The sequence below is a fragment of the Lelliottia nimipressuralis genome (assembly GCF_004402045.1).
GTDB classification, from domain to species: domain Bacteria; phylum Pseudomonadota; class Gammaproteobacteria; order Enterobacterales; family Enterobacteriaceae; genus Enterobacter; species Enterobacter chinensis.
Genome location: NZ_SOMG01000015.1, coordinates 1 through 227,999, shown reverse-complemented (window position 1 = coordinate 227,999; position 227,999 = coordinate 1). Strand labels below are relative to the sequence as shown.

220 protein-coding genes, 5 tRNA genes, 1 pseudogene and 1 other annotated feature (1 of these 227 running past the window's edge) are annotated in these 227,999 nt (G+C 56.3%); of the genes and pseudogenes, 108 read left to right on the top strand and 118 right to left on the bottom strand.

Annotated elements, in window-relative coordinates; all coding sequences use genetic code 11:
- A protein-coding gene (locus E3U32_RS09675) for a metal/formaldehyde-sensitive transcriptional repressor (RefSeq protein WP_024906840.1) crosses the window boundary here: on the top strand, window positions 1–48 show its end. Its footprint begins 225 nt before the window's first position; 48 of the gene's 273 nt are visible here — the last part of the coding sequence; its start codon lies beyond the left edge, outside the window; it ends in the stop codon at window positions 46–48.
- Here the strand turns inward: E3U32_RS09675 and E3U32_RS09670 are convergent.
- Complete coding sequence (locus tag E3U32_RS09670; protein WP_134348605.1) at window positions 41–1,606, bottom strand: EAL domain-containing protein; 1,566 nt, start codon at window positions 1,604–1,606, stop codon at window positions 41–43. The genes E3U32_RS09675 and E3U32_RS09670 overlap by 8 nt on opposite strands.
- Before the next feature lie 219 nt (window positions 1,607–1,825).
- Here E3U32_RS09670 and E3U32_RS09665 point away from each other — a divergent pair, with 219 nt between their 5' ends.
- Together E3U32_RS09665 and ykgO are read left to right on the top strand one after the other, a co-directional pair.
- A complete protein-coding gene (locus E3U32_RS09665; protein WP_134348604.1) occupies window positions 1,826–2,086 on the top strand; it encodes a type B 50S ribosomal protein L31 in 261 nt (86 codons plus the stop codon).
- A gap of 2 nt (window positions 2,087–2,088) precedes the next feature.
- Window positions 2,089–2,229, top strand: coding sequence for a type B 50S ribosomal protein L36 (gene ykgO / locus E3U32_RS09660; RefSeq protein ID WP_003859006.1), 141 nt, complete (start codon window positions 2,089–2,091; stop codon window positions 2,227–2,229).
- On the opposite strand, the gene E3U32_RS09655 is transcribed toward ykgO, so the two are convergent.
- Window positions 2,226–2,936, bottom strand: coding sequence for a GNAT family N-acetyltransferase (locus E3U32_RS09655; protein WP_134348603.1), 711 nt, complete (start codon window positions 2,934–2,936; stop codon window positions 2,226–2,228). The two genes, ykgO and E3U32_RS09655, sit on opposite strands and share 4 nt — an antisense overlap.
- A 101-nt stretch (window positions 2,937–3,037) precedes the next feature.
- On the opposite strand from E3U32_RS09655, the gene E3U32_RS09650 reads away from it, so the two are divergent.
- Complete coding sequence (locus tag E3U32_RS09650; protein WP_134348602.1) at window positions 3,038–4,498, top strand: PLP-dependent aminotransferase family protein; 1,461 nt, start codon at window positions 3,038–3,040, stop codon at window positions 4,496–4,498.
- Here the strand turns inward: E3U32_RS09650 and E3U32_RS09645 are convergent.
- From E3U32_RS09645 to acrA, 6 genes are all read right to left on the bottom strand, one after another.
- On the bottom strand, window positions 4,470–4,937 hold the full coding sequence (locus tag E3U32_RS09645) for a YlaC family protein (protein ID WP_134348601.1): 468 nt from the start codon (window positions 4,935–4,937) through the stop codon (window positions 4,470–4,472). The genes E3U32_RS09650 and E3U32_RS09645 overlap by 29 nt on opposite strands.
- Before the next feature lie 117 nt (window positions 4,938–5,054).
- Window positions 5,055–5,606 (bottom strand): maltose O-acetyltransferase, encoded by a 552-nt coding sequence (gene maa, locus E3U32_RS09640; protein ID WP_134348600.1) that lies wholly within the window; start codon window positions 5,604–5,606, stop codon window positions 5,055–5,057.
- Window positions 5,607–5,814: 208 nt separating this feature from the next.
- On the bottom strand, window positions 5,815–6,033 hold the full coding sequence (locus E3U32_RS09635; RefSeq protein ID WP_008499287.1) for an HHA domain-containing protein: 219 nt from the start codon (window positions 6,031–6,033) through the stop codon (window positions 5,815–5,817).
- 27 nt (window positions 6,034–6,060) lie between these two features.
- A complete protein-coding gene (gene tomB, locus E3U32_RS09630) occupies window positions 6,061–6,435 on the bottom strand; it encodes an Hha toxicity modulator TomB (RefSeq protein WP_008499288.1) in 375 nt (124 codons plus the stop codon).
- Window positions 6,436–6,946: 511 nt separating this feature from the next.
- Complete coding sequence (gene acrB, locus E3U32_RS09625; protein ID WP_134348599.1) at window positions 6,947–10,093, bottom strand: multidrug efflux RND transporter permease subunit AcrB; 3,147 nt, start codon at window positions 10,091–10,093, stop codon at window positions 6,947–6,949.
- A 22-nt stretch (window positions 10,094–10,115) separates the two neighbouring features.
- Complete coding sequence (acrA, locus tag E3U32_RS09620; RefSeq protein WP_023310601.1) at window positions 10,116–11,309, bottom strand: multidrug efflux RND transporter periplasmic adaptor subunit AcrA; 1,194 nt, start codon at window positions 11,307–11,309, stop codon at window positions 10,116–10,118.
- 141 nt (window positions 11,310–11,450) lie between these two features.
- Here acrA and acrR point away from each other — a divergent pair, with 141 nt between their 5' ends.
- Entirely contained in the window at window positions 11,451–12,104 is a 654-nt protein-coding gene (gene acrR / locus E3U32_RS09615) for a multidrug efflux transporter transcriptional repressor AcrR (RefSeq protein ID WP_134348598.1), read from the top strand.
- Window positions 12,105–12,217: 113 nt separating this feature from the next.
- Window positions 12,218–15,565 (top strand): mechanosensitive channel MscK, encoded by a 3,348-nt coding sequence (gene mscK / locus E3U32_RS09610; protein ID WP_134348597.1) that lies wholly within the window; start codon window positions 12,218–12,220, stop codon window positions 15,563–15,565.
- On the opposite strand, the gene rsmS is transcribed toward mscK, so the two are convergent.
- Both rsmS and priC read right to left on the bottom strand, forming a co-directional pair.
- Window positions 15,562–15,753: a pleiotropic regulatory protein RsmS gene (rsmS, locus tag E3U32_RS09605; protein WP_134348596.1), complete on the bottom strand. Its 192-nt coding sequence runs from the start codon at window positions 15,751–15,753 to the stop codon at window positions 15,562–15,564. The genes mscK and rsmS overlap by 4 nt on opposite strands.
- Before the next feature lie 13 nt (window positions 15,754–15,766).
- Window positions 15,767–16,294: a primosomal replication protein N'' gene (priC, locus tag E3U32_RS09600; protein WP_134348595.1), complete on the bottom strand. Its 528-nt coding sequence runs from the start codon at window positions 16,292–16,294 to the stop codon at window positions 15,767–15,769.
- A 50-nt stretch (window positions 16,295–16,344) separates the two neighbouring features.
- On the opposite strand from priC, the gene E3U32_RS09595 reads away from it, so the two are divergent.
- The 9 genes from E3U32_RS09595 to E3U32_RS09555 all read left to right on the top strand — a co-directional run bounded on the left by E3U32_RS09595 (window position 16,345) and on the right by E3U32_RS09555 (window position 25,714).
- On the top strand, window positions 16,345–16,722 hold the full coding sequence (locus E3U32_RS09595) for a DUF454 family protein (protein ID WP_134348594.1): 378 nt from the start codon (window positions 16,345–16,347) through the stop codon (window positions 16,720–16,722).
- A gap of 151 nt (window positions 16,723–16,873) precedes the next feature.
- The gene (apt, locus tag E3U32_RS09590) at window positions 16,874–17,425 is read left to right on the top strand and encodes an adenine phosphoribosyltransferase (RefSeq protein WP_000127359.1); all 552 of its coding nucleotides are present in this window, start codon (window positions 16,874–16,876) and stop codon (window positions 17,423–17,425) included.
- Window positions 17,426–17,513: 88 nt separating this feature from the next.
- Window positions 17,514–19,442 carry a DNA polymerase III subunit gamma/tau gene (gene dnaX / locus E3U32_RS09585; protein ID WP_134348593.1) on the top strand — a complete coding sequence of 643 codons (1,929 nt, stop codon included), beginning with the start codon at window positions 17,514–17,516 and terminating at the stop codon, window positions 19,440–19,442.
- Window positions 18,772–18,836: a sequence feature (DnaX frameshifting element), on the top strand. It overlaps the preceding gene by 65 nt.
- Before the next feature lie 54 nt (window positions 19,443–19,496).
- The gene (locus tag E3U32_RS09580) at window positions 19,497–19,829 is read left to right on the top strand and encodes a YbaB/EbfC family nucleoid-associated protein (protein WP_010428194.1); all 333 of its coding nucleotides are present in this window, start codon (window positions 19,497–19,499) and stop codon (window positions 19,827–19,829) included.
- The gene (gene recR / locus E3U32_RS09575) at window positions 19,829–20,434 is read left to right on the top strand and encodes a recombination mediator RecR (RefSeq protein WP_008499298.1); all 606 of its coding nucleotides are present in this window, start codon (window positions 19,829–19,831) and stop codon (window positions 20,432–20,434) included. The genes E3U32_RS09580 and recR overlap by 1 nt, the downstream gene beginning before the upstream one ends.
- A gap of 110 nt (window positions 20,435–20,544) precedes the next feature.
- On the top strand, window positions 20,545–22,419 hold the full coding sequence (gene htpG, locus E3U32_RS09570) for a molecular chaperone HtpG (RefSeq protein ID WP_134348592.1): 1,875 nt from the start codon (window positions 20,545–20,547) through the stop codon (window positions 22,417–22,419).
- Window positions 22,420–22,614: 195 nt separating this feature from the next.
- Window positions 22,615–23,259, top strand: a complete 645-nt coding sequence (gene adk, locus E3U32_RS09565; protein ID WP_006809841.1) for an adenylate kinase — start codon at window positions 22,615–22,617, stop codon at window positions 23,257–23,259.
- A 125-nt stretch (window positions 23,260–23,384) separates the two neighbouring features.
- Complete coding sequence (gene hemH / locus E3U32_RS09560) at window positions 23,385–24,347, top strand: ferrochelatase (protein ID WP_134348591.1); 963 nt, start codon at window positions 23,385–23,387, stop codon at window positions 24,345–24,347.
- A gap of 62 nt (window positions 24,348–24,409) precedes the next feature.
- Window positions 24,410–25,714 carry an inosine/guanosine kinase gene (locus E3U32_RS09555; RefSeq protein WP_024906855.1) on the top strand — a complete coding sequence of 435 codons (1,305 nt, stop codon included), beginning with the start codon at window positions 24,410–24,412 and terminating at the stop codon, window positions 25,712–25,714.
- Window positions 25,715–25,795: 81 nt separating this feature from the next.
- Here E3U32_RS09555 and ybaL read toward each other — a convergent pair whose 3' ends face one another.
- Together ybaL and E3U32_RS09545 are read right to left on the bottom strand one after the other, a co-directional pair.
- Window positions 25,796–27,472 carry a YbaL family putative K(+) efflux transporter gene (gene ybaL / locus E3U32_RS09550; protein ID WP_134348590.1) on the bottom strand — a complete coding sequence of 559 codons (1,677 nt, stop codon included), beginning with the start codon at window positions 27,470–27,472 and terminating at the stop codon, window positions 25,796–25,798.
- A gap of 229 nt (window positions 27,473–27,701) precedes the next feature.
- The gene (locus E3U32_RS09545; RefSeq protein WP_134348589.1) at window positions 27,702–28,922 is read right to left on the bottom strand and encodes an MFS transporter; all 1,221 of its coding nucleotides are present in this window, start codon (window positions 28,920–28,922) and stop codon (window positions 27,702–27,704) included.
- A gap of 169 nt (window positions 28,923–29,091) precedes the next feature.
- Between E3U32_RS09545 and ushA the strand changes: the two genes are divergently transcribed.
- Window positions 29,092–30,744 carry a bifunctional UDP-sugar hydrolase/5'-nucleotidase UshA gene (gene ushA, locus E3U32_RS09540; RefSeq protein ID WP_134348588.1) on the top strand — a complete coding sequence of 551 codons (1,653 nt, stop codon included), beginning with the start codon at window positions 29,092–29,094 and terminating at the stop codon, window positions 30,742–30,744.
- 94 nt (window positions 30,745–30,838) lie between these two features.
- Here ushA and ybaK read toward each other — a convergent pair whose 3' ends face one another.
- The 3 genes from ybaK to copA form a co-directional block, all read right to left on the bottom strand.
- Window positions 30,839–31,318, bottom strand: coding sequence for a Cys-tRNA(Pro)/Cys-tRNA(Cys) deacylase YbaK (ybaK, locus tag E3U32_RS09535; RefSeq protein ID WP_134348587.1), 480 nt, complete (start codon window positions 31,316–31,318; stop codon window positions 30,839–30,841).
- A 199-nt stretch (window positions 31,319–31,517) separates the two neighbouring features.
- Entirely contained in the window at window positions 31,518–32,312 is a 795-nt protein-coding gene (locus tag E3U32_RS09530) for a TraB/GumN family protein (protein WP_134348586.1), read from the bottom strand.
- Window positions 32,313–32,362: 50 nt separating this feature from the next.
- Window positions 32,363–34,861 carry a copper-exporting P-type ATPase CopA gene (gene copA, locus E3U32_RS09525; protein WP_134348585.1) on the bottom strand — a complete coding sequence of 833 codons (2,499 nt, stop codon included), beginning with the start codon at window positions 34,859–34,861 and terminating at the stop codon, window positions 32,363–32,365.
- A 108-nt stretch (window positions 34,862–34,969) separates the two neighbouring features.
- Here copA and cueR point away from each other — a divergent pair, with 108 nt between their 5' ends.
- Complete coding sequence (cueR, locus tag E3U32_RS09520) at window positions 34,970–35,380, top strand: Cu(I)-responsive transcriptional regulator (RefSeq protein WP_134348584.1); 411 nt, start codon at window positions 34,970–34,972, stop codon at window positions 35,378–35,380.
- Here cueR and E3U32_RS09515 read toward each other — a convergent pair.
- The 3 genes from E3U32_RS09515 to E3U32_RS09505 are packed head-to-tail and all read right to left on the bottom strand — an operon-like array spanning window position 35,377 to window position 37,636.
- Window positions 35,377–35,829, bottom strand: coding sequence for an NfeD family protein (locus E3U32_RS09515; RefSeq protein ID WP_134348583.1), 453 nt, complete (start codon window positions 35,827–35,829; stop codon window positions 35,377–35,379). The genes cueR and E3U32_RS09515 overlap by 4 nt on opposite strands.
- Window positions 35,826–36,740, bottom strand: coding sequence for an SPFH domain-containing protein (locus E3U32_RS09510; RefSeq protein ID WP_134348582.1), 915 nt, complete (start codon window positions 36,738–36,740; stop codon window positions 35,826–35,828). Before E3U32_RS09510 ends, E3U32_RS09515 begins: the two co-directional genes overlap by 4 nt.
- A gap of 44 nt (window positions 36,741–36,784) precedes the next feature.
- Window positions 36,785–37,636 carry a hypothetical protein gene (locus E3U32_RS09505; protein ID WP_134348581.1) on the bottom strand — a complete coding sequence of 284 codons (852 nt, stop codon included), beginning with the start codon at window positions 37,634–37,636 and terminating at the stop codon, window positions 36,785–36,787.
- Between the two features lie 143 nt (window positions 37,637–37,779).
- Between E3U32_RS09505 and fetA the strand changes: the two genes are divergently transcribed.
- Window positions 37,780–38,451: an iron efflux ABC transporter ATP-binding subunit FetA gene (gene fetA / locus E3U32_RS09500; protein WP_134348580.1), complete on the top strand. Its 672-nt coding sequence runs from the start codon at window positions 37,780–37,782 to the stop codon at window positions 38,449–38,451.
- A complete protein-coding gene (fetB, locus tag E3U32_RS09495) occupies window positions 38,444–39,226 on the top strand; it encodes an iron efflux ABC transporter permease subunit FetB (RefSeq protein WP_039265869.1) in 783 nt (260 codons plus the stop codon). The genes fetA and fetB overlap by 8 nt, the downstream gene beginning before the upstream one ends.
- A gap of 52 nt (window positions 39,227–39,278) precedes the next feature.
- Here the strand turns inward: fetB and E3U32_RS09490 are convergent, their stop codons facing one another.
- Genes E3U32_RS09490 through tesA form a run of 3 tightly spaced genes read right to left on the bottom strand, consistent with a single transcriptional unit; the run spans window position 39,279 to window position 41,614 of the window.
- A complete protein-coding gene (locus tag E3U32_RS09490) occupies window positions 39,279–40,133 on the bottom strand; it encodes a co-chaperone YbbN (protein WP_134348579.1) in 855 nt (284 codons plus the stop codon).
- A gap of 58 nt (window positions 40,134–40,191) precedes the next feature.
- Window positions 40,192–40,962, bottom strand: a complete 771-nt coding sequence (locus tag E3U32_RS09485; RefSeq protein ID WP_134348578.1) for an SDR family oxidoreductase — start codon at window positions 40,960–40,962, stop codon at window positions 40,192–40,194.
- A gap of 28 nt (window positions 40,963–40,990) precedes the next feature.
- Entirely contained in the window at window positions 40,991–41,614 is a 624-nt protein-coding gene (tesA, locus tag E3U32_RS09480; RefSeq protein ID WP_166790924.1) for a multifunctional acyl-CoA thioesterase I/protease I/lysophospholipase L1, read from the bottom strand.
- Between tesA and ybbA the strand changes: the two genes are divergently transcribed.
- The 3 genes from ybbA (at window position 41,585) to E3U32_RS09465 (ending at window position 46,011) form a co-directional block, all read left to right on the top strand.
- A complete protein-coding gene (gene ybbA / locus E3U32_RS09475; protein WP_134348576.1) occupies window positions 41,585–42,271 on the top strand; it encodes a putative ABC transporter ATP-binding protein YbbA in 687 nt (228 codons plus the stop codon). The two genes, tesA and ybbA, sit on opposite strands and share 30 nt — an antisense overlap.
- Window positions 42,268–44,682 (top strand): putative ABC transporter permease subunit YbbP, encoded by a 2,415-nt coding sequence (ybbP, locus tag E3U32_RS09470; RefSeq protein WP_134348575.1) that lies wholly within the window; start codon window positions 42,268–42,270, stop codon window positions 44,680–44,682. The genes ybbA and ybbP overlap by 4 nt, the downstream gene beginning before the upstream one ends.
- A gap of 183 nt (window positions 44,683–44,865) precedes the next feature.
- Window positions 44,866–46,011 (top strand): porin, encoded by a 1,146-nt coding sequence (locus tag E3U32_RS09465; RefSeq protein WP_134348574.1) that lies wholly within the window; start codon window positions 44,866–44,868, stop codon window positions 46,009–46,011.
- Window positions 46,012–46,101: 90 nt separating this feature from the next.
- On the opposite strand, the gene mnmH is transcribed toward E3U32_RS09465, so the two are convergent.
- From mnmH to ppiB, 6 genes are all read right to left on the bottom strand, one after another.
- Window positions 46,102–47,172, bottom strand: coding sequence for a tRNA 2-selenouridine(34) synthase MnmH (gene mnmH, locus E3U32_RS09460; RefSeq protein ID WP_134348573.1), 1,071 nt, complete (start codon window positions 47,170–47,172; stop codon window positions 46,102–46,104).
- 85 nt (window positions 47,173–47,257) lie between these two features.
- Complete coding sequence (gene purK, locus E3U32_RS09455) at window positions 47,258–48,325, bottom strand: 5-(carboxyamino)imidazole ribonucleotide synthase (RefSeq protein ID WP_134348572.1); 1,068 nt, start codon at window positions 48,323–48,325, stop codon at window positions 47,258–47,260.
- The gene (purE, locus tag E3U32_RS09450) at window positions 48,322–48,831 is read right to left on the bottom strand and encodes a 5-(carboxyamino)imidazole ribonucleotide mutase (RefSeq protein WP_006809824.1); all 510 of its coding nucleotides are present in this window, start codon (window positions 48,829–48,831) and stop codon (window positions 48,322–48,324) included. Before purE ends, purK begins: the two co-directional genes overlap by 4 nt.
- Before the next feature lie 171 nt (window positions 48,832–49,002).
- A complete protein-coding gene (locus E3U32_RS09445; RefSeq protein WP_125914596.1) occupies window positions 49,003–49,212 on the bottom strand; it encodes a YdgH/BhsA/McbA-like domain containing protein in 210 nt (69 codons plus the stop codon).
- 139 nt (window positions 49,213–49,351) lie between these two features.
- A complete protein-coding gene (gene lpxH, locus E3U32_RS09440; protein ID WP_134348571.1) occupies window positions 49,352–50,074 on the bottom strand; it encodes a UDP-2,3-diacylglucosamine diphosphatase in 723 nt (240 codons plus the stop codon).
- A 3-nt stretch (window positions 50,075–50,077) separates the two neighbouring features.
- Complete coding sequence (gene ppiB / locus E3U32_RS09435; protein ID WP_010428247.1) at window positions 50,078–50,572, bottom strand: peptidylprolyl isomerase B; 495 nt, start codon at window positions 50,570–50,572, stop codon at window positions 50,078–50,080.
- A 174-nt stretch (window positions 50,573–50,746) separates the two neighbouring features.
- Between ppiB and cysS the strand changes: the two genes are divergently transcribed.
- Window positions 50,747–52,132, top strand: a complete 1,386-nt coding sequence (gene cysS / locus E3U32_RS09430) for a cysteine--tRNA ligase (protein ID WP_134348570.1) — start codon at window positions 50,747–50,749, stop codon at window positions 52,130–52,132.
- A gap of 90 nt (window positions 52,133–52,222) precedes the next feature.
- Here cysS and E3U32_RS09425 read toward each other — a convergent pair whose 3' ends face one another.
- The 5 genes from E3U32_RS09425 to folD form a co-directional block, all read right to left on the bottom strand.
- A complete protein-coding gene (locus E3U32_RS09425; RefSeq protein WP_134348569.1) occupies window positions 52,223–52,744 on the bottom strand; it encodes a metal-dependent hydrolase in 522 nt (173 codons plus the stop codon).
- Between the two features lie 72 nt (window positions 52,745–52,816).
- Window positions 52,817–53,833 carry a Mal regulon transcriptional regulator MalI gene (gene malI / locus E3U32_RS09420; RefSeq protein WP_134348568.1) on the bottom strand — a complete coding sequence of 339 codons (1,017 nt, stop codon included), beginning with the start codon at window positions 53,831–53,833 and terminating at the stop codon, window positions 52,817–52,819.
- 86 nt (window positions 53,834–53,919) lie between these two features.
- Window positions 53,920–55,419, bottom strand: coding sequence for a PTS transporter subunit EIIC (locus tag E3U32_RS09415; protein WP_059312327.1), 1,500 nt, complete (start codon window positions 55,417–55,419; stop codon window positions 53,920–53,922).
- Between the two features lie 283 nt (window positions 55,420–55,702).
- Window positions 55,703–55,915, bottom strand: coding sequence for a ribosome-associated protein YbcJ (gene ybcJ, locus E3U32_RS09410; RefSeq protein WP_116341500.1), 213 nt, complete (start codon window positions 55,913–55,915; stop codon window positions 55,703–55,705).
- A 1-nt stretch (window position 55,916) separates the two neighbouring features.
- Entirely contained in the window at window positions 55,917–56,783 is an 867-nt protein-coding gene (gene folD / locus E3U32_RS09405) for a bifunctional methylenetetrahydrofolate dehydrogenase/methenyltetrahydrofolate cyclohydrolase FolD (protein ID WP_134348567.1), read from the bottom strand.
- Window positions 56,784–57,093: 310 nt separating this feature from the next.
- On the opposite strand from folD, the gene fimA reads away from it, so the two are divergent.
- The 6 genes from fimA (at window position 57,094) to sfmF (ending at window position 63,105) form a co-directional block, all read left to right on the top strand.
- Window positions 57,094–57,657 carry a type 1 fimbrial major subunit FimA gene (gene fimA / locus E3U32_RS09400; protein ID WP_134348566.1) on the top strand — a complete coding sequence of 188 codons (564 nt, stop codon included), beginning with the start codon at window positions 57,094–57,096 and terminating at the stop codon, window positions 57,655–57,657.
- Window positions 57,658–57,725: 68 nt separating this feature from the next.
- A complete protein-coding gene (gene fimI, locus E3U32_RS09395; RefSeq protein WP_047347218.1) occupies window positions 57,726–58,271 on the top strand; it encodes a type 1 fimbrial protein subunit FimI in 546 nt (181 codons plus the stop codon).
- A 34-nt stretch (window positions 58,272–58,305) separates the two neighbouring features.
- Window positions 58,306–58,998 carry a type 1 fimbria chaperone FimC gene (fimC, locus tag E3U32_RS09390; protein WP_134348565.1) on the top strand — a complete coding sequence of 231 codons (693 nt, stop codon included), beginning with the start codon at window positions 58,306–58,308 and terminating at the stop codon, window positions 58,996–58,998.
- Window positions 58,999–59,012: 14 nt separating this feature from the next.
- Window positions 59,013–61,574 (top strand): fimbrial biogenesis usher protein, encoded by a 2,562-nt coding sequence (locus E3U32_RS09385; protein ID WP_134348564.1) that lies wholly within the window; start codon window positions 59,013–59,015, stop codon window positions 61,572–61,574.
- Window positions 61,567–62,574 (top strand): type 1 fimbria D-mannose specific adhesin FimH, encoded by a 1,008-nt coding sequence (fimH, locus tag E3U32_RS09380; RefSeq protein WP_134348563.1) that lies wholly within the window; start codon window positions 61,567–61,569, stop codon window positions 62,572–62,574. Before E3U32_RS09385 ends, fimH begins: the two co-directional genes overlap by 8 nt.
- Window positions 62,575–62,583: 9 nt before the next feature.
- The gene (gene sfmF / locus E3U32_RS23755; RefSeq protein WP_134348562.1) at window positions 62,584–63,105 is read left to right on the top strand and encodes a fimbria assembly protein; all 522 of its coding nucleotides are present in this window, start codon (window positions 62,584–62,586) and stop codon (window positions 63,103–63,105) included.
- A gap of 51 nt (window positions 63,106–63,156) precedes the next feature.
- On the opposite strand, the gene fimZ is transcribed toward sfmF, so the two are convergent.
- The 3 genes from fimZ to E3U32_RS09355 form a co-directional block, all read right to left on the bottom strand.
- Window positions 63,157–63,789, bottom strand: a complete 633-nt coding sequence (gene fimZ / locus E3U32_RS09370) for a fimbria biosynthesis transcriptional regulator FimZ (RefSeq protein ID WP_134348561.1) — start codon at window positions 63,787–63,789, stop codon at window positions 63,157–63,159.
- An 800-nt stretch (window positions 63,790–64,589) separates the two neighbouring features.
- Window positions 64,590–65,318 carry a helix-turn-helix transcriptional regulator gene (locus E3U32_RS09360; RefSeq protein ID WP_134348560.1) on the bottom strand — a complete coding sequence of 243 codons (729 nt, stop codon included), beginning with the start codon at window positions 65,316–65,318 and terminating at the stop codon, window positions 64,590–64,592.
- 24 nt (window positions 65,319–65,342) lie between these two features.
- Window positions 65,343–66,041 carry an EAL domain-containing protein gene (locus tag E3U32_RS09355; protein WP_134348559.1) on the bottom strand — a complete coding sequence of 233 codons (699 nt, stop codon included), beginning with the start codon at window positions 66,039–66,041 and terminating at the stop codon, window positions 65,343–65,345.
- A 279-nt stretch (window positions 66,042–66,320) separates the two neighbouring features.
- Here E3U32_RS09355 and E3U32_RS09350 point away from each other — a divergent pair.
- The 9 genes from E3U32_RS09350 to pheP all read left to right on the top strand — a co-directional run bounded on the left by E3U32_RS09350 (window position 66,321) and on the right by pheP (window position 75,935).
- Window positions 66,321–66,397 (top strand) — tRNA-Arg (locus E3U32_RS09350).
- A 258-nt stretch (window positions 66,398–66,655) separates the two neighbouring features.
- Window positions 66,656–66,731: transfer RNA gene (locus tag E3U32_RS09345), tRNA-Thr, on the top strand.
- 79 nt (window positions 66,732–66,810) lie between these two features.
- Window positions 66,811–67,641, top strand: a complete 831-nt coding sequence (locus E3U32_RS09340; protein ID WP_134348558.1) for a CPBP family intramembrane glutamic endopeptidase — start codon at window positions 66,811–66,813, stop codon at window positions 67,639–67,641.
- A 356-nt stretch (window positions 67,642–67,997) separates the two neighbouring features.
- A complete protein-coding gene (locus tag E3U32_RS09335; RefSeq protein WP_134348557.1) occupies window positions 67,998–69,014 on the top strand; it encodes an iron ABC transporter substrate-binding protein in 1,017 nt (338 codons plus the stop codon).
- Window positions 69,015–69,038: 24 nt separating this feature from the next.
- On the top strand, window positions 69,039–70,613 hold the full coding sequence (locus tag E3U32_RS09330) for an ABC transporter permease (protein WP_166790922.1): 1,575 nt from the start codon (window positions 69,039–69,041) through the stop codon (window positions 70,611–70,613).
- A 1-nt stretch (window position 70,614) separates the two neighbouring features.
- Window positions 70,615–71,646 (top strand): ABC transporter ATP-binding protein, encoded by a 1,032-nt coding sequence (locus E3U32_RS09325; protein WP_134348556.1) that lies wholly within the window; start codon window positions 70,615–70,617, stop codon window positions 71,644–71,646.
- Window positions 71,647–71,795: 149 nt separating this feature from the next.
- Window positions 71,796–72,071, top strand: coding sequence for a DUF1471 family periplasmic protein YahO (gene yahO / locus E3U32_RS09320; RefSeq protein WP_023310654.1), 276 nt, complete (start codon window positions 71,796–71,798; stop codon window positions 72,069–72,071).
- 185 nt (window positions 72,072–72,256) lie between these two features.
- Entirely contained in the window at window positions 72,257–74,443 is a 2,187-nt protein-coding gene (locus E3U32_RS09315) for a TonB-dependent receptor (protein ID WP_134348555.1), read from the top strand.
- A 103-nt stretch (window positions 74,444–74,546) separates the two neighbouring features.
- Entirely contained in the window at window positions 74,547–75,935 is a 1,389-nt protein-coding gene (gene pheP, locus E3U32_RS09310) for a phenylalanine transporter (protein ID WP_134348554.1), read from the top strand.
- Between the two features lie 146 nt (window positions 75,936–76,081).
- Here pheP and E3U32_RS09305 read toward each other — a convergent pair whose 3' ends face one another.
- Together E3U32_RS09305 and E3U32_RS09300 are read right to left on the bottom strand one after the other, a co-directional pair.
- Window positions 76,082–76,381, bottom strand: coding sequence for a helix-turn-helix domain-containing protein (locus E3U32_RS09305; RefSeq protein WP_134348553.1), 300 nt, complete (start codon window positions 76,379–76,381; stop codon window positions 76,082–76,084).
- The gene (locus E3U32_RS09300) at window positions 76,369–76,731 is read right to left on the bottom strand and encodes a type II toxin-antitoxin system RelE/ParE family toxin (protein ID WP_134348552.1); all 363 of its coding nucleotides are present in this window, start codon (window positions 76,729–76,731) and stop codon (window positions 76,369–76,371) included. The genes E3U32_RS09305 and E3U32_RS09300 overlap by 13 nt, the downstream gene beginning before the upstream one ends.
- A 207-nt stretch (window positions 76,732–76,938) precedes the next feature.
- On the opposite strand from E3U32_RS09300, the gene E3U32_RS09295 reads away from it, so the two are divergent.
- The 4 genes from E3U32_RS09295 to E3U32_RS09280 all read left to right on the top strand — a co-directional run bounded on the left by E3U32_RS09295 (window position 76,939) and on the right by E3U32_RS09280 (window position 81,400).
- Window positions 76,939–78,177, top strand: a complete 1,239-nt coding sequence (locus E3U32_RS09295; RefSeq protein WP_134348551.1) for an MFS transporter — start codon at window positions 76,939–76,941, stop codon at window positions 78,175–78,177.
- Window positions 78,178–78,192: 15 nt separating this feature from the next.
- The gene (locus E3U32_RS09290; RefSeq protein ID WP_134348550.1) at window positions 78,193–79,218 is read left to right on the top strand and encodes a sugar phosphate isomerase/epimerase family protein; all 1,026 of its coding nucleotides are present in this window, start codon (window positions 78,193–78,195) and stop codon (window positions 79,216–79,218) included.
- Window positions 79,211–80,353 (top strand): Gfo/Idh/MocA family protein, encoded by a 1,143-nt coding sequence (locus E3U32_RS09285; protein WP_134348549.1) that lies wholly within the window; start codon window positions 79,211–79,213, stop codon window positions 80,351–80,353. Before E3U32_RS09290 ends, E3U32_RS09285 begins: the two co-directional genes overlap by 8 nt.
- Before the next feature lie 75 nt (window positions 80,354–80,428).
- Window positions 80,429–81,400 carry a LacI family DNA-binding transcriptional regulator gene (locus E3U32_RS09280; protein ID WP_134348548.1) on the top strand — a complete coding sequence of 324 codons (972 nt, stop codon included), beginning with the start codon at window positions 80,429–80,431 and terminating at the stop codon, window positions 81,398–81,400.
- On the opposite strand, the gene E3U32_RS09275 is transcribed toward E3U32_RS09280, so the two are convergent.
- Both E3U32_RS09275 and E3U32_RS09270 read right to left on the bottom strand, forming a co-directional pair.
- Window positions 81,401–82,645 (bottom strand): mechanosensitive ion channel family protein, encoded by a 1,245-nt coding sequence (locus tag E3U32_RS09275; RefSeq protein ID WP_134348547.1) that lies wholly within the window; start codon window positions 82,643–82,645, stop codon window positions 81,401–81,403. It lies immediately after the preceding gene.
- Window positions 82,646–82,710: 65 nt separating this feature from the next.
- Window positions 82,711–84,147: an MFS transporter gene (locus tag E3U32_RS09270; RefSeq protein ID WP_134348546.1), complete on the bottom strand. Its 1,437-nt coding sequence runs from the start codon at window positions 84,145–84,147 to the stop codon at window positions 82,711–82,713.
- A 107-nt stretch (window positions 84,148–84,254) separates the two neighbouring features.
- Here E3U32_RS09270 and E3U32_RS09265 point away from each other — a divergent pair, with 107 nt between their 5' ends.
- The 4 genes from E3U32_RS09265 (at window position 84,255) to E3U32_RS09250 (ending at window position 86,542) form a co-directional block, all read left to right on the top strand.
- Complete coding sequence (locus tag E3U32_RS09265; protein ID WP_134348545.1) at window positions 84,255–85,124, top strand: helix-turn-helix transcriptional regulator; 870 nt, start codon at window positions 84,255–84,257, stop codon at window positions 85,122–85,124.
- Window positions 85,125–85,263: 139 nt separating this feature from the next.
- Entirely contained in the window at window positions 85,264–85,593 is a 330-nt protein-coding gene (locus E3U32_RS09260; protein WP_134348544.1) for a type II toxin-antitoxin system RelE/ParE family toxin, read from the top strand.
- On the top strand, window positions 85,574–85,861 hold the full coding sequence (locus tag E3U32_RS09255) for a helix-turn-helix domain-containing protein (protein WP_134348543.1): 288 nt from the start codon (window positions 85,574–85,576) through the stop codon (window positions 85,859–85,861). The genes E3U32_RS09260 and E3U32_RS09255 overlap by 20 nt, the downstream gene beginning before the upstream one ends.
- Before the next feature lie 78 nt (window positions 85,862–85,939).
- A complete protein-coding gene (locus tag E3U32_RS09250) occupies window positions 85,940–86,542 on the top strand; it encodes a hypothetical protein (RefSeq protein WP_134348542.1) in 603 nt (200 codons plus the stop codon).
- A gap of 27 nt (window positions 86,543–86,569) precedes the next feature.
- On the opposite strand, the gene nfsB is transcribed toward E3U32_RS09250, so the two are convergent.
- From nfsB to E3U32_RS09235, 3 genes are all read right to left on the bottom strand, one after another.
- Window positions 86,570–87,223 carry an oxygen-insensitive NAD(P)H nitroreductase gene (nfsB, locus tag E3U32_RS09245; protein WP_134348541.1) on the bottom strand — a complete coding sequence of 218 codons (654 nt, stop codon included), beginning with the start codon at window positions 87,221–87,223 and terminating at the stop codon, window positions 86,570–86,572.
- Window positions 87,224–87,343: 120 nt separating this feature from the next.
- Window positions 87,344–87,712, bottom strand: a complete 369-nt coding sequence (locus E3U32_RS09240) for an MmcQ/YjbR family DNA-binding protein (protein WP_134348540.1) — start codon at window positions 87,710–87,712, stop codon at window positions 87,344–87,346.
- Complete coding sequence (locus tag E3U32_RS09235; protein WP_134348539.1) at window positions 87,702–88,292, bottom strand: TetR/AcrR family transcriptional regulator; 591 nt, start codon at window positions 88,290–88,292, stop codon at window positions 87,702–87,704. Before E3U32_RS09235 ends, E3U32_RS09240 begins: the two co-directional genes overlap by 11 nt.
- 190 nt (window positions 88,293–88,482) lie before the next feature.
- Here E3U32_RS09235 and E3U32_RS09230 point away from each other — a divergent pair, with 190 nt between their 5' ends.
- Window positions 88,483–89,586 (top strand): MBL fold metallo-hydrolase, encoded by a 1,104-nt coding sequence (locus E3U32_RS09230; RefSeq protein WP_134348538.1) that lies wholly within the window; start codon window positions 88,483–88,485, stop codon window positions 89,584–89,586.
- A gap of 32 nt (window positions 89,587–89,618) precedes the next feature.
- Window positions 89,619–89,960: a RamA family antibiotic efflux transcriptional regulator gene (locus tag E3U32_RS09225; RefSeq protein WP_047347388.1), complete on the top strand. Its 342-nt coding sequence runs from the start codon at window positions 89,619–89,621 to the stop codon at window positions 89,958–89,960.
- A 53-nt stretch (window positions 89,961–90,013) separates the two neighbouring features.
- Here E3U32_RS09225 and E3U32_RS09220 read toward each other — a convergent pair whose 3' ends face one another.
- Complete coding sequence (locus tag E3U32_RS09220; protein ID WP_013097677.1) at window positions 90,014–90,262, bottom strand: DUF1158 domain-containing protein; 249 nt, start codon at window positions 90,260–90,262, stop codon at window positions 90,014–90,016.
- Window positions 90,263–90,749: 487 nt separating this feature from the next.
- Here E3U32_RS09220 and E3U32_RS09215 point away from each other — a divergent pair, with 487 nt between their 5' ends.
- The 3 genes from E3U32_RS09215 (at window position 90,750) to E3U32_RS09205 (ending at window position 97,793) form a co-directional block, all read left to right on the top strand.
- Window positions 90,750–93,458 carry a cation-transporting P-type ATPase gene (locus tag E3U32_RS09215; protein WP_134348537.1) on the top strand — a complete coding sequence of 903 codons (2,709 nt, stop codon included), beginning with the start codon at window positions 90,750–90,752 and terminating at the stop codon, window positions 93,456–93,458.
- Window positions 93,459–93,563: 105 nt separating this feature from the next.
- Entirely contained in the window at window positions 93,564–94,628 is a 1,065-nt protein-coding gene (locus tag E3U32_RS09210) for an efflux RND transporter periplasmic adaptor subunit (protein ID WP_134348536.1), read from the top strand.
- A gap of 9 nt (window positions 94,629–94,637) precedes the next feature.
- Complete coding sequence (locus E3U32_RS09205) at window positions 94,638–97,793, top strand: efflux RND transporter permease subunit (protein ID WP_134348535.1); 3,156 nt, start codon at window positions 94,638–94,640, stop codon at window positions 97,791–97,793.
- On the opposite strand, the gene E3U32_RS09200 is transcribed toward E3U32_RS09205, so the two are convergent.
- Window positions 97,723–98,844, bottom strand: coding sequence for a YbdK family carboxylate-amine ligase (locus E3U32_RS09200; RefSeq protein ID WP_134348534.1), 1,122 nt, complete (start codon window positions 98,842–98,844; stop codon window positions 97,723–97,725). The genes E3U32_RS09205 and E3U32_RS09200 overlap by 71 nt on opposite strands.
- Window positions 98,845–98,949: 105 nt before the next feature.
- Here E3U32_RS09200 and E3U32_RS09195 point away from each other — a divergent pair, with 105 nt between their 5' ends.
- Window positions 98,950–99,840, top strand: a complete 891-nt coding sequence (locus tag E3U32_RS09195) for an oxidoreductase (protein ID WP_134348533.1) — start codon at window positions 98,950–98,952, stop codon at window positions 99,838–99,840.
- Here E3U32_RS09195 and E3U32_RS09190 read toward each other — a convergent pair.
- Window positions 99,837–100,631, bottom strand: coding sequence for an AraC family transcriptional regulator (locus E3U32_RS09190; protein WP_134348532.1), 795 nt, complete (start codon window positions 100,629–100,631; stop codon window positions 99,837–99,839). The two genes, E3U32_RS09195 and E3U32_RS09190, sit on opposite strands and share 4 nt — an antisense overlap.
- 76 nt (window positions 100,632–100,707) lie before the next feature.
- Between E3U32_RS09190 and E3U32_RS09185 the strand changes: the two genes are divergently transcribed.
- The 10 genes from E3U32_RS09185 to E3U32_RS09140 all read left to right on the top strand — a co-directional run bounded on the left by E3U32_RS09185 (window position 100,708) and on the right by E3U32_RS09140 (window position 111,957).
- Entirely contained in the window at window positions 100,708–102,678 is a 1,971-nt protein-coding gene (locus E3U32_RS09185; protein ID WP_134348531.1) for an FUSC family protein, read from the top strand.
- Window positions 102,668–102,883 (top strand): DUF1656 domain-containing protein, encoded by a 216-nt coding sequence (locus E3U32_RS09180; protein ID WP_134348530.1) that lies wholly within the window; start codon window positions 102,668–102,670, stop codon window positions 102,881–102,883. Before E3U32_RS09185 ends, E3U32_RS09180 begins: the two co-directional genes overlap by 11 nt.
- Entirely contained in the window at window positions 102,880–103,743 is an 864-nt protein-coding gene (locus E3U32_RS09175; protein ID WP_134348529.1) for an efflux RND transporter periplasmic adaptor subunit, read from the top strand. The genes E3U32_RS09180 and E3U32_RS09175 overlap by 4 nt, the downstream gene beginning before the upstream one ends.
- A gap of 72 nt (window positions 103,744–103,815) precedes the next feature.
- A complete protein-coding gene (locus tag E3U32_RS09170) occupies window positions 103,816–104,253 on the top strand; it encodes a DcrB-related protein (RefSeq protein ID WP_134348528.1) in 438 nt (145 codons plus the stop codon).
- A 17-nt stretch (window positions 104,254–104,270) separates the two neighbouring features.
- Window positions 104,271–108,509, top strand: coding sequence for an RHS repeat-associated core domain-containing protein (locus E3U32_RS09165; protein WP_286164266.1), 4,239 nt, complete (start codon window positions 104,271–104,273; stop codon window positions 108,507–108,509).
- Window positions 108,503–109,069: a hypothetical protein gene (locus tag E3U32_RS09160; protein WP_134348527.1), complete on the top strand. Its 567-nt coding sequence runs from the start codon at window positions 108,503–108,505 to the stop codon at window positions 109,067–109,069. The genes E3U32_RS09165 and E3U32_RS09160 overlap by 7 nt, the downstream gene beginning before the upstream one ends.
- A 157-nt stretch (window positions 109,070–109,226) precedes the next feature.
- Window positions 109,227–109,811, top strand: coding sequence for a hypothetical protein (locus E3U32_RS09155; protein ID WP_134348526.1), 585 nt, complete (start codon window positions 109,227–109,229; stop codon window positions 109,809–109,811).
- Window positions 109,812–109,953: 142 nt separating this feature from the next.
- Window positions 109,954–110,475, top strand: coding sequence for an SMI1/KNR4 family protein (locus E3U32_RS09150; protein WP_134348525.1), 522 nt, complete (start codon window positions 109,954–109,956; stop codon window positions 110,473–110,475).
- 300 nt (window positions 110,476–110,775) lie between these two features.
- Window positions 110,776–111,318: an SMI1/KNR4 family protein gene (locus E3U32_RS09145; RefSeq protein WP_166790921.1), complete on the top strand. Its 543-nt coding sequence runs from the start codon at window positions 110,776–110,778 to the stop codon at window positions 111,316–111,318.
- A gap of 261 nt (window positions 111,319–111,579) precedes the next feature.
- Window positions 111,580–111,957: a hypothetical protein gene (locus E3U32_RS09140; RefSeq protein ID WP_134348523.1), complete on the top strand. Its 378-nt coding sequence runs from the start codon at window positions 111,580–111,582 to the stop codon at window positions 111,955–111,957.
- 69 nt (window positions 111,958–112,026) lie between these two features.
- Here the strand turns inward: E3U32_RS09140 and E3U32_RS09135 are convergent, their stop codons facing one another.
- The 4 genes from E3U32_RS09135 to E3U32_RS09120 all read right to left on the bottom strand — a co-directional run bounded on the left by E3U32_RS09135 (window position 112,027) and on the right by E3U32_RS09120 (window position 115,797).
- Window positions 112,027–112,389 carry a helix-turn-helix domain-containing protein gene (locus tag E3U32_RS09135; RefSeq protein WP_286164274.1) on the bottom strand — a complete coding sequence of 121 codons (363 nt, stop codon included), beginning with the start codon at window positions 112,387–112,389 and terminating at the stop codon, window positions 112,027–112,029.
- Between the two features lie 509 nt (window positions 112,390–112,898).
- Window positions 112,899–113,594, bottom strand: coding sequence for a DJ-1/PfpI family protein (locus tag E3U32_RS09130; RefSeq protein WP_049085678.1), 696 nt, complete (start codon window positions 113,592–113,594; stop codon window positions 112,899–112,901).
- Window positions 113,595–113,870: 276 nt separating this feature from the next.
- Complete coding sequence (fabF, locus tag E3U32_RS09125; protein WP_134348522.1) at window positions 113,871–115,142, bottom strand: beta-ketoacyl-ACP synthase II; 1,272 nt, start codon at window positions 115,140–115,142, stop codon at window positions 113,871–113,873.
- 97 nt (window positions 115,143–115,239) lie between these two features.
- Window positions 115,240–115,797, bottom strand: a complete 558-nt coding sequence (locus E3U32_RS09120) for a winged helix-turn-helix transcriptional regulator (protein ID WP_134348521.1) — start codon at window positions 115,795–115,797, stop codon at window positions 115,240–115,242.
- A gap of 1,169 nt (window positions 115,798–116,966) precedes the next feature.
- On the opposite strand from E3U32_RS09120, the gene cspE (E3U32_RS09115) reads away from it, so the two are divergent.
- A complete protein-coding gene (gene cspE, locus E3U32_RS09115) occupies window positions 116,967–117,179 on the top strand; it encodes a transcription antiterminator/RNA stability regulator CspE (RefSeq protein ID WP_134348520.1) in 213 nt (70 codons plus the stop codon).
- A 230-nt stretch (window positions 117,180–117,409) separates the two neighbouring features.
- On the opposite strand, the gene E3U32_RS09110 is transcribed toward cspE (E3U32_RS09115), so the two are convergent.
- Window positions 117,410–117,865, bottom strand: coding sequence for a hypothetical protein (locus tag E3U32_RS09110; protein ID WP_134348519.1), 456 nt, complete (start codon window positions 117,863–117,865; stop codon window positions 117,410–117,412).
- A 265-nt stretch (window positions 117,866–118,130) separates the two neighbouring features.
- Complete coding sequence (locus E3U32_RS09105) at window positions 118,131–119,015, bottom strand: LysR family transcriptional regulator (protein ID WP_134348518.1); 885 nt, start codon at window positions 119,013–119,015, stop codon at window positions 118,131–118,133.
- A gap of 120 nt (window positions 119,016–119,135) precedes the next feature.
- Between E3U32_RS09105 and gstA the strand changes: the two genes are divergently transcribed.
- Window positions 119,136–119,741: a glutathione transferase GstA gene (gene gstA, locus E3U32_RS09100; protein WP_134348517.1), complete on the top strand. Its 606-nt coding sequence runs from the start codon at window positions 119,136–119,138 to the stop codon at window positions 119,739–119,741.
- A 56-nt stretch (window positions 119,742–119,797) separates the two neighbouring features.
- Here gstA and E3U32_RS09095 read toward each other — a convergent pair whose 3' ends face one another.
- The 3 genes from E3U32_RS09095 to E3U32_RS09085 form a co-directional block, all read right to left on the bottom strand.
- Window positions 119,798–120,052, bottom strand: a complete 255-nt coding sequence (locus E3U32_RS09095) for a hypothetical protein (RefSeq protein ID WP_134348516.1) — start codon at window positions 120,050–120,052, stop codon at window positions 119,798–119,800.
- 81 nt (window positions 120,053–120,133) lie between these two features.
- Window positions 120,134–120,724 (bottom strand): hypothetical protein, encoded by a 591-nt coding sequence (locus tag E3U32_RS09090; protein WP_134348515.1) that lies wholly within the window; start codon window positions 120,722–120,724, stop codon window positions 120,134–120,136.
- A 104-nt stretch (window positions 120,725–120,828) separates the two neighbouring features.
- A complete protein-coding gene (locus E3U32_RS09085; RefSeq protein WP_134348514.1) occupies window positions 120,829–121,722 on the bottom strand; it encodes a LysR substrate-binding domain-containing protein in 894 nt (297 codons plus the stop codon).
- Between the two features lie 106 nt (window positions 121,723–121,828).
- Here E3U32_RS09085 and E3U32_RS09080 point away from each other — a divergent pair, with 106 nt between their 5' ends.
- The 3 genes from E3U32_RS09080 (at window position 121,829) to E3U32_RS09070 (ending at window position 124,723) form a co-directional block, all read left to right on the top strand.
- Window positions 121,829–123,382, top strand: a complete 1,554-nt coding sequence (locus tag E3U32_RS09080) for an MFS transporter (protein ID WP_134348661.1) — start codon at window positions 121,829–121,831, stop codon at window positions 123,380–123,382.
- A gap of 84 nt (window positions 123,383–123,466) precedes the next feature.
- Complete coding sequence (locus E3U32_RS09075) at window positions 123,467–124,285, top strand: AraC family transcriptional regulator (RefSeq protein WP_166790920.1); 819 nt, start codon at window positions 123,467–123,469, stop codon at window positions 124,283–124,285.
- Between the two features lie 75 nt (window positions 124,286–124,360).
- On the top strand, window positions 124,361–124,723 hold the full coding sequence (locus E3U32_RS09070; protein ID WP_134348512.1) for a cupin domain-containing protein: 363 nt from the start codon (window positions 124,361–124,363) through the stop codon (window positions 124,721–124,723).
- A 71-nt stretch (window positions 124,724–124,794) separates the two neighbouring features.
- Here E3U32_RS09070 and E3U32_RS09065 read toward each other — a convergent pair whose 3' ends face one another.
- Window positions 124,795–125,676 (bottom strand): LysR family transcriptional regulator, encoded by an 882-nt coding sequence (locus tag E3U32_RS09065; protein ID WP_134348511.1) that lies wholly within the window; start codon window positions 125,674–125,676, stop codon window positions 124,795–124,797.
- Window positions 125,677–125,781: 105 nt separating this feature from the next.
- Between E3U32_RS09065 and budA the strand changes: the two genes are divergently transcribed.
- From budA to E3U32_RS09045, 4 genes are all read left to right on the top strand, one after another.
- Window positions 125,782–126,561, top strand: a complete 780-nt coding sequence (gene budA, locus E3U32_RS09060) for an acetolactate decarboxylase (RefSeq protein ID WP_134348510.1) — start codon at window positions 125,782–125,784, stop codon at window positions 126,559–126,561.
- 13 nt (window positions 126,562–126,574) lie between these two features.
- Window positions 126,575–128,254 carry an acetolactate synthase AlsS gene (gene alsS, locus E3U32_RS09055; RefSeq protein ID WP_134348509.1) on the top strand — a complete coding sequence of 560 codons (1,680 nt, stop codon included), beginning with the start codon at window positions 126,575–126,577 and terminating at the stop codon, window positions 128,252–128,254.
- Between the two features lie 20 nt (window positions 128,255–128,274).
- Window positions 128,275–129,045 (top strand): (S)-acetoin forming diacetyl reductase, encoded by a 771-nt coding sequence (locus E3U32_RS09050; RefSeq protein ID WP_134348508.1) that lies wholly within the window; start codon window positions 128,275–128,277, stop codon window positions 129,043–129,045.
- Window positions 129,046–129,176: 131 nt separating this feature from the next.
- Entirely contained in the window at window positions 129,177–129,650 is a 474-nt protein-coding gene (locus E3U32_RS09045) for a cold-shock protein (RefSeq protein WP_134348507.1), read from the top strand.
- A 69-nt stretch (window positions 129,651–129,719) separates the two neighbouring features.
- On the opposite strand, the gene E3U32_RS09040 is transcribed toward E3U32_RS09045, so the two are convergent.
- From E3U32_RS09040 to E3U32_RS09020, 5 genes are all read right to left on the bottom strand, one after another.
- On the bottom strand, window positions 129,720–130,424 hold the full coding sequence (locus E3U32_RS09040) for an ABC transporter ATP-binding protein (protein ID WP_134348506.1): 705 nt from the start codon (window positions 130,422–130,424) through the stop codon (window positions 129,720–129,722).
- Window positions 130,411–131,247, bottom strand: a complete 837-nt coding sequence (locus E3U32_RS09035; protein WP_134348505.1) for an ABC transporter ATP-binding protein — start codon at window positions 131,245–131,247, stop codon at window positions 130,411–130,413. Before E3U32_RS09035 ends, E3U32_RS09040 begins: the two co-directional genes overlap by 14 nt.
- Window positions 131,240–132,073 carry an ABC transporter permease gene (locus E3U32_RS09030; RefSeq protein WP_134348504.1) on the bottom strand — a complete coding sequence of 278 codons (834 nt, stop codon included), beginning with the start codon at window positions 132,071–132,073 and terminating at the stop codon, window positions 131,240–131,242. The genes E3U32_RS09035 and E3U32_RS09030 overlap by 8 nt, the downstream gene beginning before the upstream one ends.
- Window positions 132,073–133,086 (bottom strand): ABC transporter permease, encoded by a 1,014-nt coding sequence (locus E3U32_RS09025; protein WP_134348503.1) that lies wholly within the window; start codon window positions 133,084–133,086, stop codon window positions 132,073–132,075. The genes E3U32_RS09030 and E3U32_RS09025 overlap by 1 nt, the downstream gene beginning before the upstream one ends.
- 98 nt (window positions 133,087–133,184) lie before the next feature.
- The gene (locus E3U32_RS09020; protein ID WP_134348502.1) at window positions 133,185–134,753 is read right to left on the bottom strand and encodes an ABC transporter substrate-binding protein; all 1,569 of its coding nucleotides are present in this window, start codon (window positions 134,751–134,753) and stop codon (window positions 133,185–133,187) included.
- Between the two features lie 201 nt (window positions 134,754–134,954).
- Between E3U32_RS09020 and E3U32_RS09015 the strand changes: the two genes are divergently transcribed.
- The gene (locus tag E3U32_RS09015) at window positions 134,955–135,653 is read left to right on the top strand and encodes a GNAT family N-acetyltransferase (RefSeq protein WP_134348501.1); all 699 of its coding nucleotides are present in this window, start codon (window positions 134,955–134,957) and stop codon (window positions 135,651–135,653) included.
- Window positions 135,654–135,684: 31 nt separating this feature from the next.
- Here E3U32_RS09015 and E3U32_RS09010 read toward each other — a convergent pair whose 3' ends face one another.
- From E3U32_RS09010 to betI, 5 genes are all read right to left on the bottom strand, one after another.
- Entirely contained in the window at window positions 135,685–137,379 is a 1,695-nt protein-coding gene (locus tag E3U32_RS09010) for a thiamine pyrophosphate-binding protein (RefSeq protein ID WP_134348500.1), read from the bottom strand.
- Between the two features lie 33 nt (window positions 137,380–137,412).
- A complete protein-coding gene (locus E3U32_RS09005; RefSeq protein WP_134348499.1) occupies window positions 137,413–138,153 on the bottom strand; it encodes an SDR family oxidoreductase in 741 nt (246 codons plus the stop codon).
- Between the two features lie 273 nt (window positions 138,154–138,426).
- The gene (betA, locus tag E3U32_RS09000) at window positions 138,427–140,106 is read right to left on the bottom strand and encodes a choline dehydrogenase (RefSeq protein ID WP_134348498.1); all 1,680 of its coding nucleotides are present in this window, start codon (window positions 140,104–140,106) and stop codon (window positions 138,427–138,429) included.
- A 13-nt stretch (window positions 140,107–140,119) separates the two neighbouring features.
- Window positions 140,120–141,592, bottom strand: coding sequence for a betaine-aldehyde dehydrogenase (gene betB / locus E3U32_RS08995; RefSeq protein ID WP_134348497.1), 1,473 nt, complete (start codon window positions 141,590–141,592; stop codon window positions 140,120–140,122).
- 13 nt (window positions 141,593–141,605) lie between these two features.
- Window positions 141,606–142,193: a transcriptional regulator BetI gene (betI, locus tag E3U32_RS08990; protein WP_134348659.1), complete on the bottom strand. Its 588-nt coding sequence runs from the start codon at window positions 142,191–142,193 to the stop codon at window positions 141,606–141,608.
- A gap of 128 nt (window positions 142,194–142,321) precedes the next feature.
- Between betI and betT the strand changes: the two genes are divergently transcribed.
- From betT to E3U32_RS08965, 5 genes are all read left to right on the top strand, one after another.
- The gene (gene betT / locus E3U32_RS08985) at window positions 142,322–144,355 is read left to right on the top strand and encodes a choline BCCT transporter BetT (RefSeq protein ID WP_134348496.1); all 2,034 of its coding nucleotides are present in this window, start codon (window positions 142,322–142,324) and stop codon (window positions 144,353–144,355) included.
- A 138-nt stretch (window positions 144,356–144,493) separates the two neighbouring features.
- Window positions 144,494–144,865, top strand: coding sequence for a type II toxin-antitoxin system RelE/ParE family toxin (locus tag E3U32_RS08980; RefSeq protein WP_134348658.1), 372 nt, complete (start codon window positions 144,494–144,496; stop codon window positions 144,863–144,865).
- A gap of 17 nt (window positions 144,866–144,882) precedes the next feature.
- The gene (nadS, locus tag E3U32_RS08975) at window positions 144,883–145,167 is read left to right on the top strand and encodes a NadS family protein (RefSeq protein ID WP_134348495.1); all 285 of its coding nucleotides are present in this window, start codon (window positions 144,883–144,885) and stop codon (window positions 145,165–145,167) included.
- Between the two features lie 202 nt (window positions 145,168–145,369).
- Entirely contained in the window at window positions 145,370–145,597 is a 228-nt protein-coding gene (locus E3U32_RS08970; protein ID WP_075203914.1) for a hypothetical protein, read from the top strand.
- 320 nt (window positions 145,598–145,917) lie between these two features.
- Window positions 145,918–146,367 (top strand): SymE family type I addiction module toxin, encoded by a 450-nt coding sequence (locus E3U32_RS08965; RefSeq protein ID WP_134348494.1) that lies wholly within the window; start codon window positions 145,918–145,920, stop codon window positions 146,365–146,367.
- Window positions 146,368–146,454: 87 nt separating this feature from the next.
- On the opposite strand, the gene E3U32_RS08960 is transcribed toward E3U32_RS08965, so the two are convergent.
- Genes E3U32_RS08960 through E3U32_RS08950 form a run of 3 tightly spaced genes read right to left on the bottom strand, consistent with a single transcriptional unit; the run spans window position 146,455 to window position 147,868 of the window.
- Window positions 146,455–146,955: an Hcp family type VI secretion system effector gene (locus tag E3U32_RS08960; protein WP_134348493.1), complete on the bottom strand. Its 501-nt coding sequence runs from the start codon at window positions 146,953–146,955 to the stop codon at window positions 146,455–146,457.
- On the bottom strand, window positions 146,955–147,311 hold the full coding sequence (locus E3U32_RS23895; protein WP_134348492.1) for a putative T6SS immunity periplasmic lipoprotein: 357 nt from the start codon (window positions 147,309–147,311) through the stop codon (window positions 146,955–146,957). Before E3U32_RS23895 ends, E3U32_RS08960 begins: the two co-directional genes overlap by 1 nt.
- Window positions 147,308–147,868, bottom strand: a complete 561-nt coding sequence (locus tag E3U32_RS08950; RefSeq protein WP_134348491.1) for a type IV secretion protein Rhs — start codon at window positions 147,866–147,868, stop codon at window positions 147,308–147,310. Before E3U32_RS08950 ends, E3U32_RS23895 begins: the two co-directional genes overlap by 4 nt.
- A gap of 212 nt (window positions 147,869–148,080) precedes the next feature.
- Between E3U32_RS08950 and E3U32_RS08945 the strand changes: the two genes are divergently transcribed.
- Genes E3U32_RS08945 through E3U32_RS08930 form a run of 4 tightly spaced genes read left to right on the top strand, consistent with a single transcriptional unit; the run spans window position 148,081 to window position 151,491 of the window.
- On the top strand, window positions 148,081–148,992 hold the full coding sequence (locus E3U32_RS08945; protein WP_134348490.1) for a metal ABC transporter substrate-binding protein: 912 nt from the start codon (window positions 148,081–148,083) through the stop codon (window positions 148,990–148,992).
- A gap of 2 nt (window positions 148,993–148,994) precedes the next feature.
- Window positions 148,995–149,801 carry an iron/manganese ABC transporter ATP-binding protein SitB gene (sitB, locus tag E3U32_RS08940; protein WP_010428383.1) on the top strand — a complete coding sequence of 269 codons (807 nt, stop codon included), beginning with the start codon at window positions 148,995–148,997 and terminating at the stop codon, window positions 149,799–149,801.
- Window positions 149,798–150,655 carry an iron/manganese ABC transporter permease subunit SitC gene (gene sitC / locus E3U32_RS08935; RefSeq protein WP_042713805.1) on the top strand — a complete coding sequence of 286 codons (858 nt, stop codon included), beginning with the start codon at window positions 149,798–149,800 and terminating at the stop codon, window positions 150,653–150,655. The genes sitB and sitC overlap by 4 nt, the downstream gene beginning before the upstream one ends.
- Window positions 150,652–151,491 (top strand): metal ABC transporter permease, encoded by an 840-nt coding sequence (locus tag E3U32_RS08930; protein WP_134348489.1) that lies wholly within the window; start codon window positions 150,652–150,654, stop codon window positions 151,489–151,491. Before sitC ends, E3U32_RS08930 begins: the two co-directional genes overlap by 4 nt.
- Here the strand turns inward: E3U32_RS08930 and entD are convergent.
- Together entD and E3U32_RS08920 are read right to left on the bottom strand one after the other, a co-directional pair.
- Window positions 151,445–152,119 carry an enterobactin synthase subunit EntD gene (gene entD, locus E3U32_RS08925; protein ID WP_134348488.1) on the bottom strand — a complete coding sequence of 225 codons (675 nt, stop codon included), beginning with the start codon at window positions 152,117–152,119 and terminating at the stop codon, window positions 151,445–151,447. The two genes, E3U32_RS08930 and entD, sit on opposite strands and share 47 nt — an antisense overlap.
- A 113-nt stretch (window positions 152,120–152,232) precedes the next feature.
- A complete protein-coding gene (locus E3U32_RS08920; RefSeq protein WP_134348487.1) occupies window positions 152,233–154,482 on the bottom strand; it encodes a TonB-dependent siderophore receptor in 2,250 nt (749 codons plus the stop codon).
- A 215-nt stretch (window positions 154,483–154,697) separates the two neighbouring features.
- Between E3U32_RS08920 and fes the strand changes: the two genes are divergently transcribed.
- Genes fes through entF form a run of 3 tightly spaced genes read left to right on the top strand, consistent with a single transcriptional unit; the run spans window position 154,698 to window position 159,974 of the window.
- The gene (fes, locus tag E3U32_RS08915; RefSeq protein ID WP_134348486.1) at window positions 154,698–155,897 is read left to right on the top strand and encodes an enterochelin esterase; all 1,200 of its coding nucleotides are present in this window, start codon (window positions 154,698–154,700) and stop codon (window positions 155,895–155,897) included.
- A 10-nt stretch (window positions 155,898–155,907) separates the two neighbouring features.
- A complete protein-coding gene (locus tag E3U32_RS08910; RefSeq protein ID WP_134348485.1) occupies window positions 155,908–156,120 on the top strand; it encodes an MbtH family protein in 213 nt (70 codons plus the stop codon).
- Complete coding sequence (gene entF, locus E3U32_RS08905) at window positions 156,117–159,974, top strand: enterobactin non-ribosomal peptide synthetase EntF (protein WP_134348484.1); 3,858 nt, start codon at window positions 156,117–156,119, stop codon at window positions 159,972–159,974. Before E3U32_RS08910 ends, entF begins: the two co-directional genes overlap by 4 nt.
- A gap of 87 nt (window positions 159,975–160,061) precedes the next feature.
- Here entF and fepC read toward each other — a convergent pair whose 3' ends face one another.
- The 3 genes from fepC to fepD are packed head-to-tail and all read right to left on the bottom strand — an operon-like array spanning window position 160,062 to window position 162,846.
- Window positions 160,062–160,856: an iron-enterobactin ABC transporter ATP-binding protein gene (gene fepC / locus E3U32_RS08900; protein WP_134348483.1), complete on the bottom strand. Its 795-nt coding sequence runs from the start codon at window positions 160,854–160,856 to the stop codon at window positions 160,062–160,064.
- A complete protein-coding gene (fepG, locus tag E3U32_RS08895; RefSeq protein ID WP_134348656.1) occupies window positions 160,853–161,842 on the bottom strand; it encodes an iron-enterobactin ABC transporter permease in 990 nt (329 codons plus the stop codon). The genes fepC and fepG overlap by 4 nt, the downstream gene beginning before the upstream one ends.
- On the bottom strand, window positions 161,842–162,846 hold the full coding sequence (gene fepD, locus E3U32_RS08890; RefSeq protein ID WP_134348482.1) for a Fe(3+)-siderophore ABC transporter permease: 1,005 nt from the start codon (window positions 162,844–162,846) through the stop codon (window positions 161,842–161,844). The genes fepG and fepD overlap by 1 nt, the downstream gene beginning before the upstream one ends.
- A 108-nt stretch (window positions 162,847–162,954) precedes the next feature.
- On the opposite strand from fepD, the gene entS reads away from it, so the two are divergent.
- Complete coding sequence (entS, locus tag E3U32_RS08885; protein WP_134348481.1) at window positions 162,955–164,202, top strand: enterobactin transporter EntS; 1,248 nt, start codon at window positions 162,955–162,957, stop codon at window positions 164,200–164,202.
- A 46-nt stretch (window positions 164,203–164,248) separates the two neighbouring features.
- Here entS and fepB read toward each other — a convergent pair whose 3' ends face one another.
- Entirely contained in the window at window positions 164,249–165,208 is a 960-nt protein-coding gene (gene fepB, locus E3U32_RS08880) for a Fe2+-enterobactin ABC transporter substrate-binding protein (RefSeq protein ID WP_134348480.1), read from the bottom strand.
- A 187-nt stretch (window positions 165,209–165,395) separates the two neighbouring features.
- On the opposite strand from fepB, the gene entC reads away from it, so the two are divergent.
- The 7 genes from entC (at window position 165,396) to E3U32_RS08845 (ending at window position 172,786) form a co-directional block, all read left to right on the top strand.
- A complete protein-coding gene (gene entC, locus E3U32_RS08875) occupies window positions 165,396–166,571 on the top strand; it encodes an isochorismate synthase EntC (RefSeq protein ID WP_134348479.1) in 1,176 nt (391 codons plus the stop codon).
- Between the two features lie 9 nt (window positions 166,572–166,580).
- Window positions 166,581–168,191 carry a (2,3-dihydroxybenzoyl)adenylate synthase EntE gene (gene entE, locus E3U32_RS08870; RefSeq protein WP_134348478.1) on the top strand — a complete coding sequence of 537 codons (1,611 nt, stop codon included), beginning with the start codon at window positions 166,581–166,583 and terminating at the stop codon, window positions 168,189–168,191.
- 10 nt (window positions 168,192–168,201) lie between these two features.
- On the top strand, window positions 168,202–169,056 hold the full coding sequence (locus E3U32_RS08865; RefSeq protein ID WP_134348477.1) for an isochorismatase: 855 nt from the start codon (window positions 168,202–168,204) through the stop codon (window positions 169,054–169,056).
- Entirely contained in the window at window positions 169,056–169,808 is a 753-nt protein-coding gene (gene entA, locus E3U32_RS08860; protein WP_134348476.1) for a 2,3-dihydro-2,3-dihydroxybenzoate dehydrogenase EntA, read from the top strand. The genes E3U32_RS08865 and entA overlap by 1 nt, the downstream gene beginning before the upstream one ends.
- Entirely contained in the window at window positions 169,809–170,222 is a 414-nt protein-coding gene (gene entH / locus E3U32_RS08855; RefSeq protein ID WP_134348475.1) for a proofreading thioesterase EntH, read from the top strand.
- Between the two features lie 201 nt (window positions 170,223–170,423).
- Window positions 170,424–172,529, top strand: coding sequence for a pyruvate/proton symporter CstA (cstA, locus tag E3U32_RS08850; protein ID WP_134348474.1), 2,106 nt, complete (start codon window positions 170,424–170,426; stop codon window positions 172,527–172,529).
- Window positions 172,530–172,588: 59 nt separating this feature from the next.
- A complete protein-coding gene (locus E3U32_RS08845; protein ID WP_006809671.1) occupies window positions 172,589–172,786 on the top strand; it encodes a YbdD/YjiX family protein in 198 nt (65 codons plus the stop codon).
- Here the strand turns inward: E3U32_RS08845 and E3U32_RS08840 are convergent.
- The 4 genes and pseudogenes from E3U32_RS08840 to E3U32_RS08825 all read right to left on the bottom strand — a co-directional run bounded on the left by E3U32_RS08840 (window position 172,783) and on the right by E3U32_RS08825 (window position 175,538).
- Window positions 172,783–173,187 carry a helix-turn-helix domain-containing protein gene (locus E3U32_RS08840; RefSeq protein ID WP_134348473.1) on the bottom strand — a complete coding sequence of 135 codons (405 nt, stop codon included), beginning with the start codon at window positions 173,185–173,187 and terminating at the stop codon, window positions 172,783–172,785. The two genes, E3U32_RS08845 and E3U32_RS08840, sit on opposite strands and share 4 nt — an antisense overlap.
- A pseudogene (locus E3U32_RS23750) lies at window positions 173,168–173,465 on the bottom strand (type II toxin-antitoxin system RelE family toxin). The gene E3U32_RS08840 and the pseudogene E3U32_RS23750 overlap by 20 nt, the downstream one beginning before the upstream one ends.
- Window positions 173,466–173,648: 183 nt before the next feature.
- Window positions 173,649–174,392 (bottom strand): SDR family NAD(P)-dependent oxidoreductase, encoded by a 744-nt coding sequence (locus E3U32_RS08830; protein ID WP_134348472.1) that lies wholly within the window; start codon window positions 174,390–174,392, stop codon window positions 173,649–173,651.
- Window positions 174,393–174,449: 57 nt separating this feature from the next.
- The gene (locus tag E3U32_RS08825; protein WP_134348471.1) at window positions 174,450–175,538 is read right to left on the bottom strand and encodes an oxidoreductase; all 1,089 of its coding nucleotides are present in this window, start codon (window positions 175,536–175,538) and stop codon (window positions 174,450–174,452) included.
- Window positions 175,539–175,698: 160 nt separating this feature from the next.
- Between E3U32_RS08825 and E3U32_RS08820 the strand changes: the two genes are divergently transcribed.
- The 4 genes from E3U32_RS08820 (at window position 175,699) to E3U32_RS08805 (ending at window position 180,612) form a co-directional block, all read left to right on the top strand.
- Window positions 175,699–177,201 (top strand): sugar ABC transporter ATP-binding protein, encoded by a 1,503-nt coding sequence (locus tag E3U32_RS08820; protein ID WP_134348470.1) that lies wholly within the window; start codon window positions 175,699–175,701, stop codon window positions 177,199–177,201.
- Window positions 177,198–178,193: an ABC transporter permease gene (locus E3U32_RS08815; protein WP_134348469.1), complete on the top strand. Its 996-nt coding sequence runs from the start codon at window positions 177,198–177,200 to the stop codon at window positions 178,191–178,193. Before E3U32_RS08820 ends, E3U32_RS08815 begins: the two co-directional genes overlap by 4 nt.
- Before the next feature lie 19 nt (window positions 178,194–178,212).
- Window positions 178,213–179,277 (top strand): sugar ABC transporter substrate-binding protein, encoded by a 1,065-nt coding sequence (locus tag E3U32_RS08810; protein WP_134348468.1) that lies wholly within the window; start codon window positions 178,213–178,215, stop codon window positions 179,275–179,277.
- Between the two features lie 93 nt (window positions 179,278–179,370).
- Window positions 179,371–180,612 (top strand): LVIVD repeat-containing protein, encoded by a 1,242-nt coding sequence (locus E3U32_RS08805; RefSeq protein ID WP_208527908.1) that lies wholly within the window; start codon window positions 179,371–179,373, stop codon window positions 180,610–180,612.
- Between the two features lie 91 nt (window positions 180,613–180,703).
- On the opposite strand, the gene mtnK is transcribed toward E3U32_RS08805, so the two are convergent.
- Entirely contained in the window at window positions 180,704–181,903 is a 1,200-nt protein-coding gene (gene mtnK / locus E3U32_RS08800; protein WP_134348467.1) for an S-methyl-5-thioribose kinase, read from the bottom strand.
- Between the two features lie 104 nt (window positions 181,904–182,007).
- On the opposite strand from mtnK, the gene mtnA reads away from it, so the two are divergent.
- Both mtnA and E3U32_RS08790 read left to right on the top strand, forming a co-directional pair.
- Entirely contained in the window at window positions 182,008–183,024 is a 1,017-nt protein-coding gene (gene mtnA / locus E3U32_RS08795; protein ID WP_134348466.1) for an S-methyl-5-thioribose-1-phosphate isomerase, read from the top strand.
- 42 nt (window positions 183,025–183,066) lie between these two features.
- Window positions 183,067–183,537 carry an SRPBCC family protein gene (locus tag E3U32_RS08790; protein ID WP_134348465.1) on the top strand — a complete coding sequence of 157 codons (471 nt, stop codon included), beginning with the start codon at window positions 183,067–183,069 and terminating at the stop codon, window positions 183,535–183,537.
- 53 nt (window positions 183,538–183,590) lie between these two features.
- On the opposite strand, the gene E3U32_RS08785 is transcribed toward E3U32_RS08790, so the two are convergent.
- Genes E3U32_RS08785 through E3U32_RS08775 form a run of 3 tightly spaced genes read right to left on the bottom strand, consistent with a single transcriptional unit; the run spans window position 183,591 to window position 185,430 of the window.
- Window positions 183,591–184,133 carry a 1,2-dihydroxy-3-keto-5-methylthiopentene dioxygenase gene (locus E3U32_RS08785; protein ID WP_134348464.1) on the bottom strand — a complete coding sequence of 181 codons (543 nt, stop codon included), beginning with the start codon at window positions 184,131–184,133 and terminating at the stop codon, window positions 183,591–183,593.
- The gene (gene mtnC / locus E3U32_RS08780) at window positions 184,130–184,819 is read right to left on the bottom strand and encodes an acireductone synthase (protein ID WP_134348463.1); all 690 of its coding nucleotides are present in this window, start codon (window positions 184,817–184,819) and stop codon (window positions 184,130–184,132) included. Before mtnC ends, E3U32_RS08785 begins: the two co-directional genes overlap by 4 nt.
- Window positions 184,816–185,430 carry a methylthioribulose 1-phosphate dehydratase gene (locus E3U32_RS08775; protein WP_134348462.1) on the bottom strand — a complete coding sequence of 205 codons (615 nt, stop codon included), beginning with the start codon at window positions 185,428–185,430 and terminating at the stop codon, window positions 184,816–184,818. Before E3U32_RS08775 ends, mtnC begins: the two co-directional genes overlap by 4 nt.
- Before the next feature lie 123 nt (window positions 185,431–185,553).
- On the opposite strand from E3U32_RS08775, the gene E3U32_RS08770 reads away from it, so the two are divergent.
- Window positions 185,554–186,714: a pyridoxal phosphate-dependent aminotransferase gene (locus E3U32_RS08770; protein WP_134348461.1), complete on the top strand. Its 1,161-nt coding sequence runs from the start codon at window positions 185,554–185,556 to the stop codon at window positions 186,712–186,714.
- On the opposite strand, the gene E3U32_RS08765 is transcribed toward E3U32_RS08770, so the two are convergent.
- The 3 genes from E3U32_RS08765 to citR form a co-directional block, all read right to left on the bottom strand.
- Window positions 186,715–187,341 carry an IbrB-like domain-containing protein gene (locus E3U32_RS08765; RefSeq protein WP_134348460.1) on the bottom strand — a complete coding sequence of 209 codons (627 nt, stop codon included), beginning with the start codon at window positions 187,339–187,341 and terminating at the stop codon, window positions 186,715–186,717. It abuts the gene before it with no gap.
- Window positions 187,326–188,549 (bottom strand): phosphoadenosine phosphosulfate reductase, encoded by a 1,224-nt coding sequence (locus tag E3U32_RS08760; RefSeq protein WP_134348459.1) that lies wholly within the window; start codon window positions 188,547–188,549, stop codon window positions 187,326–187,328. Before E3U32_RS08760 ends, E3U32_RS08765 begins: the two co-directional genes overlap by 16 nt.
- A gap of 172 nt (window positions 188,550–188,721) precedes the next feature.
- On the bottom strand, window positions 188,722–189,621 hold the full coding sequence (citR, locus tag E3U32_RS08755) for a DNA-binding transcriptional repressor CitR (RefSeq protein ID WP_134348458.1): 900 nt from the start codon (window positions 189,619–189,621) through the stop codon (window positions 188,722–188,724).
- 642 nt (window positions 189,622–190,263) lie between these two features.
- Here citR and ahpC point away from each other — a divergent pair.
- Together ahpC and ahpF are read left to right on the top strand one after the other, a co-directional pair.
- Complete coding sequence (ahpC, locus tag E3U32_RS08750; protein ID WP_008501015.1) at window positions 190,264–190,827, top strand: alkyl hydroperoxide reductase subunit C; 564 nt, start codon at window positions 190,264–190,266, stop codon at window positions 190,825–190,827.
- Between the two features lie 188 nt (window positions 190,828–191,015).
- A complete protein-coding gene (gene ahpF, locus E3U32_RS08745) occupies window positions 191,016–192,581 on the top strand; it encodes an alkyl hydroperoxide reductase subunit F (RefSeq protein ID WP_134348457.1) in 1,566 nt (521 codons plus the stop codon).
- Between the two features lie 60 nt (window positions 192,582–192,641).
- On the opposite strand, the gene uspG is transcribed toward ahpF, so the two are convergent.
- From uspG to rnk, 3 genes are all read right to left on the bottom strand, one after another.
- Window positions 192,642–193,070: a universal stress protein UspG gene (gene uspG, locus E3U32_RS08740; RefSeq protein ID WP_023310731.1), complete on the bottom strand. Its 429-nt coding sequence runs from the start codon at window positions 193,068–193,070 to the stop codon at window positions 192,642–192,644.
- 156 nt (window positions 193,071–193,226) lie between these two features.
- The gene (gene yldA, locus E3U32_RS23745; RefSeq protein ID WP_286164258.1) at window positions 193,227–193,316 is read right to left on the bottom strand and encodes a small membrane protein YldA; all 90 of its coding nucleotides are present in this window, start codon (window positions 193,314–193,316) and stop codon (window positions 193,227–193,229) included.
- A 139-nt stretch (window positions 193,317–193,455) separates the two neighbouring features.
- Entirely contained in the window at window positions 193,456–193,866 is a 411-nt protein-coding gene (gene rnk / locus E3U32_RS08735) for a nucleoside diphosphate kinase regulator (protein ID WP_032641735.1), read from the bottom strand.
- 244 nt (window positions 193,867–194,110) lie between these two features.
- Here rnk and E3U32_RS08730 point away from each other — a divergent pair, with 244 nt between their 5' ends.
- Window positions 194,111–194,728, top strand: a complete 618-nt coding sequence (locus E3U32_RS08730) for a flavin reductase family protein (protein ID WP_134348456.1) — start codon at window positions 194,111–194,113, stop codon at window positions 194,726–194,728.
- On the opposite strand, the gene rna is transcribed toward E3U32_RS08730, so the two are convergent.
- Window positions 194,722–195,531, bottom strand: coding sequence for a ribonuclease I (gene rna, locus E3U32_RS08725; RefSeq protein ID WP_134348455.1), 810 nt, complete (start codon window positions 195,529–195,531; stop codon window positions 194,722–194,724). The two genes, E3U32_RS08730 and rna, sit on opposite strands and share 7 nt — an antisense overlap.
- 94 nt (window positions 195,532–195,625) lie before the next feature.
- Window positions 195,626–196,993: an anaerobic C4-dicarboxylate transporter DcuC gene (dcuC, locus tag E3U32_RS08720; protein WP_059310813.1), complete on the bottom strand. Its 1,368-nt coding sequence runs from the start codon at window positions 196,991–196,993 to the stop codon at window positions 195,626–195,628.
- Window positions 196,994–197,385: 392 nt separating this feature from the next.
- On the opposite strand from dcuC, the gene pagP reads away from it, so the two are divergent.
- Together pagP and cspE (E3U32_RS08710) are read left to right on the top strand one after the other, a co-directional pair.
- Entirely contained in the window at window positions 197,386–198,003 is a 618-nt protein-coding gene (pagP, locus tag E3U32_RS08715; protein ID WP_134348454.1) for a lipid IV(A) palmitoyltransferase PagP, read from the top strand.
- Window positions 198,004–198,193: 190 nt separating this feature from the next.
- Entirely contained in the window at window positions 198,194–198,403 is a 210-nt protein-coding gene (gene cspE / locus E3U32_RS08710) for a transcription antiterminator/RNA stability regulator CspE (RefSeq protein WP_002439184.1), read from the top strand.
- 219 nt (window positions 198,404–198,622) lie between these two features.
- Here cspE (E3U32_RS08710) and crcB read toward each other — a convergent pair whose 3' ends face one another.
- The gene (crcB, locus tag E3U32_RS08705) at window positions 198,623–199,006 is read right to left on the bottom strand and encodes a fluoride efflux transporter CrcB (RefSeq protein WP_134348453.1); all 384 of its coding nucleotides are present in this window, start codon (window positions 199,004–199,006) and stop codon (window positions 198,623–198,625) included.
- Between the two features lie 66 nt (window positions 199,007–199,072).
- Between crcB and E3U32_RS08700 the strand changes: the two genes are divergently transcribed.
- Together E3U32_RS08700 and tatE are read left to right on the top strand one after the other, a co-directional pair.
- Complete coding sequence (locus E3U32_RS08700; RefSeq protein ID WP_134348452.1) at window positions 199,073–199,861, top strand: deaminated glutathione amidase; 789 nt, start codon at window positions 199,073–199,075, stop codon at window positions 199,859–199,861.
- A gap of 125 nt (window positions 199,862–199,986) precedes the next feature.
- Window positions 199,987–200,190, top strand: a complete 204-nt coding sequence (gene tatE, locus E3U32_RS08695; protein ID WP_023310742.1) for a twin-arginine translocase subunit TatE — start codon at window positions 199,987–199,989, stop codon at window positions 200,188–200,190.
- A gap of 80 nt (window positions 200,191–200,270) precedes the next feature.
- On the opposite strand, the gene lipA is transcribed toward tatE, so the two are convergent.
- From lipA to leuS, 14 genes are all read right to left on the bottom strand, one after another.
- Entirely contained in the window at window positions 200,271–201,236 is a 966-nt protein-coding gene (lipA, locus tag E3U32_RS08690; RefSeq protein ID WP_134348451.1) for a lipoyl synthase, read from the bottom strand.
- Between the two features lie 207 nt (window positions 201,237–201,443).
- Window positions 201,444–202,397 (bottom strand): YbeF family transcriptional regulator, encoded by a 954-nt coding sequence (locus E3U32_RS08685; RefSeq protein ID WP_134348450.1) that lies wholly within the window; start codon window positions 202,395–202,397, stop codon window positions 201,444–201,446.
- A gap of 291 nt (window positions 202,398–202,688) precedes the next feature.
- Window positions 202,689–203,330, bottom strand: coding sequence for a lipoyl(octanoyl) transferase LipB (lipB, locus tag E3U32_RS08680; RefSeq protein ID WP_134348449.1), 642 nt, complete (start codon window positions 203,328–203,330; stop codon window positions 202,689–202,691).
- A gap of 94 nt (window positions 203,331–203,424) precedes the next feature.
- The gene (gene ybeD / locus E3U32_RS08675; protein ID WP_006177135.1) at window positions 203,425–203,688 is read right to left on the bottom strand and encodes a DUF493 family protein YbeD; all 264 of its coding nucleotides are present in this window, start codon (window positions 203,686–203,688) and stop codon (window positions 203,425–203,427) included.
- A gap of 105 nt (window positions 203,689–203,793) precedes the next feature.
- On the bottom strand, window positions 203,794–205,005 hold the full coding sequence (gene dacA, locus E3U32_RS08670) for a D-alanyl-D-alanine carboxypeptidase DacA (protein WP_014069323.1): 1,212 nt from the start codon (window positions 205,003–205,005) through the stop codon (window positions 203,794–203,796).
- Between the two features lie 139 nt (window positions 205,006–205,144).
- Window positions 205,145–206,257, bottom strand: coding sequence for an endolytic peptidoglycan transglycosylase RlpA (gene rlpA / locus E3U32_RS08665; protein ID WP_134348448.1), 1,113 nt, complete (start codon window positions 206,255–206,257; stop codon window positions 205,145–205,147).
- A 16-nt stretch (window positions 206,258–206,273) separates the two neighbouring features.
- A complete protein-coding gene (gene mrdB / locus E3U32_RS08660) occupies window positions 206,274–207,386 on the bottom strand; it encodes a peptidoglycan glycosyltransferase MrdB (protein ID WP_008501037.1) in 1,113 nt (370 codons plus the stop codon).
- Between the two features lie 2 nt (window positions 207,387–207,388).
- Entirely contained in the window at window positions 207,389–209,290 is a 1,902-nt protein-coding gene (mrdA, locus tag E3U32_RS08655; protein ID WP_134348447.1) for a peptidoglycan DD-transpeptidase MrdA, read from the bottom strand.
- A 28-nt stretch (window positions 209,291–209,318) separates the two neighbouring features.
- The gene (gene rlmH, locus E3U32_RS08650) at window positions 209,319–209,786 is read right to left on the bottom strand and encodes a 23S rRNA (pseudouridine(1915)-N(3))-methyltransferase RlmH (RefSeq protein ID WP_003858701.1); all 468 of its coding nucleotides are present in this window, start codon (window positions 209,784–209,786) and stop codon (window positions 209,319–209,321) included.
- Window positions 209,787–209,789: 3 nt separating this feature from the next.
- The gene (gene rsfS, locus E3U32_RS08645) at window positions 209,790–210,107 is read right to left on the bottom strand and encodes a ribosome silencing factor (RefSeq protein WP_023334893.1); all 318 of its coding nucleotides are present in this window, start codon (window positions 210,105–210,107) and stop codon (window positions 209,790–209,792) included.
- A 269-nt stretch (window positions 210,108–210,376) separates the two neighbouring features.
- Complete coding sequence (gene nadD, locus E3U32_RS08640) at window positions 210,377–211,042, bottom strand: nicotinate-nucleotide adenylyltransferase (protein ID WP_134348446.1); 666 nt, start codon at window positions 211,040–211,042, stop codon at window positions 210,377–210,379.
- A complete protein-coding gene (gene holA / locus E3U32_RS08635; RefSeq protein ID WP_134348653.1) occupies window positions 211,035–212,066 on the bottom strand; it encodes a DNA polymerase III subunit delta in 1,032 nt (343 codons plus the stop codon). Before holA ends, nadD begins: the two co-directional genes overlap by 8 nt.
- Window positions 212,066–212,635 (bottom strand): LPS assembly lipoprotein LptE, encoded by a 570-nt coding sequence (gene lptE / locus E3U32_RS08630; protein ID WP_134348445.1) that lies wholly within the window; start codon window positions 212,633–212,635, stop codon window positions 212,066–212,068. Before lptE ends, holA begins: the two co-directional genes overlap by 1 nt.
- A gap of 14 nt (window positions 212,636–212,649) precedes the next feature.
- Window positions 212,650–215,232, bottom strand: a complete 2,583-nt coding sequence (gene leuS, locus E3U32_RS08625; protein WP_134348444.1) for a leucine--tRNA ligase — start codon at window positions 215,230–215,232, stop codon at window positions 212,650–212,652.
- Between the two features lie 214 nt (window positions 215,233–215,446).
- On the opposite strand from leuS, the gene E3U32_RS08620 reads away from it, so the two are divergent.
- Window positions 215,447–215,929, top strand: a complete 483-nt coding sequence (locus E3U32_RS08620; RefSeq protein WP_025756340.1) for a zinc ribbon-containing protein — start codon at window positions 215,447–215,449, stop codon at window positions 215,927–215,929.
- A gap of 67 nt (window positions 215,930–215,996) precedes the next feature.
- Here the strand turns inward: E3U32_RS08620 and rihA are convergent, their stop codons facing one another.
- The 10 genes from rihA to miaB form a co-directional block, all read right to left on the bottom strand.
- Window positions 215,997–216,938, bottom strand: a complete 942-nt coding sequence (rihA, locus tag E3U32_RS08615) for a pyrimidine-specific ribonucleoside hydrolase RihA (RefSeq protein WP_134348443.1) — start codon at window positions 216,936–216,938, stop codon at window positions 215,997–215,999.
- Between the two features lie 120 nt (window positions 216,939–217,058).
- Entirely contained in the window at window positions 217,059–217,784 is a 726-nt protein-coding gene (locus tag E3U32_RS08610) for an amino acid ABC transporter ATP-binding protein (RefSeq protein WP_134348442.1), read from the bottom strand.
- Complete coding sequence (gene gltK, locus E3U32_RS08605) at window positions 217,784–218,458, bottom strand: glutamate/aspartate ABC transporter permease GltK (RefSeq protein WP_023334900.1); 675 nt, start codon at window positions 218,456–218,458, stop codon at window positions 217,784–217,786. Before gltK ends, E3U32_RS08610 begins: the two co-directional genes overlap by 1 nt.
- Complete coding sequence (locus E3U32_RS08600) at window positions 218,458–219,198, bottom strand: amino acid ABC transporter permease (RefSeq protein WP_134348441.1); 741 nt, start codon at window positions 219,196–219,198, stop codon at window positions 218,458–218,460. Before E3U32_RS08600 ends, gltK begins: the two co-directional genes overlap by 1 nt.
- A gap of 155 nt (window positions 219,199–219,353) precedes the next feature.
- Entirely contained in the window at window positions 219,354–220,259 is a 906-nt protein-coding gene (locus E3U32_RS08595) for an amino acid ABC transporter substrate-binding protein (protein ID WP_134348440.1), read from the bottom strand.
- 402 nt (window positions 220,260–220,661) lie between these two features.
- Entirely contained in the window at window positions 220,662–222,200 is a 1,539-nt protein-coding gene (lnt, locus tag E3U32_RS08585; protein WP_134348438.1) for an apolipoprotein N-acyltransferase, read from the bottom strand.
- Window positions 222,201–222,205: 5 nt separating this feature from the next.
- Window positions 222,206–223,084: a CNNM family magnesium/cobalt transport protein CorC gene (gene corC, locus E3U32_RS08580; protein WP_134348652.1), complete on the bottom strand. Its 879-nt coding sequence runs from the start codon at window positions 223,082–223,084 to the stop codon at window positions 222,206–222,208.
- 89 nt (window positions 223,085–223,173) lie between these two features.
- Window positions 223,174–223,641 carry an rRNA maturation RNase YbeY gene (gene ybeY / locus E3U32_RS08575; protein ID WP_003858677.1) on the bottom strand — a complete coding sequence of 156 codons (468 nt, stop codon included), beginning with the start codon at window positions 223,639–223,641 and terminating at the stop codon, window positions 223,174–223,176.
- Window positions 223,638–224,684 carry a PhoH family protein gene (locus E3U32_RS08570; RefSeq protein ID WP_029740142.1) on the bottom strand — a complete coding sequence of 349 codons (1,047 nt, stop codon included), beginning with the start codon at window positions 224,682–224,684 and terminating at the stop codon, window positions 223,638–223,640. Before E3U32_RS08570 ends, ybeY begins: the two co-directional genes overlap by 4 nt.
- Before the next feature lie 163 nt (window positions 224,685–224,847).
- Window positions 224,848–226,272 carry a tRNA (N6-isopentenyl adenosine(37)-C2)-methylthiotransferase MiaB gene (gene miaB / locus E3U32_RS08565; protein WP_134348437.1) on the bottom strand — a complete coding sequence of 475 codons (1,425 nt, stop codon included), beginning with the start codon at window positions 226,270–226,272 and terminating at the stop codon, window positions 224,848–224,850.
- 135 nt (window positions 226,273–226,407) lie between these two features.
- Here miaB and ubiF point away from each other — a divergent pair, with 135 nt between their 5' ends.
- A complete protein-coding gene (gene ubiF / locus E3U32_RS08560) occupies window positions 226,408–227,583 on the top strand; it encodes a 3-demethoxyubiquinol 3-hydroxylase (protein WP_134348436.1) in 1,176 nt (391 codons plus the stop codon).
- Between the two features lie 108 nt (window positions 227,584–227,691).
- Here the strand turns inward: ubiF and E3U32_RS08555 are convergent.
- From E3U32_RS08555 to E3U32_RS08545, 3 genes are all read right to left on the bottom strand, one after another.
- A tRNA-Gln gene (locus tag E3U32_RS08555) sits at window positions 227,692–227,766 on the bottom strand.
- 36 nt (window positions 227,767–227,802) lie between these two features.
- A tRNA-Gln gene (locus tag E3U32_RS08550) sits at window positions 227,803–227,877 on the bottom strand.
- Window positions 227,878–227,921: 44 nt separating this feature from the next.
- A tRNA-Met gene (locus E3U32_RS08545) sits at window positions 227,922–227,998 on the bottom strand.
- Window position 227,999 lies beyond the last annotated feature (1 nt).

The following is a 227,999-nucleotide window of genomic DNA, read 5'->3' as shown; positions in this document are numbered from 1 at the left end:
GCCGATCTTGGCGTGGTGTTGCAGGTGATCAAATCCTATCTTAAGTAGAGTGCGTTCCGAGGTTATTTTCTGCCCAAAGAATAAATTCCGTTTTTGGCAGCGCTTTGCTGTAGTACCACCCCTGCCCATATTGCACGCCGTGTCGGTGCAGCCAGGCGAGCTGCCCTGCGGTTTCGACACCCTCTGCCACCATCGCCAGCTTCAGCGACTTCGCTATTTCAATGATGTGTGGCGTCACGTTTTTATATTCCAGCGCATCCACGAACGACTTATCGATTTTTAGCGTGTCGACGTCCAGATCCTGCAGATAGCTCAGGCTGGAATAGCCCGTGCCAAAATCATCAATATAGACAGGGTGCCCCGCGCGACGGAATGCGGCGATAGCCGGTGCGCTTATTTTGGGATCGGCAAAACCTCGCTCGGTTAGCTCAAGGGCGATCTGTTTTGGATGGACTTTCCACTTATTCAGCAATTGACTCAGCAGAGGCGGCAGGATGCCGGAGGTTAAATCGGCAGGCGCGAGGTTGATGGAGATATGCTGATCCGGATGATGTTGTAGCCAGTGGCCCATATCTTCAAACACCTTTTCGATGACTAACTGCGTGAGCTGCGAGATGAGCCCCGTTTGCTCGGCAAGGGGAACAAAGATATCAGGCGACAGACTACTTCCGTCTGGCTGGGGCCAGCGCGTCAGCGCTTCTGCACCCACGATTTTTCCGCTGCACAGCGCCACGATGGGCTGATAGTGAACCACAAAATCGCGGCTGTTAATGGCGTCAAGCAGGCGATTGCGCGGCGACTGGATACGGCGCAGTATCCGCAGGACAAAGAGCGCGGCAAGCAGGCTCATCAACATGCCGAACGGTAACCAGAAAAGAAGCTGCCGGTGCCAGGTTTCAGCCAGCGGTTTAAGCGTTGCCCATGCGACGACGGTAAACCCCAGTTCAGGTACAGACTTCATGACGTACATCGAACCGTTGTACTGAACGCTGGTCACACCCTGCTCCTGAATCATGTCGCGGATATGCGGATCGAGCTTATTGCTGCTGGCGAATATGCGGTGTGTTGTGCTTCCTACCAGGGCGGCATCAATCGCTATCTCACCGAAAGGGATCACATCCACAAGTGAGGCTGGATCGATCATGACAAGGTAATGACCTTTTCCCAGCACGGCCATGTAGTGGTGAAAACCAAGATCGTTTTGCGTGGTCAGCCAGGCACTGTAACCATCTTCGGTAATGCGCATCGGAGGGGGAAAAGGGGAGGCATGGCTGGTTTGCTCCAGGGAGGAGCAGAGCGGTTGAAGGTTGTCGATATAAATCACTTCCTGGACGTATCGCCACGAGAAAGCGACCCTGCGCATCTCCCTTAACTGCAGAGGGCTACACGGAACCCCCTCAAATGCCTGCAGGTGATTGAGCGCTTCTTTTGCCTGCTCCACGACCCTGTCGGTTCGTACCAGAACGCGCGAGGCATAGTTCTCCAGCGCATCGACAAATTTATCTTCCGCCTGGCGATGGGCCAGCCAGATGCTCAGGCAAATGGGGACCAGTATAGAAAAGATAAGTACGCCAGTCACCAGACTGACCAGGTGTCGGGTTTTCATGCCGTCGTGTCCTTCCTCGTATACCCATTCCTGGGCGCTGAGTTCCCTGCCTGAAGAGAAAGATTTTACCGCGAAATGATATAGTTATAGCACGTGGATGGCGTGGCTATCATTTTATCTAAGGCAAACCCGAAAATATCGTCAGGAGAGAGGGGTTGTTTTTTCAGTCTGGCCTGGATATTATTTTGTTATGTTATAACAAAACATAAGAGGTTTACGATGAAGCCAGATATCCACCCTGCCTATCGCACCGTGGTCTTTCACGACACCAGCGCCAATGAGTATTTTAAAGTTGGCTCAACCATTAAAACCGAGCGCGAAATTGAACTCGACGGTGAAACGTATCCGTACATCACCATCGACGTCTCATCAAAATCGCATCCGTTTTATACCGGTAAGCAGAAAACATTCTCCACGGACGGCAGCACAGCGCGCTTCCGCAAGCGTTTTGGCGGCTTTCTCAATGCGAAGCGGGGCTAACCATGCAGGTACTTAACTCATTGCGCAGTGCAAAACAGCGTCACCCGGATTGCCAGATAGTCAAACGCAAGGGACGCTTATACGTGATTTGCAAATCCAACCCGCGCTTTAAGGCGGTTCAGGGACGTAAAAAAAGACGCTAGACGCGTGTTTCTCGCCAGCTTTCCAGGGATCTTTTTTGTTTGCCATCGGCAGTAAAATTGTCGGTGGCAAGCCAGTTTTCAAAGGCGCTTGCCAGCGCTGGCCACTCTTTGTCGAGAATTGAAAACCAGTCGGTATCCCGGTTATGACCTTTAATGACCAGCGCCTGGCGAAAACGCCCTTCAAACTGAAAACCCAAACGCAGTGCCGCTTTGCGGGAAGGCTCGTTCAGACTATTACACTTCCATTCATAACGCCGGTAGCCAAGGGTATCGAACGCATACCGCATCAGCAGATACTGTGCTTCTGTCGACATTGGCGTGCGGCTTAACAGCGGAGAAAAGTGAACGTGCCCCACTTCCATAACCCCGTTTTTGGGATCGATCCGCATCAGGGACAGCGTCCCGACCGGAGACTGGGTCTGGTTATCCATAACGGTAAAGTGGATAGGATCGGATAATTCGCTCACGCTTGCCACCCATTCGGTAAACTCCTCCGCGGTGGCATCGGGTTCACGCAGTAGCCATGTCCAGCTGCGAGTATCTTCGGCCAGGGAATACGCGGAGAACAGTGCGTCGGCATGCTCCACTCGCAGCGGCTCAAGCCGACAATAGCGACCCTGAAGTACCACTCGGGACGGGTGCTGGCGAGGTTGCCAGTCGTTAAGGGGTTCACCCACTGGCTGTCCGAACTGATTGAATGTCTTCATCTTAATTTCCATGACGTTGAAAAGAGCTTCAGACTAGTAAATTGATGGTTCCTTAAAAAGAACCACTGCGCTATGTTTTGATGGTGCCACGAGGAGTTAAGATGAATATACCGGGTGATGAATTTTATACCTTGCTCAATGCTGCCCTGAAAACACGTGGGGAAGAGACGCTCCAGCGCACGCTCTATCTCGCTTTGCGGGAAGCCATACTGTGCGGAAGGCTACGGTCCGGCAGCCAGCTTTCCGGTTCGCGAACGCTGGCTCTGCAGCTCTCCCTTTCCCGCAATACCGTTAATGCGGCGCTGGATCAGCTCACGCTCGAAGGGTATTTGCAGCGTAATCGCCAGGGAACGCGGGTGGCACAGTTAGCTCACCGTTCTGTCACCCAAACATTGCCGGACCCTGCCATCACGCTGGCAAAACGGGTCGGCCTGCTGCCTGCGCCAGTGCCCCGGGACACGCCGGTTCTGGCGTTTACCCCAGGGACGCCGGCCATCAACTATTTTCCTCTGCCGCTGTGGCGGCGAATTTACGACCGCGTGATGCGGGAGGAGGGATATGCCCTGTTAGGGTATGGCGACCCGGCCGGCGAGCCGTCGCTGCGGGCAGCGATTGCCCGACACCTTGCACTGTCTCGCGGCATTGACTGCGACGCCAGCCAGATTGTAATAACGGAAGGGGCGCTTGAGGGCGTTAACCTGTGCACGATGCTGTTGAGTGAGCCAGGCGATGTCGCCTGGGTAGAAAACCCCGGCTATAGCGGGGCAAAGAGCGCGTTTGTTAAAACCGGCCTGACGATGACGGGAATACCGGTAGATGATGAGGGAATGTGCTGGGAAGGGCTGGATACGCCTTCTCCCTCGCTGATTTTTACCTCGCCTTCACACCAGTTTCCTTACGGGAGCGTGCTCAGCGCACGGCGGCGTCTGGCGTTGCTGGAACTCGCCAGACAGCATAACGCGTGGATTATTGAGGACGATTACGACAGCGAGTTCCGCTATACCGGTGAACCGGTGCCGGCCATGCTGGGCATGGTCGCTAACGCGCCCGTTGTGTATCTGGGGACGTTCAGCAAAACGCTGTTTCCGTCGCTCAGAATGGGGTTCATGGTATTGCCGCCAGCGCTGGCGAAAGCGGCTCGCGCGGCCATCGGCTCGCTGTTGCGCGGTGGGCATCGTGCTGAGCAGCGCACCCTGGCGCTGTTCATTGAAGAAGGTCACTACGCCCGTCATCTTGCCGCCATGCGTCGGCTCTACCGTAAACGCTACCGCCAGCTGCGTGAGGTGTTGGGCACAGAGCTTCGCACGCCGCACCGTATTCTCGCTGGTGAGGGCGGGATGCATCTGACGCTGGCGATAGACGGTATTGATGACCAGAAGCTGGTGGAGCAGGCGAGGGCGTTTCAGCTGGCACCCGCTGCACTGAGCGGGTATTACCTGGAGACGAAGCAGGGGCAAACCGGTCTGGTTTTAGGCTACGGTAATACCTCTGCTTCTCAGTTTGTGCCGGGGATCCGACGTCTGCAGGCGTTAATTACGCAGCAGCAGGGCGGGAAAGGGTAAAGACATCATAGAAAGAGAGCTGACCTTTGGTGGAGACCATTTTCTGCAGCTTCTCTTTTTGCCCGGTTTCCACTGCCGGAGAGTGCAGGATGCTCTCGATCAGCTCCGTAGGCACGAAACGCGTGTTGTACCACTCGCCGTTGTAGCAGACCCGGAAATCGAGGACGTCGATATCTTCGTAACGGTAGCGCGGATTTACGTCGAAAAAGAAAAAGGCGTTAAAGACGACAAACAGTACAACCAGCAGCCAGACAGAGTCCACCAGCGTTTCGGACTGCAGCATCACAATAAGCGTCGCCAGCCAGGCGGCATACATTGCGACAAACAGCCCAGGATGTTTGCGAATAAAGCTAATGCTAAAGCGCGGGCGATTATCGCGCTTTTCGCGGAGGTTAAGATCGTTGATGGTGGCGGTAAGCAGGCGCTGTATCTCGGTCATTATTTGCCTTCATGAGAGTTGACAATACAGGGTGTCTGCCAATTTTAGGGGAGCCATCAGAGTGAAAAAAGTAACAGTCTGGCGCTAAAAGACCATAACAGTTGGCTCCCTGATACTTCACAGCGTTTTGATGATTCTTGCCGGATTGCCGCCAACGACGACGTTTGCCGGGACGTCTTTCGTCACGACGGCGCCGGAGGCCACCACCACATTATCACCGAGGGTGACGCCAGGATTAATGACCGCCCGGCCGCCAATCCAGACATTATTTCCAATGTTGACGGGTTTTCCAAACTCCACGCCGCTATTACGTGCCTCTGCATCCAGGGGATGGGTTGCCGTATAAATATGAACACCCGGCGCAAGCATGCAGTTATCGCCAATATGAACAGGACAGACATCCAGTATCACGCAATCAAAGTTAGCGTAAAAGTTTTTGCCAAGATAAATGTTATATCCATAGTCACAGCGGAAGCTCGGTTCTATATAAGCCCCTTCGCTTTGCCCCAAAAGTTCCGCCAGAATGTTCTGGCGTTCTGTTTTTTCATCAGGTGCGGTGTGGTTATAGCGGTAAACCAGATGGCGGGCCCGTAGTCGGTCGGCCCGTAACGTCTCATCGCCGGGACAGTAATGTTCACCTGCAATCATTTTCTGTTTTTCTACGCTCATGGGAAACCTCTCTGGATATGATTACTGCAGGGTAATCGTAACAGACCAGCAGGGGAACGTTCCCGAAAAGCTGATGTGACTGGTGTCACAACATTATTGCTGATGAACACGTTTTACACGGAGACCTGGCCTGGGCACAGGGAGCATAACGGGATAGGTAAATACAACTTAGAACGTGGCGTAGAACTCTACAGACACCCTTCAAAGATTAACGGACAAATTTCCACACAGAAGTAGGGATTTTGTCATACAGTTTATTCATTGTCAGCTCAGCAAGACGATGGTCAGCAGCTGAATAAAATACCGCCAGTTCATTATCCGAAAGCTCGTATTTATTCTTTTCAATGACGCGTTCGAGCGTGTCAATTGACTGACAACGTCGCAAGCGCATCAAATAATCGATCTTTGTGAGTGGTTTATCAGACATAAATTCACCTTAGTAATTGTAATAATTTTAACAGGAAAGACTAACCGGGTTAGCTCTACTCACGTTGACGAAACAGCGGAATAGCCGGTTTCCCGATTTACGCCATTTTTGCAAATCCTGGGCGTTAATGCCGTAACTGCTGAACAACATAAAGGTGTCGTCCAGGTATTCATCAATTTGCTCAATGAGCTTATTATCTTCATTGTACTTAATTTTATAATTAAGTGCGAAGGTTGCGATATGCTCAATCAGCTCATTCAACTGTAAATTGATGGCAGACGTTGGGTCGTTTACCCAGCCATGGTTACTTTCATCAAGATTGGCAAGGCAGTCATGGTACAAGGATTCGCAGAGAAATTTCAACTGCGCGATATCATGCCTTTTTGGCGAGTACTCGTCCATAGCGCATCCCCTTCTGAGTGATTTCTTACTCACCGAACATCAATGTCGGGATGGATACAACATACTTAGCCGCACGGGTGCTGTGTTCCTGATAACTCTAACTATAAGCCACTCGCTTCAAGATTTCATCGCGCTATTACGAAAAATTACAAATAAAACCGCAGACTGCGAGTGTTTACGCAATTGTTCGTCCAGGACTGAACTTTTTTATCCAAATGAAGAATGATTTTTTATCGCTTCCTTACGTTTCATCGGCTTAGCTTAAACGATCAGAAAAGTTCAGATCCGGAGTTCTCTTTGTCTGAACTTGTTGTTAGGAATATTCCTAATAACTTAAGCGGGGAAATGAAATTAAAAAAATCCTGAATTCACCGATTAAGTTATCAGTTAATTATGATATGTCTAATTAAGATGGCAGAAAATAAATAGAACCACAATAAGCGTAATTTATGATTTTTTCTGTAAATGAAAAAGGCCGCTAATGCGGCCTTTTTATCACATGAAACCGGTATCAGTGAGGTTCTACCGAGTGACTGTGTTCAACATCTTCATTCTTACGGCTGAAGCGGCGGCGAACCACCACGAAGAACACCGGTACGAAGAAGATAGCCAGTACGGTTGCGGTAACCATACCGCCCATTACGCCTGTACCTACTGCGTTCTGCGCGCCGGAGCCCGCACCAGAGCTGATAACCAGCGGCAGTACGCCGAGGATAAATGCCAGTGACGTCATCAGGATTGGGCGCAGACGCATACGAACTGCCTCAAGCGTCGCCTCAATTAAGCCTTTGCCTTCTTTCTCCATCAGATCTTTGGCGAATTCAACGATAAGTATCGCGTTCTTCGCCGACAAGCCAATGGTTGTCAGCAGGCCTACCTGGAAGTAAACGTCGTTGGTCAGTCCACGGAACGTTGCCGCAAGCAGCGCACCGATAACCCCGAGTGGAACCACCAGCATAACGGAGAACGGAATCGACCAGCTCTCGTACAGTGCCGCCAGACACAGGAAGACCACAATCAGCGAAATGGCGTACAGAGCAGGGGCCTGGTTACCGGACAGCCGTTCCTGATAGGACATACCGGTCCAGTCATAGCCGATACCCGAAGGCAGTTTGCTCGCCAGTTCTTCCATCAGATTCATGGCTTCACCGGTGCTTCGGCCCGGCGCTGCCTGACCCAGGATCTCCATAGACGGCAGACCGTTGTAGCGTTCCAGACGTGGTGAACCGTATTCCCAGCGTGACGTTGAGAACGCCGAGAACGGTACCATCTGACCATTGCTGCCGCGCACGAACCAGCTGTTGATATCGTTTGGCAACATACGGTACTGCGCCTCTGACATCACGTACACTTTCTTCACACGACCGCGGTCGATGAAGTCGTTAACGTAGCTACCGCCCCAGGCTGCGCCCAGCGTGGTATTGATGTCACTGATGGACACGCCCAGCGCCTGGGCTTTCTCCTGATCGATATCGATTTTGTACTGCGGCGTATCTTCCAGACCGTTTGGACGTACGCCGACCAGCAGGTCAGGGTGTTTCGCCACTTCACCAAACAACTGGTTACGTGCCTGCGTCAGTTTTTCGTGACCCAGACCGCCCTGGTCGATCAGCTGGAAGTCGAAGCCGGTCGCGGTACCCAGTTCAACAATCGCGGGCAGGTTAAAGGCGAAGACCATCGCATCTTTAATCTGCGAGAAGGTGCCCATTGCACGGCCGGTGATGGCTTCAACCTTGTTCTCTTTGCCCGGACGTTCAGACCAGTCTTTCAGAGAAACGAAGGCAATACCGGTGTTCTGGCCACGTCCCGCAAAGCCAAAGCCGTTAACCGCAAACACGGATTCAACGTTGTCTTTCTCTTTGGTGAGGTAGTAGTCCGTCACTTCATCCAGCACTTTCTGGGTACGCTCTTGCGACGCCCCCGCCGGAAGCTGTGCCATCGTCAGGAACACGCCCTGGTCTTCATCCGGCAGGAACGAGCTTGGCAGACGAACGAACAGGAAAGCCATGCCCACCACGATGATGATGTAGAGCAGCAGGTAACGACCGGTGCTACGCAGGATGTTGCCTACGCTGTCGGTGTAGTGGTGCGTGCTCTTATCAAACATGCGGTTAAACCAGCCGAAGAACCCTTTATGCTCGCCATGGCCGCCTTTCTGAATCGGCTTCAGCATGGTCGCACACAGGGCTGGCGTCAGAATCAACGCCACCAGTACCGACAGCGCCATCGCAGAAACGATGGTGATGGAGAACTGGCGGTAAATCGCACCGGTGGAGCCACCGAAGAAGGCCATCGGGATAAATACCGCCGACAGTACCATCGCGATACCGACCAGCGCACCCTGGATCTGGCCCATTGATTTACGGGTCGCTTCCTTCGGCGGCAGGCCTTCCTCCGCCATCACACGCTCAACGTTCTCTACCACGACGATGGCGTCATCCACCAGCAAGCCGATGGCGAGCACCATCCCGAACATCGTCAGGGTGTTTATCGAGTAGCCAAATATCGACAGGATCGCAAAGGTCCCGAGCAATACCACCGGCACGGCAATCGTTGGGATAAGCGTTGCGCGGAAGTTTTGCAGGAACAGGTACATCACCAGGAATACCAGGATGATCGCCTCAACCAGCGTCTTAACCACTTCATGAATCGAGATTTTGACGAACGGCGTGGTGTCATACGGGTAAACGATTTTCAGACCTGACGGGAAGAACGGTTCCATTCTCTTCAGTTCTGCACGGATAGCCGTGGCGGTGTCCAGGGCGTTAGCGCCTGTCGCCAGTTTAATACCCAGACCGGAAGCCGGTTTACCGTTAAACTTCGCAATGATGTCGTAGTTCTCACCACCCAGTTCCACTTTCGCCACGTCACGCAGGCGAACCTGCGAACCGTCCTGGTTCACCTTCAGCAGAATTTTGCTGAACTCATCGGCGGAGGTCAGACGGGTCTGCGCGATGATCGAGGCGTTAAGCTGCTGGCCTTTCACCGGTGGCGTACCACCTAACTGACCGGCTGCAACCTGGGCGTTCTGGGCTTTGATGGCGCTGATAACGTCAACCGGCGTCAGCTGGAAGTTGTTCAGTTTATTCGGGTCCATCCAGATACGCATCGCGTACTGGGAACCGAACAGCTGCACGTCACCCACACCGGAAGTACGGCTGATAGCGTCCTTCATGTTGGCGCCTACGTAGTCGGAAATATCCTCCTGCGTCATGGTGCCGTTGGTGTTGATAACGCCGACAACCATCAGGAAGCTACTGGACGATTTCTCGACGCTCACGCCCTGTTGTTGTACTTCCTGCGGCAGCAAAGGCATCGCCAGCTGCAGTTTGTTCTGCACCTGAACCTGCGCGATGTCGGCATCAGTACCTGACTGGAAGGTCAGGGTGATCTGAACCGTACCGGTGGAGTCACTGTTTGAGGACATGTACATCAGGTTATCGATACCGTTCATGTTCTGTTCGATAACCTGGGTAACGGTGTCCTGCACCGTTTTCGCATCAGCCCCCGGGTAGGTTGCGGAAATTGTCACCGCCGGTGGCGCAATCGTTGGATATTGCGCGACAGGCAGCTTCAGGATCGCAAGTCCCCCGGCCAGCATGATGATTATGGCGATCACCCACGCAAATATGGGGCGATCGATAAAGAAATTAGGCATGTCTTAACGGCTCCTGTTTAAGTTAAGACTTGGTTTGTTCTGACTGGCCAGCGGCCGAAGCTTGTTGTTTATCGTCAGATTTCACTTCCTGTGCTTTAACCTGCGCGCCAGGACGAACTTTTTGCAAACCAGTAACAATCACGCGATCGCCATCTTTCAGACCTTCCGTCACCAGCCATTTATCGCCAATCGCCTGGGTGGCGGTGATATTGCGCGTTTCGACTTTGTCATCTGCCCCGACAACCAGTGCGCTCGCATCGCCGCGTGGCGTACGGGTCACACCCTGCTGCGGAACCAGAAGTGCGGTTGGGTTCGTTCCTTCTTCCAGACGCGCGCGAACAAACATACCTGGCAGCAGGTTTTTGTCAGGGTTCGGGAAAATCGCACGTAAGGTGATGGAACCGGTGGTCTGGTCGACCGTCACATCAGAGAATTCCAGCGTACCTTCCTGCGGGAACTTGATACCGTCGTTGGTAATCAGCTCCACTTTGGCTTTGCCGTTTTCCTGTTTCAGGGTGCCGTTAGCCAGCTCCTGTTTCAGACGCAGGAAATCATTGCTGGACTGCGTCACGTCGACGTAGATCGGATCAAGCTGCTGCACGGTCGCCAGCGCAGTGGTCTGACCGTTCTGCACCAGTGCCCCTTCCGTGACGGAAGATTTACCAATACGACCGCTGATAGGGGAGGTCACTTTGGTATAGGCCAGGTTAATGCGGGCGGTTTCGACTGCCGCTTTGGCTGCCACGACGGCTGCGTTAGCCTGCTGTGCATCGGCCAGGGCTGTGTCGTAATCCTGTTGACTGATGTACTTGGTACCGAGCAGTTTCTGGTAGCGGTTCAGCGTCAGCTGGGCGATTTTGGCTGCAGCCTGTGCTTTCGCCAGGTCACCTTTGGCGCTTTCATAAGATGCCTGATAGGTTGCTGGATCAATCTGATACAGAGACTCACCGGCCTTCACATCACCGCCTTCGGTAAAGTTACGTTTCAGGATAATGCCGCTAACCTGAGGACGGACTTCCGCAATGCGGTAGGCATTTGTACGGCCTGGTAATTCGGTGGTGATTTGTAGAGGTTCAGATTTGAGCGTCACGACGCCTACTTCTGGCGCCTGCTGAGCTCCTTGTTGAGCCGGTTTGTCGTCACATCCTGTTAGCGCTAAGCTGCCTGAGAGCATCAGAACGACCGCCAGAGGCGTTAACCCTCTGTTTTTGTTCATATGTAAACCTCGAGTGTCCGATTTCAAATTGATCAAGGGTCCTGAGTCTAAAAACCCATTGCTGCGTTTATATTATCGTCATGCTATGGTACATACATTCACAAATGTATGTAAATCTGACTCCTGTAAATTCACTCACCTATGGCACGAAAAACCAAACAACAAGCGCTGGAAACCCGACAACACATTCTGGATGTGGCAATACGATTGTTTTCTCAGCAAGGTGTTTCGTCAACCTCGCTGGCGCAGATTGCTCAGGCTGCCGGCGTAACGCGAGGAGCGATTTACTGGCATTTTAAAGACAAGTCAGATCTGTTCAGTGAAATCTGGGAGCTTTCAGAGTCCAGCATTAGCGATCTCGAGAGTGAGTATCGGGCAAAATTCCCCGACGATCCACTCTCAGTATTGAGAGAAATATTAGTATATATCCTTGAAGCGACTGTAGTTGAAGAACGTCGTAGATTAATGATGGAAATTATCTTTCATAAATGCGAGTTCGTGGGCGAAATGGCGGTGGTGCAGCAGGCGCAACGCAGCCTCAGCCTGGAGAGCTATGACCGCATTGAACAGAACCTGAACCTGTGCATGCAGGCAAATCTGTTACCGGCCAATCTCTTGACCCGCCGGGCGGCTATCCTGATGCGCAGCTACATTTCAGGCCTGATGGAAAACTGGCTGTTTGCCCCACAATCCTTTGACCTGAAAGCGGAAGCCCGCAGCTACGTGGCGATTTTACTGGAAATGCTCCAGCTCTGTCCCACGCTGCGCAGTGATACATCTTCTCTGACTGCCTGAGTCATTTCCAGGATTTATCTCAGAGGCTCACGTTCGCGCTATTCTGCTTCAGGCGAGCGTGATATTCTTCACGCCGGACTATTTTCGGTCATCTTCTGACATCATTCACAACTATGCTGCCCATCAATCGCTCGCAACATCCTGTTTTTGCATTGCTCTTTGCGATGCTGTTTTTCTTCGCCACGGCGCCGCTGACCTGGGCCCGCGCCGACAACAGCAATGATATCCCCTCGCGCGGCGATGTTCAGTCGCAGCTCGACACGCTGAACAAACAAAAAGACCTTTCTCCTCAGGAGAAACTTACCCAGCAGGATTTGACGGAAACGCTGGAAACGCTTGATAAAATTGAGCGCGTCAAAGCTGAAACCGCACAGCTTCGTCAGAAGGTGGCGCAGGCCCCTGAAAACATGCGCAAAGCGACGGAATCGCTGAACGCCCTGAGTGACGTGGATAACGACGACGAAACGCGCAAGACGCTCTCGACGCTCTCCTTGCGCCAGCTGGAGTCGCGCGTTGCGCAATTACTCGACGACCTGCAAACCGCGCAATCCGATCTCGCAACGTATAACAGCCAGCTTGTCTCCCTGCAAACCCAGCCTGAGCGCGTGCAAAACGCGATGTACACCGCGTCACAGCAGCTGCAGCAAATCCGCAACCGCCTGAACGGCACAACGGTGGGGGAAGGCACGCTCCGTCCGACGCAGCAAACCCTGCTGCTGGTTCAGCAGACGTTGCTCAACGCGCAAATCGAACAGCAGCGTAAAAGCCTGGAAGGGAATACGGTGCTGCAGGATACGCTCCAGAAGCAGCGTGATTATGTCACCGCGAATATTAATCGCCTGGAACATCAGCTCCAGCTGTTGCAGGAGGCGGTAAACAGTAAACGCCTGACCCTGACGGAAAAAACTGCTCAGGAGGCTGTATCACCTGACGAAACCGCCCGCATTCAGGCGAATCCGCTGGTGAAGCAGGAGCTTGAGGCTAACCACCAGCTTAGCCAGCGCCTGATACTGGCGACGGAAAACGGCAACTCGCTGGTTCAGCAAAATATCAAAGTCAAAAACTGGCTGGATCGCGCGCTGCAGGCTGAGCGCAATATCAAAGAGCAGATAGCGGTCCTGAAGGGCAGCCTTCTGCTGTCGCGTATTCTCTACCAGCAGCAGCAGACGCTCCCGTCCGCCGATGAGCTGGAGGACATGACCAACCGCATTGCGGATTTACGTCTGGAACAATTTGACGTCAACCAGCAGCGCGATGCCCTTTTCCAGAGCGATAACTTTGTCGCCAAAATTGAAGAGGGGCACTCCAGCGACGTGAACCCGGAAGTGCACGACGCACTGCTCCAGGTCGTTGATATGCGCCGCGAACTGCTGGACCAGCTCAATAAACAGCTGGGCAACCAGCTGATGATGGCGATTAACCTGCAAATCAACCAGCAGCAGCTGGTGAGCGTCTCGAAAAGTCTGCAGGAGATTTTGACCCAGCAGATTTTCTGGGTAAACAGCAACAAACCGATGGACTGGGACTGGATTAAATCCTTCCCTGAGACGCTGAAAACGCAGATCAAAAGCATGAAAATCACCGTGAACTGGGAGAAAGCCTGGCCTGCGGTGACGATTGCCTTGCTGGCGGGTTTACCGCTGCTGCTGATTGCTGGCCTGATTCGCTGGCGTCTGGGCTGGCTGAAAAAATACCAGGCGAAGCTGGCGTCCGAAGTAGGGCAACTGCGAAACGATAGCCAGCTTCATACGCCGAAAGCGATTCTGATCGATCTCATACGCGCCCTGCCGGTGTGTCTGATTATTCTGGCTGTGGGCCTGATTCTGCTCACGATGCAGCTCAACGTCAGCGATCTGCTGTGGGCGTTCAGTAAAAAACTGGCGCTGTTCTGGCTGGTGTTCGGCGTGTGCTGGAAAGTACTGGAAAAAGATGGTGTGGCCGTGCGCCATTTCAACATGCCTGCACAGCTGACCAGCCACTGGCGTCGTCAGATTGTACGCATAAGCCTGGCGCTCCTGCCGCTGCACTTCTGGTCGGTGGTCTCTGAACTTTCCCCGCTGCATCTGATGGATGATGTGCTGGGGCAGCTGGCCATCCTGTTGAACCTGCTGCTGATTGCTATCCTGATGTGGCCAATGTGCCGCGACAGCTGGCGTGATAAAGAGTCCCACAATATTCGTCTGGCCACCGTGACGGTGCTGGCGATCATTCCGCTGGCGCTGATGGTGCTTACGGCGACGGGTTACTTCTATACCACGCTGCGCCTGTCCGGTCGCTGGATTGAAACAGTCTATCTGGTGATCGTCTGGAACCTGCTTTATCAGACCGTGCTGCGCGGCCTGAGCGTAGCGGCCCGCCGCATTGCCTATCGCCGCGCCATAGCGCGTCGTCAGCATCAGGTGAAAGAGGGGGCCGAAGGGGCAGAGCCACAGGAAGAGCCGACCATCGCGCTGGAGCAGGTTAACCAGCAGACGCTGCGTATCACCATGCTGGTGATGATCGCTCTGTTTGCCGTGATGTTCTGGGCTATCTGGTCCGATCTTATTACCGTTTTCGCCTATCTCGACAGTATTACCCTCTGGCAATACAACGGAACCGAAGCCGGCGCGGCGGTCATGAAAAGCGTGACCATGGGCAGCCTGCTGTTTGCCCTGGTATCGTCGGTCGTGGCCTGGGCGCTGATTCGCAACCTGCCAGGCCTGCTGGAAGTGCTGGTCCTGTCGCGTCTGAACCTGCGTCAGGGGGCGTCGTACGCCATTACCACGATCCTCAACTACGTCATCATTATCGTTGGGGCGATGACGGTCTTTGGCTCGCTTGGCGTCTCGTGGGATAAACTGCAGTGGCTGGCGGCCGCCCTCTCGGTTGGTCTTGGTTTTGGCCTGCAGGAGATCTTCGGTAACTTTGTGTCCGGCCTGATCATCCTGTTCGAACGTCCGGTACGTATTGGCGATACCGTCACCATCGGCACCTTCTCCGGTACGGTCAGTAAGATCCGTATTCGTGCTACCACCATCACCGACTTCGATCGCAAAGAGGTGATCATCCCGAACAAAGCGTTTGTGACCGAGCGTCTGATCAACTGGTCGCTCTCCGATACGGTGACGCGCGTGGTGATCCGTCTCGGCGTAGCCTATGGGTCGGATCTGGAGAAGGTGAAAGAGGTACTGCTGAAGGCGGCGTCAGAACATCCGAAAGTGATGCACGATCCTGCCCCGGCGGTGTTCTTCACCACCTTTGGGCCGAGTACGCTGGATCACGAGCTGCGTTTATACGTGCGTGAACTGCGTGACCGCAGCTACACGGTGGATGAGCTGAACCGTTCTCTCGATCGTCTGTGTCGTGAAAACGATATTAATATCGCCTTCAACCAGCTTGAGGTTCACCTGCGTAACGAGAAAGGTGATGAGCATACAGAAGTGAAGCGCGAGATTAAGGGTGACGATCCCACTCCGGCTTAATCTATTTTCCCTCTTCCGGTGGGTTGAGGGTTAGGGTGAGGGCTACAGGCCTTCACCTTACCCTCAAAATCTCTTCGCACAATCTCCAGCGCCTTAAGTACCGTTTCTGCGGGGATCTCATGATTTTCCAGCAGCATGATCAAATCGACGGCCAGTTTGACCTCATCGGGTGCATTTTCCAGTGACATACGGACTCCTTATTTAGCGGGTCAGGCGTTCAATTACGCGCTCAATCTCATCCAGCGCCTGACGGCAGCGAACGATACGTCCTTCCAGCGCGCTAATCTCGCGCATCAATAGCTGCTGCTCTTCCAGCGTTTCGCTGTTGTTCAGCCTCGCTTCGCGTTCGCGCTTCATCTCAAACAGCCGGCGTTCAAACTCCTGGTTCTCCAGCCGCTTGCGCTGCCATTTGCCGAGACCGGGCGAGGGACTGTCCCAGGCGCGCAGTGGCCAGGCGATGATTTCGCGATGCAGGGCGGTCATCTGCTCAGTGAGATGCTCAGCAAGCCACGCCACCTGTTCCTGCTGCTCGTTCTCTACCGCATGGCGTAACTCATCGAGATTTGCCTGCGCTTCGCCAAGGTAATCCTGTATGCGCGTGCTGCGGGTACGAAAAAGCTGCCGGTCAAAGCGCGGCTTCAGCGTGGCGTGCCCCAGCAGAGGGGTGGCCTCGGCTCGCAGGGTGGTCAGCTGTTTTTGCAGCATCTCCAGAAGCAAGTCTGTTTTCAAGGCGCTCTCCAGTGGTAAAGTAGCCGTTCAGTTTGATAACGATTCGCATTATGCAGCGTACTATTTTAATCATCATTGGCTGGATCGCGGTAGTGCTTGGCACGCTGGGTGTGGTTTTACCCTTACTGCCGACCACGCCGTTTATCCTGCTGGCGGCCTGGTGCTTCGCCCGCTCGTCACCGCGTTTTCACCACTGGCTGCTGTATCGCTCATGGTTTGGCGGCTATCTGCGGCACTGGCAAAAACACCGGGCCATGCCGCCCGGCGCGAAGCCGCGCGCGATCGCGGTGATCCTCATCACCTTTGCTATTTCATTATGGCTGGTGAAAATGATGTGGGTGCGGATCCTGTTGCTGGTCATCCTCACCTGTCTGCTTATCTTCATGTGGCGGATCCCCGTGGTTGATGAAAAGCAACAAAAGCACTGAAGCCTTATCAAGGCTGTTGCAATTATTGCGTACAGCCAGTAAATTCGACCGTTTTCGAGCACAGGTGCGCCTGGTTAAAGGTTAAACAATTGTTGCCTTGACCGACTCGTTGCGCGCTGTGAGTAACACTGTTTCATTTAGGCACAAACCGATGACCGCAACTGCACAGCAGCTTGAATATCTGAAAAACAGCATCAAAAGCATCCAGGACTATCCAAAGCCTGGCATTCTTTTCCGTGATGTCACCAGCTTGCTGGAAGACCCGAAAGCGTACGCGCTCAGCATTGAACTGCTGGTCGAACGTTATAAAAACGCCGGGATCACCAAAGTAGTAGGTACCGAAGCTCGTGGCTTCCTGTTTGGCGCACCGGTTGCGCTGGCAATGGGCGTGGGTTTTGTACCGGTGCGTAAGCCGCGCAAACTGCCGCGTGAAACCATCGCTGAGAGTTACGAACTGGAGTACGGCACCGATCAGCTGGAGATCCACGTTGATGCGATCAAGCCTGGCGACAAAGTGCTGGTGGTCGACGATCTGCTGGCAACCGGCGGTACCATTGAAGCGACCGTGAAGCTGATCCGTCGTCTGGGTGGTGAAGTGACCGACGCGGCCTTCATCATCAACCTGTTCGATCTCGGCGGTGAACAGCGCCTGGAAAAACAGGGTATTACCAGCTACAGCCTGGTGCCTTTCCCGGGTCATTAATCCCGGTTTTCACAACCTCGCTCAATGGGTGAGGTTGTGATAGCATTCCCCTCCATAAATTCACCTTCCAGCGTTGCAGAGCCTGCCCATGAGTTATCAGGTGTTAGCCCGTAAATGGCGACCACAAACCTTTGCTGACGTTGTCGGTCAGGAACATGTGCTGACGGCCCTGGCGAACGGCTTGTCGCTAGGTCGCATCCATCACGCTTATCTTTTCTCCGGCACCCGTGGCGTCGGTAAGACCTCTATTGCCCGTCTGCTGGCGAAAGGTCTCAACTGTGAAACCGGGATCACCGCCACGCCGTGCGGCGTGTGTGATAACTGCCGGGAGATCGAGCAGGGGCGATTTGTCGATCTGATCGAGATCGACGCCGCCTCGCGCACCAAAGTTGAAGATACCCGCGACCTGCTGGACAACGTGCAGTACGCCCCGGCGCGCGGTCGCTTCAAGGTCTACCTGATCGATGAAGTGCACATGCTGTCGCGCCACAGCTTCAACGCCCTGCTGAAAACGCTGGAAGAGCCGCCCGCGCACGTTAAGTTCCTGCTGGCGACTACCGATCCGCAAAAGCTGCCGGTCACCATTCTGTCGCGCTGTCTGCAGTTCCACCTGAAGGCGCTGGACGTTGAGCAGATCCGTGCGCAGCTTGAGCACATTCTTGATGAAGAGAAAATTGTCCATGAACCGCGCGCCCTGCAGCTGCTGGCCCGCGCGGCGGACGGTAGCCTGCGTGATGCACTCAGTCTGACCGATCAGGCAATTGCCAGCGGTGACGGCAAGCTCTCCACCGAGGCGGTCAGCACCATGCTCGGCACGCTGGATGACGATCAGGCGCTTTCGCTTATCGAAGCGATGATTGCCGCCAACGGCGAACGCGTGATGTCGCAGGTGAATGCTGCCGCTGCCCGGGGTATTGAATGGGAAGGACTGCTGGTTGAGATGCTCAGCCTGCTGCACCGCGTGGCGATGCTGCAGCTTTCTCCGTCCGCCATCGGTGCGGATATGGCCGCCATTGAACAGCGGATGCGTGAACTTGCCCGCACCGTGCCGCCTGCCGACGTGCAGCTTTATTACCAGACGCTGCTGATTGGCCGCAAAGAGCTACCGTTCGCACCGGATCCGCGGATGGGCGTTGAAATGACGCTGCTGCGCGCGCTGGCGTTCCACCCGCGCATGCCATTGCCGGAGCCTGAAGTGCCGCGGCAGTCTTTCGCGCCGGTCGCCCCTACGGCTGTGATGTCGCCGCAGCAGGTGCCACCGCAGCCGACACCGCCGCCACAACAAGACGTGCCGCTGTCGGATGCCACCAGTTCGGTGCTTGCCGCACGCAGCCAGCTGCAGCGTGCCCAGGGAGTAACCAAACCAAAAAAGAGTGAACCGGCAGCGCCAGGAAGAGCGCGGCCGGTGAACAACGCCGCGCTTGAACGACTGGCCTCGGTAACGGAGCGCGTACAGTCGCGTCCTGCACCGTCCGCGCTCGAGCAGAAAGCCCCGGTGAAAGAAGAGGCTTACCGCTGGAAGGCAACCACCATCATCGAAACGGTGAAGGAAGAGGTCGCCACGCCTAAGGCGCTGAAAAAGGCGCTGGAGCATGAGAAAACGCCGGAGCTTTCCGCGAAGCTTGCCGAAGAATCTATTGCACGCGACGCCTGGGCCGCCGAGGTCAGCCAACTCCAGCTGCCGAAGCTGGTCGAGCAGGTCGCGCTAAATGCCTGGAAAGAGCAGGACGGCAATCAGGTGCGTTTACACCTGCGTCCGGGTCAACGCCACCTGAATTCGCCCGGTGCGCAAAAGGCGCTGGCGGAGGCGCTTGGCGCTTTACAGGGTTCACCGGTTGAATTGACTATCATTGAAGATGATAATCCGGCAGTGAAAACGCCGCTGGAGTGGCGTCAGGCCATTTATGAAGAGAAGCTCGCGCAGGCGCGCGAGGCGATTATTGCGGATAACAACATTCAGACCCTGCGCCGTTTCTTCGACGCCGATCTGGATGAAGAGAGTATTCGCCCCATTTGATCGTGAGTCTGACTTACGGTTGTAATCCTTAAACGTGAAAGAAGAGAGAAGCCTATGTTTGGTGGAAAAGGCGGTCTGGGTGGCCTGATGAAGCAGGCTCAGCAGATGCAGGAAAAAATGCAGAAGATGCAGGAAGAGATCGCTCAGCTGGAAGTCACGGGTGAGTCCGGTGCCGGTCTGGTCAAAGTGACCATCAACGGTGCGCACAACTGCCGTCGCGTTGAAATCGACCCGAGCCTGCTCGAAGACGACAAAGATATGCTGGAAGATCTGGTTGCAGCCGCGTTTAACGATGCCGCTCGCCGTATCGACGAAACTCAGAAAGAGAAAATGGCCTCTGTTTCCAGCGGTATGCAACTGCCGCCTGGCTTCAAGATGCCATTCTGATGCAAACCAGTCCGCTGCTCACGCAGTTAATGGAAGCACTGCGCTGCCTGCCGGGCGTTGGCCCGAAGTCGGCGCAGCGCATGGCGTTTACGCTATTGCAGCGCGACCGCAGCGGCGGGATGCGCCTGGCGCAGGCTTTAACCCGCGCCATGTCAGAAATTGGTCACTGTGCGGATTGCCGTACCTTTACCGAGCAGGATGTGTGTAACATTTGTACGAACCCGCGTCGCCAGGAAAACGGTCAGATTTGCGTGGTGGAGAGTCCGGCGGACATCTACGCCATCGAACAAACCGGGCAGTTTTCCGGCCGCTACTTCGTGCTGATGGGGCATCTCTCCCCGCTGGACGGTATTGGCCCGGATGATATCGGTCTTGATCGCCTTGAACAGCGTCTTGAGTCCGAAACCATCAAAGAGGTGATCCTCGCCACCAACCCGACGGTGGAAGGGGAGGCAACCGCCAACTACATCGCCGAACTGTGCTCGCAGTACGGTGTTGACGCCAGCCGCATCGCCCACGGCGTGCCGGTGGGCGGCGAGCTGGAGATGGTGGACGGCACCACGCTGTCACACTCTCTGGCCGGGCGTCACAAGATTATTTTCTGACCAAACGGAGGCTGCGTAAGCCGCCTCCGCTTGAAAATTCCTCCTCTTATCCCCATCTCTCACTCAACGTTTTACAACCCCATTAAATGGCATTGTTGAGGTCGACATAGATGAAAGGACAAGAAACCCGTGGTTTCCAGTCAGAAGTAAAACAGCTTCTGCACCTGATGATCCATTCCCTGTATTCCAACAAAGAAATTTTCCTGCGTGAGCTGATTTCCAACGCCTCGGATGCGGCGGACAAGCTGCGCTTCCGCGCGCTGTCTAACCCGGATCTGTACGAAGGCGACGGCGAGCTGCGCGTGCGCGTCTCGTTTAATAAAGAGAACCGCACCCTGACCATCGCCGATAACGGCATTGGGATGAACCGCGACGAAGTGATCGACCACCTCGGGACCATCGCGAAATCCGGCACCAAAGCGTTCCTTGAGTCCATGGGCTCAGACCAGGCGAAAGACAGCCAGCTGATCGGCCAGTTCGGCGTTGGGTTCTACTCGGCATTCATCGTGGCGGACAAAGTCACCGTGCGCACCCGCGCCGCGGGCGACAGCGCCGAGAACGGCGTGCTGTGGGAATCTAAAGGTGAAGGCGAATACACCGTTGGTGACATCACCAAAGCGGATCGCGGTACCGAAATCACCCTGCACCTGCGTGAAGGGGAAGATGATTTCCTGAACGACTGGCGCGTTCGCTCCATCATCAGCAAGTATTCCGATCATATCGCGCTGCCGGTTGAGATTGAAAAGCAGGAAGAGAAAGACGGTGAAACCGTGGTCTCCTGGGAGAAAATCAACAAGGCGCAGGCGCTGTGGACGCGCAACAAGTCTGAAATCAAAGACGACGAGTACAACGAATTCTACAAGCACATCGCCCACGACTTTACCGACCCGCTGACCTGGAGCCACAACCGTGTGGAAGGTAAGCAGGAGTACACCAGCCTGCTGTACATCCCGGCACAGGCACCGTGGGACATGTGGAACCGCGATCACAAGCACGGCCTGAAGCTTTACGTGCAGCGCGTCTTCATCATGGACGACGCCGAGCAGTTCATGCCGAACTACCTGCGCTTTGTGCGCGGTCTGATAGATTCCAACGATCTGCCGCTGAACGTCTCGCGTGAAATTCTGCAGGACAGCACCGTCACCCGTAACTTGCGCAACGCTCTGACCAAACGTGCGCTGCAGATGCTGGAAAAACTGGCGAAAGACGATGCGGAAAAATATCAGACCTTCTGGAAACAGTTCGGCCTGGTGCTGAAAGAAGGCCCGGCTGAAGACACTGCGAACGTTGAAACGATCGCCAAACTGCTGCGTTTCGCCTCTACGCATACCGACTCTTCCGCACAGACCGTGTCGCTGGAAGAGTACGTCTCGCGCATGAAGGAAGGGCAGGAGAAGATCTACTACATCACCGCCGACAGCTACGCGGCGGCGAAGAGCAGCCCGCATCTGGAGCTGTTGCGCAAGAAAGGCATCGAAGTGCTGCTGCTGTCTGACCGCATCGACGAGTGGATGATGAACTACCTGACCGAGTTCGACGGTAAGGCATTCCAGTCTGTCGCTAAGGCGGACGAGTCTATCGACAAGCTGGCGGATGAAGTGGACGAAAGCGCGAAAGAAGCCGAGAAGGCGCTGGAGCCGTTTGTTGAGCGCGTGAAAACGCTGCTGGGCGAGCGCGTGAAAGAAGTGCGTTTCACCCACCGTCTGACCGACACCCCGGCCATTGTCACCACCGATGCCGATGAAATGAGCACCCAGATGGCGAAACTGTTCGCTGCTGCGGGCCAGGCGGTTCCGGAAGTGAAATATATCTTTGAGCTTAATCCGGATCATCCTCTGGTGAAACGCGCGGCGGATACCCAGGATGACGCCCGCTTTGCCGAGTGGGTTGAACTGCTGCTGGATCAGTCTCTGCTGGCCGAACGCGGTACGCTGGAAGATCCTAACCTCTTCATTAAACGTGTGAATGCGCTGCTGCTGGCGTAACTGACCACGCCTCCCCTGGTCTTCTCCCTCAATCCGTGGGAGAGGGCCGGGGTGAGGGCACCAGACCGCACTAACCCAAATAATCTCCTCCCATTAACCGTTTCAGCCCTCCCGCCTTCCTTGAGCGATACCCGTTCTGGTGGTATTGTTTAGCGCTTTTGAAAAATTGAATCGACTTTTGAGGGGATTTTCGCAATGCGTATTATTCTGCTTGGCGCTCCGGGCGCGGGTAAAGGAACTCAGGCTCAGTTCATCATGGAGAAATACGGTATTCCGCAAATCTCCACCGGTGATATGCTGCGCGCCGCTGTTAAATCTGGCTCAGAGCTGGGTAAACAAGCGAAAGACATCATGGACGCAGGCAAGCTGGTGACCGACGAGCTGGTTATTGCTCTGGTCAAAGAGCGCATTGCTCAGGAAGACTGCCGTAACGGTTTCCTGCTGGACGGTTTCCCACGCACCATTCCTCAGGCTGATGCCATGAAAGAAGCGGGCATCAACGTGGACTACGTTCTGGAATTCGACGTACCGGACGAGCTGATCGTTGACCGTATCGTTGGCCGTCGCGTACACGCTGCTTCTGGCCGCGTTTACCACATCAAATTCAACCCACCTAAGGTTGAAGGTAAAGACGACGTGACCGGCGAAGAGCTGACCACCCGTAAAGATGACCAGGAAGAGACCGTGCGTAAGCGCCTGGTGGAATACCATCAGATGACCGCGCCGCTGATCGGTTACTACACCAAAGAAGCGCAAGCGGGTAACACCAAATACGCAAAAGTTGACGGCACCAAAGCCGTGGCTGACGTGCGTGCAGAGCTGGAAAAAATCCTCGGCTAATCGCGCACCTCTCACCCGGGTTCTCCGGGTGAGAAATATTCTCATTTTATCTATCGCAGCAATGGGTTTCGTTTAAACGCATTTCCGCTACAATTGACAACCATTCAAATGGTTAAGAGGCGTGAATGAGTCAGGCGAAAACCGGCATCCTGCTTGCCAATCTGGGCACTCCAGAAGCACCTACATCAGACGCGGTAAAACGCTACCTGCGACAATTTTTAAGCGACACGCGCGTTGTGGATTTTCCACGACTGCTGTGGTGGCCGCTGCTGCGTGGCGTCATTCTGCCGATCCGTTCTCCGCGCGTCGCTAAGCTCTATCAGTCCGTCTGGATGGAAGAGGGCTCGCCGCTGATGGTCTACAGCCGTCGTCAGGAAAAAGCGCTGGCTGCCCGCCTGCCGGATGTGCCCGTCGCGCTTGGCATGAGCTACGGAAAACCGTCCCTGGAAAGCGCGGTGGAATCACTGCTGGCGCAGGGCGTGGACCATATCGTCGTACTGGCGCTCTACCCGCAGTACTCCTGCTCGACGGTGGCTGCCGTTTGGGACGAACTGGCGCGCATTCTCGCGACCCGCCGTCGTATACCGGGCGTGACCTTTATTCGCGATTACGCTGATAACGATCTCTACATCAAGGCGCTTGCCAACAGCGCGCGCGCGTCGTTTGAAAAACACGGCGAGCCGGATCTGCTGCTGCTCTCCTATCACGGGATCCCGCAGCGTTTTGCCAATGAAGGCGATGATTACCCGCAGCGCTGCCGCGATACCACCCGCGAGCTGGTTTCCGCCCTCGGCCTGCCGCCGGAGAAGGTGATGATGACCTTCCAGTCGCGCTTTGGCCGCGAGCCGTGGCTGACGCCGTACACCGATGAAACCCTCAAAATGCTCGGTGAGAAAGGCGTGAAGCATGTTCAGGTGATGTCGCCGGGCTTCTCGGCAGACTGTCTGGAAACGCTGGAGGAGATCGCGGTGCAAAACCGGGAGTTTTTCCTTGAGGCTGGTGGTGAGAAGTACGAGTACATTCCGGCACTTAACGACTCGCCTGAACACATCGACATGATGGTGTCGCTGGTGACAAACAGCCGCTGATCGCACTCAGAGCCGGGTTTGTGCTACCATTCCCGGCTTCTATTCCTTGCACAGTTCAGACCATGAAATTTCCCGGTAAACGTAAATCTAAGCACTACTTCCCCGTTGATGCCCGCGATCCGCTCCTGCAGCAAATCCAGCCAGAAAATGAAACCAGCGCGGCATGGGTCGTCGGTATCGATCAGACGCTGGTGGACATTGAAGCGAAAGTGGATGATGCGTTTGTCGCCCGTTACGGTCTGAGCGCCGGGCACTCGCTGGTGATCGAAGATGACGTTGCCGAAGCGCTGTACCAGGAACTGGTGCGTGAAAATCTGATCACCCATCAGTTCGCTGGTGGCACTATCGGCAATACCATGCACAACTACTCCGTGCTGGCAGACGACCGCTCGGTCCTGCTCGGCGTGATGTGCAGCAATATTGAAATTGGTGGCTACGCCTACCGCTATTTGTGCAACACCTCCAGCCGCACCGATCTGAACTACCTTCAGGGCGTCGACGGGCCTATTGGCCGCTGCTTTACGCTTATCGGTGAATCCGGCGAGCGCACCTTTGCCATCAGCCCGGGGCATATGAACAAGCTGCGTGCCGAGAGTATTCCGGAAGAGGTAATTGCGGGCGCCTCGGCGCTGGTGCTGACGTCATACCTGGTGCGCTGTAAACCGGGTGAGCCCATGCCGGAAGCGACCATGAAGGCGATTGAGTACGCGAAGAAATACAACGTGCCCGTCGTTCTGACGCTGGGTACTAAATTCGTGATTGCCGATAACCCCGAGTGGTGGCAGGCCTTCCTGAAAGAGCACGTCTCCATTCTGGCAATGAACGAAGAAGAGGCAGAAGCGCTGACCGGCGAGAGCGATCCGCTGCTGGCTTCTGATAAAGCGCTGGACTGGGTGGATCTGGTGCTCTGCACCGCCGGCCCTGTCGGGCTGTATATGGCGGGCTTCACGGAAGAAGAAAGCAAACGCAAAACTCAGCACCCGCTGCTGCCTGGGGCGATTGCCGAGTTCAACCAGTACGAGTTCAGCCGCGGTATGCGCCATCAAGATTGCATCAACCCGCTGCGGATCTACTCTCACATCGCGCCATACATGGGCGGACCGGAGAAGATCATGAACACCAACGGCGCGGGCGACGGTGCGCTGGCCGCGCTGCTGCACGACATTACCGCCAATGCCTACCACAAAACCAACGTACCGAACTCCAGCAAGCACAAGTTCAGCTGGCTGACCTATTCGTCGCTGGCGCAGGTATGCAAATACGCGAACCGCGTGAGTTATCAGGTGCTGAACCAGCACTCACCGCGTTTAACGCGTGGCCTGCCGGAACGGGAAGACAGCCTGGAAGAGGCTTATTGGGATCGTTGATTGCTAAAAGAAAACCCCGGTGGCGCTACGCTTACCGGGGCTACTTGTAGGCCTGCTAAGCCTGGCGCCAGCAGGCTTTTTTTAACCCGTCACCGCCTCTTCAACCGGCGGTTTCTCCAGTAGCGTCAGCATCGTGTTCGCAATCTCGCGCTCGCCCATCACCACCTTATTCGCACCGCGCTCGGTGATATACTCCACTTCGTCGTCATAATGCGCCCGGGCAATAATCTCAATATTTGGGCACTTCTCGCGCGCGGAGGCCACAATCTCACCCGCTTCATAGCCGTTTGGTATGGTCAGCAGCAGCCAGCGCGCGCACTCCAGATGCGCCAGGCTCATGATCTCTTCGTTCGCCGCATTGCCCAGCACCGCACGAATACCGCGCTCGCGCAGCTCGTCGACGCGGGTGCGTGACGTTTCAATCACCACCAGCGGAATGTCCTGTGCCATCAGCTTCTCGCCGAGCAGGCTGCCCACGCGGCCAAAGCCGACCAGCAGGGCGTGATTGCAAATATCCACCGGGATCTGCTTCTCTTCTTCGATGGCTTCTTCCAGGGTCTGTTCTTCCAGCGTTTCGGTTTTATCGAGATATTTTTCCAGCAGGGCAAACAGCACCGGGTTCAGCATAATCGACAGGATCGCGCCTGCCAGCACCAGGTTTTGCCCGGCCTGCGGCAGCAGGTTCAGGGCCATGCCCAGACCGGCCAGAATAAAGGCGAACTCACCAATCTGCGCCAGGCTGGCGGCGATGGTCAGCGCCGTACGCGGGGAGTGACCGAACATCCGCACCAGGAGGAAAGCGGCGAGCGACTTACCAAAAATAATGATCGCCAGCGTGCCCAGTACGGCCAGCGGCTGGTGAATCAGGACCATCGGATCAAACAGCATTCCGACGGAGACGAAGAACAGCACGGCGAAGGCGTCGCGCAGCGGCAGGGTGTCGTGTGCTGCGCGGTGGCTTAGCTCGGATTCGTTCAGCACCATCCCGGCGAAGAACGCGCCCAGGGCAAAGGAGACATCAAACAGCTCAACGGCACCAAACGCGATACCCAGCGCCAGCGCCAGCACGGAGAGGGTAAACAGCTCGCGTGAGCCGGTCGCCGCACTGCGGGACATGATCCACGGCACCAGACGGCGGCCTACCAGCATCATGATGGCGATAAACGCCACCACTTTCCCGATGGTGATGCTCATATCCAGCGCCAGCGAGGCGAAGCCGACATTGTCTTTTTCCATCATGCCGGCGACGGCAGGCAGCAGCACCAGCGTCAGCACCATGACCAGGTCTTCAACAATCAGCCAGCCTATCGCGATTTGCCCACGCTGGCTGTCTATCAGCTGTCTCTCTTCAAGCGCACGCAGCAGCACCACGGTACTGGCGGTTGAGAGACACAGCCCAAATACGATGCCGGTCATTAACGACCAGCCCAGCACTGCCGAAAGTGCCATCCCCAGCAGCGTCGCCACCCCTATCTGGGCGATCGCTCCCGGTATGGCAATCGACTTTACCGCCATCAAATCCTTCAGGGAGAAATGCAGGCCGACGCCAAACATCAGCAGAATCACGCCTAATTCCGCCAGTTCAGGGGCCAGTTTGGTATCCGCAACGAAGCCTGGCGTAAACGGTCCCGCCAGTACGCCCGCTAACAGATAGCCGACAAGAGGAGAAATACGCAGTTTATTAGCAATCATGCCGAGGATAAAAGCGAGCACAAGTCCACCAACAATGGTGGTGATAAGCGGTGTGGCGTGGTGCATTCCGTCTCCTTTCGTTGTGGGTGTTCCTTTTTGGTGAAAAACCAAAAACTGAGTAATAGTTTATGACAATTTTTGCCCTTATGTTTATGAATAATTGTTGAAGTTTGAATAAAACAGCAATATGCGCCAAAAAAAGCGCATTTTGATAAATTCAGCGAGGGGAGGAAGAAGAAACCCTTATGGCATCAGGGTGTCAGGTAGCCAAAGTTAAACTTTGGCTACCTGTTATTTACGCTTTGTGGCGGTTATCAGGCAGGAATATGGTCAACATCCCAAGAAGTGGCAGGAAAGCGCAGATTTTATAAACCAGGAAGATGCTGGTGTGATCCGCAACCATCCCTAACACCGCGGCACCAAGCCCTCCCATACCGAAGGCGAAACCGAAAAAGAGCCCGGAAACCATACCGATACGTCCAGGCAGCAGCTCCTGGGCATAGACCAGAATCGCGGAAAAAGCGGATGCGAGGATAAAACCAATAATCACGGTTAAAATCCCCGTCCATTCGAGGCTGGCGTACGGCAAAATAAGGGTAAACGGCGCGACGCCTAGGATAGAGCCCCAAATGACATATTTACGCCCAATCTTATCCCCTACAGGCCCGCCAATGACCGTACCGGCCGCAACCGCGAACAGGAAGGCAAACAGGTGAATCTGGGCATTCTGTACCGATAATCCGAATTTTTGCATCAGATAAAAGGTGTAATAGCTGCTGATGCTTGCCATATAGAAGTATTTCGAGAAAATCAGTACCAGCAGCACGGAAACCGCCAGGATAACCTTATTGCGCGGAAGGGGATTGATAACCTTCGCTTTAGGTTTACCTTTATTCACGCGATGCTGAGCGGCATACCAGCGGCTGATCTGTGCCAGCACGATAATGGCCAGCAGTGCGGCCAGAACAAACCATGCCACGTTGCCTTTACCGTAAGGGGCAATAATCACCGCGGCCAGCAGCGGGCCCAGAGAGCTACCAAAGTTACCGCCGACCTGGAAGAGCGACTGCGCCAGACCGTGACGACCGCCAGAGGCCATACGCGCCACGCGGGAAGACTCTGGATGGAAAACAGACGAGCCGGTGCCCACCAGCGCGGCGGCAATCAACACGGCTTCAAAGCTCCCCGCCATGGCCAGCAGCACCAGCCCGCTTAAGGTAAAGCACATGCCTATTGGTAGCGACCACGGCATCGGGTATTTGTCCGTCCAGTAGCCCACCACCGGCTGCAGCAGTGAGGAGGCCAGCTGGAAGGTCAGGGTGATCATCCCGATCTGCACGAAGGTTAATGAGAACTCGGACTGCAGCAGCGGATAAATGGCCAGAATCAACGACTGGATCATGTCGTTGAGCAGGTGCGAGAGACTGATTGCGCCTAATACTTTAAAGGATGTGCGCGATGCTGGCGGAGACGCCGGCGCGCCCGGAACAGGCTGGGTTGATTCACTGATTGCCATAGAGAGAATTACCACGTCTTTAGTTATTAGAGATGCAGGGTGTAATTATTATCCGACTAACATACCCGCCCGGGACATTTGAAGAAAGTCGCAATTATGAAAACTTATTTGTCTATTCTTGTTAGTCACTGTAATTTTTGCCTTTGTCTATTGGTCAGGGAGAGAGAAGATGAAGTTAATGAAGCGGGGCGTCGCGCTGGCGCTCATCGCCGCATGGGGCCTGGTAAGCCTGCCCGCGCAGGCGTATGAAAAAGACAAAACGTATAAAATCACCATTCTGCATACTAACGATCACCACGGTCACTTCTGGCGCAGTGAATACGGCGAATATGGCCTGTCGGCACAAAAAACGCTGGTGGATGGCATCCGCAAAGAGGTTGCCGCCGAAGGTGGCAGCGTGCTGCTGCTGTCGGGTGGCGATATCAATACCGGCGTGCCGGAATCCGACCTACAGGACGCTGAACCCGATTTTCGCGGTATGAACCTGATTGGCTACGATGCCATGGCCGTGGGGAACCATGAGTTCGATAATCCGCTGAGCGTGCTGCGTCAGCAGGAGAAGTGGTCAAAATTCCCGTTCCTCTCTGCCAATATCTATCAGAAAAGTACCGGCGAGCGCCTGTTTAAACCGTGGGCGCTGTTCAAGCGTCAGGACCTGAAAATCGCGGTGATTGGCTTAACCACGGATGACACAGCAAAAATCGGCAACCCCGAGTTCTTTACCGATATCGAATTCCGCAAACCGGCAGACGAAGCGAAGCTGGTGATTCAGGAGCTGCAGCAAAACGAGAAGCCGGACGTGATTATCGCCACCACCCATATGGGGCACTACGACAACGGTGAGCACGGTTCTAACGCGCCCGGTGACGTGGAGATGGCGCGCAGCCTGCCTGCGGGCTCGCTGGCGATGATTGTGGGTGGTCACTCACAAGATCCGGTTTGTATGGCCTCGGAGAACAAAAAGCAGGTGGATTACGTGCCGGGTACGCCGTGCGCGCCAGACCGTCAGAACGGTATCTGGATTGTTCAGGCGCACGAGTGGGGCAAATACGTGGGCCGCGCGGACTTTGAATTCCGTAACGGCGAGATGAAGCTGGTCCATTACCAGCTCATTCCGGTCAACCTGAAGAAGAAGGTTACGTACCCTGACGGGAAAAGTGAGCGCGTACTTTACACACCAGAGATCGCAGAAAACCAGCAGATGCTCTCCCTGCTGACGCCGTTCCAGAACAAAGGCAAGGCGCAGCTGGACGTGAAAATCGGCACGCTGAACGGGCGTCTGGAAGGGGACCGCAGTAAGGTTCGCTTCGTGCAGACCAACATGGGCCACCTGGTGCTGGCGGCGCAAATAGCGCGCACCGGCGCTGACTTCGGCGTGATGAGCGGCGGCGGCATTCGTGACTCTATCGAAGGCGGAAACATTACCTATAAAGACGTCCTGAAGGTGCAGCCGTTCGGTAACCTGGTGGTCTATGCAGACATGAGCGGGAAAGAGGTCATTGACTATCTGACCGCCGTGGCGCAGATGAAGCCGGATTCCGGGGCTTACCCGCAGTTTGCCAACGTCAGCTTTGTGGCGAAAGACGGCAAGCTAAACGATCTTAAAATCAAAGGCGAACCGGTCGACCCTGCCAAAACCTACCGTCTGGCGACCTTAAGTTTTAACGCCACCGGCGGTGACGGTTATCCGCATATTGATAATAAACCGGGCTATGTGAATACCGGCTTTATTGATGCGGAAGTCCTGAAGCAGTTCATCGAGCAGAATTCGCCGATTGACGTGAATGCGTATGAGCCGAAAGGTGAGGTGAGCTGGCAGTAGTGCGGGGCGTTTTTGCCCGGTGGCGCTGCGCTTACCGGGCCTACGGGCGCAAAATGTAGGCCGGGTAAGGCGTAGCCGCCACCCGGCTTTTCTTTTAATCCCGGCGCGCTATATCCGCAAATTTCGCGTCCAGCATTTTCGCCAGATCGCCCGCGGACAGCTCAATATCCAGCCCGCGTTTGCCACCGGATATAAAGATGGTTTCAAATTCCTGAGAAGGGGCATCAATCAGCGTCGGCAGGCGTTTTTTCTGCCCGAGAGGGCTGATCCCGCCCACCAGGTAGCCCGTGGTGCGTTGCGCAACCATCGGATCGGCCATATCCACCTTCTTCGCCCCCAGTGCTTTGGCGACTTTCTTCAGATCCAACTGTCCCGCTACCGGGGTGACCGCGACGGCAAGGTGTTTCATATCGCCATTCATCGCAACCAGCAGCGTTTTATACACCTGGTCCGCGTTCAGCCCTAGCTTGCGCACCACTTCATCACCAAAGTTGGTTTCATTCGGATCGTGATCGTAAGTGTGGATCCGGAAAGAAATATTGTTTTTTTCGAGTAATTTAACGGCGGGAGTCATAGCTATCCTTCTTACGACAGACAAATCATGCCAACAGCATACGCCTGACGTTTGTCTAAAAAATAGCACCATCTTGCGCAATAGTATTGGCAGTGATGGTCACTTTGAGCGACAATCGGCTCAACCGAAGGTCTCCTTCGGCATAATAAAAACGATGAAATTCCTCTTTGACGGGCCAATAGAAATATTGGCCACTTTTTTATTTCAGCAGCGACGGCAAATTCCCTTCTCCGTACAAATGTAACGCCCCGACCGCCACCACGTAATGCCCCGCAGGCAGAGCATGCAGCGTTTCCCGCCAGGCTTTGTTGCGCGCGTTCATCAACACATCATATAACGATTCGCTGAACGTCGACGGTAAGGCCAGTTTACCGTCCGCAGGCGGCGCATCCAGCCACCAGCCAATCATGGTCTGGAGCAGGCGCGCGTTGGTGTGCCAGTGGGTCAGCGTATCATCCAGCAACGTAAGGCCGTCGTCGGGAAGCTGTCGCAGGAGCGCAATCTGACTGTCCGTCCCTTCCAGCTCGATGATGGGCAGACTACGCGCCCTTGCCACGTTCAGCAGCTGGTAATCAATGCCGTAATCACCGCGCAGGCCCAGACGTTGCGCCTGCGTGGCCTGTAGCACCATCGCAATTTGCCAGAGCGGCAGGGTATCAATCATGGAGAGCGAGACGCCTGTTTCATCGGCGACGCGCGTCAGCTCCGCAAGCTGGGTTTCATCCAGACGTTCGGCCAGCGAGCGATCGCTCTCCAGTCCGGCAAACGGCGACTCGTGGCCCGAAATGTCTGCCTCAACGACCAGCGCATCGGCGTGTTTCAGCAGTTTAACCAGCGCGGGGGGCAGGGGAGACATATCCTGCGTACCCATATGAATACTGCCGACCAGGTGCAGGTGTTGCCCGCCGGGGAGGGAGATATCCAGACCCGGCCAGGCGTAACGGCGAGGAAAGAGGGCGCGAAACGATGTTTTTATACGATTAAACAGACCCATACGCGCTCCATGAATGGAAAGGTTCATGCTAGCGCGTACGAGTATAAGGTTCAATCCTTCGGTTTAAAGCGCAGCAGCCGGTTGGCGTTGCTCACCACGGTAATGGAGGAGAGCGCCATCGCCGCACCTGCGACCACCGGGTTCAGCAGCGTGCCGGTCAGGGGCCACAAAATGCCGGCAGCAATCGGGATCCCGAGCGAGTTATAGATAAACGCTCCCAGCAGGTTCTGCTTCATGTTGCGCAACGTGGCTTTCGAAATGGCCAGCGCATCGGCAACGCCCATCAGGCTATGGCGCATCAGCGTAATAGCGGCAGTTTCAATGGCCACGTCGCTCCCACCACCCATGGCAATCCCCACATCCGCCTGGGCCAGCGCCGGGGCATCGTTGATGCCGTCGCCGACCATCGCCACCTGACGACCCTGACTTTGCAGTTTCTTGATGGAGTCTGCTTTACCGTCCGGTAGTACGCCCGCAATCACCTCATCAATTCCGGCTTCTTTCGCGATGGCGTTGGCGGTGGTCGGGTTATCCCCGGTCAGCATGACCAGGCGATAGCCCGCGCGGTGCAGGCGCGCCAGGGCATCCACGCTGTCCTGGCGCAGCGGATCGCGAACGGCCAGCAGCGCGGCGGCTTTGCCATCTACTGCCAGCAGAACCGGCGTGGCACCTTGCGACGCCTGCGCTTTCAGCTCGCTTTCCAGCGCGGAGGTATCAATACCATTTTCATTAAGCAATGCCTGGTTGCCCAGCAGGAGCGCGTGGCCCTCTGCTTCACCGCTTACGCCGAGCCCGCGCAGAGTACGGAAGTTACTGACCTGCGGCAGGGCAGAAGCATTTGCTTTATCGAGGATGGCGCGCGCCAGCGGATGGCTGGAGCCTTGCTCCAGCGCGGCGGCGAGACGCAGCGCGTCCTCTTCCGCGATGCCTGCGGTAGTGACGGCCACCACCTGCGGTTTGCCTTCGGTCAGCGTGCCGGTTTTATCAAACACCAGCGTGTCGAGCGTGCTGGCCCGCTGCAGCGCGTCCGCATCCCGCACCAGCACGCCAAACTCGGCTGCGCGGCCTACGCCGGAGATAATCGACATCGGCGTCGCCAGGCCAAGGGCGCAAGGACAGGCGATGATCAGTACCGTGGTGGCGATCACCAGGGTGTAAACAATCTGCGGTGCGGGGCCGAAAAAGTACCAGATAGCCGCGCTCAGCAGGGCAATGCCGACCACCACCGGCACAAAAATGGCAGAGATTCTGTCGGCGAGCTGGCCAATTTCCGGCTTGCTGCTCTGCGCCTGGCGCACCATGCGAATAATACGCGACAGCGTAGTGTGGCTGCCGACGGCGCTGGCGGTGAACAGCACGCTGCCGTCCTGTACCACCGTCCCGGCATGAACGGCGTCGCCGTCTGATTTCTGCTGGGGGATAGGCTCGCCGGTCAGCATTGCTTCATCCAGCCAGGCCTCGCCCTGCGTTATCTTACCGTCAACGGGAACGCGATCGCCCGTGGTCAGACGCAGCGTCATACCGGGTTGAACCTCGGCCAGCGGGACGCTCTTTTCCCCCTCGTTCGTGACCACGCGCGCGGTTGGCGGGGTTAAATCGAGCAATCTTTCCAGCGCTTTCGAGGAGCGCTGGCGGGCGCGGGCTTCCAGCATATGGCCTAAGTTAATCAGGCCGATAATCATCGCGCTCGCTTCATAATAGAGATGCCGCGCTTCCATCGGGAACCACTGGGGCCAGACGTTCACGCTCATGGAGTACAGCCATGCCGCACCCGTGCCGAGGGCGACCAGCGTATCCATCGTCGCGGTGCGATTTTTCAGGCTCTTCCAGGCGCTGGTATAGAAATGACCGCCCGCGAAGATCATCACGCCCAGGGTAATGACGCCAATCACCAGCCACAGCGTGCGGTTGTCGTCGGTGACCATCATGTTGTCGCCGATCATCCCCCACACCATCACCGGAATACCCACCAGCAGGGCGACAATCGCCTGCCAGCGGAAGCGCTTCATGGTGGCGATAGCCGTTTCCTGCTGGCGCTCGCGGCGTTCGGCATCATCTTCGATGGCCTCCGCCCCGTAGCCCGCTTTTTCAACGGCCTGCACTAAATCTGCTGCGGAGGCGCTGCCCATCACAAGCGCAGTGCGCTCCGCGAGGTTGACCCGTGCCTGCGCGACGCCCGGCACCGCCTGCAAGGCGTTTTGTACCCGGGAGACGCAGCTGGCGCAGCTCATGCCGTTGATCAGCAGCTGTTGGCTGTCATCAATATCATCAGCTGCCGGAAGCTCAGGAGTGGCCGCTGTCAGCGCTTCCGACGGGGATGATGACTCTGCCAGCGGTTTAGCCTTTGGGTGGCTTAGCTCCGCCCCGTAGCCGGCCTGCTTGATGGTATCAATCAGCGCATCCGCGCTGGCGCTGCCGGTGACGGCGGCATGATCGATACTCACTTCAGCGCTTTCGACATCAGGACGCTGTTCCAGACTTTCTTTAACGCGTTTGACGCAGTGGCCGCAGGAAAGGCCGTCCAGCGTCAGGTCAATAGTGTGAGACATAACAAAACTCCCGTATAATATTTTGGTCAGTTGTTGACCGGAGTAACGCTTTTCACTAACTGTTATAAAGGTTAAACCTTCCATCAAGGGGAAGGTCAAGGGGGAAATGTGAATATCAGCGATGTGGCAAAAAAAACCGGTTTAACCAGCAAAGCGATTCGCTTTTATGAAGAGAAGGGGCTGGTGACGCCGCCGCTGCGCAGTGAAAACGGCTACCGCAGCTACACGCAGCTGCATCTGGATGAACTGACGCTGCTGCGCCAGGCAAGACAGGTGGGTTTTAATCTGGAAGAGTGCGGCGAGCTGGTTAATCTGTTCAACGATCCGAAGCGTCACAGCGCAGACGTGAAAAAACGCACCCTGGAAAAAGTGGCCGAGATTGAACGCCATATCACCGAGCTGCAGGCGATGCGCAAACAGCTGCTACAGCTCGCGGAATCCTGTCCGGGGGATGACAGCGCCGACTGCCCGATTATCGAGAATCTTGCCGGCTGCTGTCATCGTAAAGCCTTTGCTTAGCAGGCTTTAACCCGCAGGGTAATGCCTTCCACCGCAATGACCTCAACCCGCGTGCCGGCGCTGAGGTCCTCGTCGGCGACCACCGGCCACGAGCTGTCGCCCACGCGCATATGCCCCCGCCCGTTTACCAGCGCGGCGTCGAGCGTAAAACGCTGGCCGACAATCTGTTGTCCGCGCTGGTTGAGATGCGCGTCCACCGGTTTCTGCTCGCTAACCCGTCGGTTAAGCCAGCGCCACCACAGCCACGCGGCCACCAGCGTCAGCACGGCAAACAACGCGCCCTGCCACGCCCAGTCAAGCGGCAAAATCCACACGAGCAGCCCGGTGATGACCGCGGCGACACCGCTCCAGAGCAGGTAACCATTGCCGCCCAGCATCTCAGCGGCCAGCAATAAACCCCCAAGGCTTAGCCAGAAAGCGTGAGGATGTGCGACGATGAGCTCAATCATTTTTTACGCTCGTTTCCGCTGTCTTTGATAAGCTCTGCAATACCGGCGATAGAGCCCATCAGGCTGCTGGCCTCCAGCGGCATCATCACCACTTTGCTATTGTTCGCGGAGCCGATCTCTTTCAGCGCATCGGTATATTTTTGCGCGACAAAGTAGTTCACTGCCTGGATATCACCAGCGGCAATCGCCTCTGACACCATCTGGGTGGCACGGGCTTCTGCCTCGGCTGAACGTTCACGCGCTTCCGCCTGTAAGAATGCAGACTGACGCTCGCCTTCCGCTTTCAGGATCTGCGACTGTTTTTCCCCCTCCGCTTTGAGGATCTCAGCCTGACGTACCCCTTCGGCTTCCAGAATGTAGGCACGCTTGGTTCGCTCGGCCTTCATCTGCGCGTTCATGGAGGCAATCAGCTCCGCCGGCGGGCGCACGTCGCGGATCTCAATACGGGTGACTTTGATCCCCCACGGGTTCGTCGCCTCATCGACAATGTGCAGCAGGCGCGTATTGATGCTGTCGCGCTGGGAAAGCATCTCGTCCAGCTCCATAGAGCCCAGCACGGTACGGATGTTGGTCATCGTCAGGTTAACGATCGCCAGCTCCAGGTTGCTCACCTCATAGGCCGCTTTAGGCGCATCAATCACCTGAATAAAGCAGACGGCATCAATGGTGACGTTGGCGTTATCTTTGGAGATGATCTCCTGAGACGGGATATCCAGTACCTGTTCCATCATGTTGATCTTGCGACCAATCCGGTCCATGAACGGGACAATCAGGCTTAAGCCAGGCTGGAGCGTGTTGGTGTAACGACCGAAACGCTCGACGGTCCACTGATAACCCTGTGGGACAATTTTGACGCCTGCGCCCACAATAACCAGCGCAACGAAAATAAGGACAGGAATAACGATAAGCATAAAAACCTCCTGTTTTGCATGCTGTGATGAGTGAAAGTGTGTGTTTATTGCTCGTAAGTATAGGTAAAGTCAGAGATGAATCCATCACCCGCCTTCGCGATGGCTTTGGATAATCCCTGGTAGTACTTCTCCAGCCCCAGCGCTTCGATATGCTGGATTTGTTCGCGGATTGGGGCGCAGAACAGAACGGCATTCCCCGCCTCAACGCGCTTGTTATTGGGGGGAAGGTCGCCCGCGATGGCTTTGAACCACGTTCGGATACCCTGCTTTAAGCTGTGCGGTGCTTTTGCCAGGTTATCCATTCCCGTCAGGACCTGCAGGGTGGGAAACTCATCGGCCAGCACGGCGGTTTTCATGCGTGCAAAAAACTGGCTGAACAGCTCGAACGATCCCAGATCGGTGACGCGGGGCTTGGTGGTTTTACCGTTTTTATTGCCAATTTTGCCCGCTTTTGACGCTGCGGCCGGAACCGCATTCACCTTTTCCAGCTCCAGCCCGAATAGCAAATTGCAGTGTGCGCGGCGGGCTTTCAGCGGGTAGGACATCAAAACGTCAATGAACTGGGTCGCTTTCACTTCCGCAAGGTCGTGGTTGATGAGCCACTGGGTGCGAGAAAATTCAGCCGGGGAGACGAACCAGTCGGGCACCTCATTGAAACGTTTTGATTTTCCTTTGCCGTCAAATTCCAGGAAGTGCGTCCCGTTGTCGAAGGCGAAATAGCAATTTTTGAAACTGCCGATCGTGGTGTTCACGATGAGCGCCTTCTTAACAAAATCGACCACCTCTGCACCAATGACAAAACGTGTGAGTTCCGAAGATTTGATGACTTCCATTAATGTTTCGACATCAGGAACACCAGGCTTCAGGGAAGGGAACTCATAAAAGATATGTGCCATGTTGCATACTTCCTGTAGTGATGGTGATGACAAATGACAAACAAAAAGTTTAACACTTGCTTTAGCGTGAGGCTATTCGCTCTGTACGGACGAAAGGATTATGCTACAGACGGTTATGACAAAAAGCGGTTAACGAAAGCGCAATGAACGATAAAAAAAACGTATTACATCTCAGGGATGTCGGGTTTCGTGTCGGGGACAACGCCATCCTTCAGCACGTCGGGTTTTGCCTGTCGCCGGGCGAGTTTAAATTAATAACGGGCCCCTCAGGCTGCGGTAAAAGCACGTTGCTGAAGATTGTGGCCTCCTTGCTCAGCCCCACAGAGGGCACCATTCTGTTTGAAGGTCACGATATTGCGTCACTTTCACCGGAAAGCTATCGCCAGCAGGTTTCGTATTGTGTGCAAACACCCGTGCTTTTTGGCGATACGGTCTATGACAACCTGATTTTCCCGTGGCAAATCCGTCAAAAAACGCCGGAACCGGAAAAATTTATCAACGATCTGGCCCGCTTTGGCCTGGCGCAGGAGACGCTGACCAAATCCATCAATGCGCTGTCGGGTGGAGAAAAGCAGCGCGTCTCGCTGATCCGCAACCTGCAGTTTTTACCGAAGGTATTGTTGCTGGACGAAATCACCAGCGCGCTCGATGACGCCAACAAACGCAACGTTAACGAGATTATTCATCGTTACGTCCGCGAGCAGAATATTGCCGTGCTGTGGGTGACGCACGACGCCAACGAAATTACCCATGCGGATGACGTAATTACGCTCCAGCCGCACGGCGGAAAAATGCAGGAGGCAAACCGTGGGTGAGCATAATATTACGAACGAATCTCTGGCGTTTTCGATGGTGCTGGTGCTGATTGCGATTGTGGTCAGCTACCGCGAAAAGCTGGGGCTGGAAAAAGATATTGTGTGGAGTATCTGCCGCGCGGTGATTCAGCTCATCATCGTCGGCTATGTGCTGAAGTATATTTTCAACGTCAACCACGCGGTCCTGACGCTGCTGATGGTGCTCTTTATCTGCTTTAATGCGGCGTGGAATGCGCAAAAACGCAGTAAATACATTGATAAGGCGTTTATCTCATCGTTTATCGCGATTACCACCGGGACGGCGCTCACGCTGGCGGTGCTGGTGCTCTCCGGCTCGATTGAGTTTACGCCGATGCAGGTTATTCCTATCTCCGGGATGATTGCGGGGAACGCCATGGTGGCCGTTGGGCTGTGTTATAACAACCTTGGCCAGCGTTTCAGCAGTGAACAGCAGCAGCTGCAGGAGAAATTAAGCCTGGGGGCGACGCCTAAAGTGGCCTCGGCGCGGCTGATTCGTGAGAGCATTCGTTCATCGCTGATCCCGACGGTGGATTCAGCCAAAACGGTTGGGCTGGTGAGCCTGCCGGGCATGATGTCGGGACTGATTTTTGCCGGTATCGATCCGGTAAAAGCGATTAAGTATCAGATCATGGTGACGTTTATGCTGCTTTCCACGGCAAGCCTGTCAACCATCATTGCCTGTTACCTGACCTATCGGAAGTTCTACAACGCGCGCCACCAGCTGGTGGTGACGCAGTTGAAAAAGACGGGGTAATATCGGCTTTTGTAGGCCCGGTAAGGCGAAGCCGCCACCGGGCTTTTTTTTATCAATACAGCAGTGCGTACAGCTGACGACGGTACTTCGACGCCAGCGCGTCTCCGGTGCCCAGCGCGGCCAGGATCTCCTGGAACATCTTGCGCGCCTGGCCGTCTGCGGCAGCGAGGTCTTTTTGCAGATGGCTGAACAGCAGCTCAAGCGCCTCTTCGTTACGCCCCACCTGATGCAACTGCAGCGCCAGCTGGCTTGCCAGGCCCGCATCGGCCGGGTTGTCAGCAACCTGCTGCTGCAACTGCTGAATCTCCGGGGTGTCCGCGGCCTGTTTCAGCAGTTCAATCTGCGCCACCAGGCCCTGATAACGGGTGTCCTGGTCCTGCAGCGGTACGGTTTTGAGTACGGCTTCCGCGTCTTCTGAACGGTGCAGGGCGATCTGCGTTTCCGCCAGCAGCAGGCCAATCTGGCTGTTCTGATTTGACAGCTGCCACGCGTCTTTGAGCAGCGGCAGCGCCTCGTCATATTTGCCTTCCTGCATCAGCGCCATGCCTTCCTGCGCTTTCAGCTCTTCTTCGCGCGGCAGCACTTTATCCAGCAGGGCACGGATAGCCTCTTCCGGCTGCGGCCCCTGGAAGCCATCAACAGGCTGACCGTTCTGGAACAGATAAACGGTAGGAATGGCGCGCAGACCAAACTGAGACGCGACCATCGGCTCTGCGTCACAGTCCAGTTTGGCGAGAATGAACTGACCATTGTACTGGGCGGCAAGGCTTTCCAGCATCGGCGTCAGCTGCAGACAGTGTTGGCTGCGCTCAGACCAGAAGTAGAACAGCACCGGTTTGGTCATCGACTGTTCAAGGGTCTGTTGCAGGTTTGCTTCAGTAATATTGACGATATTCTGTACGGACATGCGGCTTTCTCTTTTGTCGGTTTGTTCTTTACATGGGGATGCGCGACGTCGCTTCAACTCAACCGTGTAAAATTTTGTCCATTATCCGGCCCGGCAGCAGGCGTTTTAACCAGCCTACGGCGTGGGTGACCAGCGTCACCGGATAGCGCATTTTGGGATGTTCACTCTCAAAAGCATGGCGCACTTTGGCGACAACCGCTTCGGGCCCGAGGGTAAAACGTGCGGCAATGCCGGGGTTCTCGACCGGTTTATCCGCCTGCGTCTGGTTCACGTTATCGGTAAAGCGGGTGCGGATCGGGCCGGGTTCAATCAGGCTGACCTTAATGCCGCTGTGGCGCAGCTCCATGCGCAGGGCGTCGGACCAGGCCTCCAGTGCATATTTGCTGGCGGCGTAGGCGCCGCGGCCTGGGGTTGATATCAGCCCCATCACCGACGATGTCATCACGATGCGCCCTTCACCGTGCGGCAGCATCGCGGGGAGCAGACGCATGGTGAGCTGATGTACGCCGAAGAAGTTGGTCGAAAACTGCTTCTCCAGCGTTTCGCGGGAGAGCGTATCCAGCGGACCATACACGCCGTAACCGGCATTGTTAAAGAGTCCGTACAGACGATTGTCGGTCAGCGCGATGACCTCATCGGCGGCGCGCTCAACGCTCTCCGGCGAGTCCATATCGAGCAGCACGCCGGTCAAGCCCAGCCCGTTCATGCGTTCGACATCGTCGGGTTTGCGGCAGGCCGCCAGCACCCGAAATCCCTGGCGCTTTAATTCAAGCGCGCTTTCAAGGCCGATTCCACTGGAACATCCTGTAATTAAGACCGATTTTTGCATAACTTTACCTGTCAGGATCTCCGCTTAATCAGGAGTCATGGTTAACTAAAGGAGCCAGCCGCGTTGCCATCCAGTCGGCAATAAACGGCTGAGCATCGCGATTGGGGTGGATCCCGTCGTCTTGCATCCATTGGGGTTTGAGATAAACCTCTTCCATGAAAAATGGCAGCAGCGGAATATCAAACTCTTTGGCAAGCTTAGGGTAGATCGCGCTAAAGGTCTCATTATACCGACGACCGTAGTTGGCGGGCAGGCGAATTTGCATCAGCAGCGGCTGGGCGTTGGCCGCCCTGATGTCCTGCAAAATGGTGCGCAGCGTTTGCTCCGTTTGCTGAGGCTGAAAACCGCGCAGACCGTCATTACCGCCAAGCTCAACCAGCACCCAGCGCGGCTGATGCTGTTTGAGTAGCGCAGGCAGGCGCGATAAACCTTGCTGAGAGGTATCGCCGCTGATGCTGGCGTTGATTACAGACGTCTTGCTCTGCCATTTGTCATTGAGCAGGGCGGGCCAGGCCGCGCTGGCCGCCATGCGATAGCCCGCGCTCAGGCTGTCGCCAAGAACCAGTAACGTGTCCGCTGCCGCCGCGCGGAAGGTCATCAGAATCAAAAACAGGAAGGGCAAATGCCAGCGGAAAACAGTGTTGAAGTTCATCATCTTAAGAAGTCCGTCGGTCAGGGGGAACACGAGCTTTCCATCCTTACTGGAGTTGAACTCGTTGTCAAACGCGCCGAAACCATCGCGCTGATCGGCGAATCCGGTTCCGGTAAGTCCACGCTGCTGGCGATTTTGGCCGGTCTGGACGACGGCAGCAGCGGTGAAGTCCACCTTGTCGGGCAACCGCTGCATCAGCTTGATGAAGAGGCGCGGGCCGCGCTGCGCGCGCGTCACGTTGGTTTTGTCTTTCAGTCCTTTATGCTGATCCCGACCCTGAACGCGCTGGAAAACGTCGAACTTCCGGCGCTTCTGCGCGGTGAAAATAGCTGTGAAAGCCGCGCTCACGCGAAGGCGCTGCTGGAACAGCTCGGCCTGGGGAAACGTCTCGACCATCTTCCCGCGCAGCTATCAGGCGGTGAGCAGCAGCGCGTGGCCCTGGCGCGGGCGTTTAACGGCCGCCCGGAAGTGCTGTTTGCCGATGAGCCCACCGGTAACCTTGACCGTAAAACCGGAGACCGAATTGCGGACCTGCTGTTTTCGCTCAACCGCGAGCACGGCACCACGCTGATCCTCGTGACCCACGATCCGCAGCTTGCCGCCCGCTGTGACCGTCGCCTGCGGCTGGTGAACGGTATGCTTCAGGAGGAGGTATGATTACCCGCTGGTTCTGGCGCGAGTGGCGTTCGCCCTCGCTGCTGATTGTCTGGCTGGCGTTAAGCCTGGCGGTGGCCTGCGTGCTGGCGCTCGGCAGCGTCAGCGACCGTATGGAAAAAGGGCTTAGCCAGCAGAGCCGGGAGTTTATGGCGGGAGACCGGGCGCTGCAAAGCTCGCGCGCCGTTGCTCCGGGCTGGATTGACGAGGCGCGCACGCTGGGGCTGAAGGTGGGAGAGCAGATTACCTTCCAGACGATGACCTTCGCGGGCGACACGCCGCAGCTGGCGAGCGTCAAAGCCGTCGATGACATCTACCCGATGTACGGTGAACTGCAGACCAGCCCGCCCGGGCTGAAGCCAGAGCCCGGCACGGTGCTACTGGCCCCGCGGCTGATGGCGCTCCTGAATCTGAAAACCGGCGACAGTATCGACGTGGGCGATGCCACGCTGAAAATCGCCGGGGAAGTGGTGCAGGAGCCCGATTCCGGCTTTAATCCCTTCCAGCTTGCGCCACGCCTGCTGATGAACACCGCGGATGTCGCGGCAACCCATGCGGTACAGCCGGGCAGCCGCGTCACCTGGCGCTATAAGTTTGGCGGCACGCCTGCCCAGCTTGATGCCTATGAAAAATGGCTTCTGCCGCAGTTAAAACCTGAGCACCGCTGGTACGGGCTGGAGCAGGATGAGGGGGCGCTCGGTAAATCTCTGGAGCGTTCTCAGCAGTTCCTGCTGCTGTCGGCACTGTTAACCCTGCTGCTGGCAGTGGCGGCGGTGGCCGTGGCGATGGGGCACTACTGCCGCAGCCGCTACGACCTGGTGGCAATCCTCAAAACCCTGGGGGCGGGCAGAGCTCAGCTGCGTAAGCTGATTGTCGGCCAGTGGCTAATGCTGCTGATCCTGTCCGCGCTGACCGGCGGGATAATGGGGCTGCTGTTTGAAAAACTGCTGATGGTGATGCTGAAACCGGTGCTCCCGGCCGCATTGCCGCCGGCCAGCTTCTGGCCGTGGCTGTGGGCGATGGGCGCGATGACGGTGATCTCGGTGCTGGTGGGGCTACGACCCTACCGTCTGCTGCTCGCCACGCAGCCGCTGCGCGTGCTCCGCAACGATGTGGTGGCCAACGTCTGGCCGCTGAAGTTCTACCTTCCGGTGATTATGGCGGTGGCGGTGGGGCTGCTGGCCTGGCTGATGGGGGGCAGTACGCTGCTGTGGGCGGTGCTGGCCGGAGCGGTTGTGCTGGCGCTGCTGTGCGGCGTGCTGGGCTGGATACTGCTCAACGTCCTGAAACGACTGACGGTAAAATCGCTTCCGGTGCGCCTGGCCGTCAACCGTCTGCTGCATCAGCCCTGGTCTACGCTGAGCCAGCTTTCGGCCTTTTCGCTGTCGTTTATGTTGCTGGCCCTGCTGCTGGTGCTGCGCGGCGATCTGCTCGACCGCTGGCAGCAGCAGTTGCCGCCGGAAAGCCCGAACTATTTCCTGATCAATATCGCCCCTGAGCAGGTCACGCCGCTGAAGGGCTTCCTGTCTGAGCACCATATTATCCCGGAGTCGTTCTATCCCATCGTTCGCGCGCGTCTGACGCAGATCAACGGCCAGCCAACGGAGGGAAGCAAGGACGAGTCGCTTAACCGCGAGCTCAACCTGACCTGGCAGGAGAAACGCCCGGATCACAACCCGATTACCGCCGGCACCTGGCCGCCGAAAGCGGGAGAGGTGTCGATGGAAGAGGGGCTGGCGACGCGCCTGAACGTGAAGCCGGGAGACAGCGTCACTTTTACCGGCGATACCCAGGATTTTACCGCGAAAGTTACCAGCTTGCGTAAAGTGGACTGGGAAAGCCTGCGGCCGAACTTCTTCTTTATCTTCCCGCCCGGCGCGCTGGACGGGCAGCCGCAGAGCTGGCTGACCAGCTTCCGCTGGGAAAACGGCAACGGTATGTTGACCCAGCTTAACCGGGAATTCCCGACGGTCAGCCTGCTGGACATCGGCGCGATCCTGAAGCAGGTCGGTCAGGTGCTGGAGCAGGTGAGCCGCGCGCTGGAGGTGATGGTGGTGCTGGTGACGATTTGCGGCGTATTGTTGCTGCTGGCCCAGGTGCAGGTGGGTATGCGCCAGCGGCATCAGGAACTGGTGGTCTACCGCACGCTGGGGGCCGGTAAGCGGCTGCTGCGGATGACGCTCTGGAGCGAGTTCGCGCTGCTGGGGCTGGTGGCCGGTCTGGTGGCGGCCGTTGGCGCAGAGACGGCGCTGGCGGTGTTGCAGACAAAAGTGTTCGACTTCCCGTGGGAGCCTGACTGGCGCCTTTGGTTGATACTGCCTCTGTGCGGCGCGGTGCTGCTTTCTCTTTGCGGAGGCTGGCTCGGCACGCGGCTGTTAAAGGGCAAAGCCCTGTTCCGTCAGTTTGCGAATTGATTTACCAGAGTGATAATTACGCGCCGGGTTTTAATGCCGGCGCGCAATGTTTAAATAGCACAAAGTGATAATACCCACTCATTTAGTAGCACAAAACATTAAAAACCCGTCCACACAGCCCGATTATTTCCAGTTAATATTCACTCGCTAAATATTTAGCAGCGTGTCTATTAAGGAAAAATAATGACTATAAAAAAATCAGCGCTGGCGGTAACGATCGGCGCGGCAGTGGCATTAACGACCTTCGCATCTCAGGCGGAAATCACCGTTCTTAAACAGGATCCTCAGGCGGGCGATCCGCTGAGCCGCCTGAATTTCACCGTGGGCGGCAGTATCCGTCCGCAGTTCAACATGATGACCGGTGACGGCGACAAAGGTTCCTACAAGCGTAACGGCTTTGACGGCGGCACCCGTTTCCGTTTCGCAGCAGATTACTACCTGTTTGATGACATCAGCTGGATCAGCTACTACGAGCTGGGTGTGAACATCCCTGCGCTGTTCAACTGGGATAACCACTATGCCGAAGGTGCACACGACACCACGCGTCGTATGCTTTACACCGGTCTGAAGAGTGGTACCTGGGGTACGCTGACCTTCGGTCAACAGAACAGCGTTTACTATGATGTGGTTGGCGCGAAAACCGATATCTGGGACTACGACATGATTGGTCAGGCACCAGGTAACGGGATCAACGGCGACTACGACGGTTCTTATCGTTCACGCCAGATGCTGAAATATAAGAAAACCGTGGGCGATGCCGATATCTATGCATCCTACCTGTTTGAAGACAGCGAATACCTGCCGGGCAATGGCCTGCGCTACAAGCGTAAAGGCGGCGGTTCACTGGGTGTGGATTACCACCTGACCACCGATCTGACCTGGGGCGCCGCGTGGAACTATACCCGTGCGGATATGCGTAACCCGGACAACGGCGACAGCAAAACCTACGACCAGAACATCCTCGGTACCGCGCTGAGCTGGACGCCGGATAACTGGACCTTCTCCGCAGGCGGCGGCTGGTATCAGAACTTCCTGACCACCAAAAAAGTGTCTGTTAACGACTACTTTGCGGGTGATGCGTGGGGTATTGAATACTTCGCAGGGTACAAATTCCCAATCGGTCAGTACGCGGTTAAATCCATCCAGCCTTACTTCATGGGCGACCGTATTGAGTACGTGAACGGCCGTAACTACCAGCGCATCGACAACGGCGTGGGTATCAGCTTCCAGCTGGATTACGGTTTCCGCGTGGATTACGAACACGTGTTCACCTCCAGCACCGACGACCTGGGCGACATGAACCTGGTGCGTCTGCGTTACGACTTCTAAGTCGTCTGTTCCCCGGTGGCGCTGCGCTTACCGGGGCGACAAAAGCACAGGTAAGCCGGGAAAGGCGTAGCCGCCACCCGGCTTTATTTTTCAGCGATCAAGCCACTCAGCAATTTCTTCGAACGTCCCGCGATACACAATCTTCTCCGCTTTCTTCTCCAGCTGATAGCCATACATCGGGTCGTAATAATCCTTCAGCAGCGGCGCAAGCCAGCTGAAGTGCGCGTCCGTGCTGCCAGAGCGTTGCTGTTCTGACAGCGCGGAATCTAACAGTGCGGTGAATTCTGCATACCGCTGCAGCCCCAGACGGCGGCGAATGGCGAACAGGCCGTGGTGCAGGTACTCGCTGTATTCTTTCCAGCCCGCTTCCTCGCCGTATGCGGCAGAAAAGTCGGCCCACATATGGTCGAAATACTCTTCGCGCACGCGTTCAAGCCGAATTTCAAACGGATCCTCTACCACAACGATAGGGGCTTCAACCATGCGATCGCGCAGGCATTCCGGCAGATGGTTGGAGCCAATCATCCGACCTTCATCTTCGAGCACCCAGCGCGCGGCATCTTTTTTCAGCAGCTCGACCGCAAGGTGGTTTTCAAAGCTTGCCTGGGAAAGCTGCGGTGTCAGCGTGCGCCCAAACGACGAACCGCGATGGTGCGCCAGTCCTTCCAGATCGATTCCCTGCGCGTGCTGCTTCACCAGCAGCGTTTTACCGTTTCCGGTACAACCGCCGATAAGCACCATCGGTTTTTGCGACTGCTCAATGGTCACCTGGATCGCCGTCTGGCGCAGGGCCTTATAGCCGCCGCGGATCAGCGGGTAATTGACACCCGCCTCTTTTAGCCAGGCCTGGGAGATATGTGAGCGCTGGCCGCCGCGCGCGCAGCAGAGAAAGCCCTCAGGATGGGCAAGGCTGGCTTCGCGCCAGGCGTTGATGCGTGCCTCACGCGTATTGCCGTTCACCAGACTATGGCCGAGCGCCAGCGCGGCGTCCGGACCCTGGCGTTTATAGCAGGTGCCCACGGCGGCGCGTTCGTCGTCATTCATCAACGGCAGGTTCAGGGCGGCGGGCATCGCGCCCTGGGCAAATTCGATCGGCGCGCGAACGTCGATTAAAGGGGTATCAGACGCGAGGATCGCGCGATAATCCGTTCCATCGTTCATGGGTATTCCAGAAGAAAGCTAAGCAGCAATGGGCGGGAATTGTACGCCGGGGAAAGAGTAGGTCAACTCCCCGGCGGAGGGAGAACTAGTTAAGCTTTGATTGTGCCCAGACAATACCGCTCGCATATTCTGGCGGCAGGAGCGGAATCATGGCTTCCAGGGTGGCGCTCAGGCGATCCGTGTCGGTGTCGCTCAGGTTGAGGTGACCCACTTTACGACCCGCGCGAACCTCTTTGTCATACCAGTGCAGGTGCACCAGCGGCAGTTTCAGCCAGTCGTAGTTCAGTTCGGTGCCGATCAGGTTGATCATCACCGACGGGCTATTCACCACCGGCTGCGGCAGCGGCAGGTCGGTGATGGCGCGCAGATGCAGTTCGAACTGGCTGATGGACGCACCGTTTTGCGTCCAGTGGCCGCTGTTGTGCACGCGCGGCGCAAGTTCGTTGATCAGCAGACCGGACGGGGTGATAAAACACTCCATCGCCATCACACCAACATAGCCCAGCTCGTGCATGATGGCAGAGAGCATATCTTCCGCCTGCGCCTGCTGGTCGGCATTGGCGTGCGGGAAGGCCACGCTGGTGCGCAGGATACCGTCCTGATGCAGGTTATGCGTCAGAGGGTAAAACACCGTGCGGCCATCGTGCCCGCGCGCGCCAACCAGCGACACTTCGCCGCTGAAGTTGATGCCCTGCTCAACGATGCACTCGCCGTAGCAATCATCCGGCAGCTCGGCGGTGTCGTTCGCGCGCAGACGCCACTGGCCGCGGCCGTCGTAGCCACCCACGCGGCGCTTCACGATTGCCAGGTCGCCCAGCATCGCGAAGACGTCATTCCACTCGCTTTTATCGGACAGGAGCTGCCACGGTGCGGTCGCGAGGCCGAGCTTGTCGAACAGCTGCTTTTGCGTCAGGCGGTCGGCAATGATCGGGAACACATCGCGGTTAACAAAGGCGTTGTGACGCGCCAGCTCGCGCGTCAGGGCCGTCTCCGGCCAGCGTTCGATCTCGGCGGTAATCACGCTCTGGTGGAACGGTACGGCTTCAGGTTCAGCATCCAGCCCGACGGGCCAGACGGAAATACCCAGCGGTTCACCTGCCTGGCGCAGCATGCGGCCTAACTGGCCGTTACCGAGGACGCAAACCTGCTTCATGCCGCACCCCGCGGGTCCGGATTGTCCAGCACCTCGTCGGTCTGGGCTTTACGCCATTCGGCCAGACGCTGGTGCAGGTCTTTATCGTGAGTCGCCAGGATTTGGGCTGCAAGCAGGGCTGCGTTTGCGGCACCCGCTTTGCCAATCGCCAGCGTGCCGACCGGAATACCGCGCGGCATCTGAACGATGGAATAGAGGCTATCAACACCGCTCAGCGCGGCGCTTTGTACCGGAACGCCGAGAACAGGCACCAGCGTTTTGGCGGCAATCATGCCTGGCAGATGTGCTGCGCCGCCCGCACCGGCAATGATCACCTCATAACCGTTCTCTTCGGCACTTTCGGCGAAGCTGAACAGTTTGTCTGGTGTACGGTGCGCGGAGACCACTTCAACGTGGTGCGGAACATTCAGGATTTCAAAGATTTCGGCGGCGAACTGCATGGTAGCCCAGTCGCTTTTGGACCCCATCACGATGGCGACACGCGCCGGATTATTGCGGGAAGACATGCGTCTTAAAACTCCTGTGGTGCGAAACACACTGCTTTCGAGGGCACAGAGAATAGCATGTTATAAGGGCAAGGAAAACGGTTGCGCGGTTAAAAGGTGAGCCGTTGTTGCCATCCATTCATAACAAAACAGACCGCATTCTGGCGGTCTGTTTTCGTCGTTCGGCAATCATTATTTAGTCAGTTCAGCGGTCATGTGCACGCGGTTGTTGAACTGTGCGCTGGTGATTTTGTAAGACGCGCCTTGTTCCGCGGCCTGTGCAGCAATTTTCGCTTCTGCGCGGTCAAGGGTTGAACCGGTTGCGCTCACGCTCTGAGCAAAAGAACCGAAAGAAACCAGAGAAAGAGCGGCAACTGCAACGAAAGTTTTGATGGATTTCATGGTCGTATTCCTTAAGTAATTTATCTGGGATAGGGCGTGTTGCCCTGATGTGATAAATAATAGGCCGACCACGGACTGATTAAAATCAAAACAATTTGCCGATATTATTCAGTAAATTTGAATGAGTTTACGAGGGGGATTAAAACGGAAAAGCGATCAGCTCTACGCCCTCAGGCGTGACTTTGACCATGGATCCTTCGCTGTGCCAGGCACCCAATACCACGCGGTGTGCGGGCTGGCCGTTGGCGATAAGGGAATGCACGTCAGGACGATGGGTATGGCCGTGGATCAACCACTGGACGCGATGCTTTTCCATCACATTCACCACTGCCTGCGGGTTAACGTCCATGATGGTCATGGATTTGCTGCTGTTGGCGGCTTTACTGCCCGCGCGCATTCTGGCGGCGATGCGGTTGCGAATAAACAGCGGCAGAGCAAGGAACAGCGTTTGTATCCACGGGGTGTGGACTTTGGCACGAAACGCCAGGTAGCCGGTATCGTCGGTGCAGAGCGTATCGCCGTGCATGATCAGCACCTTTCGGTCGTAGAGGTCGAGCACCTGTTCTTCCGGCAGCAGCGTCATACCGCTTTCGCGGGCGTAGCGCTTGCCGAGCAGGAAATCTCTGTTGCCGTGAATGAAGTAGCAGGGGACGCCAGACTCAACCAGCGCTTTTATGGCCGCAGCCATTTCACGGTGCAGCGGGTTAGGGTCGTCGTCGCCAATCCAGGCTTCAAAAAGATCGCCCAGGATGTACAGCGCATCGGCGCTTTTCGCTTCACCGCGTAAAAAACGCAGAAAACCGGCGACGATCGCCGGTTCTTCCGTTTGCAGATGCAGATCTGCAATAAAGAGTGTCGCCACGAATTACTCGCTGACGGTCACGCTTGTAATCACAACGTCTTCTTTCGGAACGTCCTGGTGCATACCGCTGCGGCCAGTAGAAACGGCTTTGATCTTGTCAACCACGTCCATACCTTCAACCACTTCTGCGAATACGCAGTAGCCCCAGCCCTGCAGGCTTTCGCCAGAGAAGTTCAGGAAGTCGTTGTCAGCCACGTTGATGAAGAACTGTGCGGTCGCGGAGTGAGGGGCCTGAGTACGGGCCATCGCCAGCGTACCACGGGTGTTTTTCAGGCCGTTGTTCGCTTCGTTCTTGATCGCTTCTTTGGTTTCTTTCTGGTTCATGCCAGGTTCAAAACCGCCGCCCTGGATCATAAAGCCGTTGATCACACGGTGGAAGATGGTGTTGTTGTAGAAACCTTCGCGGCAGTAGTCCAGGAAGTTTTTAACTGTTTCAGGCGCTTTGTCATCAAAGGTTTTGATTACGATATCGCCATGATTAGTGTGGAAAGTAACCATTTTTGCATCCTGTTCCGTTATTGTGGTACATCGACCCGCGTTCGGGTCATATATAGGGGCTTGTTATAGCATAACCACAGGATGCGATCACCTTGCATTGTGTGCTGCTTCGGGTTTGAATTACGGGTAGAATACCCGGTTTTCAACCACACACGTGTTTACATGGAATCTTCGATGTTAAAAATCTTTAATACAATGACGCGCCAAAAAGAGGAATTTAAACCTATTCATGCCGGGGAAGTCGGCATGTACGTGTGTGGTATTACGGTTTACGATCTCTGTCACATTGGCCATGGCCGTACCTTTGTCGCTTTTGACGTGGTGTCACGCTACCTGCGTTTTCTGGGCTATACCCTGAAATACGTGCGTAATATCACCGACATCGACGATAAAATTATTAAGCGCGCTAATGAGAACGGCGAAAGCTTTGTTGCGCTGGTCGATCGTATGATCGTGGAGATGCACAAAGATTTCGACGCCTTAAATATTCAGCGCCCGGACAGCGAGCCGCGTGCGACCCACCATATTCACGAAATTATCGAGATCACGGAAAAGCTGATCGCGCGCGGTCACGCCTATGTGGCGGACAACGGTGACGTGATGTTCTCGGTGCCGACCGATCCCACCTACGGTTCTCTTTCCCGTCAGGACCTGGACCAGCTCCAGGCCGGCGCGCGCGTTGACGTGGTCGACGTAAAGCGCAACCCGATGGACTTCGTGCTGTGGAAAATGTCCAAAGAGGGCGAACCAAGCTGGCCATCCCCGTGGGGCGAAGGCCGCCCGGGCTGGCACATTGAATGTTCGGCGATGAACTGCAAACAGCTGGGCAAGCACTTCGACATCCACGGCGGCGGTTCAGATCTGATGTTCCCGCACCACGAGAACGAAATCGCGCAGTCCACCTGTGCCCATGGCGGCGAGTACGTTAACTACTGGATGCACTCCGGGATGGTGATGGTTGACCGCGAGAAGATGTCTAAATCGCTGGGTAACTTCTTCACCGTGCGCGACGTGCTGAAGTATTACGACGCGGAAACCGTGCGCTACTTCCTGATGTCCGGCCACTATCGCAGCCAGCTGAACTACAGCGAAGAGAACCTGAAACAGGCGCGCTCGGCGCTGGAGCGTCTGTACACCGCGCTGCGCGGTACCGACAGGTCTGTTTCTGCTGCAGGCGGCGAAGCGTTCGAAGCACGCTTTGTTGAGGTGATGAACGACGACTTCAACACCCCGGAAGCCTACTCCGTGCTGTTCGATATGGCGCGCGAAGTGAACCGCCTGAAGTCAGAAGATATGGCCGCGGCGAATGCGCTGGCGTCCCATCTGCGTAAGCTCTCCTCCGTGCTCGGCCTGCTGGAGCAGGATCCGGACGTGTTCCTGCAGAGCGGTGCGCAGGCGGACGACGGTGAAGTGGCGGAAATTGAAGCGTTGATCAAAGCGCGTCTGGAAGCGCGTCAGGCGAAAGACTGGGCGGCGGCAGATGCGGCGCGTAACCGTCTGACCGAGATGGGCATCATTCTGGAAGATGGCCCGCAGGGCACGACCTGGCGCCGTAAGTAAGTCTGTAATGCCCGGTGGCGCTTCGCTTACCGGGCCTACAAAAGCACGACCGTAGGCCGGGTAAGGCGAAGCCGCCACCCGGCTTTTCTTTTATCTCCGTTTCCACCACAGCAACCCCATCAGCACCACACCCGGTAGCCACACCCACATCAGTTCAGAGAGAATGACCTGGTGCCCGTACGGCGTGGTATAGCGTGACAGCGCAAACGGCGCGACCTTAATCACCTGCCATGGTGCAAAGAAGCGTTCATCTGACCACGGCCACAGCCAGCCGACACCTTTCCCGCCTGTTGTAATTGAGTCCAGCAGGCTGTGCGAGAGCAATGACACGGTTAAAAACAGCCAGCACCGGGTCAGGCTGGCCCTGAACCATCGTCGGCCGATCAACACGCAGAGTATCGGCACCACAAAGGCAAACAGCAGGGAGTGGGTAAAGCCGCGATGGCCGAAAACGTTGCCGTAAGCGACGCCGAACTTAAACGCCAGCACGTCGGCGTCCGGCAGCATGGCGAGGACAATTCCGGCGAACAGCAGGCGGGGAGGAATAACTTTTGTTCCCAGACCTAAGCCCAGGCAAAGCGGAACAGCAGTGTGAGTAATAACGGTAGGCATCGTATTTATCCGTGGCAAATCATGGAACTATAGCAGTGAATGCTTCACATCCGACCCGTGCTAAATTCTGATTTACGCCGACTCGCGCGCGATAAGCTGTCCGGAGAGCGTAATACGCTGCGTTTGCAGCGTCGGCTCCTTCAGCGTGCGAATAATCAGCCCGGCCGCCTGACGCCCCGTCTCTTCGCTGGCGGACGAGACATAGGTAAATGACGGCGAGGTGAGGTTAACGTGCAGCATATCTTCGAAACCGACCAGCGCAACCTGCTGCGTCAGAAACACATCTTTACCGACCGTACGTCCTACCTGATGAATACCGGAGATGGAGCCTATCATCGCATCCGGCGAGTGGCAGAGCAGGGCGGTGATGGTGTTGTTTTTTTCCAGCAGCTGGCGGGTGGCGAAACCCGCTGCCAGCGTATCATCGCTGCAGGCCGGCGAGTATTCATCGCGCCAGACCAGACCGTTTTGCGTCATCGCGCTGCGAAAGCCGAGCAGACGCTGCTCGCGGATAAGACAGCCTTCACGCCCGCCAATGTAGGCGATATTGCGGTGGCCGCGCTCGATAAGATAACGCACCGCCAGATTTGCCGCCTGACGGTTATCGCGCATCACCAGGTTGCATTTTTCATCCAGTAGCGACTGAGAGACCACCACCAGCGGCAGCGGGCAGTGGCGAATCTGTTCCGGCAGGGTGGACGTGCGGGTGTCCGAAGCCAGATAGATAACCCCGGCGACGCCCTGCTGCTTAAACGACAGCATACAGCGCTCAAGATGGTCAGCGTCGTTCTGCGGCTGGCCGAGAAAAACCATATATCCCTGTTTTTCCAGCTCCTGGACGATGCTCGCCATCACCTTGATGGAGAAGCTGTCGCTAAAGTCGCGGAGGATCAGACCAATCAGGTTGGAGGTGTTGGCGCGGAGGTTGGCAGCGGCGACGTTATGAACATAGCCCAGCGTATTGATGGCAGCGTTGACCTTCCCGATCGTTGCCTCTGAGATTTTCCCTTTCTGGCGCAGCACCAGCGAGACGGTTGAGACCGAAACGCCCGCGTGCTTTGCGACATCAATAATGCTGACTTTCTTCAAAACCGCTCCCTGAAATTAACCGATTATCAGCCAGATACGACAATGCGTCTCCCAGCGTACAGGAGACGCGTCGTTCAGGCATCTAATTATTTGCCGATCATGGTGGACATGGTCTGGGCGATAAACTGTGCTCTGGCACCGAAAATCACCTGAATACCGTTGTCGCCGACGAAGACCACGCCGCGCGCGCCGAGTCCGTTCAGTCCGTCTCTGTCTACCGCCTCGCTTTTTGCCACTTCCAGGCGCAGGCGGGTGATACAGGAACCGACGGAGTCGATGTTATGCGCTCCGCCCAGCAGGGTGATGATCTCGGTTGCGAGTTCTGAGTCAGACTTCTCATCCGCGTTGGCGGTCACTTCAGTACGGCCCGGCGTTTTCACGTCGAAACGGCGGATCACAAAGCGGAACGTGAAGTAATAAATCAGGCCCATTGGAATGCCGATGATAATGGCATTCAGGAAGTTGGTCTTGTAACCGTTAAAGGACGGCAGGATCCCGAATGACAGGTAGTCGATAAAGCCTGCGGAGAACGACTTGGCGATATGCGCATGCAATAAATACATGGTCATGTAGGCCAGACCCGCCATGATGGCGTTAAAGACGTACAGAATCGGCGCCACGAAGATAAAGGTAAACTCAACCGGTTCGGTGATCCCCGTCAGGAAGCAGGTGAGCGCCGCGGAGAACAGAATACCGGCCGCGATTTTCTTATTCTTCGTATGGGCTTCGTGATACATCGCCAGGCACGCGGCGGGCAGCGCGAACAGCATCAGCGGGAATTCACCCTGCATGAACTTACCGGCGTTCTGGTAGGTGTCGCTGCTGAAGGATTTCACCCCTTCTTCCAGCATTTTGAACCAGATGGTCTGGTCGCCGTGGATCACCTGGCCTGCCTGGGTGGTGTAGTCCCCAAACGAATACCAGAACGACGGATACCAGATGTGGTGCAGGCCGAGCGGGATCAGCGCGCGTTCAACCAGCCCGAAGATAAAGGTCGACGCCGCCTGATTATCGCCGTTAACGACCACCGAGAGCGCGTCAATACCGGCCTGAATATGCTGCCAGACATACGGCAGCAGCAGCCCCATCAGGAATGAGAGGAACGCCGTTGCAATCGCCACGAAGCGCTTACCGGAGAAGAAGCCGAGGAATTCCGGCAGCTGCATGGTGTGGAAGCGGTTATAGCACCAGGCTGCGAGAATACCGCAGATCAGGCCGCCGAAGACGCCCATCTGCAGCGTCGGGATGCCGACGACCATGGCGTATTTTCCGCCCTGCGAGGCCATTTCCGGCGTGATGCTCAGCACGGTGCTGATGGTGATATTCGTGACAAACACCGAAACCGCCGCAGACAGCGCCGCAATGCCGGATTCCGATGCCAGACCGACGGCAGAGCCAATGGCAAACAGCATCGGCAGATTATCAAAGATAACCCCACCCGCGTTCATCATCAGCGGCAAATGAAACTTATCGCCGAAGGCCAGCAGCAGCCCCGCAGCGGGAAGCAGTGAAATTGGCAGCATTAAGGCGCGACCAATCATCGATAACTTAGACAGCGATTTAACAAACCCTGATATCAGACTCATGCTGATTTCCCCCGAGAAGCGCTTTTTTTGGCGCTGTTATTGTAAGTAGAACGTTTTAGTAGAACGTTCTACTTATCGTGGGCAAAGAGTGAAAAACGCGCAACTGAATTTTCATTTTTCAACAGAGGAAATAGTGATTATTTGAAGTTGATCGATAAATAACCGTGATGGGTATGAGGGGATTGTGAGAGAAATTGCCGGGTGGCGGCTTCGCCTTACCCGGCCTACAAGCGGAGATGGTACGTAGGCCCGGTAAGCGCAGCGCCACCGGGCGTCAAACGGCTCAGGCCGTAACGGTCACGCTCTGTCCTTCAAAGCTCACGGTCTGGCCCGCGACAATCTTGCAGCGCTTGCGGGTTTCCACCGCGCCGTCCACTAACACCCGCCCGTCGGCGATAACGATTTTCGCCTGCGCGCCGCTTTCGCTCCAGCCTTCCAGCTTCAGCAGATCGCACAGCTCAACGTGCGGATGTTTACCTAATGAAAAAGTCGCCATCTTACGCGTCCTCTACGTCGTGATATTCTTCGCATGCCTGCAACGTATTCTGAATCAGTGTTGCAACGGTCATCGGGCCTACGCCGCCCGGTACCGGGGTAATGTAAGAGGCGCGAGCCGCGGCATCTTCATACACCACGTCACCGACCACTTTGCCGCTTTCCAGACGGTTAATCCCGACGTCCACGACAATCGCACCCTCTTTAATCCATTCGCCCGGAATAAAGCCCGGCTTACCGACCGCGACGATCAGCAGATCGGCGTTTTCTACGTGGTGACGCAGGTTTTTGGTGAAGCGGTGGGTGACGGTGGTGGTGCAACCGGCCAGCAGCAGCTCCATGCTCATCGGACGGCCTACGATGTTGGAGGCACCAATAACCACGGCGTTCAGGCCGTAGGTGTCGATGTCATAGCGCTCAAGCAGCGTCACGATACCGCGCGGCGTGCACGGACGCAGACGCGGCGCGCGCTGGCACAGGCGGCCAACGTTGTACGGATGGAAACCGTCAACGTCTTTATCCGGTGCGATACGCTCCAGCACCTTCACGTTGTCGATACCTGCTGGCAGCGGCAACTGAACCAGAATACCGTCGATCTCTTTATCGGCATTCAGGGTGTCAATAAGTTCCAGCAGTTCTGCTTCGCTGGTGGTTTCCGGCAAATCGTAAGAGCGGGAGACGAAGCCCACCTCTTCACACGCTTTGCGCTTGCTGCCGACATAAATCTGCGATGCCGGGTTGCTACCAACCAGCACAACGGCCAGCCCGGGGGCGCGTTTTCCGGCAGCTTTACGCGCCTTCACTTTTTCCGCGACCTCAGAGCGCACCTGCTGCGCAATCGTTTTACCGTCAATAATCTTTGCTGCCATCAGAGAGAAGATTCCGTCTGTAACGTTTGAAAGGGGGGATTGCCTGTATTTTGTCAGAAGCGAGCGCCGCTGTCAGTCACCCTTTACGCGTTTTTATCAGTGAGGCACAAAAACCCTTCTTAGCGGATGGTCAATTTCTTAGGCGGGATTAGGATGTGACCTGGCGAAATGGCAGCGTTTTGACATATTTAAAAAACGCATCCTGAGCTACTTTGTCTCCTCCGAAATAAGCTTTCAATTAATCAATTGAACGTATTTCTTATTCCCGATTATTCGCGGGAAGGGTTATTTACATTTTAAAGGAATAGACATGAAACTCAGCAACATTGCTTCTACTGTTATTGCTACGTTGGCCCTGGTTGCGGGTGCCGCAAATGCAGCAGATCCTGCCACCCCGGTTTCCGTAAATGGCGGTACCGTACATTTTAAAGGTGAGCTGGTTAATGCTGCTTGTTCAGTAAATACTGATTCTTCCGAGCAGACCGTTAATCTGGGTCAGTATCGTACCGCGAAATTCACTAAAGTGGGCGACACCACCTCCAATATTCCATTCAACATTGAACTGAACGATTGCGATCCGCTGGTAGCGAAAACCGCCGCCGTTGCGTTCACCGGTCAGATCGACCCAACCGACAAAACTCTGCTGGCAGTGACCTCCGGTAGCAACGACAACACCGCGAAAGGCGTAGGTATCGAGATCCTCGACAGCAAATCCAGCGTTCTGACGCCGGACGGTGCAACCTTCTCTGCTGCGCAGAACCTGATCGAAGGGACTAACACCCTGAAATTCACCGCGCGTTATAAATCAACGGCTGCAACCACCGAGCCGGGCCAGGCGAACGCTGACGCCACCTTCGTAATGAAATACGAGTAATTCCTCCGCACAGGGATGTTCAGGCCTCACGGATGAGGCCCGTCATACGCAAATGCCAGGAACGAAGGATGACAAGGACTGGAACACTACTGCTGTTAACCCTTGCGATGGCTGGCCCGGTATCGGCGCATACCGTGGTGATTGAAGGCGGCAAAGTGCATCTCAGAGGTGAACTGGTGAACGGCGGCTGCGCCGTGGCGCCGGACAGCCAGAATATGCGCATCGACATGGGGCAGTACCGAACCAATTCATTTTCCGGTGTGGGCAGTTTTTCCACGGTAAATGTGCCTTTCACCGTGCGGCTGCTGGACTGCAGCGTTGATGTCTCGCGCACCGTGGGGATCCAGTTTCAGGGTGTCACTCCCGCAGAAGATCCGCAGGTCTTTCTGGCGACATCGCGGCCGGGTGAAACACCTGTCAGCAGCGGCGTTGGGCTGGCGCTCTTTGACGAACAGCAGCGTCAGATTATCCCGAATGCCACGGCCGTCAGCTGGCTGCCGGTCGATACCCGCGAGCTGGCGTTCCATTTTAGCGCCCGCTATCGGGCTATTTCCGAACACCTCGAACCAGGCAAAATTCAGTCGGATGTCTGGTTTACGCTGATTTATCCATAACACCTGCGAACACATTATTAAAGGTACGGTTGTGATGAATACCCTAATTAAACCAGGACTTTTTTTATCGTTTATTTTAATGATGGTTTCTGCATGCGCGAATGCGTCCGGCGGAATTGCGCTGGGGGCCACGCGCGTTATTTACCCGGCCGATGCGAAGCAAACGTCGCTGGCGATCACCAACAGCAACAAACAAGAACGCTATTTAATTAACGCGTGGATCGAAAATGCGAACGGGCAAAAAGAAAAAACCTTTGCCGTTACCCCCCCATTGTTTGTGAGCGAACCGGACAGCGAAAACACGCTGCGAATTATTTACGCCGGGCCCGCACTGCCTGCCGATCGCGAATCGCTCTTTTACATGAACGTGAAAGCGATCCCGTCAGTGAACAAAGCGAAAACCGAAAACAATAACGTGCTGCAGCTGGCGATCCTCTCGCGCATCAAGCTGTTTGTGCGCCCGAACAACCTGGCGATGCAGCCGGAAGAGGCACTTTCCCAGCTGCGGTTTGAGCGTGCCGGCAACCATCTCAAAGTCAGCAACGCGTCCCCGTACTACATCACCCTGGTCAATCTGAAACTGGGCGGGCAGACGCTGGATAACCTGATGGTTGCGCCGAAAAGCTCGGCGCAGCAGGTGCTGCCAGCCGGTGCCGGCGGCACGCTTTCCTGGCAGAGCGTGAATGACTACGGTGCCATCACGCCGGCGCGTAGCGTTAACCTGTGAGCAGAGTCAGGGCGATGAAAAACCACCAGGGACGTTACTGCCCGGTTGCACTGGCGCTGATGGCGGCGCTCTGGCCGCAGGCTGGCTGGAGCGAAAGTTATTTCAACCCGGCCTTCTTGTCCGACGACGCCGCCAGCGTGGCGGATTTGTCGCGTTTTGAACAAGGGCACCAGCAGGCACCCGGCGTTTATCGCGTGGATATCTGGCGTAACGATGAGTTTATCGGCACTCAGGACGTGCGTTTTGAGCAGGCCGAGAACACGCCGCCGGTGGCGGGCGGGTTATCGCCGTGTATTACCCGCGCGATGCTCGATCGCTTTGGCGTCAACGCTGCGGCGTTTCCCGAGCTGGCTAACGTGCAGGGCGAGACCTGCGTTCCGCTGACCACGGCCATTCCCGGCAGCGAAACGGTATTCAACTTTGCCTCGCAGCGTTTGAACGTCAGCCTGCCGCAGGTGGCGTTGCAAAACAGCGCCCGGGGCTACATTCCGCCTGAACAGTGGGATGAAGGCATCCCCGCCGCACTGGTGAACTACAGCTTCTCGGGCAACCGGGGAAGCGAAGACGACAGCTATTACCTGAACCTGCAGAGCGGGTTGAACTACGGCGCCTGGCGTTTACGTAACAACGGCGCGTGGCGGTACACGCAGAATAACGGGCAGCGGCACAGCGAGTGGCAGAATATCGGCACCTGGGCGCAGCGCACCGTCATTCCGCTGAAAAGTGAACTGGTGCTGGGCGACAGCAATACCGGGAATGACGTCTTCGACAGCGTGGGCTTTCGCGGCGGTCGGCTTTTCTCGTCTGACAGCATGTACCCGGACAGCCTGCAGGGCTACGCACCGACCGTGCGCGGGATTGCCCGGACGCCCGCCAAAGTGGTGGTGCGTCAGAACGGCTACGTTATCTATCAAAGCTATGTGCAGCCCGGCGCATTTGCCATTACCGATCTCAACCCGACCTCCTCAAGCGGTGACCTGGAAGTGACGGTCGAAGAGAAAGACGGCACCCAGCAGCGCTATACCGTGCCGTATTCCACCGTGCCGCTCCTGCAGCGTGAAGGGCGCTGGAAGTACGACCTCGTCGCGGGGGATTACCGCAGCGGTAACAGCGATCAGGATACGCCGTTCTTCACCCAGGGAACGCTGATTACCGGCCTTGCCAACGGTTACACGCTCTACGGCGGTACGCAGCTGGCGTCACGCTATACCGCGGTGGCCATCGGGGCCGGAAAAAACCTCGGCGACTGGGGCGCGGTTTCGCTTGATATCACCCACGCCCGCAGCCAGCTCGCGGACGACAGCAAACATGAAGGCCAGTCTCTGCGCTTCCTCTATGCGAAATCCCTTAACGGCTTCGGCACCAACTTCCAGCTGCTGGGCTACCGCTACTCCACAAAAGGGTTTTACACCCTGGACGATGTCGCCTGGCGTTCAATGGAAGGCTATCAGTATGCCGACAGCCAGGACGATAACGATGTGCCGGACGTGCAGAGTTATCACAACCTGACGTGGAATAAAAAAGGCCGCTTTCAGCTCAACGTTTCTCAGTCGCTGGGGGATTACGGCTCGGTGTACATCTCCGGTAGCGAGCAGACCTACTGGGGAACGGACGAGACGAACCTCTGGTATCAGCTGGGGTATGCGGGGGGCGTGAAGGGGGTTAACTACTCCGTGTCGTGGTCGTGGAACAAATCCGTCGGGATCGACGGTACCGACCGGATCGCGTCGTTTAACGTCTCCGTGCCGTTCAGCCTCTTTACCCGTCAGGGCTATCGCCGGGACAGCGTCATCGACAGGGCCTACGCCACGGCGTCCGCCAGCCGAAACAGCGATGGCGACACAAGCTGGCAAACCGGGGTCAGCGGAACGTTGCTGGAGGATCGCAACCTGAACTACAGCGTGACCCAGGGACACACCAGCACCAACGGCTCAAGCGGAAGCGCCAGCGCCAACTGGCAGGCCACCTACGGCACGCTGGGCGTGGGCTACAACTACAGCCGCGATCAGCACGATCTCAACTGGCAGCTCTCCGGCGGGGTGGTCGGCCATGCTGACGGCGTGACCTTTAGCCAGCCGCTGGGCGACACCAACGTGCTGATCAAAGCGCCGGGGGCATCAGGCGTCAGCGTCGAAAACCAGACCGGCGTGAGAACCGACTGGCGCGGCTATGCGGTGATGCCGTATGCCACCGTCTACCGCTACAACCGCGTGGCGCTGGATACCAACACCATGAGCAACAATACCGATATCGAAAACAACGTGAGCAGCGTGGTGCCGACCAAAGGCGCGCTGGTGCGTGCCAGCTTTGATACCCGCATTGGCGTGCGCGCCCTGCTGACGGTGACGCGCGGCAACCAGCCCGTGCCGTTCGGCGCGGTGGTCCGTGAAACCCAGAGTGGCGTGACCAGCATGGTGGGGGATGACGGACAAATTTACCTGAGTGGGCTGCCGCTGGAGGGCGAGCTGCTGATCCAGTGGGGCGACGGGGCGCAATCCCAGTGTCGCGCGCCTTACAGCTTGCCTGAACAGAGCCTGCAACAGGCAATCACGCTTAAGGGGATTCGCTGTGATTAAAACTCAATACCTTGCCTTGTCGCTGCTGGCATTACTGCCTGCGACAAACGCATTCGCGACCGTGTGCGTCAATGAAAAAGGCGTGCCGACAGAGGTGCATTACAACCTGACGGATAAATTCAATAGTTCGAATAATCAGATTGGGCAGGTCGTGACGCTCAGCGAGAAGTCGCAGTGGGTAGGGGTGAATGCCGTCTGCCCGAAGGGCACGACCGGAAATACCACCAAGCGTAGCTATGTGACGGATTACCCGATCACCGGGACCAGCGATGGCTACCAGTATCTGAAACTTAACGACTATCTGGACGGGGCCATGAAAATCACGGATAGCTTTGCTGGCGTGTTTTATCCGCCCAAAAGCTATATTCAGATGGGCAGCCATCCTAACGTCTCCAAAAACAAACCGTTTGGCGTTCAGGACTCCAGCCTTGTCTTCCGTCTGAAAGTGACCCGGCGTTTTATTAATATGGTGGTGATCCCGCGAGCCACCATGTTCCGCGTTTATGTGACCACCACGTCTTCCGATCCGTTAACCACGCCGGTCTATACCATCAGCTACAGCGGAACCATACAGGTGCCGCAAAGCTGTGCCATTAATGCCGGTAACGTAGTGGAGTTTGACTTCGGTGACATTGGCGCCTCCTTGTTCAGCAAAGCGGGCGTGGGTAATAAACCGGAGGGGGTCACATCGCAAAGCAAAACCATCGCGATCAAATGCACCAACGTGGAGGCGAACGCCATGCTGACGATGCGCGTCGAGGCGGAAAAAGTCTCTGATAACGTGCTTGTGTCGGATAACCCGGACGTGGGGTTCATCATTGCCAACGAGAGCGGTGCGCCGCTCACGCCCAATAACCTGACAAGCAAAATTCCGTTCCGCCTGGACGACAGCGCGCAGGCACAGGTAGGGATCCGGGTCTGGCCGGTGAGCGTGACGGGCAATAAGCCTGCGGAAGGGCGTTTCACCTCGCGCGGGTATTTGCGCGTGGATTACGACTAAGGAGCCGATATGCGAAACGGGATCCGTTTTATCACCGTGGCGCTCTTTGCGCTTTGCACCCAGGCTCAGGCGGACACCGCATTGGGTGAAATTAACATTCGTCTCTACGGCAATATTGTCGATTTCACCTGCGTTGCCGAAGGCAGCGACAGCGACAAGGCCGTCCCGCTGGGAACCTGGCCGACGAAACAGCTCGGCACCACCGGGAGCCGCACGCAGCCCATGCCGTTTACGCTGAAGCTGACCGGCTGCCCGCCAGGGGCGGCATCCATTACGTTTTCGGGTAAAGCTGATGGGAGCAATAACGGTTTGCTGGCGCTGAATGACGCCAGTACAGCAAGCCGTGTCGCGGTGGAGATCAGGGATGCGGATAAAACGCGTCTGGCTCTCCAGCAGGCCAGCCAGCCGGTTTCGGTTGATGCGCAGGGGAATGCGACATTGTCGTTTTATGCCAATTATATCGCCACTGCCGATAACCCTCAGCCCGGACGAGCTGATGCAGATGCTACCTTCATGATTAATTATAATTAGCACTGACCGCACTCCCTGAAGCTCAGATAAGCTGCAGGGAGTGAATTCAGGTTATAGCAGTTCGTGCGCTTTGGCGTAATCAATTAATTCCACGATGCTTTGCACACCCAGCTTGGAATAAATATTGGATTTGTGCGCGCTAATGGTCTTGTTGCTTAATAGTAGCTGCTCAGCAATTTCCTTATTGGATAATCCATTCGCCAGATACCGTAATACCGTAACCTCGCGGTTCGATAATGGCATATCTACTGCCATCCCTTTCCCTGAACCCAAATGGTTTATAAAATTCAGCGTTTCCGACGGGAAAAAAGAATAGCCCATCAGAATCATTTCTACGGCGTTGTAGATCTCACCCAAATCTTTTCGTTTGCTGACAAAACCGTTTGCCCCGGCGCGAATGGCGCGACCCGAGTAAAATAACTCTGATTTAGACGAGAGGAACAGAACCTTGATGTTCTTGTTTAAATTTTTGATTCTCTTAAGTAAAGAGAAAGCATCCGTGCCCGTGAGTTCAATGTCAAGGATCACCAGATCGATAGGGTGATTGCGGATACAGTCAAGGACTTCATGGCTATCGCCAGACTTGAGCTTGACTGTGATATTCTTATTTTTCTGTAGCAGGACTTCTATCGACATTCTGACGATAGGATGTTCGTCCATAATGATAACGGATGCCGGTTTCATTTTTAATGCCTCAGATTGTTAAAAGCGTTATGCAGAGTTTGGTAAAACTCTCGAAATGCCGGAAGGATATAATGTGCAGATCCCTATACCGTAGTATTTCCCTGGAAAGAGCGAAAGCATCCCTGTTAACGTAATGAAAAGAACTATGCCTCAGCGCGGTCATCTCATTTGGCTGGTGTTGGCAAAAAGATTTTTCTTATTCAGATTTGGTACGCATCTTATTATACAGAGTAAGTTTTTTCCGAAAACCCTGTAAATTAATATCCGCTTAAGGGTTTGTATTATCTTCTGGATCTGAATCGCTATTTTTTTAAAATTAGCGGAAATATCCTGTTATCCCATTTACCGCATATTTTCATCTTTATGTAATAACAAAAAATAACAGATATCTCTGTATGTTGATCAATTGTTAACAAAAATACACCTCATTTCGGGGAGCGACCCTACGGAGGTGAGGTGATAAATTGCCCTCGCAGGCCGTCAGGCCTTCATCTGAAAGTACCCCGGTTGACCAGGGTAACGGCGTCTGCTGCACAGGAGAACATGCTGCCCGCTTTGCTTTTTACTCCTGGGAGGTGTCGCTAAGCTGCTTGTTTTTACATCATTATCATCTTATTAACGCTTTCTGCATTCACTTAACGGATGGAGGAAAGTGCTGCCGTTCCGTCAATCTGTGGCATTTCACAAGGTTCGTGCCCATAAATTAGGAATAGTTGTAATTTCGTTTTTAATGTTAAAAAATAACATTTCTGTAACGCTACTGGTAAGTAAATTCCTAAACCGCTTTAGGAAATAAGGGGTTAGGACGTGAGTGAAAACGTGCAGTCCGAAAGGTTATTAAGAAGATGCAGCAATTCCTGGCGATGGCTTAGCCCGAGTTTTAGCAGGATGCAGCTGAGACGATAAATAATGCGGCTATAGGGACGATTCTGCATAAGGGCAATCTGACGCAATGTCCTGCCCCGTGAGAGCTCCTGCAGGATGGGCCATTCGTTGCGAGAGAACCAGTCTTTGTCGGAACCCTGTGGGGGGCTGGTATCCAGCAGGCTGTGCTGGAGAGCCACGGCGTTCAGCTGACGTTCGAGCACATGAAAGGGACCGGCCGCTTTGCAGAAGAGGCGGGTGTCGTAATTGTCGGCCCGAATTAACAGCCAGGGCGTAAGGAAAGGAGGAAACAGGCTATGCCTTCTCAACTGATCCAGTTTTTCCAGAAGCCCCGTGGACCGGCTCTCAATATCCACGATCAGACGGGCTGATGGCCACTGCGTCTGGGCGATAAGGGCATCGTCCAGCGTGGAGTAGTCGCAGCAGCTGCTCAGGGGAAACTGCCCGTTGAGAAAACCGGTGCGCAGGAAGTGATCCTCCGTCACCAGAATGATAAACGGAGCGTCTGTTTTGCGGGGCTGGCTGATGGACTGGCTCAAAAATTCGAGCCGGTCGAAAAAGGGGGGAGCAAAAGGTGAGCGCGTAAATCCCAGTGCATCACTTCCGGTACGCCGCCGCCGGTAACGGCGCACTGTCATTCGCATGGTCTCCCTCCTGGAAATGGCGTTTTAATCCTCCGGCCATGTCCAGGACGGCCAGTAATATCCCTGGCCGAGATCTGCGCCTGCCTGCAGTGCCCAGGTACGATCGCGTTCAGTCTCAATACCTTCGATAAGCACTTTCCCGGCAAGCTGAAAGCAAAGGGAAACCAGTTGCCTCAGCGCAGGGGTATCGCGTAAACGCCAGAATGCTTCCTTATCTATTTTGATGCCGCTTAACGGGAGTCGGCAGGCTAAAAACGACTGCGCTAAGACTTCATCCACGTCATCCAGCCAGATCGCGTGTCCCTGTTTTCTGAGCTGCTGCAGATTCTGAATGACGCGCTGCTTCTGCGCGACGGGCAGCGCCAAAAAGGACGCGAGATCGACAATCTCAATACTGAGCGGCGCGGCTGACAACCTGATAAACCGCTGAAAAGACGCAGGCTCTGTCAGGACGGTTATCGGCAGATTAATAAAAAGGTTATGACCGTGCGGCGTATTTTTTAACGCGGCAAGCTGCGCTTCAAGCAGCGTTATCGACCAGCCAGCAGACCGATCGCAAAAAAAATCCTCGCTGTGCCGCGTGTCTGACAGAACGCTAAGTACCTCCACACCCACCAGGCGCAAGGAGGCGAGGGCGACGATAGGCTCAAGCTTAATGCCGACGATGTCCTGAGAAATGTACTGCAACCGGGGGGGCGTATCGATCGGGTTTTGCGCTGTCACTCCATTGTCCTGTTGTCTGTCAGCCTCCAGGGGGCCGGGATACCAGGCTCTAGTGTGACGAGCTGACGTACAGGAAAACAGCAGGCGTTACTTAAATGCAACTAAGCCTTTTCGCAGCACGAAATTGTACGGGAGAAAAGCGGGGGGATGGAGAAAAAACAGCCATATTTACAATCAACTAGCCCTAATCAGGCCAGAAAACGGAAAAGGCATTGACTCACCTGCCATTGACCGTATAATTCTTCGCGTTTCACCGCCGCGAAGTTCACTCTTCTCAGTGCGCCCTTAGCTCAGTTGGATAGAGCAACGGCCTTCTAAGCCGTAGGTCGTAGGTTCGAATCCTACAGGGCGTGCCATTTAGTCTCAGCGCAATTCTTCCCCAGACCTACCAGCCACTACCGTTCCTTCACCCTGTGCCTGATTTTAACCGTCGGATTTGCATGGTTAATTCTGGATGTGTATCATCTTGCTCCCGGCTCTATAGCCTGTCGGTGAGAACCTTTGTTCCATCATCGACCGGTCAGCAAGGGCCACCATACCGCCACTAGCTCATCGGGAAGAGCGACAACCAGGATGTTGTAGTACGGGGTTCGAGGCTCCGGTGGCGGACCAACGCCGACTTAGCTCAGTAGGTAGAGCAACTGACTTGTAATCAGTAGGTCACCAGTTCGATTCCGGTAGTCGGCACCATATTTATGGCTTCCCCACGGGATGCCTCCGGCACGACATTCCTTTTCACTGTTGTTCATACCGGTCATGAAGGACATTTATGTGGTATCTACTCGCAGCATCGCTTGCCGCACTCTCCCTTAATAAAAGCCTGGCTTACCTGATGCTGGGGTTAACGGCATTTCTCGGCTGGAAACAGAGCATTCTTGACGCCCCGGCGCTGCTGGTTATTGCATCAATCGTTGTTGGCTGGTCTGTTGTTGAATGGCTCCGCAATAAAAATAATAAATATACTTATCTGGTCGAAGGCCTGTGCGTGGTCATCGCTGTTGCCCTGGTTTTGCATGCGATCCCGGGCTTCCACAGCCCCAAAGTGCTGGATGCTGTCGTTGCTGGTCCGCAAAGCATACCGTTCAGTATGTACTTTAATATGGACAAGGCAGTGGTGCCGTTCTTTTTAATTACGTGCATGCCAACGTTATTCGTAGCAAAACCCCTCTATAAAGCGGGCAAGGTCGGCTGGGGAATATTGGTTCTTGCGATACCCGCTCTGTTACTTCTTGCTGTTGCGTTGGGTGGGCTGAGAATTGAGCCGCATGCGCCAGAATGGTTCGCTCAATTTGCCCTTGCGAATATTTTCTTCGTCTCTTTGGCCGAGGAAGCCTTGTTCAGAGGCTACCTGCAGCAACGCTTGTCCCGGATTATTCATCCTGTTGTCGCGCTGTTGATTGCCTCAGTCATCTTTGGGCTGATGCATTATAGCGGCGGTTTACTACTGATTATTTTTGCCAGCCTCGCCGGTATTATTTACGGCCTGGCGTGGATGTGGAGCGGCAGGCTCTGGGTTGCAACGTTATTCCATTTTGGGCTGAACTGCGTGCATTTATTGTTCTTCACCTATCCGATGTATGCCCCCCACGCGGCTACGTGATGCGTTTTTTAATAGTAGCCTTATAATTTGGCTACTTCTGGATAAGCATAAAAAGCCCCGAAACATCGGGGCTTTTTTATATATGCCGGGCGCGTAAATAACAAATTTCACTTCGCGTCAGAATGAATAGAAGGCTAATGGATTTCATTGCGGGCAGGCTTAAGGCTTTCTTAATCTAAAAATTATCTCGGATTAAAATTTGGGTTTTTATCATTCTAAAACCAGCAATAAAGAAATTTTACACTTTTACGTCTAAACTCGATTGATACTAATTATCATTAGCGTTGTTGTATGATTTAATCCTCTCCCACAAAGCTATGAGTGGTTACTCCCGTTGGTCTATTAAGGATATGTTCATGAATTCTCGCCTGCTGTCCTGCTTCTCGCTTGCCTTGTTGTCTTCATCACTTTTCCTTTCTACACAATCGGTTGCTGCCGAAAACAACGAAGGTATCGTTGTCTATAACGCGCAGCATGAAAACCTGGTGAAGTCGTGGGTTGACGGTTTTACCAAAGAAACCGGCATCAAAGTGACTTTGCGTAACGGCGATGACAGCGAGCTGGGTAACCAGCTGGTTCAGGAAGGCAGCGCATCCCCGGCTGACGTATTCCTGACCGAGAACTCGCCGTCAATGGTGCTGGTGGATAATGCCAACCTGTTTGCGCCGCTGGAGGCAGACACCCTGAAGCAGGTACCGGCGGAATATCGTCCGGCGCACGGTCGCTGGATCGGCATCGCCGCCCGCAGCACGGTGTTTGTCTATAACCCGGAAAAACTGAGCGAACAGCAGCTGCCTAAATCGCTGATGGATCTGGCAAAACCCGAGTGGAAAGGCCGCTGGGCGGCATCACCGTCAGGCGCGGATTTCCAGGCCATCGTGAGCGCAATGCTGGCCCTGAAAGGCGAGCAGGCTACCCTGGAATGGCTCAAGGCGATGAAAGCCAATTTCGTTGCCTATAAAGGCAACAGCACCGTGATGAAAGCGGTCAATGCCGGCCAGATTGATGGCGGCGTGATCTATCACTATTACCGCTTTGTCGATCAGTCCAAAACGGGCGAAAACAGCAAAAACACCAAACTCTATTACTTCAAACACCAGGATCCGGGCGCGTTTGTTAGCCTCTCTGGTGGTGGTGTGCTGGCGTCCAGCAAACACAAAGCGCAGGCGCAGGCCTTCATCAAATACATTACCGGTAAAGAAGGTCAGGAAAGTCTGCGTACCAACAATGCCTTTGAATACGCCGTGGGCGTGAACGCGGCCTCAAACCCGAAACTGGTTCCGCTGAAAGATCTTGATGCACCGAAAGTTGAACCTTCAGCGCTCAACAGTAAAAAAGTTATCGAGCTGATGACGCAAGCCGGCCTGCTGTGATCCTGAGAGTGAAGTGAAGGTCTTATGTCTGGTCTGAGTCTCGACATCGGAAAAAACAGAGTGCAGGAGCCTGCCCGCAGGCGTCCTGCACTGCCGATGGTTGCGTTAGCTGTATTGTTTTCATTAATGGCGCTTCTGCCTTTGGGTTTTATCATTGCCATTGGCATTGAGACGGGCTGGGAAACCATTAAGGCGCTGGTGTTCCGCCCGCGTGTTGCTGAACTCCTCAGCAACACGCTGTGGCTGACGGCTTTAGCGGTACCGCTCTGTATCGTGACGGGTGTGGCGATCGCCTGGCTCACCGAGCGCACGCAGCTTGCCGGGCGGGGGATTTGGTCTGCGCTGGCGGTGGCCCCGCTGGCGATCCCGGCGTTTGTGCAAAGCTATGCCTGGGTGAGCGTTGTCCCGTCGATGCACGGGCTCTCCGCAGGCGTGTTCCTTTCCGTTCTTGCCTACTATCCGTTTATCTACATGCCGGTTGCGGCTGTGCTGCGCCGTCTTGACCCGACGCTCGAAGATGTTGCCGCGTCGCTCGGCACGCCGCCGTGGCGGGTCTTTTTCCGCGTGGTGCTGCCCCAGCTCAAGCTGGCTATCTGCGGCGGCGCGCTGCTGGTGGCGCTGCACCTGCTGGCGGAATATGGCCTGTACGTGATGATCCGCTTTGATACCTTCACCACGGCGATTTATGACCAGTTCCAGTCTACCTTCAGCGGCCCGGCAGCGAACATGCTGGCGGGCGTGCTGGCCTTGTGCTGCCTGGCTATTTTAGTGTTGGAAGGCGTGACGCGTGGAAAAGCACGCTACGCGCGCATTGGCGCCGGGGCCGCGCGCGAGCAGAAACGCAGGCCGTTGAAGCCTGCGGCCGCCGCGCTGGGTCAGCTGTTTTTCATCGTGCTGATCGTGCTGGCGCTGGGCGTGCCGTTAATTGTTCTGTGCCGCTGGATTTGGCTCGGCGGCGTACAAAACTGGATGAGCGCCGATCTCTGGCACTCGCTGCGCCAGACGCTGATGCTTGGCGTGGGCGGAGCCCTGCTGACTACGGCGTGCGTGATCCCCATCGCGTGGCTCGGTATTCGCTATCCGCACCGCATCTTCCGGATGCTGGAAGGGTGCATCTATATCACCAGCTCACTGCCGGGGATTGTCACGGCGCTCGCCCTGGTCACCGTCACCATTCATTACGCCCGTCCCATTTACCAGACGGAAATTACCTTGTTCCTTGCCTACCTGCTGATGTTTATGCCCCGTGCGCTCATCAACCTGCGGGCGGGGATTGCGCAGGCGCCGGTCGAGCTGGAAAACGTGGCGCGCAGCCTGGGCAGCACGCCAGCGAAGGCGCTCTGGAGCGTCACGATGCGGCTGGCCGCGCCGGGTGCGGCGGCGGGGGCAGCGCTGGTTTTCCTCGGCGTCAGCAACGAATTGACCGCCACGCTGTTGCTCTCTCCACTGGGCACGCGCACGCTCTCCACCGGATTCTGGGCGCTGACCAGTGAAATCGATTATGTGGCTGCCGCGCCTTACGCGATGCTGATGATCCTGATTTCCCTCCCGCTGACCGCCATTCTCTATATGCAGTCGAAGAAAATTGCAGGGCTATGACATGCTTGAATTAACCGCCATTTCTAAATCGTTTTCTGACGTGCAGGTGCTCGACAGCTTAAACCTGAGCGTTGCGCCGGGGAGCAGGACGGCCATTGTCGGGCCATCCGGGTCGGGTAAAACCACGCTGCTGCGTATTCTTGCCGGGTTTGAAACGCCAGACACCGGGCGCATTGTCATGCAGGGGAGAACGCTGTTCGATGAAAACAGTTTTGTTCCCGCCCACCTGCGCCGGATCGGTTTTGTGCCTCAGGAGGGCGCGCTGTTCCCGCACCTCAATGTGGCAGATAACATTGCCTGGGGGCTGGACGGTACCCGCCACGAGAAGCGCCAGCGCGTTGAGGCGCTGATGGAGATGGTCTCTCTGGACAAGCAGCTCGCGACGCACTGGCCCCATGAGATTTCCGGCGGACAGCAGCAGCGCGTGGCCCTTGCCCGCGCGCTGGCCCAGCGTCCTTCAGTGATGCTGCTGGATGAACCGTTCTCGGCGCTGGATACCGGCCTGCGGGCCATGACGCGTAAAGCCACGGCCGATCTGCTGGCTGAAGCGGGCGTGGCCTCGATTCTGGTCACCCACGATCAGAACGAAGCGTTGTCCTTTGCCACTCAGGTTGCCGTCATGCGTTCCGGACGCTTCACGCAGGTCGGGACGCCTTATGAGGTCTACACCCGTCCCGTTGACGAAGAGACGGCGCTGTTTCTTGGCGATGCGTTGATCCTGCCGGCAGAGCTCACCGCGGGCTACGCCGTGTGCGCGCTGGGCGAGGTGCCCACGGATAATGCCCATGCGACAGGACAGGGCAGAGTGATGCTGCGCCCGGAACAACTGAGCGTGACGGCATGTGCCTCGCATGAAAGCCCGATCTCCATTCTTGACGTGGACTTTACCGGCCAGCTGTCGACGCTCACCCTTGCGTTAGCCGGGGAGCAACAACCTGTTATTCTGAAAACCGTAAGCCAGCCAGGATGGAACCCCGGCACGGCGGTACGCATTGATATTGCTGGCTCCGCGCGCGTATTCCAATATTCTTAATATTCGTTAGTAATTTCATGCAACGGGTTGTTATAAAAGAATTTTCCCGAACGTATGGCATTTCCTCAGATTCTCTACCATGCTCATAAAACCTCACCATCCAGTGTGAGGTTTTTTGTAGTTGCTGATTAATCTCAAGGAAAAAGGTTATGAAAAAGACGACTGCTATTTTGTTGGGAACGGCGTTACTGTTTACGACCAATGCTTTTGCTGCACAGCTACTGACTAAAAGCGAGTTCAAGAAAGTTGCGTCTCAGTATAAAAAAATCGGTACGGTAAACACCTCGAATGAGGTATCGGTTGATGATGCAAAAAAAGAACTGATTGAGAAAGCCGATAAAAAAGGCGCGGATGTCCTGGTGCTCACTTCCGGGAACACCAACAATAAAATTCACGGTACGGCCAATATTTACAAGAAAAAATAACGTCATTGCGGCCACCCCATTATGGGGTGGTTGTTCTTCATCTTCTCTCGCCACGCTTCCCTCCCGTACGCGGTTATACTTGCTAACGCATAGATAATGCGTATAGTTCTCATTTGCATTGCAACCAATATATTCTAAGGCCCGATAACGGGCCATTTTTGCGCGCACTTTCGAATGAGTTAACGATGAACAACACCAAAATACACAAAACGCTGCTGGCGCTCGCCGTTGGCGCGGTGACACATTCCGCTTACGCGGCGGACGATAAAAAAGAAGACACCATTGTTGTGCAGTCTGCACCTGCCAGCGATTTTAAACCCGGCGGTAACCAGCCAGTGCCAGCCTTCCTTGACGGACAGGTCGCGAACGGCGGGCGTATGGGGATGCTCGGCCAGCAGAACGCCATGGATGTGCCGTTCAACATCATCAGCTACACCTCGAAGCTGGTGGAAGACCAGCAGGCGAAAACCATCGCTGACGTTGTCGCCAACGACGCGGGGGTACAGTTCGTTCAGGGCTACGGCAACAGCGCGGAAACTTACCGCATCCGCGGCCTGAAGTTCGACGGCGACGACATGACCTTTGGCGGGCTGTCCGGCGTTCTGCCGCGGCAGGTGGTGGATGCCCAGATGGTCGATCGCATTGAGATCTTCAAAGGGGCAAACGCCCTGATGAACGGCGCGGCGAGCTCCGGCGTGGGCGGGATGATCAACCTTGAGCCAAAACACGCGGGCGAGATCCCGCAGGCGAAAGTCGGGGTCGACTACACCTCGGATTCACAGATTGGTACCACTCTGGATGCGGGTCGTCGCTATGGCGACAGCGACCAGCTTGGCGCGCGGGTGAACCTGGTCCATCGCGAAGGGGAAACCGGTGTACCCAACGATCGCCGCCGCACCACGCTGCTTTCAACCGGCATCGATTACAAAGGCGACCGCTTGCGCACCTCGCTGGATCTGGGCTATCAGAAAAAGACCTTCCACGGCAGCCCGACCAGCGTCAATATTTCGGCGGTGGATTTCGTGCCCGAGCCGCCGAAAAACGATCGCAACATCTCGCAGAAGTGGGCCTACAGCAATATTGAGAACGAGTTTGGGATGTGGCGCAGCGAGTACGACATCAGCGACAGCTGGACGGTCTATACCGGCCTGGGTGCCCAGCACGCGCACGAGGAAGGCACCTACAGCGCACCGAAGCTGGTTGATAAAAGCGGTAAGGCGACGGTCAGCCGCCTCGACACCAACCGCATCAGCGACGCCGTCAGCGGTATGGCGGGTATTCGCGGTAACTTTACTACCGGCTTTGTGTCGCATAAGGTGAACGTCGGCTATTCAGCGATGACGAAAAACGAAAAAATCGCGTGGAAAATGTCGGCAGCGAAGGATAACCCGACGACCAACATCTACCACAACACCGGCGTCGATATGCCGGACAGTACCAACTTCAACGGCTCTGGTGGAAAGTACAGCGATCCGCTGACCAGCGGACGCACCCGAACCCAGGGCTGGCTGCTGAGCGATACGCTGGGCGTACTGGACGATAAGCTGTTGTTCACCGCCGGGGCGCGCCACCAGAAAGTGGTCATCCGCGGGTATAACAAAATCACCGGTGCGGAAAACGACGCGGACGGCTTCGACGGCAGCCGCTGGATGCCAACCTACGGCGTGGTCTACAAGCCGTGGGAGCAAATCTCCCTCTATGCTAACCATACCGAAGCGCTGCAGCCGGGTAAAAACGCACCTGACAGCGCCACTAACTACGGCCAGAGCACCGGTATCGTTCACTCTAAGCAGAATGAAGTGGGCGTGAAGGCCGACTTCGGTCGCGTAGGCGGCTCTCTGGCGCTGTTCGAAATCAAAATGCCTTCCGCTATTCTCGACAGCCAGACGAAGCATTACGGCCTGGACGCCGAGCAGCGCAACCGCGGCGTTGAGCTGAATGTGTTTGGCGAGCCGGTGCTGGGGATGCGTCTCAACGCCAGCGCCACCTGGCTACAGGCGGAGCTGACCAAAACCAATAACGGTCTCAACCAGGGTAATGACGCGATCGGTGTCCCGAACTTCTACGCCGTGCTGGGTGCGGAATATGACATTAAACCGATTGATGGCCTGACCGCGACCGCGCGCGTAAACCACTCCGGCACGCAGTATGCCGACCTCGCGAACAGCAAAAAGCTCGACAGCTACACCACGCTGGATCTGGGGATGCGCTATCGCTTCGCGGTGAACCACAATGCAAACCAGATGACGGTTCGCGCGGGCATCGACAACGTGACCAACGAAAACTACTGGGCCAGCGTGGACGATTCCGGCACCTACATCACTCAGGGTGAACCGCGGACCTTTAAGGTCTCGGTTGGCTACGAGTTCTAAGCGTTCCACCTCGTTATCCGGGGCAGGGATGCCCCAATCCCTTGCTACCTCCAGCATGAAGTGTTAAAACGTGCCCCTTCTAAAAAAGAGACAGGGGTAGGACGTGAAAGACGCGTCATCCGCTTCAGGCCATGGTAGCGCTGAAGCCTCGTCGGATCAGAATCCGACGCTGCAACGTGGTTTGCAAAATCGACATATTCAGTTAATTGCCCTTGGCGGCGCGATCGGTACCGGGCTGTTTCTCGGCATCGGCCCCGCTATTCAGATGGCTGGCCCGGCGGTTCTGCTGGGTTACGGTATCGCCGGGGTTATCGCCTTCCTGATCATGCGCCAGCTCGGCGAGATGGTTGTTGAAGAGCCGGTTTCAGGCTCCTTCGCGCACTTTGCTTATAAATACTGGGGTCCGTTTGCAGGCTTCCTCTCCGGCTGGAACTACTGGGTGATGTTCGTGCTGGTGGGGATGGCGGAGCTGACCGCCGCCGGCATCTATATGCAGTACTGGCTACCGGATGTCCCGACGTGGATCTGGGCGGCGGCCTTCTTCATCATTATTAACGCCATTAACCTCGTCAACGTGCGCCTGTACGGTGAAACCGAGTTCTGGTTTGCGCTGATTAAAGTGCTGGCGATTATCGGCATGATCGGCTTTGGTCTCTGGCTGCTGTTTTCCGGCCACGGCGGCGAGCGCGCCACGATCGACAACCTGTGGCAGCACGGCGGCTTCCTCGCCACCGGCTGGAAAGGGCTCATTCTCTCCCTGGCGGTGATCATGTTCTCCTTCGGTGGGCTGGAGCTGATTGGCATTACCGCCGCCGAAGCGCGCGACCCGCACAAGAGCATTCCAAAAGCGGTTAACCAGGTGGTGTACCGTATTCTGCTGTTCTACATCGGCTCGCTGGTGGTGCTGCTGGCGCTCTATCCGTGGGTGGAAGTGAAATCCGACAGCAGCCCGTTCGTGATGATTTTCCACGATCTGAACAGCAACGTGGTCGCTTCTGCACTGAACTTCGTTATCCTGGTCGCGTCACTGTCGGTCTACAATAGCGGCGTCTACTCCAACAGCCGTATGCTGTTTGGCCTCTCGGTGCAGGGCAACGCGCCGAAATTCCTCACCCGCGTCAGCCGTCGCGGCGTGCCGGTGAATTCCCTGCTGCTTTCTGGTGCCATTACGTCGCTGGTAGTGCTGATCAACTACCTGCTGCCGAAAGAGGCCTTTGGCCTGCTGATGGCGCTGGTTGTCGCTACGCTGCTGCTGAACTGGATCATGATCTGCCTGGCGCACCTGCGCTTTCGCGCCGCGATGCGCCGCAAGGGACGCGAAACGCAGTTCAAGGCGCTGCTCTATCCGGCGGGCAACTATATCTGTATCGCTTTCCTGGGGCTGATTCTGGTGCTGATGTGCACCATGGATGACATGCGTCTGTCGGCGATGCTGCTGCCGGTGTGGGTGGTGTTTCTGTTTATCGCGTTTAAGCTCTCACGCAAAAAGTAGCCCGTTTTTTTTCCCTTTCCCTGTGGGAGAGGGCATCCGCCTTCACGCCCGGTGGCGCTGCGCTTACCGGGCCTACATGTTCGGGGCCGTTATTATTTTGTAGGCCGGGTCAGGCGAAGCCGCCACCCGGCCTGGAACGTGCAATATCAAATCTGAAACGCTATCCGTTTCCCATTCGGTAACGTCACATCAATACTCAGTTCACCGCCGAGGGCACTGACATAGCGTTTGAGTGTTGAAAGCCGGGGATCGTTACCCGGCTGTTCGATTTTCGCTACAGTGGGTTGTTTTACCCCCATCGCGGCGGCCAGTTCCGTTTGCGAGACATTCAGTTCATCCCGCAGTTGATTCAGGGCAACAATTCGGCGCATCTCTTCGACTTTCGTCGCAATGCGTTCCTGACTCTCCGTACTCTGTTGTGCCATAAGTTCTTTTAGCGTTGCCATATGGCCTCCATAGTCGCCAGATGTTTGCTGAACTCAGCGTCAGCTAGCTTAATCATCTCTTTATAGAATCGCTTCTCAATGCACCCAGTCTTGTCTCCGGCACAGAGCACAATAGCTTTGCGACTCGGGTCGAAAGCAAAGAAGGCCCTGAATGGATCTCCGGTATGCTGAATTCGTAACTCTTTCATGTTCGGATAGGCCGAAGCCTTTACGGTATCCACATAGGGACGTCCAAGCTGGGGGCCAAACTCAGCGAGAATATGCATTGCTGCAAGCACGTCTTCCTTTAATGCGAGTGATTGATCATAAAACCATTCATCAAATCTGTCCGTTGTTTCGATGTCCCACATCGTTTCTCCTTATCACTTCCTCGCCATATTATTTTATAGCCAATAGGCTATAAAACCAATCAAATCATTTTCAGATGCTGATTAAAAAATCTATATCGTGACTCCCCTCCCAAATCTGTTTTGATCCACAGGATCTTTAATTTGTAATCGATTACTTTTTATTTGAACTATTTTGTAATCGATTACTTTTTCTGGGTGAGGCTCATCATGGTGTCAACAACTGAAAGTAGTGGAAAGGCGATAGCACAGCACCGGCTGCTGGTTCCGCGGCTGTCGTTAATGATGTTTTTGCAGTTTTTTATCTGGGGTAGCTGGTCGGTTACGCTTGGCCTGGTGATGACCCAGCACAACATGTCTTTGCTGATTGGCGATGCGTTCTCCGCCGGGCCAATCGCCTCTATTCTCTCGCCGTTTGTGCTCGGCATGCTGGTGGATCGCTTCTTTGCCTCACAGAAGGTGATGGCGGTGATGCATCTCGCGGGTGCGGCGATTTTGTGGTTCGTTCCGGGCGCGCTCGTTGCTGAAAACGGCGCGCTGCTGATCGGCCTGCTGTTTGGCTACACGCTCTGCTACATGCCGACGCTGGCGTTGACCAACAACATCGCGTTTCACAGCCTGGCGAACGTGGATAAAACCTTCCCGGTGGTGCGCGTGTTCGGCACCATCGGCTGGATCGTCGCGGGCATTTTCATCGGCGTGACCGGCGTGGCGTCCAGCGTGACCATCTTTCAGGTGGCGGCGGCCAGTTCCGTACTGCTGGCGCTTTACAGCCTGACGCTGCCGCACACGCCAGCCCCCGCTAAAGGGCTGCCGGTTAAGGTGCGCGACCTCTTCTGCGCGGATGCCTTTGCGCTGCTCAAAACCCGTCACTTCTTCGTCTTCTCCGTCTGCGCGATGCTGATTTCCGTGCCGCTCGGCACCTACTACGCCTATACCGCGTCTTATCTGGCAGACGCAGGGGTTGCAGACGTCAGCACCGCGATGTCGTTCGGGCAGATGTCGGAGATCGTCTTCATGCTGGTGATCCCGCTGCTGTTCCGCCGTCTGGGCGTGAAATATATGCTGCTGATCGGCATGCTGGCGTGGTTTGTGCGTTACGCCATGTTCGCGCTGGGCGTGAGCGAAGAGGGGCGCTTCCTGCTCTATATCGGCATCCTGCTCCACGGCGTGTGCTATGACTTCTTCTTTGTAGTGGGTTTTATCTATACCGACCGCGTGGCTGGCGAGAAGGTGAAAGGCCAGGCGCAGAGCATGATTGTGATGTTCACCTACGGCATCGGGATGCTGCTCGGCTCGCAGATTTCCGGCGCGCTCTACAACCGCCTGGTGGCGGGTCAGACCGTGCCGCAGGCGTGGGTGACATTCTGGTGGATCCCGGCGGTGGCCGCCGCGGCGATCGCGCTGATTTTCCTTCTCACGTTCAGGTATGACGATGACAAGGCGTAACGTTCAGGAGGTGGTATGAGGACGATGAAAGGACCTGGTATTTTTCTGTCGCAGTTTATTGGCGAAAAGGCACCGTTTAACTCGCTCGACGGGCTGGCTGGGTGGGCGGCAGGTAAAGGCTATAAAGCGGTGCAGATCCCCTGCAACCATCCGCACATTTTTGATGTAAAGAAAGCCGCAGAGAGCCAGACCTACTGCGATGACATTACCGGCAAGCTGGCAGCTCACGGGCTTGTCATCAGCGAGCTGTCGACCCATCTGGAAGGGCAGCTTGTGGCGGTAAACCCGGCTTACAGCGACGCGTTTGACCATTTCGCGCCCGCGTCAGTGCGCGGTAACGATGCGGCCCGCCGGGCGTGGGCCACGGAGAAACTGAAGCAGGCGGCGGTTGCCTCCGCCAGATTGGGTCTGAAAGCGCACGCAACGTTCTCCGGCTCGCTGGCCTGGCCGTTTTTCTACCCGTGGCCACCGCATAACGAGCAGCGTTTCCAGGACGCGTTCGGGGAGCTGGCAGCCCGCTGGCGGCCGATTCTGGATACCTTCGATGAACAGGGCGTAGACGTCTGTTTTGAGCTGCATCCGGGAGAAGATCTGCACGATGGGGTGACGTTTGAGCGTTTTCTGGCGCTGGTGGATAACCACCCGCGCTGCAACATTCTCTACGACCCGAGCCATATGCTGCTGCAGCAGATGGACTACCTGGCCTTTATCGACATCTATCACGCGCGCATCAAAGCATTCCACGTGAAGGATGCCGAATACCGCGCCAGCGGACGCAGCGGCGTGTATGGCGGCTATCAGCCGTGGATCAACCGTGCCGGTCGCTTCCGCTCGCTGGGCGACGGGCAAATCGACTTCAAAGGTATCTTCAGCAAGCTGACCCAGTACGACTATGACGGCTGGGCGGTACTGGAGTGGGAGTGCTGCCTGAAGGACGGTGATACCGGCGCGAGTGAGGGCAGCGCGTTTATCCGTCGCCACATTATCCCGGTCTCCGGACGCGCGTTTGACGATTTCGCGGCAGGAGGCAGCCATGATTAACGTCGGCATTATCGGCAGCGGGTTTATCGGCCCGGCGCATATCGAGGCGCTCAGGCGCCTGGGTTTTGTCCAGGTCGTCGCGCTGTGCGACAGCACGCTGGCGCAGGCGCAGGAAAAAGCGCGTCGGCTGAACATACCGCACGCCTACGGCAGCGTGGAGGCTTTACTCGCCCATCCCGATCTGCACGTGGTGCACAACTGCACGCCGAACAACCTGCACGCGGAGATTAACCGCCAGATCCTGCGCGCGGGAAAGCACGTCTTTTCCGAGAAGCCGCTGTGCATGACCCCGGACGAGGCACGAGAGCTGGTGGCGCTGGCCGAGCAGGCGGGCGTGGTGCACGGCGTCAGCTTTGTTTATCGCCAGTTCGCGATGGTGCGCCAGGCGGCAAGCATGATGCGCGCGGGCAGCATCGGGCGGCTGTTTGCCGCGCACGGCAGCTACCTGCAGGACTGGATGCTGTTGGAAACCGACTACAACTGGCGGGTGGATGCGGCGCTCGGCGGCGCATCGCGCGCGGTGGCGGATATCGGTTCCCACTGGTGCGACACGGTGCAGTTTGTCACCGGGCGGCGCATCACCGAGGTGATGGCCGATCTCGCTATCGTCTGGCCGACGCGCAAGGCTAACGTGGCCGGAAATCAGACCTTCGTGCACGACGAGCACGCACGCTATGAGGACAAACCGGTCACCACCGAAGACTTCGGCTCGGTGCTGTTCCGCTTTGACGACGGCAGCAAAGGCAGCTTTAGCGTCTCGCAGGTGAGCGCCGGGCGCAAAAACCGCCTGATGTTTGAGATCAACGGCAGCGAGCGGTCGGTGGCGTGGGATCAGGAGAACCCGCAGCAGCTGTGGATTGGCCATCGCGCGCAGGCAAACCAGACGCTCACCGACGACCCGAGCCTGATGAACCCTGACGCGGCCGACAGCGCCCATTTCCCCGGCGGGCATATTGAAGGCTGGCCGGATGCCTTTAAAAATATGATGGCGCAGTTCTACCGCGCCGTGCAGGCGGGCGCAATGCCGGATCGGCCTGCGTTTGCCACCTTCCATGATGGCGCAAACGTGATGTATATCATTGATGCAATAGTAGAAAGCCATCAGCAACAGCGCTGGGTTCGCGTGGCGCAATGACGCGTTGCCCGGTTCGCCGGGCAGCGAATTTATGGTAGCCTGCACAAAACGCTAACCGCAGGATGTGTCGTCGCTATGTCAATTCAGAAAATCGCCCAGCTGGCCGGGGTCTCCGTGGCGACGGTTTCCCGCGTGCTCAACAACAGCGATACCGTGAAAGCAAAAAACCGCGATCGCGTCCTGCAGGCGATTAAAGAGAGTAACTACCAGCCTAATCTGCTGGCGCGCCAGCTGCGCACGGCCCGGAGCTATATGATCCTGGTGATGGTCTCGAACATTGCTAACCCGTTCTGTGCCGAGGTGGTGAAAGGCATCGAAGAAGAGGCCGAGAAGAACGGCTACCGCATTCTGCTGTGCAACTCTGGCTCTGACATCGAACGCTCCCGCTCGGGCTTAAGCCTGCTGTCGGGCAAAATCGTCGACGGCATTATTACCATGGACGCCTTCTCGAAGCTGCCGGAACTGGCCGCGCTGATAGGTTCTGCCCCCTGGGTGCAGTGCGCCGAATACGCCGATGCCGGGACGGTTTCCTGCGTGGGGATTAACGACGTCGATGCGTCGCAGCATGCCGTCAGCCAGCTTGCTGAAGGTGGCCGCCAGCGCATCGCCATGATCAACCACGATCTCAGCTATAAATACGCCCGGCTGCGCGAGCGCGGCTACAAGAGCGTGATCCACCTTAAAGACCTGGAGTATCAGGCGGTGGAGTACGCGAGCGATCTCAGCTCCCGCGCCGGAATGGCCGCCATGCAAAATCTGCTGAAGGAAAACCCGCCGGACGCGGTATTTGCCGTTTCCGACACGCTGGCGGCAGGGGCCTTGCGCGCTATTCAGCAGGCGGGGCTGCGCGTGCCGGAGGATATCGCGGTTGTCGGTTTTGACGGCACCGAGCTGGCGGACATGATTTCGCTGACCACCATTGAGCAGCCGTCGCGGGATATCGGGCGCAAGGCGGTCGATCTGCTGATGAACAAAATCGACAACCCGGATGCGCCCACGGAAAGGGTGATGCTGGACTGGCGCTTTATTTCCCGCGCCAGTGCCTGATTATTTCGCCATCACGCCCGTCAGGGAGCGAATATCGTTCCCGGTCGGCGACTGGTGAATACGCAGACCAAATTCATCCACTACCGCAAAAATATGGTCGAAGATGTCGGCCTGAATTTCCTCATATTCCGCCCAGACCACCGTATTGGTGAAAGCATATATTTCAATCGGTAAACCTTTTGCGTCAGGCGCTAGCTGGCGCACCATCAGCGTCATATCTTTACGAATACGCGGATGGTTACGCAGATATTCATTCAGGTAGGCGCGGAAGGTGCCAATATTGGTCATCTTGCGCAGGTTTAATACCGATTCGCCTTCGCCGTTCTGCTGATTCCACAGGTTAATTTCTTCATGTCTCGCGGCAAGATAGGGTTTCAGCAGCTTCGCCTGAATCAGCTTCTGCTGCTCCTGCTCGTCGAGAAAATGAATGCTGGTGGTATCAATATTCAGGCTGCGCTTAATGCGTCGCCCGCCGGAGGCAGACATGCCGCTCCAGTTGATAAAGGCGTCAGAGACCAGCGCCCACGTCGGAATGGTGGTGATGGTATTATCGAAGTTGCGCACCTTAACGGTGGTCAGGCCGATGTCCGTCACCGTGCCGTTAGCGCCGTATTTTGGCATCTCCAGCCAGTCGCCGAGCTTGAGCATATCGTTAGCGGAGAGCTGAATACCGGCGACTAGCCCCAGTATCGGGTCTTTAAAGACCAGCATTAACACCGCCGCCATGGCGCCCAGGCCGCTTATCAGAATCGCCGGAGACTGGCCGATCAGCAGGGAGATAATCAAAATCCCCACCAGAATGGCGCTCACCAGCTTGATACCCTGGAAGATCCCTTTCAGCGGCAGCTGAGACGCGGTAGCCATTTTCTGCGACAGATTGAAAATCACGTCCAGCAGCGAGAAGAAGGAGAGCAGGGCATACACCATCACCCACAGCTTCGCGCAGGTGGTGAGAATTTCCGCCGCATCGCTGCCTTTTTGCAGCCACAGCACCGCCTGAACGTTAACGATTATCCCCTGCAGGGTAAAGGCAACGCGATGAAATAACTTGTTCTGCGTGATGATCTGCAGCCATAAATGGCTGCTGGCCTGCGCGCGCTTCTCGAAGGCCCGCAGCACCAGCTTGTGCAGAATAAAATGAACGATGATGGCGGTAAGAAAAATAATACCAAAGATAATCACTAAAGAGGTGGTGTGATTAATTTCAATCCCTAACTCTTCAACCTGAGCAATTAATTCCTGCATAACGTCTCCTGTATTGATGCAGCCCCATAATGGCGGCTGCGGATCTATTATGCAAATTCACGGGCTTATTTGGCGGCCTGACAGACCTTCACTACCGGCAGGCTCAGGCGATGGCGCATGCGCAGCGTCGCCAGGGCCAGCACCACCATCATGGCCGTTTCCACCATCAGGAAGGTGTTAACCGCCTGGGTGTAATCCCCGTGATGGTGCTGCAGCGCGTGCAGCAAGATTGCGCCAAAGATGGCCGGGCCAAGCCCCAGAGCGGCCTGTTGTAGCGTGCTCAAAATAGCGCTCGCTGCGCCCGCGTCGTCAGGCTGAATATCGCGCATCCCGATGCGGTAGAAGCTGTTCACGATCAGCGCCTGCCCGTAGCCCACCAGCCCGGTCGCGGGTGCCAGCGTCAGCGAGGTGTTGTTCATGCCCCACAGCCGGAACGTCGCCATCAGCGCCAGCAGGCCGGCAATCTGGATCGCCAGACCCGTCAGCAGAATGGTGCTGGTGCTGTAGCGGGCAATCAGCCGAGGGGCAAACCACGCCGAGATAAAGTAGGTCACCCCAAGGGCAATAAAGCTGTTACCGGACTGCCACGGCGCCATGCCAAGGCCGGTCTGCATGGTGAGCGCCATACAGAACATAAACCCGGACCAGACGCTGAAAAAGAGCATCGCAATCAGTACGCCAAAGCGCACGCTGCGAAGCGAAAGCAGGCGCGGTGGGATCAGCGGGTGGGCATTCGCACGCTCTTTTTTACGCGCATTCAGCGCCATCATCCAGGCCAGCGGGATAAGGGCGAGAAGCATCGCCTTCAGCGGCCAGGACCAGTGCCACTGTGGGCCAAGCGCCATCGGGAACAGCAGGCAGCAAAGCATGATGGCCAGCATCACGGTGCCAGCCCAGTCGATGCGGGACGGCGTCTCACGACGGGTTTCCGGTACGAAACGGCGGCTCAGCGCCAGTACCACCAGGCAAATCGGAACGTTGATAAAAAAGGCGTTACGCCAGCCCAGCCCGGCGATATCCGCCGACACCAGCCAGCCGCCGCCCATCTGGCCGACGATAAACGCAATCCCGCCGATGCCGCCAAACAGGCTGATGGCTTTGGCGTGAGCGGTACCTTTCAGCGTCACGTGCAGCGTGGCAAGAATTTGCGGCATGATTAGCGCCGCGCCAGCGCCCTGAACGATACGCGCGGCCAGCAGTTGTTCAATGTTCCCCGCCATGCCGCAAAGCAGCGAGGTCAGGCCAAAGATCCCCACGCCCCACATAAACAGACGACGACGGCCAAAATTATCCCCAAGCTTGCTGCCGAGGGCGAGGCAGACGGCGAAGGCCACGCCGTAGAGGGCGACGATCAGCTCCAGCTCGGTGGCGGTGGCGTGCAGTGAATGGGTGATAGCGTCCAGCGCCACGTTGGTGATTGAGGTATCAATCATCGGCAGCATCTGTCCGGTTAACAGCAATATCAGGCCAGCACGACCCGGTGAAACAACTGACGTATTCATGGTAACTCCATTGCGTCATTCAACAGATGGTCGTAGCATCAACCATCTGATAAACGGGTACCAGTTCTTGCCTATACTGGTACTGGCACTACCATGCAGGGGGATTTATGGCGCTGATGTCAGAACCTGTCGTCTCACTTAAGGACGACACCCGAAAACAGCTGGGTGCATTTTTACGCGCACGGCGTGAAAGCCTCGACCCCCAGCGCCTCGGTTTACCGCGCAGCGGCCGCCGCCGCACGCCGGGCCTGCGCCGGGAAGAGGTGGCGATGCTCGCGGATGTGGGCGTGACCTGGTACACCTGGCTTGAGCAGGGCAGGGACGTCAATCCGTCCAGCGTGGTGATGGCCGCTGTCGCAAAAGCGCTGCAGTGTACCCCAACCGAAGCCCGACACCTGTTTGTGCTGGCGGGGTTACCGCCGGGTGAAGCGCCGCAGGCGGTGTGCTGCGAGGGCATTAGCGAAGGCACGCGCCGCCTGCTGGATACGCTGATACCGAAACCTGCCAGCATTCAGAAACCAAACTTCGATATCGTGGCGTGGAACGACAGCTTTGGGCACCTGATGGGCGTGGATTTCAATGAAATTCCACCAGAAGACCGCAACTGTATTTACCTGTTCCTCACGCATCCGGCGTGGCGCGCGCGTCTCGGCAGACGTGACGATGTGCTGCCGATATTTGTCTCCTATTTCCGGGCGGCGATGGCCGAGCACCGGGGCGACCCGCTGTGGGAGGCCAAGCTGGCGCGCTTCTTTGCAGTGTCGGAAGAGTTTAAGACCCTGTGGCACCAGCGCAACGACGTGCGCGGCGTGGAGAACCAGCTCAAGCTGTTTACCCATCCTGAGCTGGGGGAATTTACGCTGCAGCAGATGTACTGGTACTCCGCGCCGCGAAACGGGTCGCGGCTGCTGGTGTATTTACCGGTGGATGAAGCGGGGGAGCGGGCGATGGAATGGCTGGCGGAGCAGGGTAAATAAGTTTTTTGCGAGACGCTTTCAGGGAATCAACGCGGATCCGGTTCTGCCTGTTTAAAGCGCGTAAGGTGAGACACGAGAGGCTAAATTAGCCTTTAATACAAATTGCCTTATATGCTAATATCATCAGGGATGAAAAACCGTGTTCAGACTTATTGTTCATGAGGCGGTCAGGGAAGAGATTCTCTCACTGCCTGCTGGGGTACAGGCGAAGCTGATTCGCCAGATTGATAAATTACGCTCTAACCCGACAGTACTGAGAGAACCTGACAGCAAACCCTTACCCTATGGTTTGTTTGAAATCAGAACCGTCGGGCTGATCCACACCCGTGGGATCTACGTATATCAGCGGGAAAAGACAATTTTTCTGCTGCGGGTATTTATCAAGAAAACGCAAAAAACGCCCTCTGCTGAACTCCGTCTGGCATTGAAACGACAACAGGAGATGTTGGATGAGCAAAAAGATTATTGACTGGGATGAACTCAGAGCGGAGCTGTTAAGCGATTTAGACGTTCAGGCTTCTTTTGATGCCGAAGAACGCAAAGAGCGCTTGCGCGAAATGTTGGCGCAATGGCGAAACCAGGCTGGCCTGACGCGTGCTCAGGTTGCAGAAAGAATGGGCGTCAGCGCACCAACGGTTTCCAGAATGGAAGCGAATATTACCCGGGCGAGCCTTGATACGTTAACGCGCTATGCGCTGGTGTGTGGGGTGAAGCATCCGCAGATTACACTCTATTGATAATAATTCAACTTACTGAATTCACGCGATTTCTATTGAGAGTTAAGTTGACTATACTTATGCGATGAGAAACAACTAATGTCGCCACTGATGATTGATTCCGCAGATTTCAGCCAAAAATTAGGCCTTATCTCCCGAAACGTCGAACATACCGAAGCGTTTCTTGCGCGAGGCACGGTAGATTTTCATCTGCCCGGATTTATGCTGCCTGTGGGATATCGCCTGTTAAAATCGCGCTACGGCGATGAATATCGTCTCGTAACCACCGACGACGGAAAACCTTATACGGCGTATGCGGTTAAGTTGACTTTTCATAAAGAAATTACGTTCCCCCACGGGGCTGCGACACAGGTGATGGTATGGCGTACGCCACGCGCGGTTCATCAGCGTGTCATCGGTGGTTTACCACAATCCTTCTTTCAATGGGTGCTAAGCGAATACGACATTGTTGTGTCTGACAGCGAACAAACCGGCGATGGGCAGCGGTTTTGGTTGCGCATGATCGACTGGGCGTTCAGCATGAATTATCGGATAAGCGTGGCTGACGGTACGGTAGGTGAAGAGTGGCACTTAACACCGGTGAGTTCATACGCCGAACTGGAAGAGCGCTGGATTGCGTTTGCCTGGGGATACGATCGTGATGTGCATCCACATCGCAGGTTAGTCATCAGTAAAGCGTAACGGGCCGCACAGAGCGGCCCGTTTTGTTTAGCACTCGGTCACAATCGTGCTCAGCGGCAGGCGAGACTTCGGCAGCGTGGCGTTGAAATCTTCCACGCTGTGATGCCCAACTGGCACCACCACCAGGCTGGTAAAGCCTTTCTCTTTCAGGCCAAACTCTTCGTCGAGGATCGCGGCGTTGAAACCTTCAATCGGTACCGCGTCCAGACCCATTGCGCCAACGCCCAGCAGGAAGTTGCCGACGTTCAGGTAAACCTGCTTCGCCATCCACTGGTCGTCATCTTTCAGATCCACACGGTGCAAGTCGGCAAAGTAGGTACGGCCCTTGTGGTTTGCGGCTTTGGCTTCCGGCGTGTTGAAACGACCATCTGCTTCTTCCTGGTCCACGACGCGTTCCAGCCAGGCGTCATCCAACGCGGTTTTCGCGCAGAACACCACCACGTGAGAAGCATCCAGCATTTTGCGTTCGTTGAACACGAAGGTGCCCGCGGCGGATTTCGCCACACGCGCTTTACCTTCCTCGGTGCTGGCGACAATAAAGTGCCACGGCTGTGAGTTGGTGCTGGACGGGCTGTACTGCAGAAGGGTTTTGATTTTTTCCGCTTCTTCAGCGGTCAGTTTTTTGGCTGGGTCGAACGCCTTGGTGGAGTGGCGTTTCAGGGCGACAGAAATGATATCCATAACAACTCCTGGTGATGAAATTCGCCCGCGTGCGGGCGCGAAAGGGGAGCAGATTACAGCGGGACGCGGAAAAAGATAAGTGCAATTCGAGCGTTTACTCTGTTCGTCTCAGACGAACAATCAGACCGGCCTGATCCACTTCTGGTCTTTTTTGGGCAGTTTATCCACCACCAGATTCCAGGAATCATTGATGAGGTCAGTCACCAGTTCCGGCGTTACATCGTCAGTGCCGTAAAGGGAAATCCAGTGCTTTTTACTCAGATGGTAACCCGGCTCTATCCCGCGATAGATCTGCTGATTGAGCAGGGATTTCTCCGGGTCTGACTTCAGGCTGACGTGCGGCCGTCCGTGCGCGAGCGCCATAATCATGAAAATTTTTCCGCCCACTTTGAAGACATCAAACTCCGGCCCAAACGGCCAGCAGTGTTCGGTGAACGGCAGCTCCAGCGCCACGCGTTTTGCGTGCTCCTGCAATGTCTTATTGTCCATCGCTCTCTTCCTGGGCAAGCCCGCGCCACATCACCTCAAAACCGAGCGCTTTAAAATCAACGGCGCGGGAAGGGTCGCGAGTGGCAAATTCCATCGTAGATTCGGCCAGCGATAAGAAAAGCGCATCGCCGAACGTTTTAAATTCATCTGACATAAACACCTGACGCACCGAGCGGCGGCAGAGTTCATGCAGCTCGGGGAACATCTCTTTCACGGCGTGTTCGGTCTCGGCGTTGATCTTCTCGCTGACGCCAAGCTGGCGAATAGCGGCGTGCGAGAGAGGGTTTTTGATCCCCCAGTCAACATAGCTGTTCCAGATGTTTCTCGTATGCTCTTTCGGCGTGGTGAGGCTGCGATCCAGGTTGGACAGCATTGCCTGGCAGAGATCCTGCTTCAGGTGCAGGTAGAGGGCATTCAGCAGATCGTCTTTCGTAGCAAAGTAGCGAAACAGAGTCCCTTCGGCGACGCCCGCGTTACGGGCGATTAACGCCGTTGAGGCGGCAATACCTGACTGTGCAAATGCCACCGTTGCGGCTTCCAGTAAGGCCTGTTTTTTATCTTCACTCTTCGGACGTGCCACTAAATTTTTCCTCCTGTCAATTATAAAAACCCCGATTGAAACACGTGCTTTGACACGCTGCAACGCGGAATGTCAAAGATCGAAAACGTCTTGACGACTTTATCATCATATCTATAATGAGTGCTTACTCACTCATAATCAAGTTTACCCCGCGCAAACTATCGGATGGAGCGCGTTTTCGGGTCAGGATATGAAAAAACCTCTCTTCATCTGCGTGGTGTTAATCATGATTATTGCTTCAGCTGCGAGTTTGCCGTTTGTTCTGAATGCCGGATTTGGCCAGCCGCCGCAGGGTGAGCAGCTCACTGAAGTGGAGGCCTCACCGCAGTATCGCGAGGGAAAATTCCACAATACGCTACCGACGCCGGGCTATAACGGTGACAAAAATATGCTGGTTGCGACGTGGGATTTTCTCACCAAAAAAACCGAAAACGCCCGCCCGGCCCAGCCGCTGCCGCTGGTGAAAACCGATCTTGCAAGCCTGCAGCTGGAGCAGGACACCCTGGTGTGGCTCGGCCACTCCTCGTGGTACCTGCAGCTCGCGGGCAAACGCATCCTGATTGACCCGGTTCTTGGCAACTATGCCGCGCCGTTCTCGTTCCTTAATAAAGCCTTTGCCGGCGAGTACCCGTGGCGCGCTGAAAGCATGCCGGAAATCGACCTGCTGATTATCTCTCACGATCACTACGATCATCTGGATTACGCCACCATCAGGGCGCTACTGCCGAAGGTGAAGCGCGTGGTGACGCCGCTGGGCGTCGGATCCCACCTGCGCTACTGGGGAATGAAGCCTGAGATTATCGACGAGCGCGACTGGAACCAGTCGGTGCGCATCAGCGATGAACTGACGGTGCATGTTCTGCCGGCGCGTCACTTCTCGGGGCGCGGTATCAAACGCGATCGAACCTTGTGGGGCAGCTTTATGTTCATCACGCCAGAGCAGAAGGTTTACTACAGCGGTGATTCCGGGTACGGCCCGCACTTTAAGGCCATCGGCGAGCAGTTTGGCGAGGTTGACCTGGCCATCATGGAAAATGGGCAGTACGACCAGGACTGGAAGTACATCCACATGCTGCCGGAGGAAACGGCGCTGGCCTCGGCGGATCTGAACGCGAAAGCCGTGGTGCCCGGGCATAACGGACGCTTCGTGCTGGCGAAACACGCCTGGAACGACCCGCTGATCCAGCTGGCCAACGCCAGCAAGGGTAAAAATTATCGGCTGCTGACGCCGGAGCTGGGCGAGCCCGTCCGGGTGAGTGACGCCACTCAAACATTTCGTGCGTGGTGGGAATAATGTTTAAGCGAGAAGCAGAGGGGGAGAGCTGTATGACCATTTCCGCTCAAGTCATCGACACTATCGTCGAATGGATCGACGACAACCTGCACCAGCCATTACGGATTGAAGAGATTGCCCGCCACGCGGGTTACTCAAAATGGCACCTGCAGCGGTTGTTTATGCAATACAAAGGGGAAAGTCTGGGGCGTTATATCCGTGAACGCAAGCTGCTGCTGGCGGCGCGAGACCTGCGTGAGTCGGACGAGCGCGTGTATGAGATCTGCCTGCGCTACGGGTTTGACTCACAGCAGACGTTTACCCGCATCTTCACCCGCACGTTCAACCAGCCGCCTGGGGCGTACCGCAAAGAGAACCACAGTCGGACGCATTGAACGCAAACGCAAGCCGGGTCAGGCGTAGCCGCCACCCGGCTTTTTTTATTGGCTTACGACGCCAGTGAAAACCAGCGACGCCAGACGAAACGCAGCACAAAGAATTCGATGGCACCCAGCAGTAAAAACCACACGCAAAACAGAATAGTATAGAGCTGGTTAAGGTCGACCATATGAAAGGTCTGAACCAGCTTCTGGGCCAGCACCAGCCCAAGCGAGGGTGCAGGAAGCAGCAGGCACGAAAGCAGCGCCAGCAATAAAATGCCGCCTGCTGTGAGCAGCGATTCTAACGGGTGTTTCATCGTAATGTTAATCGTCAGTTAAAAATGTCATTGTCCGGCATCCCGGAACGTAAAGCAATATCAACCCGGCGTACGTTTTTTGAATAAACGAACGCGCTATTCTGCGAATAAACAACAGAAAAATAATAATTCGACAAAAGCGATAAGATTATTATCGCGTAATGTAAATAAACGTCTGCATCAGGAAAATAATTTTACAAACGTATAGGTGCTATATCCAATTAACGTGGCAATAACAATGGCCGCGATAACGTATAACACCAGTCGACGTCCGCGATAAATACCCATCATGGTTTCCCCTCGTTTAGTGTTGGTTTAGACATATTTTGTAAAAATCAGCTCATCGAAATAGTTTTAAACAGTTTTGAATAACCGAGAAGTCATTATATTGCGGTAGATCAATTTTACCCGCAAGACTTTAAAATGAATTTATTTAAGTCCGAAAGGAATTCAGACTTCTGTTCACCGGATATTGAAGGAAAATAAGATGACCGAAAAAAAGATTTCTCCAAACATGCCGCCTTCCGGCGGGTTGGCATACCAGCAGACCGTAGAGCAGGTGCTTGCTCACACGCAGAGCCAGGCCAGCGGCCTGGACCGTGCAGAAGCACAGGCGCGTCTGCAAAAAGTGGGGCCGAACGCGCTGCCGGAGAAAAAAGGTAAACCCGCCTGGCTGCGTTTTTTAGCCCATTTTAATGATGTTCTGATTTATGTCCTGCTGGCCGCCGCCGTATTAACGGCAATAATGGGCCACTGGGTTGATACGCTGGTTATTTTGGGCGTGGCGGTGATTAATGCCTTAATTGGCCACATTCAGGAAAGTAACGCGGAAAAATCCCTGAAGAGCATTCGCAATATGCTCTCCAGCGATGCGCGCGTTATTCGCAACGGCAGTCACGAAACTATCCCCACAACTGAAATAGTCCCGGGCGATATTATTGTATTACGCGCAGGGGATCGTATTCCGGCAGATATGCGTTTAATCGAGGCGCATAATTTACGCGTGGAAGAGGCTATTCTGACCGGTGAATCCACCGTCGTGGATAAACACACCGGCCCGCTGAGCGGAGAGTTGCCGCTGGGTGACCGCACGAACCTGGTCTTCTCCGGAACCACCGTGAGCGCGGGCGGAGGCGTCGGCGTGGTGATTGCCACCGGGCAGGAGACCGAGCTTGGCCACATTAACCAGATGATGGCGGGAATTGAAAAGCACCGCACGCCGCTGCTGGTGCAGATGGACAAGCTGGGCAAAGCGATCTTCGCCATTATCCTCGTCATGATGGCTGCGCTGTTTATCTTCAGCCTGGTGTTCCGCGAGATCCCGATGGGCGAGCTGCTGCTCTCCCTGATTAGCCTGGCAGTGGCGTCCGTACCGGAAGGGCTGCCGGCCATTATCTCCATCATCCTCTCCCTGGGCGTGCAGGCGATGGCTCGCAAGCGGGCTATCATCCGCAAGCTGCCGACGGTTGAAACCCTTGGCGCGATGACCGTGGTCTGCTCGGATAAAACCGGCACCTTGACCATGAACGAAATGACGGTCAAAGCCATCATCACCGCCGACACCTGCTACCGCGTGGACGGCAACAGCTACGAGCCGGCGGGTAACATTTACCTGGAGGGCAGCGACGAGCCGGTGCAGATCCAGCCGGGCACCGTGCTGGAGCAGTACCTGCGCACCATCGACCTGTGTAACGACAGCCAGCTGATTCAGGACGAGCGCGGTCTGTGGGGTATCACCGGTGGGCCAACCGAGGGGGCACTGAAGGTGCTGGCAGCGAAGGCCAACCTTGAGCCGGTCATGACCACGCTGGTTAACAAGATCCCGTTCGACTCGCAGTACAAGTACATGAGCACCCACTATCAGATTGACGGTGAGGAGCAGATACTCATCACCGGCGCGCCGGACGTCCTTTTCGCCCTGTGCGCGCAGCAGCAGACCCGCCACGGCGCGGAAGCTTTCAACCGTGCGTACTGGGAAACCGAGATGGAGCGCTATGCGCGTCAGGGGCTGCGCATGGTCGCGGCGGCGTTCAAGCCGGCCAACGGCGAGCAGACATTAACGCACGATGACCTGAGCCACGGCCTGATCTTCCTCGGTATCGCCGGGATGATGGATCCGCCGCGTCCGGAGGCGATTGACGCGATTAACGCCTGCCAGCAGGCGGGGATCCGCGTGAAGATGATCACCGGCGATCACCCACAGACGGCAATGAGCATCGGCCAGATGCTGGGGATCGTCAACAGCGAGCAGGCGGTGACCGGCTACCAGCTGGAGAAGATGGACGACGCCGAGCTGGCGGAGGCGGCGGTGAAATATGACATCTTCGCCCGTACCAGCCCGGAGCATAAGCTGCGCCTGGTGAAAGCGCTGCAGGACAAAGGCGAAATCGTCGGCATGACCGGCGACGGCGTGAACGATGCGCCAGCGCTGCGTCAGGCGGACGTGGGCATCGCGATGGGTATCAAAGGTACGGAAGTGACCAAAGAGGCGGCGGACATGGTCCTGACGGACGATAACTTCGCCACCATCGCCAGCGCGGTAAAAGAGGGGCGTCGCGTTTACGACAACCTGAAGAAGACCATCCTGTTCATCATGCCGACCAACCTCGCGCAGGGCCTGCTGATTGTGATTGCGCTGCTGGCGGGGAACATCATTCCGCTGACGCCGGTGCTGATTTTGTGGATGAACATGGCGACCTCCGCCACGCTCTCCTTCGGCCTGGCCTTTGAAGCCGCCGAGCGCAACATCATGCGCCGTCCGCCGCGCCAGACCGGGCAGCACGTGATGGACGCCTACGCCGTCTGGCGCGTGGCCTTCGTCGGCACCATGATTGCCATCGCCGCCTTTGCGCTGGAAGCCTGGCTGGCCCCGCGCGGCCACAGCGCGGAGTTCATCCGCACCGTGCTGCTGCAGATGCTGGTCTGCGCCCAGTGGGTGTACATGATTAACTGCCGCAACACCGAAGGGTTCTCCCTGAACCGCGGCCTGCTGGCGAACAAAGGGATCTGGCTGGTCACGGGCGTGCTGTTCCTGCTGCAGGCGGCCATTATCTACCTGCCGTTTATGCAGATGCTGTTCGGTACCGAAGCGCTGCCGCTGCGCTACTGGTTTGTGACCCTGGCGGTGGCAGGCGTGATGTTCTTCGTCGTCGAAATCGAGAAGCGACTGACCCGCAGGTTCCGCAAGGCTGCATAACTTTTTGCCTTCACCCTAACCCTCTCCCGCAGGGAGAGGGAACTCAGACCTCCCTCTCCCTGCGGGAGAGGGGCGGGATGAGGGGAACACATCTGAGGTACTCCCATGAAACTCCCACTCCTTTTCGCACTCCTCGCCAGCACCCTGCAACCCGCCTTTGCCGCCGCGATCCCCGTTCGCGTTGCCGCCGTGGAGCAGACCGCCCACGCCGCCGAGCGCCAGATCCCGGGCCGCATCGAAGCCATTCACACCGTTGAGCTGCGCGCGCGTACGGAAGGTGTGATAACCAAAATCCACTTCCGCGACGGGCAGTACGTGAAAAAAGGCGACCTGCTGTTTGAGCTCGACGACGCCGAGCCGCGCGCGGCCCTGCGTCTGGCGCAGGCCGAAGTCAACAGCGCCGAAGCCACGCTGCGTCAGGCGCAGCAGCAGCTTTCGCGCTTTGAAAGCCTGGGCAACAGCAACGCCATCAGCCGTCACGACGTGGACAACGCGCGCATGCAGCGGGACGTCGCCCGCGCCGCGCTGGAGCAGGCGGAAGCCCGGCTTGAGGCCCGACAGGTCACCCTGACGTACACGCGCATTACCTCCCCGATTGACGGACGCGTGGGGCACAGCCAGTTCCACGCGGGCAGCCTGGTTAATCCTGCAAGCGGCGTGCTGGTGGAGGTGGTGCAGCTCGATCCGATACGCATCGCCTTTGCGCTGGAAGAGGGCGCGTTTGCCGCTAAAGCCGGCCAGCATGCGGATATCAGCGCCATGAAGCGTGCCTGGCAGGCGCTGATCGACAGCAACGGCCAGCGCATCCCCGGTGAACTGATCTCGGTGGACAACCGCATCGACCCGCGCACTGCCAGCGTGATGCTGCGCGCCGAGTTTGCCAACCCGCGCCATCAGCTCCTGCCCGGCGGCAACGTAAATGTGTATTTGCGACCGATGAGCGAGAAGGCGGTACTAACCCTTCCTGCCGCGGCGGTCCAGCAGAACGGCGACGGGTTCTTTGCATGGATGATTAACGCCGACGGCAAAGCCGAAATGCGCCCGCTGACGGTCACCGGACAGATTGGCCAGCAGTTCCAGATTGCATCCGGCGTTAAGCCCGGTGAGCGAGCGATTACTGACGGCGCGCAGCGCGTGCAGCCAGGCGCTGCCGTCCAGATACTGAATTAAGGAGCCATCATGCTGACGTTTTTCATCAAACGCCCGCGCTTCGCGATGGTCATTGCGCTGGTCATCACCCTGCTGGGGGCCATCGCGCTGAAGATTATTCCGGTGGAGCAGTACCCGCAGATTACGCCGCCGGTCGTGAATGTGTCAGCGTCATGGCCGGGCGCGAGCTCGGCTGACGTGGCGGAAGCCATCGCCACGCCGCTGGAGACCCAGCTGAATGGCGTGGACCACATGCTCTACATGGAGTCCACCAGCTCGGACGAAGGCAGCTACAGCCTCAACATCACCTTTGCGGCAGGCACCGATCCGGACCTTGCCGCCATCGACGTGCAAAACCGCGTGTCGCAGGCCGTGGCGCAGCTTCCCGCCGAGGCGCAGCAAAACGGCGTGCAGGTACGCAAGCGCGCCACCAACCTGATGATGGGGGTAAGTCTTTACTCACCGAACAATACCCACACGCCGCTGTTTGTCAGCAACTACGCCAGCACCCAGGTGCGCGAGGCGCTGTCTCGCCTGCCGGGCGTCGGGCAGGTGCAGATGTTCGGCGCGCGCGACTACAGCATGCGCATCTGGCTGCGTCCGGACCGTATGAACGCTCTGAACGTGACGACCGACGACGTGGCGCAGGCGCTGCGCGAGCAGAACGTGCAGGGTGCGGCGGGCCAGGTCGGCACGCCGCCAGTGTTTAACGGCCAGCAGCAAACCCTGACCATCAACGGGCTGGGGCGCTTAAGCCAGGCTGAAGACTTTGCCGACATCATCATCCGCGCGGGTGAGATGGGCCAGCTGGTGCGCCTGAAGGACGTCGCCACCATCGAGCTTGGCTCGCGCAGCTACAGCTCTGGCGCGCAGCTGAACGGGCATGATTCCGCCTACCTCGGCATCTATCCGACCCCGTCCGCCAACGCTCTGCGCGTGGCCGACGCGGTGCGCGCGGAGCTGGAACGACTCTCGACGCGCTTCCCGGACGACCTGGTCTATGAGGTAAAATTCGACACCACCTCCTTTGTTGCCGCCACGATTAAAGAGATTGGCGTCTCCCTGGCGCTGACCATGCTGGCGGTAGTGGTGGTCGTTTCCCTGTTCCTGCAAAGCTGGCGCGCAACGCTAATTGTCGTGCTCGCCATTCCGGTGTCGCTGGTGGGCACCTTTGCGGTGCTCTACACGCTCGGTTACTCCGCCAACACCCTCAGCCTGTTCGCCATTATTCTGGCGCTGACCATGGTGGTGGATGACGCCATCGTGGTGGTGGAGAGCGTCGAAACGCTGATGGCGGAAGGGCAGAGCCGCACGGCGGCGACCGCGCTGGCGCTGCGCCAGATTGCCGGGCCGGTGATTGCGACGACGCTGGTGCTGCTGGCGGTGTTTGTGCCGGTGGCGCTGCTGCCGGGGATTGTCGGCGAGCTTTATCGCCAGTTTGCGGTGACGCTCTCCACCGCCGTAACGCTTTCAAGCCTGGTGGCACTGACCCTGACGCCCGCGCTGTGCGCGATGCTGCTGCGTCCGCGCCCGGAGAAACCTGCGGCACTCTATCGCGCCTTTAATCGCGGGCTGGACGCTACGCGCGGCTTCTACACCCGCATCGTGAACGTTTTAAACCTGCGCCCGTGGCTGGCGCTGCTGGCTACCACAGGCGCGGCGGCCGTGGTGGCGTTCAGCTTTATGTCGATGCCAAAAGGTTTCCTGCCGCAGGAGGATCAGGGCTACTTCTTCGCCAGCGTGCAGCTGCCGGAAGCGGCCTCGCTGGAGCGGACCGAAGCGGTGATGACCACCGCGCGCGAGCTGATCGCCAAAAACCCGGCGGTGGAGGACGTGATTCAGGTCTCCGGGTTTAACATTCTCAACGGCACCAGCGCCTCCAACGGCGGGTTTATCTCCATCATGCTGAAGGACTGGAGCGAACGGCCGCCGCTGGATGAGGTGATGGGCACCCTGCAGCGCCAGCTGCTGGCCCTGCCGGAAGCGACCATCATGACCTTCGCGCCGCCGACGCTGCCGGGTCTGGGCAACGCCTCCGGCTTCGATCTGCGCATTCAGGCGCAGGCGGGGCAGAGCCCGGCGGAGCTGGAGCGCGTCACGCGCGAGGTGCTGGCGAAGGCCAACCAGCACCCGCAGCTGAGCCGCGTGTTCACCACCTGGAGCAGCAACGTGCCGCAGCTGACGCTGACCGTTGACCGCGAGCGCGCCGCGCATCTCGACGTGCCGGTATCGCGTATATTCAGCAGCCTGCAAACCGCCTTTGGCGGCACGCGCGCCGGGGATTTCAGCGTCAACAACCGCGTCTATCACGTGGTGATGCAAAACGAGATGCAGTGGCGCGAGCGCGCCGGGCAAATCAGCGAGCTGTTTGTCCGCAGCAATAACGGCGAGCTCGTGCGCCTGAGCAACCTCGTCACCATCACCCCGACCGTCGGCGCGCCGTTCCTGCAGCAGTACAACCAGTTCCCGTCAGTATCGGTGAGCGGTTCGGCGGCGGAAGGGGTGAGCAGCAGTACCGCGATGGCGGCGATGGGGCAACTTCTTGAGGATAACCTGCCCGCCGGATACGACTACGCCTGGAGCGGCATGTCTTATCAGGAGCAGCAGACCGGCAACCAGGCGATGTGGATCGTGCTGGCGGCGGTGGTGATGGCGTGGCTGTTCCTCGTTGCCCAGTACGAGAGCTGGACGCTCCCGGCGAGCGTGATGCTCTCGGTGCTGTTCGCCATCGGCGGGGCGCTGGTCTGGCTGTGGATGGCGGGTTACGCCAACGACGTGTACGTGCAGATAGGTCTGGTGCTATTGATAGCCCTCGCCGCCAAAAACGCGATCCTTATCGTGGAGTTTGCCCGCGCGCGGCGCATGGAGGGGATGGCGATTGTCGATGCGGCGCGGGAAGGGGCATCGCGCCGCTTCCGCGCGGTAATGATGACCGCCGTGTCGTTCATTATCGGCGTTCTGCCAATGATGCTGGCGACCGGAGCCGGTGCCCAGAGCCGCCGTATCATCGGGACCACGGTGTTCAGCGGCATGCTGGTGGCCACCGTGGTGGGGATTATCTTCATCCCCGCGCTGTTTGTGTTGTTCCAGCGCCTGCGCGAGTGGGGCCACGGCCTTACGGACTCGTCGCCCACAGCTCGCAGTGCTTCTGAACCAGAGAAATCAGCGAGCCGCCGTCGGCGATAAACTCCCGCATGCGCTGCGCCTCGCTCTTGCCCTGCTTTAACAGCAGGGCAATTTCATTGATTGCGCTTGTCGCGCCGAGCTTCCCGGCCGACGGTGCAACCTGCTCCAGCAGCCAGGCGATATCCTCCGCCACGGTCTTGTGCTCGCCGGTATGCACGTCCGTCAGGATCCCCTCCAGCCCGTAGCGGCAGGCCTGGAAACGGTTAAAGCGGTAGAGCAGAAAATCCTTTTCCTGATGCTTATACGGCCGCGTGGTCAGCAGCCAGTGGGATGTCGCCTGGATCAGCCCGGCGATGTTTATAGCGTGGCCGAGCGTCAGCGGCGTATCCATCACCCGCACCTCCACGGTGCCAAAGTGCGGGCTGGGGCGGATGTCCCAGTGCAGATCTTTAATGCTGTCGATCATGCTGGTCGCGCTCAGGCGGCGGAACAGCCCTTCGAACTCCTGCCAGCTGTTGACCCACGGCATCTGGCCGTTATCCGGGAACCCTGAAAAAATATTAAGCCGCGACGAGGAGAACTTCGTGTCCGTGCCCTGCATATACGGCGACGCTGCCGCCAGGGCGATAAAGTGCGGCACAAAGCGCGACAGGCCGTGCAGCAGGTAGATGGCGTCGTCGCCGGTTCGACAGCCGACGTGCACGTGCTGGCCGAACACCGTCGCCTGCAAAATCAGATAGCCAAAGCGCTCCAGCGTAATGTTATAGCGCTCGTCGTCGCACACCTCCTGCCGCTGCCACTTCTGGAACGGATGCGTCCCGCCGCCGCAAATCTGGATATGCTGCTCCGCCGACGCGCGCAGGATGCTCTGCTGCATCATGGAGAACTGCGCTGCCGCCTGGTCGATGTTCTGGCACACGCCGGTGGCGATTTCGAGCATGCTTTCGGTAATGTCGTGCTTCACTTCGCCGCCTTTGATGTCGTCTTTGACGGCGGCGATAAGCGCGGAGGAGTCCTGGCTGAGATCGTACCCCGGCGGGTTAACCACCTGCAGTTCGAGTTCGATGCCGAGGGTAAAAGGTTCAGAGGATTTGAAATCAGGTAAAGGCATGGCGCACTCCGTTGTCTGTTGTGTGTTGAGTATAGACAACGACGTGGCGCTCACTTTTCAGGGTGGTATAACTGTTAGCAGGCTTAGCGAAAAGGGGAGTTAACCATGTCTGACAATCCAGTGATTGCGCTGATTGGGCCTGGCGCAATTGGAACCACTATTGCCGCGGTGCTGCACGACGCGGGCCGCACGCCGCAGTTGTGCGGACGTACTGCGCATCCTGAACTGCGTTTGCGCCACGATGAGGGCGAAATAGTCGTGCCGGGTCCGGTATTAACCGATCCGAGCGTCATCACTCGCCCCGCCGATCTGGTTTTTGTGGCGGTAAAAACGACGCAAAATGCCGACAGCGCCGGGTGGCTGCGCGCGCTGTGTGATGAAAACACGGTGGTCTGCGCCCTGCAAAACGGCGTGGAGCAGAAAGCCCAGCTTGAGCCGTGGGTCAACGGCGCGACGGTGCTGCCGTCGGTGGTCTGGTTCCCGGCGCAGCGCGAGCCGGATTCCTCCGTGTGGCTGCGCGCCAAACCGCGTCTGACGCTGCCGGACGTGCCGCAGGCAGAAAGGGTGGTTGAGGCGCTTCGCGGTACGCGCTGCGCGGTTGAGCTCTCGGCAGACTTCTCAACGGTGGCCTGGCGCAAGCTGCTGCAAAACGCGGTGGCCGGGCTGATGGTACTGGCCAACCGACGCGCAGGGATGTTCAGGCGCGAGGATATCAGCGAGCTTGCGCTGGCCTATCTGCGCGAGGGGCTTGCCGTCGCCCGCGCCGAAGGGGCGACGCTGGACGATGCTGTGGCCCAGGAGATTCTGGCGAACTTCCAGCGTGCGCCAGCAGATTTAGGCACCTCGATCCTTGCCGACCGTCAGGCCGATCGCCCGATGGAGTGGGATATCCGCAATGGCGTGATCCAGCGCTACGGCCGCAAACACGGTATTGCGGTACCCATCAGCGACGTGGTGGTCCCGCTGCTGGCGGCGGGGAGTGAGGGGCCGGGCTAACGGCCGCTGTTTTTCCGTTCGGCAAAGTAATGCGCGGGCGTGCTGCCCATCGCTTTTCTGAACATGGTGATAAACGCATTCACGGATTCGTACCCGAGCGTTGTCGCCACGTTCTGGACCGGCACGCCGCTTGCCAGCTCCCGCAGGGCAATAATCAAATGCAGCTGCTGGCGCCATCGCCCGAAGCTCAGCCCGGTTTCGCGCTGCATCAGGCGGGCAAACGAGCGCTCGCTGAGGGCCAGCCGTTTCGCCCACGCCTTCAGGGTGCTTCTGTCCTCAGGATGGCTGACCAGCGCGTCGGCCATGGCGCGAATTTTCGGATCGGCCGAGACCGGCAGGCTCAGCTTCTGCTGGGGCATGCTGGCGAGCTCGTCCAGCGTCACCCGGGTCAGCCTGGCGACATGTCCGTCGGGCGGATAATTAACGTCCTCGTGCGTAAGACGATCCACTAATTCCTTAATCAACGGCGAGATTGCCAGCGTGCAACACTTCTCCGGCAGCGCCGCCGCGCCGGGCTCAATAAACAGATAGTTCAGGTGCGCGTTCCATGTCGCTTTCGCGCTGTGCGGGATCCCGCCCGGGATCCAGACGGCGCAGTCCGGCGGCACGATCCAGATGTCATTCTCCGCATAACAGCTGACCGCGCCGTAGCGAGCAATAATCAGCTGCCCCTTGCGGTGGGTGTGTACCGGCACTTCCGCGGCGTAATCCACGAAGTCCAGATGACGCGCCACGGCAGGAGAGGCTGTGGCGTCAGGGTCATACAGCGTATTAGCGAGTTGAGGCTTCACGATTCTGGCAACATTTAGGTATTTTTTGACAGAATAGAGTATTTAAGCGGGTCCGCAAGCCGGTAATAATTCCGGCATGAATAAAATCTTCTCTCATCCCGCGCTGCGAAACGACGCGGGGGCGCTGATCTACGCCGCAAAGAGTTTTGCCGCGGCGATGCTCGCGTATTACATCGCGCTGTCGATCGGCCTCGAACGTCCCTCGTGGGCCATTATTACGGTTTACATCGTGTCGCAGACGTCGGTGGGGGCATCGCTCAGCCGAAGCCTCTATCGTCTGGCCGGTACGGTTGTCGGGGCCAGCGCGACCGTTCTGATTGTGCCCACCTTCGCGAATACGCCGATCCTGTGCAGCTTGGTGCTGACGGGCTGGATCGCGTTCTGCCTGTGGCTCTCCCTGCTGGAGCGCACGCCGCGAGCGTACGCTTTTGTGCTGGCGGGCTATACCGCGAGCCTGATTGGTTTTCCGGCGGTGTCCGATCCCGGCGGCATCTTCAACGTCGCCATTGTTCGCGTGCAGGAGATCGCGATTGGGATTTTCTGCGCGGCGCTGATTCACCGCTACGTGCTGCCCGCGCGGGTATCAGGTCAGTTCAACGCAAAGCTGTCCCAGACGCTACGGGCCGCCCGCGGGCGGGTGGCGGATACCTTAGCGGGCAAACCCGATGCGGCTTCCGGCCCGCTGCATCTGGCCCTGGCGCTGCAGTTCCTGCAGGGCATCAGCCACCATATTCCCTATGATTTTGCCCTGTCCGCCCCGGTACGGCAGGCCAGAAACGCCATCCACGACCGGCTGGCGCGGCTCGTTATCATCAACTGTGAATTACACGATCGCCTGCCGGCGAGCGGAACCCTGCCCGCCGACGTGCAGACGCTGCTGGGCGACGTTCAGGCATGGCTTGCCGGTGAAGACGCCAGCCGCAGCGGCACGGCGGAGGCGTTGCGGCACCGCAGCGCGCATCTTATCGCGCGGTATGCTGCGCAGGCGCAGACGTTTGAAGACGCGCTGCAGGTCAGTTTTATCCGCTATCTCTCGGAGGCCGTCACTCTTCTGCAACAGTGCGAGCGCCTTTCCGGGGCCATCCACCATGCGAAGCCTGTCTTCGGGGAGATACAAACCCGTGCGGCAAAAGGCTACGTGTTCCACCGGGATCCCCTTACCGCAGCCCGCACGGCGCTGGGGGCTTTCGCCATTATCCTGAGCGGCTGCCTGGTCTGGATCTTCTCAGCATGGCCGGACGGCGGAACGGCGGTTTCAATACTCGGCGTCTGCTGCACGCTGTTTGGCAGCTTCGACACCCCGGCGCCGCACATCGTGAAGTACATCATTGGCTCGTTCTGGGGCGTGGTGATTAGCCTGTTCTACAGCTTTGCGCTGCTGCCGCAGGTGAGCGATTTCCCGGTGCTGGTGGCGGTGCTTGCCCCGGCGTATCTGCTGGCCGGGTCGCTTCAGGCGCGCCCGCCCACCACGTTTATGGCGATGGGGATCACCCTGACGCTGCCCATTCTGTGCGAGCTGGGCGCGCGCTACAGCGGAGACTTCGCCATCGCCGCCAACACCGCCATTGCGCTCTTTGCCGCCACCGGCTTTGCCGTCGTCACTATGAGCCTGCTGCAAACCGTGCAGGCGGATGCCGCCATCGCGCGTCTGCTGAGCCTGTGCCAGCGCGACATTCGCCGCAGCGTGAAAGGTACGCTGCGGGTTGATGAAACGCACTGGATCAACCTGATGATGGACCGCACCGCCCTGTTGCTGCCGCGCCTGCAGCGCAGTGAACATGCGCCAGAGCTGGCGCTCGATCGGCTGCTGCACTCGCTGCGTCTGGGGCTTTCGGTTATGCATTTACGCCGCGGTGATATACCGCCTGGCGGCGAAATGGACGGGCTTTTTCATCAGATCAATACCGCAGACCGCAGCCCCTTACGCGAACGCATCGCCGACATCATCGAACACCACCTGCCTGCGGCAGATGAACGCTCGCGCGAGTTTGTCGGCAGGCTGGTGGATCTGCACTGTGCATTAGAGGGGCCAGAACGTGGTGAATGATTTCAATATTGGGGGGGTATTTATCCCCGGACTGCTGACGGTCGCCCTCGCGGCGCTGGTCTGCACGCTGGGCCTCGTGGCGCTTTTCTCTCTCAGCAGGGTTTACCGGCGCTTGCCGTATCGCCCGCTGCTGGATGTTTCAACCTGGATTGTCACCTTTTTCCTGCTGATGCAGGGCCTGACCGCGTTGGGGTTATTGTCATGAAATCACTACTCTCTTTACTGGCTCGCTATGCGCTGACGCTCGGTTCAGCCGCCGCCGCAGCGCTACTGGCGTTTATAATGTGGAAACACTATGCCCAAACGCCGTGGACCCGCGACGGCCGCGTGCGGGCGGACGTGGTGCAGATTGCGCCGGACGTCTCCGGGCCGGTCATCAGCGTGGCCGTGCGGGATAATCAGTGGGTGAACCGGGGCGATGTGCTCTACACCATCGATCCGCGCTGGCTCAGGCTGGCGGTGGCCAGCGCGCAGGCTGACGTGGAGTCAAAACGCCATGAGATGCTGATGCGCCAGGATGCGGCCCACCGACGCACGCTGATTAAAAACGCCATCTCCAGCGAAGATCTGCAGCAAACCGGCAGCGCGGCGAACGTCGCGGCGGCCAACTATCACGGTGCGCTGGCCGCGCTGGATCTGGCAGAGCTTAATCTGGCGCACGCCACCGTTCGCTCGCCGGTCTCGGGGTACGTCACGCATCTGCGGCTTCGCCCCGGAGACTATGCGACAGCGGGGGAGACAAAGGTCGCCATCGTTGATGCCCAAAGCTTCTGGGTGGTGGGGTACTTTGAGGAGACCAAGTTGCACCATATTCGCGTTGGGGATCGCGCGCGGGTCTCGCTGATGGGCTTCGAGCCTGAGATTGCCGGGCATGTGGAGAGCATCGGGCACGGGATCGGGGACAGCAACGATGAGACGGGCGGGCTGGGTCTGCCCGACGTCGAGCCCACCTTCAGCTGGGTGCGGCTGGCGCAGCGCGTGCCGGTGCGCATTCATATCGACACGTTACCTAAGGGGGTTGAACTGGTGGCGGGCCTGTCGGCGAGCGTGGCGGTGGGGCATTAATCTGGGGATAGTCAGCCTTAAACACATATGCGAAACTTACCGCTTCTGAAAATATGTGGTGGGACCCGCTCAATGTCAGAATCATCTTCGCAGTGCCTGTTCAATGAAGGACTGATCAACTTTCCTGAGGGATATCAGGATCGTACCGTCAACGTTTTCGCGCCGCCCGCTGCGGATGCGCCAGCGTTCAACATCTCCCGCGATGCCCTCAACCCCGGCGAAGCGCTTGCCGCGTATATCGATCGCCAGCTCGCCCTGATGGAAAAACACATCAAGGGCTGGAAGCAGGGTGAGCGCAGCGCCGCTACGCTGGGCGACAGCCTTTTACAGGGTGAAACCGTCCATGCCAGCTACCTGCGCGACGGGAAACGCATCTGGCAGCAGCAGGCCGTGTTTAACGTCGACGGCAATAAAATTCTGGTATTCACCATGACCTGCACCCGCGCGCTGGGCGATGCCGACGGCGCGCTGTTTGGCGAACTTCTCAGGAGCTTCCGCTTCCACCATTAACTTCAGGGACCGTTGTTATGTTTGAAGCAGCACGCGTTGGTGATGATATCGGCCACTCCGGTGCGCTGGCCGGGATGATTGCCGGAACGATTGTCGGTGGCCTGATTGCCGCCGCCGGGGGCATTCTGGCAGGGGCCATGTTTATTGCGGGCCTTGGCGCATCCTGCCTTGGCGTGGGCGTCCTGCTCGTCGGCGCCAGCCTGGCCGTGGGGTATTACACCGGGGAGCTGGCGACCGCCGCCCGGGACAGTATCGCGGACGCCGGGGCATCCAGCATGACGAAGAAAGGCGTCATCACCTCCGGCTCGCCCAATGTGTTTATCAACGGCAAACCTGCCGCCATAGCCACGGACAGCGCGGTGAAGTGCTCTGACGACGGCTCGCAGCAGATGGCCGAAGGCTCTAAGCGTGTTTCTATTAACAGCCAGCCTGCGGCCCGCATTGGGGACCGCACCACCTGCGACGCGAAGGTAATGACCGGTTCGAACAACGTCATTATCGGCGGTGACCCGCAGCAAACCCTGCCCATTCAGTCTGAAGTCCCCGAGTGGCTCTACAAAGTCTCCGATCTGACCCTGCTGTTCGCCGGGCTTATCGGCGGTTGGGGCGGTGCCGCTGGCAAAGTCGGGGCGCTCTCTAAGCTGCTTGGCAAAATTCCTGGGATCAACAAGCTGGCCCGTATCGCGTGCCGCGCCGGCACGCTGATGACCGGCGTGGCGGCCGCGGGGATCATCGCCCGCCCGGTGGATATCGTCAGCGGACAGAAGTTTCTCAGCGGGGATGATGAACTCGATTTCGTCCTGCCTTCCCGTCTGCCTGTACGCTGGCAGCGCTACTGGCGCAGCGGCAACCCCGGCGACAGCGTGCTGGGCCGCGGCTGGAGCCTGTTCTGGGAAAGCCGCCTGGAATCTTATCAGGACGGCCTGGTGTGGCGCGCGCCGTCCGGCGATTACGTCGCTTTCCCGAGTGTGCCTAAAGGGATGCGCTCCTACTGCGAAAGTGAAAAAAACTGGCTTGAACATCACCAGGACGACAGCTGGTCGGTGTATGACGTCAGCGGCGAGCGCTGGCACTATGCGCCGCTGCGGGATGATGCCCCGTCGCTGCTCCAGCGCATCTCTGAACCCTGCGGCAACGATATTTTCTTCGAGTGGAATGCGGATAATACCCTGCATGCCCTGACCGACAGTGCGGGCCAGCGGGTAGTCTGCCGCTACGACCGCGACAGGCTCGTCGGCGCCTGGCTGGATGACGAGATCTGCCTGGTCAGTTACGCTTATGATGAACAGCGCCAGCTGGTCTCCGTGACCGGCCGGGGCGGTAGCGTGCGCCGACGCTTCTGCTGGCAGGACGGGCTGATGAGCGCCCATGAGGACGCCAACGGCCTGCTGAGCGAATACCGCTGGCGGGAGATTGACGGCCTGCCTCGCGTGGTCGGTTTCCGCCACAGCGGCGGCGAACAGCTGACGTTCGAATACGATTTTGATAACGGCCTTCGCCGCGCGACCCGCGAAGACGGCGCGCAGGCGCACTGGCTGGTGGATGACGACGACAACGTCGCGCGCTTCACGGATTACGACGGTCGCCAGACGACGTTTGTTTACCGCGACGGCGAGCTCTGCGACGTCATTCTGCCCGGCGGGGCGATGCGCCGCAGCACGTGGGACAAATACGGCCGCATGACCAGCGAGACGGACCCGGCGGGCCGACGCACGGAGTATCACTGGCATCGCCTGACCGACCGTATCACCCGCACGGTGTACCCGGACGGCACCTCATCGCAGGCCATGTACGACCTTCGCAGTCGCCTGCTGTCGGAAACGGATCCGGCCGGTAGCACCACCGCGTATCACTATCCCGATGATGAAGAAAACCTGCCGGAGAGCATTACCGACGCCATTGGCGGCGTGGTGCGCCTGGTCTGGAACCACCAGGGGCTGCTGACGCAGCGCACCGACTGCTCCGGCAGCGTCACCCGCTTCACCTACGATCGCTTCGGGCAACTGGTTGCCAGCGAGGATGCAGAAGGGAATATCACGCGGCGGGAGTGGAGCCGTGCCGGGCTGCTGAGCGCTGTGATCCATCCGGACGGCAGCCGCGAGTCGCTGGTGTGGAACGAACGCGGCCAGCTCACGGGCTGGCGCGACCCGCTGGAAAGCGAAGTGAGCTGGGCCTATAACGCGCTCGGCCTCCCGGTCAGCCTTACCGACCGTATTGGTCGCGTGCGCCAGTGGCGCTACGACCCGCGCGGTAACCTGCTGCGGCTCGATAACGGCAACGGGGCGGAATACCGCTTCACCTACGACGCCGTGGGGCGCCCGCTCAGCGAAACGCGCCCGGACGAGACCGTGCGCCATATGGAATGGGACGCGCGAGGGTTCCTCTGCGCGCTCGAAGAAAACGGCCGGCCTGCCGCCGACGGCGGCATTGCCCGTCGCGTCCAGCAATTCAGCTATGACGACAGCGGGCTGCTGATCGGGCGCACTCAGCGCCACGCGGAGTACCGCTACTTCCGCGACCTGAGCGGCCAGATTACCCGCATCCGCCGCACGCCAACCGCCGAAGGCGTTGCCCTGGGTATCGAAAGCGATGAGATCGCTTACCGCCACGACGCCGCCGGGCGCGTGCTGAGCGAGTCCGGCATTAACGGCGCGGTGGGCTACGAATGGGATGCCCTGAGCAACCTGACCGGCCTGACGCTGCCCGGCGAGCAAAAGCTGACCTGGCTGCACTACGGCTCCGGCCACGTCAGCGCCATCCGCTTCGGGCAGCAGCTAGTGACCGAGTTCACCCGCGACCGCCTGCACCGCGAGGTGCGCCGCACCCAGGGCGCGCGCGAGCAGCTCCGTCAGTATGACAGCCTCGGCAGACGCACCCTGCAGCGCAGCGAGCTAAGCACGGACGTGACCCTGCCGGAGCAGGCGCTACTGGAACGCCTGTATCGCTACACCGCACGCGGCGAGCTTTCCGGCGTCAGCGACACCCTGCGCGGTGAGGTGGACTACGGCTACGACGCCGAAGGGCGTCTGCTGAAGCACTACGAGGCCCGACAGGGGCACAGCCGCGCGCAGTTCAGCTACGACGCTGCGGATAACCTCGCCGCCAATGACGATGCGGTACCGGTCACGGATAACCGCCTGCAGCACTGGCAGGCGCTGTTTATGAAATACGACCACTGGGGCAACCTGATCAGCCGCCGCAACGGGCTGTATGAACAGCATTATGCGTATGACGCCGAGAACCGTCTGGTGTCAGCCCGGGGAACCGGGCCGGAAGGACGGTTTGAGGCGCGCTATCACTACGACGCGCTGGGCCGCCGCACGCGCAAAATCGTCACCACGACGCACGGCACTACCAACACCCGCTTCCTGTGGCAGGGCTACCGCCTGCTGCAGGAGCAGCAGGCGAGCGGGCTGTGCAGCACCTATGTATACGACCCGAATGAAGCCTGGAGCCCGCTGGCGCGGGTGGATCACCTTCGTGACCAGAGCAGCGGTGAGATTTACTGGTTCAACACCGACCTGAACGGCGCGCCGCTGGAAGTGACCGACGAGCGCGGCGCGGTGCGCTGGAGCGGCCAGTACGGCAGCTTTGGCGAGGTACGCCACCAGAGCGAAGGGTTCTCACGGCTTGTGAATCGCTCGGCGATGGCTCACCAGCCGCTTCGCTATGCCGGGCAGTACGCTGACGGTGAAACGGGGCTGCACTATAACCTGTTCCGCTACTACGACCCACAGGTCGGGCGGTTTATTGTGCAGGATCCGATTGGGCTGAATGGTGGGTGGAACCTTTATCAGTATGCGCCGAATCCGTTGGGGTGGATTGATCCGCTGGGTTTAATAAACGAATTTGGAATCGCAGGCTATGGAAGCCCCGTCCATGCAAAAGACGGTTTAACTGCACATGAGTTATTACAAAATGCTTGGCTAAGAAATAATGGCATAATAAAAGGTAGAATGTCTGGTATTGCAACTACCAACCCAGCGATAGCTTTGCAAGAAAATGCTATGCATAAAACCATATCCAAATTACAGGCCAAATATGGATTGCATAATCCTAATGTACTAAAAAACCAGTCCGCATTGCAGAATATCAACAGGAATACTGCAATTACTCGAAGAGGTATTTACGAAGACTTGGTGAATAACAGAGGTTGGGAACGTCAAAACGCTAAGAAATTTGCCACTGAAACGGCAATGAAACTTAGAGAAGAGTCTATTGGGTTTGCCAGAAAAAATGGGTTGACAAAATGTTAAAATCTAATCTTATCGCTAAAATAAGTACCCTGCCTGATGGTAATGTCATTGGGCGGATTGGTGGAAATATCCCTGAATTCTTTTTAGATAAACTAGATGATATTCAGGGGTATAAGTTTTATTTGACAGTTCAGAATCCTGATGATGGACATGAGTATATTACGATACTTATTCCTGAAGGATATGATGATATGATTGATAACAATATCTACCCCAATTGTTCAGTAAAAGTTTTTACGCATACGTTTTCTGATGAAAGCAATAATGATGCATTTACGATAAAACACATTAATAAGGCAGTTATTGTTGGGTATGATAAGGTTGAAAGTGAAGAGTTTGACTTTATCACTAAAACCGAAGATGCAAGGTTAATACAATCGGAAGATTATTATTTTGATGCTTTGCAAAAAGATGGTTATGAATTTTTCATGCAGATCGATGAAGATTATTATCCAGATGCATTGCTTGATGGTGATTACATCTTTGGTTACGGCGCTTTGTATTTGTATAAAAACATATCTGGCGGGAATATCGTAGCTGGTTTTTGGCAGTACTCGTAAATATAAGTGATTAATAAAAGCCGGATTAATATTAATTATTTCCGGCTTATATAATACAGATGATGTTTTTATTCAGAATGCATTTACTTTCTTGTTTTTTTAATTGCTTTTATAAAATTTTTTCTAATTTAATTAGTTATTACTGAGGGCTATATTTATGGATGCGTCTGATACTATTGTGAATGAGATTGAAAAAGCATTAAAACAACTTATTGTCATTTGCAATAAATACTCGCTGTCAGGGAGTTTCAGCACCGTCAATGATCTGGACAATGCCTTCCCGTCCAACTTACCTCGTTCGACAGCAGTGGAATTTTTATATAAAAATTATAATCCTGAAAAGTTAAAAATTGAAACAGGCTTTACGCCAATTAAAATTCACTCTATCAGTGAACTCTCGAAGGCTCAAAATGGTTATGAGTACTTACCAAACAATTACCTTGTTATTGGTGATGATTTAGGTGGAGGTAAACCTATAATTGCGGTTGTCGATGAAGGGAATACCCCTGTTTATGCAAGTTATGATGTAATTGAACCATTTAAAATAGCTGGCAGTCTCTCTGGGTTTATATTTTCATTAGCTGAGCTTATTGATTTGGTATATGGCCAATATGATATCTTTGATATAGCAGATGATAATGACGAAGTAAAAGTTGATTTTATTGATGAGTTGCGGAAAAGAATTGTACCTCTTATCGGTAATGAAAATTTCAATGCATTCTATGATTATTTTTATGGCTAGGATACATGTTTTTTGATTTAGATAAATCAATGGAATATGCCGGAAACCATTAAGTTCCGGCTTTAATTACTATAATCAATTTTTCCATAACAGATGTGGAGTATCTAAGATCACTAAGTCATGACCTTAGCAAGGAGAGCTTATGCCTATTTCATATGGTAAACCTGCAAATAAAGATGAAATTAAGGTTTTGGAGAGAAAATTCAAAATCAGTTTACCTGAAGATTATAAAGAATTTCTCAGGTTGAAAAATGGCTTTGTTGTAAAATCTCCGGATTTTTGTGAGTTGGAGTATGAAGGTGTCGATGACGGGGTTATCGCTTTTTATGCCCTTTTTGGAATAAATATGAAAAATCCAAACCACGACATTTTTCGTCAAAATGAAAATTTTTTAAATGAACTTGATTTCATTGATGCTAAGTTAATTATTGGTGATGATCCTGGAGGTAACTTTTACCTTATATTAAATGGCAGTGAAAGCCAAGGTGTGTATTATTGGGACAGAACACATCTACATGCAGAGGATGATATCCAATTGTTTGAGCTCGCTGAGCAAAATGAGTGCGGCAATATCTATAAAGTTACTAATAGCTTTACTGAATTTTACAAGAGTATTTGTGATACATCCCTTGATGCAGGAATGAATGTAACTGTTGATTTATGATATTTCAAAAATAAGCCATAATCAAAATATGATTATGGCTTATTTTTTTACATTTAGATGTTAGTAAATAAATAAACAGTGATAAAAACAATGTCAGATATGCTTGTATTTTACCATTGATAGCAGTGCCATTGCAGAGAAAAAAGACATTACACAGAAAGCGGCTCAGAATTTGTTAAGGGAAAAGATGCATACTCCACATCATCTGAGTGCGAATGCTATAATTCTTCTCCAGAGAGATCTTCATGCCAATGTGCCCCATATTGGCTACGCATCAGATATATGGAGGAAAGAACATTGTTGAAAAAAATAGAACGTTTTGGAGCGAAATCGACATCATTACCATCAGATGAACTGATAAGGAGTTTAAATACATTAGAAGCATCAATAGGTCCAATTCCTGAAAGTTACCGTGCCTATTTACTTCATTTTGGCGTTTCTGTTCTTTTTGATGTAAATGTTGTTTTCAAGGCATTACAACCATCTCCGTGGTCTGATGAGCAAGGAAACGATACGCTTGAGTCTTTGTACGGCCTTGCAGAATCGGGTAAAGAATATACTGTATTTGAAATGGCTGCTACATACCGGAATGATTTTCGCGATCAATGGTTACCGATAGGATCCTCGTCTGGTGATAATCAAATCTGTCTTTGCCTCAAAGGAAATATGTCGGGAGAGATTTGGTTTTGGGATCACGAGTCTGATCAAATATTCAATGATTCAAAAGTGATCTCCGGGCTGACGAAAATAGCAAACTCCTTCGATGAATTTGTTGGAATGCTTAATGTTCAGGATGATAAAATAGATGTATCAGGTGTAATTAAAGTCGATCTTGATTTTTAATAAAAGAGTACTTGCGGTGATTCTAGCGAACCCCCATCCATTGCTGTAAGGTGGGCGTAACTGTTCCAGCAAATATCATATCAATAACAGCCGCTTCGCTATGCTGAAAATATATACTTTGCTCTTTTGAAAAGAGCAATATTAAAAATACTTGTGCGGATGCCATCTTCGACTGTTCTTACGATACTAGCTATATTAATGAATTTCAGGCTTTCGGTAGAAATCTGTCAGGAGTGAAACGATTCATGATAAGGACAACTGATGAGTAAAGTTAAAAATATTGTTGCAACGTGTATTAACTGCGCTGAAGAAAAGGATGTTCTCACCATCGGAATAGGGGATGACAGTCATGATCCAAAGAATTTTATCATTATCGGACGATTCGACGAAGATGAATTACCCATTAACGAATGCATTGGATTCCAGAGTGAGTCAACGGAATATGAGTTAACAGACTCTATTCGTTCTCTTCATCTCACTGAAGATAAACTTGTGATCGTGCTTAATGAAGGTGCCGTAAAAATGATTGGTATCAGGGAATATCATGTGGTCATTCCTGCAGCAAAAGACTCTAAATCGCTTGGAAAGTATTTGAGGGAAGTGTTTGATGGCAGTGATGTGCCTCTACAATTACCGTAAGGTTTTAGCCGCGATATCGCTAGCTTGGCTGCGTCACTTTTTTATTAATATAAGAAAATATCATCCTTATCAATTCCCTACAAATGCCCCCACCGGCACGCCAAAACGCTTCGCCAGCGCGCGCATATGATCCAGCGTTAACGTGCGCTGTCCGTTGAGGATCCGACTTACCAGAGACTTCTTGCCCATTTCGTTCTCGAAATCGCTCTGTGTGAGTTGGTACTGAGCCATTAACGTTCTCAATAACGCAACGCCTGATGGAATGCTGGCAACACGCACGTTAAATTCTGCAAACTCCGAAGACTCGTTTTCATATTTATCGATTTTGGCGGTGAGCATTTCTACCAGCGGGCTATCGGGGTCATGCTCAATCAGATACTCCACCAATCCCTGAGCATCATCGTAATCTTGACGCGATGGGCTTGAGCCCAGGAAAGGGAGCTAGCTTGTCAGATCGTTTGCCGTTTTGATGGCTGCTGCATAATTCATTCTTTCGTTCTCCGGTAGAGGTCCGTGAGCTTGTCATAATCTGCGTGAGTGCTTGATTAGGAAATTGTCTGGTGGCCGCGTCGAAAGGCGCTCTTGAACTACGTATATCCTTGCCCCTTGTTTCCAGACTGGAAACATTATTGGTGGTAGGTGAGTTGGCAATGTGGAAACTACGATGAAATTACAATTTCTACATGACCGTGAAAATGGAACTCGTGTATTCAGTGCGAGCACCTTAAGTAGTGGTGGCTTGAGATTAAAGTGGCAGGTATAGCTCGGCTTGGGGTATTTGTTTGATTTGCGTAGCGTATTCAGGAATTTTTTGCTGAGAAGGAGTGCGGTAGATGATGATTTTGCTCACAACCCTATATGGAAGTGTGTGAAAGATGCGTCCGTTTTGTGCCAGACGCAGACGTTGAGAATGAAAAGGGAAAACGCCTTTCGCTACTCCCTTATTTATGAAGTTTGGCTGCTGCTTTCAACGTAGCCTGTAGCCTCTTTTCAATAAATGGAGCAACTTGTTGCTGGGCTTTTTTTAGCTGTTCTTCAGATGCGGAGCGGGGCGAGCCACAGTTAAAGGGAGGGGCTGGGTCATATTCCATATGCAACTGAATATTTTGTGCAATATCAGATCCGAATATTTCTGATACGACATTGAGGGCAAAATCGATACCTGAAGTCACTCCTGCGCCCGTTATACGGTTGCGGTCACGTACTACGCGCTCATTTACCGGCTCTGCGCCCAACAACTCCAGCTGCCCCAGTGAAGCCCAGTGCGTCGTCGCTTTATATCCATCCAGAAGCCCTGCGGCGCCCAGCACAAGCGCTCCGGTGCAAACAGAGGTTATCAGCTTTGCTTGTTTACTTTGAGCCCGGATAAACGAAAGGACTTCTTCATCCTCCATCAGGTTTATCTGGCCAGGCCCTCCGGGGACACAAATTACATCCAGTGCGGGACACGCATTGAATGTGGTGGTTGGTTGAATCGCCATACCACGATCTGAAACCACAAGGTCCAGGTTTTTCCAGATGAGATGAACCTTTGTATCTGGAGCCCGTGTAAAGACTTCATATGGACCAGTCAAATCAAGCTGAGTAAGAGCAGGGAACAGGAGCAGACCGATTGATATATCTGTGGAATGACTCATAAAAGTCCTTTCTCTAAAAATGAAAAATGATTGTTTCAATAGGTTTGTCAATGCACTGAAGCATGTCTCGACAGGACGAATGCCTGTCTGTTTTGACGAGGGGATCGTAATGTACTCATCAAATGATCTTAGCTTCCTGTCGCCAGTTGGTCAGGCGAACTTCTTTATGTTTTCTCAAGAATACATTTCTGAGTATTAGTTGGAAATCAGTGACTGAATATTTTGCTCTGGTGGAAGTCCCCCACCGACCTTTCCAGAGGGGGAGCTGAACTATTATTACCAGCGTTTCAGCAGCAGGCTGGCGTTGACACCGCCAAAACCAAAACCGTTCGAAAGCGCATAACGCATCTTCTGTGGGCGGGCCACCAGCGCTACCAGGTTCAGACCTTCCGCGTTTTCATCGGGGTGATGCAGGTTCAGCGTTGGCGGCACTACTTGGTCGCGCAACGCCTGAATGGTGAAAATAGCCTCAATCCCGCCAGCTGCGCCTAATAGATGGCCGGTTGCTGATTTCGTCGAGGTAATGGCGACGGGATGCGCGCCAAATAGTTTTTTAATCGCCGCAAGTTCACCTTTGTCTCCAACCTGAGTCGAGGTGGCGTGAGCGTTGATATGATCAATCTCTTCTGCTGAGATCCCCGCCTGACGAATGGCCATTTCCATGGCCCGACGTGCGCCATCACCATCTTCCGGGCCAGCGGTCAAGTGATAAGCATCAGCGCTGGTGCCGTAGCCGACAAGCTCGGCCAGCGGCGTGGCGCCTCGCGCTAGCGCGTGCTCCAGCGACTCAATCACGATAAGCCCGGCACCTTCTCCCATTACAAAACCATCGCGGTCGCGGTCAAAGGGGCGGGAAGCGGCTTCCGGCTGGTCGTTGGAGGAGCTGGAAAGCGCCTTTGCTGCAGCAAACCCGGCAAGACTAACACGATGAATTGCCGCTTCTGCACCACCGCAGAGGGCGATATCTGCCTCGCCGCTGTGGATCATCCGTGCAGCATCGCCAATGGCCTGCGCGCCTGCCGCGCAGGCGGTTACCGGCGCGCCTATGGGGCCACGGAAACCGTGGGCGATAGACACATGCCCGGCGGCCAGGTTGGCAAGAAAAGAGGGGATGGTGAACGGAGACAGGCGACGCGGCCCGCGCTCATCCGTCGTATGTACCGCATTGGCGATCTCGCCGAACCCGCCGATCCCGGTGGCAATGACCGTTGCGGTGCGTTCTTGTTCTGTCGCTGATTCAGGCGACCACCTGGCCTGCGTCAGAGCCTCATGCGCGGCAACCAGTGCAAACTCGATAAAGCGATCCATCTTTTTGCGCTCTTTGGCCGGGATGATCGCTAGTGGATCGAAGCCGTGCAACGCATCGTGTTCGATGGACGGAACCAGTCCAGCCACTTTGCAGGGAATATCCGCGACCAACTGCTCGCTAAGCTTTGTAATACCTGACTTCCCTGCCAGCAGAGATTGCCAGACATGCTGTACGCCGCACCCCAGAGGGCTGACAATCCCCATCCCGGTTATGACAATGCGTTTAACTGAAACGCCCATAATCAACTCTCCTGTAATATTAGTGTTCCGGCGGTATTTCCATCAATAGAACCAGCAGCACGGCAATCAAAAAACGATCATGATGAAGGCTCTTTTGTTACTGGCCGGATTCATCGCTGGCATCTCTATAAGACTCGGGTTGGAATTTTTGCCCACTATAACCTTCGCGTTTGCGCTGCAAATATTCGTGACGGTATTTCATCATCGGCGAGGCTGCGGGTCCCGGCACCATGGTGTATTTATCCGGGATAATCTCTTCACCGGTCGCTTTATCAACCAGGATCGGCTCCACGTGCCGCAGGGTTTCACTTTCCACCAATTGCATCTGACGGCCTTCGGGTGCGAAGTTGCGGTTACCCCATTCCGCCAACGCCAGCAGCACTATGCGAAAATCGCGGCCGCTTTGCGTAAGGTGGTATTCGTAACGAGGCGGTGTGCTGCTGTAGCAAATCTTCTCCAGTAGTCCATCGTCTACCAGTGACTTCAGGCGGCGCGAAAGAATATTGGGCGCGACGTTACTGCTTTTCTGGAACTCGTCAAAGCGGGTAAAGCCCGCAAAGGCGTCGCGCAGGATCATTATGCTCCAACTGTCACCGATGCGGCCAAGACTACGGGCGATGGGGCAGGGAGCGTGAAAAAGTGGTTCATTTTTCATGGGCAGGCCTGAATGAATTGGTGGCTTTCAGAAGCAAATTGACATAGTAACTATCAAAATGCAAGTCACTTAAAGAATGTTCTCTTAGAGGTTCATGGCGCAGTAGTTAAGGTAGACCGCGATATACCAATACAGGGTGGCAATACGGCTTAGCGGAAAGCGGCGGTGTACCGGGCAAATGCATTGAAAAGTACCGGATGAATACTGATTAAGTCGAGTTACTGCATTCCAAATACACATGCTGCATCGCGGCAGATAGGTGCAAGACTGAGTAAACCGGTGGTGAGGGCCCTATGCCAGAAGCATCGATACAATGAATAGCGGGATGCAGCACAGCCACTATCGCTGTTAATAAAAACATGTTTTAAAAAACAGTATTGACCGCAAATCTCAAATAAGTAAATTAGTACTCAGCAGCACAATGAAAGTGGTTAGTCAGTTAGTGAATAGAAAGAAGTTCTGGGTTAAGCCATTTTGCTATACAGGCCAGGAAGTTTGTTGTTTGGGATGTAGTTAGCTTTCAGGCCTCGTAGTGATTGTGCTGATTCGCAAAATGGTAGTGTTAGCGCGACGATGTAAGGCCTTGTTTTTTTTAGTTTATGCTGACGGTTTCGTTTTTTTGGTTGCAACCGTATCAGTAAAGGGCAACGCATCAAAGAGTATATGTCGCGATGGGGGATGTGCTTGTTTAAGTTGCCACGCTTAGGTTTTGAAAGCGTAGGCGGTGTATAACGAGATAAATAGAGGGAGGCTTTTTAGTATTAATGCCCAATATTATCTGTAGTGAACGGGTACATTTAAAAGCAGTATAAATAGCAGTATCACTTTATTAAGTCCATTAATGTTAAATCTGAAGTCTGTAGTACCTTAAAAGCCCTGGCTGCAATGGTCAGGGCTTTTAATATTACTGCCCCTTTTGAATTGTAAGTTTTCCCACCAGATTGCTGACAAAAATAATCTTGCTTATCAACTCATATGAGTCCACCATGCGTCATCGGTTTGGCATACAGACCTTATGAAAGCAGTTTTAGTAAAGCAGTCCTCATTTCAAGCGTTATCCTTAGATACTCTTCTGCATGAGCCTCCTCCTAAGTGCCCAATAAGTCCTCATCTGCAAGCAGGCCATGTTCGCCACAACGTGTGGCTCAAGAAAATTAAAGGAAGTATCTATGTCAAATAAAATGACTGGTTTAGTAAAATGGTTTAATTCTGAAAAAGGTTTCGGCTTCATTACGCCAACTGACGGCAGCAAAGATGTTTTTGTTCATTTCTCTGCCATTCAGAGCAACGATTACAAAACGCTCGACGAAGGTCAGAAGGTTGAGTTCTCGATTGAGAATGGTGCCAAAGGCCCGGCTGCAGGAAATGTTGTCGCGCTTTAATTGCCGATAACGACACAGACGCTTACGACAGCGATGACGGCACTGGCCTGAGCAGATAAGTGAATGTGATAAAAAACCCGCCCTGAGCGGGTTTTTTTGTTTCATGGATGACATGCAACAAGGATGTCTGCTCTTTGCTCTTAACGGACATTCAACAAACAACGTTGTACTTTGCGTAAGGCCGAAATCCTGATTTTTATCCAGCAGAACCCCGGCCCCCATTACCCGCCTCAGTGCGCCGTAATATACGGCTCCTTCACAAACTCCGCCAACAGCCAGACCATATCATGCAGTAGCCCGGTGAGTTCTTTCGCCACGCCCGCAGGCAGTGTCCCGCCCATCACCGCCAGCGTTAACGCTACGGCATAGTCCACTTGCAGCGTCGTCTCTTGCCAGCAGTCCGGCACGCAGGAGGTAATCTTTTCCCCTGCGATCAACTGTTCAACCAGATACGAAGGCAGTTCGGCATCGCAGCATTCCCGCAGCCGCTTAAGCGCAGCCAACAATCGCTTGCAGAGAGTTGTAAACGTCACTGCATCGTCAGTTTCCACCAGCACGCTTACATACGCAGCGCAGGTGTCAGCCAGTTCGAAGAGATCTGCTGAATCGCAAAGCTGAAGATTAATGAGGTGATGAACAGCGCTTTCTTCAGAGAGCACATAAGAAAATTTAGGGGTAGTAGCCATTTAGCATCCTCGTTGTGCAAAAAAATGTCTTGTTATGCTAACGGGTTCCTACGCCCGGTTACGGATGTGCCGCAACGCAGGCACTTTACGGCGGCGAAAAAAGGAAGGAAATGGATGCTCATGAATTACATAAGGTTGTTTGCAGGTTTGCGAGGCGGCTTCCAGAAGGGCATTGCCGGGTGGCGGCTACGCCTTACCCAGCCTACGAAAACACCAAACCTCTTCACGCCACGGGGTATTAATGTGGAATCATCAATATCTCCCTTCACGCAGACCTTTTCATTTTGCTCAACCCTTCTAATAACGTCTGCGTCGCGCGGGAAGATTTTCCTCCTGGCGAACAAACCAGCCCAAATTCCCGGCACAGCGAAGGCGTCACGGGCACGACGCACAAACCGCGTAATTCACCCGGCAGGGCGGATTCCGGTATCAGCGCGACGCCCATGCCTTCGCGTACCAGCAGGCAGGCGCTGATCCAGTCGCGGACGGTCACGCGTACGTCAGACAACCGCAAGCCTGCCTGTTCCATCAGGCTTTTTCCATTAACGGCACAGCCGCCTGTAGCGAGTACAAAAGGCTGGTCTGCCAGTTCCTCAAGGGTGATGCCGCGCGCGCGTGCATTACGAGCCTGACGGTGGCTGGCCGGCAGCACCGCGACCCATGCATCTTGCCCCAGGATCGCATCAGCGCGTCCGGGAACAGGGTTCATGACCACGCCCAGATCAACCGTATCTGCTGCAATCCATTCCTCGACTTCCTGGTCCGTCCCTTCCAGTACAACCACCTCGATTTCAGGATGCAGGCGCTTAAATTCCCGCAGCAGTCCTGGCAAAAATGTGGATGTCACCGAAGGAAAGCTGGCAAGACGAATGCGCCCGCCATTCAGCCCCCGGCTCTCATCCGCCAGTGCACGGATGGCGTCCAGCCGCGCCAGCATACTTCTTGCTTCTTTAACAACCCGCTCACCCAGGGCAGTCACGCCGATGTGCCGTCGCTCACGCGTGAATACCGCAAATCCTAATGAGGCCTCTAACTGGGCGATCGCCTGGCTGGCACCAGACTGCGTCATGCCGACCTCTTCAGCGGCACGCGAAATATTACTGGCATCGGCCACTGCAACCAGTAAGCGCCAGTGCAAAAGATTCATCATAGGTTTCAGTAGCTCAGCTAATAGCTAATTTATGAATCATTAATTTTACAGCGATAGCGGCTTTAAGCACAGTGTGTTCAAACCGAATCTTCACCACTCAGCCGCTTTAAAGGAGAGATTATGAAACTCTATTACGCCCCGGACACCTGTTCACTCTCACCCCATATCGTGCTTCGCGAACAGGGGATTGAGTTTGAGCTGGTTAAAGTGGACAACAGGCGCAAGCTTACCGCTGACGGGCGCGACTTCCTGACCATTAACCCTAAAGGTTATGTCGCTGCGCTTGAACTGGATGACGGGAAAATCCTCACCGAGGGGCCAGCCATTTTGCAGTACCTGGCAGACCTCAGGCCAGAAAGTGGACTGGCACCGCGAGCAGACAGTTGGGAGCGAGTGCGGCTTCAGGAATGGCTAAACTTTATTACCAGCGAAATACACGCTGGATTGGCACCTCTCTTCAACAATATGTTGCCGGAAGAGGCCAAATCGATTTTTCGTGAGAAGCTGTTCAGGCGGTTCAGTTTTCTTCAGGAAACGCTCTCAACAAACGCTTATCTGATGGGAGCGTCATTCAGCGTGGCGGATGCCTATCTTTTCACCGTTCTGGGCTGGTGCAAATTCTTCGCCATTGAACTGAATAACTGGCCCGCGCTACTGGCGTACTGGGAAAAAATCAGTGCCCGTCCTGCTGTGCGGGCCGCATTACGTGCGGAGGAGAACGTTTAGTTCTGCCTGAATGAGGAGAAGAGTGAGGATGCGTTAGCGTACCGTCACGCCTTATCTCATTGCCTGGCGCTTTTCACTGCATCCTGCTTCCCCGGATTGCATTGCTGTTTTGTTCCGGGAAGATAAAATTTTCCCGACGGGTCCGGGTCTGTTCCGCCCGGACAACCCGCACGGCCCGGCGCTGAGGCGGTACCATCGGAACCGTTACCGCCATCAGAGCCATTTCCTCCATCACCACCGTTACCGCCATCGGCAGCGTTTACAGCAAATGCGCTGAGTAAGAGCAAACAGGCAATAGCATGCTTATTCATCAAAACCTCTAGTGTTTAACCCTCATACGTTCAGGAAAATATCCCCGCGTGGATCCTTTCAGGACATGTCACAGGTGTAACTCACACCTGGCTTTCAATATTCGCTTTAACAGCCTCAAGGGTCCTTTTACGGATCCAGCCGCTGCCTGCCCGTATTGCCAGCCAGTAAGCTGTCATTTTTAGCCGAGTGCTTTTGTCCGGACAATGGATAAAGGTTTCCGTACAGAGTTCATGTTGACCTGGCGCCAGTTCTGTTACCCGATAGCGAAGCAACAGTTTCGCGCTGCCCGGCGCGGCTGGCGCCTGAAAAGCACTGGCATCCGGCACGTTTTCCAGACCGAAGCCTGCACGCCAGAATTGTCCTCTTAAGCCATAGCAGAGCTCAGATGCTGAGCTTTTCAAAAGCGTAAAGCTGTGCAACCCAAAGTTGTCTATCGCGTTAGCCTGCTGATTGCGCAGAAATTTCTGCGGAAATTTCCGCAAAGACATTAACCGCCGAATCACGGGGTCTTGCTGGACGTCAAATTTTGCAATCAACGGCAGAATATTTTCAGCGCGGGTAGTGCGAATGACCGCTCGGTGTTTTTCATGGAACTGGAACTGGGGTAAAAAAGCGGGAATATCCTGCCAGCTAGCAAGCGCTTTGCGGGTCACAAATCCGGGGTTCAGCATCTCTCTCTTCCTTGTCATCCTTTGAGCCCAGCCAGAGTAACAGATGGCTTGCCGCAGACAATTACCAGGAAAAAGTAGTGCCGAAGCGCGCATCAATAAAACCTTTACGGCTTTAAGAGCCCGTTCTCAGACACGAAATCAATAAAACAGCGAATTCTTGGCGAAAGGTGGCGTCTGGTTGCCCACAGTGCAGAAAACTGCCCTTGCCGGATACACGAACCCGGTAAAACTTCTCTTAACTCTCCCTTCTCCAGCGCTTCACGGACGACAAAATCCGGGACGTAACTGATACCCATGCCCGCAGTGCTCATGCGGATCACGGCTTCAATATTGTTGGCGGTTAAAACAGAAACCGGCGTGAAGCCACTTATCCCATCCACACCCTGCAGCTCCCAGGGCTGGAGTAATCCTGTTGAGGGAAAGCGGTAGAGAATGCACTTATGGTTGTTTAAATCCTGCGGGGACAGCGGCGAACCATACTCCAGCAGATAAGCGGGGCTGGCGCAGAGAACAAACCGGAAGCAGCCGAGCTTCTTCAATGTGAGCCTGGAGTCCGCAATTTCACCGCTGCGTATCGCCACGTCGAACCCTTCATCAATGATGTTGACCAGCCGGTCACTGAAGTCCAGTTCCAGCTCTATATCCGGGTAGCGGCGGGTGAACGATGGAAGAAGAGGAAGCAGTAATCGATAGCCTGTTACCGGAAGAGAAATCCTGAGTTTACCAGAGGGCTGGGCAATATGGCTGGTCAGCTCTGCCTCTGCGTCCTGCAGCTGTTCAAGGATCTGCTGGCAGCGAACCAGTAATACCGCCCCCTCTGCCGTCAGGCTGACGCTCCGGGTGCTGCGATTGAAAAGCCTTACGCCCAGTTTTTGTTCAAGCCTGGCGACATTTTTGCCAACGGCTGACGCTGAAATACCAAGTATCCTCGCTGCCTGAACAAAGCTCAGCGTCTCCGCAGTCCTTACAAACGAGGTGAGGGAAGTCAAACTATCCATTGATTATGAACTTTATCTCTATTCAGTCGGTATTTTCAGTCTATTTATCTTAGTAATTGTCCGCAATAACATGGCTCACGAATTTCACGCGAACCAGGGTAACCAGATGCGCTCTTTCATAACTTCATTTCTCCGGCTTGCCGGAAGCCCGGCCGCCGCCTCCATTTTTCTGGCGGCCATACTGCTGCCGGTCAGTTTTACCGGTGGCGTGGTGACCACCCCGGCAATCAGCCATGCACTGGGCGGTTCCGCTGCCGCACTCTCATGGCTGACGAATGGATTCATGCTGACGTTCGGTAGCTTTCTGCTGTCAGCAGGCGTAATGGCAGATGCAGCAGGCAGAAAACGTGTATTCATCCTCGGGTTATTTATCTTTGCTCTTAGCAGTTCGCTCATTTCCGTAGCCGATAATATCTTCTTAATCGGCGTGCTCCGGTCACTACAGGGTATCGCTGCAGCGATGACTTTAGCGGGCGGCAGTGCTGCACTGGCTCAGCTCTATGAGGGCGCTGCCCGAACCCGGGCATTCAGCATTCTGGGAACGATGTTTGGTGCAGGATTAGCCTTCGGCCCTCTGGTGATTGGGTTTATTACAGATGCTCTGGGCTGGCGGTGGGTGTATGCCTTGATGGCGCTGATCTCAGGAACGGTCATGCTGACGGGCACATTGTTCATTCCCGTGTCGGAAAAAAGCGCACATCGAGTGGTGGATTACGCAGGCTTAACGCTGTTTACAGCCGCACTGGTTCTGTTTACTGCGGGGATAATGCTGGTGCCTGTCTGGGGATGCTTATCCCTTCCCGGCCTGGCTCTGTTTGCTACCGCTTTACTGCTTTTCATCGCGTTTATGGTGCGCTGCCTGAACGTCGAAAATCCCGTATTCGACTTATCTCTTGTACGTGCCCCGCGTTTTGCTGGCGTCCTGTTACTGCCGATAGCAACCTGCTATTGCTATGTTGTGCTGCTGATTATCCTCCCGCTGCGCTTTATGGGCGGTGACGGCCTGAGCGAGACCCAGAGCGCGTTTTATCTCATGGCGCTGACGACACCGATGCTGATCGTTCCCTCGCTCTCTGCCTTACTGACCCGGTGGTTTAATCCGGGCTCTGTTTCAGCCGCAGGACTGATGTTATCCGCAGCCGGGTTGCTCATTCTCGGGCAGGCTTTACAGAGCACCAGCAGCATTCTGCTTCTGTTTTCTCTGGTGCTGACTGGTGCAGGCGCCGCACTTCCCTGGGGGCTAATGGATGGCCTGGCCATTTCCTCCGTACCCGTCGAAAAAGCCGGTATGGCGGCAGGTCTATTTAATACTGTTCGTGTTGCGGGGGAGGGCATTGCGCTTGCAATGGTGTCAGCATTTTTAGTGGAAATGAACGCGCTCAATCTCAGAGAAAACCTCTCCGGTTATGCGCCAGAGAGTATTGATGGTGCCGCTTCATGGCTGGGAAGTGGAAATACTGAACGGGCCGCCGCCCTCTTGCCGGGTCTTTCACATCAGTTGCTCAGAGAAAGTTTTGACTCGGCCTATGTATGGTTATTTCGTCTCCTCGCCGCAATCACTGTGCTTTGTGCGTTCATGGTCTGGCGGGTGTTAGGACGGAGTCGTCCCGTTTATAACGCCTTACCTTCAGCGGTATCCCGGGCCCGCCCCCCGCGTTAGCCGCGTTGCCAACAACGACTTTCCAAACTGCACCCGATGCGTTTAAGGTGTTGTTTCACCCTCAAAGGGCATCAGGTGTCATATATGTCGAATGCAAAAGCCAACAAAGACTGGGTCAGACTGGCGCAACAACCCGGAAAAATAGAGCGCATTGAGGCGTATTTCAGCGGACATGGCTATGAGCCGCATCGTCATGACACCTACGCCATAGGCAGAACCTTGTCCGGGGTGCAGAGCTTTCACTATCGGGGCAGTCAACAACACAGCCTGCCGGGCGGGACGATGGTTCTGCACCCGGACGAAGTGCATGACGGGGAAGCGGGGACGACGGAAGGGTTTCAGTATCGGATGCTGTATGTCGATCCTGCAGACATTCAGAAAATCCTGGGCGGAAAACCGCTGCCGTTTATTCCCGGCGGGATCTCATCCGATCCCCGGCTTTTCGCGGCGACGGAATCACTACTGAGAGCACCGGAAGAGTCTGTTGATACGCTGGAAGAAGAGGATGCGCTCTACGATCTGGCTAACACTCTGGCCATTGTGGGAGGGCAACGTTTTCGCCGATGCGTATTCGATTATCCCTCCGCAGAGAGAGCGCGCGAGTATATACAAACAGAATTCTGCCAGAACATTACGCTGGATACGTTATCGGCCGTCAGCGGCAGGGACCGCTGGAGCCTGAGCCGGGATTTTCGCGCACTTTACGGCACAAGCCCCTATCGCTATGTGACAATGCGCCGTCTGGAATATTGCCGACGTTTAATTGAGAAAGGCCTCTCTCTTGCAGAAGTGGCCGTGGAGGCAGGGTTTTCCGACCAAAGTCATATGACGCGCCAGTTTATAAAAACGCTGGGGATCTCTCCGGGGCGCTGGCAGAAATTTATCCAAAACAGCCGTGCCTGAGCTGCACGATCGTTCAAGATTGGCGCAGCGGCCTCACTCTATTCTGAACACTTCTCAACCGTAGGGAGTGTCACCATGTATCAAGCTGTTAATTTAGAAAATAAATTTTCCCTCTTCGACGCGCACTGGCAGCCGAAAGTCATCGCCCAGATGAATGACTACCAGTTTAAGATTGTGAAAATCGAGGGGGATTTTATATGGCACGCGCACCCTGAAACTGACGAAGCATTCATCGTTGTCGAGGGCGTGTTGCGTATCGATTTTCGTGACGGGCATGTGCTCGTCAATCCGGGGGAAATGTACGTAGTGCCAAAAGGCATTGAGCACAAAACCTCTGCTAAGAAGACCGTAAAAATGATGATGATAGAACCTTGCGGGGTCTTGAATACCGGGCATGAAGGCGGGGAGCGCACCGCAGAGAACGATGTCTGGATTTGACGCCTGCGGCTATGTTGCCGGGTGGCGGCTGCGCCTTACCCGGCCTACAAAAACCACCAACCAAACCGGCGCTACCCCTCGCTCATCATCGCCAGAAACCGCTTCACCGTCCGCGAGCGTTCAAAACGCCGCCAGCAGAGCGCGATATCGGTATAAAGCTCCGGTGAGCTCAGCGCGTGATAGGTGACATTCGGCGGAGAAATGGCCGCCATCGATTTCGGTACCAGCGCAAACCCGCCGCCCGCGGAAACCATGCTCAGGGAAGACGAAAGCTGTGATGACTGCAGCGCGTGCTGCACGTCAATCCCGGCCCGTTCGCAGCAGCCGTGAACCCGGTCATACAGCCCCGGCGCGACCTCCTGCGGGAACAGCACCACCGGCGTATTCCGGAGCTGTTCCAGCGCCAGATCGCCGGATGCCGCCAGCGGATGGTCGCGATGCAGTGCCACCACCATAGGCTCCCGATCAAGGATTTTTAACTCGAACGCCTTGCTGCTTTCGCACGGCAGGCGCACGAAGGCGATATCCAGTTCACCCTCCGCCAGCTTTGTCGTCAGCGAAGACATATTGGCTTCCACCTGGTGAACCTGCACCGCCATGTTCTGCATCTGAAACTGACGGATCAGCGCGAAAATTTTGGGATGAAAAGCGTCGGAGCTGGTAATCCCAATCGACAGATTACCGTTCAGCCCGCGCGCAATGCCCCGGGCTTTCTCCAGCGCGGCGTCGCTCAGCGCCAGGATCTTACAGGCGTCCTCGTAGAAGGCTTCTCCCGCTTCGGTCAACTCCACGCCCCGCGTCAGGCGTCTGAACAGCGGCGTGCCCACTTCCTCTTCGAGCCGTTTGATCTGCTGACTCAGAGGAGGCTGTGAAATACCCAGCGCTTCGGCCGCCCTGGTGAAGTGTCGCTCGCGTGCAACCGCGACAAAATACCGCAGATAACGAAGTTCCATATCTAAAACGTCTCAAACCACCATGGATTCTATATTGGAACTCTCTGCTGAATCGGGTCAACATTTATTTAACCTTTCTAAATAAAGTTGAAGAGGACGAGCGTGATGATGCATTCATCTGCCTGCGACTGTGAGGCCAGTTTGTGCGAGACCCTGCGCGGGTTCTCCGCCCAGCATCCTGACAGCGTGATCTATCAGACATCGCTAATGAGCGCCCTGCTAAGCGGCGTGTACGAGGGGGAGACCACCATCGCCGATCTGCTGGCACACGGTGATTTTGGTCTGGGCACCTTCAACGAGCTGGACGGTGAAATGATTGCCTTCAGCAGCAAAGTGTACCAGCTGCGCGCCGACGGCAGCGCCCGGGCCGCGAAGCCAGAGCAGAAAACGCCGTTCGCGGTAATGACCTGGTTTCAGCCGCAGTATCGTATCACCTTCAATGCGCCGGTCAGCCGTCAGCAGATCCACGACGCGATCGACCAGCAAATCCCCTCTGATAACCTGTTCTGCGCGCTGCGCATCGACGGCAACTTCCGCCACGCCCATACCCGCACCGTACCGCGCCAGACGCCGCCGTACCGCGCGATGACCGACGTGCTGGACGACCAGCCGGTGTTCCGCTTCAACCAGCGCGAGGGTGTGCTGGTCGGGTTCCGCACGCCGCAGCATATGCAGGGCATTAACGTGGCGGGCTATCACGAGCACTTCATCACCGACGATCGTCAGGGCGGGGGCCATCTGCTCGACTACCAGCTGGAGAGCGGCGTGCTCACCTTCGGTGAAATTCACAAGCTAATGATTGACCTGCCCGCCGACAGCGCGTTTTTACAGGCCGACCTTCACCCCAGCAATCTTGATGCAGCGATCCGTTCCGTCGAAAACTAACAGGAGAACTACCGTGAACAGTGAGAAACAGTCACGTCAGTGGGCGCACGGCGCCGATATGGTTGTCGGCCAGCTGGAAGCGCAGGGCGTGAAGCAGGTGTTCGGGATCCCGGGGGCGAAAATCGACAAGGTCTTTGACTCCCTGCTGGACTCATCCATCGAGATCATCCCGGTGCGCCACGAGGCCAACGCGGCGTTTATGGCGGCAGCGGTAGGGCGGCTGACCGGCAAGGCCGGGGTAGCGTTGGTCACCTCCGGGCCGGGCTGTTCGAACCTGATCACCGGCATCGCCACCGCCAACAGCGAAGGCGACCCGGTTGTGGCGCTGGGCGGGGCGGTGAAGCGCGCGGATAAAGCCAAGCTGGTGCATCAGAGCATGGACACCGTCGCCATGTTCAGCCCGGTCACCAAATACTCTGTAGAAGTCAGTTCACCTGATGCGATTGCCGAAGTGGTATCGAACGCTTTTCGCGCCGCCGAGCACGGCAGGCCGGGGGGCGCGTTCGTCAGCCTGCCGCAGGATATTGTCGACCAGCCCGCCACGGGAGCGATTTTACCCGCCAGCGGTCCGGCTCTGATGGGCCCGGCGCCGGAATCCGCCATTAACGACGTAGCGAAGCTTATCGAAAAGGCCAAAAACCCGGTCATCCTGCTGGGGCTGATGGCGAGCCAGCCGGCCAACAGCGCCGCGCTGCGCAAGCTGCTGGAGAAAAGCCGTATTCCGGTCACCAGCACCTATCAGGCCGCCGGGGCGGTGAACCAGGAGCACTTCACCCGTTTTGCCGGACGCGTCGGCCTCTTTAATAACCAGGCAGGCGATCGTCTGCTCCATCTGGCAGACCTGATTATCTGCATCGGCTACAGCCCGGTGGAGTACGAGCCGTCCATGTGGAACAGCGGCGACGCCACGCTGGTGCACATTGATGTGCTGCCGGCCTATGAAGAACGTAACTATGTACCGGATCTGGAGCTGGTGGGGGACATTGCTGAAACGCTGAACCTGCTCGCTAACCGCATCGATCGTAAGCTGGAGCTGAGCCAGCGGGCGTCAGAGATTCTGGTCGACCGCCAGCATCAGCGCGATCTGCTCGATCGCCGCGGCGCGTCGCTCAACCAGTTTGCGCTGCATCCGCTGCGCATCGTCCGGGCCATGCAGGACATCGTGAATAACGACGTGACGCTCACCGTGGATATGGGCAGCTTCCACATCTGGATCGCCCGCTACCTCTACAGCTTCCGGGCGCGTCAGGTGATGATCTCCAACGGTCAGCAGACCATGGGCGTCGCGCTGCCGTGGGCGATTGGCGCGTGGCTGGTCAACCCGGGGCGCAAGGTGGTGTCGGTCTCCGGCGACGGCGGCTTTTTGCAGTCAAGCATGGAGCTGGAAACCGCGGTGCGCCTCAACGCCAACGTGCTGCACATCATCTGGGTGGATAACGGCTACAACATGGTGGCAATCCAGGAAGAGAAAAAATACCAGCGTCTTTCCGGCGTCGAGTTCGGCCCGGTCGATTTCAAAGCGTATGCCGACGCCTTCGGCGCGAAAGGCTTTGCCGTGGAGAGCGCCGAGGCGCTTGAACCGACGCTGCGCGCGGCGATGGATGTGGATGGGCCGGCCGTGGTGGCCATTCCCGTCGACTACAGCGATAACCCGCTGCTGATGGGCCAGCTCCATCTCAGCCAGATTTTGTGACTCACGATAAGGACAGAGAAATGCAAAAAGTTGCTCTCGTAACAGGCTCAGGCCAGGGGATTGGTAAAGCGATTGCGCTGCGCCTGGTGAAAGATGGCTTTGCCGTCGCCATCGCCGACTATAACGTTGAGACGGCGAGAGCCGTAGCCGACGAAATCATCCGCAACGGCGGCAACGCCGTCGCCGTGAAGGTGGATGTCTCTGACCGCGAGCAGGTATTTGCGGCGGTGGAAAAGGCGCGCACCGCGCTGGGCGGTTTCAACGTGATCGTGAATAACGCCGGGATTGCACCGTCTACCCCCATCGAATCCATCACGCCGGACATTGTCGACAAGGTCTACAACATCAACGTGAAAGGGGTGATCTGGGGCATTCAGGCCGCGATTGACGCGTTTCGCAAAGAGGGGCACGGCGGCAAGATCATCAACGCCTGCTCCCAGGCGGGCCACACCGGTAACCCGGAGCTGGCCGTCTACAGTTCCAGTAAATTCGCGGTGCGCGGCTTAACCCAGACCGCCGCACGGGATCTCGCCCCGCTGGGGATCACCGTTAACGCCTACTGCCCGGGCATTGTGAAAACGCCGATGTGGGCGGAGATCGACCGTCAGGTGTCCGAGGCGGCGGGTCAACCGCTCGGCTACGGGACCGAAACCTTTGCCAAACGCATTACGCTTGGCCGCCTGTCAGAACCGGAAGATGTCGCCGCCTGCGTTTCATACCTTGCCGGGCCAGACTCTGACTACATGACCGGCCAGTCGCTGTTGATTGATGGTGGGATGGTGTTCAACTAAATTCTAATAAGCTCTGACATGAGTTTTCCCCTGCCCCCGTGCAGGGGCTTTTTTTTGTCTCCTCCGCCATTGTGCATTACACTGCGCGCTGCAAAACTTTAGTCATTACGATCTGACAGGCGGTAACAGCGATGAACGGTACAATCACAACGTGGTTTAAAGATAAAGGCTTTGGATTTATCAAAGATGAAAACGGCGATAACCGCTATTTTCATGTGATTAAGGTCGCGAACCCCGATCTGATTAAGAAAGATGCCGAGGTGACCTTTGAGCCGACCACCAACAACAAAGGCCTTTCCGCCTATGCGGTGAAGGTGATCCCGGAAAGCAAGCACCTCTATATTGCGGGCGAGCGCGTGAAGCTCAGCTCGATCAAATCCTTCGTGGTGTTCAACGAAGAAGAACCGGCGGATACCAAAATCGACAAAGAGAACGCGGTGCTGTCGGTTGGGCTGCTGATGAACAGCATCAAGCCGAAATCCGACAAAAAGCCGGGTGAAATGCGCACGGTGAAGAAGCTGGCGATCACCACCTTCCAGAACACGACGCTGATCTTCACCGAAGATGAGATCGACATCGATGCCACGGTTAAGCTGCTGAAGTGATTGTTTGCCGGGTGGCGGCTACGCCTTACCCGGCCTACGAAACCCGTGCGGCGCTCGCCGCCACACGGTTTACCCCATCCTGTGCTCACCCCTTAACATCGCCTCCCGGTCAAACACCTGCTGGATCTCCCCGTGCGCCATAAACGCCGCCCGGTCAGACATGTGCGCAACCACGTCCGCGTCGTGGCTCACCAGCAGATAGGTCATGCCGTGCTCGGCTTTCAGACGGTTGAGCAAGTTCAGGATTTCCGCCTGCACCGACATATCCAGCGCCGAGGTCGGCTCGTCCAGCAGGAGTAGCTGCGGGCGCAGCAGCAGCGCGCGGGCAATCGCCACGCGCTGGCGCTGCCCGCCGGAAAGCTGGTGCGGGTAGCGTTTCCCTGCGTCGGCGGAAAGCCCCACCTGCCGCAGCGAATCCGCGACCTTCTCCGCGACCTGCGTCTCGCCGTGGATGTTCAACGGTTCAGACAGCGTGCGAGAAATCGTGTGGTTCGGGTGCAGCGAGGCCCACGGATCCTGAAAAACCATCTGCACGTTGCGGCGCAGCGGGCCGGTAAAACGCTGTCCCGGACGTACCGCATCGCCCAGCAGCGAGAGGCTACCGCGCCACTCGCGCTGCAGCCCCGCCAGCACGCGCAAAAGGGTCGATTTCCCGCAGCCGGATTCGCCAATCAGGCTGAAGGTTTCCCCTTTTTCAATGGCAAAGCTGGCGGCTGAAACCGCCGTTTTCTCCCCGAAGCTCACGTGGAGCTGATTCACCTCAACGAGCGCCATTGTCGGCCTCCTTCCACGGCTGCGAACGGTCAAGCGTCGGCAGCATCTGCCCATAGGTACTGGCGTTCGGACGGCAGGTCCACAGGGTGCGCGTGTACGGATGCGTCGCCTGCGGGAGCTGGCTTGCCGCCATCTCATCGACCTTTTCGCCCTGATACATCACCAGCACGCGGTCGCAGTGTTCCGCCACCAGCGGCAGGTCATGGCTGATGAGCAGCATCGCCATCTGACGTTCTTCGCACTGCTGCACCAGCAGCTCGAGGATCTGGTTGCGCAGGCGGGCGTCCAGTGCGGAAGTGGGTTCGTCGGCAATCAGCACCTGCGGGTTGTTGATCAGCGCCATCGCAATCATTACCCGCTGGCCCATGCCGCCCGAGAGCTCGCCGGGGTAACGCTGAAGCACCTGTTCGCTCAGCCCGACGGCGCGGATAATCTGGTGAATGCGTTCAAGGCGTTCAGAACGGGGCAGGCGCTGATGCAGCGTGAGCGCCTCGTCGAGCTGGGCGGTAACGCTTTTCACGGGATTGAGCGCGTAGCGCGGGTCCTGCAGGACCATCGCAATCCCGTTGCCGCGCAGCGCCTGCCAGCGGCGGGTGCTCAGGGTCAGCAGGTCGTTGCCGAGCACGTTAAGCCGGTTCGCGCTCACGATGCCGGGCTTACGCACCAGCCCCATCAGGGCGCGGGCAGACATCGACTTGCCCGAGCCGGATTCCCCCACCAGCGCCAGCCGCTCGTTGCTTAACGTGAAGCTCAGGTTGTTGACCACGCGCGCGGCGGGGTAGTCGATATTCAGCGCATCGACGATGACGCGTTGTTCAGTCATGCTGTGGCTCCAGTACGTCGCGCAGGCCATCGCCTAAAAGGTTAAAGGCCAGGCTGGCAAACAGAATGGCTCCGCCCGGAATGGCGGCAATCCACCACTGGTCGAAAATCACCTGCATACCGTCGGCAATCATCGCCCCCCATTCGGCCATCGGCGGACGTGCGCCAAGGCCGAGGAAGCCGAGACCGGCGGCGGCCAGAATAATGCCTGCCAGATCCAGCGCCAGCCGCACAATCGCGGACGGTAGACACAGGGGCAGAATATGGCCGACCAGCAGGCGCAGGCCGTGAATGCCCATCATCTCGGCGGCGGCCAGGTAATCGCTGTGGCGCAGGCGCTGAATCTCACTCCGCGCCTGACGCGCGTAGGCGGGCCAGGTGGTTAAGGCCAGCGCCAGCGCGCCGTTGACCAGCCCCGGGCCAAGCATCGCCACAAACGCGAACGCGAGGATCAGGCGCGGCATCGACATCACCACGTCGGTAAAGCGCATCAGGACGCGCTCCAGCCAGCCGCCGTAGTAGCCGGACAGGATCCCCACCAGCAGCCCGGCGGGCAGGGTAATGACGGTAACCAAAGCGACCAGCCCGAGCGCCGGGCGGGTGCCGTAAATTAAGCGTGAGAGCAGGTCGCGCCCGTAGCTGTCGGTGCCCAGCCAGTGCTGGCCGTTCGGGGCCTGCAGGCGCGCGGCGGCGTCCTGCCAGTTTGGGTCAAGCGGGGCAAGCCAGGTTGCGAACACGGCGATAAACACCAGCAGCGCGATGGCGATCAATCCGCAAAAGGCGGCAGGGGAGCGGCGCAGGCGGCGTAAGAAAATATAAAACGGCATCAGCGCACCCTGGGATCGGTTGCCCGCACAAGCAGGTCGGTAAGGTTATTGATCAGTACAAAGCTCACGCCAATCAGCAGCGTGCCGCCCATGATGGCGGTGGTGTCTCCGGCGAACAGGGCGGTAGTGAGGTAACGCCCGATGCCCGGCCACGAGAAGACAGTTTCTGTTAATACCGCCCCCTCCAGCATGCTGGTATAGGCCAGCGCAATCACCGTCAGCAAAGTGCTGCGAATGTTCGGCAGCACGTGGCGCAGCAGAATGGTCATCTCCCCGGCACCCTTGGCGCGGGCGAGCAGGATGTACTCTTTGTTCATTTCGCTCAGGCAGGCAGAGCGCGTCAGGCGGGTAATGCTTGCCAGCGAATAATAGGCCAGCAGCAGCACCGGCAGCACCAGGTGGCTGATGGCGTTGCGAAATGCCTCCCGGTCGCCGGAAAGCCAGGTATCAATCAGCGCAAAACCGGTGCGTGGCTCCACGGTAAACTGCCAGATGTCGTCCAGCCTGCCGGGGCCCGCGCTCCACTGCAGCTTCGCGTAGAACAGGGCCAGCATCAGCAGGCCAAGCCAGAAAATCGGCACCGAGTTGCCGAGCAGGGTGAGCGTTCGGAGGGCTAAATCGAGCGGTGAACCGGCGTAGCGGGCGCACAGCACCCCGGCAATCACGCCGAGTACGGCGCCGATGATTAAGGCCAGGGTTGCCAGCTCCAGCGTGGCGGGAAAGGCGTGCAGCAGATCCTGCAGCACCGGCTGTCCGGTGGCGCTGGCGGTGCCTAAATCACCGTGAGCAAGGTTTTGCAGATAGTGCCAGAACTGCACGGGCAGGGGCCGATCCAGCCCGAGCTGGTGACGAACCTGATCGTAGGTGGACTGACTGGCATGATCGCCGACGATCTGCAGCACGCGATCGACCGGAGAAAACGCCGAAAGCGCAAACGTGACGAGCAGCAGCCCGAAGAGCGTGAGCAGCAGGGTCAACAGACCCTGGAGCACGCGCGTGGAAAGATGTGGCATGGGAAATCTCTTCATGCCGGGTGGCGGCTTCGCCTTACCCGGCCTACAAAAACCAGGAACGTAGGCCGGGTAAGCGCAGCGCCACCCGGCAACAAGGGCTACTTCGTGACGCGATCGTACCAGACCATATCCGCGTTCAGCCCCTGCTGATACCCCTTCACGTTATCGCGCACCACGATCTGGGTTTTGCCCTGATCGACGAACACGTACGGCGAGCTATGCTGCAGCTGTTCCTGCATTTTCTTGTACAGATCCAGACGCTTCGCCGGATCCGGCTCGGCCACCGCCGCCAGAGTGGCTTTGTTTAATTCCGGAATTTTCCAGCCGTTCAGCCCGGCCACGGTACTGGATTTACCGTCGTTCCACGCGAAGGCGCTGGCGTTGGAGTGCGCATCGAAGTAGTCCGGGATCCACAGACGAATCGCCGCCTGATGCTGCTTCGCGCGCACGCGGGCGTATACCTGGCTCCCGGCGGCAGGCAGCAGATCGACCTTCACGCCACCCTGAGCAAAGCTCGCCTGCATCGACTGGGCGATGGTGATAAACGGTGCTTTGTTCTCCACGTCCAGCGTGAAGTGCGCGTCTTTAATGCCCGCTTTCTCGAGGATCGCTTTCGCTTTCGCCGGGTCAAATTTAAACGGATTGTCTTCCAGCGCGCCCGGCAGGCCGACCGGCAGGAAGCTCTGATGGACAAAATACTGGCCTTTCAGCAGGTTTTTGGTGATGCCGTCATAATCCACCAGCCAGCGCGAGGCTTCCCAGAAAGCGGGGTTATTCAGTAGCGGGTTGGCGCTGTTGCCGGTGTTGAACACCAGGTAATTCTGCTCCGCAGACGGGATGCTCAGCACCTTGACGCCGGGCTTGCCGTCCAGGGCGCTAATCTGGTCTGCACCCAGATCGCGCGCCACGTCGGCATCCCCCTGCTGGATCAACAGGCGGCGCGAGGCCGGATCGGGAACGTTTTTAATAATGATGCTTTTCAGCTTCGGCGCGCCACCGGGCGCGGAGTCGTTGGCTTCCAGCACGATAGCCTGATGCGGCTGATAGACGCGCATTTTGAACGCGCCGCTGCCCGCAGAGTGCATTTTCAGCCACGCGTTGCCGAAGTCGTTATCCTTCACGTTCGCCGCGACCTGCTTTTCATCCACGATGGAGGCAATCGGCGTGGAGAGAATATTCAGCGCCACCGACGGGCTAACGTTCGCCGTCCAGTGAAGCGTGAGGGTATGGTCATCCACCTTTTTCAGCTGGCTGGCGATGTTGCTGGCGTCCCAGCCCAGCACGTTGAGGATGAAGGCCGGGGATTTGTTCAGCGTCACGGCGCGGGTATAGGAGAAGATCACGTCTTCCGGGCGCAGCGGGTTGCCGGAGGCAAATTTCGCATCGGGCTTGAGTTTGATGGTCAGGGTTTTTGCTGCCGCGTCGGCTTCCCAGCTTTCCGCCAGAATCGGGGTGATTTTTTCCGGGTTATCGCGGTCCGGCTGCACCAGGCGTTGATACAGGCTCGGCACGGTCTGGATACTGGAGAGCTCGTTGGCTTCAGCCGGGTCGAGGCTCACGATGTCATCAAGCCCCTGGGCCACAACCAGCGTGTTGGGCGGAGTAGCAGCGTGGGCGGCGCCTGAGAGCGCAGCAAGCACCAGTAACGGCAGCAATTTTTTAGTCATAGCGATCCCTGAGAAGAATATATTGTGATTGTTTTATGCTCCGCTACGTTAGGTCGTCTCTGAAATTACGCAAAGTCGAAATTCAGCTTTGCTTATGCCTTCCGGGAATAATGCATGCGCTCGGGCTATTAAAATACGCTGCTTTTCGCCCGCTTTTTAACCTGCTATAACAAACTCCTTACCTTTCAGGGAGTCAACGCCGTGCCAGAAATCAATCAACATGGTCAAACCGTTAACGATATCGTGCCTGGCTGGACGGGCGCGCGCGTCTTAACCTGCACGCCGCTGTTCGGCCAGTACTGCCGTCTGGAGGTACTGGATGCCGATCGCCACGCGGCCGATCTCTATGAGGCGTATGCCCTGGGCGACGACAGCGACTGGACGTGGCTTGCCAGCACGCAGCCAGCGAGCGTGGAGGCCACCGCGCACTGGGTCATGGCGAAGGTGATGGACGATGAGCTGGTGCCGTTTGCCGTCATTGATTTACGCACCGAACGTGCAGTGGGGCTGGTGAGCTATATGGCCATCGAACGGCTGCTGGGGTCGGTCGAGATTGGTCACGTAACCTGGTCGCGCAAAATGAAAGGGTCCCGCATCGGCACTGAAACGGTGTGGCTGCTGCTGAAAAATGCCTTCGAACACGGCTACCGGCGGCTGGAGTGGAAGTGTGATTCGATGAACATTGCGTCGCGTAAGGCGGCGGAGCGGCTCGGGTTTGTCTGGGAAGGGCGCCTGCGCCAGAAGCTGGTGCGCAAAGGGCGCAACCGCGACAGCGATATGCTTTCGATTATTGACTGCGAATGGCCGCAAAGAGATGCGGAGCTGCGCGCCTGGCTGGCGGCGGAGAATTTTGACGACGAAGGGCGGCAGATTAAGCGGCTTGAGGCGTTTCGTTTATAAGTGTTGTGTAGGGTACATCTGAAACGGTCGATCAATCTGCGGAAATGGCAATTTCAATCAAATTGGTTTTTCCAGACTGCAGCCCCTGCGTCACCGCCGTGGCGATATCCGCGGCCTGGGTAACCCGGCAGCAGCGGATGCCCAACGCGGTGCCCAGCGACTGGAAATCAATTTGGGGGTTAATCAGATCCATCCCGATAAAACGTCCCAGCTTTGTCGAACTGTAGCCCGGCTGTCCTTTCATAAAGTTCTTCAGGATGTTGTACTCCAGGTTATTCATTACGATAAAGGTGACGGGCAACGCTTCGTGTGCTGCCGTCCAGAGTGCCTGCGGTGAATAGAGTGAAGCGCCGTCGCCAACCAGACACACTACCGGCTCGCGCCCCAGCCCCAGCGAGTGACCTACTGCTGCGGGCATCCCCCAGCCCAGACCGCCGCCGCGCATAAAGTAATACCGCTGATGCTGACGATCGGAAATAAACTTGCGGACGTGTCTGGCCGTGGCAATGGCCTCATCGACAATTGTCGTGCCTGCCGGAATGGCGCGGATGACTTCCCAGGCCGCCACCATAGGGGAGATAGCCGGTCGTAGCCGTTCGGCGGCCAGGCGTTCTTCCTGCTGCCGCCACTCGTTTTCCCGCTCCTCGCGCGCCTGAGCCAGCAATTGCTGGTGGCGCAGCTTGCTGGCAGCCCGGTGCTGGTCAAGTCTCGGCAGCAGGTCGTGCAGAGAGAGCTTGATGTCCCCCATCACCGAGAGGCGAGTGGCATACGTGCGGCCAAGCTCGTTCATATCCGCCGAGAGCTGATACACCGCACAGGTTGCCGGAATGGCCTCGCCCTCGCTATACAAAATGGTGATCAGGCTTCTGCCGCCGATGATAAACACGGCATCGTAGGCGTTGATGATGCTGGCGATTTCACTTGCGGTGGTGGGCATGTTGCCCCGCCAGAGCGCGTGCTGCGTGGGAAAAGGCAAATTCAGCGGCCAGGAGGAGCCGTAAACGTGGGCGCTGAGCGCTTCGGCAAGCTGAACAATCTCCTGCGTCGAGCCGCTGGAGTGAACTTCATCTCCCGCCACAATCATGATCCTGCCGGGGGTGACCTCGCTCAGCGCCTGCGCCAGCTCGTCGAGCGAGCCCGCGACGGTGTGATAGTCCACTCTGGACGCCGTTTGTATCCCGGCGTCGCTCAGTTCTTCCATGACGTTCATCGGCAGAGAGAGCAGGACCGGGCCTGCCGGAGGATAGCTGGCCGCGTGAAATGCGCGTCGCACCAGCACCGGGAGCTGGTCGGCGCTGGTGACCTCCTGCGCCCATTTCATGACCGGGGAACCAATGGAAACAATGTCATCATACAGAAGCGGGTCGCGGACGTAGTGCCGCGTGTCCTGCTGCCCGACGGTGACCACCAGCGGGGTTTTCATGATCCGCGAGTTTATGAGATTCCCCATGCCGTGTCCCAGACCGCTGGCGGTATGCAAATTGATAAAACCGGTTTTGCCGGAGGCTTTCGCATAGCCGTCAGCAATGGCGACCACGCTGCTCTCCTGGAGGGCCAGAATATAGTGAATATTTTCATGACGAAGCAGAGCATCGATGAGCGGAAGTTCGGTGGTGCCGGGGTTGCCAAAAATATATTCCACGCCTTCACTCTCCAGCACTTCAAGGAGAATATCGGCGCCCGAACGCATATTTAAATCTGATAAGGACGTTAGTGATTTAATCATAATGACACCTCACTCAGTATTATTTAACGCATGCTAAAATTCTTCCTGCGTCGGACGAACAACAATTTCATTAATATCAACGTCGCCAGGCTGTTCGATGGCAAATAAAACGGAGCGGGCAATCGCGTCAGCCGAAATAGCCTGCTTATAAAACTCATGAAGAAATTTTTTACTCTCTTCGTCAGAGCTGCCGAACTGCAGCTCGCTGTCGACAGCGCCGGGAGAGATAAGCGTGGTGCGAATCGTTTTACCGGCTTCCTGGCGCAGACCCTCGCTTAGCGCGCGAACGGCGAATTTTGTCGCGCTGTACACCACGCCGCCGGGAGCCAGGACCTTGATGCCCGCCACCGAAGCAACGTTAATAAAGTGCCCACTTCCCTGACGCTGGAACACCGGCAATGCAGCAGCGATGCCGTACAGCACGCCTTTCAGATTGGTATCAATCATCTTGTCCCATTCGTCGGTTTTCAGCTCGCTAAGGGGGGCGATAGCCATAAAACCAGCGTTGTTGATCAGCACATCCACGCGCTGGTAGGCGGCGATGGCGGCGTCAATTACGTGCTGAACCTCGTCCTGACGGGTCACATCAGCCTTAACGGCGATGGCCTTACCGCCTTGCTGGATTATCCTGTCCACGAGGGCATTAATTCTGTCCAGGCGGCGCGCCACCAGCACCAGCGAAAACGCGTTATTCGCTAAATGGAGGGCAATGGCCTCACCAATCCCGCTGCTGGCACCGGTGATAACGACAACCTTGTTTGCACTATTATTCATGATCTTATCTCACTGTTGTGTGATTCAGAAAATAAAAGGCAGGGAAGAATGAAAGAATAATGACAAATCCCTTCATTCTGGATTTGAATATATTGTATATGTCGGGATAAATATTCTTCGATTAAAACTTAATGGAGTTCAGGAGAGAGTGTCAACACTGTTTTAAATAATAAAACGTATTGCAGGGTAATAGTTAATTCTTATAGGTTACAGCAACGGTTTACCCGCGCTTTAATAGTGAAAACCCTCTCCTTTACGGAGAGGGCGTGACAATTATGCCTTCTGCGTTATCTGACGAACCGGCGCGCCGTTCGCCACGTAATACGCCGCCGTGCTCTTCGCCAGCGGCTCGCGCCCGCGAATGGCGTCGGCAACTTTCTCACCAATCATAATGGTGGTGGCGTTCAGGTTACCGGTGATGATCTGCGGCATAATTGACGCATCCACCACGCGTAACCCTTCCAGCCCGTGAACGCGGCCTTCGCCGTCGACCACCGCCATCTCGTCATAGCCCATCTTGCAGGTGCCGCACGGGTGGAAGGCGGTTTCAGCGTGATTGCGCACGAACTCGTCGAGCTGCTCGTCGGTCTGGCAGTCAATGCCCGGGCTGATTTCGCGGCCACGGTATTTGTCCAGCGCCGGCTGGTGCATGATCTCGCGGGTGATGCGGATCGCGTCGCGGAACTCCTGCCAGTCCTGCTCGTGAGACATATAGTTGAACAAAATTGCCGGGTGCTGGTGAGGATCCCGTGACGTGATCCGCACGTGCCCGCGGCTCGGCGAGCGCATGGAGCCGACGTGGCACTGGAAACCGTGCTCTTTTACCGCGTTGGAGCCGTTGTAGTTAATCGCCACCGGCAGGAAGTGGTACTGAATGTTCGGCCACTCGAACTCTTCGCGGCTGCGGATAAACCCGCCCGCCTCGAAGTGGTTGCTCGCGCCCACGCCGGTGCCGTTAAACAGCCACTCTGCGCCAATCTTCGGCTGGTTCCACCACTGCAGGGCAGGGTAGAGGGAGACCGGCTCTTTGCATTCGTACTGAAGATACATCTCCAGGTGATCCTGCAGGTTTTCGCCCACGCCGGGTAAATCATGCACCAGCGGGATATCGAACTGCTTCAGCAGCTCGGCATTGCCCACGCCGGAGCGCTGCAGGATCTGCGGGGAGGCGATCGCGCCTGCACACAGCAGCACCTCTTTATTCGCCGTCGCTCTGGACGGAATGGTGCTTTCGCCTTCCAGCCACTCGACGCCTGCCGCGCGTTTGCCTTCGAAGAGGATGCGATCGGTCATGGCATGGGTGCGGATGGTCAGGTTCGGGCGCTTTTTGGCCTGGTCCAGATAGCCGCGCGCGGTGCTGGCGCGTCGACCCTGCGGCGTCACCGTGCGGTCCATTGGCCCGAAGCCTTCCTGCTGATAGCCGTTGAGATCCTCAGTGCGCGGGTAGCCCGCCTGCACGCCGGCTTCGACCATCGCTTCAAACAGCGGGTTCACGCCCGGCTTAGAGGTGGTGACGCTCACCGGACCGTCGCCGCCGTGGTAGTCGTTCGGGCCCACGTCGCGCGTTTCGGCCTTGCGGTAGTAGGGCAGGCAGTTGAGATAGCTCCAGTGCTCCAGGCCCGGCTCTTTAGCCCAGTTGTCCAGATCCATGGCGTTACCGCGGATGTAGCACATGCCATTGATCAGCGACGAGCCGCCCAGCCCTTTGCCGCGCCCGCACTCCATGCGGCGGTTATTCATGAAGGGCTCTGGCTCGGTTTCATACGCCCAGTTGTAGCGCTTGCCCTGCAGCGGGAACGCCAGCGCGGCGGGCATCTGGGTGCGGAAGTCAAAGCGGTAATCCGGCCCGCCCGCTTCAAGCAGCAGGACGGTGGTGTTCGGATCTTCGGTCAGTCGCGTTGCCAGTACGTTGCCGGCAGAGCCGGCCCCGATAATGATGTAGTCAAATTGCAAATAAACCTCCCGGTTAAAATATGGACTGGAATTTACCCATCTCAACCTGGATGGACTTCACCTGGGTGTAGCTCTGGAGCGTCATCACCCCGTTCTCGCGGCCAATACCGGAGTGCTTGTAGCCGCCAACCGGCATCTCTGCGGCGGATTCACCCCAGGTGTTGATCCAGCAGATGCCCGCTTCGAGCTGATGAATGGCGCCGTGGGCGCGGTTCAGGTTGGTGGTGACGATCCCCGCCGCCAGACCGTAGTCGGTGTCGTTGGCGCGGCGGATCGCTTCTTCATCCGTCTCGTAGGTGAGGATGGACATCACCGGGCCGAAGATCTCCTCGCGCACGATGGTCATCTCGTCGGTGCAGTCGGTAAACACGGTCGGGGCAACCCACGCGCCGCTGTCAAAGCCTTCGCCCTTCAGCACGTCGCCGCCGCACAGCACGCGCGCGCCTTCTTCTTTGCCTTTGGCGATGTAGCGCAGCACGCTGTCGCGGTGCGGGAAGCTGACCATTGGGCCAAAGTTGGTGGTTTCATCGAACAGATCGCCCGCCCGGATGCGGCCCACGCGCTCAACGATTTTCTGCTCAAACGCGGCTTTAAATTTCGCGGGCACGAACACGCGGGTGCCGTTGGTGCACACCTGGCCGGAGCTGAAGAAGTTGGCCATCATGGCGATGTCTGCCGCGAGATCGAGATCCGCGTCGTCGAAAATAATCAGCGGAGATTTACCGCCCAGCTCCATCGTCACCTCTTTCAGGGACGAGGCCGCCGAGTTGGCCATCACCTTTTTGCCGCTGGCGACGCCGCCGGTAAAGGAGACTTTGGCAATGCCTGGATGCTCGGTCAGGAACTGGCCGGTTTCCGCGCCCACGCCCGGCAGGACGTTAAACACGCCGCCCGGCAGGCCCGCTTCGGTGTAGATCTCCGCGAGCTTGAGCGCGGTGAGCGGGGTCACTTCGCTCGGCTTGAAGATCATCGCATTGCCCGCCGCCAGCGCCGGGGCGGATTTCCACAGGGCGATCTGGATCGGGTAGTTCCACGCGCCAATGCCCGCCACCACGCCCAGCGGTTCGCGACGGGTGTAGACGAACGAGGTCTCACGCAGTGGGATCTGGCTGCCTTCCAGCGCCGGGATCAGCCCCGCGTAATACTCCAGCACGTCCGCGCCGGTGACGATGTCTACGGTTGAGGTTTCGGAATACGCTTTACCGGTGTCGAGGGTTTCCAGCTTCGCCAGCTCTTCGTTGCGCTCGCGCAGGATATCGACGGCGCGGCGCAGAACGCGAGAACGCTCCATGGCGGTCATCGCCGCCCAGATCTTCTGCCCGCGCTGTGCGCTTTCCACGGCGCGGTCGACATCTTCGCGCCCGGCGGCCTGCACGGTCGCCAGAACTTCACCGTTGGCCGGGTTGATGGTCTCGAAGGTGCGACCGCTGGTGGCCGATGTATAACCACCATTGATATAAAGCTGCTGTTCTGCCATTCGGGACATAAATTCTCCTCGGTTAATCGGTCGGTAAATGCTGGCTGATAAAGTGGCAGGTAAGCGACTGGGCCAGCGTCTTATCCAGCGGTTTGCCGCTCAGGGCGGCGCGCAGCCATAGTCCGTCAATCAGCGCCGCCAGCCCGTAGCCCGCTTCCTGCGCCTGTTTTCGCGGCAGTTCGCGGCGGAACTCGTACACCAGGTTTGACAATAAGCGGCGGCTGCTCACCTGCTGCAGGCGGTAGAGCATCGGCTGGTGCATGCTGCTCGCCCAGAAGGCCAGCCAAGCCTTCATCGCCGCGCTGCTGACCTGGGTCTCATCAAAATTGCCGCCAACAATCGCCTGCAGGCGCTGCTCCGCGCTGCCGTTCGGCAGGGCGTGCAGGCGGCTCAATACCGCATCGCGCAGCTGGCCGGTGATGTCGCGCATGGTCGCTTCCAGCAGACCATTTTTGTCTTTGAAGTAGTGACTGATGATCCCCGTGGAAACGCCCGCCCGACGGGCGATCTGCGCGATCGTCGCGTCATGCATTCCCACTTCATTTATTGCTTCCAGCGTGGCGTCGATAAGCTGCCTGCGCCGGATTGGCTGCATCCCCACTTTGGGCATTGTTGCCACTCCATTCATCAGCGTTGGTTAACCATTAAAGCGGTTTTTGATTGGACGTTCAATATAAAATGTGTCTTAATTGTTGCGGATTTGGATTTTAATAGTTACAAAAACAGTGGGGATACTGGATGACAGACCTTTCACAGGACAGAGAAAAAGACAAAATCAATCCGGTTGTTTTTTATACTTCCGCCGGGCTGATTTTGTTGTTTTCCCTGACGACGATCTTCTTTCGTGATTTTTCTGCCGAGTGGATTGGGCGCACCCTGAACTGGGTGTCGAAGACCTTCGGCTGGTACTATTTGCTGGCGGCGACGCTCTATATCGTCTTCGTGGTCTGCATTGCCTGCTCGCGCTTCGGTTCCGTAAAGCTCGGCCCTGAGCAGTCAAAACCCGAGTTCAGCCTGCTGAGCTGGGCCGCGATGCTGTTTGCCGCCGGCATCGGCATCGACCTGATGTTCTTCTCCGTGGCCGAACCGGTCACGCAGTATATGCAGCCGCCGGAAGGGGCAGGGCAGACGATGGAGGCCGCGCGCCAGGCGATGGTCTGGACGCTGTTCCACTACGGCCTGACCGGCTGGTCGATGTACGCCCTGATGGGCATGGCGCTCGGATACTTTAGCTATCGTTATAATTTGCCCCTCACCATTCGCTCCGCGCTGTACCCGATTTTCGGAAAAAAGATAAACGGACCGATTGGTCACAGCGTCGATATCGCGGCGGTGATCGGCACCATCTTCGGTATCGCGACCACGCTCGGTATCGGCGTGGTGCAGCTCAACTACGGGCTGAGCGTGCTGTTTGATATTCCGGATTCGATGGCGGCGAAAGCGGCGCTGATTGCGCTCTCCGTCATTATCGCCACCATTTCGGTGACCTCTGGCGTGGACAAAGGCATCCGCGTGCTGTCCGAGCTGAACGTGGCGCTGGCGCTGGGCCTGATCCTGTTTGTGCTGTTTATGGGCGACACCTCTTTCCTGCTCAATGCCTTAGTGCTTAACGTGGGTGACTATGTGAACCGCTTTATGGGCATGACGCTGAACAGCTTCGCCTTTGACCGCCCGGTGGAGTGGATGAACAACTGGACGCTGTTCTTTTGGGCGTGGTGGGTGGCGTGGTCGCCGTTTGTCGGCCTGTTCCTGGCGCGTATTTCGCGTGGCCGCACCATCCGCCAGTTTGTGATGGGCACGCTGATTATCCCGTTCACCTTTACGCTGCTGTGGCTGTCGGTGTTCGGCAACAGCGCGTTGCACGAGATCATTCACGGCAATGCCACCTTTGCGCAGGAAGCGATGGTGCATCCGGAGCGCGGCTTCTACAGCCTGCTGGCGCAGTACCCGGCGTTTACCTTCAGTGCGTCCGTGGCGACCATTACCGGCCTGCTGTTTTACGTTACTTCGGCGGATTCCGGCGCGCTGGTGCTGGGCAACTTCACCTCGAAGCTCAAGGACATCAACAGCGACGCGCCGAACTGGCTGCGCATCTTCTGGTCCGTCGCCATCGGCCTGCTGACGCTCGGCATGCTGATGACCAACGGTATTTCCGCCCTGCAGAACACCACGGTGATAATGGGGCTACCGTTCAGCTTCGTCATCTTCTTCGTCATGGCCGGGCTGTATAAGTCCCTCAAGGTGGAAGACTACCGCCGCGTCAGCGCCAGCCGCGACACCGCGCCGCGCCCGATGGGCGCGCAGGACAGGCTGAGCTGGAAGAAACGTCTGTCGCGCCTGATGAACTACCCGGGCACGCGCTATACCAAACAGATGATGGAGACGGTCTGCTTCCCGGCGATGGAAGAGGTAGCGCAGGAGCTGAAGCTACGTGGTGCTTACGTGGAGCTGAAAAACCTGCCACCGGAGGAAGGCGAGACCCTGGGACACCTGGATCTGCTGGTGCACATGGGCGACGAGCAGAACTTTGTCTACCAGATCTGGCCGCAGCAGTACTCGGTACCCGGTTTTACCTACCGGGCGCGCAGCGGGAAATCGACCTACTACCGGCTTGAGACCTTCCTGCTGGAAGGGAGCCAGGGGAATGATCTGATGGATTACAGCAAGGAGCAGGTGATTACGGACATTCTGGACCAGTATGAACGGCACCTGAACTTTATCCATCTGCACAGGGAAGCGCCGGGGAATAGCGTGATGTTCCCGGATGTCTAAACGGATTCTTAAAATACCTCTAGCCTGTATATAAATACAGTTTCATGGCGCAATATTGCTCAAGGAAGAGTAACTATGCAGCAAGAGCCTGACCCTGATTTCTTCAGGTTATTGCTGCGATTAGGGAAGGAACCATGGATGAGTCACGCGATAGAGTTTATCGAAACATCTCTCTTTACCCGGCAGATTAAAAGCATTGCTACGGATGATGAATTAAAGGATCTGCAAAAGGAACTCATTGCCTGGCCTGATAAAGGCGACCTAATCCAGCAGACGGGTGGTTTACGTAAGATAAGGATGGCGGCAGGCTCAAAGGGAAAGAGAGGCGGTGCCAGAGTGATTTACTTTTTGGCCACGGAAGAGGTGATCTATTTCATCATGGCATATCCAAAAAGCACCAGGGACAACCTGAATGAGGCAGAGAAAGCAGAACTTAAAAAACTTACTTCTGTTCTGAAAAATACGGCTTCCAATGCCGTAAATGAAAGGTGTACTATGTACTCCAATTAGACAGGCGGAGGCTGACAATGAGTATCTTTGATGAGTTAAAATCTTCACTCGAAGAGGCTGTTGAGATCCATAGCGGAAGGAAAGCAGCCTCCAGAGTAACTCGCTATGAAGTTGCAGATGTTCGCGCAATCAGAGAACAGCTCAATGTCACGCAAAGTGAGATGGCGAAGGCGCTTGGTACGAGCGTTGATACGATAAAAAGCTGGGAGTCGAAACGCCGTAACCCAACGGGATTGGCGGCGAAAGTGCTGAATGTGATTCGGGAGAATCCTGCCTTTTTCAGAGCGCTTGCTGGGGAGTGATATTACAGCACCAAATTATTCAGACGTTATTGGAATTTTTTGGATGCTAGATGTAATGCAATAATTGATAGTCTCGCGAGAGTTAATAATTTTTATATGCATTTTATTAATAGATTAATGATCTGGTTCAAGAAAGAACTGCCATTTTAGGCATATAACGTCCTGGCAGACATTTTTGCTGCGATCAAATGAGGATGAAAATATGCCAGCTTATTCTAATAAAGGTGGTGATTCTGGCGTGGTTTTTTATGAAACCACCCATGATTCAATTATAGTTCGATTTAGCGATGGAATGAATTACGTTTACGATTCTGTCAAACCGGGCGCTGCAGGTGTAAGCAAGTTGAAAGAACTCGCCTCAGCAGGGCAGGGACTGAACAGTTACATCAATACAGTAATCAAAACAAATTATTCTCGGAAATATCGTTAGTTAAGCGCAGAGGGTGATGGTAATATCACCCTCTATTTGATAGTTATATTGACTAGGGTTATTTTTGGATTTTGATAGATTCGTCATGGTGATATTAAGGCGGAGATAAATATATTAACTTTCCTCGAGCTATCTCGCATTTCCCACACAACCTTAATTATTAATCCCCTGTACATTTATCCATAGCAGTATAATAGCGACTGTTAATCCACCAATTGAGTTCAGAAGCATATGTAAAAAGGTAAGAAAAGGAATCGCGGTACAAAGGTGTGCGACCACCTCCATACCGCTAACCACAAACAACTAAAAGGGAGTTGATTATGGCTGCGAAGAATTCTATGCCAGAGCGGGCTATTGCCCAAACAGAAAATGCAGAATTAGCTATTCAGCAAGAAAATCGCGAGAAGCTACGCAAAAAGAGCATCCGGGCCTTGCACGACGAGCCGATCCACTCTGCGTATCTGCACGAAAGAGGAGAGGCGGATTCTGCCTGCGTTGAGCTTTATACCCGAATGGAGCGCAACCATCTTCCGTTATCCGGTGAGTGGTTAACCCGCGCCGGGTTCAGGGCGGGCATTGCAGTGAAGATCCGCGTGATGCCGGATTGTATTGTGATTACGCCGCAAAATTCCCGTGAGCTGTGGGGCTGTCTGGAAGGTGTCAGTGCAACGTATACCAACAAACTGAAGATGATGAAGTGGCTGGAGACGTTTCCGGGAGCGTTAATTGATACGGGGGATTTGCCAGTGAACGAAAGTGGAAAAGGGTAGCGCTTAAGATTAACCAGGCGATCCAGGGAATGCCTGGATCGCCGTTTCTGAGCGGCAGCATGCATTGATCTTTATGAGCCAGGTAAATTATGCGTTACTCTTCTCTTTCTGAGCTGGTTTCATCCATGCATCGCCATAAAGAATATTGCCTTTCACATAATTCCACTGGATGCCGCGGAATCGAAGCCCAACAACTTCATGCATATTCGGGGCTGAGCTGCCTGGGTAATAAACGTGCGTGAAATCCAGAGATGAGATCACTACGCTATCAAGCGTAATGGTGTAGATCTCCCTTTCTGCTCCCGCTTCAACAATTTCATAATATTTGATAATGGCTTTTAGCAGCCGTCTGCCCTCGCAGGCGGCAACGGCAAGATAAGGGCTCACTTTATCTAATTGCTTATGCACGGTAACGGGATCATGCTGCCGTGTTCCTGTCATATTCCCGGTATGGCTGTCCACTGCCTGTTTTATGCCGTAACTGCTGTTCATAATTTCGATAGCACCTTCCCGGCCTGGCATCATACAGTCGCCCTGAACCTGCATTCCGTTCTCATCGTAGAGAAATAAGTAAGCGGGTAATGACATTATAATTCTCCTAAGTTGATTTGTTTTCCGTTATTATCGACATCGAATTGGTGTACATATTTTTTATTGTTTAATCCGTAATGAATAACGTAAGTACGACCATTTTCCCATTTTATATTTAAACATGTATCCGGGTAGGAGATGCCTAAATTATTATATCCCGACCCTGTTACGATAGTGATTTTATGATCTTTACTTGAATAAATAGTGTAAAAGTTCAGGACGTCATTTTTATCTATGCTAAAACATAGGCGGTTACCATTAATAAATGTAAATCTATTTTGGGGGGCGCGATTACCTCCCGGGCATCCAGTGATTAAAATGCAGAGGATAAAAATGAAAAATATGTTTTTCATCCTGGAAATCCCTTTAAGACATTTTTGTATTTCTGCAGAAGGAAATACAAGCTTTCCCTAAGTTTTAAGTCTCTGTATTGTAATAATTCTTCATTCCTCTCCAAACCAAAGTATTTCAATAGCCAGTAATCACTTACAATAGATGCCTGCTGTTCTAACCCATAGTGCTGTAAATCTGCTTTATCTAAATTATACGTATAGTCAGCAATGCCTGAGAATAAGCCTCTTGTTCTGACAAACATCCCTTTTTGAGTTTGCCAGACATGCATCATCTCATGCATGAATCGATGTTTTTTAACAATGTCATCTTCTAGCGAAAAATCCGGCGAATACGTTTCCTCTCTGTACCACATCTCCCCATTGGGACTCATCGCCACATCAACGGGTTGCAGATTAAAAGGAAGATAGCTTTCCCTGTGTACCCACACCAGATGATAACGGATGCTGTAACCGTAAAGCGTCTTCGCCAGGGCGATTTCACCAATTGTGAGCTGTCGGATCCCGCCCAGATTAATCGGGGTTCCTGAAGTGGGATGAATTCTTTCATTAACCGGCATGTCAATTCCCTTTTGTTAGCATGGGTATTGGCCGTAAATAATACTCCTGACCGTGAGAGAAAAAAGAAAGCACATTTCCTAAAAATTCCTCCTCACAGTCTAGGTTGATACAACTTTAATGATAACCATTTTCATTTAAATATAGCCTGTGCTATACCTTATAGCACAGGCTAATTTTGCTTTGAATTTAATCACCTCAGGAGACTTCTGCGATGCACCCACGGCAAGGATTGACGCGTCTGTTGCTCGGCGCGCTGCTCATGACTGCGACCACGACCGGCGCGCTGGCGGCTGAAAAGTTTCAGGTTATCACCACCTTTACCATTATCGCTGATATGGCGAAAAACGTGGCGGGTGACGCCGCAGACGTGACGTCAATCACTAAGCCGGGCGCTGAAATTCACGAGTACCAGCCCACTCCGGGCGATATCAAACGCGCACAGAAGGCGCAGCTGATTCTGGCGAACGGCATGAATCTGGAGCTCTGGTTCCAGCGCTTTTATCAGCACCTGAACGGCGTGCCGGAAGTGATTGTCACTAACGGCATTACGCCGATGGGGATCGGCGAGGGGCCGTATAACGGCAAGCCCAACCCGCACGCGTGGATGTCGCCGGACAACGCCCTGATTTACGTCGATAACATCCGCAACGCGCTGGTGAGGTACGATCCGGCCAACGCGCAGACGTACCAGCGCAACGCCGACGCCTACAAGCAGAAGATCACCGCCACTCTCGAACCGCTGCGTAAGCAAGTGGCGGAGATCCCGGAAGACAAGCGCTGGATGGTAACCAGCGAAGGTGCCTTCTCCTATCTGGCGCGGGATCTGGGGATGAAAGAGCTTTACCTGTGGCCGATCAACGCCGATCAGCAGGGCACGCCCCAGCAGGTGCGCAAGGTGATCGACCATGTGAAAAAACATCATATCCCGGCGGTGTTCAGCGAAAGCACGGTCTCCGATAAGCCCGCGCGTCAGGTGGCGCGGGAAACCGACACCCACTACGGCGGCGTGCTGTACGTCGACTCACTGAGCGCGGAAAACGGCCCGGTACCGACCTATATCGATCTGTTGAACGTCACCACCCGCACGCTGGTGCAGGGCATCCGTGACGGCATGAAGGAGTAACCATGCACGAGGGGATTGTTGTCTCAGACGTCACCGTGACCTACCGCAACGGCCACACGGCGCTGCGCGACGCGTCGTTCAGCGTGCCGGGCGGATCGATTGCCGCCCTGGTTGGCGTGAACGGTTCCGGCAAATCCACGCTGTTCAAGGCGGTGATGGGCTTTGTGCGGGCGGCGAGCGGCACTATCACCATTCTGGGGCTGCCGCCTCACCGGGCGCTGCGCCAGAACCTGGTCGCCTACGTGCCGCAGTCGGAAGAGGTTGACTGGTCGTTTCCGGTGCTGGTCGAAGATGTGGTGATGATGGGCCGCTACGGGCACATGGGGTTTCTGCGTCGGCCCAAAGATCGCGACAGACAAATCGTGACCGACGCCCTGAAGCGCGTGGATATGCTCGAGCTACGCCATCGGCAGATTGGCGAGCTGTCCGGCGGGCAGAAGAAGCGCGTGTTTCTGGCCCGGGCGATTGCCCAGCAGGGTGAGGTGATCCTGCTCGACGAGCCGTTTACCGGCGTGGACGTCAAAACCGAAGCCAGGATCATCAGCCTGCTGCGCGAGCTTCGCGACGAGGGCAAAACGATGCTGGTCTCGACCCATAACCTGGGCTCGGTCTCGGAGTTTTGTGATTACACGGTGATGGTCAAGGGCACCGTTCTGGCGAGCGGCCCGACGGAAACCACCTTTACCGCCGAAAATCTCGAGCGCGCCTTTAGCGGCGTGCTGCGCCACGTGGTGCTCAGCGGCTCGGAAGATCGCATTATTACCGACGATGAACGCCCCTTCGTGACGCACCGACAGGAGGCAAAATGAACGCGCTTCTCGAACCCTTCGGCTACGAGTACATGCTCAACGCGATGTGGGTCTCGGCGATGGTGGGCGGGCTGTGCGCGTTTCTCTCCTGCTATCTGATGCTTAAAGGCTGGTCGCTGATCGGCGATGCACTGTCGCACTCCATTGTGCCCGGCGTGGCGGGAGCCTACATGCTCGGGTTGCCGTTCTCGCTGGGGGCGTTCCTGTCGGGCGGGCTGGCGGCGGGCAGCATGCTGTTTCTCAACCAGCGCAGCCGCCTGAAGGAGGATGCCATCATCGGGCTGATCTTCTCCTCCTTTTTCGGGCTCGGGCTGTTTATGGTCTCGCTCAACCCGACCTCGGTGAACATTCAGACCATCGTGCTCGGCAATATTCTGGCTATCGCCCCGGAGGATATCGTCCAGCTGGCGATTATCGGCGTGGTGTCGATGGTTATCCTGCTGTTCAAATGGAAAGATCTGATGGTAACCTTTTTTGATGAGAACCACGCCCGCGCCATCGGCCTGCGTCCTGAACGCCTGAAAATCCTCTTCTTTACCCTGCTGGCGGTCTCTACCGTGGCGGCGCTGCAAACCGTCGGCGCGTTTCTGGTGATCTGTCTGGTGGTCACCCCCGGCGCGACCGCGTGGCTGCTGACTGACCGCTTTCCGCGCCTGCTGATGATTGCGGTCGCCATTGGCAGCATCACCAGCTTCCTCGGCGCGTGGGCCAGCTACTATCTGGACGGCGCGACCGGCGGCATTATTGTCGTGGCCCAGACGCTGCTGTTCCTGCTGGCGTTCGTCTTTGCGCCGAAGCACGGGCTGCTCGCCAGCCGCCGTCGCGCACGTCTCGCGCAGGAGGCACACCCATGATGGCGCTGCTCCTTGAACCCTTCCAGTTTGCGTTTATGAACAACTCGCTGCTGATTTCACTCCTGGTGGCCGTGCCCTGCGCGCTGCTGTCGGTTTTTCTGGTGCTGAAAGGCTGGGCGCTGATGGGCGACGCCATGAGCCACGCGGTGTTTCCCGGCGTGGTGCTGGCGTGGATGATGGGCCTGCCGCTGGCGCTGGGGGCGTTTGTGGCCGGGTTGTTCTGCGCGGTCGCCACCGGATACCTGAAGGATAACAGCCGAATCAAGCAGGATACGGTCATGGGGATCGTGTTTTCCGGCATGTTCGGCGCGGGCCTGATCCTCTATATCGCCGTCAAACCCGAGGTGCATCTCGACCACATTCTGTTCGGCGATATGCTGGGCATTAACGGGATGGACATTCTGCAAAGCGGGATCGTGGCGGGGCTGATCGCGCTGGTGATTGGCCTGAAGTGGCGCGACTTTCTGCTGTTCTGCTTTGATTACCAGCAGGCGCAGGCGAGCGGGCTGCGCACCCGCTGGCTGCACTACGGCTTGTTGTGCATGGTCTCGCTAACCATCGTGGCGACGCTGAAGGCGGTGGGGATTATTCTGTCGATTTCGCTGCTGATTGCCCCCGGTGCGGTGGCGGTGCTGATCACCCGACGCTTCCACATGGCGCTGCTGGTCGCGGTCGCCGTTTCAGCCCTCGTGTCGGTAAGCGGTGTATATGCGTCGTTTTATCTCGACAGCGCGCCTGCGCCGACCATCGTAGTGCTGTTCGCAATGGTGTTTATCGTGACGTTCGGGGTCACCAGCGTGAAGGCCCGTCGGCAGGAGAGCGTGACAGCAGGGTGATCGCCTGTTCACCCTGCTGTTGCCAGTGAAGGGTGAAGGCTGCGCCTTCGTTAAAGCCTGCCAGTTGACGAGTCAACGCCAGCGTAAGCGTCTTATCGTCAAGCTCTGTCACCCGGGCGCTGTCAAACCCCATATAAGCCTGCACCCGTGGAAAGAGGGCTTTAAACAGGCTCTCTTTGGCGCTAAACACCAGCGTCAGTGCAAGGGCGAACGGGTATCCCGAGCGGGAAAGCACAGGCTCTTCCTGCACATCGATGACCCCATCCTTTATTTCTCTGGCTTCGTTTTCGGGAAGTATCGCTTCGCAATCGATGCCGATAAGCGCCTGTCGCTCACGGACCACGACCGCCATGGCCTGCGTGCCGCTGTGGGTTATGCTGCCGGAAATACCGTCCGGCCAGAGCGGTTCGCCGCTGGTGCCAATGCCGGGAATGGGGTGATCCGGTAAGGCGTGCGCGGCGGCGATACGACCCGCCAGGTGCTCGGTTTTGCGTTTGCGTCCGGCATCAGCGAGCTGCGCGTGATGCGGAAGCCAGAGGAGATCGGCGTCGGTGAAGGTGGTGGGGTCGAAGGTAATGCGGTGGACGGCGAGGTTGGCGAGAGCAAACGTGCGGTGGGTAGTGTGCATGGGATTTCCTTTAACAACGAATAGTGCGGCCTGATGCCCTCACCCCGACCCTCTCCCACAGGGAGAGGGAGCAAACACTAAAAACGGCAACAGGGTTGCCGTTTTGCTTTCACCTAGAAATGCGTATTCACGCTCATATACCAGGTACGACCCGGCTCATTATACGTATACGCTCCCGCACCGTACATATACGCACCGGTAGTGGCATTTCCGGTGGTCTGGGCATTACCCGCACGCCACTGGCGCTTGTCGAAGACGTTATCCACGCCGCCGGTCAGGCTGACGTTTTTGGTCATGTCCCAGGTCGCGCTCAGGCCAACGATGCTGTACGGGCTGACTTCGTCTTTCTCCGAGCCGGTTACCGGTTGACCTTTGTAGTTGTACTTCTTCGGCTGCTGCTTGCCGTACCAGGTGAAGGTTGACTGGAGCGACACGTCCTGATGGACCTGCCAGCTCAGGGTCGAGTTCAGCGTGTACTCCGGGATGATCGACAGGCGGTCGCCGGTCTCCTTGTTCTTGCTCTGCAGCATGTACGTAATATTGTTGGTCCAGTTAATCGTGTCGCTGACCGGCACGTTCAGGGAGCCTTCCAGGCCTTCAACTACCGCCTTCGGCACGTTTTCCCACTGGTAGATATCGGTCTGCACCTTACCGGAAGAGGTGTGGCCAATCGGTGCGTAGCCCGCTTCAATCTTGTCGCGATAGTCGTTACGGAACCAGGTTACGCCCGCCAGCCAGCCGTCGCGCTTCCACTCCAGACCAATCTCTTTGTTGATGCTGGTTTCGGCCTTCAGGTCGTCGTTGCCCATCATGTAGCAGCCCACGCCGTCGGAGCTTGCGTAGCAGCCCTGGCCTTTGCTGTAGAGCAGGTAGTTCGGGTTAGTCTGGTACAGGCTCGGTGCCTTATAGGCCCGCGCGATACCCATCTTCAGCGTGAAGTTATCCCCCAGACCTTGCGACAGGTTCAGGGAAGGGCTCCAGTTGTTGCCGACGATGGTGTGATGATCGAAGCGCAGTGCCGGGGTCAGCATGGTGCTGTCCGTCAGCTCCATGTTGTTCTCGGCGAACAGCGAGAAGATCTCTGCCGACGTGTACGGGCTTCGATCGTTACTCACGCCCGGAATAGTGCCGCCCTGCTGGGTTTGCGTGAAGGAGGTCGAGTCCTTCATGCGCTGCTGGTTCCACTCGGTGCCCAGCGTCAGGTTCTGGTTGACGAGGAAATCAATCGGCAGGTTGATTTCGCTGTGCAGCATCACGTCGGCCAGGTCGGTGTCGGTGAATTTGTTGCTGTTGAACAGCCCTTCCAGACCACCCGCCAGCCCTTCGCCCAGACGGGAGTTGCGGGTGTGCTCGTACTGCGCCCAGTTGCTGGTGGTGATGCCGTTATCCCAGCCGCCGTTCCAGGTCACCGCGAAGTTCTGGCGATAGATACGGTTGGTCTCTTTGCCGTAGTTTTTCTTCACCAGGCCGCTGGAGCTGTTGTCGTTGTTGGTATTCTGGGTATCGCCGGCGTAGAGGTTATTCTGACGGCTGTAGCCTGCTTCAAACTCCAGGGACTGCATTGGCGCGAAGTCCCAGCGAACCACGCCGTTAATGTCTTTGTTTTCCACACCCTCGCGGCCTGCAGGCAGCGTGTCGGCGTAGGCACCGGTACGATCGGACTGGTGACCCTGGTTGATGTCCCACGCGTCGGCCTGCGTTTTGTCCAGATTACCGAACATGCGGAAGCTGAAATCGCCGCCGAGCGGGCCGCTCAGGCTGAAGTTGGTGCGTTTGGTGGAACCTTCGTCCTTATGTTCTGGCGCATTCAGGTAGGTGTTCCAGGAGCCGTGCCACTGGTCGTCGAACTTTTTGGTGATGATGTTCACCACGCCACCTGCCGCACCGTTGCCGTAGCGTGCGGCCGCCGGGCCGCGGATTACTTCGATGCGCTCAATCATCTCTGGCGGCACCCAGCCGGTATCGCCGCGCGTGTCGCGCTCGCCGCGCCAGCCCAGACGGATGGAGTTACGGCTGGTCACCGGCTTGCCGTCGATCAGGATCAGGGTGTTTTCCGGCCCCATGCCGCGGATATCAATCTGACGGTTATTCCCGCGCTGGCCGCTGGTGGAGTTCCCGGTCAGGTTAACGCCCGGCATGGTTCGGATGATTTCAGCCACGTCGCGCGCGGGCGGGTTTTTACGGATCTCATCGGCGGTGATGGTCGATACACCCGGCGCCTGCAGGTTCTGCTCGGCGGCGGTGATAACCATCGTATCTTCGTGCTGCGCGGAGGCGGTGTTGTCGTCTGCCAGGGCTGGCAGCGCGACGCCGTAAATCCCTAAATTGACCAGCAAGGCCAGGGAGTGAATCTTCTTATTCATTGTATGTCCTGCTTTTCGCGCCGCATCCCCTGTCTCCATTCCCGAAGGGGAGAGGAGGCGGCATGTTGTCACCCGCATGTTGGGCATGATTGTTTTTTGAGCGCGCTTCCCACAGCGCGGCCACTACGCTATTGCAAATGCAAATAGTTATCAATAATATTATCAATAAAGTTTGTCTTGAAACAAAAAAGACTGTTAAACATGAGGTTATAAGGGTGACGGCGTTAACAACGGGAAGTGAAGCGTGGTGGCAGTCGAAAAAAGGGCCTGAATGGACACCGGAAAAGGGACAATATCGCGTCACGTTCTGGTGGCGTGACCCGGCAGGAACGCAACATTCGTCACCGACCAAACGCGTCTGGATCTATATCACCGGCGTGACCGATCACCATCAAAATGCCCGCCCGCAGTCCCTCGAACGCATCCCGGATACCGACGTCTGGCAGTGGCAGGGCGAGTTCAGCCCCGAGTGGCGCGGGAGCTACTGTTTTATCCCCTCTGTGAATGAAGACGATTTTGCCGACGCGGTATTTGAAGGTCAGCAGCCGGAACGCATGGCGCTGCGCGAAGGCTGGCGCAAACTGCTGCCGCACGCGGTGTCTGACCCGCTGAATCCGCAGAGCTGGCGCGGCGGTCGCGGTCATGCCGTCTCGGCGCTGGAGATGCCGGAAGCCCCGGTTCAGCCGGGCTGGCATTATCCGGATACGCTCCACAACGCGCCGGTCTGCATTGAATGGGAAAGCGCGCGCCTGAAGAACCGCCGTCGCGTATGGATTTTCACCACCGGGGACGATAACCCGGAACGCCCGCTGGCGGTGCTGCTCGACGGCCAATTCTGGGCTGAAAGCATGCCTGTCTGGCCTGCGCTCTCATCACTTACTCTCGAAGGCAAACTGCCGCCTGCGGTTTACGTGTTAATCGATGCGATCGACATGGAGCATCGCAACCACGAGCTGCCGTGTAACCCCGATTTCTGGCGGGCGGTACAGGAGGAACTTTTCCCTCTTGTCAAAAACCACGCGCCGTTCAGCGACCGCGCCGACCGTACCGTGGTCGCTGGGCAAAGCTTTGGCGGCCTCTCTTCCCTTTATGCCGCGCTGAACTGGCCCCGGCGTTTTGGCTGCGTGCTGAGCCAGTCCGGCTCCTACTGGTGGCCGCACCGTGGCGGACAGCAGGAAGGGCTGTTAATCGAACAACTTAAAGCGGGTGAGATAACCGCGCGCGGGCTGCGCATCGTCCTTGAGGCCGGGCGCAACGAGCCGCTGATTTTCAATGCTAATCAGGTGATTTACGCCGAGCTATGCGCGCAGCAGCAGGTTTACTGGCGTCAGGTCGACGGCGGGCACGACGCGCTTTGCTGGCGCGGAGGGCTGACGCAGGGGCTGATGACCCTCTGGCAGCCGCTTATTCAATAACGGAGTCTGTATGGAATTCAGCAACCCTTTCGATAACCCGCAGGGACAGTTCGCCATTTTGCAAAACGACCAGGGGCAGTACAGCCTGTGGCCGCAACAGTGCGAGCTGCCGGCAGGGTGGCGCGTGGTATGCGAAGCGCAATCGCAGGACGCGTGCCAGCAGTGGCTGGCGGAACGCTGGCAAACGCTGGAACCGTCTCATTTTGCGGAGGGGAACGCATGAACCGTCTTCCTCTCGTTGCCGCCCAGCCGGGGATCTGGATGGCGGAACAGCTGTCAACATTGCCAAACGCCTGGAGCGTGGCGCACTACACCGAACTGAACGGCGATATTGACGCGCCGCTGCTGGCAAAAGCCATTGCGCAAGGCATGATGCAGGCCGATACCCTGCGGATGCGTTTCAATGAGGACAACGGCGAGGTGTGGCAGTGGGTGGATGAAACCTTAATTCTGCCTGAGCCGTCCATCGTTCGCGTTGATTCCCACGCCGCCGCCGTGGCGCTGATGGAGGCCGATCTCAACCAGAACCTGCGCGTCGACAGCGGCCAGCCGCTGGCGTTTCACCAGCTGATTCAGGTCGGCGAGCGTCAGTGGTACTGGTACCAGCGCTATCATCATCTGGTGGTAGATGGTTTCAGCTTCCCGGCCATTACCCGTCAGATTGCCGCGATTTATGCCGCCTGGAAAAAGGGCGAACCGACGCCTGAATCCCCGTTCACGCCGTTTGCCGAGGTGGTGGAAGAGTATCAGCGCTATCGCGACAGCGAGGCATACGCGCGCGACGGTGCCTTCTGGGCTGAGCAGAGCAAGCAGCTGCCTTCTCCGGTCTCGCTCTCTTCCGCGCCGCTGCCGGGTCGTGCAGCGACAACGGATATCCTGCGGCTGAAAATTGCCGCCGACGGTCGTGCCTTTAGCCAGCTTGCGCAGTCGGCAGGGCAGGTGCAGCGCACCGATCTTGCGCTTGCGCTGGTGGCGCTGTGGCTTGGGCGCCTCACCGGACGGCTGGACTACGCCGCCGGGTTTATCTTTATGCGCAGGATGGGGTCCGCCGCGCTGACCGCGACCGGCCCGGTGCTCAATGTCCTGCCGCTGGCGGTCAATATTAATCCGCAGGAGAGCCTGCCCGCGCTGGCGCTGCGCCTGGCTAACCAGCTGAAAAAAATGCGTCGCCACCAGCGCTACGACGCCGAGCAGATCGTACGCGACAGCGGGAAGGCCGCAGGCGACGAAGCCCTGTTTGGCCCGGTGCTGAACATAAAGATGTTCGATTATCAGCTGGATATCGACGGCGTGGAGGCCATCACCCACACGCTGGCAACCGGCCCGGTGAACGATCTGGAGCTGGCGCTGTTCCCGGACGAGCAGGGCGATCTCCGCATTGAGATCCTCGCCAGTAAACAGCGTTATGACGAAGCAACGCTCGCCCGCCACGTCGCGCGCCTGAACGCGATGCTGATGCAGTTTGCCGCCAACCCGGACCTGCGCTGTGGCGAAGTGGAAACCGTTTCAGAACAGGAATACGCAAAGCTTGCGCGCATCAACGATACCGGGCTGGCGCTGCCGTCCACCACGCTCGCGGGGCTGGTGGCGGAGCAGGCGAACAAAACGCCGGACGCCCCCGCGCTGGCGGATGCAAACGTTGAGCTGAGCTACCGTCAGATGCGCGAGCAGGTCGTCGCGCTGGCAAACCTGCTGCGCGAACGCGGCGTGAAGCCCGGCGACAGCGTGGCGGTGGCCCTGCCGCGCTCGGTGTTCCTGACGCTGGCGCTGCACGGCATTGTGGAGGCGGGCGCCGCGTGGCTGCCGCTGGACACCGGCTACCCGGACGACCGTCTGCGGATGATGCTGGAGGACGCGAAGCCGTCCCTGCTGATCACCACCGACGAGCAGCTTCCGCGCTTTAGCGATCTGTCGATGACTACCTTTAGTTACAACACACTGTTACCGACTGCGGGTGTTGAACAGCTGCGGCTGGCGAAGCCGGAGCAGACGGCGTACATCATCTTTACCTCCGGTTCGACGGGGCGTCCGAAAGGCGTCATGGTGGGCCATACCGCTATCGTTAACCGCCTGAAGTGGATGCAGGATCACTACCCTCTGAACGCGAGCGACGTAGTGGCGCAGAAAACACCGTGCAGCTTTGACGTGTCGGTGTGGGAGTTCTGGTGGCCATTTATCGCCGGGGCGAAGCTGGTGATGGCCGAGCCGGACGCGCACCGCGATCCGCAGGCGATGCAGAGCTTCTTCGCGCAGTACGGCGTGACCACCACCCACTTTGTGCCGTCGATGCTCGCGGCGTTTGTCGCCTCGCTGACGCCGGAAAACGTCGACTGCTGCCGGACGCTTAAACAGGTGTTTTGCAGCGGCGAAGCGTTGCCGACGGAGCTGTGTCGCGAGTGGGAACATCTGACCCATGTGCCACTGCATAACCTCTACGGCCCGACGGAAGCGGCGGTGGACGTCAGCTGGTATCCGGCGTATGGCCCTGAGCTGGCGGCGGTGGAGGGCAACAGCGTGCCGATCGGTTTCCCGGTGTGGAACACGGGGCTGCGCATTCTGGATGCGATGATGCGCCCGGTGCCGTTCGGCGTGGCGGGCGATCTGTATCTCACCGGCATTCAGCTGGCTCAGGGGTATCTGGGCCGTCCGGACCTCACCGCCAGCCGCTTTATCGCCGATCCGTTTGCCCCTGGCGAGCGGATGTACCGCACCAGCGACGTGGCCCGCTGGCTGGACAACGGTGCGGTGGAGTATCTGGGCCGCAGCGACGATCAGCTAAAAATTCGCGGTCAGCGCATTGAGCTGGGTGAAATCGACCGGGCGATGCAGTCGCTGCCGGACGTGGCCCAGGCCGTGGCGCACGCCTGCGTGTTCAACCAGGCGGCGGCAACCGGCGGCGATGCCCGCCAGCTGGTGGGATACGTCGTCTCTGAATCGGGTCTGCCGCTGGACCGCGACGCGCTGCTGGAATCGCTCAAAGCCCAGCTGCCGCCGCATATGGTGCCGGTGGTCTTATTGCAAATCAGCGCGCTGCCGCTCAGCGCGAACGGCAAGCTTGACCGCAAGGCGCTGCCGATGCCGGAACTTACTCGCAAAGCCTCTGGGCGTGCGCCAAAGACGGAAACCGAAGTGGCTGTCGCGCAGGCGTTTGCCGCGCTGCTGGGCTGCGAGGTCAACGACATTGAGGCCGACTTCTTTGCCCTCGGCGGCCACTCGCTGCTGGCGATGCGCCTGGCGGCACAGCTTAGTCGCGCGTTTGCCCGCAAGGTCACGCCGGGACAGGTTATGGTCGCCTCCACGGTCAACAAGCTCAGCGCGCTGCTGGACTCGCAGATGAGCGACGAGCAGGCTCAGCGTCTGGGGTTTGAAACCCTTCTTCCGCTGCGTGAAAGCAGCGGTCCGACGCTGTTCTGCTTCCATCCGGCGTCCGGTTTTGCGTGGCAGTTCAGCGTACTGGCGCGCTACCTCAGCCCGCGCTGGTCCATCATGGGCATTCAGTCGCCGCGCCCGGGCGGGCCAATGCAGCAGTGTGCGGACCTGGATGGGGCGATCGAACATCACCTGAACACGTTGCGTATACAACAGCCGCAGGGGCCATACTATCTGTTCGGTTATTCTCTCGGTGGCACGCTGGTGCAGGGCATTGCGTCGCGTCTTTGCCAGTTGGGGGAAGAAGTGGCCTTCCTCGGCCTGCTGGATACCTGGCCGCCGGAAACCCAGAACTGGGCGGAGAAAGAGGCCAACGGCCTTGACCCGGAGGTGCTGGCGGAAATCGAGCGCGAGCGCCAGGCGTTTATCGCTGCCCAGCAGGGGCAGGGCTCCAGCGAGCTGTTTAACGCCATTGAGGGCAACTACGCTGATGCGGTGCGGTTGCTTACCACGGCGCACAGCGCGCGGTTTGAGGGTAAAGCGACGCTGTTTGTTGCCGAGCGCACGCGCACCATGGATCCGCAGGTCGCGTGGTCGCCGTGGGTAGCGGAGCTTGAGGTGTACAGCCAGGATTGCGCCCACGTGGATATCATTTCACCGCAGGCGTTTGAGTCGATAGGGCCGGTATTGAGGGAGATATTGGGATAACGTCAAAAGCGCCGGGTGGGGGCTACGCCTTACCCGGCCTACACTCGGCTCCCGTAGGCCGGGTAAGGCGTAGCCCCCACCCGGCAATTACCGCCGACCTAACGGAACCACCAGCGGTGTGCCCGCCACCGGATCGTCAATAATCATGCAGCGCATACCGTAGATCCGCTCGATCAGCTCCGGCGTCACAATCTCCTTTGGCGCGCCCTGCGCCACAATCTCGCCGTCGCGCAGCGCAATCAAATGCGTGGCGTAGCGGCACGCCTGGTTCAAATCATGCAGCACCGCCGCCAGGGTATATCCCTGCGTACGGTTCAGCTCGCTCAGCAGCTCCAGCAGGTCAATCTGGTGGCTGATGTCCAGCCAGGTCGTCGGCTCGTCCAGCAGCATGATGGAGGTTTCCTGCGCCAGCACCATCGCGATCCACGCCCGCTGGCGCTGCCCGCCGGAGAGGGTATCCACGCTTTGCAGGGCGAGCTCGGTAATTCCTGTCGCCCGCATCGCCCGGTTGACCGCCTCGTCATCCTCTTTACGCCAGCGGGTAAACAGCGGCTGGTGCGGGTAGCGCCCGCGCGAGACCAGCTCCTGCACCGTGATGTCCCCTGGCGTGGTGGCATTCTGCGCCAGCAGCCCGATGCGCCGGGCAACCTCTTTGCTGGCGAAGCGCTGGATCTGCTCGCCGTCGAGAAACACGCTGCCCTCAACCGGCGTCATCAGGCGGCTCAGCGTGCGCAGCAGGGTCGATTTACCGCAGCCGTTCGGGCCGATAATTGCCGTAAAGTGGCCGTCAGGTATCGCAACGGTTAAATCACGGACAATGATTTTTTTGCCGTAGCCGAGGGTGAGGTTGTCGCCGCGCAAGCGGGTGGTGGTATCGGTCATTTCTTGCGTGACTCCTGAACGAGCAAGACGATGAGGTAAATCCCGCCAAGGCTGACGGTCACTACGCCCACCGGAAGTTGATAAGGCATAAACAGCCGCTGGGCGCAGAGATCGGCGGCCAGCAGGAGCAACGCGCCGCAGAGCGCCGCCTGAGTGAGTCCCCAGCGCGCCGTCCCGCTAAGACGACGCGCGATATGCGGCGCCACGAGCGCGATAAACGAGATCGGCCCGGCGATGGCCGTAGAGGCTGCGGTCAGTAATACCGCCACCAGCATCAGCATCAGGCGTGAACGCTCAACGCCCACGCCCAGCGCGCAGGCGCTGTCGTCGCCCATCTCCAGCAGCCGCATGCGCCGTACCAGCAGCAGCGCGCCGATAAACATCAGCAAAATCAGCGGCGCGGCGGGCCAGGTTTTGCCCCACGTCAGGCCGTTGAGCGAGCCGGCGTACCACAGCCCGGCGGAGAGCGCGGTTTCCAGCGAGGCCTGCAGCAGGAGCCAGGTATTAAAGGCCATCAGCATGGCGCGTATGCCGATGCCAATGATGATCAGGCGGAAGGTGTCGATACCGTTGCGCCAGGCCAGCGCCCAGATAAGCAGGGAAGTGAGAACGCCGCCCGCCATCGCCGTAAAAGTGATGGCCGTCAGGTGCTGACCAAACAGCACCATCGCCACCAGCACGCCGCTCCAGGCCCCGGTGTTGAGGCCCATCACGTCCGGGCTGCCGAGCGGGTTACGCATCAGCGACTGGAAAATCGCACCGCTGACGCCGAGCGCCGCGCCCACCAGAATCGCCATCGCTACGCGCGGCAGTCGCCACTCCGTCACCACCAGGGTGATAGTGCGCGGTGCGCGGCCGGTAAGGGCGTTAAAGACCTGGGCAACGTCGAGCGTGACCGCGCCGCTGCGCAGGCTCCAGACCGCCAGCAGCAAAATGACGACGGTCAGCAGGGCAACGCTGATGATTAACCGACGGGACGGGGCCATCATGCGCCACCTCCGCGCTTACGGCGCACGAGGAAAATCAGTACCGGCGCGCCGATGAAGGCGCTGACCACCGACACGCGCAGCTCTCCGGGCACCAGCAGGCGACCGAGTACATCCGCAAACAGCAGCAGTGCAGGAGTGGCAAGCAACGTCACCGGCAATGACCAGCGGTGATCCGCTCCCACCAGCCAGCGCGCCATATGCGGCATCATCAGGCCGATAAAGGCAATCGGGCCGACCACGGCGGTCGCGCTGCCGCACAGTACGGTGATGGCAAGAAGGCCAATGAGCTGCGTGCGCGCGACGCGGTTGCCAAGCGCGGTAGCGGTGTCGCTGCCGAGGCTCAGGCTGTTGAGCGAACGGCTTAAAAGCAGCGCCACGGCAGCGGCAATCATCACCGGGGTCGCCACCACTTTCAGGGTTTCAAGGGTGCGGATATCCAGCGAGCCGGCTTGCCAGAAGCGCAGCTGGTCGTAGACGTCCGGGTTGAGCAGGGCGATGCCGTTAGACAGCCCTTCCAGTACCGCGCCGAGCGCTACGCCCGCGAGGGTTAAGCGCACCGGGCTCAGCTGCTCGCCGCCCTGGCTGCCGGTAAATGCGACCACCAGCGAGGCGGCCAGCGCGCCGCAGAAGGCCATCACCAGCTGCTCAGACGGAGAGGTCAACCCGAACAGCGCCGCGCCGAGCACGATGGCAAAGCTGGCGCCGGAATTGACGCCGAGAATGCCGGGGTCCGCCAGTGGGTTACGGGTGAGGGTTTGCATCAGCGCACCGGCAAGGCCGAGTGCGCCACCGGCCAGCAGCCCGGCAAGGGTGCGGGGCAGGCGGGCGTCGAGCACGATAACGCAGTCGGCGCTCTGACAGGTGCCGGTGAGCGCATCAACGATAACGGACGCGGGCAGCGGCTTCGCGCCGACCAGCAGACTGAGCGTAATCGCAAGGATCAACAGCAGCAATAAAACGGGCACGGCAGTGGCGCGCACCGAAGAAGAGGGAAACGACATAGCAACATCCATGATTTGATAATGATAGTGATTATCGTTATCTATCTTATTTGGCTATGTTAGCATGTGCGTCCATGGAATGGGTAGAATTACACTCAAGGCTTTGTCATGAATCAAAAATCCTGGCTGCTCAACCTCAGCCTGCTCAAAACGCACCCGGCGTATCGCGCCGTTTTTATCGCTCGCTTTATCTCCATTTTATCCCTTGGCCTGCTTGGCGTGGCCGTGCCGGTACAGATCCAGACCATGACGCACTCCAGCTGGCTGGTGGGGTTATCCGTCACCTTAACCGGCGGCGCGATGTTTATCGGCCTGATGATCGGCGGCGTGCTGGCGGACCGTTACGAGCGTAAAAAGCTGATCCTGCTGGCGCGCGGCACCTGCGGAGTGGGCTTTATCGGGCTGTGTCTGAACGCCATGCTGCCGGAGCCGTCGCTGATCGCCATTTACGTCCTTGGCCTGTGGGACGGCTTCTTTGCCTCGCTAGGCGTGACGGCGCTGCTGGCGGCCACGCCCGCGCTGGTCGGGCGCGAAAACCTGATGCAGGCGGGAGCCATTACCATGCTCACCGTGCGTCTGGGATCGGTGATTTCGCCGATGGTCGGCGGCCTGCTGCTGGCGACGGGCAACGTGGCGTGGAACTACGGGCTGGCGGCGGCGGGGACCTTTATCACCACGCTGACGCTGCTGCGCCTGCCGCTCCTGCCACCTCCGCCGCAGCCGCGCGAGCATCCGCTGAAATCGCTGATGGCCGCTATTCGTTTTCTGTTCAGCAACCCGCTGATTGGCGGCATTGCGCTGCTCGGCGGCCTGCTGACCATGGCGAGCGCGGTGCGCGTGCTTTACCCGGCGTTAGCGGGCGAGTGGCAGATGAGCGCCTCGGAGATTGGCATTCTCTACGCCGCCATTCCGCTCGGCGCGGCGTGCGGGGCGCTGACCAGCGGCAACCTGGCGCAAAGCGCACGGCCGGGGTTGATTATGCTGCTTGCCACGCTGGCCTCGTTTATCGCCATTGGCTTCTTTAGCCTGATGCCGGTGTGGGCGCTGGGCGTGTTGTGCCTGGTGATTTTCGGCTGGCTGAGCGCCATCAGTTCGCTGTTGCAGTACACCCTGATCCAGACCCAGACGCCGGAAGGAATGCTCGGGCGCATCAACGGCCTGTGGACCGCGCAGAACGTCACTGGCGATGCCATTGGCGCGGCGATCCTCGGCGGCCTGGGGGCGATAATGACCCCGGTGGCGTCGGCGAGCAGCAGCGGGTTTGTACTGGCGATGGTTGGTGGGATTTTGTTGGTCGCATTAGCGGAATTGCGTCGGTTCAGGCAGGAGAGTGTGTTGAACGACGGTGCGGCCTGATGCCCTCACCCCGGCCCTCTCCCACAGGGAGAGGGAGGGAAAATACCTACTTGAACAACGTATTCAATCTGTCTAACACCAGCATCGCGCTGTAATAATCCAGGCGGAACGTCTCCGTTCCCAGCGCCCAGACGCGCTTGTTCTTCACCGACGGCAGATGCGCCAGCAGCGGGTTGGCGTAAATCGCATCCACGTCTTTCTGGTCGCCGGCAAACACAAACAGCCCTTCGCCGTTGAGTCCCGTCGCCAGATTTTCACCGCCTAACTGAATAATGTCGTGGCGTTTGCCCTGGCTTTTCGAGGTCTGTAACCCGGCAGGAAGCTCCGCCAGCGTAAAGCCCAGCTGGTGCAAAAGCTTGCCCTGAGCCGATTCTGCGGTCCACAGGTTGGCTGAATGCGCGGCGGCGGTGTAGACGATGGCGTTCACCGGCTGCGGAGGTAGTTTCATCTGCTGTTTCACCTGCGAGAGCTGTTTATCAAAGGCGGCAATGCGCTCTGCGGCCTGCTTTTCCTGACCCGTAATGGTGCCCAGCTGGGTGAGCAGCGCCTGCCAGCTCTTGTCGTCGTAGTTGATGATGAGCGTCGGGGCGATGGCGGAGAGCTGGTCGTACAGCGCCAGGGCGGAATCCCCGCCGGTGGCGCTAATCAAAATCAGGTCAGGCATCTGGGCCGCGACCGCTTCGGCGCTCGGCTCGCCAATGTACAGTCGCGCGACCTTGCGCTGTTTCGCAATATCACCCCACTGGCGCAGGAAGCCCTGCGCGTCCGCCACGCGGTTGTTCGGCGCGGTTGCACCGCTGGCGACGACCGGGGCGTCAATCGCCAGCAGGGAGCCGGTTAAGGTCACGCTGGTGGAGACAATGCGCGTCGGTTTGCTCTCAAGGGTATGCACGCCGCGGCTGTCGGTGACCTGACGGGGCCAGTCGGCAGCGGAGGCTGAAGTAAGTCCTAAAACAAAAAGTCCGATTAAAAGCAGGGGAGTACGGCAAACGGCAGGGAATTTCACAGCGCGGTATCCTGTTTTTGTTGAAGATAATGCTTCTCATTTTCATGGTTGCCGCGAAGGGATGCAAGTTTTTGTCACACAAGTTATTTGCCCGACGGTTGACAGCGAAGCGATGTGGGATTAGGTTAGCCGACGAAAATATAAATGATAATCATTATTGCTTCTTTTATCATTTGAGGAGGATGATATGGATACGTCCCTGGCTGAGGAAGTTCAGCACACCGCAACCACGCTGCAATCAGACCGCTTTTTCTTTATGTCGCCTTACCGCAGCTTTACCACGTCCGGCTGTTTTGCCCGCTTCAATGAACCCGCCGTCGGCGGCGACGATCCGGCAGGTCACTTCCAGCAGAAATTAGCTCAGGCCTTCCGGAATGCAAAAGCCAGCGGCATTGCTCACCCGGTGATGGTGGGGGCGATCCCGTTCGATACCCGCAAGCCCTCATCGTTGTTTATTCCGCAACGCTGGCAGACCTTTTCCCGTCCAGCACGTCAGCAGTCCGCACGCTATTTCACCGGCTCGCAGGCGCTGAAGGTGGAACAACGCACTGAGATCCCGCCGCAGCCCGTGTTCGAAGAGATGGTCGCTCGCGCCGCGTCGCTCACCGCCACGCCTCAGGTGAACAAGGTGGTGCTGTCGCGCCTGATTGATATCGCGACCGACAAACATATGGATAGCGGTGCCCTGTTAGAGCGGCTGATCGCCCAGAACCCGGCGAGCTTCAACTTCCACGTGCCGCTGGAAGACGGCGGGGTGCTGCTGGGGGCAAGCCCGGAGCTGCTGCTGCGCAAAGAGGGCGCGCACTTTAGCTCGCTGCCGCTGGCGGGCTCGGCGCGCCGCCAGCCGGACGACGTGCTGGATCGTGAAGCGGGCAACAAGCTGCTGGCTTCCGAAAAGGACCGCCACGAGCATGACCTTGTGACCCAGGCGATGAAAGCCATTCTCGCGCCCCGGAGCCATCATCTCAGCATGCCTGACTCTCCGCAGCTCATCACCACGCCGACGCTGTGGCATCTGGCGACGCCCGTGGAAGGGGAAGCGCGTGAAAACGAGAACGCCCTGACCCTGGCCTGCCTGCTGCACCCGACGCCAGCGCTGAGCGGCTTCCCGCATCAGGCGGCAAAAGATCTGATTGCCGAGCTTGAGCCGTTCGACCGCGAGCTGTTCGGCGGTATCGTCGGCTGGTGCGACAGCGAAGGCAACGGTGAGTGGGTGGTGACCATCCGCTGCGCGCGTCTGCATAAAAATAGCGTTCGCCTGTTTGCCGGTGCGGGCATTGTGCCCGCCTCCTCCCCGGTGGGCGAGTGGCGCGAAACCGGTGTGAAGCTTTCCACCATGCTCAACGTTTTTGGTTTGCACTAAGGAAGACTCATGACCATTACCTTTACCCGTTGGCCCGAGGAATTCGCCCGGTACTACCGTGAAAAAGGCTACTGGCAGGATTTGCCGTTAACCCACATTCTGACGGATCGCGCGGACAGCGATGCGGTGGCAATTATCGACGGCGAACGTCGTGTGACCTACCGCGCGTTTAATGAGGCCGTTAACAACCTGGCGTCTGCCCTTCAGGCGCGCGGGCTTCAGCGCGGCGAGACGGCGCTGGTGCAGCTTGGCAACGTAGCCGAGTTCTACATCACCTTCTTCGCGCTGCTGCAAATTGGCGTCGCACCGGTCAACGCGCTCTTCAGCCACCAGCGCAGCGAGTTGAATGCCTACGCCACGCAAATCAAACCCGCTGTATTGATTGCCGATCGCGACCACGCGCTGTTCGCGGGCGATGATTTCCTCAATGCTTTCGTGGATGAACACCGTTCGGTACGCGTCGTCCTGCTGCGCGGCGACAGGGGCGAGCATGCGCTGGAAACCGCGATCGCGCGCCCGGCAGACAATTTTATTGCCAACCCGACGCCCGCCGACGAAGTGGCGTTTTTCCAGCTTTCCGGCGGCAGCACCGGCACGCCCAAGCTTATCCCGCGTACGCATAATGATTACGACTACAGCATCCGCCGCAGCAACGAAATCTGCGGCATTACCGCCGAAACGCGTTATCTGAACGCGCTGCCCGCGGCGCATAACTACGCCATGAGCTCGCCGGGGTCGTTAGGCGTCTTTAGGGCAGGCGGTTGCGTGGTACTGGCAAACGACCCGAGCGCCACGCTCTGCTTCCCGCTGATTGAACAGCATCAGATTACCGTCACCTCGCTGGTTCCCCCGGCGGTCAGCCTGTGGCTGCAGGCCATCGCCGACGGGGCGGGCAACGCGCAGCTAACGTCCCTCAAATTGCTGCAGGTGGGCGGCGCACGCCTTTCCGCCACGCTCGCGGCGCGTATTCCGGCCGAGATTGGCTGCCAGCTGCAGCAGGTGTTTGGCATGGCGGAAGGGCTGGTGAACTACACCGCGCTCGACGATACGCCGGAACGCATCATCAACACCCAGGGGCGCCCGATGTGCCCGGACGACGAAGTGTGGGTGGCGGACGAGCACGGCAACCCGCTGCCACGCGGGGAGGTCGGGCGTCTGATGACGCGCGGGCCCTATACCTTTCGCGGCTATTACAACAGCCCGGAACACAACGCCAGCGCCTTCGACGCCGACGGCTTTTACTGCTCCGGCGATCTGATCGCCATTGACGAGCAGGGTTACATCACCGTGCAGGGGCGCGAGAAAGATCAGATCAACCGCGGTGGCGAGAAGATCGCCGCCGAGGAGATCGAGAACCTGCTGCTGCGCCACGAGGCGGTGATCCACGCCGCGCTGGTGAGTATGGAAGACAGCCTGCTGGGCGAGAAGAGCTGCGCGTATCTGGTGGTGAAACAGTCCCTGCGCGCGGTCGAGGTGCGTCGCTTCCTGCGCGAGCAGGGCGTTGCCGAATTCAAGCTACCGGACCGCGTGGAGAGCGTGGATGCGCTCCCGCTGACGCCGGTCGGCAAAGTTGATAAGAAACAGTTGCGCCTGTGGCTTGCTGAACGCGCCCGGGGCTGAGGAACAGAGTATGGCCATTCCAAAATTAACCGCTTACGCGCTGCCAACCGCCGCAGAGCTGCCGACCAGCAAAGTGAACTGGGCGTTTGAGCCTGAACGTGCCGCGCTGCTGATCCACGATATGCAGGAATACTTCCTGAACTTCTGGGGCGAAAATAGCGCGATGATGCAGCAGGTGGTGGCGAACATCGCCAGACTGCGCGCGTACTGCAAAGAACATAACATTCCGGTTTACTACACCGCCCAGCCGAAAGAGCAGAGCGACGAAGACCGCGCCCTGCTCAACGACATGTGGGGGCCGGGCCTGACCCGCTCGCCGGAACAGCAGCGTATCGTCGCTCAACTGACGCCGGATGAAGCCGACACCGTGCTGGTGAAATGGCGCTACAGCGCATTCCACCGCTCGCCGCTGGAGCAGATGCTGAAAGAGACGGGCCGCAACCAGCTGCTGATTACCGGCGTTTACGCCCACATCGGCTGCATGACCACCGCCACCGATGCGTTTATGCGCGACATCAAACCGTTCTTTATTGCCGACGCGCTGGCGGATTTCACCCGCGACGAGCATCTGATGTCCCTCAGCTATGTGGCCGGGCGCTCTGGCCGCGTGGTGATGACCGACGAGCTGCTGCCGTCGGTTCCGGCCTCAAAGGCCGCGCTGCGTGAGATGATCCTGCCCCTGCTGGACGAGTCCGATGAGCCGATGGATGACGAAAACCTGATCGACTACGGTCTGGACTCGGTGCGCATGATGGCCCTGGCCGCCCGCTGGCGCAAAGTGCATGGCGATATCGACTTCGTGATGCTGGCCAAAAATCCCACCCTCGACGCCTGGTGGGCGCTGCTCTCTCGCGAGGTGAAGTAATGGGATTTGATTTCACCGGTAAAACCGTCTGGGTGACGGGGGCGGGTAAAGGCATTGGCTACGCGACGGCGCTGGCGTTCGCTGAGGCGGGCGCGCAGGTGACCGGGTTCGATCTGGCGTTTCCGCTGGGGGATTATCCGTTTACCACCGAAACGCTGGACGTGGCGGATGATGTGCAGGTCAGCGAGGTGTGCGGCCGCGCGCTCGGCACGATTGAGCGTCTGGACGTGCTGGTGAACGCGGCGGGGATCCTGCGTATGGGGGCAACCGACCAGCTATCGCAGGAGGACTGGCAGCAGACCTTCGCGGTCAACGTTGGCGGCGCGTTTAACCTGTTCCAGCAGACGATGGGCCAGTTCCGTCGTCAGCAGGGCGGCGCGATTGTGACGGTAGCGTCAGATGCGGCACACACGCCGCGCATCGGCATGAGCGCCTACGGCGCGTCGAAAGCGGCGCTGAAAAGCCTGGCATTGACCGTCGGGCTGGAGCTGGCGGGCAGCGGCGTGCGCTGTAATCTGGTGTCGCCCGGCTCAACGGATACCGACATGCAGCGCACCCTGTGGAAAAGCGACGATGCGGAGCAGCAGCGCATCCGCGGCTTTGGCGAGCAGTTTAAGCTCGGTATTCCGCTCGGAAAAATCGCCCGTCCGCAGGAGATTGCCAGCACGGTGCTGTTCCTCGCCTCCGATGCCGCCAGCCATATTACCCTGCAGGATATCGTGGTGGACGGCGGCTCCACGCTGGGGGCGTAAATGATCTGGAAACGTCACTTACCGCTCGAGGAGCTGAACGCGACCAGCCTGAACTCCCTGGTGGCGCATCTCGGCATTGTCTATACCCGCCTCGGTGACGACACGCTGGAAGCGGAGATGCCGGTGGATGCGCGTACCCACCAGCCGTTTGGCCTGCTGCACGGCGGGGCCTCCGCGGCGCTGGCAGAAACGCTCGGCTCGATGGCCAGGTATCTGATGACCCGGGACGGGCAGAGCGTGGTGGGCACGGAGCTGAACGCCACGCATCATCGCGCGGTGTCGCACGGCAAGGTGCGCGGAGTATGCCAGCCGCTGCATGTCGGGCGCTCCAGCCAGAGCTGGGAGATTGTGGTCTTCGACGAGCAGGGACGGCGGTGCTGTACGTGTCGGTTGAGTACGATGGTGTTGGGTTAGAACGTGCCGGATTGCCGGGTGGCGCTGCGCTTACCCGGTCTATAAAACCAAAGCGTGAGTCCAGGAAGTGATCGGGTTAACAATGTGGTGTAAATCTCTGGTTTGACCACACATTATTGCGTTTCAAAGTTGTTAAATTTTAGCGGTTGTTCTAGAAACAAAATGTAACATCTCACTGTTTCATAACAACGGATAACCACGATGAACAACTCAGGGAAATACCTTATATGGGCAGGGCTCTCCGTTGTGGGAGCCTTTGCCCTGGGCTATATCGCCCTCAACCGGGGGGAACAGATCAACGCGCTGTGGATCGTTGTCGCCTCCGTCTGCATTTATCTGATCGCATATCGTTTTTATGGCCGCTTTATCGCGAAGAACGTCTTAGGGGTTGATGCCACGCGCATGACGCCCGCTGTTCGTCATAACGACGGGCTGGACTACGTTCCGACCGATAAAAAAGTGCTGTTCGGTCACCATTTTGCGGCGATTGCCGGAGCGGGTCCGCTGGTGGGGCCGGTGCTGGCGGCGCAGATGGGCTACCTGCCGGGGATGATCTGGATCCTCGCTGGCGTAGTGCTGGCGGGCGCGGTGCAGGACTTTATGGTGTTGTTCGTCTCCACCCGCCGCGACGGTCGCTCGCTGGGCGAGCTGGTGAAAGAGGAGATGGGGGCAACGGCCGGGGTTATTGCGCTGGTGGCGACCTTTATGATCATGGTGATCATCCTTGCGGTGCTGGCGATGATCGTGGTGAAAGCGCTGACCCACAGCCCATGGGGGACGTATACCGTTGCCTTTACCATTCCGCTGGCGCTGTTTATGGGGATCTACATTCGCTATCTGCGTCCGGGCCGCATTGGTGAAGTGTCGGTGATTGGCCTGGTGTTCCTCGTGTTCGCCATTATCTCCGGCGGCTGGGTAGCAGAAAGCCCGACCTGGGCACCGTTCTTCGACTTCACCGGCGTACAGCTCACCTGGATGCTGGTGGGATACGGCTTTGTGGCGGCAGTGCTGCCGGTGTGGCTCCTGCTGGCCCCGCGCGACTACCTCTCCACTTTCCTGAAAATTGGTACCATCGTCGGGCTGGCGATTGGCATTTTGATTATGCGCCCGACCCTGACCATGCCCGCGCTGACTAAATTCATCGACGGCACCGGCCCGGTCTGGACCGGCAACCTGTTCCCGTTCCTGTTTATCACCATCGCCTGCGGTGCGGTGTCGGGCTTCCACGCCCTGATTGCCTCCGGCACCACGCCGAAGATGCTGGCGAATGAAAATCAGGCTTGCCTGATTGGCTACGGCGGCATGCTGATGGAGTCTTTCGTGGCCATCATGGCGCTGGTCTCCGCCTGTATCATCGACCCGGGCGTCTACTTCGCGATGAACAGCCCGATGGCGGTACTGGCCCCGGCCGGCACCGTTGACGTCGTGGCGTCTGCCGCACAGGTCGTGAGCGGCTGGGGCTTTGCGATTACGCCAGACACGTTAACCAGCATTGCGAATGAGGTGGGCGAGCAGTCGATTATCTCCCGCGCAGGCGGGGCGCCTACGCTTGCGGTGGGCATGGCCTACATTCTCCACGGCGCGCTGGGCGGGCTGATGGACGTGTCGTTCTGGTATCACTTCGCCATTCTGTTTGAAGCGCTGTTTATCCTGACGGCGGTGGATGCGGGCACCCGTGCGGCGCGCTTTATGCTGCAGGACCTGCTGGGCGTGATCTCTCCGAACCTGAAGCGTACCGATTCGCTCCCGGCTAACCTGCTGGCAACGGCGCTGTGCGTGCTGGCGTGGGGCTATTTCCTGCATCAGGGCGTGGTGGATCCGCTGGGTGGGATTAACACCCTGTGGCCGCTGTTCGGTATCGCCAACCAGATGCTGGCAGGCATGGCGCTGATGCTCTGCGCGGTGGTGCTGTTCAAGATGAAGCGCCAGCGTTATGCATGGGTGGCGTTGCTGCCAACGGCGTGGCTGCTGATTTGTACCCTGACCGCGGGCTGGCAGAAAGCCTTCAGCCCGGACAATAAGGTGGGCTTCCTGGCGATTGCCAACAAGTTCCAGGCGATGATCGACAGCGGCAAGATCCCGGCGCAGTATACGGAATCACAGCTGTCACAGCTGGTGTTTAACAACCGTCTGGATGCCGGGCTGACCATCTTCTTTATGGTGGTGGTCGTGGTGCTGGCGTTGTATTCTCTGAAGACCGCGCTGGCGGCACTGAAAGAAGACAAGCCGACGGCGAAAGAGACACCGTACGAGCCAATGCCTGAGAACCTGGATGTAATCGTGACCCAGGCGAAAGGGGCACATTAACCGGTAAGCCGGGTGGCGCTAGCGCTTACCCGGCCTACATAACCTGTGAGACCTGAAAGATGTTCGACACCCTCTCTAAAGCAGGTAAATACTTAGGCCAGGCCGCCAAAATGATGATTGGCGTGCCGGACTACGACAACTACGTCGAGCATATGCGGGTTAACCATCCGGACCAGACGCCAATGACGTACGAAGAATTTTTCCGCGATCGTCAGGACGCGCGCTACGGCGGCAAGGGCGGGGCGAAGTGCTGTTAACCCTCTTTCGGTAAATAGAGGCTGATCTGCTCCTGCTTACAGCCGTAAATGGCCGCCAGTTTTTCGCGGGTGCGCCTTTGCGGACGGGAGTCCAGCGCCTCTAGCTGTGACACGGCAGACTGGCTGATGCCGAGTTTCTCCGCCACCTCCTGCTGGGACATGCCGCGCAGAATGCGCCACGCGGCCTGCAGGCTGACGTTCTCGTTATGCATGACGTCGCACACTTCGCCAGGTAATCCTACGTCATCATAACAATCGTGTTCGACTTCAATATCCTCTAGATCATCATCGGTTTCGTCGTCAATTTCTGCCATCTGTAAGCACATACGAAAGTATTCATCATAGGGAATAACGACGTACTGCGCTTTTCCGTCATCGTCCTTAATTAGCTGAACAGCCATAGGGGGCTTTCTCCTCGTGAAGGTAGGTCGTTGATGTTCTGCGCTTGACGGCCAAAACATAACAATGATTATCGGGATCGTCCCGAAGTGTAATCAGAATGCGGTAATCGCCAACGCGTAGCCGGAAATGATTTTCTGTTGCCGATATTTTTTTGATATCGGGCCGGGGAGCTGAGCGAGCGTCCAGCTCAGCAAGTTTTGCTTTGATTCTTCGCTGATATCGGCCAATCGATCTTGGAAAACTCTTTCTTTGCATTCTTTGACCAGACAATCTTCATCCGTACCTCCACTGTACGCCCACACAAAATATAAGGAAATAATAAGGCTATTAGATAAATTCCGAATTTCTTATGGGGTACTGTAGAGCGGAGAAAAAACGCAGGTAAGAGGCAAAACTCAAACCGTCGAGGCGGCTCGAAAACGCCTCTGCCAGGCGACAGAGGCTTGCAGAAAATGTGCGATCAGGCGTTCAGACCGCCATCCACGTCCAGCCCTGTGCCGGAGATCTGCCCGGCGGCCGAGCTGGCAAGGAAGGTGACCGCCGCCGCGATGTCTTCCGGCTGGCCGTAGTGACCGACGGCAATCATCTGGCGCTGGGCTTCCGCCTGTTCCCCGTCCTCCGGATTCATATCGCTGTTTGTCGGTCCTGGGTGAACAAGGTTAACGGTGATGCCGCGTGGGCCTAAATCGCGCGCCAGGCCGCGGGTGAGGGAGTTGAGGGCGGATTTCGTCATTGAGTAAACGGCAATGCCCGGCATGGCCACGCGGTTAGCCAGACAGCTACCGATGTTAATGATGCGTCCGCCGTCGGACATATGCACCAGCGCTTCCTGGATGGCGATGACCACCCCACGAATATTGACGTTGATAAGGGCATCAATGTCCGCCAGCGTCATGGACTCCAGCGGGCCGCCGCGCGCGATCCCGGCGTTGTTGACCAGAATGTCCAGCCCGCCGAGAGAGCGTGCCGCATGGGTGACGGCATCCTGAATCGCCTGCGCGCTGGCGCTGTCGGCCTGCACCGCTTCACCGTGCCGCCCAAGCGCCTTTATTTCATCGGCAACCGCCTGGGCTTTGTCGGCTGATTTTTCATACGTAATAACCACGTCGGCACCGGCGCTTGCCAGCGACAGTGCGATAGCACGACCCAACCCACGGCTGGCGCCGGTAACCAGCGCCTTCTTACCAGTTAAATCGATCTGCATGATGACCTCGTTGCGAGAGTGATGAGAATCATCATTAGGTATAGACGGTCGGGGCGATTAACGGCTGAAGTATTCCACCTTCTCAAACGCCGCGCGCAGAACCTCAGGCGTTAACGTCACCGGCAGATAATGAATCGACTCCACCGGGCGCAGGGTGTGGGCAATAACCTTATCCAGTTCGTCGCGGTTATGGATGTCGACCTCCAGCGCGCGAAGCGTGGTCGGCAGGTTAAAACGCCGATACGCCGAGACCAGCTGGCCCAGCACGTCGTCCTGGCCGAGCAGGGCGCTTTGCACCAGAATGCCGTAGGCCACCTTGGTGCCGTGGAGGTATTTTTCCGTCTGCGGCAACACGGTTAAGCCGTTGTGCACCGCATGCGCCGCCGCCACGCGCGTATAGCGTTCGCCCAGCCCGCCGACCATCCCGCCACCGGCAATAATGGCATCCACCACGTCCCTGAACGCCTGGGTTTGTTCGCCACGCTGCTGGTCAGCCAGCGCTTCCTCGCTATGCTCCAGCAGCACGTCGCGGATCGCCAGCGCGCCGTTAATGCCCAGACGCACGGTCAGCGGCAGGTTTTCAGGCTGCGGCGCGAGAACCACCGCTTCGTACCACTTCGCCAGCGTATCGCCAATTCCCGCCAGCAGATACTCCGCTGGCGCGTTGAGGATGATTTGCGGCTCCACCAGCACCAGGAAGTTGGCGTCGTCGAATATCTCAAACTGCAGCGCCTGACCGGCATCGTTGTACCAGACGGAGAGCGGCGTCCACGCCGCACAGGTGGCAGCCACGGTGGGGATACCCACGAACGGAACACCTAAACGACGCGCCACGGCTTTCACCGTATCCATCACCGCGCCGCCGCCAACGCCGATCACCACGCTCGCACCGCTGCCGGCTTCGTTCACCAGGTGGGTGACGTCGCGCTCGCTGCAGTGGCCTTTAAACAACAGGTGCTTTGCGCCCGGGGTGTTAAAGCTCTCCGGCAGGAAAGGGCGCGCGCCTTCGATGGCGCGCTCGCCGTAAATCCACACCGCGCGGGAAAGCTGTTCCGGGGTAAAGAAGTCATGCAGACGCGCAAGGCTTCCGGGATGAGAGAAATAGTTCGCCGGGCCGGGAACGACGCGGATGTCGGTGTTGCTCATGAAGGTGTCCTTTTTTAGGGAAGCGCTAACCCGATGTTATGTCTGGACATCCGGATGGCTAATAATATTTCGCTTTATCTTATGCCTTTTCCGTCGTTGTCAGTCAACCGGAGCTGTGAAAAATTCGATAAATCAGAAGAGTAATGAAGGATTTACGCGGATGGTTTCCAGTCGCCTTGAGATGCGTGGTATCAGCCTGGCCTTTTCCGGCTTTCAGGCACTGTCGCGCGTCAATTTCACCTTAACCGGCGGTTCCGTGCATGCGCTGACCGGCGCCAACGGCGCGGGGAAATCGACGCTGATGGCGGTGCTGTGCGGAACGCATGACCACTATGAGGGTGAAATCTGCATTAACAACCAGCCGGTGAGCATTCGTGAACCGCTGGACGCCAAACGGCTGGGGATCCATCTGGTTCAGCAGGAAGTGGACGTGGCGCTGATCCCGGGGTTAACCATTGCCGAAAATATCATGCTCGACAGGCTGGCGCAGCCGGGGCACCGCTTCAGCTGGCGCACCGTTCGTCAGCAGGCGAGACAGGCGCTGTCGCAGCTGGACGTCTCCCTGGACGTGCGTCGCGTTATCGACAGCTGCTCGCTTGCCGAAAAGCAGCAGATTTTACTGGCGCGGGCGCTGTCCCACCACTGCCGTTTTTTAATTCTCGATGAGCCCACCGCGCCGCTGGATGCGCACGAAAGCGAACGTCTGTTTGCCGTAGTAAAACGCTTAAAGCAGCAGGGCATCGGCGTGGTGTTTATCTCACATCGTATTCACGAGCTAAAAGCCATCTGCGACACCCTGACGGTGCTGCGCGACGGCAAGCTGATTGAGTCCGGCCCGATGGCGGACCTCAGCGGCGAGGTCATCGTCGAGAAAATGCTCGGCCACGTGCTGAGCGATATCTACCCGCCCGCGCGCCCTCCGCACGGCGGCGAAACGCTGCTGCGCGTGGAGGGGCTGCACGACGACGCGCTGCTGAAAGATATCTCCCTGCACCTGCGCAAAGGCGAAATTCTCGGCATCGCCGGGCTGGCGGGCGCGGGTAAAACCGAACTCTGCAAGGCGCTGTTTGGCGCCAGCAAAAGCCGCGTGGCGCGCGGTGAGCTGAATCATCAGCCCTGGAAACCGCGCGACCCGGCGGATTCCGTGCTGCGTGGGCTGGCACTGGTGCCGGAAGAGCGGCGCAAAGAGGGCATCTTTATCGACGAGCCGGTAAGCATGAACCTGGCGGTGACGGCGGATAACAGCTTCTCGCGCTGGAGCCTCTTCGGCCATCGTCAGGCGTGGCGCTGGGCGGAGGAGGTCATTGCCCGCATCGGCGTTCGGGCGCGCGGCCCAGGCCAGGTGCTGCGCCGTCTGTCCGGCGGTAACCAGCAAAAAGTCGCCATCGGCAAATGGCTGCGCAATGACGCCAGCGTGCTGATATTCGACGAGCCGACCAAAGGCGTGGATGTGAAAGCCAAAACCGACCTGTTCCAGCTGATTGACGGCCTGGCGCGCGAGGGCAAAGGGGTCATTTACGCCTCCGGGGAATTTGCCGAGCTGGTGGGATTGTGCGACCGCATCTGCGTGCTGTGGGACGGGCGTATCGTGGCGGAAATCGCCGGGGCCGAGGCCCGTGAAGAGACACTACTTTATTATTCAACCGGAGGAACGGCGCCGTGAGCAAGGCCCTTTCAGTGAACGCGGCGGCGTCTGGCCGCCAGCAGATTTTCGATTTTCTCTACAAGTGGGGCATGTTGCTGACCGTCGTCGCGCTGGTGGCCGTTTTTGGCCTGGCGTCGGACAGCTTCCTCGATCCGAACAACATCATCAATATTCTGCGCTCGATTGCCATCGTGACGGTGATTGCTATCGGCGTGTCGATTTCGCTGACCATCGGCGGGTTCGATCTCTCCGTGGGGTCAACGGCGTCGCTGGCGAACGCGCTGGTGATTTCGCTGTTCGTCTGGCACGGCTTCGGCACCACTGAGTCGATCCTTATCACCCTCGCGCTCTGCACGCTGGTGGGGCTGTTTAACGCTTTTCTGATCGTCATCCTGCGTATTCCGGACATGCTCGCGACGCTTGCCAGCCTGTTTGTGATCCAGGGCGTGGCAATGACCTACAGCTACGGCGGGTCGATTACCGAAAACATGGTGCTGCCGAGCGGCGACATGGCGGAAGGCACCATTCCGGCGGCGTTCAGCCTGCTGGGGCAGGTGCCGACCATCGTCATCATCATGCTGGTGGTGACGATTCTGGCGCAGCTTGGGCTGTCGCTCACTACTCATGGTCGTCGGATGTACGCCATTGGCGGTAACCCGGAAGCAGCGCGCCTCTCCGGGATACGCACCACGCGCTACAAGGTAGCGGCCTACGTGATTGCCTCGCTGCTGGCGGGCCTGGGCGGGATTTTGCTGGCGTCGCGCATCGGGTCGTCGCAGGTGAATGCGGGCGGCGGGTATCTGATGGATGCGGTAGCAGCGGCCTGGATTGGCTTCTCGCTGGCCGGATCCGGCAAGCCGAACGCGCTGGGAACGCTGGTCGGGGCGATCATTCTTGGCGTGCTGTCGAACGGGCTGGTGATGCTCTCCGTACCGTATTACGCCATGGACATTATAAAAGGGCTGGTGCTCGCTGCGGCGCTGGCCATTACTTACATACAAAAACGCTGACAACACAACGGGATAAAAAATGAAAAAGATTGCACTCTCTTTGGTGGCACTTGGGTTACTCACTTCACTGCCAGGCTTTGCGGCCACGCCTGCACCGGTTCCGGCAGTTATTGCGAACCACGACGGCCCGATCCGCATCGCGGTGATCCGTAACCTTGGATCCGACGACAACACCACGCAGTTTATTGCCGGGGCGATTCAGGAAGGGAAGAAGCTCGGCTTTAAGGTCAGCACCTTTTTAAGCAACGGGGACGATGCCAAATTCCAGGACTTCGTCAACCAGGCGATCAGCCAGAAATATGACGGGATTATTCTCTCTCAGGGGCGCGATCCGTACTCCACCGCGCTGGTGAAGAAGGCGGTGGATGCCGGGATTAAAGTTGCAGTATTTGATACCGCCGTAAACGGCGAGATCCCGGGCGTGACCGTTACCCAGCAGGACGATGCCTCCCTGACGAATCTCTCCTTTGGCCAGCTGGCGAAAGATTTCAACGGCAAAGCCAATATCGTCAAGCTGTGGGTCGCCGGCTTCCCGCCGATGGAGCGTCGTCAGGCTGCCTATAAAGAGCTGCAAAAGCAGTATCCGGACATCAAAGAGCTGGAGTCTATCGGCGCGGTCTCGTCTGACGTGCAGGGTGACACCGCCAACAAGGTGGGCGCGATCCTGGCGAAATACCCGAAAGGCAAAATTGACGCCATCTGGGGCACCTGGGACGCCTTCAGCCAGGGGGCCTATAAGGCGCTGAAAGAGAACGGCCGCACCGAGATCAAACTCTACAGCATCGACATCTCCAACCAGGATCTGCAGCTGATGCGCGAACCGGGCAGCCCGTGGAAGGTGAGCGTGGCGGTGGATCCGAAGCTGATTGGTGCGACCAACGTGCGTCTGGTGGCGAACAAGATTGCCGGGGAAGCCACGCCAGCGACTTACGATTTCAAAGCAGCGGCCATTCCGCAGGCGCTGTTGACCGCCCAGCCGGGCGCGGTGAACGTCGCGTCGCTGGGGAAAATCATTCCGGGCTGGGGCCAGACCGAAGATTTTATCGCCCCGTGGTTTGCGACGCTGGAAGCGAAAAATAAATAAAACCAAGCCGGGTGGCGGCTGCGCCTTACCCGGCCTACATTTCGCACCTGTAGGCCCGGTAAGCGCAGCGCCACCGGGCGAAAGGAGTATAAGGTGTCTCAGTTACCCACCCCTGAATACAGCCGCAATATGCGGCTGATTGGCCATAGCGACCAGGGCGGTCGCCCTGACGGCGTGCAGCTGATGGTGCACCGCGGTTTTGCTTATATCGGCCATATGGTGTCGCAGGGCTTTTCCATTGTGGACGTGCGCGACCCGAAAAACCCGAAACCCGTGGGCTATGTGCCCGCGCCGCCCGGCACCTGGAACGTGCACCTCCAGGCGCATGACGATCTGCTGCTGGTGATCAACGCCCGGGATCTGTTTGCCGATGCCCGCTTTGCCGACGAGAAGGTCTACTACACCCGGCAGGTGGGCGAGACCGTCAGCGACGTGCAGGGTAAAGGCTGGAGCGCGGGCTTGCGGGTATTTGATATCTCCACGCCGGATAAGCCGCGCGAAATTGGCTTTCTGTCACTCAGCGGCATTGGCATTCACCGCATCTGGTACGTCGGCGGGCGCTGGGCGTATGTCTCGGCGCTGATCGACGGTTTTACCGACTACATTTTCCTGACCATCGATCTGGCCGATCCGCGCAAGCCTGAAGTGGCAGGGCGGTGGTGGCTGCCGGGCATGAACCAGGCCGAGGGCGAGCAGCCGGACTGGCCGGAAGGGAAACGCTACGCGCTGCACCACGCGATTATCGCCGGCGATACGGCGTACGGCAGTTGGCGCGACGGCGGGCTGACGCTGCTGGACGTGAAAGACCGCACGCAGCCGAAGCTGATTAGCCATCGCAACTGGAGCCCGCCGTTTGGCGGTGGGACGCACACCGCTCTGCCGCTGCCGGACCGCTCCCTGCTGGTAGTGCTCGACGAAGCGGTGCTCGACAATCAGGAAGACGGTGAAAAGCTGATCTGGTTGTTTGATATTCGCGAGCCGGCGAACCCGGTGAGCATCTCTACCTTCCCGCAGCCGGATGAAATCGACTACGTGGCGAAAGGCGCGCACTTCGGGCCGCATAACCTGCATGAAAACCGGCCGGGGAGCTTTGTCAGCTCAACGCTGATTTTTGCCACGTACCAGAATGCAGGCGTGCGGGCGTACGACATTTCCAATCCGTATCGCCCGGTTGAAACCGGTGCGCTGGTGCCCGCCGCGCCGGAGAGAATGATGGACACGCGGCCGAATCGCCCGCAGGTGATCCAGTCGTGCGATGTATTTGTGGATGCGCAGGGAATTATTTACAGCACGGATTATAACGGCGGGTTGTCGGTGATTGAGTATCTGGGGTGAGTTTTTGCCGGGTGGCGGCTTTGCCTTTACCCGGCCTACATTCGAATCGTAGGCCCGGTAAGCGCAGCACCACCGGGCACAAAGCCGGCACTCAGCTGTACTGACGCACCCGCGCGACCAGCTCTTCCGCGCTGTCGATACGGTCGGCAATAACAATCAGCGCCTTGCCGAGCGTAATGGCGTGGCGCAGGCATTCGTGGCGCATGGCGTCATCCTGAATGGTGTCGATATCCGCCACGTGAGAAAGCCCCACGCTGCGGCGAATCAGCTCGGTGCCGCAGAAGCCGATGGCATCGTGCCAGACCTTTTTCAGAAACGCGGAGGCGTAGCCCGGTACGCTGAGCGCCGCATCGCGCGTTTTTTCGTTTGCCAGCGCCTGGAAGCGTTCCGCGAAGGTGTTCCAGAGCTCCTGAATATCGGTCAGGCGCTGCTCGCGTGCGGCGGCAGCATCGCGAATGCCCAGATGTCCCGGCAGGCCGCAGAAATTGAGCAACAGGTTGCCGATGGCGGTGCCCACGTCAAAGCCAATCGGACCGACGTAGCCGAATTCGGCGTCGATGGCCTTCAGGCTGCCGTCGGCTACGAAAATCGAACCGCTGTGAATATCGCCGTGCAGGAGTGCTTCGGCGTGCGAGAAGAAGCGATGCTTCAGGGAGGCCACGGAAATCTTCAGCTGGACGTCGTCGCGCAGGGCGGCAACATCGTTTTCCAGCTCGGCCGGGTAGCTGTTGCGCTCGTGGATCTGGTACGGATCGTTAAAGAACAGATCTTCGGTGATCTCGCACATCTCCGGGTTGATGAATTTTGCCACCTGCGTTTTTTTATCGTGCGGGTGCAGGTAGAAATCGCTGGTGTGAAACAGCGCGTGAGCGAGGTATTCGCCCAGCTGCTGCGCCGCCTGCGGGTAGTAAATGTTGTTGATAAGCTCGCCGCGCCAGATGCGATGGCTGGAGAGGTCTTCCATCACCATCACCGCCAGTTCAGGATCGAAGTGGTGGATTTTCACGGTGTGCTGCGGGCTATGCTGGTAGTGCTCGACCAGCGTTTGCGCCTCAAGACGGGCGCGGTCCAGCGTCAGCGGCCAGGACTCGCCGACGCAGCGCACGTAGGTCAACGCCTGCTTAACGATGATGCGGCTCACGCCTGCGCTGTCGAATATTTTAAACACCAGATTGAGGTTACCGTCGCCCACCTCCTGCGCCTCCACCAGCGATGAAGGATCGTCAAGGCCGCCGAACTGCTTTGCATATTCCACGGCGTCCTGGGCGGTAAAGGTACGGTATTGCGACATGGCCTGTTCCTCACGGGTTTGCTAATAAAGACATGTAGACGTCTATACATCTGGATTTCATCCTGACACAATGTGCTACAACAACGCAACAGGGAATTAACGACATGCAGACATTACAGACGACCAGCCTGCGGGTGACGGAAAACCAGCTCTTTATTCTCGACCAGCAGGCCCTTCCGCAGGAGAAACGCTGGCTGGACGCCTCTACCGTAGAGGCGCTGGTGGGGCATATTCACGCCCTGCGGGTGCGCGGCGCGCCGCTGATTGGTCTCTCTGCAAGCCTGCTGCTGGCGCTGCTGGCGGAAAGCGGTAAAAGCCGCGACGAGCTGGCCGTGGCGCTGGACACCCTGCGCGCCTCTCGCCCCACGGCCGTGAACCTGATGAACAACCTCGACCGCATGAAGCTAGCGTTGTGGCAGGAAGATTTCGTTCCGGCACTGACTGCAGAAGCGCTGCGTCTGATTGACGAAGATAAACAGCTATGCGACGCGATTGCGAAAGCCGGTAGCGCGCTGGTCAAACCCGGCAGCCGCCTGCTCACCCACTGCAATACCGGCGGGCTGGCAACCGCGGGCGTCGGTACCGCCCTGGGCGTTATTGCCCGTGCGCATCAGGAAGGAAACGTCAGCAACGTCTGGGTGGATGAAACCCGTCCGCTGCTGCAGGGGGGCAGGCTGACCGCATGGGAACTTGGCGAACTGGGCGTGCCGTATCAGCTCATCACCGATTCCATGGCTGCCAGCCTGATGGCAAAAGGACAGGTCGACGCCGTATGGGTGGGCGCAGACCGAATTGCCGCTAACGGCGACGTGGCGAATAAAATTGGTACCTACTCGCTGGCGGTGCTGGCGAAATTCCACGGCATTCCGTTCTACGTCGCCGCGCCGCATACCACGCTCGACCCGGATTGCCCGAACGGCGACGCGATCCCGATTGAGCAGCGTGCGGCCAGCGAAGTGACGGGCGTGGCGGGAAGCTTTGGCGCGGTGCAATGGGCACCGGAGAACGCACGGGTCTATAACCCGGCCTTTGACGTCACGCCTGCCTCGCTAATTAGCGGCTGGGTACTGGATACGGGCGTGGTCACGCCGCAAGAGGTGGCAAACGGGAAATTCGCCTGAGTCCGGCTATCCTTTAAGGGGTTCCCTTAAGAGGACAATATCGTGACGCTCGATCCTGAAACTGACTTAAAACTGGAGCGCGTGGTGGATGCCCCGCGCGACCTGCTGTGGCTGTGCTGGACCACGCCGGAACATATCAAAAACTTCTTCATTCCTGCTCCCCATAAGGTGACCGAGTGCGACCTCGATCTCCGCGTGGGCGGGCGGTTCAACACCGTCTTTGAGGTAGACGGTCAGCGGATGGATAACCGCGGTGTCTTCCTTGAAATCGATCCCGGCAAAAAGCTGGTCTTTACCGACGGTTATACCGAAGGCTGGAAACCGGCCGAAAAGCCGTTTATGACGGCGATTTTATTGCTGGAAGATGTGGGGGAGGGGAAGACCCGCTATACGGCGATTGCGCGCCATCCAACGAAGGACATCCGCGAGCAGCATGAACAGATGGGCTTTCACGAAGGGTGGGGCATTGTGCTGGATCAGCTGGTGGGGTACGTGAAGGGATTGAAGGGGTAATGCGCGCTGATGCCCTCACCCCAGCCCTCTCCCACAGGGAGAGGGAGAAAGGATCAGGCCAGGCGGGGATACGCATCCGCAATCGCATCACCGGTAAACTGGGCCACCCAGCCTTCCGGGTTATCGAAAATACGAATGGCGGTAAAGTTCGGCTCTGAACCCATATCAAACCAGTGCGGCGTGCCCGCCGGCACGGAAATCAGGTCGTTTTTCTCGCACAGGACCTGATACACCTCATCGCCAATGTGCAGGCAAAACAATCCCGCGCCTTCTACAAAGAAGCGCACTTCATCTTCGCCGTGGGTGTGCTCGTTCAGGAATTTTGCGCGCAGCGCTTCTTTCTGCGGGTTGTCTGCGCGCAGGCTGATCACGTCCCAGCTCTGGTAACCCTTTTCTGCGACCAGTTTGTCGATAGCATGCTGATAGGCTTCGATCACTGCCTCTGGTGCAGGATCCTGGCCTAAATCGCGATCGGCCGCCCAGCGTTCAAACCGCACGCCTTTGGCGTTGAGCTGTTGGGCGATTTCGGCGGCGTTGGTGCTGTGCCACTGGTATTGACTGGCGTCTTTATCAGAATAAATAGTCAATGCGCTCATGAAGGGATCTGCTCCGGGTTAATCTCGTCAAACTGGTGGATCTGATGGTGGTGGCTTGCGCCGTCATCATCACCGCGAATCAGCTGCAGGGTGCGAAAACCTGCCTGTTCAGCCGCGTCCAGCTCCTGATGAATATCCGACAGGAACAGGATCTGCGACGGGGCAATGCCCGTGTGTGCCGCAATGTTCTGATAAGACTGCACCTCGCGCTTGGCGCCGATGTGGGTATCAAAATAGCCGCTGAACAGATGAGTAATATCACCTTCGTCGCTGTAGCCAAATAACAGTTTCTGCGCAGCGACGGAGCCAGAGGAATAAACATAGAGATCAATGCCTTGCGCTTTCCATTTTTCCAGCGCTGGCAGCACGTCCGGGTAGAGGTGGCCGGTAAAGTCGCCGTTCACGTAGCCGTCCTGCCAGATAATTCCCTGAAGGGCCTTCAGCGCCGTGGATTTACGATCTTCATCCATAAAGGTGAACAGCGTATTGATAAGGTCGCTGACGCTGGCGTGTGGAGCGTTAATTTCTTCACGCAGGTTGTCCAGAATGGATTTGACCGGCTCGGCGTACTGCTGGGCGGTAACAAAAGCCGCCAGTCGCTCACGCGCGTAGGGGAACAAAACGTCATGGACAAAACGAATATCGCTGGTGGTCCCTTCAATATCCGTCACAATCGCGCGAATCATACTCTCTCCAGTTGTCGTAAACGCATTTCGCATTCAAATAAGAATTCTAGTCCTTCCAGATGACGGCGGGCTTCGGCCACATCGCGTCCCCAGCAGGTTAAGCCATGACCGCGCAGAAGAAAACCATAATTAAGCGGGCGTTCCTGGGCGTAATGGGCGATTCGCGAGGCGAGGGCGTCGATATCCTGGTCGTTATCAAACACCGGGATAGCCACCGTATCCTGATGCGTGGTCTGCCCGGTGAGGGATTTTTGCATCTCGAAGCCGCTGATGTTCAGTTCAGCCTCTTTCACCAGACGTGACAGCACCGTCGCGTTCACCGTGTGAACGTGCAGGACGGCATTGGCCTCCGGGAACAGACGATAAATGAGGGTGTGCAGCCCGGTCTCCGCCGAGGGCGTGCGGCCAGACGGTGCACGGTTGGTGGCGATCTCCACCTGCAGAAAATCCTTCGTTGTCAGGCTGCCTTTGTCTTTACCGGATTCGCTGAGCCAGCAGAGGTGTTCATCCTGACGTACCGACATGTTGCCGCCGGTGGCAGGGGCCCAGCCTTTGGCGCCAATCCAGCGGCAGGCGTCGACCAGATGCGTGAGTTGCAGGTTGTCTGTCATTTTCCTTTTACCCTCTCGGCCAGGAATATTGATATGGTTTAGACGTCTAAGCGTCTTGATTGCCAAAGACTAACATCGTGTTATAGTGGCAGCAACATAAGTATTACAAGCAGGCACAACACAATGAGTAATAACGCATTGATTCCGCAGAGTAAACTTCCCAACCTCGGTACGACTATCTTTACGCAGATGAGCGCCCTGGCGCAGCAGCACAATGCGATAAACCTCTCGCAGGGGTTCCCGGATTTTGACGGACCGTCATATTTGCAGGAGCGCCTGGCGTACCACGTTGCGCAGGGGGCGAATCAGTACGCACCGATGACCGGCGTGCTGGCGCTGCGGGAAGCCATTGCGGATAAAACGGCGGAGCTGTATGGCTATAAGCCCGATGCGAACACCGACATCACGGTGACGGCAGGGGCAACCGAAGCGCTATATGCGGCCATCACTGCGCTGGTGCGCGCGGGTGATGAGGTCATCTGCTTTGACCCGAGCTACGACAGCTATGCGCCTGCGGTTGAACTTTCCGGCGGCGTGGTGAAACGCGTGGCGTTACAGCCACCGCATTTCCGTCCTGACTGGCAGGCGTTCGCCGCACTGCTGAGTGACAAAACCCGTCTGGTGATTCTGAATACCCCGCACAACCCGTCCGCTACGGTGTGGCAGAAAGCCGATTTTGCCGCGCTGTGGCAGGCTATTGCTGAACGTGAAATTTATGTCCTGAGCGACGAAGTGTACGAGCATATCTGCTTTGCAAAGGATGGGCACGCCAGCGTGCTGGCCCATCCGCAGCTTCGCGAGCGGGCTATCGCCGTGTCGTCATTTGGTAAAACCTATCATATGACCGGCTGGAAAGTGGGTTACGCCGTAGCGCCGGCTGCCATCAGCGCTGAACTGCGCAAAGTGCACCAGTACCTGACGTTTGCTGTGAATACGCCTGCCCAGCTGGCGCTGGCGGATATGCTGCGTGCGGAGCCCGGGCACTATCGCGAGCTGCCGCATTTCTACCGTGAACGACGGGATCTGTTTGTGTCTGCGCTGAGTCAAAGCCGTCTGGAGATCTTGCCTTCGGAAGGGACCTACTTCCTGCTGGTGGACTACAGCGCCATTTCCGATCTGGATGACGTCAGCTTCTGCCAGTGGTTGACCAAAGAGGTGGGCGTTGCGGCGATACCGCTCTCTGTTTTTTGCGCCGATCCCTTCCCGCATAAGCTGATTCGCCTCTGCTTTGCGAAACAGGAATCGACGCTGCTGGCGGCGGCAGAGCGCCTTAACGCGCTCTGATTATTTTACCGTCCAGGCTTCCGAGTATCGACGGTCTGCAAAGAGTTCCAGCAGGCCGTTGATCTGCTTGAGGCGCAGGACCTCGTCGCTGTCCATCCCCAGTTCCTGACCGATTTTCTCATCATCCCAGCCAAGCTGAACCAGTTCGCGGACGATATCGGACATCGCATGAATCTGGTGACGGCCGCGCGCCCGGTTATGGCGGATGGTCGCCGCCATCCGGTCGCCTTTTTTATGCCGCGCTTTACGCAGGCAAGTGACCGGGAGGTAGCCTTTCAGCTGACGCTTTAATATCGCCCGATTCGACCCCATTTCGTGGCGATGAAAGCCGTCGACGATCTCATAATGCTGAGCGTCGCTTTCCGTTACCACGATGGGCTGGGTGAAGCCGTCCATCTCCAGCGATCTGCAGAGCAAACGTTTTTCCGGCGGTGCGACGTTATTGGGGTTGTAATCGTTAGCGGTAATCTCGCCCTGTTTGATCCACAGCACGCAGTCGACAGGCTGCTCGCGAAAAGGGCTGTGTTCATGGATGGCCTGGCGAAAGGCGTTGATGGCTTCAATGCGTTGGTCTTCAGGAAGAGACTGAAGATAGCGCGCCATGTCGTTAATCAATCGTTGTTGCATAAGATCCCCCATTCCTTGCGTTTTGACTTTATCCGTTCGCTGTAGCGCTGATAGTGCTTTGGTTTGTTAGGACTGAATGAAAGGGCACGGCACCAGTAGTCATTGTTGAGTAATACCTTGCACACGCGTCGCCAGGACGGGATATCCTTCGCCCCGATATCGCCCTCCTGGGTGTCGGGAATATCGGCCATGCCTCTCTTCTGATACCAGTGCAAATAAATCGCGATTTTATTGCGGTAATGTTCCGCCGTGGTTTGGGGCATGCTGTCGAGCAGCAGCATGGCGTACTCGCGCCAGCTGAGCGCGTTGGGTTTAAGGAGTTTACGGTGGCCATAAAAGTGATTGTCCTGGCCCGCGTAGATACCGCCGCTGCGCACGCCGCTGGCGCGTTCGCACATCGCGGCCCAGCGGTCCGGCTCGACAACGTGATAAAGCCACAATCCCTGTCGCTGTTCCGGGCCAAAAGGTTCGCAGATGCGCATATAGCGCGGTGGCACGCCTGCCTGAAACATCAGGTCGTACAAGGGGTTATAGCTGGAGCCCGTTTTGGCAAACCATGTCCAGATGTCGGCGGTTTTCCAGTCGTAAAGCGGATAGACATACCAGGCGTGGCCGCCCGGGGCAACGGTGGTCCAGGGTTTGTCATCGGCAAAGCGTCGTTTACGCGCGTTAGCGATAGTCAAAAAACGATTGTAGGATTCATCGGCGCGAATGCCGACCATCATCGCGGCAGGGCGCTTTTGGGCAAACCAGTCAGAAAAGGCGCGGACAAAGGCTTCAAACGTCATGCCCGGCTGATAAAAGTCAAAATAATCAGGGTTGGTCACCGCCTCTATGGGGGGCTGACGAACCCAGTTTTTGCCCGGCTCCCAGCACTGCCATTCGGGCTGAAATTGTGAGAGCGCGTTTTGCGTGGTCAGCGGCAGGGCCACCCACCAGCTTTTCTCAATAACATCAGCGTATTGCGCGATCATGTTATTCACATGCTCAATAGTGCAGGTGAACTGTGCTTCCCAGTCGATAAAGAGTAAATGAATTTTCTTTCCCATTTTTCGGGCCTGCCGGGCCGTTAAATGGAGCATGATGGTGGAATCTTTTCCCCCAGAAAACGACACACAGACTCTGGGTAAATGCTCAAGAGCCCAGGTAATGCGCTCTGTCGCTGCCTCAAGGACATTTTGATTAAGCGGATACTTATACATTGACATAGCCAAACTCCTCCCTGGATATAAATACCGGATGGGTGTCAATAATGGCGAGAGGATAATAGTAGTGAAAAATAAGAGCAGGTAAATGAAAAAGAGAAATGTTTTTATTATCTATAAATGAGAGTTATCTTTTAACAAAAAAGGAGGCTGTGGGAAACACAGCCTTTTATCATTATTTTTCTGCAATTTGTTCAATAAAGGTCGAGAAAACCGAACTGTTAAGCGCTGAGCGGTTATAAATCATAAACACCTCCAGAGGTGGAAGCGTAAAAGGCGCATCTATTTTTTTTAATCTCAGTACGTCTTTGTATTTTTCATACAGGACTTCTGGCACATAGCCGATTAAATGTGAGGCGCTGATCATCGCGAGAAGGGTGAATATGGAGTCACAGCGAAAACCGATGTTTTTTTCTGCGTGCACTTTTGCCGCCATGGACTGGTAGTTCTTCACGCCGGGTTCATCGCTGAGGAATATCGTAAATTTCTCCTCCTGCAGCTCTTCCATCGTAGCCACCTCTTTCATGCGCGGATGATCCTGACTGCATACCAGCAGCATGGAATAGGTTGCATAAGGGACACAAATCATAGAACGGTTGTTAACCGCCGCCATAGAGAAAATTAGATCCGCTTTACGGTACGCCAGCAGGTCTTCTGCGGAATCAGCAGTCAGCAGCATATCGTGAAGCTCAATCTGATAATTATGATTTCTCATCAATAGCTTAAGCGGGGAAAGCAAATTATCCGTTGTCAGGATCTGAGGACTATAAACGACAAAATTCTTTTGTAGCGCAGACGCATTCATGATGTTAATCGTCTGCTCAAGTTGATTGAGGTTTTGCTCAAGATGATGGTGAAGATTGACGCCCACCGTGGTGGGGGTAATGCCTTTTCCCGAACGTATAAAGAGAGGATCGCTGAGCTGGTTGCGCAGCCGCTGCAGAGATTGACTGACCGCCGACGGTGTAATGTAGAGCGTTTCTGCTGCCTTACTGATGCTCAGGTGCTGGTAGATACATTCGAAAATGACCAGCAGGTTGAGATCGAATTTTTTGAGGTCGTAAAGATTTGCCATGTTTCATCCTGAGTGCGCTGCGGTGCGTTATCACATCACTGATAACTATAGAACTAAGTTAACTATTTACCATCCATGATAGTTAACTAACTTAATTGTTATTGAAAACCAGCTTAATATATCACGAACGTAGATTAATGAAATAGAGCTTCAATAATGCTTAAGGTATTTTTATCTTTAAAAGAGAAAATAAAATTGAATAAAAATAGTTTAATTTATATATCGACAAGGAATTATCACGCATTTCTATTTTTAATGCCCGGTTGCGATGACGATGACGCCACCTGCACCGTTTGGTAAAACCTATCACAGCCATAGATAAGATTACCCCTTGCATCCATTGCCCTGCGTCAGTACGGGTGTTGTAATCAATAGGCTGTTACGACCTTGATATAAAGGTATGTAGAGCGCAACGCAACGCCGGTAGTATTACCGGCACTGAAAGTTCCTGTGGAAAGTTCAGGTATCAGGGCCGCCCACCAGGGCGGCCTTTTTACTTTCGGGCTTTTGTTTATTCGGTTCACAACGGTGTCTTGTTCGGGTTGTTAGGTTTGGCTGATTGATTTGATAAAGCATACGCATTAGCCCCGATGAACAAAGTTGGTTACCTTACATCTCAACGAAAACACGGAGGAAGTACAGATGTCTTTGATTAATACCAAAATTAAACCTTTCAAAAACCAGGCGTTCAAAAACGGTGAGTTCATCGAAGTCACTGAGAAAGATACTGAAGGCCGCTGGAGCGTGTTCTTCTTCTATCCTGCTGACTTTACCTTCGTTTGCCCGACTGAACTGGGTGACGTGGCAGACCATTACGACGAACTGCAGAAGCTGGGCGTAGACGTTTACTCTGTGTCTACCGATACCCACTTCACGCACAAAGCATGGCACAGCAGCTCTGAAACCATCGCCAAAATTAAATACGCGATGATCGGTGACCCGACTGGCGCCCTGACCCGTAACTTCGACAACATGCGTGAAGATGAAGGCCTGGCAGACCGCGCGACCTTCGTCGTTGACCCGCAGGGCATTATCCAGGCTATCGAAGTTACCGCTGAAGGTATCGGCCGTGATGCTTCTGACCTGCTGCGTAAAGTGAAAGCGGCTCAGTATGTGGCTTCTCACCCAGGCGAAGTGTGCCCGGCAAAATGGAAAGAAGGCGAAGCGACTCTCGCTCCATCTTTAGACCTGGTCGGCAAGATCTAAGTCTGTAAAGCCTGGCGGCGCTGCGCTTGCACAGGCCTACAGTATCGTAGGCCGGGTAAACGAAGTGCCACCCGGCAATCAATGGGCGCCCCCCGCGCCCATTTCATTCCAGCACCATGATGCAAGTTGCATTCAGGCAGCCCGTATAAGGCAGCTTGCATGATGACGTTTTAAGAGAGGGAAGAACAATGCTCGACACTACGATGAAAACCCAGCTCAAGGCGTACCTTGAGAAACTGACCAAACCTGTTGAGCTGATTGCCACGCTGGACGACAGCGCGAAATCGGCAGAAATCAAGGAGCTGCTGGCAGAGATCGCTGAACTGTCACCGAAAGTGACGTTCAAAGAAGATAATACGCTGGCAGTTCGTAAGCCTTCTTTCCTGATAACTAACCCAGGCTCTGACCAGGGACCGCGCTTTGCCGGTTCGCCGCTGGGGCATGAATTTACGTCGCTGGTGCTGGCGCTGCTGTGGACCGGCGGTCACCCGTCAAAAGAGGCGCAGGCGCTGCTGGAGCAGATCCGCGATATCGACGGCGATTTTGAGTTTGAGACCTATTATTCACTCTCCTGCCACAACTGCCCGGACGTGGTGCAGGCGCTGAACCTGATGTCGGTCCTGAACCCGCGCATTAAGCATACGGCGATTGACGGCGGTACGTTCCAGAATGAAATCACCGATCGCAACGTGATGGGCGTTCCGGCGGTCTACATGAACGGCAAAGAGTTCGGCCAGGGCCGTATGACCCTGACGGAAATTGTGGCTAAAGTGGATACTGGCGCTGAAAAGCGTGCCGCGGAAGAGCTGAACAAACGTGATGCGTATGATGTCCTGATTGTCGGTTCCGGCCCTGCGGGTGCGGCGGCAGCGGTGTACTCCGCGCGTAAAGGTATCCGTACCGGCCTGATGGGCGAACGCTTTGGTGGCCAGGTGCTCGATACCGTAGACATTGAAAACTACATCTCTGTACCGAAAACCGAAGGCCAGAAGCTCGCTGGCGCACTGAAAGCGCACGTCAGCGACTACGACGTGGACGTGATCGACAGCCAGAGCGCCAGCAAGCTGGTGCCGGCTGCGGTTGAGGGCGGTTTACACCAGATTGAAACCGCCTCCGGCGCGGTGCTGAAAGCACGCAGCATTATCATTGCCACCGGCGCGAAATGGCGCAACATGAACGTGCCGGGTGAAGATCAGTATCGCACTAAAGGCGTGACCTACTGCCCGCACTGCGACGGCCCGCTGTTCAAAGGCAAGCGCGTGGCGGTGATCGGCGGCGGTAACTCCGGCGTGGAAGCGGCTATCGACCTCGCGGGCATCGTTGAACACGTCACCCTGCTGGAGTTCGCTCCAGAAATGAAAGCCGACCAGGTTCTGCAGGATAAAGTGCGCAGCCTGAAAAACGTCGATATCGTGCTGAACGCGCAGACCACGGAAGTGAAGGGCGACGGCAGCAAAGTGACGGGGCTGGAATACCGCGACCGCGTGAGTGGCGACGTTCACAGCGTTCAGCTTTCGGGGATTTTCGTGCAGATTGGTCTGCTGCCAAACACCACCTGGCTGGAAGGGGCGATTGAGCGCAACCGCATGGGCGAAATCATCATCGATGCGAAATGCGAAACCAGCGTGAAGGGCGTATTTGCGGCGGGCGACTGTACCACCGTGCCGTACAAACAGATCATCATTGCCACAGGCGAAGGTGCGAAGGCGTCTCTGAGTTCGTTTGACTATCTGATCCGCACCAAAACCGCATAATAAAAGAAAGTAAGACGACACCTGCAATAGCAAGAGGCCACCGTAAGGTGGCCTCTTTTTTTATCTTACGACCATCACCGGTATGTGGGTGTGGCGGATGACGCTGGAGGCGTTAGACCCCAGCAGATGCGTAGTAATGGAAGGGTTGCGCGAACCGATGACCACCACGTCTGCTTTCAGCTCGTTCGCCAGTTCGTTTACCGCATCGCGTACGCTGCCAAATCTGACGTGCGTTTTGATGCGTGAAGGGTCGATGCTGAAATGGCTGACCATGGTTTGCAGGCGAGTTTCCGCTTCGTGCTGCAAGTGCTCCTCGAAACGACGCACATCGGCTGCAAAGCGGTGAAGGCTCAAGCTGGCGGAACCCGGCAGGACGTGCAAAAGATGGATGACACCGTCCTGTTGCGCCAGGAACTCCGCATGGCGTACGGCCTTGTCGCTCAGCTCCATCTCAAAAACATCAACCGGCATAATGATTCTCTGATACATACCCGTTTCTCCTTGTTTATAAACGCTGAACTCATTCAACCACAAAATATAAATGGTTTCTGTAAGCTCCCCGGCAGTTTTCCTGTCTCGCCAGGATAAATCTCAAAAGAGCGCTTTTCCCGCAAAGCTTTTCCAGGAAGGGGTGAGGATGCGCATTCACCAGTGGCGTTCAAGGTAGATCACGGCCGTGACGATAATCGCCACAAAAATCAGAAAAATAAGTGTGATAGCCAGTATCTCACTCATGACCGTCCCCGCGGCACCAAAACAGATTAAGCGTGGATTAAGGTCTTTTCGCGCGATATAGGAAAATGGGGTGAATTTGCGGAAAGAGGATGCGGCAGCATCCTCTGTGCAAAGCGGGTGGGCGCTTGTTCAGAAGAGGTTAACGCAGGTAATCACCCGCGGCTTCTGGCTGATAAAGCAACGCCAGCACTTCCAGATGGGCAGAGGCGCCGCCCGGCAATTCCCAGTGGATGGTATCACCCGTGCGCAGCCCCAGCAGTGCGGCACCCACAGGAGCAAGGACAGAAAGCTGTGCGCTGCTGTCAGTCATCTGCGACGGGTAAACCAGTGTACGGGTCAGCTCTTCGCCGGTGGTCAGGTTGCGGAATTTTACCTGGCTGTTCATGGTGACCACGTCATGCGGCATCGACTCAGGGGTGCACATCTGCGCCCGGTCAAGCTCTTCATTCAGGGCGTCGGCCACCGGAAGTGAGGCAAATTCTGCTTTTTCCAGCAGCCTGTCGATACGTTCTGCGTCGAGCTCATTGATGATAATTGTAGGTCTGGACATTTTTACTCCATGTCGTTAATGCTGCGTGTCACGCAGAAACCAATCCAAAAGAAAACCCTCGCCGTCTGGCAGCGAGGGTTTAACTCTCCCGATGATACTGGCTGAGCGCGCAAGTTTGAAGTGATGAAGGTCACATTCATGGTCCATATGAATTTTCGCTGAAATTTATTCAGTCTGCATTCCTGGCGGATTGCGTTACGCTGAGATCCTGAACCAGGGCGTTGCCCACCAACGAGAGAGAACTATGTACTTCTACCAACCGTCTCAGGGACACGGCCTGCCGCATGACCCGCTGAACGCCATTATTGGTCCACGCCCGATCGGCTGGATCTCCTCATGCGATAACGCCGGTCAGCTGAATCTCGCACCTTATAGCTTCTTTAACTGCTTTAACTATCGTCCGCCGATCATCGGTTTTTCCAGTAACGGCTGGAAGGACAGCGTGCGTAATATTACCGAAACAAAAGAGTTTGTCTGGAACCTGGCGACGCGCGATCTCGCACAAGCCATGAACCAAACCTCTGCAATGCTTCCCCACGACCGGGATGAATTTAGCTTTGCCGGGCTAACGCCAGCGGCCAGCCAGCTGGTTAAGGCGCCCCGTGTCGCAGAAAGTCCGGTGAATTTTGAGTGCCGCCTGTCGCAGTGCATTCAGCTTACCGGAGCCGACGGTACGCCGGTGGATACGTGGCTGGTGCTGGGGGAAGTGGTCGGTATCCATATTGCCGAAACGCTGCTGGAAGAGGGGATATACCAGACGGCTAAAGCGCAGCCCATCCTGCGTGCGGGTGGGCCGACGGCTTACTACGGCATCAGCGACGAAAACCGGTTTGACATGGTACGTCCGACAGTGAGTCAGTAACCGGCTTTATCAATCACGAATTGTTTTCCGCAGTTACCCGGATGTGGCTGCGGTGCAAACGACGTTGCTGAAAGCGGATTATTAATGGTGTCTGCCTTCAGCGAAATTTGCATCTCGGTCAGATAAGCCGGATTGCCGTTGCAGGTCAGCTTGAACGCTTTGACATTTTCCCTGCCCCAGGTTTTGGCAACGGCACTGTCAAAGTCACTACGACTGACGGTTTTCCCATAGTTATCGGCGAGGAATTTACCGATCGCGCTGTTTTTAACTTCCTGATTCATCCGCACCATGGTGCCGAAATAGGCATCGGGATCAAAACCAAAGCAGACGCCATGTTTGGCATATTCGTAACGTTCCAGGCAGGAATTACCGCCCGCGCCAGGCATAACGCTGTTGAGCTTTGCGGCACCGGAAAGCGATAGTCCGGTTTCGGCGGCGGCACATTTGCGGCTGGCCTTCACTTCCGGCATGTTCGGGATCGGACGCGTGGCACAGCCAAAGCGCATCCAGCGACGTTCATCCACGCCGCGTGCGGCAATAGATTTCGGCAGGCCTGGCCATAATCCGTGCACGGTCAGAAAATCGGTTTTATTTTCGGCCTCTTTTTGCAGGCGACACTCGTCAGGTTCATTGCGGTTGCGCTCGACCATGCTTTGACAAAACCCGGTTTGCCAGGACAGAGCCAGCACATAGCGATCGAAATCGCCATACTGCGTTGCCTTGAGCGGTTCGGCCTGCGTGGAGAAGACACAGAGGGCAAGCGCCATTGCGCCAGATGGGATAACGATATCCTTCCTGAACATATGATTTCCTGATCGAATGAACACGATTAATTTCTGGAAGTTATTAAAGCACAAAAAGCGCCCGCAGGCGCTTTTTGGATATCAGTAATTTAGCTTAGGCTGCGCCGGGAACCAGCACTTCCGTGGCGATAATCACGATAATCAGCCCCACAAGAACGGGCACTGAGGTGCGTTTTACCACTTCAAATGGCGAGATTTTCGCCATCCCGGCAACGGCAACGACGACACCCGATACCGGCGAAATGGTACGACCCAGGTTTGAGGCCTGCAGCATGGGAATGGAGAGATATGCCGGGTTAATACCGGAGGAGTGGGCCAGTTTTGGGATCATCTCAACGAATGCGTAGAACGGCGCATTACCGGAGCCGGTGGTCATGGCCGCCAGCATGGTGAGCACTACCAGAACCAGCATCAGGATAATACTGGCCGAGCCGAACGAGGTGGCAATGGAGATGAGGCTCTGGATAAAGCCGATCGTACTCAAACCCTGAGCAAAGACGCCTGCTGCCACCAGCAGCATAACCACGCCAGCGAAGGCATCCGCCATACCGCGATACGCCACTTCCAGACCCGTAAACACTTTTTGCGTGTTAAAGCCGCGCACAAATTCCAGTACGGCGGCCAGCAGCATACAGATGACCAGAATGGTGATGATGTGCAGCTGTGGACCCCATTTTCCGTCAAAAATCAGCACCCCGATAATCGGCGTGAACGGCAGAATGGCGTAGAACGCGGGAGCCGTCGTGGTGATTTCACTCACATCCATCATTTCATGGCTGATGTTTTCTTTCTTATCGAGATAGCGCTGCCAGAAGAAATGCGCGATACCCATTCCGACAATGGCAACAATCGAGATCGGCAACGTGGTTTTAAAGGCGAAGTCAATGAGGGACATCTCCGCAGCCTTTGCTGCCAGCACAACGTCGCCAGAGGTCGGGGAGAGAATAATGGCTGCCGGAGACGCGCAAATTGCCGCTGCCGCACCGCGGCTGATACCGACGTTCACCATGACCGGGAACAGCGTGGCCATGAGCAGTACGCCAAGTCCGGTTGCTGACGACACGGCCAGCGACATCAGGCAGGCGAGGAAATAGGCGGCGACCATCAGCAGATACGGCGAGTTGATGTACTGCAGGGGTTTCGAGGCTAGTTTAACCACCATGTCATTGGCGCCGATATGGGTCATGTAGGCCGCAAAACCGCACAGCATCATGATCATCATACCCAGGTCACCACCGCGGCTCATGAGCAATATTTTAATGTATTCAACAATATCAGTTGCGGTGTAACCCGTACTGGTTGCGCTGGCAGGTAATACCTGATGCCCCATTATTGCGCTGATAATCAGCAGTGTTAACCCGCCAACAAATAATACGCCCGTGGCCGAGTAGCCTTTAATGATGTAGCGTGCGACACCGACAATGACGACGACTCCAATAAGGAGTTCGATTAACGTAAGCATGATTTCCCCTGTATCTTTGCTGCACTGGAGCACAAAAAATCAATAAAAAAAGAAGGATGAAATGTGCCCAATAAATGGGCTGTTCTTGCTGATTAAAATCAATAAACAGACGACTAGAGAACAGAACAATCGTGTTTTTGCCATAACCCATACATTTATGTCATGAGGATCTTGACCGTCAGAAATAGCACGATATGTCCTTATAATGATAACAAATTGTTAATGTTTTGTGTGATTTTGCATGTTATTGATAAAGAAGGTTAAACGATAAAAGGCACACTCTTAATGTGATTATTCGGACTTGTTGTCAGAATTTATTAAGAATATTCCCGAAAAAAGGGTGGATAATTAGGAATAACGCCGATGCCGTTAAGCCTTGATTCAACTATTTTATGGTAAACTTTGCCTCGAATACTAAGAATGGTAATTGCATTGTGATCGCACGTAATACATTTTTCTCTATTTTGTTGTTTATTTTTGGGCAGTTAACGTTTTCTTCTGTTGCGCAGGCAGGGGACAACGCGACAGATAAAGGCTGGTTCTCAACCTTTACAGATAATGTATCCCAAACCTGGACGGCTCCTGAACACTATGACCTCTATGTTCCGGCGATAACGTGGCATGCGCGTTTTGCTTATGACAAAGAGAAAACAGATAAATACAACGAGCGTCCCTGGGGCGCGGGTTTTGGCCAGTCGCGCTGGGATGAAAAGGGAAACTGGCACGGCATCTATCTGATGGCCTTTAAAGACTCGTTTAATAAATGGGAACCGATTGGGGGTTACGGCTGGGAGAAAACCTGGCGACCGTTAGCGGACGAGAACTTCCACATCGGTTTGGGCTATACCGCTGGGGTCACTGCACGTGACAACTGGAACTATATCCCGATTCCAGTGCTGCTGCCGTTGGCCTCGATTGGATACGGTCCTGCAACGTTCCAGATGACCTACATCCCGGGCACCTATAACAACGGTAACGTTTACTTCGCCTGGATGCGTTTTCAGTTTTAACTGAAAAAACTTTACATGATGGTGAAAAAATGCGCAGTCGTTGATTCATAAACGATAAAAATCTGCCAGTGATAATTAACGCGACTTTAGTCACTTTTTATCAAAGATCCGCTGGACAAAAGGTCCCACAATTGATGTACTGGTAACCGACACAGCATTTGTGTCGTTTTTTAATGTAAAGGTAATTTTGATGTCTAAGATTAAAGGTAACGTTAAGTGGTTTAATGAGTCCAAAGGATTCGGTTTCATTACTCCTGAAGATGGCAGCAAAGATGTGTTCGTACACTTCTCTGCAATCCAGTCTAATGGTTTCAAAACTCTGGCTGAAGGTCAGCGTGTAGAGTTCGAAATCACTAACGGTGCCAAAGGCCCTTCTGCTGCTAACGTAATCGCTCTGTAATTCAGACGCGTCAGCAAGAATTTCAAAACCCGCTCACTGAGCGGGTTTTTTTCGTTTTCAATCAGCCAAGCAGATACATTTTCAGGAAGCTGGCAACGATCAGCACGCTCAACAATACCATTCCTGCGCTCATCAGACTCTGTTTCATTCTGTCACCCTCGTTCAGTATTACACTCAGAGTGACAGAGAAAAATTAAGCCAACATTAACGTTCAGGCTGTTAATGCGTACTGGCAGAGGAAAACAGCCAAAATGCGATCCCCGTCATCGCAAAGGAACCGAGCATGTTAATCGCGATATTCATCAGCGCCCAGCCGATACGGCCTTCCTGAAAGAGAAACACCACTTCGGCAGAGAATGTGGAAAAGGTGGTTAACCCGCCGCAGAAACCGGTCGTAATCAATACCTTCCACATTGGGTCGATGTGCGTCATTCGGTTAAACCAGGCCAGTCCCATGCCAATGATAAAGGCACCAATCAGGTTTGCGGCAAGAGTCCCCATAGGAATCGCCTGATGCAGGGGATTAAACCGCATACTCAGAAACCATCGCGCAACGCTACCCGTTCCCCCACCAATAAAAACGGCTAAAAGTAGTTGTAACACGCTTAATACCTGCTATTTGATTGTAAGAGTGACGAGTTTAACGCCGTTTATGATGAGGGGACAAATATGTATGTTGCGGTAGGGCAATTTGCGGTCACGCCTGACTGGCGTGAGAATGCGATTAAATGCGTCAACCTGATGATGCAGGCCCGGCAGAAGGGGGCGTCGCTGTTAGTTCTCCCTGAGGCGCTGCTGGCGAGGGACGATAATGACCCGGATCTGTCGGTGAAGTCGGCGCAGCCATTGGATGGCGAGTTTTTACAGCAACTACTGTCCCAGAGCGCCGGCAACGAGATGACCACCCTTTTCACGGTGCATGTTCCCTCCACGCCGGGTCGTGCGGTGAATACGCTCGTGGCTATTCGTGGCGGGACAATTGTCGCACGTTACGCCAAGCTACATCTCTATGACGCGTTCAGCATTCAGGAGTCGCGGCGCGTTGACCCAGGAGACCGTGTTCCGCCGCTGCTGGAAATTGACGGGTTTAAGGTTGGGTTGATGACCTGCTACGACCTGCGTTTTCCGGAGCTGGCGCTCCATCTGGCGTTACAGGGCGCGGACGTGCTGGTATTGCCTGCCGCGTGGGTCAAAGGACCGTTAAAAGAGCACCACTGGTCAACGCTGCTTGCGGCGCGTGCGCTGGATACGACTTGTTATGTCGTTGCCTCAGGAGAATGCGGCACTAAAAACATCGGGCAAAGCAGGGTGGTTGATCCGCTGGGGGTGACGATCGCCGCCGCCGCTGAAGCCCCCGTTTTGCTGATGGCGGAGATAAACGCAGACAGAATTGCGCTTGCGCGTCAGCAATTACCCGTTCTCCGCAATCGTCGATTTGCGCCACCGCAATTATTGTGACGTTTTTTTCAACAATGCTTGATTCACCTTGTTACAGATTGCTATTGTGTGCACGCGCTAAATGACCGTTAATACAATCAGGTTTTGGCGCTGAATGCAGCCTGTTTTAAGTAAAGAAGGTATCTATGGGTGAGATTAGTATTACCAAACTGCTGGTGGTTGCCGCACTGGTCGTCCTGCTGTTTGGTACCAAGAAGTTACGCACGCTGGGTGGTGACCTGGGGGCTGCCATCAAAGGCTTTAAGAAAGCGATGAACGACGATGATGCGGCTGCGAAGAAAAGCGCCGAGGATGACGTCCCGGCGGACAAGCTTTCTCACAAAGAGTGACAGCAATGCCTGAGGGCTTGCAAAAAAAACCGGCTCATGGGGCCGGTTTTTTTGTATTACTGTAAGTGAATATTACAGCATTATTTAACTTCTTCGCCTTTCGCCTGCATATCGGCGTGATATGAGGAGCGAACAAATGGGCCGCATGCTGCGTGGGTAAAGCCCATCGCCAGCGCTTCGGCTTTCATTTCATCAAACTCGTCCGGGCTCACGTAGCGCTGTACCGGCAGGTGATGGCGGCTTGGCTGCAGATACTGTCCCAGAGTCAGCATGGTCACACCGTGGCGGCGAAGATCGCGCATCACCTCGATGATTTCCTCATTGGTTTCACCCAGACCTACCATCAGACCTGACTTGGTCGGGATGTGCGGATGCGCTTCTTTAAAACGCTCCAGCAGTTTCAGAGACCAGTTATAATCTGCACCCGGACGCACCTGGCGGTAAAGACGCGGCACGTTCTCCAGGTTGTGGTTAAACACATCTGGCGGCGTCGCGGTCAGGATGTCCAGCGCACGGTCCATACGGCCGCGGAAGTCTGGAACCAGCGTCTCAATTTTAATGGTCGGGCTTTTCTCGCGAATGGCCGTAATACAATCAGCAAAGTGCTGAGCACCACCATCACGCAAATCGTCACGGTCAACGGACGTGATAACCACATACCGCAGCGCCATGTCAGCAATGGTCTGCGCCAGTTTTTGGGGTTCGTTAGCATCAGGTGCAACTGGACGGCCATGAGCTACATCGCAGAACGGGCAGCGGCGGGTACAGATAGCACCCAGAATCATAAACGTCGCGGTACCGTGGTTGAAACATTCAGCAAGGTTGGGGCAAGAGGCTTCTTCACAGACGGAGTGAAGGCCGTTTTTGCGCATCGCCGCTTTGATCCCCTGGATACGCGAAGAGTCGGCCGGAAGTTTGATTTTCATCCATTCCGGTTTTCTTAACAGCGCCTCGCGCTCTGTAGCCACGTTTTTAACCGGGATAAGGGCCATTTTATCGGCATCGCGGTATTTAACACCGCGTTCCATCACAATGGGTTTACTCATAGCGTGCGTGTTCCAGTTGCGAATATCGAAGGAAAGCGTTTCAATTCAAGGGAATGTTGTATTTATCAACTATTTTTGAACGAACGACAGGCAGTATATCATTGAAACGGTCGTTAAAGCAGCCTGCCACGTCGCCAATTTGTAAAATAGTTGTTGTTTTGTGCCTTTTGCCCTGCATAGCGCAGGGGCTTATGCTGGCTTAACCTGTCAGAAGGCCTGGCGGATAATGCGGATGACGTTTTCCAGAACCGGATCGCGCAAACTCAGTTTGTTGTAATGCAGTGAAATCTCAATAGATTCCGCATTAAGCTGACTGAGCGGGATGTTTTCCAGTGGCCAGCATTTCCGCAGCAGGCTATACAGGCGTGCCGGCATGATGCACAGCATGTCGCTGCTGCCGATCAGGGATGCAGTGGTGAACATATTGTAACTACTGAAGCTGATCTGACGCTCCGGGAAAATTTCATCAATACGCTGGCGCAGGGCATGATTAGACTGCCCCTCGGTGATGAAAGAGGAGTGATCGTAGTTGCGCAGGTTTTCGAGAGTCAACGGCTCGCTGAGAGCAGGATGCTGCTGGCGGCACACCAGAACCAGGTTATCCGCATAGAGCACATTTTGCCCCAGCGCTCTGGCACTGAAGTTACCGCTTTCGATAATCAGGTCTGTCTGGAACTGGGCAAGCTGAATGTCAGGCTCATTGAGCGGCACATTGCGAAGCAGGAGTTGTGGCGCATGCTCTTTCACGGCCTGGAAGATTGCAGGCATCACAAGTACACCCACCGAAGGGGAACAGCCGATGGTGATGGTTCTCTGCTTATCGTAGCTCCCGGTTAAATCCAGTGCGCCCAGAATCGACTCCAGCCCCTGGCTGATGAACTCATGGAGGTGCGTGGCGTAAGCCGTCGGTGTCACACCCTGGCCCTTACGGATAAATAACGGGTCGGGAAATATAGCACGTAGCTTTTGAATTGACTGGCTTATTGCTGATGGCGTGAGATTAAGAATTTTCGCAGCGTTAACGATACCCTTGTGGACATATACTGCCTCAAAAATAGTCAGTAAATTGAGATCAATATTACGTAAAGTCCGAAAAATTTGCGGCTTGTCTTCGCCACCAGAGTCATTCAGGCGTTTGGCTGGTAAATTATTATACTCCACGCTTTCACTCCGTATACATTCACAATATGAATGATAGTTGAATTTATTTATTATGCTTGTAGAGATTCGTAAAGTGTTGGTTTTGTTTCACTTGTTTATCGAAAACAAACAGTTGTGTGATTATCACTCACGTTACTTAGACCGTGTTTGCCGCGCTTGCTTAAGGCTAAATAATATGTAACGGTAATATTCGGGCGCTTCGAAAATATAGAATCTGGGGTTTATTGTAAAGCGCAAAAGCGGTAAATAAACAGTGGCTCGTCAAATTAGCGAGCCATGTTGTACGATATATTAAGCAGGGATATATTCGTGCGGGGGATTGTTAAGTAGTGCTAACACATTCTTCAAAAGCACAGGACGAATATTTTCTGGCGTAGCGGTTTCAACCCACTGGCGCATGTGCGTCATTTCCATGCCGGCGTAGCCGCAGGGGTTTATGCGCTGGAAAGGCGCGAGATCCATATTAATATTCAATGCCAGGCCGTGGAAGGAGCAGCCTTTACGGATACGCAGCCCCAGAGAGCAGATCTTCATTTCCCCAACGTAGACGCCCGGAGCATCGGCCCGTGGGTGCGCGTCAATACCATATTCCGCCAGCGTGTTGACGACAGTTTGTTCCAGTAAGGTAACCAGTTCACGCACGCCAAGCTTTCTGCGCTTCAGATTAAGCAGGACGTACATCACCTGCTGCCCGGGCCCGTGGTAAGTGACCTGTCCACCGCGATCGCTCTGAATAACCGGGATATCTCCCGTCATCAATAAATGTTCCGCTTTTCCCGCCTGACCCTGCGTAAATACCGGCAGGTGTTCGACCAGCCAGATCTCATCTGGGGTGCTGTCATCGCGTGAATCAGTGAAGTCATGCATAGCCTGGGAGACAGGCTCATAAGGTTGCAGCCCGAGGTGACGGACCAGAATTTTATCCTGATACAAAACTGCGTCTCCGAAGACGAGGGACAAAAGGTGTGCGGGAGTATATCACAGCGGGGAGAGGGGTTACCCGGCAAACCGGGTAACCGCAAAGGGACTACAGTACCATACGAACAATTTCGATATTGCCGAGCTCTTCGTACAGCGTCTCAACCTGCTCAATGTGAGTCGCAGTTATGGTAATAGAAACCGAGTGGTAGTTGCCCTTGCTGCTTGGTTTTACTGACGGAGAGTAGTCACCCGGCGCATGGCGCTGTACCACTTCAACCACCTGATCAACCAGCTCAGGTTTCGCCAGACCCATTACTTTGTAGGTAAATGAGGTAGGGAATTCAAGCAGTTCGTTAAGTTTGGTTTTCATGTCAGCTCCGGCGTAACGTCAAAAAGAATAACTCCCACGTCAGGTGGGAGTTATCAGGATACTTAGTATATGGGGATCAAAATCACACTTTCAAGTGTTCAATTTTTAACCAAACCAGTGATGGAACATCAATTTAATGTAATCAATGATTTTGCCGAAGAAATTGCCTTCAGGAATTTCTTGCAGAACAACCAGCGGACGCTGATCGATCGTCTTGCCATCCAGCTGGAAGTTGATGGTACCTACAACCTGGTTTTTCTGCAGCGGGGCATGCAGCTCTGTGCTGTTCAGAACGTAGCTGGCTTTCAGATCCTTCATACGACCGCGTGGAATGGTCAGGTACAGGTCCTTATCTACGCCGAGGGAAGCACGGTCATTGTCGCCGAACCAGACGGGTTCTGAAGCAAACTCTTTACCTGCTTTCAGTGGATTCACGGTTTCGAAGAAACGGAAGCCCCAGGTCAGCAGTTTCTTGCTTTCTGTTTCACGACCTTTAAAGGTACGACCGCCCATCACGGCAGAGATCAGACGCATCTGACCTTCAGTAGCTGAAGCCACCAGGTTGTAGCCCGCTTTGTCGGTGTGACCGGTTTTGATGCCGTCAACGTTCAGGCTGTTATCCCACAGCAGGCCGTTACGGTTGGTCTGACGAATACCGTTGAAGGTGAACTCTTTCTCTTTATAGATGGAGTACTCATTGGGTACGTCGCGGATCAGCGCCTGACCAATCAGGGCCATGTCACGTGCGGAGCTGTACTGACCGTCTGCGTCCAGGCCGTGTACGGTCTGGAAATGGCTGTTTTTCAGGCCCAGCGCAGTCACGTAGCTGTTCATCAGACCTACGAACGCATCCTGGCTACCGGCGGCGAAATCGGCCATCGCCACGCAGGCATCGTTACCTGACTGCAGGTTGATGCCGCGAATCAGCTGAGACACAGGAACCTGCATACCCGGTTTCAGGAACATCAGAGATGAACCTTTGAAGACTGGGTTCCCGGTTGCCCACGCATCGTTACCGATGGTAACCAGGTCCGATTCTTTAAATTTGCCTGCTTTCATCGCCTGGCCGATAACGTAGCTGGTCATCATTTTGGTCAGGCTGGCCGGGTCACGGCGGGCATCGGCATTCTGTTCTGCCAGCACTTTGCCAGAGTTGTAATCGATCAGGATGTAGGATTCCGCGTCGATTTGCGGAACGCCAGGGATCATGGTCTTGATATTCAGGTCATCGGCGTGAGCTGCAGAGAGCGCAGCAGCGCAAAGGGCCGTGGTCAGCGCCATGCGCTGCACAAAACGAGCAGAAAAAGTGGTCTTCATGGTCAGAACTACGACATCCGTGATGGAATTAAAAAAAGTGCCTTACTATAGCAAATGCTATTCAGGCAGGCATCCGACTTTAAGCATGAGTTTGTGAATCTGTTTTACACAAACTGACATTTCGGACACCGCCGATTAATTACTTTGCAACAGCGATAAATGACTGAAGCTGAGCTTCATTCTGCAGGCGCTGCTGAAGGGTCGCTGCCTGCGATTTGCTGGCAAACGGCCCCATCTGAATACGCCACACCGCGCCGTTCTGTTCAACGCGTCCTGGTACCCCAAACTGCTGGCTCAGACGTTGTTGATACTGTTTGGCTCGTGCCTGATCGCTCACTGCGCCAACCTGAACCACATAGCTGCCGCTGGCCGCAGCCGGAGCCGCCACCGCAGCACTTTGCGTGGTCGCTGGCGCCGTTACGGGAGCCGGTTGGGTCGCTGGTGCTGTAACAGGAGCAGGGGCTGGCGTAGGCTCGCTGCCTTCAAGCACGCCCGAGGCTAAGGTCGTCGGTGCGCCCAGAAAGCCGCTGCTCTTTACCGGTGCGCCCGTTGAATCATCGCTTTGGAGCGTGTCATTGCTGATCGGGCGAATTTCTCCCCCCGGCTCAGAAGGTGCTGCCGGAGAAGAGGCACTTCCCATTCCGCCGTCAAGATTTGGGCGGTCGGGAAGGGCGTAGGTCTGTTTTGCTACTGTCGTACACGCGGTACCCGGCCCGGAGAGAGAACCATCCTGCGCCACGATAATCGGGTCAATACGGACTTTGGAGTTGTTCGAGGTGTTCAGGCGGTCGGCGGACGCGCGCGACAGGGAAATCACCCGGTCATTCCCGTACGGGCCGCGGTCGTTGATGCGCACAACGATCATACGACCGTTCGCCAGGTTGGTGATACGGGCGTAGCTCGGAATCGGCAGCGTTGGGTGTGCCGCAGTCAGTTGCATTGGATCGAACGCTTCGCCGGAGGCCGTCAGGTTACTGCCTGGCTCGGCATCATAAATGGCGGCAAAGCCAGCCTGACTGAAACGGGACGGATCCTGAACAATTTTGTAGCTTTTGCCGTCGCGCTCGTAATCCTGATTGGCACTGGCATTAAGCGGTTCATAAACGGGATCGGCGCCGCTGATTTCAACGTTCGGGCCATTACACACCGCAGGCTGCGGCGGCGCGACGGTTGCCTGTTGCTGACCATCATCACTTGTGCAGGCCGCAAGTAAACTTGCCGCGATGCAGATCCCCAGCCACTGCTTACGCATTCCGATCCCCTTATTTTTATACGCTTTTTGACAACATTTTTCTGTGGGTATGGATCGACATCACGATACCAAACCCGGCCATCAACACGATCAGTGCCGAGCCTCCGTAACTCACTAGCGGCAGCGGTACGCCTACCACCGGCAGAATACCACTCACCATACCAATATTTACGAAGACATAAACGAATAAAATCAGCATCAACCCGCCAGCCATGACGCGACCAAAGGTGGTTTGCGCGCGTGCTGCAATCCATAATCCTCGCATGATCAGCAGGACGTACAGTGCCAGCAATATTAAGATGCCAACCAGCCCCAGCTCTTCCGCCAGTACGGCGAAGATAAAGTCGGTGTGGCGCTCCGGTAAAAATTCCAGCTGCGACTGCGTGCCGTGCAGCCAGCCCTTACCGCGCAGGCCGCCAGAGCCAATCGCAATCTTGGACTGAATAATATGATAGCCCGCCCCCAGCGGATCGGTTTCCGGATCGAGCAGCATCATGACGCGCTGGCGCTGGTAATCATGCATCAGGAAGAACCAGAGGATAGGGATGAACGCCGCGATCAGCACCACTGCGATACCAATCAAACGCCAGCTCAGACCTGACAGGAAAAGGACAAACAGGCCGGAGAGGGCGATAAGGATTGAGGTGCCAAGGTCAGGCTGTGCCGCAACCAGCAGCGTTGGCAGGAAAATCAGCACCAGCGCGATGGCGGTATTTTTTAAAGACGGCGGACAGACGTCGCGGTTGATAAAGCGAGCCACCATCAATGGAACGGCGATTTTGGCAATTTCCGAGGGCTGGAAACGGACGATACCCAGATCCAGCCAGCGCTGCGCCCCTTTTGAAATGGCGCCAAACGCATCAACCGCAACCAGCAAAATGATACAGAAGATGTAGAGGTAGGGCGCCCAGCCTTCGTAGACGCGCGGCGGGATCTGCGCCATCACTACCATAATAATCAGCCCCATCGCGATCTGGCCGATTTTGCGCTCCATCATGCCGATGTCCTGGCCACTGGCGCTCCAGATAACCAGAGCGCTGTAAACCAGCAGAGCCAGCAGGATCAGCAGCATGGCTGGGTCGATGTGGATTTTATCCCACAGCGATTTTTTGTTTGGATTATCCGTCATGATTATTGGTCCTCCGCCGCAGCGGCGGCCGGGTTTTCAGCCGGCAGTTCGGTGTTGTTATCACCCAGCATAATGTGGTCAAGGATCTGGCGCATGATGGTCCCTACTGCTGGCCCAGCACCGCCGTTCTCCAGAATCATCGCCACCGCGACCTGCGGGTTATCATAAGGGGCAAACGCCGTCATCAGCTTATGGTCACGCAGACGTTCGGCAATGCGGTGTGCGTTATAGGTTTCGTTGGCTTTCAGACCAAACACCTGCGCAGTACCCGATTTCGCGGCCACCTTGTACGGTGCGCCGGTAAAATACTTATGCGCGGTACCGTTCGGGCGGTTTGCCACGCCGTACATACCGTCTTTCGCGATTTCCCAGAAGCCGGAATGAATGTCACCGACAGGCGCTTCGTGCGGCTGGTTCCAGGGCACTTTTTTACCGTCTTCAACCGTACTTTGTAGCAGATGAGGTACTTTCACCACACCGTCATTGATGAGGATCATCATGGCTTTGTTCATCTGAATCGGCGTTGCCGTCCAGTAGCCCTGGCCGATACCCACCGGAATGGTGTCACCCTGATACCAGGGTTTTTTAAAGCGCTTCAGCTTCCATTCACGCGTCGGCATGTTGCCTGAACGCTCTTCTGAAAGGTCAATGCCGGTGTAATGTCCGTAGCCAAATTTGCTCATCCACTCTGACAGGCGGTCGATACCCATGTCATAAGCTACCTGATAGAAGAAGGTATCCGCAGACTCCTCCAGCGATTTGGTGACGTTCAGATGACCGTGGCCCCATTTTTTCCAGTCACGATAGCGCTTGTCTGAACCTGGAAGCTGCCACCAGCCCGGGTCAAACAGGCTGGTATTACGGTTGATAACGCCTGCACTCAGTGCCGAGACCGCCACATACGGTTTAACCGTAGAGGCTGGCGGGTAAACCCCTTGCGTCGCGCGGTTCACCAGCGGCGTGTTGGGGTCATTAAGCAAACCGGAATAGTCTTTACTGGAGATACCGTCAACAAAGAGGTTCGGGTCATAGCTTGGCATTGACACCATCGCCAGAATGCCACCGGTACGAGGATCGGTAACCACAACGGCAGCACGGCTGCCCGCCAGTAAGGTTTCAATGTACTGTTGCAGTTTCAGGTCGAGCGTGAGATAGACGTCATGCCCCGCCTGAGGCGGCACTTCTTTCAACTGGCGAATAACGCGGCCACGGTTGTTAACCTCAACCTCTTCATAGCCGGTTTGCCCGTGCAGAACATCTTCGTAGTAGCGTTCAATTCCCAGCTTACCGATGTCGTGCGTTGCAGCGTAGTTTGCCAGCTTACCGTCTTTATCGAGGCGGTCGACGTCTTTGTCGTTAATCTTGGAAACGTAGCCAATCACATGCGTCAGCGCGGAGCCGTAAGGGTAGTAGCGACGCTTGTAACCCTTCACTTCCACGCCGGGGAAACGGTACTGGTTCACCGCAAAGCGGGCCACCTGAACTTCCGTCAGATTGGTTTTAACCGGAATGGAGGTGAAACGGTGAGAGCGGGCGCGCTCTTTTTTAAAGGCGGCGATATCGTCATCATTAAGGTCGACAACGCTCTTCAGCGCTTCCAGCGTGTTCTGAACGTTATCAACTTTTTCCGGCATCATCTCGATTTGATAGATGGTGCGGTTTAACGCAAGCGGGGTGCCGTTACGATCGTAAATAATGCCGCGGCTGGGCGCGATAGGCACCAGCTTAATACGGTTTTCGTTTGAACGCGTCTGATAATCGGTAAAGCGGACAATTTGCAGATTATAAAGGTTGGCGATCAGCACGCCGGTAAGCAGCAAAATCCCCGTAAAGGCGACCAGCGCCCGGCGCACAAACAGCGCGGACTCAGCCGTATAGTCGCGAAAAGAATTCTGTAGTTTCATCCGCTGCTTAATCTACCCTGGTCAGTCGTTACTCGCGGTGATAGGGGTGGTTGGTAGTAATGCTCCACGCACGATACAGGCTTTCTGCTACCAGTACCCGAACGAGCGGGTGGGGAAGCGTCAGCGCGGAGAGAGACCAACTTTGTTCTGCTGCCGCTTTACAGGCAGGGGATAACCCTTCAGGCCCGCCAATCAACAGACTGACGTCACGACCATCCTGCTTCCAGCGCTCCAGTTCGTGCGCCAGCTGCGGCGTATCCCAGGGCTTACCTGGAATATCGAGGGTGACGATGCGGTTTTTGCCTGCGGCAGCCAGCATCAGTTCACCCTCTTTATCGAGAATACGTTTGATATCAGCGTTCTTGCCGCGCTTGCCGGCGGGGATCTCCACCAGTTCGAACGGCATGTCTTTTGGAAAACGACGCAGATATTCAGTAAAACCGGTTTGTACCCAGTCCGGCATTTTGGTGCCGACGGCGACCAGCTGCAACTTCACGCATTAACCCCAGAGTTTTTCCAGCTCATACAGGCGACGGCTCTCGTCCTGCATGACATGGACAATCACATCGCCGAGGTCGACAACCACCCAGTCAGCCGTCGCTTCACCTTCAACACCCAGCGGCAACAGTCCTGCTGCACGCGATTCCTGAACCACGTGATCGGCAATCGAAACAACATGACGCGTAGAGGTACCGGTGCAGATGATCATGCAATCGGTAATACTGGATTTACCCTTAACGTCGATAGCGATGATGTCCTGACCTTTCAGGTCATCAATTTTGTCAATAACAAAATCCTGGAGTGCTTTACCCTGCAAGTTTTCCCCCTGGGGTGAATGAGATTGTAAAACGTTGAATTCGTAGCCAGGCAGTATACCTGAACTCACGCCTGTATCGGGACAAATGTCTCCTGCCAGGCTTTTGAAGGCGGGTATCATCCCACCCTCCGCCTGAGATTGCATCGCCATTTTTGTAAAACAATTTCTGTAAAGCAATGATCGGCGGGAAAGTCTGGCAGCGGAGAATAACAGTATGGCTTACCCTGTCAAGGCAGGATAAACAATAAGCCGCTTTTTATGCCCTCCGGCTATTCATCTGCGCTTTTCTGATACAAACCGTGCGTATGGATATACGCCAGCACCGGGGCCGGTAGCAAATCGTCACACGCTAACCCTTGCTGTAAACGCTCGCGAATGAGGGTCGCTGAGATATCGAACCACGGCGTTTCCGCCAGATAAATCTTCCCGGCAGGCTGATTGTGGAGATCTTCAACATTATCGGTGAGATGATCTTCCAGCCACTGCTGGTACTGTGCATCGCGCATGGTCAGCGGGTAGCCTGGACGGCGGCAGACGAGCAGATGGCTGTTCTCCAGAATGGTTTCATACTGATGCCATGTGGGGAAATTCAGTAGGGAATCCTGGCCGATGATAAAGGCCAGCGGCTGGTCTGGCCCTTGTTCGGCTCGCCACTCCTGCAGCGTCTGAGACGTCCAGGAGGGCGTGTCGCGACGCAGCTCACGCTCATCAAGTCGGAAGAGCGGTTTATCTGCGATGGCAAGAGCGAGCATCTCTTTTCGCTGCTCGCTGGTCGCCTCGGGCTGCGGGCGATGGGGCGGGACGTTATTGGGCATGATGATAACGCGCTGAAGGCCGATCAGATTCGCCAGAATTTCAACCGGCTTCAGATGCCCGTAATGTACCGGGTCGAAGGTGCCGCCATACAAGGCCTGTAAAGAATGCATACTATCCATCAATAAAAACGTCTGCCAGCGCCTTATGGCAGAGCAGCAGAGAAAGGCTTTCCAGCTCTGCCCAGACCGACTGACCATAATCTTTTTTTAACGTGAGCTCAGCGCGCATCAGAAGCTGTACAGCCTGACGAAGCTGTTCATGACTCAGGCGGTTGATGGCCTCGGTGGTCAAAGCCCTGCGATTTTGCCACACCCGATGTTTATCAAACAGCGAGCGCAATGGCGTATGGGCAGACTGTCGCTTGAGCGTAACCAGCAACAACAGCTCGCGCTGCAGCGTACGCAGCAGAATGACGGGTTCGCTCCCTTCCAGGCGTAGCTGCTGCAGAATATGCAGGGCGCGTTTGCTTTTCGCCGACAGCAGCGCGTCCACCCAGTGGAACGGCGTGAAGTGCGCCGCGTCGTTAACGGCCTGCTCAACGCGCGGTAAAGTCAGCTTGCCATCCGGCCACAGCAGGGAGAGTCTGTCCAGCGCCTGCGCCAGTGCCAGCAGATTACCTTCATAGCAGTAGCAGAGCAGTTGATTTGCCGCATCATCCAGTTGAAGGTTGTTCTGCTTCGCTCTCGCTGCCACCCATTTAGGCAGATGCGCCTGCTCAGGCGTTTGACAGGTGACCAGCACCGCGTGGGTTGCGAGCTGGGAAAACCATGCTGCGTTTTCCTGCGCTTTAGTCAGCTTGTTGCCACGTACAATGAGGAGCAGATCGCTGTGTAACAGGCTGACCAGCGTGGCGAGCTGCTCGTTGATAGCCGCATTAGGACCGTTATCCGGCAGCAGGATCTGAATAGTCTGGCGCGAGGCAAAAAGGCTCATCGCCTGACACAGCGAGAAGAGGGCGTTCCAGTCGGTGTTGTTATCCAACTGGACGGTGTGGTGTTCATCAAAGCCCTGCGCGGCAGCTGCAAGTCGCACGGCATCCAGACTTTCCTGAAGTAAGAGCGGATCGTTTCCAAGAAGCAGATACGCCGCGCGCAGCCCTTCATTGAGCTGCGCGCGGAGTTGTTCAGGATACAGCCTGATCATCATTTACCCAGAGAGGTAGCAGCAGGAAGCGTGCCGGCATCTGGTTTTTCAACAATGTCAGATCCTTGTTTGGTTGACGCTGCAATACTTGGCAGTTTACGGATCAGCTGTTCCGCCGCCTTGTCGTACATTTCGTTGATGATAATCTGCTGTTCAGCATCTTTTGCCAGCGCCGTCTGCGGGTTATCGAAGAACGAACGGTACACTTTCGTGCTGATCGGGTAGATATCTTTACCCGGGATCAGCACCGCCGCGTCGACCGTCAACACCATCTGATACTCTGCGGTACGGCCATCCTGGAAGATAGAGGCTGTATCTCTCGACAGACCTCCACCTATAACACGCAGAGACGGTACATCCTGGCGCAGTGTTTGTTTTTCGACAATCTCCACACCGTTCAGACGCAGCTGATTACGGATTGCCCGGCTGAGTGGACCATTCGGATCCCCGGAATCGAAGATCATTGTTTTCATCTGAGTAGGCACCGCCGTAGTATTGCGCAGGTGCCAGCCACAGCCAGCGGTGACAAGCACCGCCAGAGATAAGAGTATTGTTGCCAGTTGTCGCACGTTTCCTCCCGCGCTTAGCCAACGACCAGATTCAGCAGTTTACCCGGTACGTAGATCACTTTACGCACGGTAACGCCCTCAAGATATTTTGCGACCAGAGTTTCCTGGCCCGCGCGCTCGCGAACCTGTTCTTCGGTTGCATCGACCGCCACGGTAATTTTACCGCGGACTTTGCCGTTTACCTGGACCACGACCAGCGTCGTGTTTTCCACCATCGCTGCTTCGTCAGCCTGTGGCCACGGCGCGTTGTCGATATCGCCTTCGCCTTTCAGTTCCTGCCACAGAGTGAAGCTGACGTGCGGAGTGAACGGGTTCAGCATGCGAACAACGGCCAGCAGCGCTTCACGCATTAAGGCACGATCCTGCTCGCCGTCCTGCGGGGCTTTTGCCAGTTTGTTCATCAGTTCCATAATAGCCGCAATTGCGGTATTGAAGGTCTGACGACGACCAATATCATCGGTCACTTTTGCAATCGTTTTATGAACATCACGACGCAGCGCCTGCTGATCTTCAGTCAGTGCGGCGGCGTTCAGTGCCGGGGCATCGCCCAGAGCGGTGTGTTCGTAAACCAGTTTCCAGACGCGTTTCAGGAAGCGGTTCGCGCCTTCAACGCCAGACTCCTGCCACTCCAGGGTCATGTCTGCCGGAGAAGCAAACATCATGAACAGACGCACGGTATCCGCGCCGTAGCGCTCAACCATCACCTGCGGGTCGATGCCGTTGTTTTTAGACTTGGACATCTTGCTCATGCCGGTATAGACCAGCTCATGACCTGCGGCGTCTTTCGCCTTCACGATACGGCCTTTCTCGTCACGCTCAACGATAGCATCGACCGGAGAAACCCAGTTACGCTCGCCGTTTACGCCGACGTAGTAGAAGGCATCCGCCAGCACCATGCCCTGGCACAGCAGCTGTTTTGCTGGTTCGTCAGAGTTCACCATGCCGGCATCGCGCATCAGCTTATGGAAGAAGCGGAAGTAGAGCAGGTGCATGATGGCATGTTCGATACCACCGATGTAGATATCTACCGGCAGCCAGTAGTTTGCCGCATCGGAATCCAGCATACCGTCCTGATACTGTGGGCAGGTATAACGCGCGTAGTACCAGGATGACTCCATAAAGGTGTCAAAGGTGTCGGTTTCACGCAGCGCAGGCTGGCCGTTTACGGTGGTTTTTGCCCACTCAGGATCGGCTTTGATCGGGCTGGTGATACCGTCCATGACCACGTCTTCCGGCAGGATCACCGGCAGCTGATCTTCAGGCGTTGGCATTACGGTGCCATCTTCCAGCGTCACCATTGGGATTGGCGCACCCCAGTAACGCTGACGGGAAACGCCCCAGTCGCGCAGACGGAAGTTAACTTTACGCTCGCCCACCCCAAGGGAGGCCAGCTTATCGGCGATGGCGTTGAAGCCTTCTTCGAAGCTCAGACCGCTGAACTCGCCGGAGTTGAACAGCGTACCTTTTTCGGTCAGCGCCTGTTCGGACAGGTCTGGTTCAGAACCATCGGCGGCCAGAATAACGGCTTTAATCGGCAGGTTGTATTTGGTGGCAAACTCATAGTCGCGCTGATCGTGACCCGGAACAGCCATTACTGCACCTGTACCGTACTCCATCAGAACGAAGTTTGCGGCCCAGACAGGGATGGCTTCGCCAGTCAGTGGATGCTTCGCATAGAAGCCTGTCGCAACGCCTTTTTTCTCCATCGTCGCCATGTCGGCTTCGGCCACTTTGGTGTTGCGGCATTCGTCGATGAAGGTGGCCAGTTCCGGATTGTTTTCTGCCGCTTTCTGCGCCAGCGGGTGACCTGCGGCCACGGCCAGGTAGGTCGCGCCCATGAAGGTGTCCGGACGGGTGGTGTAGACGGTCAGGGTCTGGTCATAGTTCTCAACGTTGAAGGTGATTTCCACGCCTTCGGAACGGCCGATCCAGTTGCGCTGCATGGTCTTAACGGTATCTGGCCAGTGGTCCAGATTATCCAGATCGTTCAGCAGCTCATCAGCGTAAGCGGTGATTTTAATAAACCACTGCGGGATCTCTTTACGCTCAACTTTGGTGTCACAGCGCCAGCAGCAGCCGTCGATAACCTGTTCGTTTGCGAGAACGGTCTGGTCATTCGGGCACCAGTTAACGGCAGAGGTCTTCTTGTACACCAGGCCTTTTTTGTACAGCTCGGTGAAGAACTTCTGTTCCCAGCGATAGTATTCCGGGGTACAGGTCGCCAGCTCTCGGCTCCAGTCATAGCCAAAGCCCAGCATTTTGAGCTGGTTTTTCATGTACGCGATGTTGTCGTACGTCCACGGTGCCGGAGCCGTATTGTTTTTTACCGCTGCGCCTTCCGCGGGCAGACCGAACGCATCCCAGCCGATAGGCTGCAGGACGTTTTTGCCCAGCATGCGCTGGTAGCGTGCAATCACATCACCGATGGTGTAGTTACGCACGTGGCCCATGTGTAGTCGACCAGAAGGATAGGGAAGCATCGACAGGCAGTAATACTTCTCTTTGCTCTCGTCTTCGGTTACTTCAAAGGTGCGCTTCTCGTCCCAGTGTTGCTGGACTTTTGATTCTATCTCTTCCGGGCGGTATTGCTCTTGCATGGCAGCCAGTGGTCCTGTTTTCAATACAGCTACAAATGTAGCCAATGGATGTGGTCATTCAGATCCGCATAGCATAGCCCAAACGTCCGCGTCAAAACAGCCTTTCGCACAAATGCGCTTTGCAGGAATTTACCGGGTCTGTGCTTCACCTGACAAAGCGGTGATGAAATAAGGTCTATTATTAGAAATAGTTACTTACCCGGGAGGCAAAATGATGAACAAGGTTGCTCAATTTTACCGCGAACTGGTGGCGACACTGACGGAACGGCTGCGTAACGGCGAGCGCGATATTGACGCGTTAGTCGAACAGGCGCGTGCACGGGTGACGCAAACGGGTGAGTTAACGCGAACCGAAGTGGAAGAGGTGACCCGCGCCGTACGTCGTGACCTGGAAGAGTTTGCGCGCAGCTACGAAGAGAGTCAGGACGAGATCGCCGACAGCGTGTTCATGAGGGTGATAAAAGAGAGCCTGTGGCAGGAGCTGGCGGATATCACCGACAAAACGCAGCTGGAGTGGCGCGAGGTCTTTCAGGATTTGAACCACCACGGCGTCTACCAGAGTGGCGAAGTTGTGGGACTGGGCAACCTGGTGTGTGAGAAATGCCATCACCATATTGCGGTCTATACGCCTGATGTACTGCCGCTGTGTCCGAAATGCGGCCATGATCAGTTCCAGCGCCGGCCGTTTGAACCCTAGGTAAAAGCAAAACGGCAACGACGTTGCCGTTTTTAGTGTCTGCTCCCTCTTCCCGTGGGAGAGGGCATCAGGCCGCAGAATAGTAAGCCAGTCTCTCCGCCAGTAAATCCACAAACGCCTGACGGTCGATATCCACCATCACCGTTGTATTCGGTTGATTCCCCGTCAGCGAGTAGTAATCCACCACCGTCATGCCCTGGGTGTATTTTCCCTGCGTCTCAACGCCAACCCATCTGTCCACCGTGGTAAACATCTCCGGTTTTAACAGCCAGGCAATCGTGCATGGATCATGCAACGGCGCACCGTGGAATCCCCATTTCTCGGCTTTATGATACTCCATAAAGAAATCGAGTAGCTCAGCCACCGTTGTCGCGACCGGATTACCCACGGAACGGAAGCGCTCAATGTCGTCAGCCATAATCTGCGCGCGATGGGTCACGTCCAGCCCCGCCATCACAACTGGCAAACCGGACTGGAAGACGATCTCTGCGGCCTCGGGATCGACAAAAATGTTGAATTCGGCAGCCGGCGTCCAGTTCCCGAGCCCCATTGCGCCGCCCATCAGCACAATACGGGCAATGTTGTGATGCAGTTCCGGATAGCTGTTCAGCAGCAGCGCGAGGTTGGTTTGCGGTCCGGTGGCAACCAGCGTTACTGGCTCAGGGCTTTCACGCAGCACCTTCGCCATCAGCTCCACGGCGGTGCAGTTTTGCGGTGCGAAGCCCGGATCCGGCAGCACAGGACCATCCAGCCCACTTTCGCCATGCACGTTATCCGCAATAATTAACTTGCGCATCAGGGGCTTGACGGCTCCGCCGGCGACGGGAATATCGGGGCGGTTAAGCAGCGTCAGCATGCGCAAAACGTTACGCAGGGTTTTATCCGGCGTCTGGTTTCCGGCAGAAGAGGTGACGGCTTTGACGTCGAGTTCGGGGGAGGCAAGTGCAAGGACGAGTGCGATCGCGTCATCATGACCCGGGTCGCAATCGATAATGATGGGTTGTGCCATAGCGTTCTCCATTCATAGCGTTATTTTGTGACAAGGTTAACGCTGCAATGTGACGCCGACGAGAAGAAGTGAGCGAAAGCGTGAGGCAGTGCGCAATCCGCAGATTGCGCACCGACAAGGTTAGTGCAGGATTTTGGCGAGGAAGTCTTTGGCGCGGTCGGATTTCGGATTCGCGAAGAACTCTTCTTTCGGCGAGTCTTCCACGATTTTCCCTTCATCCATAAAGATCACGCGGTTCGCCACTTTACGGGCAAAGCCCATTTCGTGAGTCACCACCATCATGGTCATCCCTTCGTGCGCCAGTTCGACCATGACGTCCAGCACTTCATTGATCATCTCAGGATCGAGCGCCGACGTTGGCTCATCAAACAGCATCGCAACGGGATCCATGCACAGCGCGCGGGCGATCGCCACGCGCTGCTGCTGGCCGCCAGAAAGCTGCGCCGGGAACTTATCGGCGTGCGCCGAGAGCCCAACGCGTTCCAGCAGTTTCAGACCTTTCTCGCGCGCCGCTTTTTTATCACGCTTAAGTACTTTTACCTGCGCCAGGGTCAGGTTCTCAATAATGGAGAGGTGAGGGAACAGCTCAAAATGCTGGAACACCATTCCAACGTGAGAACGAAGCTGGGCGAGATTGGTTTTCTTGTCGTTGACTTTGGTGCCGTTGACGACGATCTCACCCTGCTGCACCGGCTCCAGTCCGTTGACGGTTTTGATCAGCGTCGATTTACCGGAACCGGACGGCCCGCATACCACTACTACGTCACCTTTTTTCACTTCGGTGGAGCAGTCGGTCAGCACCTGAAAGTGCCCATACCATTTAGAAACATTTTTCAGGGAAATCATTATACCGTCCTTTTCTTCAGCCAGCTGACCAACAGCGACGCGCTTAAACTAATCACAAAATAGACCGCACCCGCGAAGAGCACCATCTCGACCTGCGTACCATCACGTTCACCGATGGTTGACGCGGTACGGAAGAAGTCTGCCAGACTCAGAACGTAGACCAGTGAGGTATCCTGGAACAGCACGATACCCTGGGTCAGCAGGAGCGGAACCATGGCGCGAAACGCCTGCGGCAGAATAATGAGCTGCATGGACTGCCAGTGCGTCATCCCCAGTGCCAGTGCGGCGCTGGATTGCCCACGGGAGATACTCTGAATACCCGCACGGATAATTTCCGAGTAGTAAGCAGCCTCAAACATTGAGAAAGCCACCATGGCGGAGATCAGGCGGATATCGGTTTTCGGCGACAGCCCCAGCACGTTTTGTAGGAAGCCGGGCACAATCAGATAAAACCACAGCAGCACCATCACCAGCGGGATGGAACGGAAAACGTTAACGTAGGCAGTCGCAAACCAGGCGAAAGGCTTAAAGCTCGACAGGCGCATGACGGCCAGCAGGGTGCCCCAGACGATACCAATGATGATGGCAATCACGGTGATTTTTAAGGTAATCACCAGGCCATCAAGCAGGTATGGCATGGATGGAACAATAGAACTCCAGTCAAATTCGTACATTATTTGCCCCCCAGATTACCCGGCAGGCGGATTTTACGTTCAACCAGGTTCATCACCAGCATGATGAAAGTGTTAATCAGAACATACGCGAGCGTGATTGCGGTGAAGGATTCCCACGCGTGTGCGGAGTAATCCAGCAGTTTGCCCGCCTGTGCAGCCATATCGACCAGGCCGATGGTCGAGGCGATGGCCGAGTTTTTCACCAGGTTCATCATCTCAGAGGTCATCGGTGGAACGATAACGCGGTAGGCGTTAGGCAGCAGCACATAGCGGTAGGTTTGCGGCAGGGTCAAGCCCATTGCCAGGCCCGCATTTTTTTGTCCACGGGGTAATGACTGAATGGCGGCACGCACCTGCTCGCAAACGCGCGCAGCGGTAAACAGCCCCAGACACATCATGGAAGAGACGAAGAACTGTACATTCGGATCCAGTTCCGACTTGAACCACATACCAATATTTTCCGGCAGCAGTTCCGGGATAACCAGATACCAGGTAAAGAATTGCACGATAAGCGGAACGTTACGGAACAGTTCCACATACAGGGTGCCAAGTGTTGAAAGAAAACGGTTAGGGACGGTGCGCAGAATACCGAACAGAGAACCGACAAGAAACGCGATAATCCACGCCGTTATCGATAATGCTACGGTGACCTGAAAGCCGCTCCACAGCCAGCCAAGATAGGTGGTGTTGCCGAACGGGGCTTGTTGCAGGAATATGCCCCAGTTCCAGTCTATTGACATAATAAACTCCAGAAAAAAAAGGGTAGCAGCGCTACCCTCGAAGATTGGTGAGAAGCTCATTTTTCGCGCTGAGTGGGGAACGACCACTCAACGTATAGTCTGTCCATGCTTCCCGACAATCGAGAGGGCAGGAGATCCCGCCCCTGTTGTTCTAATTAGTTAAGAGCTTTGTCATTTGGAGATTTGAACAGCGCTTTCATGTCGTCAGACAGTTCAAAATTCATGTTCAAGTTTTTTGGTGGAATTGGGTTTTTGAACCACTTGTCGAACCATTTTTCCGCTTCGCCAGAGGTCTGCACCTGAGAGATGGTGTCATCGATCAGCTTTTTGAACTGCGGATCGTCTTTACGCAGCATACAGCCGTAGGCTTCTTTAGACTGCGCGGTACCGACGATATCCCAGTTGTCTGGTTTTTTCGCTTTCGCACGCTCGCCCGCCAGCAGGGCGTCATCCATCATAAACGCGACGGCACGGCCGCTTTCCAGGGTACGGAAGGAGTCGCCATGGTCTTTCGCGCTGATGATGCGCATATCCATTTTCTTCTCGTCGTTCAGTTTGTGCAGCAGCACTTCTGAGGTGGTTCCGGAGGTGACAACGACCGCTTTGCCTTTCAGGTCAGCGAAATCTTTGATCTCACCACCTTTCTTCGTCAGCAGGCGGGTGCCAACGACAAAGATGGTGTCCGAGAAGGCAGCCTGTTTCTGACGCTCGAGGTTGTTGGTGGTGGAGCCACACTCGAAATCAAAGGTGCCGTTCTGCAGCAGTGGAATACGGTTCTGTGAAGTGATTGGGATCAGCTTCACCTGCAGGTCAGGTTTGTTCAACTTTTTCTTCACAGCTTCAACGATGGCGTTGGAGTAATCCTGTGAATAGCCCACGACTTTTTGCGTGTTGTCGTAGTAAGAGAACGGGACTGAAGATTCACGGTGGCCGACCACGATGACGCCGTTTTTGGCAATCTTGTCGAGAGTGCTGCCTGCTGCCGGAGCATCTTCAGCGTGAACCACGCCTGCAGACATTCCCATAACCAGCATTGCTGTGGCCAGTTTACGTAATTGCATACCCAACTCCTTTTTTATCAGCGCCAGTGACGCATTGATACCCATTGTGATGTTGTTATATCTCGCGCAATGCGAGTGCAGTGTTATGCAAGCTTGTTAACATTTAGTCTGGCTTAATGTAAAGATTTTGCTGCGTTATTGTTTATTTTTGCGAAGCGCGCCGCACCATTCAGAGGCAAATATCTCCCGTTGCACCGTTACGGTGCTACCGATGATCTACGTTGGTGCGACTAAGTTGCACGTTAAGCCAAACTGCGTTTACCTGAATAAACAAAGCAATAGGCGTGCCAGATTTGGGGTTGGGAGGGATTTGTCGGGTGGCGGCTTACGCCTTACCCGACGTAAAGCATGGGAAAGTAGGCCGGGTAAGGCGTAGCCGCCACCCGGCAGGAAGAGGTGAGATTACCGACGACGCTGACGCAGGCTCATCAGTACCGCGCCAAAGCCGAACAGCACGGTCAAAATCCACAGCGGCCAGTTGCCGGTACGGGAGTATGGCGTCAGGCCGGTTGTCGGTGTGACGCGGGTGGTCAGCACTTCACGGGTAAACTGCGGGATCATGGCCTGGATTTCACCCTGCGGTCCAATCACGGCGGTGATGCCGTTGTTGGTGCTTCGCAGCAGCGGACGCGCCAGCTCCAAAGAACGCATCCGCGCCATCTGGAAGTGCTGCCACGGGCCAATCGACTTACCAAACCAGGCATCGTTAGAGATAGTCAGCAGGAAGTCCGTGTCCGGGCGGAAGTTATCGCGTACCTGCTCGCCGAGGATAATTTCGTAGCAAATGGCCGGCGTCAGGGCAAAACCGTGCGCATGCAGCTGGGGCTGAACGTATGGCCCGCGGCTGAAAGAGGACATCGGCAGGTCAAAGAACGGTGCCAGCGGGCGCAGAATCGATTCCAGCGGAACAAACTCACCAAACGGTACCAGGTGGTTCTTGTTGTACCGGTCAGTGGAGCGGTAACTGTATTCGCTGTCTTTGCCGAGCGTAATGATGGTGTTGTAGGTGTCGTAGCGGTTCTGCTGATTCAGACGCGCATCGACAATCCCGGTGATTAGCGTGCTGCCACGCGAAAGCAGCAGATCGTTCATCATGTTGAGGAACGGCTGCTGGTTAATCTCCAGATCGGGAATCGCAGACTCCGGCCAGATAATCAGCTGTGATTTACCCATCACCTCTTCCGTGGCGTTGGCGTAGATCTTCAGCGTATTCAGCAGCTCTTTCTCGTCCCACTTCATGGACTGCGGGATATTTCCCTGAACCATAGAAACCTGCGTGGCGCGCTCGGGCTCAAGCGTGAACCACTGGATATAGCGCAGCGGGAAGGGCAGAGCGAACAGCACCAGCGCCACAGCCAGCGGCTTCCAGCCGCGCGTAACCAGTGCCAGTACCAGCAGGCCGCTGACAACCATCAGCAGGAAGTTGATGGCCTCAACGCCCATCACCGGCGCCAGGCCTTTCAGCGGGCCGTCAATCTGACTGTAGCCGAACTGCAGCCATGGGAAGCCCGTCAGCACCCAACCGCGCAGGAATTCGGTGAGTTGCCAGACCACCGGCGCGGCAATAGCGACACGCAGCCAGCTGGTTTTTGGCCACAGGCGAGAAAGGATACCTGCGAACAGACCGGTATACAGCGAGAGGTAGGCAGCGAGCAGTACCACCAGGAAGATGTTAACCGGGCCCGGCATACCGCCAAACTGGGCGATGCTGACATAAACCCAGTTGATGCCGGAACCAAACAGCCCCAGCCCCCAGAAGTAACCGATGGCGGCAGCCTGTACCGGACGACGATTCAGGGTCAGACCCTGTAGCCCCATCAGGGAAAGAATGGCCGCAGGCCAGATGTCGTAAGGAGAAAAAGCCAGCGTACCGCTGGCTCCGAGTAACAGCGCCAGCAGCAAACGGACGCGCTGACGTTCAAAGAGTGGGGCAAATGCCATTTACATTAATCTTCCAGTTTTGGCACCGGTGAATCGTCCGGCGTTCTGACGTGAACCTGTATAATACGTCGGCTGTCGGCCATTGCCACTTTGAACTGGTAACCGTCAATGTCAACGGTCTCGCCGCGCGCCGGAAGATGACCAAAGGCCTGCATCACCAGCCCGCCAATGGTATCAACCTCTTCATCGCTGAAGTGGGTACCGAAGGCGTCGTTGAAGTCTTCAATTGAGGCCAGCGCACGCACGGTCCAGCTGTGGCGGCTGAGCTGACGGAAGTCGATATCTTCTTCTTCGTCATACTCATCTTCGATTTCACCGACGATCAGCTCAAGAATATCTTCGATCGTGACAAGACCGGAAACGCCACCAAATTCATCAATAACAATCGCCATGTGGTAACGCTGAGAGCGGAACTCTTTCAGCATCCGATCCACACGTTTACTCTCCGGCACAACCACGGCCTGGCGTAACACTTTTTCCATGCTGAAGGCTTCGGCATCGCTGCGCATAAACGGCAGCAGATCTTTCGCCATCAAAATCCCTTCGATGTGATCTTTGTCTTCGCTGATGACCGGGAAACGCGAGTGGGCAGATTCGATGATGACATCGAGGCACTCGTCCAGCGTCTGGTTGCGTTTCAGGGTGATCATCTGCGAACGGGGGATCATGATATCGCGAACGCGCTGGTCGGCGATGTCCATAACCCCTTCGAGCATTTCGCGCGTATCTTCGTCGATAAGGTCGTTCTGCCCGGAATCACGAATCAGCTCAAGCAGTTCATCACGGTTTTTCGGTTCGCCGTGGAAAAGCTGGTTCAGAATGAGGGAGAAAAATCCCTTTTTACTGGTTGTCGTGTCGCTACTGTGTGAATTGTCGTCGCTCATGGCGTTTGTTAAGGGTTCTCTTGTTAGTTCAATGTTTACCGCCACGCGATGTCCTTTCGTGGCGGCATGTTAGTCAGTCAGGTGACGGACTATTCTTTCTCGGCAATGTACGGATCCTCATAGCCCAGAGCAAGCATTATCTCTGTCTCGAGGGACTCCATCTCTTCCGCTTCATCGTCTTCGATATGATCGTAGCCGAGCAGGTGCAGGCTGCCGTGTACCACCATATGCGCCCAGTGGGCCTCAAGAGGTTTTTGCTGCTCTTTGGCTTCCTGCTCAACCACCTGGCGGCAGATGATCAGATCGCCCAATAGCGGCATCTCAATACCCGGCGGCGCTTCGAACGGGAAAGAGAGCACGTTGGTCGGCTTATCTTTCCCACGATAGGTCAGGTTAAGCTCATGGCTTTCTGCTTCATCCACCAGGCGAATCGTAACTTCTGATTCTTCCTGAAACTGGGGGATAACGGCATCCAGCCATTTCTGAAACTGTGCCTCTTCTGGCATGCCGGAATTGTCTTCACAGGCCAGCTGTAAATCGAGGATCACCTGACTCATTTCTGTTCTTGCTCCTGCGCTTCGCGCTTACGTTCTGCGGCCAGTTCGGCCTTACGCTTCTGATCCGCCTCTTCCCAGGCTTCATAGGCGTTAACGATACGCGCGACCACCGGGTGGCGTACCACGTCTTCACTGTGGAAGAAGTTAAAGCTGATTTCGTCGACCTCTGCCAGCACCTCAATGGCGTGGCGCAGGCCCGATTTGGTGCTGCGCGGCAGGTCAATCTGCGTCACGTCACCCGTAATGACCGCCTTAGAGTTAAAGCCGATACGCGTCAGGAACATCTTCATCTGTTCGATGGTGGTGTTCTGGCTTTCATCGAGGATGATGAACGCATCGTTCAGCGTACGGCCACGCATGTAGGCAAGCGGGGCAACTTCGATAACGTTACGCTCAATGAGCTTCTCGACCTTCTCAAAGCCCAGCATCTCAAACAGCGCATCGTATAAAGGGCGCAGATACGGGTCGACCTTCTGGCTCAGATCGCCCGGCAGGAAGCCCAGTTTTTCACCCGCTTCAACGGCAGGGCGGGTCAGCAGGATGCGCCGGATGTCCTGGCGTTCCAGGGCATCAACCGCAGCGGCAACGGCGAGATAGGTTTTACCCGTACCTGCCGGACCCACGCCGAAGGTGATGTCATGGTCAAGAATGTTGGCGATGTACTGCGCCTGGTTTGGTGTACGCGGCTTAATGACGCCACGTTTGGTCTTGATGTTAATGGCTTTGCCATAGTCCGGCACGCTTTCCGCGCTCTGTTCCAGCACGCGTGCCTCTTTAATGGCGAGGTGGATCTGTTCCGGTTCAATATCCTGTGTTTCGCCGCGCATCGGAGCGGTATCGACATACAGGCTACGCAGAATGTCCGCAGCGGCGTTGACGCAGATAGGGCGTCCGGTAAGTTTGAAATGATTATCGCGACGATTGATTTCGATACCCAGACGTCGCTCCAGTTGTTTGATGTTGTCATCAAACGGCCCGCACAGGCTCAGCAGGCGAGCGTTGTCTGCTGGCTCAAGGCTAATTTCACGCGTATCTATGTTCAAACTGTTCCTCTTTGATTGGTTAACTGAACCGTTGCGACAGGGCGTAATAAAACGGTCATTACCGAAATTATTCACGCCATAGAATAAAGGCGCAAGCGTTGCGGATGATATTGGGGACGATAAGAGGAAATACAAGGCCTGCCGAAGAGGCAGGCCAGAAGGATTAAGGCTGGTAAATCCCAACGCCAGAATCGTTTTCTTTGCGGGTACGCGAAATCACGGATTCCGGTGACTCTGCAATACGCAGGCCCATTTCGTCTTCGGTGCGTACCACTTTCGCGCGCAGCGAGTTGGTCAGGACTTCGACAATCTCAACGTCTACAAATTTACCGATCATGTCCGGGGTGCCTTCAAAGTTCACCACGCGGTTGTTCTCGGTGCGGCCGGAGAGTTCCATGATGCTCTTACGCGAAGTACCTTCCACAAGTATGCGCTGGACGGTGCCGAGCATGCGGCGGCTCCAGGCGCTGGCCTGCTGGTTTATGCGCTCCTGCAGAATATACAGACGCTGCTTTTTCTCTTCTTCCGGCACATCGTCAACCATATCGGCCGCGGGCGTTCCCGGACGTGCGGAGAAGATGAAGCTATAGCTGACGTCAAAATTCACTTCGCCGATGAGCTTCATGGTACGTTCGAAGTCATCAGCGGTTTCGCCAGGGAAACCGACGATAAAGTCAGAGCTTATCTGGATATCCGGACGGGCTTCACGCAGCTTGCGGATGGTCGATTTGTACTCTAGCACCGTGTGCGGACGACCCATCAGGTTCAGCACGCGGTCAGAGCCGCACTGAATCGGCAGGTGCAGGAAGCTCACCAGCTCTGGCGTATCGCGGTATACGTCGATGATGTCGTCGGTAAATTCCATCGGATGGCTGGTGGTAAAGCGAATGCGGTCGATGCCGTCAATCGCGGCCACCAGACGCAGCAGCTCGGCAAAGCTGCCGGTTGTGCCGTCGTAGTTCTCACCGCGCCAGGCGTTAACGTTCTGGCCCAGCAGGTTCACTTCGCGAACGCCCTGTGCGGCAAGCTGCGCGATTTCAAACAGAATGTCGTCTGCCGGGCGGCTGACCTCTTCACCACGGGTGTACGGCACCACGCAGTAGGTACAGTACTTGTTGCAGCCTTCCATGATGGAGACGAAGGCGGTCGGGCCATCGGCGCGCGGCTCCGGCAGACGGTCAAATTTTTCGATCTCCGGGAAGCTGACGTCAACGACCGGGCTACGATTGCCGCGAACCTGATTGATCATCTCAGGCAGGCGGTGCAGGGTCTGCGGGCCAAAGACAATATCCACATAGGGGGCTCTCTGGCGGATCAGCTTGCCTTCCTGCGAGGCGACGCAGCCACCCACGCCGATAATCAGGTCCGGATTTTTTCGTTTGAGAAGTTTCCAGCGACCTAACACGTGAAAGACTTTTTCCTGCGCTTTTTCACGAATGGAACAGGTGTTCAGCAGCAGCACGTCCGCTTCTTTCGCATTTTCAGTCAGCTGGTATCCGTGGGTGGTATCCAGCAGATCGGCCATCTTGGATGAATCGTATTCGTTCATCTGACAGCCCCAGGTTTTTATATGGAGTTTTTTAGTCATCGACTTGCTCAGCTCAGGATTGCAAGCCGCGTATTGTAATGCTTTGGTGGGGTTGTGACCAGTATGAAGGTTATGTGTCTCAGGACCGAAAAAATCCGGTAAACTTAAAGGATTCTCCAATAAGGAAAATTGACCATGACACTCCAACACACCGAAGTTGCCGTTGTCGGCGGCGGTATGGTCGGCGGCGCGCTGGCGCTGGGGCTGGCGCAGCAGGGATTTGAGGTAACGGTAATTGAACAGTCGGCGCCTGCGCAATACGATCCGGCGGCCAAACCGGATGTGCGCATTTCCGCTATCAGCGCGGCTTCCGTTGATCTGCTGCGCGGACTGGGCGTCTGGGAGGCGGTGCTGGCAATGCGCGCCCATCCTTACAACCGTCTTGAAACCTGGGAGTGGGAAAATGCCCACGTCGCGTTTGATGCCGCGGAGCTGAAGCTACCGCGCCTGGGCTATATGGTGGAAAACAACGTGCTCCAGCTGGCGCTCTGGCAGGCGCTGGAGGCACACCCGAAGGTGACGTTGCGAGTTCCTGCGTCACTTAAGGCGCTGCATCCTCACGATAGCGGCTATGTGCTGACGCTCGATAGCGGCGATGAACTGGCCGTGAAACTGGTCGTCGGGGCGGATGGTGCCAACTCGCAGGTCAGACAGATGGCGGGTATCGGGGTTCATGCCTGGCAGTATGAGCAGTCCTGTATGCTGATTACCGTCCAGTGCGAGAATGCGCCGGGAGAGAGCACCTGGCAGCACTTTACCCCGAATGGCCCGCATGCCTTTTTACCGCTGTTTGATCACTGGGCATCGCTGGTGTGGTACGACAAGCCGGCGCGCATTCGCCAGCTGCAGGGGCTTTCAATGGAGCAATTGCAGCGGGAAATTCACCTGCATTTCCCGGGCCGTCTTGGCAACGTTACTCCGGTCGCTGCAGGGGCGTTCCCTCTCACGCGTCGGCACGCTTTGCAGTATGCCCGCGAAGGGCTGGCGCTGGTGGGAGATGCGGCACACACCATTCACCCGCTGGCCGGGCAGGGTGTGAACCTGGGGTATCGTGACGTTGAGGCGTTGCTGGATGTGCTGGGTAGCGCCCGTGGGCACGCGGAAAACTGGTCAAGCCATCAGGTTCTGAAGCGTTACCAGACGCGACGCATGGCGGACAATTTCATCATGCAGTCGGGGATGGATCTGTTCTATGCCGGGTTCAGCAATGACTTAGCCCCGGTGCGCATTCTGCGTAATATTGGCTTGATGGCAGCGGAGCGTGCCGGTGGTCTGAAACGTCAGGCGCTTAAATACGCTCTCGGACTCTAATCCTTTTTCCCTCTCCCTTTGGGAGAGAGCCAGGGTGAGGGCATCAGGCCACACGGTACTGACGACAAAAACAAAAAAGCCCGCAGAGCGGGCTTTTTTGTTACTAAGTGGCTGGGGTGCAGGGATTCGAACCCCGGAATGCTGGTATCAGAAACCAGAGCCTTACCGCTTGGCGACACCCCAATTGCGTTAAACAAACTGCTTAACGACTTTTTAAATTGGCTGGGGTACGAGGATTCGAACCTCGGAATGCTGGTATCAGAAACCAGAGCCTTACCGCTTGGCGATACCCCAACAATTTTTTCTAGTCTACCGAATAATTCGATAGTTTACTAATTTGGTGGCTACGACGGGATTCGAACCTGTGACCCCATCATTATGAGTGATGTGCTCTAACCAACTGAGCTACGTAGCCA

Bases quoted from the DNA above. Each gene is read 5' to 3' on its own strand.
- E3U32_RS09065 (WP_134348511.1), bottom strand. From the start codon at position 125,676: ATGGAACTTCGTTATCTGCGGTATTTTGTCGCGGTTGCACGCGAGCGA.
- E3U32_RS09250 (WP_134348542.1), top strand. From the start codon at position 85,940: ATGTCGCCACTGATGATTGATTCCGCAGATTTCAGCCAAAAATTAGGC.
- E3U32_RS08775 (WP_134348462.1), bottom strand. From the start codon at position 185,430: ATGACAGACAACCTGCAACTCACGCATCTGGTCGACGCCTGCCGCTGG.
- dcuC (WP_059310813.1), bottom strand. From the start codon at position 196,993: ATGCTTACGTTAATCGAACTCCTTATTGGAGTCGTCGTCATTGTCGGT.
- tatE (WP_023310742.1), top strand. From the start codon at position 199,987: ATGGGTGAGATTAGTATTACCAAACTGCTGGTGGTTGCCGCACTGGTC.
- E3U32_RS09140 (WP_134348523.1), top strand. From the start codon at position 111,580: ATGAGTAAAGTTAAAAATATTGTTGCAACGTGTATTAACTGCGCTGAA.
- E3U32_RS09580 (WP_010428194.1), top strand. From the start codon at position 19,497: ATGTTTGGTGGAAAAGGCGGTCTGGGTGGCCTGATGAAGCAGGCTCAG.
- E3U32_RS09090 (WP_134348515.1), bottom strand. From the start codon at position 120,724: ATGCTGAACCCCGGATTTGTGACCCGCAAAGCGCTTGCTAGCTGGCAG.
- entS (WP_134348481.1), top strand. From the start codon at position 162,955: ATGAATCAAAAATCCTGGCTGCTCAACCTCAGCCTGCTCAAAACGCAC.
- E3U32_RS08760 (WP_134348459.1), bottom strand. From the start codon at position 188,549: ATGTCAATGTATAAGTATCCGCTTAATCAAAATGTCCTTGAGGCAGCG.
- fabF (WP_134348522.1), bottom strand. From the start codon at position 115,142: ATGGGCGTTTCAGTTAAACGCATTGTCATAACCGGGATGGGGATTGTC.
- dacA (WP_014069323.1), bottom strand. From the start codon at position 205,005: ATGAAGACCACTTTTTCTGCTCGTTTTGTGCAGCGCATGGCGCTGACC.
- E3U32_RS09070 (WP_134348512.1), top strand. From the start codon at position 124,361: ATGTATCAAGCTGTTAATTTAGAAAATAAATTTTCCCTCTTCGACGCG.
- E3U32_RS09110 (WP_134348519.1), bottom strand. From the start codon at position 117,865: ATGGCTACTACCCCTAAATTTTCTTATGTGCTCTCTGAAGAAAGCGCT.
- betT (WP_134348496.1), top strand. From the start codon at position 142,322: ATGACAGACCTTTCACAGGACAGAGAAAAAGACAAAATCAATCCGGTT.
- apt (WP_000127359.1), top strand. From the start codon at position 16,874: ATGACCGCAACTGCACAGCAGCTTGAATATCTGAAAAACAGCATCAAA.
- ybaL (WP_134348590.1), bottom strand. From the start codon at position 27,472: ATGCACCACGCCACACCGCTTATCACCACCATTGTTGGTGGACTTGTG.
- E3U32_RS08840 (WP_134348473.1), bottom strand. From the start codon at position 173,187: ATGGCTGTTCAGCTAATTAAGGACGATGACGGAAAAGCGCAGTACGTC.
- cysS (WP_134348570.1), top strand. From the start codon at position 50,747: ATGTTAAAAATCTTTAATACAATGACGCGCCAAAAAGAGGAATTTAAA.
- E3U32_RS08825 (WP_134348471.1), bottom strand. From the start codon at position 175,538: ATGAGCAACACCGACATCCGCGTCGTTCCCGGCCCGGCGAACTATTTC.
- ybaK (WP_134348587.1), bottom strand. From the start codon at position 31,318: ATGACTCCCGCCGTTAAATTACTCGAAAAAAACAATATTTCTTTCCGG.
- entD (WP_134348488.1), bottom strand. From the start codon at position 152,119: ATGCACACTACCCACCGCACGTTTGCTCTCGCCAACCTCGCCGTCCAC.
- E3U32_RS09120 (WP_134348521.1), bottom strand. From the start codon at position 115,797: ATGAAAAATGAACCACTTTTTCACGCTCCCTGCCCCATCGCCCGTAGT.
- E3U32_RS09275 (WP_134348547.1), bottom strand. From the start codon at position 82,645: ATGCAGGAATTAATTGCTCAGGTTGAAGAGTTAGGGATTGAAATTAAT.
- rna (WP_134348455.1), bottom strand. From the start codon at position 195,531: ATGTTCAGGAAGGATATCGTTATCCCATCTGGCGCAATGGCGCTTGCC.
- acrB (WP_134348599.1), bottom strand. From the start codon at position 10,093: ATGCCTAATTTCTTTATCGATCGCCCCATATTTGCGTGGGTGATCGCC.
- hemH (WP_134348591.1), top strand. From the start codon at position 23,385: ATGAGTCAGGCGAAAACCGGCATCCTGCTTGCCAATCTGGGCACTCCA.
- tesA (WP_166790924.1), bottom strand. From the start codon at position 41,614: ATGAACTTCAACACTGTTTTCCGCTGGCATTTGCCCTTCCTGTTTTTG.
- E3U32_RS09425 (WP_134348569.1), bottom strand. From the start codon at position 52,744: ATGCCTACCGTTATTACTCACACTGCTGTTCCGCTTTGCCTGGGCTTA.
- E3U32_RS09270 (WP_134348546.1), bottom strand. From the start codon at position 84,147: ATGAATACGTCAGTTGTTTCACCGGGTCGTGCTGGCCTGATATTGCTG.
- mtnA (WP_134348466.1), top strand. From the start codon at position 182,008: ATGCAGACATTACAGACGACCAGCCTGCGGGTGACGGAAAACCAGCTC.
- E3U32_RS09155 (WP_134348526.1), top strand. From the start codon at position 109,227: ATGGATGCGTCTGATACTATTGTGAATGAGATTGAAAAAGCATTAAAA.
- nfsB (WP_134348541.1), bottom strand. From the start codon at position 87,223: ATGGATATCATTTCTGTCGCCCTGAAACGCCACTCCACCAAGGCGTTC.
- yldA (WP_286164258.1), bottom strand. From the start codon at position 193,316: ATGAGTGAGATACTGGCTATCACACTTATTTTTCTGATTTTTGTGGCG.
- mtnC (WP_134348463.1), bottom strand. From the start codon at position 184,819: ATGATTCGCGCGATTGTGACGGATATTGAAGGGACCACCAGCGATATT.
- ahpF (WP_134348457.1), top strand. From the start codon at position 191,016: ATGCTCGACACTACGATGAAAACCCAGCTCAAGGCGTACCTTGAGAAA.
- fimI (WP_047347218.1), top strand. From the start codon at position 57,726: ATGACAAGGACTGGAACACTACTGCTGTTAACCCTTGCGATGGCTGGC.
- E3U32_RS08820 (WP_134348470.1), top strand. From the start codon at position 175,699: ATGGTTTCCAGTCGCCTTGAGATGCGTGGTATCAGCCTGGCCTTTTCC.
- E3U32_RS09285 (WP_134348549.1), top strand. From the start codon at position 79,211: ATGATTAACGTCGGCATTATCGGCAGCGGGTTTATCGGCCCGGCGCAT.
- acrA (WP_023310601.1), bottom strand. From the start codon at position 11,309: ATGAACAAAAACAGAGGGTTAACGCCTCTGGCGGTCGTTCTGATGCTC.
- E3U32_RS08600 (WP_134348441.1), bottom strand. From the start codon at position 219,198: ATGTCAATAGACTGGAACTGGGGCATATTCCTGCAACAAGCCCCGTTC.
- E3U32_RS09035 (WP_134348505.1), bottom strand. From the start codon at position 131,247: ATGACTGAACAACGCGTCATCGTCGATGCGCTGAATATCGACTACCCC.
- fimC (WP_134348565.1), top strand. From the start codon at position 58,306: ATGAATACCCTAATTAAACCAGGACTTTTTTTATCGTTTATTTTAATG.
- holA (WP_134348653.1), bottom strand. From the start codon at position 212,066: ATGATCAGGCTGTATCCTGAACAACTCCGCGCGCAGCTCAATGAAGGG.
- E3U32_RS09075 (WP_166790920.1), top strand. From the start codon at position 123,467: ATGTCGAATGCAAAAGCCAACAAAGACTGGGTCAGACTGGCGCAACAA.
- E3U32_RS09160 (WP_134348527.1), top strand. From the start codon at position 108,503: ATGTTAAAATCTAATCTTATCGCTAAAATAAGTACCCTGCCTGATGGT.
- E3U32_RS08980 (WP_134348658.1), top strand. From the start codon at position 144,494: ATGAGTCACGCGATAGAGTTTATCGAAACATCTCTCTTTACCCGGCAG.
- fimZ (WP_134348561.1), bottom strand. From the start codon at position 63,789: ATGAAACCGGCATCCGTTATCATTATGGACGAACATCCTATCGTCAGA.
- cspE (WP_002439184.1), top strand. From the start codon at position 198,194: ATGTCTAAGATTAAAGGTAACGTTAAGTGGTTTAATGAGTCCAAAGGA.
- E3U32_RS09205 (WP_134348535.1), top strand. From the start codon at position 94,638: ATGCTGACGTTTTTCATCAAACGCCCGCGCTTCGCGATGGTCATTGCG.
- E3U32_RS08960 (WP_134348493.1), bottom strand. From the start codon at position 146,955: ATGTCATTACCCGCTTACTTATTTCTCTACGATGAGAACGGAATGCAG.
- htpG (WP_134348592.1), top strand. From the start codon at position 20,545: ATGAAAGGACAAGAAACCCGTGGTTTCCAGTCAGAAGTAAAACAGCTT.
- E3U32_RS09130 (WP_049085678.1), bottom strand. From the start codon at position 113,594: ATGAGTCATTCCACAGATATATCAATCGGTCTGCTCCTGTTCCCTGCT.
- cspE (WP_134348520.1), top strand. From the start codon at position 116,967: ATGTCAAATAAAATGACTGGTTTAGTAAAATGGTTTAATTCTGAAAAA.
- E3U32_RS09510 (WP_134348582.1), bottom strand. From the start codon at position 36,740: ATGCTTATCGTTATTCCTGTCCTTATTTTCGTTGCGCTGGTTATTGTG.
- ykgO (WP_003859006.1), top strand. From the start codon at position 2,089: ATGCAGGTACTTAACTCATTGCGCAGTGCAAAACAGCGTCACCCGGAT.
- E3U32_RS08945 (WP_134348490.1), top strand. From the start codon at position 148,081: ATGCACCCACGGCAAGGATTGACGCGTCTGTTGCTCGGCGCGCTGCTC.
- E3U32_RS08765 (WP_134348460.1), bottom strand. From the start codon at position 187,341: ATGCAACAACGATTGATTAACGACATGGCGCGCTATCTTCAGTCTCTT.
- E3U32_RS09645 (WP_134348601.1), bottom strand. From the start codon at position 4,937: ATGACCGAGATACAGCGCCTGCTTACCGCCACCATCAACGATCTTAAC.
- E3U32_RS09195 (WP_134348533.1), top strand. From the start codon at position 98,950: ATGTCTGACAATCCAGTGATTGCGCTGATTGGGCCTGGCGCAATTGGA.
- purK (WP_134348572.1), bottom strand. From the start codon at position 48,325: ATGAAGCAGGTTTGCGTCCTCGGTAACGGCCAGTTAGGCCGCATGCTG.
- gstA (WP_134348517.1), top strand. From the start codon at position 119,136: ATGAAACTCTATTACGCCCCGGACACCTGTTCACTCTCACCCCATATC.
- E3U32_RS09095 (WP_134348516.1), bottom strand. From the start codon at position 120,052: ATGAATAAGCATGCTATTGCCTGTTTGCTCTTACTCAGCGCATTTGCT.
- E3U32_RS09165 (WP_286164266.1), top strand. From the start codon at position 104,271: ATGTTTGAAGCAGCACGCGTTGGTGATGATATCGGCCACTCCGGTGCG.
- E3U32_RS09175 (WP_134348529.1), top strand. From the start codon at position 102,880: ATGAAATCACTACTCTCTTTACTGGCTCGCTATGCGCTGACGCTCGGT.
- E3U32_RS09010 (WP_134348500.1), bottom strand. From the start codon at position 137,379: ATGATTAAATCACTAACGTCCTTATCAGATTTAAATATGCGTTCGGGC.
- E3U32_RS09255 (WP_134348543.1), top strand. From the start codon at position 85,574: ATGAGCAAAAAGATTATTGACTGGGATGAACTCAGAGCGGAGCTGTTA.
- fepG (WP_134348656.1), bottom strand. From the start codon at position 161,842: ATGGCCCCGTCCCGTCGGTTAATCATCAGCGTTGCCCTGCTGACCGTC.
- rihA (WP_134348443.1), bottom strand. From the start codon at position 216,938: ATGGCACAACCCATCATTATCGATTGCGACCCGGGTCATGATGACGCG.
- rnk (WP_032641735.1), bottom strand. From the start codon at position 193,866: ATGTCCAGACCTACAATTATCATCAATGAGCTCGACGCAGAACGTATC.
- ybbP (WP_134348575.1), top strand. From the start codon at position 42,268: ATGATTACCCGCTGGTTCTGGCGCGAGTGGCGTTCGCCCTCGCTGCTG.
- E3U32_RS08730 (WP_134348456.1), top strand. From the start codon at position 194,111: ATGTACTTCTACCAACCGTCTCAGGGACACGGCCTGCCGCATGACCCG.
- entH (WP_134348475.1), top strand. From the start codon at position 169,809: ATGATCTGGAAACGTCACTTACCGCTCGAGGAGCTGAACGCGACCAGC.
- E3U32_RS09465 (WP_134348574.1), top strand. From the start codon at position 44,866: ATGACTATAAAAAAATCAGCGCTGGCGGTAACGATCGGCGCGGCAGTG.
- E3U32_RS09230 (WP_134348538.1), top strand. From the start codon at position 88,483: ATGAAAAAACCTCTCTTCATCTGCGTGGTGTTAATCATGATTATTGCT.
- nadS (WP_134348495.1), top strand. From the start codon at position 144,883: ATGAGTATCTTTGATGAGTTAAAATCTTCACTCGAAGAGGCTGTTGAG.
- E3U32_RS09485 (WP_134348578.1), bottom strand. From the start codon at position 40,962: ATGCAAAAATCGGTCTTAATTACAGGATGTTCCAGTGGAATCGGCCTT.
- yahO (WP_023310654.1), top strand. From the start codon at position 71,796: ATGAAAAAGACGACTGCTATTTTGTTGGGAACGGCGTTACTGTTTACG.
- E3U32_RS09210 (WP_134348536.1), top strand. From the start codon at position 93,564: ATGAAACTCCCACTCCTTTTCGCACTCCTCGCCAGCACCCTGCAACCC.
- mnmH (WP_134348573.1), bottom strand. From the start codon at position 47,172: ATGAACGATGGAACGGATTATCGCGCGATCCTCGCGTCTGATACCCCT.
- E3U32_RS09050 (WP_134348508.1), top strand. From the start codon at position 128,275: ATGCAAAAAGTTGCTCTCGTAACAGGCTCAGGCCAGGGGATTGGTAAA.
- E3U32_RS09325 (WP_134348556.1), top strand. From the start codon at position 70,615: ATGCTTGAATTAACCGCCATTTCTAAATCGTTTTCTGACGTGCAGGTG.
- E3U32_RS08785 (WP_134348464.1), bottom strand. From the start codon at position 184,133: ATGAGCGCATTGACTATTTATTCTGATAAAGACGCCAGTCAATACCAG.
- E3U32_RS09030 (WP_134348504.1), bottom strand. From the start codon at position 132,073: ATGCCGTTTTATATTTTCTTACGCCGCCTGCGCCGCTCCCCTGCCGCC.
- entE (WP_134348478.1), top strand. From the start codon at position 166,581: ATGACCATTACCTTTACCCGTTGGCCCGAGGAATTCGCCCGGTACTAC.
- E3U32_RS08700 (WP_134348452.1), top strand. From the start codon at position 199,073: ATGTATGTTGCGGTAGGGCAATTTGCGGTCACGCCTGACTGGCGTGAG.
- E3U32_RS08830 (WP_134348472.1), bottom strand. From the start codon at position 174,392: ATGCAGATCGATTTAACTGGTAAGAAGGCGCTGGTTACCGGCGCCAGC.
- E3U32_RS09305 (WP_134348553.1), bottom strand. From the start codon at position 76,381: ATGGCAACGCTAAAAGAACTTATGGCACAACAGAGTACGGAGAGTCAG.
- E3U32_RS09490 (WP_134348579.1), bottom strand. From the start codon at position 40,133: ATGTCCGTACAGAATATCGTCAATATTACTGAAGCAAACCTGCAACAG.
- E3U32_RS08770 (WP_134348461.1), top strand. From the start codon at position 185,554: ATGAGTAATAACGCATTGATTCCGCAGAGTAAACTTCCCAACCTCGGT.
- ushA (WP_134348588.1), top strand. From the start codon at position 29,092: ATGAAGTTAATGAAGCGGGGCGTCGCGCTGGCGCTCATCGCCGCATGG.
- fepD (WP_134348482.1), bottom strand. From the start codon at position 162,846: ATGTCGTTTCCCTCTTCTTCGGTGCGCGCCACTGCCGTGCCCGTTTTA.
- ahpC (WP_008501015.1), top strand. From the start codon at position 190,264: ATGTCTTTGATTAATACCAAAATTAAACCTTTCAAAAACCAGGCGTTC.
- leuS (WP_134348444.1), bottom strand. From the start codon at position 215,232: ATGCAAGAGCAATACCGCCCGGAAGAGATAGAATCAAAAGTCCAGCAA.
- fimA (WP_134348566.1), top strand. From the start codon at position 57,094: ATGAAACTCAGCAACATTGCTTCTACTGTTATTGCTACGTTGGCCCTG.
- lnt (WP_134348438.1), bottom strand. From the start codon at position 222,200: ATGGCATTTGCCCCACTCTTTGAACGTCAGCGCGTCCGTTTGCTGCTG.
- E3U32_RS09240 (WP_134348540.1), bottom strand. From the start codon at position 87,712: ATGGACAATAAGACATTGCAGGAGCACGCAAAACGCGTGGCGCTGGAG.
- sitB (WP_010428383.1), top strand. From the start codon at position 148,995: ATGCACGAGGGGATTGTTGTCTCAGACGTCACCGTGACCTACCGCAAC.
- E3U32_RS08595 (WP_134348440.1), bottom strand. From the start codon at position 220,259: ATGCAATTACGTAAACTGGCCACAGCAATGCTGGTTATGGGAATGTCT.
- budA (WP_134348510.1), top strand. From the start codon at position 125,782: ATGATGCATTCATCTGCCTGCGACTGTGAGGCCAGTTTGTGCGAGACC.
- ubiF (WP_134348436.1), top strand. From the start codon at position 226,408: ATGACACTCCAACACACCGAAGTTGCCGTTGTCGGCGGCGGTATGGTC.
- E3U32_RS09385 (WP_134348564.1), top strand. From the start codon at position 59,013: ATGAAAAACCACCAGGGACGTTACTGCCCGGTTGCACTGGCGCTGATG.
- sfmF (WP_134348562.1), top strand. From the start codon at position 62,584: ATGCGAAACGGGATCCGTTTTATCACCGTGGCGCTCTTTGCGCTTTGC.
- E3U32_RS09670 (WP_134348605.1), bottom strand. From the start codon at position 1,606: ATGAAAACCCGACACCTGGTCAGTCTGGTGACTGGCGTACTTATCTTT.
- E3U32_RS09360 (WP_134348560.1), bottom strand. From the start codon at position 65,318: ATGCGAATGACAGTGCGCCGTTACCGGCGGCGGCGTACCGGAAGTGAT.
- E3U32_RS09555 (WP_024906855.1), top strand. From the start codon at position 24,410: ATGAAATTTCCCGGTAAACGTAAATCTAAGCACTACTTCCCCGTTGAT.
- E3U32_RS08620 (WP_025756340.1), top strand. From the start codon at position 215,447: ATGAACAAGGTTGCTCAATTTTACCGCGAACTGGTGGCGACACTGACG.
- E3U32_RS09280 (WP_134348548.1), top strand. From the start codon at position 80,429: ATGTCAATTCAGAAAATCGCCCAGCTGGCCGGGGTCTCCGTGGCGACG.
- mscK (WP_134348597.1), top strand. From the start codon at position 12,218: ATGCTGCCCATCAATCGCTCGCAACATCCTGTTTTTGCATTGCTCTTT.
- E3U32_RS08610 (WP_134348442.1), bottom strand. From the start codon at position 217,784: ATGATTTCCCTGAAAAATGTTTCTAAATGGTATGGGCACTTTCAGGTG.
- acrR (WP_134348598.1), top strand. From the start codon at position 11,451: ATGGCACGAAAAACCAAACAACAAGCGCTGGAAACCCGACAACACATT.
- E3U32_RS09150 (WP_134348525.1), top strand. From the start codon at position 109,954: ATGCCTATTTCATATGGTAAACCTGCAAATAAAGATGAAATTAAGGTT.
- E3U32_RS09025 (WP_134348503.1), bottom strand. From the start codon at position 133,086: ATGCCACATCTTTCCACGCGCGTGCTCCAGGGTCTGTTGACCCTGCTG.
- ybeD (WP_006177135.1), bottom strand. From the start codon at position 203,688: ATGAAAACCAAACTTAACGAACTGCTTGAATTCCCTACCTCATTTACC.
- E3U32_RS08965 (WP_134348494.1), top strand. From the start codon at position 145,918: ATGGCTGCGAAGAATTCTATGCCAGAGCGGGCTATTGCCCAAACAGAA.
- E3U32_RS09185 (WP_134348531.1), top strand. From the start codon at position 100,708: ATGAATAAAATCTTCTCTCATCCCGCGCTGCGAAACGACGCGGGGGCG.
- E3U32_RS09220 (WP_013097677.1), bottom strand. From the start codon at position 90,262: ATGAAACACCCGTTAGAATCGCTGCTCACAGCAGGCGGCATTTTATTG.
- purE (WP_006809824.1), bottom strand. From the start codon at position 48,831: ATGTCTTCCCGCAATAATCCGGCGCGTGTCGCCATCGTGATGGGGTCC.
- mrdA (WP_134348447.1), bottom strand. From the start codon at position 209,290: ATGAAACTACAGAATTCTTTTCGCGACTATACGGCTGAGTCCGCGCTG.
- entF (WP_134348484.1), top strand. From the start codon at position 156,117: ATGAACCGTCTTCCTCTCGTTGCCGCCCAGCCGGGGATCTGGATGGCG.
- E3U32_RS23895 (WP_134348492.1), bottom strand. From the start codon at position 147,311: ATGAAAAACATATTTTTCATTTTTATCCTCTGCATTTTAATCACTGGA.
- E3U32_RS09290 (WP_134348550.1), top strand. From the start codon at position 78,193: ATGAGGACGATGAAAGGACCTGGTATTTTTCTGTCGCAGTTTATTGGC.
- gltK (WP_023334900.1), bottom strand. From the start codon at position 218,458: ATGTACGAATTTGACTGGAGTTCTATTGTTCCATCCATGCCATACCTG.
- entA (WP_134348476.1), top strand. From the start codon at position 169,056: ATGGGATTTGATTTCACCGGTAAAACCGTCTGGGTGACGGGGGCGGGT.
- E3U32_RS08910 (WP_134348485.1), top strand. From the start codon at position 155,908: ATGGAATTCAGCAACCCTTTCGATAACCCGCAGGGACAGTTCGCCATT.
- mrdB (WP_008501037.1), bottom strand. From the start codon at position 207,386: ATGACGGATAATCCAAACAAAAAATCGCTGTGGGATAAAATCCACATC.
- fetA (WP_134348580.1), top strand. From the start codon at position 37,780: ATGAACGATAAAAAAAACGTATTACATCTCAGGGATGTCGGGTTTCGT.
- E3U32_RS09530 (WP_134348586.1), bottom strand. From the start codon at position 32,312: ATGGGTCTGTTTAATCGTATAAAAACATCGTTTCGCGCCCTCTTTCCT.
- E3U32_RS09595 (WP_134348594.1), top strand. From the start codon at position 16,345: ATGCAGCGTACTATTTTAATCATCATTGGCTGGATCGCGGTAGTGCTT.
- pagP (WP_134348454.1), top strand. From the start codon at position 197,386: ATGGTAAACTTTGCCTCGAATACTAAGAATGGTAATTGCATTGTGATC.
- rlpA (WP_134348448.1), bottom strand. From the start codon at position 206,257: ATGCGTAAGCAGTGGCTGGGGATCTGCATCGCGGCAAGTTTACTTGCG.
- E3U32_RS09295 (WP_134348551.1), top strand. From the start codon at position 76,939: ATGGTGTCAACAACTGAAAGTAGTGGAAAGGCGATAGCACAGCACCGG.
- betI (WP_134348659.1), bottom strand. From the start codon at position 142,193: ATGCCCAAAGTGGGGATGCAGCCAATCCGGCGCAGGCAGCTTATCGAC.
- E3U32_RS09085 (WP_134348514.1), bottom strand. From the start codon at position 121,722: ATGGATAGTTTGACTTCCCTCACCTCGTTTGTAAGGACTGCGGAGACG.
- folD (WP_134348567.1), bottom strand. From the start codon at position 56,783: ATGGCAGCAAAGATTATTGACGGTAAAACGATTGCGCAGCAGGTGCGC.
- cstA (WP_134348474.1), top strand. From the start codon at position 170,424: ATGAACAACTCAGGGAAATACCTTATATGGGCAGGGCTCTCCGTTGTG.
- citR (WP_134348458.1), bottom strand. From the start codon at position 189,621: ATGGCAAATCTTTACGACCTCAAAAAATTCGATCTCAACCTGCTGGTC.
- E3U32_RS09225 (WP_047347388.1), top strand. From the start codon at position 89,619: ATGACCATTTCCGCTCAAGTCATCGACACTATCGTCGAATGGATCGAC.
- E3U32_RS09635 (WP_008499287.1), bottom strand. From the start codon at position 6,033: ATGTCTGATAAACCACTCACAAAGATCGATTATTTGATGCGCTTGCGA.
- E3U32_RS08865 (WP_134348477.1), top strand. From the start codon at position 168,202: ATGGCCATTCCAAAATTAACCGCTTACGCGCTGCCAACCGCCGCAGAG.
- ybeY (WP_003858677.1), bottom strand. From the start codon at position 223,641: ATGAGTCAGGTGATCCTCGATTTACAGCTGGCCTGTGAAGACAATTCC.
- E3U32_RS08920 (WP_134348487.1), bottom strand. From the start codon at position 154,482: ATGAATAAGAAGATTCACTCCCTGGCCTTGCTGGTCAATTTAGGGATT.
- corC (WP_134348652.1), bottom strand. From the start codon at position 223,084: ATGAGCGACGACAATTCACACAGTAGCGACACGACAACCAGTAAAAAG.
- sitC (WP_042713805.1), top strand. From the start codon at position 149,798: ATGAACGCGCTTCTCGAACCCTTCGGCTACGAGTACATGCTCAACGCG.
- E3U32_RS09005 (WP_134348499.1), bottom strand. From the start codon at position 138,153: ATGAATAATAGTGCAAACAAGGTTGTCGTTATCACCGGTGCCAGCAGC.
- E3U32_RS08970 (WP_075203914.1), top strand. From the start codon at position 145,370: ATGCCAGCTTATTCTAATAAAGGTGGTGATTCTGGCGTGGTTTTTTAT.
- E3U32_RS09265 (WP_134348545.1), top strand. From the start codon at position 84,255: ATGGCGCTGATGTCAGAACCTGTCGTCTCACTTAAGGACGACACCCGA.
- E3U32_RS09080 (WP_134348661.1), top strand. From the start codon at position 121,829: ATGCGCTCTTTCATAACTTCATTTCTCCGGCTTGCCGGAAGCCCGGCC.
- E3U32_RS09045 (WP_134348507.1), top strand. From the start codon at position 129,177: ATGAACGGTACAATCACAACGTGGTTTAAAGATAAAGGCTTTGGATTT.
- ybcJ (WP_116341500.1), bottom strand. From the start codon at position 55,915: ATGGCGACTTTTTCATTAGGTAAACATCCGCACGTTGAGCTGTGCGAT.
- dnaX (WP_134348593.1), top strand. From the start codon at position 17,514: ATGAGTTATCAGGTGTTAGCCCGTAAATGGCGACCACAAACCTTTGCT.
- fepC (WP_134348483.1), bottom strand. From the start codon at position 160,856: ATGACCGATACCACCACCCGCTTGCGCGGCGACAACCTCACCCTCGGC.
- miaB (WP_134348437.1), bottom strand. From the start codon at position 226,272: ATGACTAAAAAACTCCATATAAAAACCTGGGGCTGTCAGATGAACGAA.
- E3U32_RS09545 (WP_134348589.1), bottom strand. From the start codon at position 28,922: ATGGCAATCAGTGAATCAACCCAGCCTGTTCCGGGCGCGCCGGCGTCT.
- E3U32_RS09215 (WP_134348537.1), top strand. From the start codon at position 90,750: ATGACCGAAAAAAAGATTTCTCCAAACATGCCGCCTTCCGGCGGGTTG.
- E3U32_RS09315 (WP_134348555.1), top strand. From the start codon at position 72,257: ATGAACAACACCAAAATACACAAAACGCTGCTGGCGCTCGCCGTTGGC.
- ybbA (WP_134348576.1), top strand. From the start codon at position 41,585: ATGCCAGCGGAAAACAGTGTTGAAGTTCATCATCTTAAGAAGTCCGTC.
- E3U32_RS09020 (WP_134348502.1), bottom strand. From the start codon at position 134,753: ATGACTAAAAAATTGCTGCCGTTACTGGTGCTTGCTGCGCTCTCAGGC.
- E3U32_RS09665 (WP_134348604.1), top strand. From the start codon at position 1,826: ATGAAGCCAGATATCCACCCTGCCTATCGCACCGTGGTCTTTCACGAC.
- betB (WP_134348497.1), bottom strand. From the start codon at position 141,592: ATGTCCCGAATGGCAGAACAGCAGCTTTATATCAATGGTGGTTATACA.
- E3U32_RS09445 (WP_125914596.1), bottom strand. From the start codon at position 49,212: ATGAAATCCATCAAAACTTTCGTTGCAGTTGCCGCTCTTTCTCTGGTT.
- E3U32_RS09515 (WP_134348583.1), bottom strand. From the start codon at position 35,829: ATGATTGAGCTCATCGTCGCACATCCTCACGCTTTCTGGCTAAGCCTT.
- E3U32_RS09040 (WP_134348506.1), bottom strand. From the start codon at position 130,424: ATGGCGCTCGTTGAGGTGAATCAGCTCCACGTGAGCTTCGGGGAGAAA.
- E3U32_RS09340 (WP_134348558.1), top strand. From the start codon at position 66,811: ATGTGGTATCTACTCGCAGCATCGCTTGCCGCACTCTCCCTTAATAAA.
- E3U32_RS09655 (WP_134348603.1), bottom strand. From the start codon at position 2,936: ATGAAGACATTCAATCAGTTCGGACAGCCAGTGGGTGAACCCCTTAAC.
- rsmS (WP_134348596.1), bottom strand. From the start codon at position 15,753: ATGTCACTGGAAAATGCACCCGATGAGGTCAAACTGGCCGTCGATTTG.
- uspG (WP_023310731.1), bottom strand. From the start codon at position 193,070: ATGTATCAGAGAATCATTATGCCGGTTGATGTTTTTGAGATGGAGCTG.
- E3U32_RS09200 (WP_134348534.1), bottom strand. From the start codon at position 98,844: ATGCCTTTACCTGATTTCAAATCCTCTGAACCTTTTACCCTCGGCATC.
- copA (WP_134348585.1), bottom strand. From the start codon at position 34,861: ATGTCTCACACTATTGACCTGACGCTGGACGGCCTTTCCTGCGGCCAC.
- recR (WP_008499298.1), top strand. From the start codon at position 19,829: ATGCAAACCAGTCCGCTGCTCACGCAGTTAATGGAAGCACTGCGCTGC.
- tomB (WP_008499288.1), bottom strand. From the start codon at position 6,435: ATGGACGAGTACTCGCCAAAAAGGCATGATATCGCGCAGTTGAAATTT.
- E3U32_RS09300 (WP_134348552.1), bottom strand. From the start codon at position 76,731: ATGTGGGACATCGAAACAACGGACAGATTTGATGAATGGTTTTATGAT.
- E3U32_RS09415 (WP_059312327.1), bottom strand. From the start codon at position 55,419: ATGAGTCTGATATCAGGGTTTGTTAAATCGCTGTCTAAGTTATCGATG.
- E3U32_RS09650 (WP_134348602.1), top strand. From the start codon at position 3,038: ATGAATATACCGGGTGATGAATTTTATACCTTGCTCAATGCTGCCCTG.
- ppiB (WP_010428247.1), bottom strand. From the start codon at position 50,572: ATGGTTACTTTCCACACTAATCATGGCGATATCGTAATCAAAACCTTT.
- mtnK (WP_134348467.1), bottom strand. From the start codon at position 181,903: ATGTCGCAATACCGTACCTTTACCGCCCAGGACGCCGTGGAATATGCA.
- E3U32_RS09330 (WP_166790922.1), top strand. From the start codon at position 69,039: ATGTCTGGTCTGAGTCTCGACATCGGAAAAAACAGAGTGCAGGAGCCT.
- nadD (WP_134348446.1), bottom strand. From the start codon at position 211,042: ATGGATAGTATGCATTCTTTACAGGCCTTGTATGGCGGCACCTTCGAC.
- adk (WP_006809841.1), top strand. From the start codon at position 22,615: ATGCGTATTATTCTGCTTGGCGCTCCGGGCGCGGGTAAAGGAACTCAG.
- entC (WP_134348479.1), top strand. From the start codon at position 165,396: ATGGATACGTCCCTGGCTGAGGAAGTTCAGCACACCGCAACCACGCTG.
- E3U32_RS09505 (WP_134348581.1), bottom strand. From the start codon at position 37,636: ATGGCACATATCTTTTATGAGTTCCCTTCCCTGAAGCCTGGTGTTCCT.
- lipA (WP_134348451.1), bottom strand. From the start codon at position 201,236: ATGAGTAAACCCATTGTGATGGAACGCGGTGTTAAATACCGCGATGCC.
- E3U32_RS09105 (WP_134348518.1), bottom strand. From the start codon at position 119,015: ATGATGAATCTTTTGCACTGGCGCTTACTGGTTGCAGTGGCCGATGCC.
- E3U32_RS09170 (WP_134348528.1), top strand. From the start codon at position 103,816: ATGTCAGAATCATCTTCGCAGTGCCTGTTCAATGAAGGACTGATCAAC.
- E3U32_RS08950 (WP_134348491.1), bottom strand. From the start codon at position 147,868: ATGCCGGTTAATGAAAGAATTCATCCCACTTCAGGAACCCCGATTAAT.
- maa (WP_134348600.1), bottom strand. From the start codon at position 5,606: ATGAGCGTAGAAAAACAGAAAATGATTGCAGGTGAACATTACTGTCCC.
- E3U32_RS08810 (WP_134348468.1), top strand. From the start codon at position 178,213: ATGAAAAAGATTGCACTCTCTTTGGTGGCACTTGGGTTACTCACTTCA.
- E3U32_RS08845 (WP_006809671.1), top strand. From the start codon at position 172,589: ATGTTCGACACCCTCTCTAAAGCAGGTAAATACTTAGGCCAGGCCGCC.
- E3U32_RS08930 (WP_134348489.1), top strand. From the start codon at position 150,652: ATGATGGCGCTGCTCCTTGAACCCTTCCAGTTTGCGTTTATGAACAAC.
- E3U32_RS09335 (WP_134348557.1), top strand. From the start codon at position 67,998: ATGAATTCTCGCCTGCTGTCCTGCTTCTCGCTTGCCTTGTTGTCTTCA.